Source organism: Marinimicrobium sp. (genome assembly GCF_002695945.1).
Lineage (GTDB): Bacteria > Pseudomonadota > Gammaproteobacteria > Pseudomonadales > Cellvibrionaceae > Marinimicrobium > Marinimicrobium koreense.
Window position 1 is genome coordinate 1 of sequence record NZ_NZQP01000021.1, and the last position, 230,686, is coordinate 230,686.

A 230,686-nucleotide genomic window follows, 5' to 3' on the forward strand; every position below is an offset into this window, starting at 1 on the left:
CGGGTCTCCGAAGGGTTTACCCTGCCTCCGCCCGGACGACCTGACAAGCACCAAGTCGGACGTTACGATTAGGACCCAGCCGAATCACAATAAGCCTGGGCTTCAGCCACATCCAGCGAGCCTTCATAAATCGCCCGGCCGGTAATCGCTCCGGTAATGCCCTGATCGGATACCTGACGCAACGCCTTGATATCATCCATATTGGTAATACCGCCAGAGGCGATCACCGGAATGCTCGAAGCGTTCGCCATCGCCAGCGTCTGCTCCACATTCACGCCCTGCATCATACCGTCGCGGGCAATATCCGTGTAGACAATCGCACTGACGCCATCTTTCTCAAAACGCTTCGCCAGATCCGTCGCCTTCACCTCAGACACCTCGGCCCAACCATCCGTCGCCACCAGACCGTCTTTGGCATCCAGACCGACAATGATATGCCCCGGAAAACGGCGGCACATCTCGGTCACAAACTCCGGTTCCTTCACCGCCTTGGTGCCGATAATCACATACTGGACGCCCGCCTGCAGGTAATGCTCGATCGTCTCGGCGCTGCGGATACCGCCGCCGATCTGGATCGGCAGGTCCGGGTAGGCTCGGGCGATGGCCGTCACCACCTCGCCGTTGACCGGTTTGCCCTCAAAGGCGCCGTTCAGGTCCACCAGGTGCAACCGGCGGCAACCGGCGGCAACCCAGCGTTTGGCCATGGCGACCGGGTCGTCAGAGAATACGGTGGAGTCGTCCATCAGGCCCTGGCGCAGTCGTACGCATTGGCCGTCTTTCAAATCAATGGCGGGGATAATCAGCATTTGGTTGTGGGTCCAGTCATTCAGTTTCGAGGGACATTCTTTACGGCGGATGCGGCCTTCGGCCTTATCCGCCCTACGGAAACTTAGGTAGGGCGGATAAGGCCGAAGGCCGCATCCGCCGTTACCAAAAGTCAGGGCTTGCCATTCCAATCCACAAAATTGCGCAACAACTGCAACCCGGCCGTATGGCTTTTCTCCGGGTGGAATTGCACGGCAAACAGGTTGTCCTGGGTCAGCGCCGCCGCGAAGGTGGTGCCATAGTCGCAGGTGCCGGCCACCTGCTCGGGGTTGCCGGCCTCCACATAGAAGCTGTGCACGAAGTAAAAGCGCGCGTCCTGCTCGATGCCCGCCCAGAGCGGGTGGTGAGTGTGGTGGACCTGGTTCCAGCCCATGTGGGGCACCTTCAGGCGTTGGCCGTCGGCGTCTTTCAGGTCGGCGCCAAAGTAGCGCACCTTCCCCGGCAGCAGACCGATGCAGTCTACGCCACCGTTCTCTTCGCTGCGGTCCATCAGCGCCTGCATGCCGACGCAGACGCCCAGCACGGGCTTGCCGCTGGCGACCTGCTCGCGCAGCAGTTCATCAAATTTCAGGCGCTTGATTTCCGCCATGCAATCGCGAATGGCGCCTACCCCGGGGAACAACACCCGGTCGGCGGCGCTCACCTGGGCCGGATCACTGGTGACCAGTACCTCGGCTTCAGGTGCGACGTGCTCCAGTGCACTGGCCACCGAGTGGAGATTGCCCATGCCGTAATCGATGACCGCTATCTGTTGGCTACTCATAACTTACAGGCTGCCCTTGGTGGAGGGCATCACGCCCGCCATGCGGGGGTCTTCCTCCAGCGCCATCCGCAGTGCCCGGCCAAAAGCCTTGAACACCGTCTCGATCTGGTGGTGGGCATTGTGACCGCGCAGGTTATCGATGTGCAGGGTCACCTGGGCGTGGTTGACGAAACCGTGGAAAAATTCGGAAAACAGTTCAGTATCGAACTTGCCGATGCGCTTCTGAGTGAACGGAATGTCCATCATCAGACCGGGACGACCGGAAAAGTCGATCACCACCCGCGACAGCGCTTCGTCCAGGGGAACATAGGCGTGGCCATAGCGGCGGATGCCTTTTTTGTCCCCCACGGCCTTGGCCACCGCCTGCCCCAAGGTGATACCAATGTCTTCCACCGTGTGGTGGTCATCGATATGGGTGTCGCCATCGCAGGTGATGTCCAGATCGATCATGCCGTGGCGGGCGATCTGGTCCATCATGTGCTCCAGGAATGGCACTCCAGTGTCGAACACGCCCTTCCCTTCACCGTCCAGATCCAGGCTGACGCTGATTTTGGTTTCCAGGGTATTGCGATTGACTTGGGCGCGACGGTTGGCCATAGGATCTCCAGAGACCGGGAAGCAAAAGCGGAATTATACCGCCAGTGCCCCACTGCTGTCATGGTGAAAGCCCCCGACAGGGGCAATGAAAGCATCTGGTTCAGGGAGCAAGTTTGCTAAACTGCCGGTTTTTGATCTGGAGTTCGCCATGCGTGTCCCCCGGGTGTTTACCGACCAGCCCCTGCAGGCCGGATCCACCGTGACTCTTGAAGAGGCGCCCTCCCGCCACCTGGCCAAAGTACTGCGCATGACGCCGGGGCGGGAACTGATTCTGTTTAACGGTCAGGGCGGTGAGTTTACCGCCACTCTGACCGAGTTGGGTAAAAAAACCGTCGAGGCCACACTGGACGCCTTTACCGCCGAGGATCGGGAGTCGCCCCTGGATCTGGAGCTGGCCATTGGCCTGTCTCGGGGGGACCGGATGGACTGGGTGATCCAGAAAGCCACCGAGCTGGGCGCCACCCGAATCACGCCGCTGTTTACCGAACGCACGGAAGTGAAACTCAAGGGCGATCGACTCGAGAAGAAGTGGGAACACTGGCGTCAGGTGATCATCAGCGCCTGCGAGCAGTGCCAGCGAAACCGTTTGCCCACCCTGGCGCAACCTCAGGCGCTGGCGGACTGGCTGGCCGCCGAGCGGACCGCCGGCACTCGCCGATTTGTCCTTCATCACCGCGACAGCAAAGGGCTCCCGGCCCAAGAAGCGCTCACTCACGTGAGTCTCCTGGTGGGACCGGAAGGGGGGCTATCGGAAGAGGAGATCGAGCAGGCTCGGGCATTCGGTTGTGAACCCCTGACGCTCGGCCCCAGAGTAATGCGCACCGAAACCGCCCCGGTAGCGGCCATCAGCCTGGCGCAGTACCTCTGGGGAGATTGGCGCTGAGGCCACCACCAGCGCGGTTTTACAGACTGCTAGAGGAAGAGGACGACGAGCTGGAAGAGGCCGAATCGGAACTGAGGCCGTCCACTTCCTCGACCACAATCAGGTCCGCACGGGACTCGACATAGTGGAACTCCCAGGTACGGAAGGGAATCTCGTCATCGCAAATGGCGTCTTCGTCCGCCTCGCTGAGGCGGTAGTTGAACACCACTTCAACGACGTTTTCATCCTCGGTAATGCTGAACGCGCGAACCCGGTTCAGGTTCAGTTGTTGCGCACACTCGCTGTCGTCGAACCAACCGCTGTCATACAGAATCACCTGCCCGGCCTCAAAATCCGGGGCCACCACGAAATCATCGATATCCCGGTAGGCGTCGATCAGAAATTCGTAGTCTTCCAGGTCGCGAATGATCTCGATGCGCCGACTGTCGACATCCGTCGCGGGAAACCCGGTGTTGTTCCGGTCGGTAGTGCTGTTTTCGTACACAAAGCTGACCGCGACCGGGTCGCGAATTTCTTCAGGCTCGGAGGGGTTGAAAGCTTCTTCGCGCTCACCGCCGCAGCCGATGAGGATTGTGGCCAGCATCGTGGTGATGCCGGCCGTCAGGGTATGGGTTTTCATCCGTCAGTTTCTCCGCGAGGCGGCTCCTTATCGATACCGTCTGATGGGTACAGTCTGGTTGTTGGTCGACCCGAGTCTTCAGACGCGGGTTTTCAGATAGTCCAGGACGCGCTGCTCGAGACCGGGCACATCGGGAATGACCGCGTCTTCCCCCGCCCAGCTGACCTGCATCAGCTCGTAGGGGTTGGTGGGCGAGGCATCGCGCACCTGCAGCTCTTCCGGGGTCACACGGGCCAAGCGCGGCAAGCCCTGAGCAATAAGAGCCACAAAGTGAATATGTTCACTCACCCCGGTGGTATTGAACACGGCTACCCGGGCATAGTTCCCCGGGGTGGGACGAGGCTGGCCATTGAGGCACTCGAAGGAGGCCAGGGGGATGGTCAGATCCCGCCAATGATAGTCGCCCAGATACCAGTCTGGAGCGCCCGGTACATGATCTATCTGACCGACCGGGACAATCTCCGCTACCGAGACGTTGGGTACCAGCAGGGTCTGACCCTGCAGGGGAATCAACAGACTGGCCACTTCCCGGACTTCCGGCGTTTCAGTGAGCTGCGGGGCTTTCATAGGGTCGGACTTCCTCAATCAGTGTTTGCGCTGAAGCGCGGCAGTGGGCACTCAGGCGGTTCGCCAATTCCCCGGGGGTGCCGGTCAACTCGACCGCACCGGTCGCCAGGGCGGCATCGGGCATGGAGGCGCTGGTACAGCTCTGGGGCGTCTGGGCCCAGACCTTGCCCCCGCGCTGACGCACCAGCCGGCAGGCCGCCGCGCCATCATTTCCCATCCCGGTAAAAACAATCAACCCCAGTTGTTCGCCGTAGACCCGGGCGGCGTTCGCCACCAGTTGGTCCACCGAAGGGGCATAGGGGCCACCCCAGGGCTCATCGGCAATGGCCACAGTGCCATTGTCCAACAGGTCCACCCGCTCACAGGCCGTCACGATCAATAGCTGGTTGGCCTGTATCACCGCGCCATCGCTGGCCAGGGCCGCCGGGTACGGACTCTGGCTCATCATGCGCACCAGGGTGCCGGTGTAACTGGTATCAATGTGCTGCACGTAGATGAAAGCGACGCCCAGCCCCGGGGGCAGTGACGACAGAAAATCCTTCACCGCCGCCGGGCCACCGGTTGAGGCGGCCAGGACCCACAGCGCCTTGGCCCGGGGCACCCGCTGCAGGTTGATATCCCCCGCCAACTGCCGCAACTTCGCCAGGGTACGCTTGAGCCAGGCGTTGTGTTCCTCACTACCGGGCCGGTATTCACTGCTGTCGCTGATGATCAGCGGTGCATCGCTGTGCTCAAGGAGCGCCTGTACCGGCTCGGGTGGCTCGGCGTCCGGATCGAGTGCCACATCCACCACCCAGGCATCGGCGCTGTCCGGGGTCGGGCCGTCCATTTGGCACTGATCAAGCATGAGCGAGGCCACCAGCTCGTGGCCCGCCTCGCGCGCGCTCAGGGCCAGGTACTGACGCTTGAGCGGGCTATCGACCAGCAAACCAATTCGCAAGCCCGTCACGGTCAATGCGCCTGCGCTTTTTCCAGAAGCTCGCGGATGTTATTGAGCAGCAGCTCCTCCTGGTAGGGCTTGCCCATGTATTTGTCCACACCGATATTGAAGGCCCGCTCCCGGTGTTTTTCCCCGGTACGGGAGGTAATCATGATGATCGGGATGTCCTTCAGCCGCGAGCTACTGCGCATATTGCTGGCCACTTCGAAGCCGTCCATGCGCGGCATTTCGATATCCAGTAGCATGACATCTGGGATATGGTCCTGGAGCGTAAGCAGTGCTTCGGCACCATCTTTGGCGGTAATGACCCGGAAGCCCTCGCGCTCCAGGAAGCGACCGGTGACTTTGCGCACGGTCACGGAATCATCCACCACCATGACCACTTTTTCCTGTTCATCATCGCGTCCGTAGGGCGTCTCGGCCGGCTCCAGCAGGGTGGCATTGGGCATGCCCAGCGCCAGCTTTTCACGCATGAGGGCGTGGGGATCGAGAATCACCACCACGCTACCGTCACCCATGACCGTGGCGCCGGACACCCCGCTGACCGAACTGAACTGCATGCCCAGGGTTTTCACCACAATTTCACTGCTGCCCAGCAGGCGATCAACCTGCAGTGCCACGGTATGTTCNGCGCTGCGTACCAGCACCACCGGCAGTGGCAGAGACTGACCATCGAGCTTCGGACGGGCATCGCTGTCGAGCATCGTGCCCAGATAACGGACCTGATACTCCTCACCCGCGTATTCGAAGCGCGCACTCTCATCGGAGTAATAGTGTTCCAGCTCAAAGGGGCTGACGCGCACAATACCTTCGATAGTGTTGAGCGGAACCGCGTAGTAGTCGTCGCCAATCTGAATCATGAGGGCGCGGTTCACCGACACGGTGAACGGCAGGCGGACGATAAACTCCGACCCGTGACCNGATTCAGAGTTGATGAACATGGAGCCACCGAGCTGTTTGATCTCGGAGTGGACCACATCCATACCGACCCCACGGCCGGATATCTGGGTTACCTTGTCGGCAGTACTGAAACCGGCATGGAGAATGAACTGCATGATATCCCGGTCACTGAGCTGGGCACCCTCGGTCATCAGGCCGCGCTCGACGGCTTTGGCGCGTACCCGCTCGAGGTTAATGCCCCGGCCATCGTCGGCCAGGCGCAACACCACATCGCCGCCCTCGCGGGCCAGACTGAGCATGATCCGCCCCGCCGCAGGCTTGCCCGCCGCGGTGCGTTCGTCGGCGGTTTCGATACCGTGGTCCACGGCGTTGCGCAACATGTGCTCAAGAGGCGCCACCATCCGCTCCAGTACCGAGCGGTCCAGTTCNCCCTCGACATTATCCAGCTCGAATTCCACATCCTTGCCCAGTTCGGTAGCCGCCTGACGGACAATCCGGCGCAGGCGCGGCACCAGCCGGGAGAAAGGCACCATGCGCGAGCGCATCAGCCCTTCCTGCAGATCGGTATTGATCCGTGACTGCTGGAGCAACAGGGTTTCGGTATCGCGATTCTTGTCCGATAGGGTGTTTTTCAGGTCGAGCAGATCCGAGGCGGACTCCATCAGCGAACGCGACAACTGCTGTAACTGGGAGTAGCGGTCCATTTCCAGCGGGTCGAATTCCTCGTGCGCTTCCATCTGNTCCTGACGGAAAATCACCTGGGCTTCGGTTTCNATATCGAGNCGGCGCAACTGCTCCTGCAGACGCACAATGGTCGAGTCCATNTCATCGATGGCCAGTCCCAGATCACCCACCTGCTCCTCGATNCGNCCCCGGGTAATGGANGTTTCACCGGCCAGGTTAACCAGCTCTTCCAACAACTCGGCGGACACCCGGACCACTTCCTGAGGACCACTGCGACGGGCCGCCAGATGCTGAACCTGGGCGCCGCCATTGCCGCCCCCGGACGCACTGATGGCGCCACCGCTGGGCGGTACCGGAGCCGATGTGGCGGTATTGCCGGGTTTGGGCTTGGGTGTGAACGGCACCACATTGCCCGTTTCNGGGTCCCGGGTGACCGGAACCGGGCCACCGGACTGAGGCGCGGTGGCGCTGGGCGGAGGCGGCTCGACCGCCTCGTCGGGGGCATCACCGGCCATCTGCGAGCGCACNCNGGCGACCCCGGCNTGAATCTTATCCTGGAAGTCCGTCAGACGCTGGAAGAAGGCCCGGTCAATGGTGTCGCGCTCGCGCATACCGATGAGCAGGGTCTCGAAATCGTGNGCCAGATCGCCCACGTCGGTAATACCGGACAGTCGAGCACCGCCCTTCAGGGTATGCAGAGAGCGTTTGAGTTCTTCGGGCAGATCCGGATTGCTCCAGTCTTCCTGCCACTCGGTCAGTGCGCGGTCGATATCTTCCATGAGGTCATCAGCTTCTTCCAGGAAGATTTCCAGGATTTCCTCGTCCACCTCATCGTCGTCGGCATCAGCCGCCTGATCCTGCGTCGACTCCACCGCCGGCGCAGCGGGCTCTGAGGGTTCTTCTTCGACCGCTGGAGACTCTTCTGCAGCGGCTGAAGAGTCTTCCGCAAATGCTGAGGCATTTTCGCTATCCGCTGAGGGCATTTCAGCAACCGCTGAGGGCTCTTCTGCAATCGCGGAGACTTCTTCGCCAGCGGTTGAAGGCTCTTCATCAACGCTGGTTGCCTCTGGCTGGGCATCGGTGNCGTCGTCGGGCGGCAGGTTTTCCAGCAGGCGATCCAGAGGGGCCTGAACGGCNTCGGGGGNCGGTTCAAGGTTCTGTCCAACCGCAACGGCATCCACCAGNTCCAGCAGTGCCATATGCGCGTCAATNAGCTGCTGACACAGGGCATCGTCGCAGGGAATATACCCCTGCTGAATGCCGGCGTAGATCCGGTGCAGCTTGTCGCCCAACTCCGCCATGGGCGGCAGGTTGGCGTGAAGCGCGCCATTGGTCAGGGTGGCCAGTTCGGTCTGCAGCGGCTCAAGCTGTGCGAGATCTTCGGGGTGCTGGCGCCAGTTCTCGATGGTTTGATCCGCATCGAGCAGCAGATTCATTTCTTCGGCCATGAAGATCGCCAGCAGCTCGGGATCAATCGCTTTCTGACCTTCCGCCTGGGCTTCCTGCTGCCGCACGAGCGGCGCTACAAAAATCTCTCGAAGCTCTGCGACCCGCGCCTGGAACTGCCCCAGACGGGGAATTTCCACCGGTTGGCCCTGCTCGATATCGGCCAGGGCGTGGGTCGTGTAGTCCACCGCGTCACGCAGCAGTTGCAGAATATCCTCGTTGATATTCACTTGGTAGGTGCGCAGCTCTTTGACAAACCGCTCCAGCGGCGTGGCCAACTCCGCAATCGGAGTAATGTTGGCCATATGGGCGCTACCCTTGAGGGTATGCAGCGCTCGCTGAGTGGCATCGCTCGGCGGGGTAAACAGCGGCGAAACGTCTTCCATTTCCTGGATGTAGTGATCCACGACCTGCAGGTGGGTCAGCGCTTCCACGCCAAAAATTTCCCACAGCTGGGTGTCGCGGTCGTCATCGTCGTCCTGCTCCGCCCCTTGGGGCCGTTCAATCGACTCAGCACTGGCGGGCTGATCCAGCAGTTCCGCGTAGGGGTCTACGCTCTCCTTCGCCGGTGTCGTCGGCTCGCCGATAGAAACACTGGGCTCCTCACCTTTTGACAGGGCGGCCGCGTACTGCTCGCACGCCTGCGTAAGGCTCGGGTGGGGGTTCGGCTGACCGGTGCGGAATGCCTCGATCATGTCCGGCAGCAGGCTGCGGACTTTCTCGATAACGGCGACGTGATGATCACCGGGTTGGATGGTGCCGTCCAGCACGCGGTTGAGCATGTTCTCGATCGCCCAGGCGAGCTCGCCAATATCGGTCGCCCCAACCATACGGCCACTGCCCTTCAGGGTATGGAAAGCGCGCCGGAATTCGGTCAGAGATTCCTGGTCGGCAAAATTCTGGGCCCAACGGGGGAAGTGTTCGGCAATCGCTTCACTGACCTCGCCGGCCTCCTCGATGAAGATTTCCAGGATTTCTTCATCAACTTCGTGTTCGTCATCGTCGTCCGAGGCCGAGGCATCGACACTATTGGCTTCGGGCTCCGGCTCGCTGGCATCGGCGGCGGCCACTTCGGCCTCCAGAGCATCGACCGAATAACCGTCTGAGGTGTCATCCGGAGACGACGGGTCTGTGGACCCGTCTTCTTCTGGCGATGCATCCTCCGGCTCGTCCAGCAGCGTCTCCGGGTCATTGCTTTCTCCGGCGCCAATCGCCGATTCATAGGCGGCGCTCAGAGCGGCGGTGTCTTCCTCTGCCGCCAACTCGATGTCGGAATCGTCTTCGGGCGACTCCTCNACCACCGGGGCGTCTTTTTCGGCNGCNGCCTTNGCCGCCTGCTGGAGCGANTGGGAAGGCGTCACGGCGTAACCCAGTTGGGCCACGCTCTCTTCGGCAACCCCCAACAACAGGTCGTTTTCCTCGGCGTGCTCGCTATTGAAGCGNTCCAGNTAGTANTCAACGCTGGTAATGGCNTCGGCCAGGGTATCCAGCCGATTCCANTCGGGNGNGACCTCNCCCTCAAGCNNNTGCTCTTCCACAAACCGTGCACAGGCGCCAATAATCCGGGCCGGCCGGGGCAGGGGAATCATGTCCAGNCCGCCGCGAATTTCNCGCAGNGTCACCGGTACCGGCTGAAGGTGCGAGCGATCCCACTGNGAGGCAATGTACTCGACNATGGCATCCTTGGCCTGCTCCAGGCCACTGCGTGATTCACGCAACACCGATTCCTGCGCGCGGGAGAGGTTGAGATCCGCCTGNTCCCGTGCCGGGTTNGCGTCCCGNCCGGCGTTGGCCACCAGNGAGTCCAGCCCGTACTCGATATCCAGTACNTTNCCGGCCAGCGCCATCAANTGATCATCGCCCAGGTCGCTGTCAGANTTCACGACCAGTTCAATCGCCGCGCCCTGCTCGAGNACCTGCTTGCGCANNTCACCGATGCCNAGCACCGCCATGGTGTCNGCCACGCGNTTGATGACCGGCAGAGCCTCTTCCAGCGCCTGNTTCCGNTCCATATCNGACAGGNNGACNTCCAGCGCCTCTTTGACCGCGTCCAGCTCGCCTTTNAGTGCGGTGACCACCGAACTCATNGCCTCCGCATCCGGGGCGGACAACAGGTCCTGCGCCGCNTCGCCGTCTTCACCGCTNTCACGGCCTTCCGGCAANGCGCGCTCAAGCTCGTAGCGNTCGTAAATCACCTGCAANTGGGAGCCACTGGCAAAGCCCGGNGAGTGCTTGCCCGANCGGGCCACGTAGTACAACAGGTTNTTGAGCAGCTGNTCATCCGCCGGGGCAGCCAACACTTTGGTTCCGTGGGCGAGCAGTTGTTTGAGNTCCCGGTCCANNTGCCGCAGCAGGTTTTTGATNGANACACTGGACTCGATGGCATCCATNTCCAGCGCTTCCACCAGCGCCAGACCGATATGCCAGAGCGACTGNCGGGGNGTCCCCCGGGTCAGNTTGTGCAGCCGNTCAAANACCTTTTTCAGGTANGCCAGATTTTCATCNGGATTNACGCCCCGGATAAANCCCGCNGCCGCATACTGATACATCTGGCGCAGTTTGCGCACGGTATCTTTGAACTGGGCGTCGTTGGCCAACAGCGGCANGCGCTCGCCGGACACTTCCCGGGCGGGGCCNAGATAGGGGCTGAACAGTTTGGTCTCGGTCAGCAGGCTTTCGCCCCGCACCGCGCGTAGATCATTGAGTAGCGGCAGGACAATAACCGGGTTGTCACGACGGGAGGTTTTGACCTTTTCGAGATAGATCGGAAACTGCAGGATGGCCCGCATCAACACTTCCTGNGCTTCGGCNGTGTTGGCNACNCTGTCATTGATCATGGCCTGAGCGAGNTTTTCCATCTCCTCAGCCATCATGGCCGCNCCGTANAACTCCACCATCTGCAGGCTGCCGTGCACCTGATGGATGTGAGTCAGGCAAAAACGCAGGCGCGCCTCATCCTTTGGATTCTCCACGTAGGATTCCAGAGCATCGCGAGCCTCTTTCAGGGTGTCGGTAATTTCATGAACCACCCAATCCAAGGCAGCAAAGTTACGGCTGTCTGACATGCGGAGCATTCCTCATTGTTTTTGTCGCTCTTCGCGAACATAGGCTTGCACTTCATCGCCTACCACGCGGCGCAGTTCCGGGTGTTCCCAGTCCACGGCTTCCCCCAGTCCGATAATCAACACGCCGCCCGGTTTGAGGCGGTCCGCAAACGCGTTGAGGATNTCCCGNCGCAACCAGCGACGNAANTAGACCAGCAGGTTCTGACAGAAAATGACGTCCATTTTGATCACGGGCATGGTCCGGATGCGGGTGATATTGCCCTGACTGAAACAGACACGATCGCGCAATTTTCCGGCCACCTCGAATTGCCCGTCATCCGTTCGCGTCAGATAACGCTGAACTTCCTCGGGGTACAGTGGCTCAAGCTTACGCTGTGGGTAACGCGCCCGACGGGCCTGATTGAGTGCCGACTGGCTGATGTCTGTGGCGGTAATGCCGTAATAGGGGGCGAGGTTGGCCAGCTCGAAACAGTCATTGGCGACCATCGCCAATGAGTAGGGTTCCTCACCGCTGGCACAGCCCACGCTCCAGATATCGAAGCTGTTATCCAATTGGCGATTGTCGATCCGGTGTTGCAGAAACCGGCGTACGTATTCAAGGGAGGGACGGTGCCGGAAAAAACTGGTTTCTTTGACCGTAAGCCGATCCACCAGAACGGACCACTCCATCAGGCCGGTCAGGCCGTCTGTGACATCGTGAAAGTACTGATTGTAATCCTCACAGCCCAGCTCACGCATACGGATGGCCACCTGCGACTGCAGCAGGGTTTTCTGCTGGGTCGACAGTTGAATACCCGTGCGCTCCTCCAGCAGTTTGCTCCATTGAACAAACTGGCTTTCGGACAAGTCAGTCGGCGCTTGCAGGGACCAAACCATAAGGTTTCTCTAGGCCTTGAGTGCCACCGCCCGGGACGCGACCGGGCGGTGCTAGTGATTACACCAGTTCGCGATCGGAACGGGGCTTCTCGTGACGATCTTCCGAGTCGCCCTCATCGTCCGGCAACACCTGATCATCCAGCTCGATAACGTCGGATTCATCGACGTCCGCCAGGCTTTCACCTTCTTCCGGGAAATCGAAGCTCTCAATGCTGTCCGCCTCATCGTTCAGATCTGCAAACGCATCGTCATCGCTCTGGGCCGCCGGTGCACTTTCGCGATACCCGATGGGCGCTTCGTCCGACTCTTCCTCCGGCAGTTTGAAACCGGCTACCGATTCGCGCAGATCCAGCGCCATCTCGGCCAGGTTACCAATCGACTGGGCGGTCGCGCTGGTACCGGCGGAGGTCTGGGTGGTAATTTCCTGAATCACGTTCATCGTGTTGGAAATGTGGCCGGCCGAAGAGGCCTGCTGACGGGCAGCGTTCGAAATGTTCTGAATCAGTTCCGCCAGGTTGTTGGATACCGTCTCAATCTCTTCCAGAGCCACACCGGCGTCCTGCGCCAGGCGAGCACCGCGGACCACTTCCGAGGTAGTCTGCTCCATCGAGATAACCGCTTCGTTGGTATCGTTCTGAATGGTTTTAACCAGGGCTTCAATCTGCTTGGTCGCAGCGGCTGAACGTTCTGCCAGTCGCTGCACTTCGTCCGCAACCACCGCGAAGCCGCGGCCCGCGTCACCGGCCATAGAGGCCTGAATCGCGGCGTTCAAAGCCAGAATGTTGGTCTGGTCGGCAATGTCGTTAATCAACGATACGATGTCACCAATCTCCTGGGAGGATTCACCCAGTCGCTTGATCCGCTTCGAGGTATCCTGAATCTGCTCACGAATGGTGTCCATGCCGTTGATGGTGTTCTGTACCACCTTGGCGCCGTTGGTCGCAATGGATACCGCTCGCTCCGCTACCGCGGCCGATTCGGCGGCGTTGGCGGATACCTGATCAATAGTCACCGCCATCTCGTTTACCGCCGCCGAGGCGCCGGCGATTTCCTGGGCCTGGTGCTCGGAGGCTTCGGCCAGGTGCAGAGCGGTCTGCTGGGTTTCCTGGGCCGCGGCGGATACGTTCACCGCCGTTTCGTTGATTCGGGCCACCAGAATCCGCAACTGGTCAATCGTGAAGTTGATCGAGTCGGCAATCGCGCCGGTAAAGTCTTCGGTTACCGTGGCGGTAGTGGTCAGGTCACCGTCGGCCAGGTCGGCCAGTTCGTCCAGCAGTCGCAGAATCGCGTTCTGGTTCCGTTCGTTGGTTTCGGCGGTTTCACTCAGACGACGGCGAGTGCTGCGCAGCAGCAGAATACCGATGACCGCCAAGCACAAGGCGGCCGCAATGGCCAGGGCCAGAATGGTCAGGTTGTTGGGCTGGCGCAGCGGTGCCTGCTCGGCAATCCGGTCCGAAATATCGGAAACCGTTTCAAGCAGCATTGGGGTGCTGTCGAGCAGCGCTTCGTTGGCCTGTAACGCATCAAGCAGAGCGGGCGAGCCTTCGAAAATTTCCTGAATCGAGCTGTTAACAAAATCAAACAACGAGGCAATTTCGGTCAGCGACTCCTGCGCCTCTTCGTCGGTAATCTGAGTGATGCGCATGGCCACATCACCTTCCTGCATCGCCGTCAGTACCCGACCGTAGATGTTGGCATCCAGGTTGAACTGATCCGCCGCGCGCGAGGCGTCGGCGTCACCACGGAGCATTTTGTCCACATTTCGACCGATACGCTCGGCACGCCAGCTCTGCATCTGCGCCTGGGACACCTGCTCCGGCGGTGCGTCATTCTCAAGCAGAATTTCCACGATGTTGTTGTGCTCCGCCTGAAGCTCCGGCAGCGAGTCGTTCAGGGTCCGACCCACCTCGTTCAGGAAGACGATGGTATCGCGGTTGGTCAGAATGGTGTTGGCGTCTTCCTGCACACTGTTCCAGACTTGAGCGTAGGCGTTGAACTCGCGGCTCAACTGCGAGCGGGTGCGCGGATCACTGGAGCGCAAAGAGTCCCACGTGGCCCCCATGGTCGAGACGACCTGCCCCAGCTCATCAAACGCTTCTTCATCACCTTCAATGGCGTCCCGTGACAGGGCCGTCAGACGGTAGGACTGGGCGCGCAATTCAGCGGCCTGCTGCAGGTATTCCTGGTCTCGTTCCAAGCCCTGCTGCACCATGACGTAGGTGACGGGGATCAAAACCAGAAAGCCGATCAGCAAGACCACCAGTACAACCATCGCCGGGTTCGCCCGGACGTTGGCAAACAGGTTTCTGGACTCGGTTTTCATGTAAGCACTCCTGAAGGTGACGTGACGCCTTATTGTTGTTCCTGATTGTGATAATTATGATCGACCGGGACTCATTGACCTCGGACAACCCTGATGACCGCCCCCGGTCAACTAGCTGCGGGCGGCATTGATAAAGCGCGGATCCTGCGCCAGAAACGCCGGGCGAAAGACGGTCCAGCGCTGTCCNTNATGTTCAAAGCTACCCTCGGTGAAGGGCTGAATAACCGCATCGACGGGGCCGGACTCGGCCTGATATTCATCCGTGGGGAAATGCTGCATGCCAAATACCTGATCCACCATCAGCCCGCTGTACAGAGCCTCGGTCTCCAGCACCAACACCCGCCGCTGCTTGCGCCCTCCGCTCAGTTGGGCTCCGAAGAATGCTGCGAGATCAAACAGCGGCAGCAAGCGGCCGCGAACGTTGGCGACACCGCGCACCCAGGACTGAACGCCGGGAAGGTGGGTATAAGGTGGGATCTCCAGCATTTCCGAAATTTCGCCCATCGGTACGGCAAAGCGCTGCCCCATCAACATGAACCCGATGCCACTCCAGTGGGGGCGGATATCGAGTTGTGCCGGCAGACCCCGCGCCGCACTGCGACTGCGTTGAGCCAAGTCTACCAGGGAGTCAAAGGCTGTCTGGGAATCAGACATGGTTACCGCCTGTCTCGTTGTGTCCGGTCATCCTTCTTACTGAGTCACTTTGGCGATGGCGGCGTTGAGGGTCTCCGCGGTCACCGGCTTGACCAGAAAGTCCCGAGCGCCNTGGCGCATTCCCCAGACCCGGTCGGTCTGCTGATCTTTGGTGGTCACGATAATAACCGGAATATGAGCGGTTTCCGGTGCTTTGGTGAGCTGGCGGGTGGCCTGGAATCCGTTCAAGCCGGGCATGACAATATCCATCAANACCACATCGGGCAGCTCTTTCTTGGCCAGNGANATACCGGCCTCACCGGTTTCTGCCGTCAGGGCTTCNTGNCCCTGCTTTTCCAGCATGGAGCTCAATTTGTAAATTTCGGTGGGAGAGTCGTCGATGATAAGTACTCTGGCCATAGTATCCCCAAATTGATNAGTCAGTTATAAATTACATTGTTGTCGTTATTCAGGCGATGCCGTACCGATGGCGCNGCCTCGCCCGAGATCGTCAGCGCANCTGTNGCGCCANNTATTCANGATGCTTCNGCTTGCTTCACATGNGCTTCGATGGCGCCCANCAGCTCNCTTTTGCTGAATGGCTTGGTCAGGTACTGATCNGAACCGACAATACGGCCTTTGGCCTTGTCGAACAGACCGTCCTTNCTGGANAGCATNATCACCGGGGTGCGCTTGAAGTCGCTGTTATTTTTGATCAGTGCGCAGGTCTGATAGCCNTCNAGACGNGGCATCATGATGTCGACGAAAATGATGTCCGGGCGGGTGTCGGCGATTTTGGCCAGAGCATCAAAACCATCCGTCGCCGTCACCACCGTGCAGCCGGCTTTTTTGAGCAGGGTTTCGGCGGTTCGACGGATCGTTTTACTGTCGTCGATCACCATGACTTTCAGGCTTTCCAAACTTACGTCCATACTTTCTGACCTTAGCCTCGTTGCCGCATCGCCTNNACGCCCGAGNCNATCGGACGGTTCAGCACTGCAGTCNTTGTTATGTTTGCCACGTTTTTTGTGACGNAAGTCACACANTNCACCCGCCAGCCGGGATAAGCGCTTCACGTGAGCAGGTGGTACAGTTAAAACGAACTTTTAACACAGTTTTTAAGGTATATCTATAACCAACTGAATATATAAGATTTTCGTTAGTGAACCCGATTTATTATGCTTTAGTCTTATTTTGGCGACAGCCCGCGCCCTAACCAATACTGTGACATTCAGCGGCCGAGCTTGCGTTCTACCGCCCGAGGGCTTAACTTTAGCGCGCAAAACGGCAGGCGGCAACANGGCCACCCCTCCCACTCTNATCCGGAAAACGTTTGTATGACCCTCTCTCTCGGCGTGATCATGGACCCCATCGACCAGATTACCTTCTATAAGGACACCACCNTGGCCCTGCTGCTGGCGGCNCAGGAGCGNGGCTGGGACCTTCATTACATGGAGCAGTCCGATCTCTACCTGGACAAGGGACAGGCTCGTGCNAGCACCCGACCGCTNCTGGTAATGGACGACGAGANCCACTGGTTTGAGCTCGGGCCCCGGCAAGACCGCCCCCTGGGGGAGCTGGATGTCTTGCTGATGCGCAAGGANCCGCCCTTTGATAACGAGTTCACCTACAGCACCTACATTCTGGAAGCCGCCCAGCGCGAGGGTAGCCTGGTGGTCAACGACCCTCAGAGCCTGCGTGACTGTAACGAGAAGATCTTCGCCACCCAATTCCCCCAGTGCTGCCCGCCNCTGATNGTGAGCCGGGACCCGGCGCGGCTGCGCCAATTCCACCGGGATCAGGAAGACGTCATTTTCAAGCCTCTGGATGGCATGGGNGGCAGCCGTATTTTCCGCTGCAAAGCCGATGATCCCAACGTCAGTGTGATTCTGGANACCCTCACCGATTTTGGNACCCAGATGGTGATGGCNCAGCGCTACCTGCCAGCNATCACCGAAGGCGACAAGCGCATTCTGGTGGTNGACGGCGAAGCNGTGCCCTACAGNCTGGCGCGNATCCCNGCGAGCGGCGAAACCCGGGGCAACCTGGCNGCCGGCGGGCGGGGCGTCGCCCAACCCCTGACCGACCGGGATCGCTGGATTGTGGCGCAGGTCGCACCCACGCTCAGGGAAAAAGGGTTACTCTTTGTCGGACTGGACGTCATCGGCGACTACCTGACCGAGATCAATGTCACCAGCCCGACCTGCGTGCGGGAGATTGACAAGGCGTTTGACACCCGGATCGGGGCCCGACTGATGGACGCTATTGAGCGACGCCTGCCCTGATCGCTACTGCTGAACGAGCTGCCGTACCCATTACTATGAGTCAAAACCGCCCCGAGGACACNCTCCCCGACAACACCGTGGATACGGGTGATCGGCTGAGCTTTACNCTNTTTCTGGCCCTGGCCGTCCANGCGCTNNTGATCTTCGGGGTGTCTTTCACCCTGCCCGAGCGCGGTCAGGCNGCNCCCACNCTGGATGTGACCCTGGCCAACCACCAGGATAGTCGNGCNCCGGANGAGGCGGATTACCTGGCNCAGCACAACCAACAGGCCAGCGGCACCGAAGANCAGGCACGCCAGCTCACNACCGAGCAGGAAGCGGAGTTTGCCGACACCCAGGTGCGGGACATCAACCCCACCCCACAGATTCAGGCCAGCACCGCCCGNGAGCGACGGGATNACGCCGTGGTGACCACCACCAGCCGGGCGGAGCGCCAGCAGCCCAGNCCGGANGATGCCGACCCTCANGAGCAGCAGGAACAGCGCGAAGGCCAGNTTGAAGANCAGCCNATGCTGAGCCAGGAAATTGCCAGCCTGCANGCCAAGCTGGATCGTCAGCGCCAGGAGTACGCCAAGCGTCCGCGCATCCGGCGCCTNACCTCGGTCGCCACNCGNGCNGCCTTCGACGCGCGNTACCTNCACGAGTGGGGNCAAAAGATCGAGCGNACNGGCAACCGCCACTACCCNCAGGANGCGCTCAANCGCCGGATCACCGGCAGCCTGCGNCTGTCCGTCGCNATCAANCCGGATGGCACCATTCACGAGGTCGAAGTGCTGCACTCCTCCGGCCACCGATTACTGGACCAGGCTGCGGTGCAGATCGTGCACCTCGCCGCCCCCTTCAACAGTTTCCCACCGGAAATTCGCCAGGAATACGATCGCCTGGAAATCATCCGCACCTGGAATTTCGAGATCGCCGGGCTTTCAACCTCCGCGGACTAGCCGCAGATTTTCTTGGTCCGCGCGCTTGTTTTCCCAGTGGTTTCCCCCATAATTCAGGTATGAACGAAAAAAGCCCTGCAGACACTGAAAAAGCCCTGACCGCCGGCAGCCTGCGCGACCACTTCCTGATCGCCATGCCCGGCATGCTCGATCGCAACTTTGCGCACAGCATCACCTACATCTGTGAGCACAGCGACGAGGGCGCCATGGGGCTGGTACTCAATAACGCCATGCCCCTGACGTTGGGCGATATCTTCAGCCAATTGGAGCTGGGGGATGAGCAGCACCTCGGCGACCGCACTGTGCTGGCCGGAGGCCCGGTTCAGGTAGAGCGCGGCTTTGTGGTCCACAACGATACCAGCCGCTGGCAGTCGACCCTCTCGGTGGCCGACGATGTCAGCCTCAGCGCCTCCAGAGACATCCTCGAGGCCCTGGCCGAGGGGCGCGGACCCGAGAACTTCATCATCGCTCTCGGCTATGCCGGCTGGGAAGCTGGACANCTGGAGGACGAAATCGCCGCCAACGCCTGGCTGACCATGCCCGCCGACCGCCACATCCTGTTCCACACGCCCAGCGAACAACGCTGGGCCGCCGCCGCGAACCATCTGGGGTTCGACCTCAACCTGATTTCCGCCACCGNCGGCCACGCCTGACGTGCAGTTACTGGGTTTCGATTACGGCCTGAAGAATATCGGGACGGCCACCGGCCAGACGCTAACCGGCACCGCCACGTCACAGCCTCCATTGAGAGCCCGCGATGGCGTACCCGACTGGTCCGAAGTGGAAGCCCTGCTCCGGGAGTGGCAACCGGAGCTGGTACTGGTGGGTTTGCCACTGAATATGGATGGTACCGAAAGCGAGCTGTCCGCCCGGGCACGCAAATTTGCCAAGCGGATTCACGGTCGGTTTGGTGTGGCGGTGGAAATGGTCGACGAGCGCCTGTCGAGCTTCGAAGCCAAAGGCGAGGTCATGGCCCGCGGCGGCTCCCGGGATTATGGCAAAAACCCCGTGGACTCCATCGCCGCGCGCCTGATCGTGGAAACCTTTTTAAACCGCTAAAAGGCTTTCTAAACCGCTACGGGCCTCTTAAACCGTTAGCGGGTGCTTAAAACACCCGTCCCCGATCTTCGGAGCCGTCGTCTTCAATCGACAGCTCGTCGGCGGCATGGGACAGATAAGTGGCATCCGTTTCCGAACCGAGCTTGATCAACAACCGCAGATCGTTGGGCGAATCGGCATGGGCCAGGGCGTCCTCGTAGGTGATTTCCCCGGCGTCATAAAGCTCGTACAGCGCCTGATCGAAAGTCTGCATACCCAGTTCGGTGGACTTTTTCATCAGCTCCTTGAGCTCACTGACCTCCCCTTTGCGAATCAGATCCGACGCCAGCGGCGTATTCAGNAGNACCTCNAGGCAAGCCCGACGGCCCTGACCATCCGGTGTCGGGATCAATTGCTGAGCCACGATGCCGCGCAGATTCAGGGACAGGTCCATCCACAACTGCCGGTGCCGGTCNGCCGGAAAAAAGTGAATGATCCGGTCCAGNGCCTGGTTGGCATTGTTGGCGTGCAGGGTCGCCAGACACAGGTGACCGGTTTCGGCGAAGGCGATGGCNTGCTCCATGGTTTCCCGGGTACGGACCTCACCAATCAGAATCACGTCCGGCGCCTGACGCAGNGTGTTCTTCAGCGCGGTCTCNAANGACTCGGTATCAATGCCCACTTCCCGCTGGGTGATGATGCAGCCCTGNTGNTGATGAATGAATTCGATCGGGTCTTCGATGGAAATGATATGGCCTTTGCTGTTGCGATTGCGGTGACCGATCATCGAGGCAAGCGAGGTTGACTTACCGGTGCCGGTCGCCCCCACAAACAGGATCAGCCCCCGTTTGGTCATGGCCAGATCCTTGATGATGTCCGGCAGGCCCAGGTCATCGATTTCCGGAATGGTGGTTTCAATGCGNCGCAGTACCATACCCGCCAGGTTGCGTTGATAGAACGCGCTCGCCCGGAAGCGGCCGATACCCCGGGCGCTGATNGCAAAGTTGAGCTCTTTCTGCTCGAGAAATTCCCGGCGCTGCTTCTCGTTCATTACCCCCAANACTACCTCCCGAGCNTTCTCCGGAGGCAGNGGCGAGGCGGTGGCCGGAACCAGCTTGCCATTCACCTTGATNGACGGCGGAACGCCGGCGGTAATAAAAAGATCTGAGGCCCCTTTCTCGACCATCAGCGACAATAAGCGATCAAAATCCATAGCGGTGTCCCGTAATTATCTAGAAGTTTTCCGGCATCTTGGCTTTTTCCCGGGCCACGTCGCGATTGACCAACCGACGCGCCACCAGATCGGCCAGGCACTGGTCCATGGTCTGCATGCCCAGGGAAGCACCGGTCTGAATGGCCGAGTACATCTGCGCCACCTTGTCTTCACGGATCAGGTTGCGGATGGCGGAGGTACCCCGCATGATTTCGTGGGCCGCCACCCGGCCGCCGCCGTTTTTCTTGAGCAGCGTCTGGGAAATGACTGCCTGCAACGACTCGGACAACATGGANCGGACCATGGCCTTCTCGTTGGCCGGGAACACATCCACCACCCGGTCAATGGTCTTGGCCGCCGAGGTGGTGTGCAGGGTGCCGAATACCAGGTGACCGGTTTCCGCCGCGGTCAGTGCCAGGCGGATGGTTTCCAGGTCCCGAAGTTCGCCCACCAGAATGATGTCCGGGTCTTCCCGCAGCGCCGAGCGAAGCGCTTCCGAGAAGCCGTGAGTGTCCCGGTGCACTTCGCGCTGGTTGACCAGGCACTTNTTGCTNTCGTGGACAAATTCGATCGGGTCCTCTATGGTCAGGATGTGTTCGTATTTGTTGTCGTTGATGTAGTCCATCATCGCTGCCAGCGTGGTGGACTTGCCCGAACCGGTCGGGCCGGTCACCANCACCAGNCCCCGGGGCACCGCACAGATATCGCGGAACACACTGCCCATNCCNAGCTCTTCCATGGTCAACACTTTGGANGGAATGGTCCGGAACACCGCGCCGGCACCGCGGTTCTGATTGAAGGCGTTCACCCGGAANCGGGCCACGCCGGGCACCTCAAAGGAGAAGTCGGTTTCCAGGAANTCTTCAAAGTCCTTGCGCTGCTTGTCATTCATTATTTCGTAGATCAAACTATGCACCTGCTTGTGCTCCATCGGAGGCAGGTTGATCCGCCGNACATCGCCGTCCACCCGGATCATGGGGGGCAGGCCNGCGGAGAGGTGCAAGTCTGAAGCGCCCTGTTTAGCGCTAAAGGCCAGAAGTTCCGTAATATCCATACTGCTACCTTNTTTGTGTTTCTGTGGTTTCAGTGGCCACTGAGGGGCCGGGCGCGACAGGAGCGCTCAGGCCGACAACCCCCCACCGGGACAGATATGCCAAAGATAGACGAGAAGCTCCACAATGTCACCGCCCGCCTGACTGCGGCCGCCGAAGCCGCCGGTCGTCACCCCCAGTTTGTGAAGCTGGTCGCAGTCAGCAAAACCCAGCCCGCCGAGGCGCTGGANGCCGCTTACCAGGCGGGACAGCGCCGCTTCGGGGAAAACTACCTGCAGGAGGCGCTGCCCAAGCAGGAGGCCCTGGCGCACTTACCCGACATNGAGTGGCATTTTATCGGCCCGATTCAGTCCAACAAGACCCGGGATATCGCCGAGCATTTTGACTGGGTGCACAGCGTNGANCGGCTCAAGATTGCCCAGCGCCTGAACGACCAGCGTCCCGCCCCGCTCGGTCACCTGAATGTCTGCCTGCAGGTGAACCTCGATGCGGAAGACAGCAAGGCCGGAGTCAGCCTGCAGGAACTGCCGGACCTGGCACGGAAGGTCAGCCAGCTACCCAATCTGAGCCTGCGGGGCCTGATGGCGATTCCAGCTCCACGGGAGGAGCAGGCGGCCCAGCGTGCCAGCCTGGCTCGACTGCGGCAGGCACTGGAGGACCTGCGGGCCCAGGGGCTCGNGCTGGATACCCTCTCCATGGGCATGTCCGCGGACCTCGAAGCGGCGGTCGCCGAGGGCGCCACCCTGGTACGGGTCGGCACCGATATTTTTGGCCCTCGAAGCTAATACCGAACCAACAGGAATGACTATGAGCAACACCCAACACCCCAATCTGGCCTTTATCGGCGCCGGCAATATGGCCCGCAGCATCATTGGCGGCCTGGTGCAGGAAGGCTATCCCGCCGAGCGCATCCGGGCCAGTGACCTGAACGGCGACGCCCTGGAGCAGCTCAGCCGCGANTTCGGNATCGGCACGGGCGANAANGCCGCGGTGGCCGAATGGGCCGAGGTGGTGGTGCTCGCGGTCAAACCCCAGGTGATGAAAACCGTCACCGAAGCCCTGCGNCCGAGCCTGNCNCANCANCCNCTGCTGATTTCCATCGCCGCCGGTATTGACGGGGCCAGCCTGAGTCGCTGGCNGGGCGAGGACCAGGCGATCGTGCGCTGCATGCCCAACACACCGGCCCTGGTCAAAACCGGNGCCAGCGGCCTGNATGCGAACCGCCACACCANCNNCGCNCAACGCGANCAGGCGGANCAGATTCTGGGCGCCGTCGGNACGGTTCANTGGCTGGAAGANGAGCAACTGATGGATGCGGTGACCGCCGTCTCCGGCTCCGGCCCCGCCTACTTTTTCCTGGTCATGGAGGCCATGATCGACGCCGGCGTTCAGCAGGGATTGACCCGGGAGGCCGCCACCGAACTGACTCTGCAGACCGCCCTGGGCGCCGCCACCCTGGCCCGCACCAGCGATGTGGGTGTGGACGAGCTGCGCCGTCGGGTCATGTCACCGGGCGGCACCACCGAAGCCGCCATTGAATCATTCGAACGAGACGGCCTGCGCGACACCTTCCAGCGCGCCATGACCGCCTGCGCCGAGCGCTCGGTCAGCCTGGCCAAGGCCCTGGGACAGTAACCGACCCGCACCGCGGAACCCGACCGACAAGAGGAAACACCATGTCCACCTCGGCTGAAATTGCCATTTACATCATTCGCACCCTGGGCTCGCTGTACCTGATGCTGGTGATCCTGCGCNTCCTGTTCCAGATGGTGCGGGCGGATTTTTACAACCCCATTTCCCAGTTCGTCGCCAAGGCCACCAACCCGCTGTTGATGCCCCTGCGCAAGGTGATTCCCGGTTTTTTCGGNGTTGATCTGGCNGCGCTGGTATTNGCGCTGNCGGTTCAGTGGTTATTGATCCANNTGGTGCTGGTCATCGCCGGTCTCGGCTTTCTCAACCCGCTCTACACCATCGCCTGGTCCGCCATCGGTCTTCTGTCTGTGGTNCTGTCGATCTACTTCTGGTGCCTGATCATCTCCATCATCGCCAGNTGGGTCGCCCCCTTCAGTCAGCATCCGGCACTGATTCTGGTGCGCCAGTTGGTGGCTCCGGTCATGGCCCCCTTCCAGAAACTGATTCCCCCGCTCGGCGGCATCGATATCACTCCGATTTTCGCNTTCATGGTNCTGCACATCCTCAATCGNTACCTGGTGCCGGCTCTGGGGCAGAGNGTGGGCATGCCCGGAGGCCTGGTCATCGGNATGTAAGCNNNCNGCNATCGCNGCGGACAACCGCTTGTCCGCGCGATCNGCCGCTCAGNCCAAATCTCCTTGGTATCGAGTNCCCGGACGTAGTCCAATACCGGCCCATAACACCAACNCTCAAAACCACTCAGGACACAGGGCCACTATGGACACCCGAGCGCTGTACCGTCACATGAGTCACTACCACCTCTGGCGTCAGGATNTGAGCCAGCGGCTGCGTCGCTTNGAACACTGGGTCCAGACCCACGGNCTGGTCAGCGATGAGGTGCNTCANTGCCTGGTTCAGGCCCGCCAGTTACTGGGCAGCAATGANTTCACNCTGGTNTGNGTCGGGGAGTTCTCCCGGGGNAAAACCGAGCTGATNAACGCCCTGTTGATGGACGAGCGCAANCAGCGGATTCTGCCCTCCCACCCGGGCCGCACCACCATGTGCCCCACCGAAATATACTGCGANCCGGACCGGCCCAACTGCNTGCGCCTGCTGCCNATCGAGACCCGNCGCAGCCAGGCCAGNCTGGAGCGTTTCAAACGGATTCCCCGCAACTGGGTGACCCTGCCCCTGGACCCCAAGACACCGGAAACGCTGCGCGCCACCCTCGATCAGGTCTCCGCCAGCCAGTGGGTCAGCGACGATGAGGCCCGGGCACTCGGTTTCTGTCCCGATGAAAACAGTGAGCGCAACGACCAGGGACAGGTGGCCATCCCTCGCTGGCGCCACGCCATGATCAGCCTTGATCACCCGCTGCTGCGCCGCGGCCTGCGGATCATCGACACTCCGGGGCTCAATGCCCTGGGCAACGAACCCGAACTGACTCTCAAGGTGCTGCCCCAGGCCCAAGCCATCGTGTTTCTGCTCTCGGCCGACGCCGGTCTGACCGCCAGCGACATGACCCTGTGGCGCGACCATATTCAGGGGCTTCGCCAGCAGCGCGGCAGCGCCGTGCTGACCCTGCTCAACAAGGTCGACAGTCTGTGGGATGATCTCCAGCCACCGGAGCAGGTGGCTCAGACGGTGGAGCAACTCCGCCAACTGACCGCCCGCCAATTGGCCCTGGAGCCCGAACAGGTCCTACCCCTGTCGGCCAAGCAGGCACTGCTGGCCCGCGCCCGCGACGACGCCGAGCGTCTTGAGCGCAGCGGTTTTGGTCACCTGGAAAAGGCCCTCGGGGAGACAGTGGCCCGCAGTCGTCAGCAACTGGCCGGCCAACGCCTGATCACCGACAGCCAGAGCATGATCGACAACGTCTACCACAGCCTCAAGGGCCGGATCGCAGACGCCCAACAGGAGCTGTTGCTGATACGCACCGGCGATCGGGCGCAGAGCGATGCCCTGCTCAACGAACGGCGCGAGGCCATCCGCCAGAAACATCGCCAGTACCACAAACAGTCACTGTCGCTGCGCACCAGTCAGATGCTGCTGGACAAGCAGAGACCGTCCCTCATCCAGGTCATCAGCCCGGAGCGGCTGGCCCGGGAAATCGACCACACCCGCCAGAAACTGACCAACAGCTGGACCACCCTGGGGTTGTCCCGCTCCATGGCACACCTGTTCGATTGGCTGGACCACCAGATGGGCCACCTGGAGCGAGAAGTGGAGCGTACCAACCGGGTACTGGACTCCATTTACCAGCGCCCCGAGCATGCCATTGACGCCGACCAGACCCCAGCCAACTACCGGCTGGACCTCGCGGACCAACGCCGGCAGTTGCGCCAACTGCACCATCAGGCCGACCAGTTCCGCGCCTCGCTGGACAGTCTGTTGAGCCTCAAGGGGCCACTGATTCAGCGTTTTGTCAGCACCCTCGTCCAGGAGGCCCGGACGCTATGGCATCAGCTCTACAACATCATTGATCACTGGCTGAAACAGGCCCTGGTGCCGCTGTTTCAGCGTAACCAGTATCAACGGCAGTTGCTCGAACACCATATGTTGCGCCTGACCCGCATGCGCCGGGAACAACAGGACCAGGCTCAGCAGGTGAGCACCCTGCGCGACAATATCGACCAGATGGAGCGCGCCCTGGCAGACCTCCAGGCGGTGCGCGAGCAGACCCAACCCGCCATGAATCAACCGGAGCATCAGGCCACGGTGGTTCCCCTGCACCGCCCCCGGGCGGCTCAGACCGCCCCCTGATCCGGACCGCATCGCTTGCAGCATTCCCGGCGCAACCTTAGACTTGCGGGTTTACTCTCCATCCAGGACTGAGATTGCCAATGCCCGACACCCTGCCCGACGACTCGGTGGGTCTGGTCACCCCCCAGACTCTGGAGTTCACTGAGCCGCTCACGCTGGCCTGTGGCACCACGCTCGAGCGCTACGAGCTGGTGTACGAGACCTATGGCACCCTCAACGACGACCGCTCCAATGCGGTACTNATCTGTCACGCCCTGTCCGGNAACCATCACGCCGCCGGCTACCACAGCATGGACGATCGCAANCCCGGCTGGTGGGACAACTACATCGGCCCGGGCAAAGCCATCGACACCAACAAGTTTTTTGTGGTCTGCCCCAACAACCTCGGCGGCTGCAGCGGCTCCACNGGCCCGCGCAGCACCAACCCGGCCACCGGCAAGCCCTGGGGACCGGATTTTCCCANGCTGCGGGTACGTGACTGGGTCGAGAGTCAGGCCCGTTTATCCGATGCGCTGGGCATTGAACGCTGGGCCGCCATCGTCGGCGGTAGTCTCGGCGGCATGCAGGTGATGCGCTGGGCTCTGGAGTATCCGGACCGATTGGGTCACGCGGTAGTGATCGCCTCGGCAATGAAGCTGAGCGCCCAGAACATTGCCTTCAACGAAACCGCCCGGCAGGCGATCATGTCCGACCCGAACTTCCTNGACGGGCGCTATCTGGAGCACAACACCCTGCCCCGCAGCGGGCTGGCGGTGGCGCGTATGATNGGCCATATCACCTATCTGTCCGATCACGCCATGGGNGAGAAATTCGGTCGGGAATTGCGCAGCGGCAGCTTTGTGCGCGGNCAGCACGATCCGGTGGAGTTTCAGGTGGAGAGCTATCTGCGCTANCAGGGCGACAGCTTTGCCAATAACTTNGATGCCAACAGCTATATTCTGATTACCCGAGCGCTGGATTACTTCGACCTGGCCCGGGAATACGACGACNATCCGGTCCAGGCCTTTGCCGAGGCCCGCTGCCGGTTTTTTGTGGTGTCCTTCAGCAGCGACTGGCGCTTCTCGCCCCAGCGCTCCCGGGAAATTGTCGACGCNCTGCTCGGCGCCCGCCAGCCGGTCACCTACACCGCCATTGATTCGCCCTACGGCCACGATGCCTTCCTGCTGCCCAGCGAACGCTACCGGGAGGCCTTNACCCGCTANATGGCNGGCGTGGCCCGGGACGCGCAGCGNCAGGAGNCCAAGGCATGAACGGAGCCCCCATGCGACTCGACCAGACCGAAATTCAGCACTGGATTGCCGAGNGCAGCCGCATTCTCGACCTGGGCTGCGGCGACGGCACCCTGCTCAAGTATCTGCAGGAGACCAAGAACACCTCCGGCTACGGCCTGGAGATCGGCGCCGACCAGATCAACGCCTGCATCGACAAGGGCCTGAACGTCATTGAGCAGAACCTGGATGACGGCCTGGGCAANTTCGCCGACCAGAGCTTCGATACCGTGATCATGGCTCAGGCCATCCAGACCATGCACTACCCCCATAAAGTGCTGGATGAAATGCTCCGGGTGGGCAAGGAGTGCATNGTCACCTTCCCCAACTTTGGCCACTGGAAAGCCCGTTGGCACCTGGCGGTGCGNGGCCGNATGCCGGTGTCCGACCTGCTGCCCTTCGAGTGGTACGATACCCCCAACATCCATTTCTGCACCTTCCGGGATTTCGAGGTGCTCTGCCGGGACAAAGGCATCACCGTGCTGCACCGCCAGGTGGTCAACGAAGCGTCGCCGAACTTTCTCAAGGATGTATCGCCCAACCTGTTTGGCGAGACCGCGATTTACCACCTGCGCCTCGGTGACCGGGCCGGTCNGTAGACCGGTCTTCGCTTCAGCCACCCCCAAACCGGGAGTCAGCCTCCATGGGATTGCGACAGCCCTTCGGTCTGTACAACATCCGCACCGCGCTGCTGGCGTTTGTGCTCGCGCCCTTTCTGTTGATCATGATCACCACCGCCGGCTTCAGCCTGCGCCAACTGGAGCAGACAGCGGAAACCGATATGGAGGAGGAAATCGAGCTGATCGCCCGCTCCATTCGCCGCCCCCTGAGCTACGCANTGGAAAATGGCCACGAGGAAACCCTGCGTCGAACCGTGACCTCGGCGGGGGATATCGGTCGGGTGTACGGCGTCTATGTCTACGACGAGCAGGGCAACCGCATCACCGCCCAGGGCCCGAGCAACGTACAGGTACAGGACATTGAGGCCGCCAGCCTCGCCTCCCGGGGCAGCGAGCAGAGCGCCTTTGAGGAAATCGGTGGTGAGGCGGTATTTTCCTACTTCATGCCCCTGACCGACAGTGGGGGGCGGATCCACGGGTTACTCCAGGTCACCCGGCGAGGCAGCGACTTCGTCCAACAGATTCGCGCCTTCCGTACCCGGGCGATCAGCATTCTGGCCGGTTCGGCCCTGCTGGTGCTGATTCTNGTGTGGATCGGCTATCAGCGCGCCATTGGTCGCCACATCCAGTCCATGGGGAGCGGTATGGCCACCGTCGCCAGCGGCCGCCGGGACCATCGCCTGGATACCGAGGGCCCCACCGANCTGCGCTTCCTGTCCGAAGGCATCAANCGGATGCTCGACAGCATCGTCGCCTCNGAGCNGGAAATCACNACTCGNCGGGAACGGGAATACCAACTCAAACACCAGCTACACCANGCCGAAAAACTGGCCGCCATCGGACGTTTTGCNGCCGGGGTCGCGCACGAGNTGGGCACCCCCTTGAGCGTNGCCGACGGNAAGGCCCAGCGCGCCCTGCGCCGAGCAACCCCCGAGGANNCCAAAACCCTGCAGGACATCCGCCAGCAGCTGCAGCGNATGGAGCGGATCATCCGCCAGCTGATGGATTTTGCCCGCCCGGTGACCCCCGAGCACCGGGAAGTCCGNTTGACCGATCTGNTGCANTCNTCCCTGCAGCAGGTGGAAGAGGAGCGTCGCAANCAGGTGGTCGACATCCAGNTTCAGGCGTCCGAGGCCCCCTGCCCCGCACTCAATGCCGATCGCCTGCGCCTGGAGCAGGCACTGATCAACCTGCTGCGCAACGCCGTGCAGGCCACCCCCAACGGCCTCGTCCGGCTGAGTTGGCACTGCACGGCCGACGCCGTGCANCTCGTGGTGGANGACAACGGCCCGGGCATCGACCCCTCGATACGCGAACANCTGCTCGAACCCTTTGTCACCACCAAGCCNGTGGGGGTCGGCACCGGGCTCGGGCTGGCNGTGGTCAACGCCGTGGTCACCGAGCACGGTGGCCGTATCGACATCGGCNCCAGCGAGCTCGGCGGGGCCCGCTTTGATCTGACCATCCCCTTTCAGCCNCCGGCCGACTCANCATCGNCCGCCNTGAACGCNNCTGAGGTAANNNCCAATGNCTGACNCCCCCAGTGCCGCTCCCGTGGACATTCTGGTGATNGAGGATGACCCGGACNTGCGNCANNTGTTGCTGGAAGAGCTCACCGATGCCGGTCACCGCTGTGCCGGCAAGGGGGATCTGGCCNGNGCCCGGCAGTGGCTGAGCGAGGAGGCGCCCAAACTGGTGGTCAGCGACCTGCANCTGCCCGATGGCAANGGTCTGGACCTGCTCGAAGAGTTGCGNCAGTTGCCCGTCCGCCCGAGTTTTATCGCCATCACCGCCTTTGGCACCATCGATCAGGCGGTGGATGCCCTCAAACGCGGCGCCGATGACTTTCTGACCAAACCCCTGGACCTGGACCACTTNACCCTGTCCATCACCCGCACTCTACAGCGCCAACAGTTGGAGCAGGAGCTGAGCTACTATCGGCGCCTGCTGGATCAGGGCGAGTTTCACGGCATGATCGGGCGCAGCCCGCGCATGCGCCAACTGTTCACCCAGATACAGCAGGTAGCCCAGGCCGGCGGCCCGGTGCTGGTGACCGGAGAGAGTGGCGTGGGCAAGGAGCTGGTAGCCCGCGCCATTCACCGGGAAAGCGATCGTCGGGATGGCCCATTCATTGCGCTCAACTGCGGCGGCATTGCCGCCAACCTGCTGGAAAGTGAACTGTTCGGCCATGCCGCNGGCGCCTTTACCGGCGCCAGCAAGGCCCGGCGCGGCCTGTTNGCNGCCGCCGACGGCGGCACCCTGATGCTCGATGAGATCGGCGAAATGCCCATGGAGATGCAATCGAGCCTGCTGCGNGTNCTGCAGGACGGNCGGGTGCGGCCAGTGGGCAGCAACACCGAACAGGACCTGAACGTGCGCATCATCGCCGCCACCAACCGGGAGCTGCCCGATGAGGTCAGCGAGGGGCGCTTTCGGGAGGATCTCTACTACCGGCTGGAAACCTTCACCATCGAAGTGCCGCCACTGCGNCANCGCGGCGATGACCTGGAGCGGCTNATCGCGCACATGGTGCACCAGTTCAACCAGCGCCGTCAGCANCCGGTGGACGGCCTGAGTGGCGAGGCGCTCAACCTGCTCAANCGCTACCCCTTCCCGGGCAATGTGCGCGAGCTGTCCAATATCATCGANCGTGCGGTCACNTTCTGCTCGGAGCGCCTGATCGGGCCCGAACANCTGCCCGAGCGGATTCACCAGGCCACGCCNACCCCGGAGCCCGCCTCCGGCGACTCGNTGGCAGCCCCCCACCGGCGANGGCGAGCTGGTGTCGCTGGANGCNGTGGAGCGCAGTTACATNCANTATGTGCTCGATCAGGTGGACGGCAACAAAAANCGCGCCGCCGATATTCTCAACATCGGTCGCCGCACCCTCTACCGCTGGCTGGAAACCGACGCGTGAATTTGCCTCTCNGNNCNGCTTGCGCCCATCCGACACACTCNAGGGTGAGTCAAATTGGCACATGAGCGAAAGGGCACAGTGACCCAGTCCACACACAGCNNGCNGCNACCNAAACAAAACCCATACANATCAANNNGTTATAAATTTTCNTNGACTTNTGGCACGGGCGTTGCGATANACCCNGGTACGCAACACAACTAACGGGTTTTTNAAAACCCACANTCTGTTTCACTGTGAGGAGAAACTTATGCGTACNATCAAACATCCCGTACTCGCTCTGCTGGCGTCTGTTGGTCTGCTGTTCGGNGCNGCNACCGTTTCCGCCCAGGGCGAAGCGCAAGCCCCNCAGGCCCAGCCTCAGNCTCANGCNATGGANGTNAGCGAANACCAGGTGGAAAGCTTNGTGGACGCCTACATGGCGGTTCAGGGCATCAACCAGGAGTACACTCAGAAGCTTCAGGCGGTGGAAGATCCCGAGAAAGCCACCGAACTGCAGCAGGAAGCCCAGACCAAGATGCAGGAAGCNGTGAGCGATTCCGGTCTGTCCATCTCTGAGTACCAGCAGATCGCCAANCAGGCCGGNCAGAGCGAAGAGCTGCGCAGCCAGATTGAGGCGGAGCTGACAGCNCGTNTTGAACAGGACTCCTAAAACGGNNCAGANCAACACGCATCGANAACGGGGCCAGNCGGCCCCGTTTTTTTGTANNNCNACCTTNTGCCAAAGACCCANCGAGTAAGGTAGACTTTCTCCTGCCCCGGGATTCCAGGTCGCCCNCGCGTCCNAANCCNNGTCATTCNAAGCCGGAGAACCNNCATGTCACGCCTGCTGTCCCTGACCGCCCTGCTAGCGCTGCTACTGTCGCCCCTGACCCATGCCCAGAGTGGCTCGGAGCGCTTTGGTGATTACCAGGTGTACTACAGCGTGTTCAACAGCACCTTCGTATTGCCCGACATCGCCAGCGTGCACAATCTGGTGCGCAGTGAAGACCGGGCCCTGGTCAACGTCAGCATTGCCCGNGCCGACGGAGGATTGGGCCTACCCGCCAGACTGAGTGGTACCGCCAACAATCTGNTACAACAGAGCCAGACCCTCGAGTTCAAAGANATCAGCGAAGGCGACACGACTTACTACATCGCNCCGGTGCGCCATCTCAATGAAGAGATGTACAACTTCCGGATNACCATTCAGCCCGAGGGCGCCGAGCAGAGCTTCGANCTGCGCTTCAGCCAAAAGCTGTACATTGAAAAGTAATTNCACCATCCACTGAGGAGCATGCATGCAGAAACTGGTACTCGCCAGTGGCAACCCCGGCAAACTGAAAGAGTTTCAACAACTGCTCGCCGATTGCGGCTATCAGGTNCTCTCCCAGGGCGAGTTCGGNCTCGACAGCGCCGAGGAAACCGGCCTGACCTTTGTCGAGAACGCCATCCTGAAAGCNCGCCACGCCAGCGCCCAAACCGGCCTGCCGGCCCTGGCCGATGACTCNGGTCTGTCTGTGGATGCNCTGGATGGCCGCCCCGGCATCTACTCGGCNCGCTACGCNGGCCCGNANGCCNCCGACGCCGATAACAATGCTCGCNTGCTGCAGGAACTCGAGGGCGTCNCCGAGGCCGAGCGCGGCGCCTGCTANCACTGNGTNCTGGTGNTGATGCGNCACGCNGAAGACCCCACCCCGGTGATCGCTCAGGGCCAGNGGCGCGGGCGCATCCGCACCGGACCCAAGGGTGAGGGCGNCTTTGGCTACGACCCCCTGTTTCAGGTCCTCGAACGTCAGTGCAGCGCAGCGGAGCTGGGCAAAGAAGAAAAAGGCAAAATCAGCCACCGGGCCATCGCCACCCGGGCGCTGCTCGCCGGGCTGACCAACGGGGCGTCCTGACGCCCCGCACGCAAACGGACAATTGGCAATTGAAATTCACGCCAACCTGTGGCGTAATCCCAATTGTCGTACTAATAATAACGCCAGGGTTGAGGCGCCCCGTCATGGAGCAGTAGACGTGATGCCGACCGTAATGGCGTCGTGACATTCACATCTGCTCAAGAAGGACGGGCTGTACTCATGATGAAAACTCTCTCCGGCACTCGCGCCGATTCACTCCTGTTCAACGCTCTCTCCATACTCAGGGTCTGCTCTATCGCCTTGCTCNCCCTACTTGCGCTTCCAACCGCCGCAGACTCACCGGAGTTGGAACAGCTCGCCTCTCTCTACGGTGTCGACCCTTCCCGGGAAATGGTCGCCATTTCGCCCAACGGTGAACTNCTGGCGTTTCGTACCCGGGATGGCGATAAAGACCTGATTCTGGTTCATTCCCTGAAGGAAGGAAAAAACATCACCGGTGCCCACGTCGGGGAAATGGANCCGCGNCGGCTGCATTTTGTCAGCGACCAATACCTGATCATGGTCGCCTCCAAGGAAACCCGTCTGATGGGCTTTCGGGGCCGTAACGAAATCAGTACCGCCTATGCGTTGAACGTCGAGACCGGCGACATCGAACAGTTGTTGCGCCCGGGCCATGTCATCTACGCCGGCCAGCAGGGCCTGGGNCGAATTCTCGGGATTTCCGACGACGGCCGGAAGTTGTACATGCCCGCCTATGTGCCCCGCTCCAAAACCGATCGACAACCCGATTACGCCCTGCTCGAAGTCGATATTGAGAAACCGCGCAATCCCAAGGTCCTGGAAGATGGCCACTCCTATACCGTGGACTGGTTCGTCGGGCGCAACGGAAAAGTCCTGGCGCAGGAGCGTTACAACGAAGACGACTATCAGCACGAGATTCTGGTGCGTGACGGCGATGACTGGCGGGTTATCTATTCGGACAACTCGCCGCGCACCGTGGCCTCGTTTATCGGAGAAACACCGGATCAGCAATCACTGGTGATGCTCAAGGAGGACTGGGATACCGGTCGACTCGAGTATTACCGATTGAACCTGAACAGTGGCAAGCAGGAACGGCTCGACCTCAACCGCAACGATAGCGACATCGCCAACGTCCGTCTCAACGCCGAGCGGGTCGCGATTGGCATCACCTACGCGGGCTTTAACCCCAGCTACCACTTTTTTGATGCCGTGCTGAATGATCGGGTGAGCAAACTTCAGGCACAGTTCAAGGGTCACTCCCTTTATGTGGTCAACGCCGACTCCGAGCTGAACAATCTGGTGCTGTATCTGGAGGGGCCCTCCACCGCCGGCGAGTTTTACCTGTCGCAGAAAAATCAACCGGTGCGTTTTTTGTTGAGTGCCTATCCCGGTATCAGCGAAGCCGAAGTGCAACCCTCGGTACCCTTTGAGTTCAAAGCCCGGGACGGATTGGTCATTCCCACCTTGCTGACCATTCCGCGGGTTCACGCCGCCAACCCGGAAAACCTGCCCGCCGTTGTGCTACCACACGGGGGGCCGGAATCTTACGATCGCCAGGAATTCGACGCGCTGGTTCAGTCGATTGCCGCCCGTGGCTATGCCGTCATTCAGCCCCAGTTCCGTGGCTCTTACGGCTTCGGATACGAGCATTGGGCGGCCGGTCTGGGCGAGTGGGGCCGAGCCATGCAGGATGACGTATCCGATGCGGTAAAAGCCCTGAGCAACGTCGGCTTTATCGATCCGGACCGGGTCTGCATTGCCGGCGCCAGCTACGGCGGTTACTCAGCCCTGGCGGGCGCAGCCTTTACCCCCGATCTGTATCGCTGTGCCATTTCCATACATGGGGTCAGCGACCTGAACGCCATGCTGGAACATGAAGAGAAGGACCTGGGCGAAGACCACTGGGTCATCGAATACTTCTCTCGCTCTATCGCCAAAAACTACTTCACCCCGGAGCGCTTGGCCGCTCACTCGCCCGCCAACTTCGCCAGTGGTATCAGCGCCCCGGTGCTGTTGGTCCACGGGGAAGAAGACGAGATTGTGCCGATTGAGCAATCAGAGCTGATGCTGGAAAAACTGCAGGCGGCCAACAAACCGGTGAAGTACCTGCCGCTGAAAGATACTGGCCACAGTTACGGTGAGGAGCCGGTGCGCCAGATGCTGATCGAGGAGGTACTGGCATTTCTGGATGAGCACCTGGCGCCCTCCGGGCAGACACTGGCAACGACGANCAGNGAGGCAGANTAGACTTCCGCCCTTCCGAGACAAGAGCGGCGGAGGTAAGGGAGGCGGAGGTCATGGTATAGTGACGGCCTGTTTTTAGTGAACCGCCGGATTGCCATGCGCCTCCCCCCGCTCTCGCTCTACATTCACATTCCCTGGTGCGTCCGCAAATGCCCCTACTGCGATTTCAACTCGCACCAGGCCGGTGACGCTCTACCCGAGGCNGAGTACGTCGCCGCCCTGGGGGCCGACCTGGCCGCCGAGGCTGATTTGGCTCAGGGGCGCGCCATCCAGACGGTATTTTTCGGCGGGGGCACGCCGAGCCTGTTTTCCGCCGAGGCGATTGGTCGGATTCTGGAAAACGTCGATCAGACGGTGGGACTGGCCTCCAATGCGGAGATTACCCTGGAAGCCAACCCCGGCACCTTCGAGCAGGCGCGCTTCAGTGCCTATCGCCGCGCCGGGGTGAACCGGCTGTCCATCGGGGTGCAGAGCTTTCAGGCCGAGCAATTGCACAAGCTGGGCCGTATTCACGGTCGCGATGAAGCGCTGGCCGCCGTGGCCATGGCCCGGCAGGCCGGCTTCGACAATATCAACCTCGACCTGATGCACGGGCTGCCAGAGCAGAGCACCGCGGCCGCCTGTGCCGACCTGCAACAGGCCATTGAACTGGCCCCCGAGCACCTGTCCTGGTATCAGTTGACCATCGAGCCCAACACCCATTTTTACAGTGCGCCCCCGCTGTTGCCGGTGGAGGATACCCTGGCCGATATCCAGCAGGCCGGCGAAGCCCTGCTGGCCGAGGCGGGCTACGGCCAGTATGAAGTATCTGCCTATTGCCAGCCCGGCAAGCCCGCCCGGCACAACCTCAACTACTGGACCTATGGGGATTATCTGGGCATCGGTGCCGGCGCCCACGGGAAAGTGACCCATCCCGAGCGCGGCGACATCACCCGGCGCTGGAAAACCCGCTTACCCGCTCACTACCTTGAGCGGGCCGCCGCTGCTTCGACCACGCCCGCGAACGCGGAGCACCCGATGCTCGCCGGGCAGGAGACCCTCAAGCCCGAGGACCTGCCACTGGATTACCTGCTCAATGCTCTGCGCCTGAACGAAGGCGTACCGGCGCAAGCATTCGAGGCGTACACCGGTCTACCTCTGTCCAGGCTGGACCCGGCCTGGCGCGACCTGGAACGCAAGGGACTGGTACATCCCAAGGACAAGCGCCTGTGTACNACCGACCTCGGGCGTCGGTTTCTCAACGACGTGCTGGCCGCTTTTTAGTGTTTCATTCTGCTAGCGGCTGCTGTCGGCTTCCAGGGCTTTGATCTGCTGATAGATCCCCTCGGCCTCTTCGGTCAATAAAGAGTAGGTTTTGATATCGCCACTGCGCTGGGCGAGCATGGCGTCCTTGAGGCGCTGTTCGTAGGCTTTCTGCAGCTTTTTACGGGGGTCTGACTTGAGCCAGCTCAACATGGTGGGTCACTCCTGAAGTTCGATAGTGTGACCAGTGTACGTGCCCTTTGCCCAAACGGACGAACCCTGATAGCCCATGGGGCCAACAGAAACTGGTGATTTCCCGTATCAGGGACTATGATACCGGTTACAGACCGACCTCTCATAATAGTAATAACGGACCGATTCCATGACTCGTACCATCAATCACGCCAGACTGCTGTTCTGGTCATTCACCGTCGCGCTGGGCGGCTTCCTGTTCGGGTTTGATACCGCCGTCATTTCCGGCGCGGAACAGGCCATCCAGGCACAGTGGGCGCTCTCGGATGCCCTGATCGGCCTGATGGTCTCATCGGCGTTGGCCGGTACGGTCATCGGTGCCATCTTTGGCGGCATTCCCTGCGACCGTTACGGGCGCAAGATAACCCTGTTCTGGATTGGAGTCCTGTATCTGGTCTCGGCACTCGGCTCGGCCCTCGCCCCCGATGCCTACAGCCTGATGCTGTTCCGCTTTCTCGGTGGGCTCGGCGTGGGCGCCTCCTCAGTGGCCGCCCCGGTATANATCTCGGAAATCGCCCCCACCGGTCTGCGCGGCCGCCTGACCGCCATGTTTCAGTTCAACCTGGTGTTCGGCATCCTGTGTGCCTATCTGTCCAACTACGGTGTGGCCAGTGCCGGGGGCGACTGGCGCATCATGCTGGGCGTGGAAGTGGTGCCCGCCCTGCTGTTTGTGATTCTGATTCTGTTTGTGCCCCGCAGCCCCCGCTGGCTGATCACCCGGCGCGCCGCCCACGACGAGGCTCGCCGAGTGCTCACGATGATCGACCCCAGCCGGGTCGAGCAGGCCCTGGCGGAGATTGAGCACAGCCACAAACAGAAGGCGCAGGGCAGCGAGCTCCGGGAGTTTCTGTCCGGCCGTTATCGCTGGCCGATTCTGCTCGCCTTTCTGTTTGCGTTTTTCAATCAGGTGTCCGGCATCAACGCGGTGATCTATTACGCGCCGCGCATTTTTTCCATGGCGGGCATGGAGAGCAGTGCCGCGCTCTTGTCCTCCGCCGGACTCGGGCTGGTGAACCTGGTCTTTACCCTGATCGGTCTGGCGCTGATCGACCGCTTCGGGCGGCGCTTTCTCATGTACATTGGCTCCTTTGGCTACATTCTGTCACTGACTAGCCTGGCCCTGATTTTTCATCTGGAAGCCTTCGGTGGCAGCCTGGTGCCGCTGCTGATTTTTGTGTTTATCGCCTCCCACGCAATCGGTCAGGGCGCCTGCATCTGGGTCTTTATTGCCGAGATCTTCCCCAACAGCGTCCGCGGTTACGGCATGTCCCTGGGCTCGGGCACTCACTGGGTATTTGCCGNCCTGGTCGCGTTCAGCTTTCCGTATTTTGCCGGCACCCTCGGCGGGGCACCGCTATTTGCTTTCTTCGCNGTCATGATGGTGCTGCAACTGCTGTTCGTGCGCTACCTGATGCCCGAGACCAAAGGTGTTTCACTGGAGGACCTGGAGGTCCAGCTCAGTCAAAAGCGGTAACCGGCCAGAGGGTGAAGTGCTACACTTAGTGCGAGCGCTTCGCCCACTCTGCCAGTGACCGACCTTCATGCTGCGACTGATTCGCTACACACGCGAAAACCCCATCGCCACCCGCCTGCTCGGGCTGATCATCCTGAGCAGCTCGGCCATCACTCTGGTGGCCATCCTGATGCAACTCTACTCAAGCTTTCACGACGACCTGTCGGCACTGGAAGAGCGCCTGGATCAGGTCCGCGTCAGCACCCTGGCGAGCATCACCAAAAGCCTGTGGGGGTTTGACCAGGATCAGTTGTCGATTCAGATCGACAGTGTGCTGGATGTAGAAGACGTGGTGCAGGTGAGCGTTTCCTGGCGCGACTGGAATAACGCCGAGCAGACCCTGATCGAGTACAAGGAGGGCACGACCCAGGCCGATATTGAAGCGCGTCCCAACCAGTATCTGATCAAGGAATACCCCCTGGTCTATCAGGACGAAAGCACACCCCGGCAAGAGCTGGGCACCCTGCAGATTACCGCCAGCCTGACCAACATCTATGACCGACTGTGGCAACGCACGCTGTTTATCGCCGGCGTACAGGGCACCAAAACTCTGATCATTTCGTTTTTCATCCTGTGGTTGGTGTACACCCTGCTGACCCGCCATATGGAAACNATCGCCCACTACGCCCGTCAGCTCCACCTGGATAACCTGACCACCCCCTTGCGCCTGAAACGCATCAAGCCGGATGACAACCCCGACGAGCTGGACAATGTCGTGGAGGCGATCAATCACATGCGGGAAACGCTGCTCGAGGATATCGAGCAGCGTCAGGCGATGGAGCTGGCGCTCCTGCACGAGCGGGAGGAGAAGGCCCGCAACGAGCGCCAGAAGTTGGCCGCCGAAGATGCCAACCGGGCCAAGAGCCAGTTTCTGGCCACCATGAGCCACGAAATCCGCACCCCCATGAACGGGGTGATCGGCATGTTGGACATGCTGCGGGACACGCCCCTGAACGACAACCAGAAACACTACCTGGATGTGATTCACCGCTCCGGGGAAACCCTGCTGGAAATCATCAACGACATCCTCGATTACTCGAAAATCGAGGCAGGCAAAATGCAGCTCGAAGTGGCCGCCTTTGATCTGGAGGACCTGATTGAAGACTGCCTGCGCCTGTTTGGTGCAACCGCCAACAAGCAGGGTATCGAACTGATGGGTGGCGTGGACCCGGATGTTCCCCGCAAACTCAAAGGCGACCCGACCCGGCTGCGCCAGATTCTGATCAACCTGCTNGGCAATGCCTTCAAGTTCACCAACAAGGGACACATTGTGCTGGAAGTCTGCCGGGCCGAGGACTANACCGACGAGCAACCGCGGCTGNTGTTTTNCATCCAGGATACNGGCATCGGGATTGCGCGCTCCNCGCAGACCCACCTGTTCGACTCGTTCAATCAGGAAGACACNTCNACCACCCGGCAATACGGCGGCACCGGCCTCGGTCTCGCCATCTGTAAAAGCCTGGCTGAATTGATGGGCGGCACCATCGGNGTCGAGAGCGAGAAGGGNCGGGGCGCCCGCTTCTGGTTNACGGCCGNCTTCGAGNCCATGCCNGACCGCCAGAGGGCACAGGANGAGAAAGCNCTGGCNATACTCAAGGGGCGCCGGCTGCTGTTTGTCGACCCCAGCCCACGNCTGGGGGACTTCCTCGCCCGCCACTGCAAACGNTGGGGNATGACNCTGGACTGCATTGCGTCCGGGGCCGACGCCATCGCNCGGCTGCACNGGATGAACGAGCAGAACAANGCCATCGATTTNATTGCCATCGGCAGCCAGCTCGATGACATGGAGGGCATTGCGCTNGCCGANCAGCTCAAAGGCGATTCGATCGCCCAGGACATTCCCCGACTGCTGCTTGATGCGGGAGAGCTCGGCGCCGAGCCCGAGAATCTGGCGAACCTGGGCATTCACAGTGTGCTGCACAAACCNTTTTCNGCCCGCAGCCTACGCCGCCGGCTGATCAGCATGCTGGGCGAAAACCTGGAGGATGAGANCACCCAGGNNCCGACGCCCACCGACTATCAGCAATTNGCCCACCTGAGNGTGCTGGTGGCTGAAGACAATGCCGTCAACCGGATGGTGATCAANGGNTTNCTGGGCAAGATGGGTATCGACGCGCGGCTGGTGGAAGACGGCCTGGCCGCCTATGAGGCCGCCTGNCGGGGNAGCTACGACCTGATCCTGATGGATTGCGAAATGCCGGAAATGGATGGCTTTGAAGCCACCCGCAGCATCCGCGAGCACGAGCGCCANCACAANCGTCCGGCGNTTCCCATTGTGGCGTTGACCGCCCACGCCCTGCAGGANCACCGNGAAGAGGTATTCGCCTCGGGCATGAACCATTANCTGGGCAAGCCCATCACCCTGGCTAAGCTGTATCAGGCCTTCGAAAANATGGGCCTGAACCGGCACGGCGGAGAGGCCTGANTNNAACNAGGGNCCGCTATTTGGGCATGGNCACTTCCGGGCGNTGCACNTCACCGGGCGTGACCGACTCCTCNGCCATTTTTTCCCGNGCCCACTGNCGNTCCTCCCGATCGGCGTCCAGNCCNTCNTGCGGCCGNGCNTTGGGGCGATAGACNAGACGCACCANCACCGGAAAGTGGTCTGAACCAAAAGCCGGCAGACGCCGGAGNTNTTCCAGCACAAAGTGCTCGCTGTGAAACAGGTGATCCAGAGGCCAGCGCAACANCGGAACCTTGGCGTGAAANCTGTTGCACATGCCCCGCCCGATNCGNGGNTCCANCAGGCCACTGATTTTGCGGAACAGGCGGGTGGTNGCGGACCAGGCNACATCGTTCAGGTCGCCNGTCACAATCACCGGNGANTCNCTTTCCGCCACACTGCGNCCCACCACCAGCAGCTCCGCATCGCGCTCCGANGAGGTTTCATTNTCGGTCGGGCTCGGCGGCGCCGGATGCAGGCAATGCACCACAATTCGTTCACCGGAGGGCAACANCACTTCGGCGTGCATGGACGGTACATCNTCTTCCACCAGAAACTGAATNGCCACATTCTCCAACGGATAGCGGGAGTAGACGTGCATACCGTAGAGGTTATCGAGGGGGCACTTGATGGTGTAGGCATAATCCGNTTCGAGGACATCGAGCTGTTGCTGCCACCAGCGGTCGGACTCCAGGGTCACNAGNAGGTCNGGTTGATNNTCCTTNACCAGAGACAGCAATCGCTGGGCCTGGCGATTGGGCGTGAGGACATTGGCGGTCATGATGGCGATGCGGTTNGCCCGATCCGANTCACTCAACGAACCCACGCCGCGAACCTCTTTGGGATGCAGGCGGGTGTAGGGCAGGATCCACCAGGCGTGATAGGCGAAACAGGCCGCGCTGATCANCGCCATGGCCCANCTGTGCCCGGCGNCCGAAGGNGGCAACCACCAGGGCAGCAGCACCAGNANCAANGCTAACAAGGCCAGCTGNAAACGCGGAAAATCCAGCCCCCGNATCCACCAGCGATCGTGCCGCAACACGGGCAGAACGGTCAGCAGNACCAACAGCGNCACCGCCACCCACAGGCTTGCCAGCATGATTGAATCCCTTTGTTNGCCTCANTANNGCNNTGAGCCTAAGCGATCCANGGCATGCTGGCAAGGTAGCGGGTCTCAGNGNTTANCGGGCCTGCTCNAGNAGCGGTTTCANCCGCTCATAGGGCACAAACCCGGGCACCACTTCATCCCCCGCCACCAGGCTCGGGGTGCCGCGCAACCCAAGGCCGGTGAAGACGCCGTAGTTTTCCTGCACCNGGGCNCCCTGGCCGGCACTGCGCTCAAGCTGCGCTTCGGTCTCCGTGGCCTTGGCCACATCGCGCAGGGAGCGGGCGGTGTGCATGCCACTTTTGNCCATCAGGCGCCGATGGACCTCGGGGAACTTACCCGGCGCCTCCTGCCAGACCTGCATGGCAAACTGCGCCGAGTTGGTATTCAGCCCCTCGACGCTCTGCTGGCGCAAAGGCAGAAAGACGTTGATGACTTTCAGGTCGGGATACTCCTCAATGGCTTGCGCCAGCACCGGCTCCAGGCGTTTACAGAACGGGCAGTTGTAGTCATTGAAGACCACCAGCACCCGCTCGCCTTCGAGATTCCCCAGCGCCGGGTGACGGGCATCGTTCATCCACTCGCGCTGATCCTCCAGGGCCGTGGCGGAATTTTTCTGTTGCTCCAGGTGGCGCTGCACGCTGGTCACCAGGGAGTCGATGATCTCGGGATTATCCCGCAGCAGGGTATCCAGGGTTTTGAGCTGTTCCTCCTGGGTTTCGGTCAGCGAGTCGGCCCACGCCAGCGGCGCGAGCAATACAGTGGCCAGCACCAGGGTGCTCAGACGGTTCAAAAAAGTCATGATCATGATTGTTCTCCAGAACAGGATTTATGAGGCCCACCACAGCCGCAGCCACAGGCCCGGCGGTGTGGTGATGCCCACGGTAAAAGAGGAAATTTCGCCCTTGCGGACAATCGCAATAGAGGGGGTGGCGGCTATGCCCCAGGCGCGCGCGAGCTCGCCCCGGGGATCATTGACCACCGGGAAGTCGTAACCCTTGGCGCTCATAAAGCGGGCCAGGCGACGGTTGTCACCGGAGGTCAGGGCGACCGACACCACGGTGTGGTCCTCGGCCAGCCAGTCGACGGTGGGCGACACCAGTTTGCACACGCCGCACCAGGTAGCCCAGAAATAAACCAGCACGGGGCGCTCCTCACTGAGCGCCGCCAGGTCGACGGTCTCTCCGGTCAGGGTATGCATGGGCCAGTCCGGCAGGCCCTGGTCCGGCACCGATCGGCTGCGCCAGGCGTCGGACAGGGTGGAGACCAGGGCAAACAGCAGTACAAACACCGCCACTTGACGCAGCCAGCCCAACCAGCGCCGTGTTGATCGTTCCGGTGTCGCCGTCATGGTGCCCCTCCAGACTCGGATTGATCGCCCGCCTGAGCCAGCGCCGCCAACACCTGATCGGCGGTCAACACGGTGGGCAGGTCGATGCCCTCCGGCGCGCCCGGCCCATAGACGCGATTGAAGGGCACACCGTACTGCCCCTGCGCCTTCAGGTACGCACTGATGCGTTCATCCGGCCGGGTCCAGTCGGCCCGCAGGCGCCGGATATCCGACTCGCCCAGGGCGCTATAAACCGGCTCCTGTCGTAGCACCCCCAGCTTGTTGGCCTGACAGGTGATGCACCAGTCCGCAGTCACATCGACAAACACCGTCTGCCCATCGGCTACCGCGGGCGCAATCGCCTCGCGCTCAAAGGTCTCCCAGGCATGGTCCTCGGGCAGCGGCTGACCCCAGTGCCCCAGCGCCAGACTGCCGAGCAGACCCACACCGAGCAGCGACGGCAGACCGGCGGCGAGAGTGACCCCCAGCGCCCGCCCGCCTTTGCGCCGGTAAACCAGCCACAGAGCGGGCAGCGCGAGTATCAGCAGAACCAGAACCAACGCGAAAGCGCTTAAAAAGTTCATCCAGAGACTCAGCAACCAGACACTGGTGGCCCCCATCAGAGCGCCAAACAATACTTTGAGCCAGTGCATCCAGGGTCCGGGACCGGGCAGCCAGCGCACCACACCGGGCCAGAGGGCGATCGCCAACCAGGGCACCGCCATGCCCACCGCCAGGGCGGTAAAGGTCGTCAGCAGTTGCAGGGCGTTGGCGCCGAGGGCGAAGGCCACGGCGGTCCCGAGAAAGGGCGCGGTGCAGGGCGTGGCCAGGAAGGTGGCAAACACGCCTTGGACAAAGTGGCCCCACAAGGAATGGCCGCCCCGTTGCGCCATCCAGTTACCCAGCCCGCCGGGTAGACGCAGCTCGAACAGCCCCAACAGATTCAACGCGAACAGCCAGGTGACCACCGTCAGCAGGCCAATAAACCAGGGGCTCTGAAATTGAATGCCCCAACCCAGAGCGCCACCGGTCAGTTTCAGCACCAGCAGAAAGGCCGCCAGCAGCCAGAACGACACCAGTATCCCCAGCGCCGAGGCGAGAAACTGCCCCCGCACCTGGCGTCTATCCCGCCCCGAGGCGCCCACCAGGCTGTGCAACTTCAGGCCCAGCACCGGCAGCACGCAGGGCATGGCGTTCAGAATCAGGCCGCCGAGCAGCGCGACACCGATGATCTGCCAGAGGGCCAACCCGGCCTCCGGCGCGATCGGTGCGCTGGCCGCCTCCAGGGTCACCGGGTACTCCGCCGCCAGGGATTGATCGAGCAGGGTCAGAGACAGGGTTTCCCCCACCCAGTCCGGCGCCTCGGCCCAGAACTCCGGCTGAAACAGGGCGGTCAGGGTGGTGCCATGCACGGTGATCTGCGGTTTCTGAAACAGGGTTTCATCGGCACCCGGGAAGTCGCCATCGAGCAGCACATCCGGCCGGGACCAGCCCGCCGGACGCTCCAGGGTGGCGCGCAGATAACCCGAACTTTCATCCCACGCCAGAGACGTCACCTCAATTCCCGGCAGAGCTCGGGGCACTTGGCTCAGGGCCTGGTTATAGACGTGTAATTGCTCATCCAAGGGCTGGAGGGAATCGGGGTCCACATCCAGGGTCAGGTCGTAATCGGTCAGCACACAGATATCGGTGCAACTGGACAGGGTAAAGCGCCCCTGCAGCCGCATCGGCTGATCGGCCCGCTCGGGGTGAATCTCCAACGGGAAGCCCACCTGCCCCCGATAGCCCACCGTGTCGATGCCCATCAGGTCAAAGCGCTCGGGCGCGGGCCAGCGCCACCGGACTCGTTCGAGATTTCGCGAACCGGACCAGTCCATGGCCGGTGCCACGCCCCCCTCACCGGGCGAGCGCCAGTAGGTTTTCCAGTCACCGTCCAGACGCACTTCGAGTAGCGCGCTCAGGCGCCCGTCGTCGTGCCGCTGACCGGTCAGAGAGAGGCGCACCTGCGCCTCGGGGTGTTGTTCGGTACTCAGCCAGCCCGTGGTCGGGGCGGCGGAGACCGAGGTCGCCCAGGCGAGCAACAGGCTCGCCCAGATCAACCATCGAGAGAAAAGCATAACGTGTCTCCAAACAGAATCGATCGTATAGGGTGCAAACTCGCCCGGTACGGCCGGGCGAGCGGTTCAATCGACGCTATTCGCGAAACACACAGAAGAGCAGATGCCGCCGACGCGGCGGGACAATGGGCTCGGACAGACGCCAGCGACCCCCTTTACCGGCCGCCAGCCCGATCAGCAGCCAGAGCAACAGCAGACAGGTGGGCAGAAACAGGTCCGCCTGGAACACCTGGCTCTGCAGCCACTGTTCGGTCAGATCGCAGTCGCCGTGCTCGGGGTTGAGGTCAACGGGAATCGACGCCAGATCGGCGTTCAGGATGGGCGCAAACTCGGGCTCCGCTACCGAGCGCTCATACAGCTCGGCCTTCAGCGGGCACAGCGAGGCCGCCGCCAGAGGCTGGCTCCAGCACAGGACCAATACCAGTCCGGCCGCCAGTAGCGACCAGAGAGCATTGCGTTTTGAGGCGGCGCGATTCAACATAGGTTCAGGATACGGCAGCAATCCGGGTAGCCGCTAAGACTACTGGATGCCGGCAAGGTTCTCAAATCTCCCCAACCGACCTCACCCATGACCGACACGGCCGATTACACGTTCTCCCCCATTGGCATCATTCGCTCCCCCTTTGTGGAGAAGTTCGGCATTCCGCGCCAGCCGGGCCTGGCCCCCGCGGTCCGGGCCCAACTCGAGCTGCTACCTCCGTACAACGACCCTCAGGCGCTGGCGGGGCTGGAGCACTGCTCGCACCTGTGGCTGCAGTTCGTGTTTCACCGCCCTCCGAGCGACCAGTGGCGCCCCCGGGTCCGCCCCCCGCGCCTGGGCGGTAACCGCAGTCTGGGCGTATTCGCCACCCGCTCGCCCCTGCGCCCCAACCCCATCGGATTGTCGGTGGTGAAGCTGGAGGGGGTGAAGCAGGAAAGCGGCAAACTGTGGCTGGAGTTGTCGGGCATTGACCTACTCGACGGCACGCCGGTGCTGGATCTCAAGCCTTACGTGCCCTACACGGATTCGCTGCCGGAGGCGGAGAACCGCTTTGCGGATAGCGCCCCGGAGTGGGTGGAGGTGGTGTTCATGCCGGAGGCGGAGGCCGGGTGCCGGGTGTTGGGTGCTCGCACGGGTGAGGATTGGGAGGCGCTCGTGCGCCAGATTCTGCAGCAGGACCCCCGCCCCCAATACCAGAAGCCGGACCCGACCCGACGCTACGGCATGACTCTCAAAGACGCCGAGGTGCGCTGGTTTTACCAACCTGACGACAGCGGCAACCACCGGTTGATTGTCACAGAAGTCCTTCCGCACTGATCGATATAATCTGTCGCAAATACACACGATGCGATCACTTTTGAGGTGGTTTGGGTCACGTCCGGCCCGCTGTGTGGTGCACTCTTCCCGGACACGCCGTTCATACATCCCTGTAGGCTCGGATCGCCGGTCCCCGGCTCCACGGTCCGGGAAGAGTGCACCACACATCGGCCCTCAGTGCCGGTAGCACCCAATGGTGGCGTAGGGCGGATAAGCGAAGCGCATCCGCCGTCACCCATCGTCGAGCCCCTCGGAAACGTCACGTGTATTGACGGCGGGTGCGGCCTCCGGCCTTACCGCGCCCTACGCCAACCTTTGGTCTTCGTTAGCACTGAGGCCTGCCGTGGGTTATACCACTTCGAGACTCTCTGAGGCATGGATGCCGATGAGAAGCCTCCAAGGGCCGCTCCTTGGCATCCATGCCATCGCGGCATTAGTGAATCCCTTCACGTCAAGGATTCACGGCGGGTCTCGAAGTGGTATAACACACGGCAGGCCGGACTGGATCGAACCCACCTATGCAGGAACTTGTGGTATTATGCGGGCCCTTTTTCATCCCCTCCCCCGCAGGGTCAATGCCAACCCGAATCCGCTGAGGTGACTGCGTTCATGAGCAAAAAGTCATTGGACAAAAGCAAGATCAAGTTTCTGTTGATGGAAGGTGTCCACCAATCCGCCGTCGACACCCTCAATGCCGCCGGCTACACCAACATCGACTACCTCAAGACCGCGCTGGCTGAAGACGAGCTGATCGAGCGCATCAAAGATGCCCACTTCGTCGGCCTGCGCTCGCGCACCCAGCTGACCCGCAAGGTATTTGAAAACGCCAATAAGCTGATCGCGGCGGGCTGCTTCTGCATCGGTACCAACCAGGTCGATCTGAAAGCCGCTCAGGAACACGGCGTGGCGGTGTTCAACGCGCCCTACTCCAACACCCGTTCGGTGGCCGAGTTGGTGCTGGCCGAAGCGATTCTGCTGTTGCGCGGAATTCCCGAGAAAAACGCTGTCTGCCATCGCGGTGGCTGGCAGAAGTCGGCCGTGGGTTCCTACGAGATTCGAGGCAAGACCCTGGGCATTATCGGCTATGGCTCCATCGGCAGTCAGTTGAGCGTACTGGCCGAGAGCCTGGGTATGAACGTCTGCTTCTACGATGTCATTCCCAAGCTGCCGCTGGGCAATGCCACCCAGATGCGCAGCCTGAACGAGCTGCTCAACCACGCCGATATCGTCAGCCTGCACGTGCCGGAAACCGGCTCAACCAAAAACATGATTAGCGCCGAACAGCTCGAGCAGATGAAGCCCGGCTCCATCCTGATCAACGCCTCGCGCGGTACGGTGATTGATATCGACGCGCTGGCCGAGGCGGTCAAGGCAGATAAGCTGGCCGGCGCGGCCATTGATGTCTTTCCGGTGGAGCCCAAAGGTAACGACGACGAGTTCGTCAGCCCGTTGCGCGGCCTGGATAACGTCCTTCTGACCCCCCACATCGGCGGCTCGACGGTTGAAGCCCAGCAGAATATTGGGGTGGAAGTGGCCGAGAAGCTGATCATGTACTCGGACAACGGTACCACCACCAGCTCGGTCAACTTCCCGGAAGTGGCGCTACCCGGACACCCGGACGCGCACCGCCTGTTGCACGTGCACGGCAACGTACCGGGCGTGATGTCGGCGATCAACCGGATTTTCTCGGACAATCAGATCAACATCGCCGCCCAGTATCTGCAGACCAACGAGAAGGTCGGCTACGTGGTAGTGGACATCTACTCGCCCTACAGCCCGGAAGTGCTCAAGCAACTGCGGGAAATTGAAGGCACCATCCGCTGTCGGGTGCTGTTCTGAACTGGCACCTCCAAAGCCCTGTAGGTCGGATTAGCGAAGCGTAATCCGACACAACANGCTCAAACCCTGCGTCGGATTACGCNTCGCTAATCCGACCTACTGGAAGAAGAACCGTTCGACCGCGGCGAAGGCCGGGTCGCGGTACTCGGGCGTCTCGTTCACCAGATGGTGACGGGCGCCCTCCAGCATTTCCACNCNCAGNTTAGGCANCTTNCGNCCGATCTGCTGCANGTTGTACTGCCANTCCACGGTGTCATCCCCGGTGCCCTGCACCATCAATAGTTCATCATTGCGTACCGGCCAACTCCGGAAGACCTCGTCCCAACGTTTCATGGCGCCCACCCAGTCGACACTCAGGCGNCGGTACTGCAGCGGGTCCTCGGANGCCAGAAAGCGATTGAAGTCCGCATCATGGGAGCTATCGATAAACGTCCGGGGAATCTCCCGCACCCAGCGGTGCAGCAGGGCNTAGAGCCACCGGCTGAGCCCCCAGCCGCGCGGCAGCACCAGNGGCGCGAACAGGGCGGTACGGCCGGTCAGGGCNTTCCCATGGCGCCAGAGGTGGTTAAGCAGCGTGGCGCCTCCCATGCTCTGCCCCAGAGCACATCGCGTCGGGCCGAACAGGTGGCGGGAGCGCTCCAGCAGCTGCTGCAGGACATCGGCATAGCGATCAAAGCTGTCAATCACCAGGCGCGGCCCCGAGCTCAAGCCGTGGCCGGGCTGATCATAGGTGAGAACCGACAGGTTATGCCTGAGCGCAAATCGCACCGCATGAACGTACAGTGCCGAGTGATCNAAATACCCATGCACGATACTCAGATGACCCCGTGGCTGCGGAGGTAGCCAATAATGGCAGGCTATGTCCCACTGATCCACGCGGACCCGCCCAACGCCCTGAGCCACGTCAGGAAATTCAGCCGCCAAATCCAGCCCGTAGTGCCTTAAATAAGCCCGAGTGGTCGCATCGCCGACATTGGCTCCATCTTCNGCGGGATCAAACGCAAGATAGGGCAAAATTTCGGGCAGCTCTGAAAAATCCGGGGCGGATTTGGATAAGGTCACGGACGAGGCTCCTTTAAGGGACACTGGCNCCNAATTCTGGCTGCCGGGCGGTATAAACACAACCCTGAGACAACNGCTNTTAGTCTNTAAGACAAGATCCTGATTCGATCCGCTCGGTTGCTCAATGGTGGGAAATATGACAGATTAGCGCCTGTATGCCACCAGAATAATCAAGGTCCCCTACCCCAACTCCATGAAAGATTATATTTTCAATATCCACGACGTCATANTGATGATGACCGTCGCCGAGAGCATACTCCTGGCACTGCTCCAGGCCGCCATGCCCGCACAAAACCGGCTGTACGGGCGCCTTTTGAGCGCTTTCCTGTTGGTCATTGCCACAGGCTCCGCAACCACCCTGATCCTCTGGAACGATCAGGTCCACATTGGACCGACCGTTGACCAGTACTGGATTCCTTACTTCCTTATGGCCGCTCTNATGCTCAAAGGGCCGGCACTGTACCTGTATGTAGCNTCCATTACCCGNGCCCAGTTTACGCTCCGCCCCACTCACTTGGTGCACCTGGCGCCGGCGCTCGTGACCTGTCTGATCATGGCCCTGTTTGCCATAGACAGTAATGACCTCCGTCACCTCTGGGCCATGGGCGATGAGCAGCCGGAGAGGCTGGTCACTTTCCTCTGGGATTCCGCCAAGCTGGTTCCGCTGGTCTATTCCTTCGCTGCCGTGGCGCTCGTGCAACGATACCGCTCCGAGCTCAAGGACGAATACTCCCACTTCTCCAGTACCGAGCCGCGCTGGTTGAACATTCTGACCCTGGGATTTTTCGCCAGTTGGACCTGGACGATGATCGTCCACATTCTGGCAAAGTACACTTCTCCGGAAACCGCAGACTACCTNGGAATTGCCGATAACTACATNACCTTNATCCTGATCAATGGCCTGTTTACCTACAGCCTGATATACGCCCACCAATTGCTTGAAACACGAGCCGAGGAAACCCGTGCACCGGCTGAGGATAAACCCTCGGAATCGGCTATCGACCGGGTGAAGGCCGCGATGGAAACCGACAAGATCTANNTGCAGCAGAACCTCAANATTGAGCAGTTCTCGGCTCGCCTGGATCTTCCGGTAAAAGANGTNTCNTCAGTGATCAACAAACACTTTGGGACCAACTTTTTCGAGTTCATCAATACCTACCGGGTGGAGGAGGCCAAGCGACTGTTGGCCGACCCGAAAGCCACAGAAAAAACCATTCTGGATATTCTGTTGGAGTCCGGGTTCAACAGCAAGTCCGCTTTTCACCGGTTCTTCAAGCGCCTGACGGGCATGTCCCCTTCCGAGTACCGCAAAGACAAGGGTGCTCACTAAACCTGAACAACAGGCAAAAAAAAGCCGCTCTTGATGAGCGGCTTTTTTTTNNNCTGAGCAAANCGTTATTCGGCCAGCTCCCAGCGGATATTATCCAGCCGGAACACCACATTGCTCTGCTGNCCCGAAACGGGCCACAGGCTGAAGGGCGTATTGACACGACTGATGATAAAGCCCGAACCCGACGTCAAGTCCGCGATGGATACCGATACGGTATGCCACTCACCGTCGTTCTGCAGCGGTACCGACAGCTCATTCGAGGTACACGGATAAATGCAGTCAGCCTTGACGAGGAAACCATCAGTGTTGTTTCCGGCATCCACCACCTTCAGATCAAACACGAGGTTCCCGCCAGCGTATGCACTCAGATNCTGCGGGTCCGTTGACTGAATGTACATGGTACCGAAACCGCTGGCCCCGAAGGCTATTTCCAGGACGTCGCCGCGATCACCGTCAGATACGGTGGTAGAGGTGATGCTCTGACCCCCTTCAACATAGAAGTCCACGCCCGGATCCGTCCAGAGTGCATCCAGACTACCGTCGACAAACACATCGACCGCCTCGGTGCCTTCAGGCGCCGTGCCATCCAGTTTCGGATTGACGCTACAGGACGGGCCAAAGCAGGTCACACGGATGTTGTTCAGCTGCACGTGGGCGGTACCGNTACTCAGCTCAAGAACGAAGGGCGCATTGATGTCACTGTAGTTGACCTGACCCGCNGGATCGGCATTGCCGACAAAATCCGAAAACCGGACCGAGACGCTTTGCCACTCGCCTGNGGGCGGCANTTCAATNTCNCGCGANCTGACGTTGGGCCATACNCTGTCGAGCTTGACGCTCAGNGTGGCGTCCTCACTCGCGTCGANNACCCGCATATCAAAGGTAATACCGCTGAGCTCTTCATTGAGTGAAAAACTGAAACCGTCNTCGACNTAGTCGACACTGNTCATNTCACCNGACAGCAGGAANACATTGCTCAGGCCGTTNAACTGNACATCCCAGACNGTCTGGTCATCCACCTGAAGCGCCGTNTCGACAACCAGGTTTCCAGCGGTTTCNTGCCACTGNCCCGGAACCAGCGTGTTNCTNACNTCGGTATCAAACACTGAAAAGTTCAGCGTTGCCGGGCCGTTTTCATACAGGGCAAACTCNTTTTCGGTGCCNCCCGTGCCCTCTACATCCTCGGCATNNTCATCGATCCAGGCGCACCCCTTGCCAGTATCGGGATCAACNTCACACTGATAAACGCGAACATAGTCGACNACCATTTCCTGAGGGAAAGTGGTCGNATCATCCGGCGCACCGGGCCAGTTNCCACCGACGGCGACGTTCATGATCAGGTGAAACATTTCGTCGAACGGAGAAGCCGGGTTACCAGTCTCAAAGCCTTCGTCTTGCCCCTGCCANGAGAGAGTAAACCAATCNTCAGCCGTCTGGGTCGCAAANTGNACATCATCNACATACCAACGGATTTCACCCTCCTCCCACTCNATCGCGTAAGTGTGGAAGTTTTCCCAGATCGGCTCTGCGGGCGTAAAACTGGCTCCGCTGTTGAGGTTGTTCGGCCAGGGACGACCGTAGTGNAGGGTGCCNTGGACNTCATTCTCGCCGCTGGCNTTGGTATTCACCGCTTCGAAAATATCGATCTCGCCACTGAGCGGCCAGNCTCCGTAAACCCACTCCGTCGGCAGCATCCAGATGGCGGGCCACAGGCCTTGCCCCTGAGGCGTCTTGGCGTTGATTTCGATTCGCCCGTATTTCCAGTCCGCCTTGTTCTTCGTGCGCAGGCGGGCCGAGGTGTAGTCACGGGTAACCGAGGTGTCATCAGGATCGTACGCCGGGTCATCATCGAAAACGGCTGGGCCGCTATGGGTTTCCTGCCGGGCAACGATGTGCAGATGGCCGTCCGCCACATAACTGTTTTCTTCGCGCGCCGTGTAACACTGCAGCTCATTGTTACCACCGCCGGCGCAGTTCACTTCGTGAGACCAGTTGTCGGTATTGATCGAGTCACCGTCAAACTCGTCGCTCCAGACCAGCGTCCAGTCTTCGCTGACACCGCTGGCGGTGCTGCTGGAACTGTCACTGCTGACNGAAGAGGAGGAAGAACTGGAGGAACTGACGCTGCTGCTTGAGTTATCCGGAGTGTCATCGGAGTCACTGCCACAGCCGGCGATCGCCAATAGCGCCATACCCAGGCCGATGACTGGATAATTTACTGTTTTCATAAACACCTCATTATTATCATTGATGTTCCGCTTGGCCCGGGAGCCGATCGCCCCGGGCTAAACGTTCAGTGCGCCATGCACTGGGTTTATGGGCAGAGTCCCTCGCCCTCGTACTGCATTTCCAGACGAACGTTGTAGAGCTTGACCTGCAACTCTCCGGCCGTGCTCATATAGAAAGGTGACAACACCATCGACGGATCCACGCCGGCCTCAACCAGGCAGCTCAGATCAATCGACAGGGTCTGCCAGCTGTTCTCTTCGGCACTGGCCAACCACTCGGTGATATCCACGTTGGCGACGCAGTCCTGGCCACAGCGCATGCCCAGAGCCACTGCTGAAGTGGGCGCCTTGACCACATTGACGTCCAGACGCAGATGGGCTTCTCCGGCATAGGCACTCAGATCCACCCGCCCGGAAGAGCGCAGGGCGACTTCCGCAGGGCCCGCACCGGTCCAGCGAACGGCCCGGCTGTCTTCCTGGACCAGGCGGTCGACCGACTGGATTTCAATACCGGGCAGCTTCGCGCCACTACCGGTGACCACACGGGCCCGTTCAGTGACATCGCTGAGCACCCACTGCCAAGGCTCCATCGGACGGTTTTCAAACAGCGGCAACACAGTCTGCGCTTCGGATTCGGTCAGGCCACTGTCTTCCGAGAGCGGCTCCANATTGCCTTCATCGGCGTAAGTCAGACCATAGCCATAGGGGAACTGGGNCGTTTGACCGTCGCCCTGATTCAGCGGCGTCTGGTCGGCACGGGCCGGCCAGGAAAACGACAGCTTGCCGCTAAAGTCGTGACGCGGCTGACCCTCTGCATCGGCGACCAGCACATCGGCCACGCCGACACCTTCAGAGCCGGGCAACCAGGCCACCACAAAGGCATCCGAGGCATTGATTTCCGGGTTGACCCAGAGCGGACGACCGGTCAGGAATACCGAGACCACCGGAATGCCCTCATCGCGCAGGCGCTTGAGCAAGGCCAGGTCAGCCTTGGGTTCATAGTCCACATCGGCGCGGTCGNCCTGCATTTNCGCATAGGGGTCTTCACCGAACACAACGACGGCCACGTCCGGCTTCTCGTCGAAGTTTCCGTCCACATCGAGTTCGACGGATCCGCCGGCAGCGGTCACCGCCTCGGCAATCCCATCGTAAATTGAGCTGGCTCCGGGGAAGTCGTCATTTTCATTGCCCGTGCCCTGCCAGGTCAGCGTCCAACCGCCGGCCTGCTTACCGATGTTGTCCGCGCCATCGCCGGCCACCAGAATGCGCTGGGTCGGATTCAGCGGCAGCAGACCGTTCTGATTTTTGAGCAATACCAGACTTTCACGCACGGCCTGACGGGCGACCGCCCGGTGTTCATCGGCACCGATCAGGTCTTCACGTCCGGCGTAGTGCCGCTCTGAAGGTTTGGCTTTTTCGAACATACCGGCGCGGAACTTGACCCGCAGGATCCGGCGTACCGCATCATTCAGACGCTCTTCGGAAATCTCGCCGGACTTAACCTGGGCAACGGTATTGGCGTGCAGGGCCCGCCACTGATCCGGAACCATAAATATATCCAGACCGGCGTTCACCGCTTCAGGACAGGAATCCTGCCGGCAACCATCGACAAACTCGTGGCCATTCCAGTCACCCACGATCAGACCGTCAAAACCCATTCGCTGCTTGAGCACTTCATTCATCAGGTAACCGTGGCCGTGCAGTTTTTTGCCCTGCCAGCTGCTGAACGAGGCCATGACGGTCTGGACACCCGCATCCAGGGCACCGAAGTAACCCGTGCCGTGCACATCGCGCAATTCCAGTTCTGAGAAGGGTGCATCACCGCGGTCGATCCCGCCCTCGGTGCCGCCGTCGGCAATATAGTGTTTGGCCGTGGCCAGCACCCGGCCCTGACCGAAGAATTCGTCGGTGTTTGCCCGCCCCTGAAGACCTTCCACCATGGCTTTGCCGTAGTCGTAAAGGATTTCCGGATCTTCGGCGTAGGCCTCATAGGTGCGGCCCCAGCGATCGTCCCGGGCCACGGCCAGGGTCGGCGCGAAGTTCCAGTCCAGCCCCGTGATGGCAACTTCCCGGGCGGTAACCGTGCCAATTTCGCGGATCAGGTCCGGATTGCGGGTGGCCCCGAGACCGATGTTATGGGGGAAGAGAGTAGCGCCCTTGACGTTGTTGTGACCGTGTACGGCATCGGTGGCCCAGACAATGGGAATGGCGGCAAAACCATCGCTATCGTCCATGGACGCCTCATAGAAACCGTCCGCCAGTCCCAGCCAGTCGTCGGCCGTGGCATTCTTGTCACCGCCGGGGAAGGAACCGCCGCCGTTGAGAATCGAGCCCAAGTGGTAGCGCTTGACGTCTTCCGGCGTCACATTGCGCAGTTCCGGCTGGATCATCTGGCCCACTTTCTCTTCGACGGACATGCGAGCCAACAGCGCATCAATCTCCGGCTCGTACGCCATCGGATCGGCCAGGGGCGTCGGATGCTCCGGCCATAGGTCGGCGCCAGTGGCGCTTTCGGATGGGTTGTCGTTGGTGGGGCCGTTACACCCCACCAGAACGGCCAGGGCCAAGGGGGCCCAAAGGGTCAGGGACTTCTTCATTGTCGGTCTCGCTGTTATTCGTATGGGGAAAAAAGGCTCCGGGGTCGCCCNCGCGGAGCCAAGCTTTTTCAAGGAGAGTCAGAGCGACGCATAACAACCACTTACCAATAAGCAATTCTCAGTGCACAACGTCGATCGATAACACGGACGAGTCCCACGCTCGCCCGTATTGCCATTCTTGACCGGTAATGGACAGGGGTCGTCCCACTTTGATGAGAGTGTGAAAGGTGGTGTTTGCCACTTTTGGGCCGCCGGGAGGCGGCAAAGGTGGGACACNGGTTCCCACCGGTGGCTGGGGCTGAAAGCNCCGGAGGATGCGGGCTTCAGTGGTCTCGCAGGTGGCGCATGATATTTACGAAGCTATCGACCCAGTAGCGCTCGGGATGGGCCGCCAGGTGCTCCAATAANGCGTTGTGCGCCTCCCGGGAGACCGACAGGTAGTCGCCACCGACGCCGTGGAAAGTAAAGTTGGCCATGGTACCCCGGCGGGCCGCTTCCTCGACCACCGCGATCAGCTCTTCGCCGGACACCTCGGTTGGCACGGCCACCGTAATGCCAAAGCGGTCCAGGGATTCCAGCGAGGGAGTAACTCCTCCGGAACCGATGGATTTGGCCCCGAGAAAGAGCGGCTTCACCGGTGTCAGGTAATCCCGATCTCCGACCCGGACATCGCCGCAGGGGGGCGTATAGGTGCGCTCCGTCTCACCATCAATCAGAAACAGAAAGTCATTGGCCAAGGTGATCTGCTCGGCAAACGCCTCGACCGGGATCTGGCTCAGATCCTGATGCNGCGCCACCCANTCCCGCCCCGGNCGCTGCTTGTCGCATTGATGNAACAGTGAATGGTTGCCCANCTCATGCCCCTGANCGGCCGCCGCGCGCCACTCGTCCAGNCGCTCCANNAACAGCGGGGCCGCCGCCGGCACATAAAAACTGCCCCGGAACCCATGCCGGTNCAANTCGGGAATCACATAGTCCAACTGGGANGCGAGCGCATCATCATAGGCAAGATTGACCGCNGCTNTGGCATTGCCGGGCCAGGAAATCGGTTCGGCCGAAGAAGACACCGGCCACCACAGCAGCAGNNCACACAGCAGCCCGACNGTTTTAAGACGCAAATATNGCATAAACATTACCCGGAGAGTTNNGAGGCAGGCGTTATAGTACTGCGGACCTTATCCCGACGCCATAGGCCCCGGTCACGCCTTTGAACGCCCTACCACCAGAAGTTGATCAGAATATTGAGTGGGCCAAACGCGTCCACNTTGTGCCACCAGTGCTTGGGCAGGAACAGGGCATCGCCCGGCTCCAGATCTGCGACCTGGGCGGTGGATAGCGCTTGGGCGAAGCGCGGGTAACGGTTCAGGTCCGGCGCCCGCAGGTCCACCAGGCTGATCGGTCGGCCNCCCGGGGTGTGGGGCGCATCGGCGATATACAGATTGTCCTCCTGATCCGGCGGAAACAGGGTAAAGCGCCGACGTCCGGCCGCCACACAGGCGATATTGTCGGCGGCATCGTTGTGAGTGGCCACCCGGGTCGAGTTCCCCATCCACAGGTTGGGCTTCACTTCCGCACTCAANNNNCNGANGCGTACAGACCTTTTCCAACCCCGGAAAATAGTCGGGAATGGGTGTGGAGCCGACATAAAAGGCCGCCGGTCGGGGCGCCCGCGACTGCGAGGCCAGAATCTCCAACGCATCCGGCAGAAAACCTTTCATCCGGGTGAAGTTGAATCCACTCAGATCATCCGTATAGAACAGCCGCCCGCCCTCTTTGGGACCGGCGATCATGGCCTCCAGAGGCTTTCCGGCATCAAAAGGCAGCAGGTAGCGAGCCACCGCCTCCGGCGATTGCCGCGCCGCCGCCACCAGGGGCCAGTGCTGGGCGTAGCCTTTGAGCAGTACCGGGTACTGGGGCGGGGCCTGCTGAAAGTCGACGGCCAAAGCTCGCTCCCGATCCCACCAGGCCACTTGCTGGGCCCGGGGCTCGGTCGGTTGCGTCGGTGAGTTCAGGGTAACGGAAACAGTCATGAAGCATCAAAATCCAGAAACAGGTTAGCCGTCAGTCGACCCCGGGCCGGGTCGGCACTGAGGTCCCGGTCGGGCTCGATCAGCCCGGAGTGCAACAGGTTCCCGGGATAAATCAATAATCGATCCGGCCGGTAATCCACCTGGTGAATCAACTCAAAATGGGCATCGCTGCCCCGACAATAACGTGCCGGAGGCGTCCCGTGCTCGCGCATGTGCCGCTCGGCTTCCTGCACAAAATGTGCGAAGCGCTCATCGGTAATACGCTCGTAGCCGGTCGGGCGATGGCGAAAGAATCCGGTGCCGCCAAAAGGGCCCGGATTGAGGTAGTGCATGATCGCAAAATAGAACCCGCGACGGGTGTCGTAATGGGGCACACGCTGCAGCACGGCGAGATCGGATTCCGCCCGGGTGACCAGGGAGAACAACTGATGAACGCAATGGCCCCGGTGTGACGCCGGCACCGCGTACACTTCCCGGATCAGCGGCTCCACCCGAGACAGTACCCGGCGGGTGTAATCCGCCGGGAGGTTGGCACGTATCCCCGGATAAGCGGCCTGCCCTTCGCCGGAAAAGGCCGCCCATTCACTGGCGACCCGTTTGAGAGGCTCCAGGTCGCCCAGCACATAGTCCAGCACGATCACCGGGGTCTGCTCGTCACCGATGCGCACCACGGAAGCATCCACCTCTCGACTTATCCGCTCCAGCGCTGTTGCACCCGACATGATCACCTCTCAGCCGTTGGCCGCCTGGGCCATGGGCATCTTGCAGTAATAGTCGATAAACGCCTGATGGGAAGGCAACTTGGCCACCAGCTGTTCGGTCGATTGCCGCAGCTTTTTCAGGAAGTCCGCAAGCTCTTTCTCGGTCATCACACCCGCCATGGGATGGTAGGCCTTGGGCGTGATGCCCTGGCCCATCATCACCTGTATCCACGACTCTTCGCCAAACAGTTCATTTTCAATTTTGAACACCCGGGCCGAATCGCTGAACAGATCAATTCGCTGGCGCAACGGCGCCGGTATTTCCATGTTTTTGCAGTAGCGCCAGAAGGGTGTGTCGTCTCGTTCGGTGACTTTGTAGTGCAGAATGATGAAATCCCGGATACGTTCGACTTCGAGCTTGGTCTGCTGATTGAACTCATCGATGTCCGACTGGACCATCTGGCCGCTGGCCGGAAACAGTTGCACGAAGCGAACCAGGCTGCGCTGAATCAGGTGGATGCTGGTCGACTCCAGGGGCTCCAGAAAGCCGCTGGCCAAACCCAGCGCCAGGCAGTTTTTCACCCAGTGCTTGCGCCGGGTGCCGGTGCGGAACTGAATCGGTTTCGGGTCGGTAATCGGCTCGCCCTCAAGGTTGCCGAGCAGGGTTTCCCGGGCCTGCTCATCACTCATGTAGCGGCTGGAATACACCAGGCCGTTACCGACCCGATTCTGCAGCGGAATGCGCCACTGCCAACCGGCATCATGGGCGATGGAACGGGTGTAGGGAATCGGCTCGCCCACGGATTCGGTCTGTACCGCCAGGGCGCGGTCGCAGGGCAACCAGTGCGACCAGTCTTCGAAGCCGGCGTTCAGGGACTGCTCGATCAGCAGTCCGCGGAAGCCGGTGCAATCGATAAAGAAGTCGCCATCCACCTGTTTGCCCGACGCCAATGTCAGGGACTGGATTTCGCCATTGTCCGGGTTGAGGTTCACTTTCTCGATCTTGCCTTCCACCCGCTCGACACCCAGTTTTTCACTGCGCCGACGCAGGAACGCTGCGTAGCGACCGGCATCCATATGGTAGGCGTAGTTCATCCGGCCATTGGGCAGAACCGCGAACTTGTTTTTGTGAGACGCCAGCAATTCGGCACAGTAGTCACCGTAAGGATAATCAATGCCTTTGGCCTTTCCCGCCAGCCAGAAATGCAGAAAGCTGCAGGCCCAGCAGTCTTTGCCCGCATAGCCGAACGAGTGAATGTATTTGTGATCTTTCTCTCGCCAGTTTTCAAACGAAATGCCCAGCTTGAAGGTACCGTTCACTTCCGCGAGAAATTCCCGCTCGTCGATATCGAGCATTTTGTGAAAGGTCATCAGTGGCGGGATGGTGGCTTCACCGACGCCAACGGTCGGGATATCGTCGGACTCCACCAGTTTGATATCGAGATTTTTTCCAAGCGTCTGCGACAGCAGCCCGGCCGCCATCCAGCCGGCAGTTCCTCCACCAGCAATCACTATGCGTTTGATACTGTCAGTCATGGTCACCTCGGCTCACTCTGAGCAAGTCGTGCCTAAACGGTATGAAGCCCGTGTCGGCGAATATGGTTTATCAGGGAGCGGTTGTCCGGAAGCCCTTGCAGCAGCTTCCGGGTTTGCACCCCGTTTTCATGGAAAGCGGTCTGAGCGGCGGCTCCCGATGACCGGACCCGGCGCTCCAGCGCCTCCGGGGCGGTATACTCCGGGCGCATGCCATAAAGGATGTACTGGTAGCTGGCCGACGGAAACAGCTCGTCCCGGTACAGGCTGTCGCAGGTCCAGGGGCTGCGCGAGCGCCACAGCAACAGCTGCTCGGCCAGCTCATCGGGCACACTCTCTTCGGCCCGGTGCGCTCGCCAATAATCGGAATCCTCACGGGTGCTCAGAACATAATGCAGCTTGAGAAATCCGATGATGTTGTCCCAGTGGCGGCAGAAGCGTCGATTGAACCGACGGGCCACCACCGACATTTCCTCCCGGTTTTCCGGCATCTGCTGGACCAGGAACTGGGCCGAGCGCTCCACCAATACCAACGCGGTGGCCTCCAACGGCTCGATGAACCCGGCCGACAGACCAATGGCCACACAGTTGTTCTGCCAGAACCGTTCGCGGTGCCCGGGATCAAACTGAATCAGACGTGGGGACAACTCATCCAGTGTCGCACCGGAGTCCGTCCCGCGTACATAGGCCTCCAGCCGCTCATACACCCTATCCTTATCGATATGCGCGGATGAAAACACGGCGCCGACACCGCGCCGGGTCGGCAGCGCAATATCCCAGATCCAGCCATCGGGATGGGCCGTACTGAGGGTTTGCGATGCGACGGGGCTCAGCTCGCTTGAGTAAGGTACCTGCACCGCCAGTGCGGAATCGTTGAACAGTACCGGGCGCTGACTGACCCAGGGAACCTGATAGTGTTGTCCGAGAAGACGGGACGCCATACCGGTGCAGTCAATAAACAGGTCCCCAGCAAGGGTTTCGCCGGACTTCAGATGCAGGTGTTTGATATCACCATTATCCCGGGGCTGAACACCGGTCACCTCTCCCAAGTAATGCACCACGCCCAGATGTTCCACACAGTGGCGCTGCAGCAGGCGGGTAAATTTACCGGCATCCAGGTGATAGCCGTAGTTCAGGTTGAACGCGTACTCCGGGGTCGCCAGTTGCTTGGGTGCCCGTCCGTCGTCACATACCGCTGATTGCGGGCTGACCGCATAGGCGAAGGGCAGGTCCCGATGGGCGTAGCGCCAGTGCTCCGCCAGATTCAGGCGTCCGTATCCGGCAGGCAGCGTGAACGGATGATCATACCGATCGCCGTCGCCGCGGCACCAGTTCTGAAAGCGTGACCCCTGTTTGAAACTGACATCACATTCGCGGATGAACTCGGATTCCGACAGACCGATGGTCCGCAGGGTTTCAAGCATCGAGGGCCAGGTGCCTTCACCGACACCGATGGTCGCAATATCCGGCGACTCCAACAACGTGATCCGTCGATTGGGTCGGGAGTCAAGACGAGCGTCGGCGGCCAGCAGGCCCGCAGTCAGCCAGCCGGCGGTGCCGCCGCCAACGATGACGACGTGTTCGGTCGGACTATTGTGCACGCTCATGGTGGTTCCGTGATTTGCGCTCAATCAGAGCGCGCATTTTGCCCATGGACGCAATGGTCATATAGATGGGCTCCAGGTAGCCGCGCTCGTGCAGGCTCGCGACCTGCTCCGCGCTCAACGCTTTGAGTCGCTCTTCCTGAATGGTATAGAAACCCATCAACTGGCCGGTGGTGCCGTCTTCCAGAGTGATATCCATGGTTACCGGCTCCAACAGCTGCAGCTCGGTCAGAGTATCAATGAAGGCGATGTCGTGCTGGTGCCAGACATGAATGGCTTCCAGCATACCGGACACCCGGTCCAGATAATCGGTATTGGCCCCGTGCTCTTCGAACAGACGGGTGCCGGTTTCAGTGTTGACCTTGGGGTGCTCAACATCGATGTGCATCATGCGGCGCGGCTCGTCGCCGTCATCGCCGGGGTAGGTGCCGATGGAGAAAGGCACCCGCTGCATCATCAAGGGGATGTAACCGGCATCCCAGCGGTCATCCTGAAGAAAAAGGTTCTCTTCCTGCTCAAGGCCAAACAGAGCCACGGCAAAGAAGCGCCCGCTGTTCGGGTCTTTTTGAAACAGTATGGGATAGTGAGCCTGTACCGCGCGAAATTCCGGGGAAAAGGTCTGCCCCCACATCACCGCATCGCCGTTCTCGGGCCGGAAGCGCATGTCCACCCGCAAATCACGGTGTTGTTCACTGTTCAGTAATACGGTTTTCACCTAAAGGCTCCTCGTTTTTTGTGCTTATCGTAATAAAGGCTCAGAAATCAACAGATCAGAGACAAAAAAGCCGCCCGATAACGGCGGCTTTCCTTGCATCGTCAGGGTGACAGCCCCAACCGGCGCTGTCACCCCAGACATCGGCTCAGGCTTAGAAGCTGTAGCGAGCGCCGATGTTGTAGCGAGCGTAGCCCTGGTAGAAACCCAGAACCTGCTCATCAGCACGGCCGAAGTTGCGACCGCTCTCTTCGGTGAGGTTCAAGCCCTCGAAGAAGACGGACAGATTATCGGTCACGTCGTAGCTTACGTTCAGGTCCACCTGACTGTACTCATCCACATAGATCGGGTTGTTGCCCGTTCCGGAAGCGGTTGAGGCCAGGAAAGAATCCCGCCAGTTGTAGGCAATCCGCGCCTGCCAGCCGTCTTTTTCATAGAAGGCAATCAGGTTGGCGGTATCACTGACACCGGTAATCGCAAACTGCGGGTCACGCAGCACCATGTTGTCAAACTCGGTGCTTTCATCTACCAGAGTGTAGTTGGCAATCACACCAAATCCAGTATCCCAGAAGTTATGCTGAACCGCCAATTCCCAACCGTCAATGTCGACAGTCTGGTCAGAGTTGGCCGTTTCAGTCACGTCAAACGGAGAGTTGGGATCCTCACCGGGAATACCGACAATGATGATATTGCCGCTTCCGTCCATATAGGCGGTTTCGGGATCAGGGAAGTTATCGAAGATGTACTGGCGAATAGCGCCCACATCGTTCGGCGCGATACCACTATCGATGGCCGCTTGGGCGCGTTCACCCAGTGCCGGATGTGGGGTGTTGGCCAGAGGCGCTTCTTCACGCACCACACGTGAACCCAGGAAGTTTTCCACTTCTTTCTGGAAGTAACCCACGGACACATAGCTCGCTTCCCCGTAATACCATTCCGCCGACAGATCGAAGTTGTCAGACTTGAACGGCTCCAGACCGGGGTTGCCGCGGCTGGCGGTACCGCCATTGACCCGTACACCCTGGCTGTAGCTGGTTCCACCACGCAGGTCCAGCCAGTTGGGACGAGCGATGCTCTGGCCGTAAGAAGCACGCAGGATCACATCCTGAACCACTTCCAGGCTCAGATCCAGCGAGGGGAGCAGGAAGTCATAGTCACCGCTATCAATCACGGAGTCAGCGTCGCCGACAGTCGGCATGGTGAACTCGTTCGCGGCTACCCACTCGATCGGACCGTAGCTTTGGGCCGTCGCTGGAGTGCTGACTTCGGTCGACTCATAGCGAACGCCGGCATTGACGCCCAAGGGCATTTCGGCCACAAAGGTATCCCAGTTGAACTGGACGTAGGCGCTATCCGAGTCTTCATAAATCTCATTGAACTGATCCGGAGCGGCAGCGCAGTAGAACGAACCACCTTCGGCACAGTCGGCCGGACCGGAGCCGTCATCGTAATTGGCGGCAGCGAAATCACGAACATCCTGGAAGTTGAATGCAAAACGCTCATTCAGCGGCATGGTATTGGAACCGCCCAGGAACGCCATCTCTTCCGAAGTGGTGTCCGCATACTCTTTGTCGAAGCGATCGAGGATTGTCTCACGGGTGAAGAAGTCGGCAGGCATATCACCGGCCTCACCCAAACCACCCCAAGTGTCACGCTGGACGTTGGAGAAGGCTGAGCGATAGTCGCTTTCAGTGCGGGCAATACCGAACTGCAGACGCATGGCGTCGTTGAATTCCCACTCACCGTCGAGCTGAACCTGGTCGATTTCGTGCTTCATCTGGCTGTTACGGAAGAAGCTACCGGACACCTGCAGGTCTTCTGTGCGCAGGGAGCTTCCGCCGGCACCGTCGACGATATCCAGGATCAGGACCGGCATATCACCTTTGACATTCAAGGTGGTCTGGTCACGCACATAAGCGGAAACCGCGATACCGACGCTGTTGCCGTATGGGTTGTTAGGCCGGGCTTCTGCCTCAGAGCTATGCACATCCAGAGACAGAGTCAGCGGATCGATGGGATTCCACTCGACATTGAAGCCGACGGAGTTGTTCTCGTAGAGTGAGGACTGCTCACCGACACCAAACGGCAGGTCACCGTTGGTCATGTCTTCGGAGTACAGCAGCGGAGTCTGAACCGAAGGCGACTCATTGTCAGTGAAGATGGTGCTTTGACCGCCAAAGTTGAACCAGCCACCTACGTCGTTGTACTCAGAGTCGATCTCGTTCTGACTATAGGTATAGTCCAGCGTGGTGGTCAGATCTTCGTTGGGCGCAAACTGCAGGGTCAACTGACCGTTGGTCCGCTTGCGCTCAAACTCGGTAAAGGCGTAGCCCATCTGTTGCGGTGTGGAGTACACATCTTCCGCTGCCGGCTGGTTCTGGTGATTACCGTTGGCGAAGTCGACGCCACCCCATTCGTTGGTGACACCGGGGGCACCGCTCCAATCCTGCACTACTGTGCCCGGGAATGAGCGCCAGCCAGTACCGATTTGAGCGGCAGCGGACCCGCCTTGGCGCTCCTGGTAGCTGGCAGTGACTGCCACACCGAACTTACCGTCGGCATAGGTATCGGTGAAAATGCCGGAGATTTCCGGGGTCAGCTCACTATCCACCGATGATTCATCCATAACGCCCTTAACGCCGATTGAGGCGCGAGAGTCCAGCTCCAGCGGACGCGGGGTCAGGATATTGATGGTAGCACCCATACCACCCGGGGGAACGTCGGCGCGGGCGGTCTTGTACACTTCAACGCCGGTCACACCTTCCGAAGCCAGATTGGCAAAGTCAAAAGAGCGGGAGCCGGAGGCGACAGTGGCTTCCAGAGTCGCGCCGGGCATCTGACGACCGTTCAGAGTCACCAGGTTGAAGTCCGGCCCCAGACCACGAACGGTCACTTTGGCCCCTTCACCGTCGCGACGGTCGATCGAGACACCGGTGATCCGCTGAAGCGATTCAGCAAGGTTGGTATCCGGGAACTTACCGATGTCTTCGGCGGAGATCGCATCCACGATACCGCGGGAGTCCCGCTTGATATCCATGGCACGAGTCAAACTGGCCCGAATACCGGTAACCACGATTTCTTCCAGCATTGCCTCGTCACCGTCTTGGGCGTGGGCACCGCTGGCCAGGCCGACCATCGCGGAAGACGCGACGACGGAGGCGATAAGCTTGCGCTTGAAACTGCTGTTGTTGGTCATATGCGAATCCTCAAACCGTTATAATTTTAATCTTGCCGATGCGGTCGATGAGTGACGACCGCTCATTTGACACTATCCTCGCATCCCGCAACTTTCGTCGTCCCACTTTGCCGAAACACCCCAAGGTGGCCTGTCTCACTTTACGTTTCGTAAAGCGAGACACCCTTTCAGCCCCCGTGTGACGGCACTTTCCGGATACCGAACGCCCCCGGGGCGACCTTCAGCCGAACCCCGTCCGAGAAGCTTACGATCCGCTCTGTATCCCCAAAGTTGTAGGCCAGATAGGTCGTCTGTACGCCCGATTCAAAAACCACGGCGGCCGGATAGTCGGCCGTGACCTGGCCGGACCCCGAACGCAAATGACCCAACTCCGTCCAGGCGTGTAACCACTGATAGGTATGGGCCCGGGTCTCGCCTCCCTCCGGCGCATACTCAAAACCGGTCTCGGTCATATCCGCCAGTGCCGCCTCGGCGTCGGTCATCGCCCAGATGTTCCACCAGATATCCCGCCAGTGCCCATCCCTCAGACCGGAAGGCTTGCCATTGCCGGACTCACTCAGCCCCAGAGCCACATAGTCAGCCAGGTAATCCGGGTACTGCCCGAGGTGAAGCACCAATGGGCTGAGCGGCAGCCCCTGAATGCCCAGAATGTGGGCATGAGCCTCGCTGAACCAGGTGGTAAACACATGCCCGGCCCCCCAGACAATGGAGGTAGTGAGTTTGTCGTAGGCATCGGGGAAGTTCCGGTAGATCGCCGGGCGCTCGCGATAGCCGTCAATGTCATTCCAGTACTCCCAGAAGGCGGCGGCCGTGGAGGCGTGCAGGTAAACGCCCCGCTCCACCAGCTCTGGCTGTTCGGTCACCAGCCCGTACAACACCACGGCGCCGTAGGCCGTGGCCGCCTCGGAGGTCGACTCATTGTTATTTCCGAGCAGATAGTTGGCGGCCCCCGATGCCCAGGAGAAGCCGAGAGCGGGATCGAAATACCGCAGGTAGGGGAACTGAGGGTCGTCACGACCCGCCGCAAAGTCCCGGATCAGCAACTCGACCATGGGGCCCCAGCGGTCTTTGGCGCACCAGCCCGGGTCGACCCGACATATCTCCGCGGCGGCACGGACAAAGTAGCCATAATGAAAGTGGTGATCGTTCAGAGCCTGGTGGGTACCGAACGACTCGTGCACCCCCAGCACCGTGTTCCAGCGGTCGTCATAGACAAAATACCGGGCCTGCTCGGCGGGGTCGGCGGTAAACCAGTCCTCCAACTCGGATTTCAGCCAATCAATCAGACGATTGGCCTCTGGCTCAAGCCCCTCTTCCCGGGCCAAAAGGGCCAATTCGGCCACCTTGCCGTAATTTTTCCCCGCGAAATAGGTGTCGGTCGCCTGGTTCCAGTCCTGCGGGTCCTGGGCCATAAAGTCATGCACCAGTGCCCGCAGCCGCTCCGGGTCATAGTCACCCAGCCCGGAGGGGAGCCCGGGAAGAACACCGACAGAGGGCAGCTCGTACGCGAAGCCTCCCGTCACTGCAAACCGCATGACACCCCGGGCACTGCGCACCTCGTAGTCGGTAAGCGCTTGCTTACTGTTTTTCCAGTGCAGTGGCTGAAGCCCCGCCAGGGTTCTCACTGGCTCATCCCGGTATCGATACTGATGGGAGACGGTCACCCGGTAGCTGTCCGGATCGACCTTGTAGTCCACCTCAACCTCATCCACGGGCTGCCGGGCGTGGGCGATAAAATCGCCAATCATGGCGGCCGACGGGCCGGATTCCGGCGCCGGGAGCCAGGTCAGGGTGAAGTGGCTATTGCGGCTGGCGGCGGTGATTTCCGAGCCATTGACGCCGGTGAACTCGGTCGTCCCATGTCCGGTCAGCAAAAAGTGGTTCAGGTTTCCCGCCACATCGGTCCAGAGCCCCAGAGTGTTGCCCTGCCGATAGAAAATGCCTTTGCGCTCACCGTCCGGCTCCAGGGTCCGGATCTGCAGGTCGCCGCGAAACACACTGAGGTACACATAAGGGGAGCCCTGCACGAACGTCGCCGACATCACCGGGCGGTGGCCATTGCGCCACTCCAGAGACACGGTGCCATCACTGTAGTCCCTGACATAGGCATCGAGGCGATCAAACTGACTGTTGGCAATGGCAATACCATCAAACACTTCGGCCAAGGGCTCGGGCACCGGGTAGGTCACACCCTTTTCCTGGACTCGCAAACCGGCGGGTATGCCCATCAGCCGCATCCCGCGCTCGGTGATTCTGGCCATCAAGGGGTCCGGCGTGATGTGTCCGGGGCCGTCGGGATCATCCACCCCGTGCGCACCAAAAAAGGTGACATTGCCCCACCAGCGGTGGGCCATGGTGGGCTCGCGGGCGGCCGGAGCGACGACGCTCGGCTGCAACGGCAGTGGCTGCACCATACCGCCACAGGAGGGAACCTGCGCTTTCACCACCCCGGCGCTGGTCAGCCTGGCCTGCTCACGCTCCTCCTGACACTGGTAGCTTTGTGGCTGAACGCTGAGGCTCACCGAGCCGGCACCATGCTCCCCCGGCGGCTGGCAACCCGCCAGCACAACGCCCAACACCACTACACTGAATACCACTCTCGCCCGTGACACGTCGCCCTCTCTATTGTTATGTACCGCCGCCGGAGGTCCGACGCGGGTAACCGGTTTACCGGCCTTGGAGGACATAGAACCTGAAAGGGCGTAGCTCGTCGCCCCACTTTACACTTACGTGAAACTGGGACATCACAAGCGGAAAACGGGAAGGATTCAGAGAAGTGAGACGGCGGGTGCGGCCTTGGGCCTTACTGCGCCCTACGGGGGCTCTGGTGGGCGGATCGGCCCGACGGATCAATGGCCTACCCCGGCAGTGGGTGTAGGGCGGATAAGGGCCGCAGCCCGCATCCGCCGTTACTTGAACACTACTGCCGGATCAACTCAAACTGCTGATTGGTGCTGTCGGCACTGCAGGTCCACTGAACGATATTGGCCCCATCCCCCTGACTGCGGGCCTCCACGTCCAGACACTTCTCGCTCTGCCGACCAATGATGCGCCAGCGCCCTTCGCCCGCGCTCTGAAAGCGGAACTGCTGGTTGTGGCCGCCCAGATACTCCCAGAGCATCAGATTGGCGCCATCGTCGGTGGACAGGCCTTCCACATCCAACGCCCGGCTAGAGGCATTGAGTGGCGAAATGCGGTGGTAATCGCCATCGACCGGGGAGATATCCCACTTTTGACAATCGTTGTTCAGCCAGCTCCACTGCTGCACATTGGTGCCGTTTCCGGTGCCGCAATTGGCCACATCCAGGGTCTTGCCGCTGTGCACCGGCACAATGCGATAGATGCCATCCACGGTGCCGTTGCTGCCGCCCCCTGAACCGCCGCCGGGCGCGGTGCCCACACTATCGCAACCGGAGACATTGATGCTGGAACTGTCTGTGCGCACCAACTGGCAGTTGGGGTTGCCGTTGGAGACCGAGCCGCTCAACACATGGGTATCTGAAGCGTCCTCCAGAAAAATGCCGTGGGAGGTGGTGTTGGCGATATCCACATAGTTGACGGTGGTGCCATGGCTGTCCGAAACGCTGAAAAAGCCCCGCCCGGAGTTGCGCGAATAAACACTCTGCACGCTGACATTGGGGCCGTTATTGTTGGCCACCCGGAAGGTCGCATAACCACCCCCCTGATTGTTGTAGTGGCCGGTCACATTGCCCACGGTGCCGTTGCGGGAATTGTTTAGCAGCAGGCCGCAGCCCCCGTTGTTGGTGACCGTCACATCGCCGATGGTGAAACCGTCAATCCCGTAGGTTTCCACCCCATGGCCCTTGGCTCCATTGATGTTGATGTTGCCCGCAATGGTCAGGTCAGTTGCTGAGCCGGTGGAATCGTCCACCCGGATGCCCAACCCGACCGGGCTGTTGTTGCTCAGGTCCATGGTGATGTTTTCCAGGGTCACATGGGAGCATCCCCGGAACCAGATACCGTAGCGCGGATTACCGGTCACGTGCAGGTTGCGTACCGTGATGTTGTCGCGACGATCACAGTACACCGGCACCACCAGATCGCCGCCGTTGGCATTGACGGTGTGTCCGTGAAAATCCAGTGTCTGACCGGCACGGGGCCGGATGGAGTAGACATTGCCCCCATCGGGGCCACTATCGCCGGAGTTGCGAATATTGACCGTACCGGAGCCCATATTGTTGATCGCGGCGTTGATCGCATCGAAATAGCGGGAACCGTCATACACCGTATTGCCATCCACCCGAGCCAACCAATTGCCATTGGTGCGGGTCACTTCGGCGTCCGCCCAGAGGCTGGGCGACAGGAATATCAGAAACAACAGAACAACCAGCGGCGAGCGCCGCAGACGAGATAGGAACATAGATTCTCTCCAGTTTTTATTGCCGTTATGGTGGAGACGCTGACGCGTCGGTCCGACGAGAGATACCGCATGTGAGGACTGCCAACCCCACTCAGGTCGGGAACCATGAACCTACAAGAGTTTTCCGCTAACTTGTATTACATTACGCTCAAAATGCGAACCATTTCACACATTATAAATCACTAAAGCGCATAAATAGTCATATAAGGGCATGAAACCCAGTCAATTCCGTCAATATCGCTACCAGACAAGCGCATAAAGCAGGTGCATAAACACCACCACTGCGGTCAACTGCCAGCGCAGTTGGGGATATCGCGCCGGGTACTGGCGATCCACGCCCGCCAGATATTCAAACAGACGCAACCCCAAAAACAGAGCCGCCTGGAGCACGAGCGCTTCCGGGGGACGCAGGAACGCAAAACCGACGATGCTCGCGACCGGGAAAGCCACCGCCACTAACGCCCGGCGCGTGGGATGTGCCGACTGGTACAATACCGGCCAAAGCACACCGGCCATAAAGCCCAGAATCAGAGCGCTGTACAGTTGAAACAGGCGTAACGCCTGACCGGTCTCAATCAGGCCCAGAGCGGACAAGGGCGGCAGGAGCACAAAAGGCAAGAGCCCCAGATAGCCGAGGCGCTGGATGGCGTTCAGACGTTTGATAAACGACAGGTTCATTCAGGTTCTCCAGGGAATCGGTGGTGCGGGCAGCGGATCACCCTCGTAGCCGGGTACCTTGCCAAAACGCTCACTGCCCGCTTCCCACTCATCCTGAGCCTCGGTGATCTCCTCCCGGCTGTGCCCGACGAAGTTCCACCAGATCAGAATTTCTTCCCCCAGTGGCTCTCCGCCCAGCATCAGCAGGCGGGTACCCGCCGTCAAATGGACGCGTACTTCATCGCGACCACCACCGATATACGCGAGGTGGTTGGCGGCAAACGCTTCACCCTCCACCTGAATATCGCCCTCAAGGGCGACCAGACCGTATTCGAAGTCAGGTCGCAAACTCAGAGTCAGATCACCGGCCTGCTCCGCCAGAAATTCCACCGCGACCAGCGGACTGAAACTCAGCGTGGGTGCTTGACGGCCGGCGTACTCGCCCACCAGCAGCGTCGCCTCGACATCCCGCTCCTGCCAGCGAGGCAACTCCGGGTAGTGATCAAACCGCGGTGCCGTATCTTTGTGCGCTTTGGGCAAGGCAATCCATAACTGAGCGGCGTGCATCATCGGCTCTGGACCGGTGGCCTCTTCGGTATGGGCAATGCCGTGACCCGCAGTCATCAGGTTGACCTGCCCCGGGCGAATCACCTGCTCACTGCCGAGACTGTCCCGGTGCAACACCTCCCCCTGAATCATCCAGGTAAAGGTCTGCAACCCGATGTGCGGGTGGGGCCCGACCCGAAAGCCGGGGGCATCCTCCGGAAAGCGGCTGGGTCCGGCGTGATCGAGAAAGCACCAGGCGCCGATGGTCCGCCGCTGTCGGCGCGGCAGAATCCGGTTCACCGGGATGCCGCCCACATCCGCCACCCGGGGCGTCACGATCTGAATCTGATAGCGGCCATCGACCTTCGGACACTCCAGATTGGATTCCGGGGCGGTGGGCCATTCAGTATTGGTCATAAGCGAGTCCTGTTCAGTTGGGCGCGCGTTGGGGGCCTGCTATAGTCTACCCCTATTTCCATCAACGGGATCACTTGCGCCAGAGGTCACCATGTCAGAGACACCGCACACCATCCGCTGGGGCATCATCGGCGCCGGCGATGTCTGCGAAATCAAAAGCGGGCCGGGCTTTCAGAAGGCGCCAGGCTCGGAGCTGGTCAGCGTCATGCGCCGCAATGCGGCCAAGGCGGAGGACTTTGCCCGGCGCCACGGTGTCCCCCAATGGACCGACAATGCCGAGGCGCTGCTGAGCGATCCCGATATCGATGCCATTTATATCGCCACGCCTCCCGCCAGTCATAAAGATTACGCTGTTGCCGCACTGGCCGCCGGAAAATCCGTGTATGTGGAAAAGCCGGTCGCGCGCAACGCGGCCGAGTGCGAAGCGATGATTGCGGCCGAGAGCACCTCAAACGGCAAGCTTTGCGCGGCTCACTACCGGCGGTTTTTACCGAGCTTCATGAAGTTGAAGGCGTTACTGGACGAGGGCGCGATTGGGCGGCCATTGATCGTTCGGCTGGATATGCTGCAACCGGCGGACTCAGCGTTGATCGCCAACTCTGAAGAGAACTGGCGCATTGAGCCGTCCATTGCCGGTGGCGGTCTGTTTCACGATCTGTCTCCCCATCAATTGGACCTGATGCTGCACTGGTTCGGTCCGGTGTCCCGGGCGAACGGGTTTGGCACCAATCAGGGCGGTCACTACAAAGCCGATGATTGTGTACACGGCTGGGCCGAGTTCGACAGCGGCGTGGTGCTACAGGGGCGTTGGCACTTTGCGGTGCCGGAATCCGAGGCGCGGGATCTGTGTGAGGTGATCGGCACCGAGGGGCGGATAACCATCAATTTTTTTGGAGAGCAGGTATTGAGGCTTTTCAATAAGGATGGGGAGCAGACTTTCCGCTTACCCAACCCACCCCATATCCAGCAACCGATGATTGAGCAGGTGGTGCGTTATTTTCAGGGAGAGCGGGACAATCCGTGCAGCATGACGGAAGCGCGGGATGTGATGGCGTTGATGGATGCGTTTGTGCGGTGATAAGGCCGAAGGCCGCATCCGCCGCCACAAAAAAGGCGGCCCGCTTACGCGGCCGCCTTTTTGTTTCGCGTGACGTGAACGATCAGTCGTTCGCGCGCTGCTCCAGAATCTCTACAGCCGGCAATACTTTACCTTCGACAAACTCCAGGAAGGCGCCACCACCGGTGGAGATGTAGGAGATCTTGTCCGCCAGGTGCCACTTGTCGATGGCGGCCAGAGTGTCACCGCCGCCGGCGACGGAGAAGGCGCTGCTCTCGGCGATGGCGTCGGCCACGACTTTGGTGCCCTTGGCAAAGGCATCAAACTCGAACACACCACAGGGACCATTCCACAGAATGGTTTTGGCGTTCTTGATGATCTCCGCCACGCGCGCCGCGGTTTCCGGACCGTAGTCGATGATTTCTTCATCGGCGCCGATCTGATCGACCTTCTTCACTTCGGTCGGCGTATCATTGGCCCAATCATCAAACCCGGCCGTGGTGGTACGCACGTCAGTGGCGTAGATCACTTCGGTGGTGTTGGTCAGACGCTGCGCTTCGGGGATCAGGTCTTTCTCGTGCAGGGAGTTACCCACTTCGTAACCGGCCGCGGCCACAAAGGTGTTGGAGATGCCGCCACCGACCACCAGGGTGTCGGAGATCTTGGATAGCGAGTCCAGCACGCTCAACTTGGACGAGACCTTGGCACCACCCACGATGGACACCAGCGGGCGCTCCGGGTTATCCAGTACCTTGCCCAAGGCATCCAGCTCGTTGGCCAACAGCGGACCGGCGCAGGCGACGGGCGCGTACTTGGCCACACCGTGAGTAGAGGCCTGGGCGCGGTGTGCGGTGCCGAAGGCGTCCATCACAAACACGTCGCACAGCTTGGCCATTTTCTTGGCCAGCTCGTCGTCGTTGGCCTTCTCGCCCTTATTGAAGCGCACATTCTCCAGCAACACTACGTCGCCGTCGCCCATATCCACACCGTCGACCCAATCGCGGATCAGGGGGACGTCTTTACCCAGAGACTCGCCCAGCGCCTTGGCGACCAGTGCCAGGGAGTCTTCCTCGCTGAACTGGCCCTCTTCCGGACGCCCCAGGTGGGACATCACCATGACCTTGGCGCCCATTTCCAGGGCTTTCTTGATCGTGGGCACGGCGCCGTCCAGGCGCACGGTGCTGGTGATTTTGCCATCGCGAATCGGGACGTTGAGGTCCTCGCGGATCAGTACGCGCTTTCCGGACAGGTCCTGGTCTTGCATTCGTTTTACGGTCATGAATGGCTCCAAATTCGTTGCATTCTGGGTGGCCGTCGGGTCTGACAACCACCCCGGAAAAAAATAGCCCGACTCGGGCGAGTCGGGCTAATGATAGCGCATTCGCGCCCGGCCGTCGCCGACGCGCGCTCTCGCGAGGCGCTCGGGGAGCGGCCGGAACCGCTTACAGCAGGCTTTCGGCGGTTTTGGCGATGTTTTCCGCAGTGAAGCCAAAGTGCTTCATCAGGTCGCCACCTTTACCGGACTCCCCGAAGGTATCCAGAGTCACGGTAGCGCCATCCAGGCCCAGGTACTTGCGCCACTGGTCGCCGTGGGCGGCTTCCACCGCCACCCGGGCGGTGACGCTGCGCGGCAGCACTTCGTTCTGGTATTCCTTGCCCTGCATATCGAACAGGGTGGTGCTCGGCATGGACACCACGCGCACCTTGCGACCTTTCTCGGTCAGCAGGTTGGCGGCTTCCAGGGTCGGCGCCACTTCGGAACCGGTGGCCATCAGAATGACTTCCGGCTCGCCGTCGCAATCGCTCAGGATATAACCACCGCGGGCAATCGCTTCCACCTGCTCGTCGGTACGCTCCATGGCGGGCAGACCCTGACGGCTGAAGACCAGCGCGCTCGGGCGATCCTTGTTCTCGACCGCGAGCTTCCAGGCGGTGGCGGTTTCGGCCGCATCACAGGGGCGCCATACGTCCATATTCGGTGTGGCGCGCAGGGTGGCCATGTGCTCAACCGGCTGGTGAGTCGGACCATCTTCGCCCTGACCGATGGAGTCGTGGGTGTAGACAAAGATGTTCGGCAGCTTCATCAGAGCGGACATCCGCACGGCGTTGCGGGCATAGTCCATGAACATCAGGAAGGTGGCGCCGTAGTGAATGAAACCACCGTGAGCGGTGATTCCGTTCATCATGGCGCTCATGCCAAACTCGCGTACCCCGTAGTACACATAGTTACCGGAGGCGTCTTCTTTGGTGATCGGCTTGGAACCGTCCCAGATGGTCAGGTTGGAACCCGCCAGGTCGGCGGAGCCACCCATCAGCTCGGGCAGAATCTTGCCGAAGGCTTCGATGGACTTCAGCGACGCCTTCCGGCTGGGCATATCTTCTTTCTTGGCCTGGCACTCTTTGATGAACTCGTTCGCTTTGGCGGCGAAGTCGGCCGGCAGCTCACGCTTGATCACGCGGCGCTCAAATTCAGCGGCCAGTTCGGGGTGGGCTTTTTTGTACGCCTCGAAACGCTCGGTCCAGCTGCTCTCGGCGGCCTTACCCTTCTCTTTGGCGTCCCAACCTTTGTAGACTTCGTCCGGAATTTCAAACGCACCGTGTTTCCAACCCAGCTTCTCGCGGGTCAGGGCAATTTCATCATCACCCAGGGGCGCGCCGTGGGAGGAGTGGCTGCCCGCCTTGTTGGGCGAACCAAAACCGATCACGGTTTTGCAGCAGATGATGGTGGGCTTGTCGGTTTCAGCGCGGCCGGCTTCGATCGCCGCCTTGATGGCCGCCGAATCGTGACCGTCTACGCCCGGCACCACGTGCCAGCCATAGGCTTCAAAACGCTTGGGGGTATCGTCGGTGAACCAGCCTTTAACCTCACCGTCGATGGAGATGCCGTTGTCATCGTAAAACACGATCAACTTGCCCAGGCCCAGAGTACCAGCCAGAGAGCTGGCTTCGTGGGAAATGCCTTCCATCAGGCAGCCGTCACCGGCAAACACGTAGGTGTAGTGATCGACAATGTCGTGACCATCGCGATTGAACTGGGCCGCCAGGCTCTTCTCAGCCAGCGCCATGCCGACACCATTGGCCAAACCCTGACCGAGCGGGCCAGTGGTGGTTTCAACACCGGGGGTGTAGCCCAGCTCCGGGTGGCCCGGGGTTTTGGAGTGCAACTGACGGAAGTTTTTCAGTTCGTCGATCGGCAGGTCATAGCCGGTCAGGTGCAGCAGAGAGTAAACCAGCATGGAGCCATGACCGTTGGACATGATGAAGCGGTCGCGATCGGCCCATTCCGGGTTCTGCGGGTTGTGCTTCATGAAGTCATTCCACAGGACTTCGGCGATGTCCGCCATACCCATGGGGGCGCCGGGGTGGCCGCTGGCGGCTTTCTGGACGGCGTCCATACTCAGGGCGCGAATCGCATTGGCTAGATCGTTACGAGTGGGCATGTTTTGAATAGCTCCTTCGATAATGGTTGGGTGTTCTGGGTTTTACCGGCCGCTGACGGCCCACCGGGCAATGGCGGCATGGGCCAAGTTGATTCAGCATCTGGGCCAGGATCTCTGGCCTCTGCCGGCTTCAAGTCACGCTGGCTCGGACTCCGGTCGCGTCGATTCGGAAGCGTCAGGACACGGGGTATTCATCTGTGTTCTTGGGGTCTCTGCGCTCACAACGCGGATTGTACGGCTCTTGTATGACGCTCGGTCGTCCCGACGATCGGACCCACCTGGCTGAGCTGGCCGCTAATTGTATGACATTTGGCGGAGAATTTTAACTGTTCCGCCCAACTTTCACTGCATTGATCATAAAGCGCGCTATTTTCCCCTACCCGAGGCCGACAGTAAAGCCTTGTTATAGTTTTTATGACTATTAAGGGCATTGCCAACCACCTATATCAAAATATTTTGATATAGAACCAAACCCCTGCTAAACTCCCTCTCCATGAATCAAGCCCAGACTCTCCCTGACCCGGACACCCTTGCGCCGGACGCACTGCCCCAGCTGCTCAAAGCCGCCGGCGATTCCCTGCGTCTGGACATTCTGCGGGTCATGAAACGGGACTCCTTTGGGGTGCTGGAGCTGTGCCAGTTGCTGGATGCCAAACAGTCCGGTATGAGTCATCACCTGAAGGTGCTGACCAACGCCGGGCTGCTGGCGCCGCGGCGGGAGGGCAACTCGATTTTCTACCGGCGCGCCTACCTGGCCCCGGACAATCCCCTGCAGACTCTGCAGCAACAGTTGTTCGCGACGCTGGATCGGGAGCCCCTGCCGGCAGCCTTGAGCGAGCGTTTAAAAGCCCTTCGCGGTGAGCGAGCACTCGCTTCACAGCATTTTTTCGCGGACAACGCCCACAAATTCCGCGCCCAGCAGGACCTGATCGCCAGCTACCCGGTGTACGCCGAACAGGTAGGGCAGTTGCTGGCCAATACGCCCCTGCCGGACCACCATCTGGCATTGGAAGTGGGCCCGGGGGAAGGCGAGTTCCTGCCGGTGCTGGCCCGGCGGTTCAAGCATCTGGTGGCGCTGGATAACGCGCCCACCATGCTGGAGCGCGCTCAAGCTCTGGCGGCCGAACGGGGGCTGAGCAATGTCGAGTTTATTGGTGGCGACACCCGGGCCCTGAAAGCCCATAAAGTGCTGGCCGATTGCATCGTGGTGAACATGGTGTTGCACCACACCCCGTCACCAGCGGACATCTTTCAGGACCTGAGCTCCGCCCTGGTGCGCGGCGGCGCCCTGCTGGTAACCGACCTGTGCCGCCACGAGCAGACCTGGGCCCGGGAAGCCTGCGGCGACCTGTGGCAGGGTTTCGAGCCGGACGATCTGTCCCGCTGGGCGTTCGATGCCGGCCTGAGCGAAGGGCAGAGCGTTTACTTCGCTTTGCGCAATGGTTTTCAGATCCAGTTACGACAATTTTTTAAGTCCGTTAATCCGTTACAACCGTAAATAGCATTCACGACTTTGACTGTTCACGACCTTGATATAGGAGCCGCCCATGGCTGAGTACTCACTGTTTACCTCGGAATCCGTATCCGAAGGCCACCCGGACAAACTAGCGGACCAGATTTCCGACGCCGTGCTGGATGCGATTCTCAAAGACGATCCCAACGCCCGCGTTGCGGTGGAAACCCTGGTCAAAACCGGCATGGCCATCGTGGCCGGGGAAGTGCGCACCTCCACTTACGTGGACCTGGAAGACCTGATTCGCCAGGTCATTCTGGACATCGGCTACAACTCCAGCGACGTGGGTTTTGACGGTGCCTCCTGCGCCGTACTCAACGCCATTGGCAAGCAGTCCTCCGACATCGCCATGGGCGTGGACGAAAACGAAGCCTCCGCCAAAGATCAGGGTGCCGGTGACCAGGGCCTGATGTTCGGCTACGCCTCGGATGAAACCGACGTGCTGATGCCCGCGCCGATTTACTTCTCTCACCGCCTGGTGGAAAAGCAGGCCGAGCTGCGCAAGAACGGCACCCTGCCCTGGTTGCGCCCGGACGCCAAGAGCCAGGTGACCCTGCGCTATGACAACGGCAAGCCGGTGGCAGTGGATGCGGTGGTGTTGTCCACCCAGCACAACCCGGATGTCAGTCAGAGCCAAATCCGCGAAGCGGTGCGTGAAGAAATCATTAACAAGGTGCTGCCCGCCGAATGGCTGCACGCCGATACCCGGTACCACATCAACCCGACCGGCCAGTTCATCATCGGTGGCCCGGTGGGTGACTGCGGTCTTACCGGCCGGAAGATCATTGTCGATACCTACGGCGGCATGGCCCGTCACGGTGGCGGCGCCTTCTCGGGGAAAGACCCCTCGAAAGTGGACCGCTCCGCCGCCTACGCCGGTCGCTATGTGGCGAAAAACATCGTTGCCGCGGGCCTCGCCAGTCGCTGTGAAATTCAGGTCTCCTACGCCATCGGCGTGGCCGAGCCGACCTCGATTTCAATCAACACGTTCGGCACTGGCAAACTGCCGGACAACGAAATCGCCAAAATCGTACGCGAGCACTTCGACCTGCGGCCCAAGGGCCTGATCGACATGCTTGACCTGAAGCGCCCGATATACCGACCCACCGCCGCTTACGGACACTTTGGTCGGGAGCTGCCGGACTTTACCTGGGAGAAGACCGATAGGGCCGAGCAGTTGAAGAAGTATTTGTAAACGCGTGACGTAAGGTAACGGCGGATGCGCTTCGCTTATCCGCCCTACGCAACCTCTGAGGTATCCGTAGGGCGGATAAGCGCAACGCGCGCATCCGCCATCACCCAAACCGACACTCGCACCAAACCGAATTCCAACGCTTAACCGGAGCTACACCATGAACATTGCTGCCAACTTCACCGACTACAAAGTCGCCGCCAAAACCGCCGAACAATTCCAGAAAGACGCCGACTGGGGCCGTCGCGAAATCGACATCGCTGAAGGCGAAATGCCCGCACTGATGGCACTGCGCCGCAAATACAAAGCGGAAAAGCCGCTGGCCGGCGCCAAGATCATGGGCTGCATTCACATGACCATCCAGACCGCCGTGTTGATCGAAACCCTGGTGGAACTGGGCGCGGAAGTACGCTGGGCCTCGTGCAACATTTTCTCCACCCAGGATCACGCCGCGGCCGCCATCGCCGCTGCCGGCATTCCGGTGTTTGCCTGGAAAGGCCAGACCGAAGAAGAGTTCTGGTGGTGCATCGAACAGACCGTCAATAAAGACGGTAAGGTCTGGGACTCCAACATGATTCTCGATGACGGCGGCGACCTGACCGGCCTGATGCACGAGAGATACCCGGAGCAACTGGACAAGATTCACGGCATCTCTGAAGAAACAACCACCGGTGTGCACCGTCTGCTGGACATGCTGAAAAAAGGCGAGCTGAAAGTCCCCGCCATCAACGTCAATGATGCAGTGACCAAAGCCAAGAACGACAACAAGTACGGCTGCCGCCACAGCCTGAACGATGCCATCAAGCGTGGCACCGACCACCTGCTGGCCGGTAAAAAAGCGCTGGTCATCGGTTATGGCGATGTGGGCAAAGGTTCGGCCGCTTCACTGCGTCAGGAAGGCATGATCGTCAAAGTGACCGAGGTCGATCCGATCTGCGCCATGCAGGCGTGCATGGACGGCTTTGAAGTGGTCTCCGCTTACACAAACGGCGTCAACTCCGGTAAAGACGAAGACATCAACCACGCGGTGCTAAGCAACACGGACCTGGTAGTCACCACCACCGGCAACGTCAATGTCTGCGATGCGCCCATGCTGCGCGCCCTGAAAAGCAGCGCCGTGGTGTGCAACATCGGTCACTTCGACAGCGAGATCGACACCGCCTATATGCGCAAGAACTGGCACTGGGAAGAGGTAAAGCCGCAGGTGCACAAAATTTACCGGGACAAGGACAGCAACGATCACCTGATCCTGCTCTCAGAAGGTCGCCTGGTGAACCTGGGCAACGCCACCGGTCACCCCTCGCGCATCATGGACGGCTCCTTCGCCAACCAGGTACTGGCACAGATGTACCTGTACGAGCGCAAGTTCGCCGACCTGCCCAAGGACCAGAAGAAGGAGCACCTGTACGTGAAGGTACTGCCCAAGAAGCTGGACGAAGAAGTGGCCAAAGACATGGTCGAAGGTTTTGGTGGCGTGATCACCAAGCTGACCCCGCAGCAGGCCGAGTACATCGACGTGCCGGTGGAAGGGCCGTTTAAGCCGGAAAGCTATAAGTATTAATTGAGTAATGGTTACGGCGGATGCGGCCTTCGGCCTTATCCGCCCTACGAAAGTCTGCGTAGGGCGCGGTAAGCGAAGCGCACCCGCCGTAACCCAACCCTGAATCTACGAAAAAAGACCAAAGAGCACCACCCAAAATGACCGACACCGATCAACCCCAACTAAGTTTCGAATTCTTCCCCCCCAAAACCGACCAGGGCCGGGAAAAACTTCTGAACGTACGCAAGAAGCTCTCCGAGTTCGCCCCGGACTTCTTCTCCGTCACCTACGGCGCCGGTGGCTCCACGCGCGATAACACCAAAGGCATCGTCAAGCACTTCAAAAGTGAAGGCGTATCCGTGGCACCGCACCTGTCCTTTGGCGGTGATGACGAAGCCACCATCATTGAACTGATTCAGGAATACCAAGACGCCGGTATCGACCGCATCGTTGCCCTGCGCGGCGACATGCCCTCCGGCGTCGGCGGCGGCTACCAGATGGTATACGCCAATGAACTGGTGGCCTTTATCCGCAAGCACTTTGGCGATCACTTCCATCTGGAAGTGGCGGCCTACCCGGAAATCCACCCCCAGGCCAAGAGCTACGACGACGACGTCAAATTCCTGAAAGGCAAGTTCGATGCGGGCGCCAACAGCGGTATTACCCAATACTTCTACAACCCGGATGCCTACTTCTACTTTATGGACCAGTGCCACAAAGCGGGCATCACCCAGCCCATCGTGCCCGGCATCATGCCCATCATCAGCTTCAAAAACCTGACCCGTTTTTCCGACGCCTGCGGCGCAGAGATTCCCCGCTGGATGCGCAAGCGCCTGGAAGCCTACGGCGATGACAGCGACAGCATCAAAGCGTTTGGTGAAGAACTGGTGACTGAGCTGTGTGAGACACTGCTGGAGAACGGAGCGCCGGGCCTGCACTTCTATACGATGAACCAGTACGAGCCGGTAGCCAATATCGTCAGGAATCTAGGCTTGCAGCCAGAATAAAGCGTGGCACGGCGCCGGTGGTAGCCGGCATGTGGTGCCAACGAGAGTGTCGGGTTGCGGAGGATGCGCGCTTATACCGCTGCGCTCGGCCCCACGAATACTACGGCAGGTAATTGTCGGGTTACGGCCTTCGGCCTAACCCGACCTACTAAAACGTCACTGCCCAGTAGGTCGGATTAGGCCGAAGGCCGTAATCCGACACCAACACCTAACCTACACCAACAATCATAACGTCACCTTGACTCTAAGTCGGCGGATCACTAAAGTCCTCCACCCATTTCCAGCCAGGACTCTCCCGTGGACACCATTCAGCAACTCCTCGACGCCTTCTTCAGTTTCAAAGCCTACGTCATGCTGCCGGCGATCATTTTTATTATCGCCCTGGCGGTCCGGCTGCCGTTCAAGAAGTCTCTGTTGAGCACCGTTGAGCTGGCGGTGGGTTTTGCGGGGGTCTTTATCGCCTTTGACTTCTTCGTGGCGAACATCAAACCCGCGGTGGAGCAATTGATGGTCATTCGCGGCCTGGAGTACAACGTGCTCGATGTGGGCTGGCCACCGTTGGCCGCCATTACCTGGTCCTCACCGCTGGCGGCGCTGTCCATTCCGTTGATTCTGTTTCTGAATATTTTCATGCTCGCGGTGGGCTGGACCCGCACGGTGTATATCGATCTGTGGAACTATTGGCACTTCGCCCTGCTCGGGGCACTGGTGATGGCCACCAGCGGCAGCATGGTGTTGGGGCTTTCAGCCACGCTGTTGTTGGCCGTTTACTGCTTCAAGCTGACCGAGTGGACCGCGCCGGATGTGGAGCGCGAACTGGGGCTCAAGGGCGTGTCGGCCTCGCCGGTGTCGGTCAATGGCATCGTGCCTTACACCGCCTGCATCAACTGGGTATTTGATCGCATTCCGGGTTTCAACCGCCTCTCCTACAATCCAGAGAAAGCCGCCATCAGCCACGATGTGCCCGGCGCCGACGAGGACGGCCAAGACAGCTCCGAGAAGGATCACTCCATGAGTTGGCTGGCGTTCTTCAGTGAGCCGATGGTCATCGGGGTGCTGATCGGGCTGGTGTTGGCCTTTGCCGCTGGCTACGACACAAAGCAGACATTGGAGCTCGCGGTGCACATCGCCGCGGTGATGTTCCTGTTGCCAAAGAGTGCCGGCCTGATCGGAGAAGCCATGATGCCGATCACCCACGCGCTGCGCGTTCAGGTCGAGCGGCGCTTTCCGTCCCGCAAGAATCTCGTGGTCGCACTGGATACCGGTTTTCTGATGAGTCACAAGTCGGTAATTGTCACCGGCCTGATACTGATGGTGGTGGCGGTACTGATCGCCCTGGTTCTGCCGGGCAACCGGGTGCTGCCTCTGGGCGACTTGCCCAACCTGATTTCGGTGATGTCGATTTCGGTATTGATGTTTCGTGGCAATGTCATCCGCGCGGTACTCGCGGGCATCCCCGTCATCATTACCTTTCTGTTGATTTCCACTCACCTGGCTCCGTTGTACACGGAGTTGGCCAATCAGACCTCCGGCTTTGATGCCGAGGGCCTGGGCCTGATTACCGCCTTTACCGACGGCGGCCATCAGGTACGCTACCTGTTGCTCCAGCTGTATCAGGGCAACCTCTGGGCCGTCGGCGGCGTAGTGGTTCTGGTAATGATGATGGTCTTCACTTGGCGGCGCTGTAAGGCGTTACAGCGCCGCTGAGCTGATGACTAGGAAGACAGAGCCCGAGCGATGGATCGCTTGGGAACAATCGGCACCTCGCGATGCAGGCGCTCGGCGATATCGTCCACCGCAATGACACCCCGGATATGGTGCTGGTCACGGTCCAGCACCAAGCAGTGTGTCTCACCCGTTTCACGTAGCACTTGTACCAGATCACCCACCGTCGCCGATGTTAAAGCCTCTAAATCCAGCGCCGGAATTGAAGCCCTGGGTAACATCAAATCGCCTGCGGTCAAATCACCACGCTCGACGCCCTGCAGCGTCTGGGCTACCAGAATGTACTGTTCGGAAAGACGCTCGGCTGTCAGTAGTCCAATAAACTCCTGCTGAGCATTGACCACCAACTTACAGCTCACACCTTCCATAGCCATCAGGCGGGCAACGCCCACCGCAGACACACTGGATTCAACGGTGTGGGGTTGATGAGCGCGAAAGTCGGTCATCAAATCCAGCGCGGGTGAGTGTTCAGTCAGATCCTCAAACTCTCTGGGCTTAACCAGATGATCCACAGGATCTAGTTTGTATATGTTTAACGCTTTCATGAAAATTACCTCCGAGACGGGCACCACCTATGGATGCCAGCCAAGATTCGACAATGGGCTGAAGCCCAAACTTTAAAAGATCAATCGAATCACAAACGGACCGGCGAGGCCCGGGCAGGAGGACGCTCCGAGGTTCGAAGCAGGAAGGGCGAGGGCGGCAGGCTTTCACCCACCCCCGACTGGAGGGCAGCCACCGGCCAAAGAAACACGGCAGAAGAGCCATCGTCCGAATCCGTGTCAAACGATGACGCCGAGAGACCAGCGCTGTCCAGGGCCACATCGGCAAAGGCTTTCCCGTTCTCATACCCCCAATCGGCCACCACGGGGACCGAAAGGCTAGCGCTCAAAAGCAGCGCGAGCAGCAGAGTGAACAGGGAGCGATTTACCATTTAAGTTCCGTTGGCCAGTTCAATATGGATCCATCTACGCTAGCGGAGCCTGCGCAAAGGTACAAGCGCCTTAACAACACTTTATGTTAGATGAGGGGCCCACGGCCAAAGTTCAATCCTCCAGCCACAGCCTGAGTAAATTATTGCGGCTGCGACTCAGGCGATCGAACTGCTCGGTTTTTCCGTGGGCATCAAACTCGGTGCGCAGCGCGGTATCCAAGTCCAGCAGAATTTCCCGCTGTTCACTGCGCCGCACCAGACTGCGCACCCAACCGACCACCGCCATCCGCTGCCCGGTGCGAACCGCCTCCACCCGATGCAGGTAAGTGGTGGGGTACAGCAGCAGATCCCCCGCATCTACCTTCCAGGCCCGATCCCCTGTGCTGTCCTCCAGCACCAGCTCGCCCCCCTCGTAATCGGCGGCGGGTGTCAGCCCCAGGGTGAACGACAGATCCGTGCGCTGGCCGTGAATCACTGCATCATCCATGTGGGACCCGTAATGCATACCGGGCCCATAGCGATTGATCAGGATTCTGGGAAAGCTTTTGGGCAGCGCCGCACTGGCAAAGAGGGGGTGCGCCCGAAGCCGCTCCTCCACCAGACGAACGATGGCCGCACGGGTCTTGTCATCCCGGGCCTGTTCATTGCGCTTGACCGGTTTGGCCGCCCAACCGGCGCTGGCGGCACCATCGTCGAAGGCCTGAGAGGCCAGCCGCTCTTGCACCGCAGACAGGGTGCCGGCGTCGAGCACATCTTGAATGTAAAGAATCATTGCATACCCTATATTGAGACTCACTCTCATTTATGCCAGAATCCGGGGCATTATGCCACCCTTTCCAGAATGGGAGCTCTATCATGAAAGAACAACGCAAAGTCTGGCTCGGCCTAGGCGCCGCCCTGCTTGCCTCCAGCGGCGTCACCAGTCAGGCGGCCGACAGCACGCCCTTTGACCATCACGCCAGCCAGCAGACCCTGCAGGTGGCCGCACTCGCCGGTGAGGGCGGTGAAGGCGAAGGGGGTGAGGGAGAAGGCGGTGAAGGTGGCGGCGCTGCCGACCTGACCAAAGACGACGCCGCCTACCTCGGCCAGTTGGGCCTGGTGCGCGGTCACCTGTGGGTGGGCGTGCAACTGTACAAGGCCGGCCACAAAGACATGGCGCTCACCCACATGAAACACCCCGGTGATGAGTTGTACGCAGGATTGAAGCCCGCCTTCGCTGCTCGCGATGAAGAGGGCTTTGCTGAGGCGCTGAGTGCTCTGGCCGACGCCGTTGAACAGGGCCAGTCCGTTGAGATGGTCGAGCAGCGTCACCGGGAGCTGGAAGCGGGCATTGCCGATGCCGAGAATCTGCAAAATGCCAGCCTGAAAGTCGCGCTGGCCAGTATCGAGCGCATGGTTCGCACTGCGGCTGAGGAGTACGCCATCGGCGTTCGCAACGGCGAGATCGTCAACGCCCACGAATACCAGGACGCCTACGGTTTTGTCGAAGCGGCCAAGGCTCGCCTCGCATTGCTGAATGATGTACAGCGTCAGGAGAGCCCGGACGCTGTGGCCGAGGTGGAGACGCAGCTGAACGCGGTCGCGTCACTCTGGCCCGCGTTGGTACCCGAGGGTACAGTCGAGGGTGATGCCAGCAAATTGTACGGCGCCGCAGCGCGGATTCAGTTGGCGGGTTGGGAGCTCGAGTAGGTTTCTGGTTTTGTGAAAGACGGCGGGTGCGCTTCGCTCCGAAACGTCGGACCGACCCGCCCTACGGATAGCTCTGAGGTTGGGTTGATGGTGGACAAGCCCGAGGTGCGTCATCCACCCAACCGCTGTCCGCCATACAAAATCAACCCCGCCCCACCGATACACACCAACGCCCCAAGGTAATCAAACAGCTGCGGGGAGCGGTGCTCCAACAACGCCATCCAACCCAGCGACGCCGCAATATAAACACCGCCATAGGCGGCAAAGGCCCGCCCGGCCAATTCGGCATCGGCCCGCGTCAGGAAAAACGCAAACAGGCACAACGAAATCACACCCGGCACCAACCACCAGGCGGAGCGATCCAGCCTGAGCCACATCCAGAAGGTGTAACAACCGGCGATTTCCGCCAGAGCGGCGAGGATAAACCAGATAAAGGTCATTGCCCGCTCCCGTCCTTGAGCACACCGCTTCTAATGCCATCGGAGCCCACTGGGTCACTCTCCCAATTCGGCGGGGGTAACGGACCGACGTTGCCAGAAGTAATGAAACGCCCCCACAATATGCAGCAATAACAACGCCGGGAGCACGTAAAGCCCGGTAATGACATGCAGCACTTCCACCGGCTCATGGATAAAGGCCAGGCTCTCCAGCGGGATCAGCACCGTGAACCAGCCAAACACATTGACACCTTCATTTTCGGTGAACAGGTACAACGGGCCGGTAAAAACCTGCAATACCAGTAACCCCAATACGAGGCGATGCACCCACCATGCCAGCTGGCGCTGCCACGGGGTTTGCCCCTGAGTGGGCGGAAACCCCTGGTGCACGCGGTAGGCCGCCCGCCAGAGCACAAACCAGAACACAAAGAAGCCGAGGCTGACGTGTACCGACATGATGAAATCTTCGGCACTGTCCGGCGCCGCTGACGCCAGCAACCCCAGAATCAACATTGCCATTACCAGCAACACGGTAATCCAGTGGTTGATCACCGAAATCGCGGAGTAGCTTTCCCGCCCACTCGTCTGTATCAAACTGCTCATATCACCTCCTGATCAGAAAAAATCGGTTCCGTTAGGTATAGCATAGTCAGACAAAGGAAATATGATCGTTGAGGATAAAAGCACCTACCAAAACCAGAATTACACCGCCCAACACCTCCGTTCTTCGCCCGAAAGCTGAGCCTATACTCCGACCCACCATTACTCCGGTCGTCACCATGAACAGCGTTGCCAAACCGATACAACCCGCCGCGAACAGAATATTCACCTCAACAAACGCTAGCCCGACCCCGACAGCCAGGGCATCAATGCTTGTTCCAACCGCCGTTAGCGCCAGACGGATGAATGAGTGCCGTTGAATAACCGCCTCTGGTGTCTCCTGATGTTTGCAACCTTCGATCACCATATGCAAGCCGAGCCCAGTCAAGACCGCGAAGGCGATCCAGTGATCCCAGTTTTCCACCAGGGTGGATGCGCTACGCCCCAGAAGCCAGCCTATAATCGGAGTGATGGACTCAATCAGACCAAAAATAACGCCGGTGCGAAGCGCTTCAGAAAAACGCGGGCGGTGTAAACTCGCCCCTTTCCCAACCGCGGCCGCAAAGGCGTCGGTCGACATGGCAAAGGATAGCGAAAGAAGCGCAAGAGGTGACATTACTAAATATCCAGTTCGTAAGCCATTCACAGGTTAAGATCAGGGGGATGGGCAATGTACCATATCGCCCCCGACCGATCATCACTCAGGCCCACGGAAATCCAGCAACCTCAAACACACCAGCTTATTCAGAAGTGGGCAGTTCGGACAATTTCTCCTTTATCTCGGCTCGTCTGCCTTCATCCGCCAAGGGTCTATCCGGGCGGCTTTCGGCCTGAAATGCCTTCTGAAAATAACGACGAGCCTCACCATGGCGGCCCTGGTCCATGAGGAAACCCCCATAAAAATAGTTGGGATCAATGCCATCGGGATTGATGGCAAGCGCCTCTTTAAGGTAGGCGTCTGCTTTCTCGTCGTCACCAAAGCCGAGGGGCCATCCGGGCACCTGGTAGTAAAGGCTGCCCAGTGATGTGTAGGCCGACCCTTGTAACGCGGATGCATCGATCGACAACGCAAGCTCAAAATCGCTACGGGCCACTTTCACCAACTTCAGGGCACCCAGACCTCCCTTCGCCCCAGCATAAGTGCTCAACACAATCCCGTGCCAGATCAACGGCTCCGCACGCCCGGGGTATTGCTCTACCAGCGCATCAGCCTGCTCCGCCAAGGCTTCAAAGGCCTTCTCTCGCTCGGCCTCCGGCATTTTATACTGAATCTCAGCCCAGTGATGTTGAAGGTCGGTCAGTCCGTCTATGGGTTTTTCCGCCAGTGCCCCTACAGAGGCGACACACAGCGACAGGGTCAACAGGATACGTTTCATGTCAGTACTCCGATTTGAGATACGATTGAATAATGGACAGTTTTCGGCGTAGCACGGTATCCACCACCGCCGGGACAAGGTTGTTAACAGCCACAAACAGCCGTTCAGGCCACCCCAGATACCGTCGCCCACGCTTTCGCTCAATCGTCCGTACAATCGCGAGAGCAACGGCCTCCGGACTGTCAGAACGGTTCCCCAACGCCCGGTTCATGGCTACAACAGCCGGGGAATTCATACCCGTTCTGGTCGCTCTAGGGGCGATATAACGTACCGCAATCCCACTGTCTGCCCACTCCCGGCGCAACGCTTCGGTCAGGCCCCGCAGGGCAAACTTGGTCGCGCAATAGGCCGAGTAGCCAGGGAAGCCAATACTTCCAAACGTGGAACCAATAAATACCAATTCACCATGGCCGCGCTGACGAAAGTAGCTCGAAAAGCAGCGGGCCACGGCGTAAGCACTACGAAGGTTCACTCGCCACAACCGCTCCAGCTCCTGGAGCGGAGTCTGCTCCACGGCCGCGAAAAGGCCCTGACCGGCGCAGTGAATTACGCCATCGATGTCCGGGTAGCGCTGACAGATGTCCGCCATTTGGGCCTCGACATCCTCCGACGCAAGGTCAATCCGCACGTAAGTAGAGCCTTCTGCACGGCAGGGCGTGGGCGACCGGCTTGCGAGCAGAAGGCGAGCTCCTTTGCGGGCCATTTGCTCTCCCAGCGCCTCTCCGATTCCTCCGGAGGCTCCCAGTATGAGCCAACGCTGATTACGCCAGACCACGACGCACCTCCCTGATCCGATCAGCCGGTGACGCCAATGGAACATCTCTGAGCATATCCCCATAGAGCCGATAAACGACATTGGCCGCATCAACGATCGCCCGTTGGTCTTCCCGCTCTGTGATGCCGTTCATCAGGCTTTGAAAAAATTGAAAGTGCTCCTGATCCAGGCTTCCATGAGAGTAGAGGTAGCTGAACGCAGTATCCGGCAAGTTCAAAGTACGCTGCACTTTTTCTCCCATCGGCGTTGCCACGGCCACACTCGTTCCCTCAAGCACCTGTACCATGCCAAATAGCCCCACCGGATTCCCTCGGTTGATCAGGTCGTACAAAAAAGCCACCATCAACCGGATCGGCAAATCAGGCTGACCGTTACGAACGGTATCCGGGTCGACAGCACAAGCTTTCAGATCATTGAGAATCCACTCGTGGTGGCCATACTCCTCCTCGATGTACTCCACCAGTGCTTTACGCACCGGCTCCAATCGATCCGGCAAGCGGGCACCGCAGGCCATCATCAAAGGCGCGGTATGTTTTACGTGATGGTAAGCCTGACTCAGAAAATAGGTGTAGCTGTTTATATCGAAACGACCATCCTCAATGGCACTGAAGATCGGCGCCTCGTAAAGCGTTTTTCGGCCAAATTCGGAAGCATTTTGCAGTTCATCAAAAAAAGTCATAGTGATTACTCCTGGGCGAACATTCTCGGTTGAGGCTGTTCAATGGATTGAGTGGAAAGACATTCGGCACTCGCCAGCCAGGACTCCAGGCTTTCCAGCACCAGTGCTCTCCTGATCCGGCCGTTGGATGTGACTGCGGTGGAATCTATGTTCTGGAACGGGCAAGGCAACAGATACACGTGACTCAAGCGCGCATAGTCAGGCAGATTTGCATTGAGTGCCTCAATCGCCTGACGACAATCCTCCACACCGTTGTCAGTTGGTCCCGGGTACAGCAGCGCCAATGGGTGGGGCTCCCCGTCACCGAACACCAGGGCCTGCGCCATACCGGTACTTTGGGTCAGTTCCGCCTCCAGCCATTCCGGGCTGATATTGCGCCCAAAACCGGTGATCAGCAGGTCCTTCTTCCGTCCGGACACCCATAGAAACCCGTCCTGATCCAGAAAACCCAGGTCACCACTGGCTACCGCATGCGATTCATCCACGGGCGTTTCTCCCAGGTAACCGAGAAAACTGCTGCCAGAAATCTGCAGTTCACCACCGGGGCCAACATGGACATCTACATGGTCCAGAACGCGGCCCGCCGAACCGATACGATTCTCTGCGGGTGCGTTCAGCGCTACCACGGAACCACACTCCGACAACCCATAGCCCTGGAACATCGGCAATTCCAGCTTCTCCGCTCGGCGCAGTAGCGAGGGCGATACGCGCCCACCACCAACGGCCAGGAAGCGATAACCCCGGTGCTGGAGTGCGCCCGATTCCGCGCCCTCAACCAGCACCCGTGCCAACTCCGGCACCAGAATCAACGACGTTGGTTGCCGATGATTCTGCTCTGAAAGCCAGCGCTGTGAGTCCATGCCACTACTACCGGATAACCCCAGGCTGGCAAGTCCCGGAACGGACACCTCAGCGCCTCGATAAAGACTCAAATACACGCCCGCGACGTTTTCCAGAAGCGTCGCCAAAGGTAAAACCGAAAGATGCTGCGGCAGCTCCAGCTGGCTCAATCGGGTGTCCAAAGCCCGCAGGGTGCGTCCCAGTTGTGCAGCGGACAAACAGATCCCTTTAGGCGTGCCGGTGCTGCCGGAAGTGAACGTGATTTTCACCGTGCCCGGGGGTAACACTGACAGTTCCCGCTCAACGGGAAGACGGTGCATCCAAAGGCCACCGCCAACCGTCTCGGCCACCTCCTCAGCCCGCACATCGGCCGTGGACAGCAGAATCCCGTCCAATCCTGCCGTTTCGACAAGATGCTGACGCTGCGACGGCGAGAAGAACGTCGGAACGGGCACTGAGACAACCCCGGCACGAACGCAGGCCAAATCGGCTACGACCCAGGCAACCGAGTTGTCACCTACCAGGCCAAGTCGCTGAACGCCCGAATCCATAATTGCCTGCGCAACCCCTTGCACACGATTCCATAACTGTCGGTAAGTCACCGTCTGCTCCTCGTCGCGAAGCGCCACTCGGCTCGGGTGCAACAGAGACCACCGGGCCAAGCGCTCAAGTAATTCATTCATAGTGACTACCTCAGACCGTGGTTTTTTCCAGCCAACCGGTGTGCCGCATTGCCTCGACACCACTGGGAACGTGCGCCAGCACCACTTCGGGGCGGTTCTGGTAATACGCCCCCCAGTCNTGCGCCGCCCCCTGCAGCCGCTCGGGCAANGCTGGGCCGAGTACCCTCGGTTTAACACCCATTTTTGCGAAACTCAGCCGGATCGATTGAGTTCCGGTAAAACAGATCCATTCGACACCTTGGGTAACCAACCATCGAGCAATCGCGGGAAAGAACAATCGACTGACGCCCTCAACGGCGCCGGCCAAGTGAGCGATCTCCACGACCCCTTCCCGATGGCCAAGGGCGCCTGGAGGTAGATAATCCTCAATGGGATGGTCCAGATAATCCTCAAGGAACAAAGNCTGATCTGCCGCGTGCCGTGTGCCCACCGCGGCCATAACCAGCCCGGACCGGGCGACAAGAATCAGAGGAGAGGGGACAACAAGCGACGGGCAACGCCCATACGCCGCACGAAAGCGCTGTTCGATGAAGAAGGCAATAGCGTCTGTGGCCCGTGATTCGGGATCTACCGAGCACAGTTTCCAGNCCCCCACGGGCATCAGCTCTGTGACGGACGGATCGAACAGGTCCACTTTTAACGGCAACAAGCAGGAAGATGACATCAAATGAAACTCCAGTGAGGCACTCTGTCCTGCTCATGCTAAGGGTGCTATCTTAATTAACGCTTAAACAATGCCCCCTGAATTCTTAAGCCAGAATTAAGAAAACTCTGCCACACTGGGGGCATCCACCATTTCCAGGCGCAACGCTGCTGCGGGAGGACCATGAGAATATTGCTGATTGAAGACGACTCGATGCTCGCCCAAACCATGGTCCGCATGCTAGANCAGGCACAGCACCAGGTTGACTGGATCAATGACGGCAGGAAGGGGCTGAATGCCCTGAAAGATCAAACCTTTGATATCGCCATTGCCGATTTGACGCTTCCTCGGCTGGATGGTCTTGAGATTGTTCGGCAAGCCAGAAAGGCACAATGCCGAACCCCCATTATTATTCTCACCGCTCGCGAAGAGCTGGATGACCGGGTGCAAGGGCTCGANTTCGGNGCGGACGANTATTTGACCAANCCATTTAAAATGGCAGAACTTGAAGCNCGNATGAGAGCCGTTATCNGGCGCACCGACGGCTATACCGACAACAACGTCCTGACANCNGGCNCCATTCGCCTGAATTTGGANCATGCGGAGCTTCAGGTNGGGGANAAGCGCTTCCAGCTACCCAAGGCCGANTTTCAGATCCTGCAGGTACTGATGCGCAACACGGACAGAGTGGCCACAAGGCGACGGCTGGAGGAAGTACTCTATGGGTGGGACAGAGGCGCAGAGAGCAATACGCTTGAGGTACATATTCACCACCTTCGCCAGCGCCTGGGTAAATCCGTGATACGCACGGTACGCGGCGTTGGGTACACCCTGGATAGCGAAGCCGCAAAGGACGCTGGATGATGTCACTGACTCGTACGCTCATCCTTCTGAATACAGCAATGACCTTGATTATTGTTACCCTNGCCTCGACCTGGAGCTATTGGCAAAGCAGCCACGAGCTGGAGGAACTGTTTGATGCGGAGTTGGCTCAGAATACCCGAATTGTTGAGGGCCTCGTTCGTCACTTGGCAGAGAATCGCAGCCGGCAGGAGTTACAACATACGCTGAGTGAGACTCTGGACCCCCTGGCGCTAACCGCGGACACCTCAGAGCCGGAAGAGCGTTGGTTCGAAAGTCGTGAGGACGAGATCCTATCCGGCGGCCTCGGACACCGATACGAAAAGAAAATTTCTTTTCAGGTCTGGACTGAAACCGGCCAACCGATNCTACCGAACAAGTTCGGNGANGTGGATACCCTTGCTCCCGACAAGACAGGNTTTGGGTGGCTCAGCCANTCCGANTACCGGTGGCGCACATTTACANTACACGATGAGAAAAACGGATTCTGGATTCGCTCCGTACAGCGCGAAGATATTCGGNAGGANCTGAGCGGCCACCTTGCNCTGGGCAATGTNCTTCCTATTGCTTTTGCGCTGCCTCTTTTTATCGTNGCGACACTGTGGGCGGTCCGTACCAGCTTCCGCCCGCTCCGCCATCTGCAATCCATCGCCGCCCGCCTGGGACCGGGCACCGACAGGTTTTTACCATCGAATACCGTCCCTCAGGAAGTGGAGGGGTTGGTCACAGCGCTGAACCAACTGTTGACCCGCCTTAACCGGACGATCGAGCGCGAACGTCGCTTTTCCTCCGATGCAGCTCACGAACTGAGAACACCGCTGGCGGCATTGCGNCTGCAACTGGAGAGCATCAGCCAAGACTCCCCGACCGTGGTCAATGAGCTGTTGCAGTCACTAGACCGNATGGCCCACCTGGTGGATCAGATGCTGGTCCTGAGCAAAGCCGACTCTGATTTCAACGAACACCCGGAACGCCTATCCCTGTCAGAGTGGGTTGCCCAGAGCGTGGCGGATGTCTACCCGCTGGCCCAGGAAAAGCAGATTGAGCTGCAGTTGCTCGAAACAGATGGCGAAGCCTGGATTATGGGCAACCCCACGCTGATCAACACCATGATTCGCTCATTACTGGCCAATGCCATACAGTACGGNCCTGAGAGCAGTGAAGTAACACTCACATTNAGCCNGACTCGCGGTGGGTACCAGCTTANAATCTGCGACCANGGCCCGGGCATACCGGAAGAGGANNGAAACAAGGCGCTCANCCGNTTCGTCCGCCTCGACCAGCGCCANGGCTCCGGAGCCGGCCTCGGCCTGGCAATCGCCCAGNGAATCACCGAGCGCCACGGCGGCATATTGACACTGGAGGAGCGCTCCGACCGTCGAACGGGGTTATGTGCAGCAGTCTGGCTCCCATCGTCTCCAACATAGGGGNATCACTTCCTGGCTTNAGTCAATTGCTAACAGAGCACCGTTACCCAATGATTGAGACCNAGAGGGAGGTGTAGTCAACGATCCCTACATGGCTCTGTATCGAACTCCAGCTCAACCGTTGTATGTGCCAACTCATACTCGGAAAGGGCGTGAGAAATGGCATGNTTCAACTGTTTCTGGTCTTCAACGCTGTTCAGCNCCCCGGTTCTCAGATGCACGGACAACACATGACGCTCCCCATCTAACGACCAAAGATGCAAATGGTGCAGGTCCTCGACGCCCGGCANCGAACGCAGGGTTTGTTCTACGGACTGCTTCANCTCNGGACTTGGGGACGCCTGCAGGAACAGTCTGACTGTCTGCCAGAAATTGCGACCCACATTGAANAGAATGAACAACGTAAAGCCGATAGAAAGCAATGGGTCAAGAATCGGCCAATCGACGANCATCAGAATGATCGCTACCACCAGAACGGCGACCCAGCCCAATACGTCTTCCATCAGGTGCCAGTTCAGGACGCGTTCATTCAGCGTCTTGCCCTTGCTGAGCTTGTAGGCGGCAAAACCATTGACGAGTACACCAAAGACCGCCATGCCCAGCATGCCCCCTGCCATCGGCATGGGCGGATCATCGAGTCGGGGAATCGCTTCACTGAGCACCCACACCGAGCCGACAATGAGTACCAACGCGTTTATGAAAGAGCCCAATAAGGAGAAACGACGATACCCGTAGGTGAAACTGGCCGTAGCCTGCTTACTGCTCAACCGGGCCAGCAACCAGGCAAATCCGATAGACAAGGAGTCGCCCAGATCGTGCACTGCATCGGCCATGATGGCAGTACTGTTAGTCAGTACACCACCGACAAACTCAATAATGGTAAAGCCAACGTTCAAGAAAAACGCCCAGCCGATGCGCACACCTTCGCCTCCATGACTGTGACCATGATCGTGCATCTTTACCCTCCCCGCCTCCAAAAATAAGAAATTGCCGGTCGCCCAGGCGACCGGCTCAGGCCTGGATCAAACCACCGAGTCGCCTTCTACTCCATCCTGTATGCGGACGGCACGACGCACGTCGGTCACAAAAATGCGACCATCGCCTCTAAGCCCGGTATGAGCCTCGGTTTTGAGCAGTTCCACCACGTCATCCACCAAGTGATCCTGGCACACAATTTCCAGTTTCACGTGTTCGGAAAATTCCGACGCACCCGCAATCGGGTGCGTTGCACTGCTGTGCGCCTTACTGCGTCCGAACCCTCGAACGTCCGACACGCTCATCCCGGTGATGCCGTCCAGGCGGTGTAGGGCCAACGTCACTGACTCCAGCCTACGTGTCTTTATATAAGCTTTAATCTCTTGCATGGTGTCACCTCAAGATGTTGCCTGGTCGTCGCCATTCACACGATCGGCGAACCAGGGATACAGCGCTGGCAGAATAACCAGCGTGAGAATGGTGGCGGTCACCAAGCCACCGATCACTACCGCCGCCAACGGTCGCTGTACTTCGCTGCCCGTGCCTGTAGCAAACAGCAGGGGCGCCAGGCCCAGTCCGGTGGTGACCGCCGTCATTATGACCGGGCGCAAGCGCGCCATCGCGCCCTGAACGCAGGCTTTCGCCATTGGCACACCATCGCGCACCAACTCATTCAGGTAGCTGACCAATACCAAGCCGTTCTCAAGCGCGATACCGAACAGGGCAATGAAGCCCACGGACGCCGGCACCGATAGGCTCAGCCCCGCCAGCCACAGCGATACAATACCGCCAACCAAGGCCAGAGGAATATTGAGCATGATCAACAGCGCATTGCGCAGAGAACCGAAGTTGGCGTACAGCATGAAAAATACCAGCGTCAGGGTGATCGGCACCACCACCATCAAGCGCTTGTTGGCCTGCTGCTGAAGTTCGAACTGGCCGCCCCACTTCAGGAAATAGCCCGGCGGAAGCTCCACCTGCTCGGCAATCATTCGATCCGCCTCGGCCACATAGGAGCCAATATCCCGGTCCCGGACGTTGGCCTGAATGGTGATAAAGCGCTGGTTGTTTTCCCGGGTAACCTGTCGTGGACCAACCACCTCTTCCACTCTGGCGAGCTCGCTGAGAGGAATCTGCTGGCCCTGTTCGTTGCGAACTTTCAGATCCCGAATCACTTCCGTTCGGTCTCTTGAGGACTCTTTCAGGCGCACATAGATATCAAACCGACGGATACCCTCGAACACCTGACCGGCGCTGTCCCCGCCAATGGCGATACTGATGGTTTCCTGTACATCCAATACATTCAGGTTATAGCGGGCAATGGCTTCCCGGTCCAGTTCGATGCGAACCTGGGGTGTGCCTCCCACCTGGTCCTTCTGCACGTCTTCCCCACCAGAGACCTGACGCATCACCTCGGCAATTTCCGTGGCTTTCTGATCCAGAACACTCAGATCATCCCCAAAGAGCTTGGCGGCCAGCTCGGCTTTTGTCCCGGTAAGTAACTCATCCACCGCTGCGGCAATGGGCTGGGTAAAATTGAACTTGGTGCCGGGGAAGTCTTCAAACTCGGCGCTCATTGCGGAGTATAGGCCATCGAGTGTTTCCGCCGTCTGCCACTGCTCCTTGGGTTTGAGTCCGACAAAGATCTCCGCGCTGTTTACCGGGTCGGCATGCGCACCGACTTCACCGCGGCCGATCCGGGTCACGACCTGAGTCACTTCCGGGAAACGCTCCAGCAACTGACGTTCAAACAGCGTCATGGACTGTTTGGCCTTATCCAGCGAGATGGAGGGCGCCATAGTGGCCCGAATCAGCAGATCCCCCTCGTTGAATCGAGGCACAAACTCGGAGCCAAGACGAGGCCCAACAGCTACACCGACGGCAAGTACCAGTCCCGCGATGGTCACCCCAATCCAGCGGCGTCGGATAACGCCCTGCAATAGCGGTCGGTAACCACGGGCGACAAAGCCAATCAAACCACTGGGCTCGTCTGAAGCCTGTTCTGACTTCGGGCGGCGCATGATCAAAGAGGCCACCACCGGAGCCACCACCAGAGCAAAAATCAGCGAGCCCACCATGGCCAGAGAGACCGTGTACGCCAGCGGCCGGAAGGTGGCCCCTTCCACCCCCTGCAAGCTGAACAGGGGCAGGAACACCACAATAATGATGCTGATGGCAAAGAGTATGGGCCGNGCTACCGCCTGNCTGGCCCGCGCCACNATGTGCANNCGCGACTCNTCCGCGGANGANTCGCGCAACAGTCGGTCGATGTTCTCGACCACCACNACGGCGCCGTCCACCATCATGCCGATGGCNATGGCCAGACCNCCCAGNGACATNAGGTTTGCGGAGATACCAAACCANTTCATGGCAATCAACGCCAGGCANACCGAGAACGGAATGGACAGNGCCACTACCAGGCTNGGTCGCCAGCCCCCCATAAAGGCGAGCAANACNATCGCGACCAAAACAATACCCTGAAGCAGTGCATTGGTCACGGTGGAAACAGCGGCTTCGACCAGTTGCGCCTGATCGTAGTAGGGGCTGACTTCGATCCCTTCCGGCAAGTTGGCATTGATCGTCGCCAACTCTTCTTTCACCGCACCGATCACATTGGAGGTGTTGGCGCCAATCAGCTTTAACACCATCCCCACCACGGCTTCGCCTTCACCATCCTTGGTGGTCAACCCGCGACGGATTTCACCACCAATGGCCAGTTCGCCCAGTTGATGCAGATAGACGGGTATACCATCAACGCTTTTGACTACAATATTGCGAAGGTCATCCAGGTTTTTTGCCAGCCCCACGGAGCGAACAATATATTGCTCGTCGTTCTGAATAATAAACTGAGCCCCCGCATTGGCATTATTCGCCTCGATCCGGCGCTTGACCTGCGGTAAAGAAATGTCGTACCGCAGTAATGCCTCGGGATCAATTCGCACCTGAAACTGCTTGACGTTACCGCCAATGGACAGCACTTCAGTCACGCCCTTGACCGTCTGCAGGTTGAACTTGACAATCCAGTCCTGAATTTCCCGCATTTCGGTGCGGCTGTACTCACCACTGGTATCTTCCAGCACATAGAACAGAATCTGTCCCAGACCGGTGGTAATCGGCCCCATGACCGGTTCACCAAACCCGTTCGGAATGGCCTCTCTGGCCTGCTGCAGCCGCTCACTGACCAGTTGTCGGGCGAAGTAGATGTCCGTGCCGTCCTCGAAATAGATGTTCACCACCGACAGGCCAAAGTTCGACACTGACCGAACGTGGTCCAGCTTCGGCAAGCCGTTCATGGCGCTTTCCAGGGGGTAGGTCACATACTTTTCCACCTCTTCGGGTGCGAGCCCCTCCGTCTCTACAAACACCTGTACCAACGAGGGTGAAATGTCCGGGTAGGCATCCACCGGCAGGCTCCGATAAGCGGCATAACCGCCAATCACTGCGGCCAGTGCAATCACCACCACCAGCAGCCGGTTTTGCAACGCCGCTCGAATAATCGCTTGCATAAAAACCTCCGAATGCTAGTGGTTGTGGCCCGATTCGAATTCGCTTTTGAGCAAATCCGCTTTCAGCGTGAAGCCGCCTTTTGCGACGTATTGTTCACCGGAAGCGAGGCCGGACCGGATGACCACCTGGTCCCGATCTTTTGCACCCAGAGTGACGGGCCGGGGGTGCCAACGCTCACCCTCCCGTACAAAAACCACCTCGCGGCCCTGATATTCGATGACCGCCGTATGAGGCACCACCACCTCGGCCTGTGTCTCGGCCAGCGTCACCTCAGCCTCAATAAACATGCCGGGGCGCCATTGGCCCGACGTGTTATCAAGATATACCCGGGCCAGGCCGGTGCGTAGCTGTTCGCTGACCATGGGATCGAGATAATCGATTCGGGCGTTGACCGGTTCGGGACCGAACGCCGTGCTGAGGCGCACCGGCTGACCTGTCTCCACACGCCCAATCTGCCGTGGGTAGAGCGCAATATCGACCCAGAGCGTGGAAAGGTCCGCCACAACGAACGCGGCGTCGGTGGGTTGAATCTGTTCGCCCAGTGTTGCGGAGCGATCAATGACCGTGCCGCGAATCAGGGACTTGAGCGGAAAGCGCTGCAGGGTCTGGGAGCTCTCGCCAACCGCGAGGGTATCGCCGGCCGCAACGGAATCACCAATCCGGGCACTGACATCAACAATCTGGGCCGGGTAACGAGGGCTAACCTGAGCCACCGCTTCTTTGTTCAGGCGAACTTCTCCTGGCAGAGACACGGTCTGACTTACTTTTCCGGGGCCTGCAACTTTCACTTCTCCACCCAACGCCCGGAGCGTTTCGGGATCAACCGAGGCTCCTTGCTCTTCGTGGCCTTCATGCCCGCCATGCTCCTCGTGGGCTCCTCCGCCCGCTTCATTATGGGCTTCTTCCCCTTCTCCATGGGCTTGGTGATCAGATTCCCGCTCACCGTGGTTTTCCTCCTCACCGTGGCCCTCGTGCTCGCCGTGCTTTTCTTCGTTATGGGTTTCTCCTTCCTGCGCTTGTTCGTGCTCGTGATCGTTGTGNTCGGTTTGCTGAGCCTGTGCATTGATGCTNACCCCGGACAAGGGCAGCGCGATACTGATCATAAAAATCCAGACGGATGCTAACGGCTTCATGATTCACCTGCTTGTTCTTTAGTAAAACGGGTTTCGGGTTCGTAGGGTTCACTGACCCCTTCTATTGAGTCGGGAGTCAGACTCCATTGCCCGGTCAANCCCGTGCCAGTCAGTTGTTCGAGAGTCACCAGCGTCTGGTGNAAGTTGANGGCCGCCTNGAGCGCATCGCGCTCTACCGCCAGGCGCTCTTGCCGGGCATCCACCAACTCCAGGTAGGTATAGAGCCCTTCCTGATAGCCACGGCGAATGCTCTCAAGGGCGGCGCGCGCGGAAGGCAATGCCTCNCCTCGCAGGCGAAGCGCCGTGNTACGNAACACTTCCANCTCCTGNTACANCCGCTGGATTCGGGCCATCAANTGCACCCGAGTNGCTTTCTCTTCCAGTGCCAGTTGCTCGTACTCGGCCTGACGGGCCCGGACTTCGCCCTGGTTTCGATCGCTGACGCCGAGCGGCATGGACAGGCTCAGGGTAAAGGCGTGGTCGTCGGTTTCCCGCACCTGCNTGACGCCGACNCCNACNCGAAGGTCCTGCCGGCCACGGGCCCGGGCCAACTGCANTTCCGCTTCNCGCAGTCGCCGTTCNGTGATATAGCGGGACAGCTGNGGAGANTCTTCCAGGTGACGGCGNACNCGGCTGAATTCCGGCAACGCCACCAGGTCGTAAAGNGCGGCGCNAACCCGNTCGAAATCCGGTTCGGTCTCGCCCCACTGCGCGGCNAGCTCGACTCGGGCCGACGCCAACTGCTGCTGGGCCGACTCAAGGGCCAGCTCCGCCCGAGTGACCGCAATGGCCGAACGCTGAAGNGACGCATCGCTGGTGGTTCCNGCCTGGACNCGCCGCTGGATGGTTTCCCGGCTTTCCCGNGCCAACGCCAAAGAGAGNTCGGCCAGTTGGATGTNNTCCTGGGCTTCNGCGACACTCAGATAGCGACGTACCGTTTCCGCCAGGACCTGCCAGCGAACCTGACGGTACTCACTATCAACCAGGTCAGTGCGATAGCGNGCAACGTCTTCCCNCTGGCCGCGTTTACCTCCCAGCTCGATCAGTTGACTCAGCACCAGCGAGGNTTCGGCCGANNCGGTACCGCTAAAACGNCCNCTGCCGCCNATATTTTCCACNTCCACGGCCAGCTCCGGGTTGGGCCTCAAGCCCGCCTGAAGTTCACGGGCTTCNGCCGCTCGGCGACGATANGGAAACTGCGCCAACTCGGGGTGNCGCTCCAGGGTATAAGCCAAGGCNTCATTCAAGGACAGAGGCTTTGGCGCCGCNCNNGCGGGCACAGCGGNCNAGGCCNNCAGNAGCGCAATNANCCCNAATAGNCCCCTCCGCCTTGACGGAAGGGTNAATAGAGANAGAAACATGTGTTACCTGCCTGATGNTTCAGAAATAGACACGGGCCGACTCATNCCGGNCNAATCGNCGGGCCNACAAGTCANCGCTTGATCACTAAGGTGTCAAATCAGGCTATGGGAGGTGGCACATCGGGTGCCATAAAGAACTGCGGAGGTAGGGGCAANTGCTCCGCCTGCCAGCGGTGNCCGNTCGGNCGGAGGGAGCCAAANTCACCANTGGCGACAAAGAACAGATGAGCGTGGGCGTGACAGCTGTGGGCGTGAACGCAGCTTCCACCCGGNGGATGAGAATGCTCGGAGTGAGAGTGTTCTGAGNGATCGGCATCGACGGCGCTATCNGCATNCGCNANCTGNTCNANNGCCNNNGNNTCTCCCNNCNCCAANTCATGCCANTCCGCNGCNAACACCAGGTTCGCGACNGCNACCANCATCANAAACAGGATCAGGGNGCNTCTNNTCATGNCAGNNNAGTCTANCTGCTAANGACCANNGANGACAAGCACGNCCACANGGTCAANAGCNCNNTGCACGCCACTNAATGACGNGNAAAGTGCCGATCAGACATGGTTGAACAGCGCCTGCACNTTCTGTGCGCTCTGTTCGTANANCCGAACCAGGGTTCGGTTGACGGTAGACAGGTCTTGTTTCATCGCCAGGCGNCGCTCCAGCCGCTCNATGACATCNACCACCTTNCCAAGACCGCCNTCTCGGGNCAACGCGGCGGCTTTCACATCACTGGAAATATCCAGCGCATNCAGAAACGTCGGCAGATCAACGCCCAGCATCACNTCCGCNCCGGACAGCAGCCCGGCCAGGAACGCCCGNCCGGAATCCAGCGGTTTACCCCGGTAGTATTCAGACAGCGCGGCNCAGGCCTGNGCNCGCACCAGAATCAACCGCACCTTTTCCGGCGAGCCACCCTGCAGGGAAGAAATCAGCAATACCCAACGACGGATCGCCAGGATGCCCATGCGCATGACCACCTCTTTGAGCGAGCTGACTTCCTGGCGGGTTTTGTAAAGGGGGCTGTTGACGATCCGGATCAGACTCACCGACAGCATCGGATCTTCGGACAANACNTGGGTNATNCGATCAATATCGGGTTCAAGTGCGTACAGAAGTCCGATCAGGCGGGCGACATTCAATGCGGCGGGGCTGAGTTTCTTTCCGTGAATGATTTTCGGGCGGGCAAAGAAGTAGCCCTGAAACAGATCGAAACCAGCGGCATAGAAACGTTGATGATCTTCGGGTGTTTCAATTCGCTCGGCCAGCCAGCGCACCGGGTAGTGGGATAACTGTTTGCGGTAGGTGAGGGCCTGATGAAAGGGGGTTTTCTCCACATCCACTTTGATGATGGAAGACATGCGCAACAGGGGTTCCCACTCGGGTTTGAACTCAAAATCGTCCAGCGCAAAACTGAAGCCGCGCTGGTGCCAACGCCGAACCGCTTCGATCACTTCCGCGTCCGGGTCGATCCTCTCTACCAGCTCCACCACGACCCGACCCGGGTCGATGGGCAGAAACGCACCGGAACACAAAAAGCTGCGGGACACGTTAATAAAAGCCGGGGCCTGATAGCGCTTGATCTGATCGCTGACGCCCGTACAGAAGTTGAACAACAGTTCGTTGGTCGCGTTGCGCTCACCGACATCAAAGGCGGTCTGGCCCTCGTCGTTTCGATACAGCAGCTCCACACCGGCCACTGCATTCTCTCGGTCGTATATGGGCTGTGCTGCCAGAAGAACATTCAGTTCACTGTCGGAATCGTCTGCCGGCAAGTCGGGGCCATTCGCCATTGGGAAACTCTAATGTAATTGTTGTCTTGACGATGTGAGTATACGTGCCAGACAGACCCCTGTCGCCCCGGTGTCGGTAAGTTTAACAGGGGCACCCTCGAGGTGCCCCGGACCACCCAACGCGACTAAATCGTCAAGGTGATCTTGCCAAAGTGTTGGCCCGACTGTTCATACTGAAAGGCGTCAGCGATATCTTCCAGAGCAAATGATCGGTCAATCACCGGCTTGAAGCTGAGCACTTCCAGTGCGCGCACCATCGCTTGCTGATCCGCACGACTGCCGACAATCAGCCCCTGAATTCGAGCCTGCTTTGCCATTAGGCGAGCGGTCGGAATATCGCCCGCCACGCCGGTCAACACCCCGATCAATGCGATGTGTCCGCCAATTGCCACCGCGTTGATCGATTGCGGCAAGGTGCCGGGGCCGCCCACTTCGATGATGTGGTCGGCGCCGTAACCATCGGTGAGCTTGCGCACCGTTTTGCCCCACTCGGGATCGTTCTGGTAGTTGATCACATGATCGGCACCGAGGGCTTTGAGCTTTTCCAGCTTGGCATCGGAGGACGACGTGGCAATCACCTGCGCCCCCATGGCCTTGGCCATCTGCACCGCAAAGATCGATACCCCACCGGTGCCCAGGGTGAGCACCGTCGCGCCCGCTTTCAGGCCACCATCGACGACCAGAGCCCGCCAGGCGGTGAGGCCGGCGGTGGTCAGGGTCGCCGCTTCTTCGTGGCTATAGCCTTTCGGGGACAGGGTGAAATAGTGTACCGGGCGCACGACCGACTCCCGGGCATAGCCATCAATGCCGTCACCGGGGGTAGTGGAGAAATCACCGATACGGGGTGGGCCCGACAACCATTGGGGGAAGAAGGTGGACACCACATGATCGCCCGGTTGGAACTCGGTGACCTCCGGCCCCACGGCATCCACCACCCCCGCGCCGTCGGACATGGGGATACGGTTGTCCTCGGTGGGGATGATGCCGGTGACCACGCTCAGGTCATGAAAGTTGAGGGAGCTGGCGTGCAGACGCACGCGGATTTCCCCCGGACCGGGTTCACCCGGCTCCGGGCGGTTTTGAAGCTCCAGAGATTCGAGGGTGGCGGGGTTGCGTACCGCAATGGTTTTCATGGGGCACTCCTTCGAGGTGAAACGAATGATCCCAGTGTAGCTTATGGGGAGGTGGGTGTGGTTGGGGGATGGTGCAGGCGTTGGGTGACGGCGGATGCGGCCTTTGGCCTTATCCGCCCTACGCCTGGCTCCGAGGTACCCGTAGGGCGGATAAGTGCGAAGCACGCATCCGCCGTTACCGTAAGTGAACCTACGCCGTAGCCACTTCGGCTTTCGCCGTTGCCGCCGCATCATCTTCCTCTTCCACCGAACTGCGAATCAGATGATCAAAGGCACTCAACGCCGCCGTCGCACCGGCACCCATGGAAATCACGATCTGCTTGTACGGCACGGTGGTGGCATCCCCCGCGGCAAACACGCCGGGCATGGAAGTCGCACCGCGGGCGTCGATCTCGATTTCACCAAAGCGGTTCAACGCCAGGTCGCTGCCCTTGAGCCATTCAGTATTGGGCACCAGGCCAATCTGGACAAACACCCCGGCCAACTCAATGGTCTGGCTCGCGCCGGTCAGGCGATCGGTGTAAGTGATGCCGTTGACCTTGTTGCCATCGCCGTTGATCTCGGTGGTCTGGGCGCTGGTAATGATGGTGACATTCGGCATGGATCGCGCCTTGCGTTGCAACACGTCATCCGCTTTGAGCGTGTCGGCATATTCGAACACGGTCACATGCTCGACAATGCCTGCGAGATCAATCGCCGCCTCGACACCAGAGTTACCGCCGCCAATCACCCCGACATGCTTGCCTTTAAAGAAGGGGCCATCACAGTGCGGGCAGTAAGCGACGCCCTTGTTGCGGTACTTGGCTTCGCCGGGCACGCCCAGCTCGCGCCAACGGGCACCGGTGGCCAGCACCACGGATTTGCTCGACAGAGTCGCGCCGCTTTCCAGTTCCAGGTCAATCATCTTGTGCCGGGCGATGCTCGCCGCACGCTGTTCGGTGATGATGTCCACGCCGTATTCCTTGACGTGCTGCTCCAACCCGGCGGACAGTTTCGGACCCTCGGTATAGGGCACCGAGATAAAGTTTTCAATGCCCATGGTATCCATCACTTGGCCACCAAAACGCTCGGCCAACAGGGCGGTGCGCACGCCCTTGCGCGCGGCGTATACGGCCGCGGCGGCACCGGCGGGGCCACCACCGACAATCAATACATCATAGGGATCTCGCTCACTCAGCGCGGCGGCCTTCCGGTCGGCCGCACCGGTGTCCAGCTTATTGACGATCTCTTCCAGGGTCATGCGGCCCTGACCAAAGTGTTCGCCGTTCAGATAAACGGCGGGCACCGCCATCACTTGGCGCTCTTCCACTTCCTGTTGAAACAGACCACCGTCGATCATCTCGTGGGTGATATTCGGATTCAGGGTCGCCATCAGGTTCAGGGCCTGAACCACATCCGGGCAGTTCTGGCAGGACAGGGAAATGTAGGTTTCAAAATGGAATTCGCCTTCCAACTGACGCACCTGCTCCAACACCTCCGGGTCGGCCTTGGACGGATGACCGCCCGCCTGAAGCAGCGCCAGTACCAGCGAACTGAATTCGTGCCCCATGGGAATACCCGCGAAGCTGACGCGGGGTTCTTCACCGGCGGGGGCAATCGCCATGGCCGGACGGCGCTTGCCGTTACCGGGTTTCTGTTCAATTTTGGCGGACAACTCGGCGATTTCACTCGCCAGACTCTCCAGCTCGGAAGACTTGGGGGTTTCATTACCGGACACACGAATCTCGATCGGATTGACGATCTTCTGCAAATAGGTGTCCAGTTGCTGTTTCAGCGTTGCATCCAACATCGGTGTGTCCTTAAAAATTCGGTCTAACGGATTCGTTAAAAAAGGGCCCATCCGAAGATGGGCCTAAGGCGTGATTAAGCAATGAACGGGTCGGGATTAAATCTTGCCGACCAGGTCCAGTGACGGAGCCAGTGTCTCCTCACCTTCTTTCCACTTGGCGGGGCAGACTTCGCCCGGGTGAGCGGCGATGTACTGGGCGGCTTTGATCTTGCGCAGCAGCTCGGACGCATCGCGGCCGATACCACCCGCCGTGATCTCCACGATCTGGATCTTGCCCTGAGGGTCGACCACAAAGGTACCGCGATCGGCGATGCCTTCCTCTTCAATCAGCACGTTGAAGTTGCGGCTGATCTGACCGGTCGGGTCCGCAATCATCGGAAACTGGAGCTTACCGATGGTTTCGGAGGAGTCGTGCCACGCCTTGTGGGTGAAGTGGGTATCGGTGGACACCGAGTAGATCTCGACACCCAGCTTCTGGAATTCAGCGTAGTTGTCCGCCAGGTCGCCCAGCTCGGTGGGGCATACAAAAGTGAAGTCGGCGGGGTAAAAGAAGAATACGGCCCACTTACCCTTCGCATCTTCGTCAGTGACTTTTACGAACTCACCGTTGTGGTAAGCATGGGCACTGAAGGGTTTCAGGTCGGATTCAATATAGCGAGACATGCAAAGTTCCTCGTTGAGTGGATTTAAGGGAAAACCTAATACGAGGCTTATGCTATTAAAAAATATCTTTTAATAGAAGTTCTATATATCAATGAGTGTGATAGCTATTGGCAATATGGGTTTAATAGTTAATAAATATGGCTTTGTGTCGCCCTGGTTACGGCGGATGCGCTGCGCTTATCCGCCCTACGCGACCTGCCGTGCTACCCGCATTCTGCGCGGCCATGTAACCTGCCGAAGTTGGCGTAGGGCGGATAAGGGCGAAGCCCGCATCCGCCGTAACCACACGTTGGGCAACCACGAACAAGCCTTCAACTCCGAAAAACATCCGACCACCCTACCCCCATCGGCTGACTCCCCTTCAAACCACGGAGCCGCTACACTGTGGCAATAGCCACAGTCACGGAGTCGTTCATGGTTCGCAGTCCCGTTCTGGTGATCAATTCAGGCAGTTCATCGCTCAAATTCTCGGTGTTTGATATGCACACGGGCCGCGAAGTCCTCGCCGGTCTGGCCGAGCGGTTGGGGACAGCGGAGGCGCTGATGAGCTGGCAAGGCGAGGGCGCCAAACAGCACCGGGCGATTCCGGACCAGGGCCATGACGGTGCCTTGCGCGAGGTGCATTCGCTGCTGGATGACGTCGGCACCCCGGCCGCCATCGGTCACCGGGTGGTGCACGGCGGCGAAGTGTTTTCCGGCTCGGTGGTCATTGATGAGGCGGTCATTGAGGGTATCGAGGGTTGCGCCAGCCTGGCGCCGCTGCACAACCCGGCCAACCTGCTGGGTATCCGGGCCATGCAGCGTCTCTACCCGGCGGTTCCCCAGGTGGCGGTGTTCGATACCGCCTTTCACCAGAGCCTTGCGCCCGAAGCCTATCTCTACGCCATCCCCATTCGCCTGTACCGGGAGCAGCGCGTGCGCCGCTACGGCTTTCACGGCACCAGCCATCAATACGTAGCGGGCGAAGCGGTTCACCGCCTGGAACTCGACCCGCAGGATCACGGCCTGATTACCGCCCACCTGGGCAATGGCTGCAGCGCCGCCGCCATCCACAATGGTCGGTCGGTAGACACCACCATGGGCATGACCCCGCTCGAAGGGCTGGTGATGGGCACCCGTAGCGGGGATGTGGACCCGGGCCTGCACGAATTTCTGGCCGAGAAGCTGGGGCTGACGCTGGCGGAGATCACCGCCATGCTCAACCGGGAAAGCGGGCTGCTGGGCCTGTCGGCCCTGTCCAACGATATGCGCACTCTCACAGAAGCGGCCCAGTCCGGCAACGGCGATGCCCAGCGGGCCATTGAGGTGTTCTGTTTCCGGTTGGCGCGGCAGATCGGTGCGCTCGCCGCGAGCCTGCCAAGATTGGATGCGCTGGTCTTTACCGGGGGTATTGGCGAGAACGCCGCCCCGGTGCGCGAGCAGGTACTGAAACGCCTGCCCCTGTTCGGCTTTGAATGTGATACTGCCCTTAACAGGCAGCACGGCGACGACCGGGGCCGCATCAACGCCCCAGGCACCACCACCGCGGTGGTCATTCCCACCCGCGAAGAGTGGATGATCGCCAACGATGCTTTTCAACTCACTCATCTGTCATCAGGCGTGGGGTAACCGCTGTGCAACACACCTTTTTCATTACCGCCACTGGCGTCGGTACCGGCCTGACCTCNGTCTCNCTGGGTCTGGTTCGGGCACTGGATCAGCTCGGCGTCAANGTCGCNTTCTGCAAGCCCATTGCCCAGCGCTCCGGTAACGATCGCGGGCCCGAGCGCTCCACCCATATGGCCCAGGCCACACTGGGCCTCAAGCCAGCCGAGCCGCTGCGCCTGAGCGATGCCCAACAGAAGCTCGCCCAGGGCGATGCCGATGCGTTTATGGAAGACGTCATTCAGGTGTACCAGCAATCCGCGGGCGATGCCGAAGTGGTGATTGTGGAGGGGCTGGTGCCGCTGGCGGACAACAACTACATCGATCGACTGAACCAGGACATGGCCAAGGCGCTGGATGCCGATATCATCCTGGTGGCCGCCAAAAACGCCGACAGCACGGCACAGCTGAACGAGCGCATCAAAATGGCGGCCAGCCTGTTCGGCGGCTTCAACAATCCCCGGTTACTCGGCTGCGTCCTGAACAAGGTGGGTGCGCCGGACCTGGAGTACCAACAGGTGGTGGCCACCGAGGAGCCTACCAGCGAAGAGCCGGAGAACATCGGACTGGAGCNCATCATCGCCTCGCTTCCGGTGTTCTCCCAGCAGCACTTCCGCTGCCTGGGCGCGATTCGCTGGCAACCCCACCTGGTGGCACCCCGCACCCGGGATGTGTGTGATTACCTCAATGCCGAAATCATCAACGAAGGGCAACTGCTCGAGCGCCGGGTGCAGAACATCACCGTCTGCGCGCGCACCATGAAAAACATGCTGCAGACCCTCAAGGCCGGCACCCTGGTGGTGATTCCGGGGGACCGGGAAGACATTCTGGTGGCCAGCTGCATGGCCGCCCTGAACGGGGTGCCACTGGCGGGCATTCTGCTTACCGGCAGCCTGCATCCCGACCCGAACGTCATGGCGCTGTGTCAGGCCGCCCTGAAANCCGGCCTGCCAGTACTGCTGGTGGGCGGCAACACCTTCAAGGTGGCGCAACAACTGAACAGCATGAACACCGAAGTACCGCCGGACGATATCGAACGCATAAACAATGTGATGGACAGCACCGCCGCCGACCTGGANGCCCGCTGGCTNATTGAGCGGACCCATGTCCGGCTGGAAAAGCGACTGTCCCCTCCGGCCTTCCGCTATCAACTGGTGCAGCGTGCCCGCGCCAACCCCAAGCGCATTGTGCTCCCGGAGGGCGACGAGCCGCGCACGGTTCAGGCCGCCGCCCTCTGTCATCAGAAAGGCATCGCCCGCTGCGTACTGCTCGGCAAAACGGATGANGTNCACCGCGTGGCGGCCAGCTACAACGTGGTGCTGCCCGAGGATATCGAGATCATCGACCCCGAAACCGTGTACCGCCATTACGTGGCACCCATGGTGACCCTGCGCAAACACAAGGGGCTGACCGAGCCCATGGCCGAGGCCATGCTGGAAGATACCGTGGTGCTGGCCACCATGATGCTCGCCCAGGGCGATGTCGACGGCCTGGTCTCCGGTGCGGTGCACACCACGGCGAACACCATCCGCCCCGCGTTGCAGTTGATCAAAACCAAACCCGACGCGGCGCTGGTGTCCTCCATCTTTTTCATGCTGTTGCCGGATCAGCCGGTCATTTACGGCGACTGCGCCGTCAACCCGGACCCCAACGCCGAAGAGCTGGCCGATATCGCCATCCAGTCCGGTGATTCAGCCATCGCCTTCGGTATTGAGCCGCGCATCGCCATGATCAGTTATTCCACCGGCAAATCCGGCTCCGGCAGCGACGTGGAAAAAGTGCGCGAGGCCACCCGCCTCGCTCAGGAAAANCGCCCGGACNTGGTGATCGACGGCCCTCTGCANTACGACGCCGCCAGCGTNCCCTCGGTGGCCAAAAGCAAAGCCCCGGACAGCCCGGTGGCGGGCAAGGCCNACGTGTTNATNTTNCCCGACCTCAANACCGGCAACACCACCTACAAGGCGGTACANCGCAGNGCCAACCTGGTGAGNATCGGCCCCATGCTCCAGGGCCTGCGCAAACCGGTGAACGACCTGTCCCGGGGCGCCTCGGTGGACGACATTGTGTACACCATCGCCCTGACCGCNATTCAGGCCAGCGCCTGATNCGCGCACCGGCCGATTAGCCTCTNGCGNCCCGCCCCGGCAAATCCGCTTGGGCTGGGNGCCNGTATCCGGTAGACTGCGCTCCTTTTGCGCCCTNCCCTNCCGCGCTTGCGGCGCCCACACCTCCCAGTTGGACCCCTTTGTGATCTCTACCGCCAATATTACGATGCAGTTCGGGGCCAAGCCCCTGTTCGAGAACGTCTCGGTCAAATTCAACAACGGCAACCGCTACGGCCTGATCGGCGCCAACGGCTGCGGCAAATCCACNTTCATGAAAATTCTGGGCCGCGACCTNGAGCCCTCCGGCGGCCAGGTGATGCTNGAGCCCAATGTGCGCATGGGCATGCTGCGCCAGGACCAGTTCGCCTTTGAGGAATACACGGTGCTGGATACCGTGATCATGGGNCACACCGAACTGTGGAAGGTNAANGCCGAGCGCGANCGCATTTACAGCCTGCCGGAAATGAGCGAAGACGACGGCATGAAGGTGGCGGANCTGGAAGTACAGTTCGCCGAGCTGGANGGCTACACCGCCGAAGCCCGCGCCGGCGAGCTGCTGCTGGGCCTGGANATTCCGGAAGAACAACACACCGGCCCCATGAGCGCCATNGCNCCCGGCTGGAAGCTGCGGGTGCTGCTCGCCCAGGCACTNTTNTCCGANCCNGACGTNNTGNTGCTGGATGANCCNACCAACAACCTGGANATCAACACCATCCGCTGGCTGGAAGGCATTCTGACCCANCGCAACAGCACCATCATCATCATTTCNCACGACCGGCANTTNCTGAACAGNGTNTGCACCCATATGGCGGACCTGGATTTCGGCGAGCTGCGCATTTATCCGGGCAACTACGACGACTACATGATCGCCTCCACTGCCGCCCGCGAACGGCTACACAACGAAAACGCCAAGAAGAAAACCCAGATCGCCGATCTGCAGTCCTTTGTCAGCCGGTTTTCTGCCAACGCCTCGAAAGCCAAGCAGGCCACCTCGCGGGCCAAACAGCTGGAGAAGATCAAGCTGGAAGACATTCCGCCCTCGAGCCGGGTCAGCCCGTTTATCCGCTTTTCCCAGGACAAGAAGCTGCACCGTCTGGCGGTGGTCATGGAAAAAGCCAACAAGGCGTTTGACAAGACACTGTTCGAAGATCTGAGCCTGAGCATTGAAGCGGGTGAAAAAGTCGCGATCATCGGCCCCAACGGCGCGGGTAAAACCACCTTGCTGCGCTGCCTGTACGGAGACGTATCCGCCGACTCGGGCACCATCAAGTGGGCCGAGCAGGCCGACGTCGGCTATGTGGCACAGGACCACTCCGATGATTTTGCCTACGAGGCAACACTGTTTGAATGGATGCAGCAGTGGACCACCGGTGATGAACAGGTGGTACGCGGCGCACTGGGGCGCATGCTGTTTTCCAACGACGACGTGAAAAAATCGGTAAAGGTGATTTCCGGTGGTGAACAGGGTCGGATGCTGTTCGGCAAACTGACCCTGCTCAACCCCAACGTCATGCTGATGGACGAACCCACCAACCACCTTGATATGGAATCCATCGAGGCCCTGAACCTGGCGTTGGAGAATTATCCCGGAACGCTGATTTTTGTCAGCCATGATCGGGAGTTTGTGTCTTCACTGGCTACCCGGATTATCGATATGAAGCCGGATGGACTGGTGGACTTCCACGGCTCCTATGAAGAGTATCTGCGCAGTCAGGGGTTATAGTTTGGCGGGCACCCATGCGGTGCCACCACATCCATCAAAAAGAGCACTCCAGAATATTATCCTCGCGCCTTATAGCGATACAGTATAAACAGGACGTAACTCGCCGTCTGAAGCATGATATAACGTTGCCCAAGACGGCAGTCTTCCGGTTGAATACAGACACACCCTACCTGAGGGCATCAGGCAATAAAAAACGGGTGAAAGTGCATTTTCATTCACTCTCAATAATGAATATACACCACAAAAGGATCTGGCCATGCTGATCAAGCTACCCTGCATCAAACTACTTTGCGTAAGCCTGTTTCTTCTAGCAAGCCACACCAGCTTTGCCGACACTGACAATATCACCCAAGCTTTGCAACATGAGGTTCGTACGGAAGAGAACAAAGCACGAGATTCAGCGCGCAAGCCCGAACAGGTACTGACGTTCTTTGAAGTTACGCCGCAAAGTACCGTCGTTGAAGTGTGGCCGGGCTCTGGCTGGTATACCGAGATCCTGGCGCCATTATTGGCAAAAGAAGGAAAACTTTACGCTGCCCACTTCTCTGACAAGTTCAGTCTTCTGGACGCCGAATATATGCAGAAAGCCCGGAGTGAATACCAGGAAAAACTTGAATCGCACCCGGTTTACGACAATGTGATACTCACCGAGTTTGCCCCACTGGCCGATATCGCTATTGCGCCGCCAGCGAGCGCTGATGTGGTGCTCTCTGTTCGCAACCAGCTTTATGTATTTGAAGGCGAGAAATCAATGAATCACGCCTTGGCCAACTTTTATCAGGCGCTCAAACCCGGCGGAGTATTGGGAGTTGTGGCGCCACGCCTACCGGATGACTTGCAGGATGCGGATTGGGGGAAATCAGGTTATGTCCCCGAACAACTATGGTTAACGTTGGCTGAAGAAGCCGGATTCAGCTTTGAAGGCAAAAACGACCTGCTGCTAAACCCGAAGGATACTGCCGATCATCCGCAAGGAATCTGGTCCTTACCTCCCTCCTTGATGGGAGATGCAAAAGACAAAGGAAAGTATCTGTCCATCGGCGAAGCCAACCGGATGGTGCTGAAGTTCAAAAAGCCAAGCAATTAAAAGGTCGGAGCTTGTAACCCCGCAGGGCACCCATAGGGTTCCGCCACCCGGCTTTATGCCTACGCCCCAAGCCGGGAAAACGGGCTGCGCACCGCATTGTCTTCTGAACCGCTGTCTCATCAATATCCTTGACGCGCAGGCGAATCGCTACGCGGCCTGTCGGCCGCCGGATGCTCGCAAGCTTGCACCGGTCTACGCGGCGCTATGCAAAAATTTGGAGTCTGAGATTATGGAAATAGTTATAACTGTAGTGGCTGTCCTGGCAGCCACAACTATTCTATATAAGGTGCTGCCTCACCGGAATCTTGGACAAAAAAAACCGATACTTGCACTTTTCCCAAAATACAAGAACGAAGTGCCAAAGCCTAAATCCGTTTATCGTGTGGAAGAGGTAATGTCGTCCTTGGGATTTGAGAAGAAAAAAGATCAAGGCGGCTCAATAAAGTATTCGAGAGGCTCTATAGCTGGCGACATATCTGTTAAGCTTATGAAGATAAACGTTACGTTTTCGCCAATAAGCAATGGTAATCTTCCTTACACTGTTGAAGCCGCCTGGGTTGTTGCTTTCGACACAGGAGATCATTGGGACTTTACAAAGCAACTGGGCGATAAGATCGAAAGTGCATAACGAAGCACAGCACCACACAGTCTCCGGCTGCCGAGCACTTGCAGGCTCCCACCGCTATGCGATGAAAATATGCCAAGTATTCGTAGGTCTTCTAGCGATTGTAGCTACAGGGTGTGCAGGAATCGAAGCTAATTCTCCTGTGTCGTTGCGTGGCGAAGAAAACTCCTACAAGTATGACCAAGTCGTTCTGGAGAAAGCGCTAAAGAAGGCTCAGACGTGGTCAAATATAATATACGGAAAAGATTGCGTTGTTTGTGCTGAACTCCTACCAGATCCTTCGAAGTCACGTTTTGAGCTCCATATTACTAGCCCTGGTGACTTACTGTTCAACACCTCTGCCACTATGGAGTTCAGAAAATCCGATGGAAAAGTCATTGATAAATCGATATATCATTCTTGCAAAGTACACTACAAATCAGAAAATGATGCATAAAAAACGTTTCCATTTGACGCCGCAATGCGGCGCAAATGAAGCCGGGCGCCAAGAGGAAAAGTATGGTAGAACTGGATCACGATGAATGGAAAGAGATTAGAGGCAGAGTAGACTCTCTAGCGAATGCGGTGTTCTTGATTGCAGGTGGTGCACTAACATTGTCGGTATCATCACTGCTTAGGTTTTCCCAGGAGATCGGACCTGAATTAAAGACTTGTATAAGTCTTTCATGGCAAATACTATTCGGCTCTATAGTTGGTTTCATACTATTGAAGGTAAGCCTGATTGCACAATCGTATATGCGGTGCACCCTTCGCCCAGAGCAGTACAATCGCATAAACGGAATTACCAACTCCTTCGGCTGGACGGTAGGGCTTTTAGCATTACTATTGTTTATTGTAGGAATGTACATGATGTTTGGCGTTGCTTTGGTCGTAATTTTCCCAACTTAACAATCCAAGACAGCGGGGCATATTGATATTGGCTGCCCAGGTAAGGAGGTCTGAAACATGGAAAATGCAGATCGGGTATAAGGTAATATCAGGCTGCTAGTCTTTATAGTTACTTTGCCCTTTTGGGCAATACTAGCCATTGAGGTGTACAGCATTTGGCTGGGCGACCCTTATACTTTCGATATCACGCACGCTCTGGCTGCAGCGGCAATATATGCGTTCTTTCGAATAGTAGTACAGGGTAAGAATCCAATCGGAACAGCTGATAATGCAAAGCAATAAAAATGCTTACCATTACACCACCGCAAGTGGTTCAGCTCCAACACTTCAAATGTGGCCTTCATGCAAGGCGTTATGCGACTATAGGAAACATTATGAAATACCGTCTAGTATTCACTTTGGTTTTAGCGTTCCTGCAGTCTTGTGCCACGGTCGATAGTCCGGCTGAGTCTTTCTCCTTTTCCCGTGAAATGAAGTATGGCTTCTACTCCTACAGTTTCAAACGCCTCGAGGCCTACAAACCTGAATCGGAATTAGCGCTGATTTTCCCGTCGATTCCTGGAGCAATCTTTGGAAACCCCACAGATGATATATTGTATGTTGCTGAAGTCAGAAATAGCCATACCTTTGAACTCGTCCTTCCCAGCGATATTGATGCGAAGTCGGCGACTATTAGGCAGTCGGGTTTAAATGTTGTTCCAGCCGATACAAAGCTATTGAGGCTAGGCACTTTTCACGCATTTTCGCCGTACCGCGATCACATAGGTGGCGGTGGATTTATTAGTACAATAGACAACGAACCGCTAATTCTCGTTTATTTTTCCAACCCGGCGAATATTCGAGGAGTGCTAACGTTAGGAAAACAAAAGTTCGACCACCAAATCACCATTTCCAATGCGGGTTGGAATTGGATAAAAGTAGTTGAGCTATCCGATAATAGCTACCGACTATCTGAGTTTGACGGTGATAAAGGGGATATCGAGTTTAGTGTGGTCGTCAATACTGCTGCCAGCATATAAGTATATGCTTAACAACGCGCAGAGCTGCACTGTCCCAGGCCGCGGTGGGACGCTCGTAAAATCGCTCCCGTGTGCGCAAAGTTATGTAGGTAAGGCGTTAGGAAAACGACAAAGTGTGGCCAATAACATGTGTTGATTACTGGTCTTCTTTTGGTGATTTATTCGTCATACTTTTTCTTATTTTTCCGTAAGCATATCAGAATTAAAGAAGAATCCGTCCGCGCTGCTTTCTCAGTCTAGTGGTTCAGCAATCGTCGCCCTGAACCATAGACAGCCGGTGGCATACCTGATCCCTGCGGAGACCTACGAAGCTATGACGAGTATGACTGAGGATTATGAGCTAGCTAAGCTTCTCGATGAGCGACCAAGAGATAAGAATCAAGCAGTATCAGTGTCTTTGGACGACCTATAAGCTCAAGTTTCTACCAGTTGCGCTAAAATAGTAGGAGAAGTTTGGAGCTCCAGTCAAAAGCCAGTTTAAGAAAAAGCTGGCGACCAGGCTGGAAAATCCAAGAGTGCCAGCGGATAAACTAAGCGGTTACGAGTCGGCTTATAAGATCAAGCTTCGTTCGGCTGGGTATCGGCTGGCTTACGAAGTGGTTGACGATGAATTGCTTGTGTACGTTCTGGCTGTAGGAAAACGGGATAAAGGTAAAGTTTATTCCGTGCTCAAAGTACGAAAGTAAGTTGTACCAATAAAACCGCCTAACAAGGTGTGGCTTTAATCCGCCGCGAGTTGCGGCAACCGCACTACCGCATCCCCCACCGTCATCCGGCCGCCTTGAATAATCCGGGCACAGAGTCCCCCATAGCCAAACATCGCTGCAGCGCCCCCTGCGCCCAGGGCTTCGTCCATTCGGGAACAGGGGTGACAGAGGGCGGTGGTTTCCAGTACGGCTTCGCCAATCTGTAGGCGCTGGTGGCGCAGCAGGTTCATGTTCATTCCGGAGATCACCAGGTTGCGCCGTAATAGCGCCGGGTCGATCTCGGAGTGGCCGGTATGACGAGCGATGGCCTCGATAAATTCGCGGCTTATCAGGGTCACCTGGCGAGAGGAGCCCGGGGTTTTGCTCATGCGGTGATCGCCTTCCAGGCCCAGCCCCTCTACCGCCCGGGCGCTGTCCACCACGTGGATGTCGCCTCGCCGCTTACTGCGCAGGCCGATCCATTCGAGCCGCCCCTCTGGCAGGCTTTGGCACAACTTGTCGAGTAAGCGGGTTTGGGCTGTCATATTGTCACCGGGATGCGTTACGGGTTCAGGCCACTAAAGAAGTTTTTGGCGTTGGTCGCCAGGGACTCCAGGTGGTAGCCGCCNTCCTGNATCACCNGGGTGGGCAGGTTCATGGCGNTGATGCCTTCGCCCATGTGCCGGAAGCCTTCGCTGCTGACCGAGACTTTGGCCTGCGGGTCTTCGTGGTACACNTCGAAGCCCAGNGCGACGATCAGTACGTCCGGCTCGTACAGGCGNATGGCNTCGGCGGCGTCGGCCAGNTTTTCGAAGAAGGTGGACTCGGGGGANCCGTGGGGCATNGGCATGTTGATGTTGTAGCCNTAGCCGGGGCCCGCNCCNCGCTCGTCTTCATAGCCGCTNACCACNGGGTAGAAGTTGGTGGGGTCGCCNTGGATGGANATNTAGAGNACNTCGTCCCGATCGTAGAANATTTCCTGNATNCCCTGGCCGTGGTGCATGTCCGGGTCGAGNATGGCGACTTTGTCGTAATGGTCCAGCAGGGCTTCGGCGGCGATGGCGGCGTTGTTCAGATAACAGAAGCCACCGGCGGCGTCGCGCCGNGCGTGGTGGCCGGGCGGGCGGCACAGGGCGTAGGCCCGCTGCTGTCCGGTGAGAAGCTCATCGGCGGCGGATAGGGCGCTCTGGGNGGACCAGTAGGCGGCCTCCCAGGTGTGGGGGCCGATGGGGCAGCTACCGTCGGCCTGATAGCGGGCGCATTCCGCCAGAATACCGCGCATGGGGTTCGGTGANCGGACNAAGATGTTGGACATGACTTCCCCGCCCCAGTCNTCNGGCCAACGCCGGTGGGCTGACTCAAGAAAGCGCAGGTAGCCCAGGTCGTGCACCCGATTGATCACATCCATGCCGTGATCGGTGGCCTGTTCCGGCCGGACGCCCAGGGCNTCCAGGCCCTTGACCAGCTCCGGGGTGCGCTCCGGCAGCTCTTGAGGGGGGCGCATCTGGCCGCGGGTCAGGTAGGATTGCGGGGCNTGTTTATCCTGGGACGGATGAAAAAACGCTTTCATGGTCTCTCCTGTCTCCGGTGATCGTGGGTGTTATTGCCTCTGTTGAGACTAGCACATACCGGGCCGGGTTCACCCTGGCTTTGCCCACGGACCCAGGTGCGCTAGACTAACGGCATGAATCGCCACTCCTTCCGTCATTGGTTGTTTGCGCTACTGCTGTTTCTGGCAGGGCCGCTGGGNGCCTCGCATCCGCCGATGATGNCCGANACGGCGCCCGAACCCTGCCATGACACCATGGAGATGGCTATGGCCGATGGTGGTGCCATCCACAGTCATTCAGAGCATGACTCTACGCACCTCGCAGCCACCCCGGATCACGACTGCGACAGCCAGTGCGCCTGTTGCCCGGCTCCTGCTCCGGTTTTGTGGCCCTGACGGTGCAAGCGGTCCCGCCAATCTCAACCCCGAATCACTTCCTCTCTTCAGCCACCGACGCTGCACCCACGCGCGCGCCGCTGGAACTGCTCCGCCCGCCCAAATTCTCCTGACCACAGGATAGGTGCGCCTGACGATCGCACCCCCTTGGCCCTCCGCGGCCGTTTTTCTGTTGTGGTATTACCTTGTGGACAGGTGTTATGAACAAACCTCTATTTTTCGTGGCGCTGCTGGGCGCCTTTGCGCCGGGTGTGGGCAGTCATTTGCTTTGGCCCGAGCCTTCGGACAACGCCGAACCATCCAAGACTAGCGACGAGAAGGAGCCCCTTTACTGGGTGGCTCCCATGGATGACAGCTATCGCCGGGATGGGCCCGGCAAGTCCCCCATGGGCATGGATCTGGTGCCGGTGTATGCGGAGGACCAGAAACGCGAGCCCGGCGATGTCCGGATTAACCCGGCGGTTGCCCAGAACCTCGGGCTGACGCTGGCGGAAGCGACCCACGCGCCGGTGGGCCAGACCATTGAAACGGTCGGACTGGTGGAGGTGAACCAGCAACAGGTGCAGCACTTTCACGTGCGCGCCTCAGGCTGGATTACCGAGCTGGCTGTGGCCACCGAGGGCGACCCGGTCAAAGCCGGTGAAAAACTGTTTGAGTTTTACTCGCCGGAAATCATCAACCTGCAACGGGAATACCTGCAAAGCCTGAGAGACCAGCTTCCGGGACGGGCGGAGGGCTCCCTGTCTCAGATGCGCGCCAAAGGGGTGAGCGAGCGGGAAATCGAGCGACTGAAACGCGAACGCAGCGTACGGGAGAAACTGCGCTACTACGCGAGCCGGGACGGCTATGTGGTGCAGCTCGGTGTGCGCGAGGGCAACTTTGTGGACCTGCCGCAGAACCTGATGTCCATTGGCAGTCTTGAAGACATCTGGGTCAATGTCGAGCTGTTTGAGGCCGATGCGGGTCGTATCACCACCGGCCAGCCGGTCACCCTGACCACCGCAAGCTATCCCGGTGAAACCTGGGAGGGCACCGTCTCCTACCTCTACCCCACGCTCAACAGCAACACCCGAACGCTGCGCACCCGCCTGGAATTTGCCAACGACGAGGGTCGGCTTAAACCGGGCATGTTTGTCCGCGCCCGGATCGAGCCCGAGGATGAACAGGCCGTGCTATCCATTCCCCGCAGCGCCCTGATTCGCACCGGCGCCGGAACCCGCGTAGTGCGGGAAGTGGAACCGGAGGTGTATCGCTCGGTACCGGTCAAGGTCGGACAGGTCGGCCGCGAGCGCGCCGAAATTCTGGAGGGCTTGCGCCACGGGGATCGCGTGGTTGAAGACGGCCTGTTCCTGATCGATTCCGAGTCCAGCCGCGCGGCGGATTTGGGCCGAATCGAAACCCGAACACCAGAAGAGGACGAGGCGGATCACGATGCCATGGATCATGACGCAATGGATCACGGAGACATGGATCATGAGGGAATGGACCACGGAGGAAGCGCACCATGATTGCCGCGATCATTCGCTGGTCCATTCACAATCGCCTGCTGGTGGTACTGGCCACCTTGATGCTGTTGGGCTGGGGGCTCTACTCGGTGCGCAACACACCGGTAGATGCCATCCCAGACCTGTCCGATGTGCAAGTGATTGTCAAAACCTCCTACCCCGGGCAGGCGCCCCAGGTGGTGCAGGACCAGGTGACCTACCCGCTCACCACCGCGCTTCTGTCCGTCCCCAAAACCCAGACCGTGCGGGGCTTTTCCTTCTACGGTGACTCTTACGTTTATGTGATTTTTGAGGAAGGTACGGACCTCTACTGGGCCCGCTCCCGGGTGTTGGAGTATCTGAATCAGGCCGCTCAGGATTTACCCGAAGGCGCTCGCCCCGAACTCGGCCCGGATGCCACCGGGGTGGGCTGGGTATTCAACTATGCGCTGGTCGACCGCACCGGCCAGCACAACCTGGCGGAACTCACGACGCTGCAGAACTGGTTTCTGAAGTACGAGTTGCAGGCGCTCGATGGTGTGTCCGAGATCGCCACCATTGGCGGCATGAACCGGCAATATCAGGTGGAGGTCGACCCGCAGAAGCTGCGCGCCTATAACCTACCACTGCAACAGGTGCACGCCGCCATCGTCAACGGCAATGCCGAAACCGGCGCGTCGGTCATCGAAATGGCCGAGGCGGAGTATATGGTGCGCGCCACCGGTTATGTGCAGAGCATAGAAGACCTGGCGCAGATTCCGCTGGGCACCAACGAGCGGGGAACCCCGCTGCAGTTGAAAGACGTCGCCACCATCCAACTCGGCCCGGAAATGCGTCGGGGCATTGCCGAGCTGAACGGCGAAGGCGAGGTGGTGGGTGGCATCGTGGTGATGCGCTCGGGCGAAAACGCGGCGGAGGTGATTGACCGGGTGAAGGCCCGGCTGGATGAACTGAAGCCCAGTCTGCCCGACGGCGTGGAGGTGGTCACCACCTACGACCGCTCGCAACTGATTCGCAATGCGGTGAGCAACCTGTACGAAAAGCTCGGTCAGGAACTACTGGTAGTGGTCCTGATCTGCGCCCTGTTTCTGTTTCACCTGCGCTCATCCCTGGTGGTGGTGTTCAGCCTGCCGCTTGGCATTCTCATCGCGATGATCGTAATGCAGATCCAGGGCATCAACGCCAACATCATGTCCCTCGGCGGCATTGCCATCGCCATTGGTGCCATGGTCGATGGCGCGGTGGTGATGATCGAAAATTTTCACAAGCACCTGGAGCGCCACAAAGGCGAGCTGAGCAACGAACAACGCTGGCAACTGGCGGCCCGCTCGGCATCGGAAGTGGGCCCGGCCCTGTTTTTCTCGTTGCTGATCATTACCCTGAGTTTTCTGCCGGTATTCGCCCTGGAGGCCCAGGAAGGGCGGATGTTCTCCCCGCTGGCCTTTACCAAAACCTACGCCATGGCGGCCGCCGCCGGGTTGGCCATTACCCTGGTGCCAGTGTTGCTCGGTTACTGTGTGCGCGGGCGCATCCTGCCCGAGCGGAAAAACCCGATCAACCGGGTTCTGATCGCAGGCTATCAACCGCTGCTGCGCGGCGTGTTGCGCTTTCCCAAAACGACACTGCTGATCGCCCTGGCGATCATGGTCATCGGACTCTGGCCCGCACAGAAACTCGGTACGGAATTTATGCCCACGCTGGATGAAGGCGACCTGATGTATATGCCCACCACCTACGCGGGCGTATCCATTGGCGAGGCGCGGCAAATTGTGCAGCAGACCGACAAGCTGATCAAAACCCTGCCGGAAGTGGAGACGGTGTTCGGCAAAATCGGTCGGGCCGATACCGCCACGGATCCGGCCCCGCTGACCATGATCGAGACGGTGATTCAGTTCAAACCCAGAGACCAGTGGCGACCCGGTGTCACCCCGGAATCCCTGCGCGCCGAGCTGGATCAATTGATCGACTTTCCGGGCCTGACCAACGCCTGGGTGATGCCGATCAAAACCCGGATCGATATGCTCGCCACCGGCATCAAAACTCCGGTGGGAGTAAAAATTGCGGGGCCGGACCTGTCGGTGATTGAACAGCTCGGGCGGGAGCTGGAAACCGTGATTGGTGAGGTACCCGGTGCGAGCTCCGTGTACGCGGAACGCGTGGCCGGGGGGCGCTATCTGACCGTGGATATCGACCGCGCCAGCGCCGCCCGTTACGGGCTGAATATCGCCGATGTGCAGTCGGTAATCCGCACTGCCGTGGGCGGTGCCAATATCACCGAAACCGTCGAAGGACTGGAGCGCTACCCGGTCAACCTGCGCTATCCCCAAGCCTATCGTGACTCGCCGGAGGCGCTGGCCAATTTACCCATTGTCACCCCCAATGGAACCCACATTCCTTTGAGCGAGGTCGCCCGTGTGACCATCGACGATGGACCGCCCGCTATCAAGAGCGAGAATGCCCGGCTGAACGGTTGGGTGTTTGTCGACATCACCGAGCGGGATCTGGGCTCCTTTGTGGCCGACGCGCAAGCGGCGGTGAACGAGCACATTGAGTTGCCCTCCGGCTACTCGCTGCGCTGGGCCGGTCAGTACGAATACATGGCGCGCGCTCAGGAAAAGCTGGCGCTGGTGATGCCGATTACCCTGGGCGTGATTGTGTTGCTNCTGTACCTGAACTTCCGNCGCTTCAGCGAAGTGGCGATGATCCTCATGACATTACCGTTCGGGTTGNTGGGCGGCGTCTGGTTGCTGCTGGCGTTGGGCTATGACCTGTCGGTCNCGGTGGCCATGGGTTTTATCGCCCTGGCGGGGGTGGCGGTGGAAATTGGCGTATTGATGCTGGTGTATCTNAACCTGGAGTATCAGGCCGCCGAGGTGCGCTGCACCGAGGCCGGTCGGGCCTTCACCCGCGCGGACCTACAGCAGGCGGTGATGGAAGGGGCCGGGCTGCGNCTNCGGCCGATTGTNATGACCGCCGCCACGCTGTTCGCGGGCCTGCTNCCCATCATGCTCGGCGGCGGCACCGGTTCGGAGGTGATGCAGCGCATCGCCGCGCCGATGGTGGGCGGCACCTTCACGACACTGATCCTGACCTTGTTGGTGCTACCGGTGATCTATTACCTGTGGCGCTCGGTGGNNAAGCCGGCGACTTGATCGCCGGCTTAGCTGCGNAGNATGCTCTGGATCGTCGTAAACAAAAACGCCGTGAAGAGCAGAAAGCTGTAAGCAGTGGCAGTGAGTAAAAATTTAAGAACCGATTTCCACCATCCCTGACGATAAAACGTTTTGTGGCTCAGTAGCAGGTAGAGAGGCACCGACCAGAACAGCAGGCTACTGAGCACACTCAATGCCTCGGGCACCANAGGCCAGGCCGCGATGGCATCCTCAAGCATGGCCAAGCCCACCACCACCACAGCCANTTGCAACCCGAAGCTGTGGGTGTGGAGGGCAAGTATCAGGTGCTCCATATAATAGTGATGTCGCCGCCAGTAAATCAATTTCAGAACCAGGGCAAACAGCGGTAATAGCAAGAACATTACCTGGGGAGCAAGGGAAAAAAACTGATTGATGCCGATCTGAGGGTTCTCGGCAATACGACCAAAATTATATTCGAGTCGGCGATTGATTTCGTCGCTGACCAAGGGCAGCTCAAAGTGCACATCCCGGCCCGGTATGGGTGGCGCAACCAGACCGCTCCTCGATTCTGACCCCTCACCCGAGGCTCTCTCGGTCGTCTCCTCCGGTGGATTCAAGTTGATCGAATCCACCGGTATCGCCTGAGCGAACACCAGAAAAGCCACAATGGAGGTAAAGATGTACAGGCGCAGCGGCGGAACATATGGGGCTCGGTGCCCCTGAACGTAACGCAGACTCAGAANCCCCGGGCGGACCCACAGTGGCCACAAGGTCCGCCAGAGACGATTGTCCCAGTTGGTGAACTCCCCCAGGAACTCGGTGATGAGTCCGAAGGCGCTGCGTACATAATTCTTGTTGTCCTGCCCNCAGCGATGGCAATAATCGCCCTGAAGCGGCGTATCGCAATTGGCGCAGAGCGAAGGCTGAGTCATGTCATCCCTGTCGGCCATTGCGCTAAGCCACCACCCGGTCGCGCCCTTCAAGCTTGGCTTGATACAGTTTTCGATCCGCGCTCTCAATAAATTCCGCCANCTCACNNTCGTGATCGGGAATAATACTGGCGACGCCGACGCTGATGGAAACCAACTGACTGGCATCGGAAGCGGCGTGGGGAATCTGCAACTTCAAAATGGCCTGGCGGCATCGGTCGGCCACCGCATGAGCGGCCTTTCCATCCGTTTCCGGGAGCACCAGCATGAATTCCTCGCCACCGAACCGGGCCAGGAAATCNCNGGGGCGGGAAGCCACGGTATCCAGGGTCTGGGCAATCGACCTCAAGCAGTCATCGCCCTGCAGGTGTCCGTACCGATCGTTGTACTGTTTGAAATAATCGATGTCGATCAGCAATACCGACAGCGGCTGGCAGTTGCGCCGGGCATTCAACCACTCCACATCGAGAATGGAGTCGAGCATGCGCCGGTTGGCCACGCCGGTCAGGCCGTCCTGGTAGGACAGCGTCTCAAGTTCTTTCTGCAGTTTGATCAGTTCCTGCTCGGTTTTCTTGCGCTCACTGATATCGAACATGAAGCCGATCAGCGCTTCCACTTCACCTTGCTCATTGCGGGCGACATGGACCACGTCCCGAATCCAGACGTAGTCGCCGTCTTTGGTCAGTGCCCGGTAGTCTGCCTCATGGTCCACACCGGACTGGGACTGGCTCACACAGAAGTTCACCACCCAGTCCCGATCTTCCGGGTGCATCCGGGTCGCCCAGTCCTCTACGCTGACCCAGCTTTCCGGCGTCCAGCCCAGGAGCGCTTCAATCTGGGGGCCGATGTAGGCGAATTTCATGGTCGCCCAGTCGATTTTCCAGGGGATGGCCTTGGTGGATTCAAGCAGGGTTTTATAGACCGCGCTATCAGTTGCGTCGGAAATGGGGGAGCTCATGAATAGGTGGCCCGGTGCTGGTTGGTCAAAGCCGCTCCTCTGCCGGGAGCGATCACGCTGCCTCAATATACTCCGAACCGCCGGGGCGGCCAACACCCGCCCACCTGACTACACCTCGAAATGGGCCACTTTGCGCGACAACTGCTGAGCCAGCTCGGACAGCTCCCGACTGGACCCCGCTACCTGATCGGCGCCAGCGGAGGACGCCAGGGTCGCTTCGCTGATCCGGTTGATGTTCTGATTGACGCCCTCGGCCACCTGACTCTGCTCCTCGGCGGCGCTGGCAATCTGGTGGTTCATATCGGTGATGGATACCACCTCCTGACGAATGGTGGACAGGGCGCTCTCGGCCTCCCGGGTTTTTATCACGGTTTTCTGGGCCAATTGATGGCTGGTTTCCATCACCTCCACCGCGTCTCCGGCCCCGGTCTGCAGGGTGCCGATCATCTCCCGAATCTCCCGGGTCGAGGCCTGGGTGCGGGTCGCCAGCGAGCGGACCTCATCGGCAACCACCGCAAAACCCCGGCCGTGCTCGCCGGCGCGGGCCGCTTCGATGGCCGCATTCAGGGCCAGCAGATTGGTCTGCTCGGCGATACCGTTGATTACATCGATGATTTTTTCAATATCGCCACTCTGGGTCGATACCGTCTGCACTTTGCTCACCGCGTCCTCAAGGGTCTGCGCCAACTGTTCAATGGCGGAAGCGGTTTCCTGCACCGTCTGATTGCCGGTGTTCACTTCCCGGTCAGCGCTCTGGGTGGCGTTTGAGGCATTGGCCGCGCTTCGGGAGATCTCCACCACCGAGGCACTGAGCTGATTGATGGCGGCGGCCATCTGCTCGGTTTCCGAGGACTGCAGGCGCACCTGTTCGCTGTTGTCATCCGAAGTCCGGGTCAGCTCTTCCGACGAGCGGGCCAGGGTTTCCGCCGCCATGCGTACATCGGTGATCACACCGGCGAGCCGGCGCAGGGTTTTGTTGATATTGGCCATGACGCTGTTTGGGTAGCGAGAGCTCTCCGTCACGGTCAGTTGCCCGGATGCGAAAGCTTCGATCGCCTCNGACANGGCTTCCGGCTCNGCCCCNAGNGTNGCTTTGATGTTNNNGATGATCACCACNGCCACCACCGCTCCCGCGATCAACGCCAACAAAAGAAACGCCACCATGACTTTGGCAAAATCGCTTGCTACCGCCTGCACATGATCCACGTCCCGCCGGATATCCGCTTCCTGATAGTCAATAAACGCATTCACNCGAGCCAGCCATTCGGTNTAGGCCNCCGAGACNTCGGANAACAGAAACTNGCGGGCCGCCTCGATGTTGCCNGCCTGGCGNAGGGCGATCAACTCAGAGGTCAGGCCCAGGGTTTCCTGTTCAATGGCCTGAATTCGATCCAGAAGGCGCTGCTCTTTATCACTCACGTGTTGGCTTTCGAAGAGCGCGTCCATCTGCCGGGCCGAGTCCTGATAAAACGCATCCAGGTCACGCACGTCCTGCAAGTGAGCCCGCAGGGCGCTGTCGTTCTCGACCAGCACGGCATCGCGAATGGCGATGGCCCGGTCGTGGACGCTGCCCCGGAAATTGATGGCAAACCGTTGCTTCTGGGAGGCCCCCTCGTTGACGGCGGACAGGGTCCGGTCCATGACGGTCACCCGCTGGATCCCCAGCACGGTGACCACGGTAAACAGTAAAAGAATCAGTCCGAAGCCCGAGCCGAGGCGCTGGGCGATGGTGAGCGATCTAGCCATGATAAGTACTCTGTTTACGGGGGGTCGCCCCTAGAATGTCCTTGGCTCTGCGGCCAAGTGTTAATTTTCCCGACAGAGTACGTGTCAGCGTGTCGCATAGATCAACATTGCGACCATTGGGCTGAGAATCGTTGGATTACGCGCGTTGCGCTAATCCAACCTACTCAAGTTGTGACGCTATGGATTCCATTGACTGCTGTAGTGCGTTAGCGAAGGCCTGGGGCTGCTCGAACTGGGGGAAGTGATGGGTGCCCGGCAGGATGGTCTCCTGAACGTAGGGCGCGCAGCGCTTTTGCGCCGCCTCGGAAATGTGCTCTCCGTTAAGCGCCACAATGGGGCCTTTGATCTCGGCAAAGGCCCCGTCCGGGGACCAGCGCAGCAGGTTGTGCCAGATGGGCAGCAGGCGCTCTGGATCGCCCGACGACATCCGGGCTTTGATCCACTCAAGGATTTCAGGATCCAGCTCCGCCACTGTGGTGTTGTCCACCAGCCCGGCCATGGCGCCGCGAAAATCCGCCTTGAAAGGCTCTTCAATGGAGGCAATGGTCTCGGCATCCATATCCCCATAGGGCAGCCCGAAACTGTCCACCAATACCACGCCCACCGGTCCGGACCAGCGCCGGGCCGCTTCGAGCGCCACGCAACCGCCCATCGAGTGACCCACCAGTATCAGTCGGCGGGCGCCCTTCTGATCAGCCACCTCGGTTACGGCTTTGGCCAGGCCCTCGATCGTCCAGTCATCCCAGGGTTTATCCTGCGCCTCACCGTGGCCGGGCAGATCCAGTGCCAGGCAGTGGAGGTCCCGGGGCATGGCAGCCAGTGTTTGCACCCAATCGGTGCGCTGGCAGCTCCAGCCGTGAATCAGAATGACCAGAGGTTCGCCCTGGCCCTGCTCGGTCACACAATCGTCATAGTGGTCGGACATGGTTGGCTTCTCGTTGGAATGAGTCGTGCTTGAATTAGTCATTGCAGATTGGCGTATTTCAACGCAGACTTATTTAAAATAAGCGAAAATCGCGCCAGAGTCGATGATTTGATCTCCGGCTGCCCGCCACATCCTCTGGCGGCGGCCTTACGGAACCACGGTGCCATGCCAGACGATACACTGCGGAAACGCTTTGCTGAGCATAACGAACAACTCCTGGGAACCCTTTACGGCAGTGCGCTGAGCAACGGCCAGTGGGGGCCGTTTCTCAAGCGGATGATCGATTTGACCGGGTCCCGCTCGGCCCGCTTACTGCTGTTGAATCAGGGCGCGAATACCGTTCAGCGCAGCATCAAGGTCAACATCGACGATAGTGCGCACCAGCGCTATGTGGAACACTTCGTCAATTTGTGCCCCTGGCGCACCGAGCTGGGAGAGAAGCCAACCGGGCAGTTGTATTCCACCTACCTCGATTTCAGTTGCCGACAGCCGACGTTTTACCAGACCGAATTCTTCAACGACTGGGCCAGAGGCCTGGATATTCATCACGGCGTGTGCGGCACGGTCTACAGCACCGAGCAGCATAAGGTGCAACTGTTGATTCAACGCACCGGCGGGCAGGGGTATTACTCCCGGGAAGAGACCAACCTGATCAACAGCGTACTGCCCCATATGCGCCAGGCACTGCGGCTCAGCGCCCAAATGGCCGACCGAGAGGCGCGCCTGACGTCGGCCCTGAATGCCGCCCAGAGTCACCCGCTGCCGTTCATTCTGTTCAACGCGAGCGGCCAGATCCGCTATCTCTCGCCTCAATTGGAGCAGGCCGCCCCGATGGGACTGCGCTTCACCTCGGACGGCGTTGAATTCACCGACCCGAATCTGAATCCGCCTTTCAAAGCGGCTCTGCAGCGCCTGACCGGCCAGGCGGCCCACTGCCAGAGCCTGGAGTGGCGCTTTGAGGTGCCCCGCCCCCACTGCCCGCCCCTGTATTGTCTGTTGACGCCGGTGTTTCCCGGCGCCGAACCCGATCTGCCGTTCTGGCAGACCGATATCCACGCCGCGCTCTATATCCGGGACCCATTGGCTCAGACCGGCCGACGCCACCAGCAGTTGGTGACCGCCTATGGCCTGACCGACACCGAGGCCAGGCTGGCTCTGGATATCGCCCTGGGGCTGGAGCTGAAAGCCATTGCCACCCGGGACCAGCGCTCGATTCACACCCTGAGAAGTCAGTTGAAATCCGTGTTCCACAAAACCGGCTGTTGCCGACAGAGCCAGTTGGCGGCCATGGTCAACCAGCTGCCGGGCCGATAGCCCGGCAGTGGCCCTGGTGCCACTTTTGCCCAACCCTGTGATATATTCATTCCCGACCCGGCATTTGGCCCCACACCCAGCGCCGGGTTTGCCATGTAACGGCAATCGCACACAGAGCCATAACAACAGAGGCCGGTAACAGGCCCGGGACTTTCGGTGTATGAAAGACGACAAGCCCACCTCGTTCGATATTGCCTATCGGGCCGGGGTTTCCCAATCCACAGTGTCACGCGCCCTGCGCGACAGCCCGTTGGTCAACGAGGCCACCCGCAAGCGGGTCCAGGCGATTGCCCGGGAGCTGAACTACAAGGTCGACAAAAACGCCCGCAACCTGCGCTCCAAGCAGACCCGGACCATCGCCCTGCTGCTCTGTGAAGATCAGGGTATTGGCGACTCCATGATCAACCCTTTCTTCCTGTCCATGCTGGGCAGCATTACCCGCGCCTGCGCCAACCGCCAGTACGACCTGCTGGTGTCCTTTCAGCAGATGAGTGATGACTGGCACGCGGATTTTGAAGACGCCCACCGGGCCGACGGAATCATTTTCCTGGGGTATGGCGACTACGTGACCTACGTGGAAAAGCTGATCCACCTGAACGAGGCGGGCGCCCACTACATTACCTGGGGTCCGGTACTGCCGGGCCAGCCGGGCATGTCCATTGGCTGTGACAATTACAACGGTGCCTACAAGGCCACCAAACACCTGTTACAGCTCGGCCGGAAACGGATCGCGTTTATTGGGGATGCCAGCGAGCACTCCCCCGAGTTCCGGCGCCGCTATGAGGGGCACGCCCGGGCACTGAAGGAATTCGGGATTGAGCTGGATCCGGCCCTTCAGGTCGCGGCGGAAACCTCGGAAACCGACGGTAAGGCGGGCATTGAAACCCTGCGAGCGCGGGGCGTGGAATTCGATGCGGTATTTGGTGCGAGCGACCTGATCGCCATCGGGGCGATTCAGGGAATTGAGGCCGCCGGTNTGATCGTACCGGATGATATTGCGGTGGTGGGCTTTGATGACATTCCCACCGCNTCCTACACCCATCCGCCNTTGACCACGGTGCANCAGAACACCCGACTGGCGGGTGAGCTGCTGGTAGACAACCTGCTGAAGATGATCGACGGTGAGAAACCGGAATCTTTCCTGCTGCCCACCGACCTGATGGTGCGTGGCTCTTGTGGGCACAAGGCATAGCGTTCTAGCTTATGCGGTAATCTAACCTTCTCTAATAACGAATGACAACGGCACGTACGAATTGACTACCACTTAGCACATGAACCAAACCTAAATGTTTTCAATAACTAAACGGACCAAGTGGGCGTCGGGGTCAATATCACGGGTTCTAATCTACATCCCTGTTTAGACCCATCTCTTTATTCTGCCCGGTGTCGGTTGGCAAAGTAACGCGCTCGCCACTGGCAGCGCTTTGGCGCGCCGCATCTAGGATCTGCATTACAATCATGTTGTTTTCCAGTGAAGATAACGCATAGGGTTCGGGTTCGATGGTTTGCTCAATCACCGCCTTAAAATAACTGAAGGGATCATCATACGGATACGGCCGCTCTTCCAGTTTTTTGCGGGTTTCATCAAAGTCATCGTAGCCGCGGGCGAGGCGTTTACGATACTGATGGCGATTATCGGCATAGAGCACGCCAGTGGTGCCATACACCTCCATATCTTTGCGACCGATTGGCCAGTTCCACGACCCTTGTACAACAGCTTGGGCGTGAGGGTAGGTTAAAATGAGAGTCGCCTCATCGTCTACCTCAGGGTTATTTTCCGGCTGTAACTGCTGGGTCACTGCTGTGACGGTCTTGGGCACTTGACCGTCGGTCAGCCAGGTCAGTAAATTCGCTCCATAACAGGCAAAATCCATAATGGCACCGCCGCCATTTTGTACCGGGTCTAACAGCCAGTCTAAAAACTCCTGGTTGATCCCCAGTTTACTCGGACCTTTGTGACCGTCTTGAACCAGCACCTTGCGCATCTCGCCAATGTCGCCCGACTGTAGCGCCGCTTTGACTGCATGGTTAGTGGGATACCAGGTCGTTTCATAGTTTGTCAGTAGATGGATTTTGTGCTGTTTCGCCAGATCATACATTTTTTGGGCATGGGTCATATTGACCGCCAACGGTTTTTCAACCATGACATGAATGCCGCGCGGGGCAGCCACTTCCACCACTTCAAGATGCTCAAAAATACTGCCAAAGGCTGTAATGGCTTCTGGCTGGGTAGCGTCTATCATCGCTTCCAGTGTGGGGTAGACCTTATCCATACTGTAATCATGCTGGCTGGCATATCGCCGGGCCAGGGATTTATCCGGCTCGACAATGCCCACAATCTCAAAATCGCCGCGCTCTTCACTATTAAAAACCCAGTGCACGTGGGTATGGGTTAACCCCGCCACTCCAATCTTTAATTTATTATCCGCCATAGCCGGTCCGGAACTCGCGAGCAATAGCCAAAAAAACATCAGCCACTTCATTATTTTCTCCTGTTATCCGCTAAATTGATAATCAAATATTCGCATTCTATAAGGCAGAACAAATCCCGAACGTTGCTACAATCACATTTTCTTAAGTTGAACCAACCTAGCCGCCAAGCCGTCATTATTAACAGGACCATCGTAGATAAGAACCCGTACGCCATCGCCCGGTACCCCCAGGGTAATCTGACCGTCCACATCAAATCGCTCACCGGTATCGGCATCGCGCCACTCGCCCTGACTCAACCAGCGATCAACACTGATACTGGTTGCCTCGTCACCTTTGTTCAAGAGCACCAGTGCGGTTTGCGCCTGATGATCGTCCTGATATACCCGCAGAAACGACGCCGTATCGCCCGAGAAATCCAGATTGGCCTGCAGACCTTTTTGCAGGGCAACTGACTCCTGCCGAATATGGGCAATCCGACTCAGGTTGTCGGTAATGGCATGGCTGCGAGCCTGTTCAATCCGTTCCTGGCCGAAGTAATTCCGATTGCCTTCGTGCTCTTTGGTGCCGGGCATAAACCCGATTTCCGAACCATAGTAAATGGATGGAATACCACGGGAGGTGAACAGCCAGTTGTTGGCATTAATGTACGCCTTGGTATCGCCATCCATCCGACGAATGTCGTGATTCTCGTAAAAAGAGACCAGCTCGTAGGGATTATGATAAGGGCTGTTTTCCAGGTGCAGGTAACTCAGAATTTCCGAGTAATCACTCTCCGGATTTTCAAACACCGAGGTCAGGGTTTCCTGTGCGGGAAAGTCCAGGAGGCTCAAACCGCCATTTTCCGGCTGAGTGTGCTCCCCGAGAAACTCCGCGTCGAACACAAAGCTCTCACCAAACATGAAGAAATCCGGATGCTCTGCGCGAATGCGATCAGTAAACTCTTTCCAGAATTCATGGGGCTTGTGCCGCAAGGTATCAATGCGAAAGGCCGCCGCGCCCTGATCAATCCACTGAAGGTAAGCGTCCACTACATACTCCATCACCGCGGGATTATCGGCATCAAACTTACCCAGCTGCGCCAGGTCTTTTTCCCGCTCGTAGAAAGCATGCAGGGGGTTGTTCGGATTCAACTGCTCCGGCTCCAGGTTTTCGTGATCGGCAATCAGCTCGCCATTGCGCCCATAAACCTCACCGTACATCGGCTGGTCTTCCTCCATCGAATAGGCGGGTGAGCTGTGATTGGCCACAATATCCAGAACGATTTTCAGGTCGTGCTCTTCACGCAACCTCCGGGTCAGGTCCGAAAAGGTCAATCCTTCGGACTCCCAGTGTTCATCAACTTTGAAAAAATTGGTGCCCCAATAACCGTGGAAACCGGTTTTGCCGCCGTCTCCCGGCTGAGCAAAGCCGACCGGATCACCGCCATTAAAAGCCTGGTTGGGATTATCCACGATCGGAGAAATCCACAGCGCCGTGACCCCCAGTGATTTCAGGTACTCGGCATTATTCAGGATGCCTTTGAAATCCCCACCCAGGTAACCAACGTTGGCCTCTTTTCCATCAGGACCCGGCATGGGAACATCAAAGCTGGGAAACTCGCCGCCCTGATCTTCGTGGTTGTTGGAGGGGTCGCCATCCACAAAACGATCGGTCAGCAGGAAATAAATCGCCTCTTCGGCAAAGGCTTCCTGAGTGCCGTAGTAATGGGGTCGATCAGTGGTGGAGGTGCTCGTAGAGCCAGGAGTCGACGTGGAGGCACAGGCCGCCAGAGCCAGGGTGCTGGCGAGAATACTCAACCGGGTCGTCAGTGCGTGCTTCATGCGTCGACTCCTTCGTCAGTCACAATAAGGGTAGCGGCAGCGGCCACCAGGAAAGATACGCCGCCCGCCACGAGCACCCAAATAGCCTCACCGGCGAACAGATTATTCAGAATCAAACCCAACAGACTGCCGGCAATGATCTGTGGAATCACAATAAAGAAATTGAAGATCCCCATGTACACGCCCATTTTGTGGGAGGGCAGCGAGCAGGACAGGATCGCGTAAGGCATCGACAGAATGGACGCCCAGGCAAAGCCGACCCCCACCATGGACACCAGTAACCAGACGGGATCGCGAATGATCACAAACGAAATCAGTCCCGCCGCGCCCAGGCACAGGTTTACAATGTGTGCGCCCTTGCGCCCCAGCTTACGGGCCAGCAGGGGAATCACTATCGCCGCCAACGCGGCAAAACCGTTGTAGGCGCCAAACAGTACGCCCACCCAGTCAGCACCGTCGTTATAGAGTTTTGACGATGTATCCAGGGTCTGATAGTGATGGCTGGTAACCGCGCTGGTGGCGTAAATCCACATGGAAAACAGCGCAAACCAGGAGAAGAACTGAACCACGGCCAGTTGCGCCATGGTTTTGGGCATATGGAACAGGTCATGCGCCACCTGATAGATGCCATTGCCGGTTTTGCCCTGGCGGAGCATATAGCCCGCTACCAGCTGCAATATACCTACACCTCCCAGAAGTCCAGCCAGCACATAGACTTCCTTCTCAAGACTGAGACCATACACCAGAGCGGCCACCAGAATACCCGCCACCGCAAACACCGTACCCCAACCGCTGTAGGAAGACGCGGAGCGGGTTTCCACATCCGCTGATGCCGCCCGCTTCTGTTGTACCTTGAATTGTTCAAAAGCGGCGAGCTCTTCCGGGCTGTATTCGCGGGTTTTGAGTACCGTCCAGAGGACCGCCAGCAATAGAATTGCACCGCCAATCCAGAATGAATAGATCACTGAATCTGGCACTACGCCTGGTGCGGCGGTATTGCTGACATTCAGCCAGTTGGTCATGATCCAGGGCAAAAACGAGGCGACCACTGCGCCAATACCGATGAAAAAGCTCTGCATGGCAAAGCCTTTGGTCCGCTGTTTGTCCGGGAGCATATCACCCACAAAGGCGCGGAATGGCTCCATGGAAACATTGATGGACGCATCCAATATCCAGAGCATACCGGCGGCCACCCACAAAGTGGGTGAATGGGGCATATACAACAAGGCAAGACTGGCGAAAATGGCGCCGAACAGAAAGTAAGGACGACGGCGTCCCAATCGGTTCCAGGTTTTATCGCTCATATAGCCGATGATTGGCTGAATCAGAAGACCGGTCACCGGCGCCGCCAGCCAGAGAAACGCCAGGTCATCAATGGGCGCTCCAAGGGTCTGGAAAATACGGCTGACATTGGCATTCTGCAGGGCAAAACCGAACTGGATGCCCAAAAATCCGAAACTCATGTTCCAGATCTGCCAAAAACTGAGTTGAGGTTTTTGTTTCATGTTAACCACTTGTTATCTGTTATCGGGTGCTTTCAGCTTAGCATCTTCACACCCTTTAAATGAGAGCCTGACGCGCCAGCCGCTCAAATTAAGCAAGCCGGCGCGCCGCGGCAATAGCCTGCATACGTATTCATTCAAATATGGCTCTTTTTTGATCGATTTCCCGCCCTCGATATCAATGCATACGTATGTAGTCTGTTGCCGCCGATTCCAGCGCTAACGTATATTGGTTTCAGTTCAAATAAGGCCGGGTAACAACCAAATCCGCGCTAAAACAACGAAGACAATAACGCTTCAAGGCTCTTTGCGATGAATTCCTCTATGGCTCTTTTTGACCGGCGACCAGACCGGATTCAGTCAGTAATTTCTGCGGAGGTACACCATGCAAACTAATCCCTGGTGGCGCGGTGCCGTCATTTACCAGGTATACCCCCGCAGCCTCATGGACAGCAATTCCGACGGTATTGGCGATATTCCAGGGATCATTTCGAAGCTGGACTACATCGCCAGTCTCGGAGTTGACGCCATTTGGGTATCCCCGTTCTTCAAGTCGCCCATGAAAGACTTCGGGTATGACATCAGCGATTACCGGGACATTGACCCCATCTTCGGCACTCTGGACGACTTCGACCGATTGATCGAGCAAGCACACGCCAAAGGCATCAAGATCATTATCGATCAGGTCCTGAGCCACACGTCAGACCAGCACGCGTGGTTCGAGGAAAGCCGCCAGTGTCGTAACAACCCCAAGGCGGACTGGTACGTCTGGGCCGACCCCAAAGAGGACGGCACACCGCCGAACAACTGGCTGTCCATTTTTGGAGGTTGCGCCTGGGAGTGGGAGCCGCGGCGCGAGCAGTATTACCTGCACAACTTCCTCAAAAGCCAACCGGACCTGAACTTCCATAACCCGGAAGTCCGCGCCGAAATTCTGGACGAAGTGGAATTCTGGCTGAAACGGGGAGTAGACGGCCTACGTCTGGATGCGATTACTTTCTGCTTTCACGACCAGAAGCTGCGGGACAACCCGGCCAAACCCAAGGAAGAGCGCAAAGGCCGTGGCTTTACCGAAGACAATCCCTACGCCTTTCAGTACCACTGGTACAACAACGATCGCCCGGAGAATGTGCAGTTTCTCGAATCCCTGCGCAAAGTCATGGACCGTTACCCAGGCTCGGTCACACTGGGAGAAATCTCATCAGAGGACTCCCTGGCCACCATGGCCGAGTACACCAAAGGCAACGATCGGTTGCACACCACCTACAGTTTTGAGTTGTTGGTGGAGAACTTCAGCACCCGCTATATCCGTGAAACCGTGGAGACACTGGAGGCGAGCCTCGCTGAGGGTTGGCCTTGCTGGTCCATTGGTAACCACGATGTACGTCGGGTGATGACGCGCTGGGGCGGAGCCGATAAATCCGATGCCCTGGCCAAGCTGTTCAATGCCATGATGCTATCCCTGCGCGGAAGCGTGTGCAGCTATCAGGGTGAAGAGCTTGGCCTGACCGAGGCGGCGCTACAAAAGCACGAACTCCAGGACCCCTACGGGATCACCTTCTGGCCGCGCTTCAAAGGCCGGGACGGCTGTCGAACTCCCATGCCCTGGCAGAAGGATGTCCACACTGCCGGATTTTCTGAAGCAGAGACCACTTGGCTGCCCATTCCCCAAGAGCACCGAATCAAAGCGGTCGACGTTCAGGATAAAAACCCGGACTCCGTTCTGAATGCCTATCGTATTTTCGTTCACTGGCGCACCGATCAGCCAGCGTTGCGCCTGGGAGATATCGAATTCCAGGACACACCAGAGGGACAGATGCTGTTTACCCGTCGTCATGATGACCAGGCACTTCTGGTCGCCATGAACTTTTCAAACAAAGAAGTCGCGCTGGATGTGGAACATTTGAACGCAGGCCCGGCACTCGAAGGACACGGATTCAGCGGCGCAAGAATCGAAGGTCGACAGCTGATTTTGCCTGCCTATGGCGCCGGCTACTTCAGCCTGGATGGCTGATTGCTCCCACAGATTCACTCTGCATACGTATTCAATGGGTTGGCAACGGGAAACAGGCGTTGAATACGTATGCAATGAATTGCCCACCCATACACGATGGGATAGCCTGAATTTCAGCAGGAATTTGGCGAAACGTCGCTGAATCTGAAATCGCCTGGACTGATTTGCATCAGTGACTGGCGGCGACATTTTAACAACTGCTCAATGCTCAACCATAATAACCTATGAAAGGGGATCGTTAGATGATGAACACCAAGAAGCTTATTCTGCCTTCCATGATCGGCTGCCTTGCCGCCGGAATGACCATTGCTCCCGCATACGCCCAGGACCAAGAAGCTGGCATGCTCGAGGAAGTGGTGGTTACCGGTATCCGCCGCAGCCTTATGAACGCTATCGCCATTAAAGAAAACTCTTCCTCTATCGTGGAAGTGGTTTCCGCTGAAGACATCGGTAAACTGCCCGATACCAGCATCGCCGAATCACTGGCTCGCCTGCCCGGTCTGGCCGGTGAGCGGGTCAACGGTCGCACCAGCGGCATTTCCGTCCGCGGTTTCAACGAAGACTACGTCGCCACCACCATGAACGGCCGCGAATTGCTGGGCATTGGCGACAACCGTGGGGTCGAGTATGACCTCTACCCCTCTGAAATCATTTCCGACGCAGTCGTCTACAAGACCATGCAAGCCGATCTTGTGAATCAGGGCCTCGGTGGTGTGGTCGATCTGCGTACCCTGCGTCCGCTGGAAAATGATCGCATTATCAGCATTAACGGCAATTACGAAGTCAATGGCATGGAGTCCGCTAACCCGGACTACGATGACACCGGTCATCGCCTGGCATTCACTTATTCCGATACCTTTGCCAATGACACCATGGGCTTCGCCGTAACACTGGCTTCCATGGAATCGCCCAGTCAGGAGGAGCAGGCCGGCATCTGGGGTTACCCTGAGATCGACGAGGGCTTCATCTTCGGTGGTCACAAATCCTTTGTTCGCTCAGCCACCATGGAACGCGACACCATCTCCAGCGTATTTCAGTGGGAACCCACCGAAGACCTGAGCATCACCGTTGACGCCCTGTATATCGACTTCCTTGAGTCCAAAGTCTTCCGCGGTTTTGAAGATGGCGGGCCAGTCTGGGGCGGCGCGAACTACACTGTAGGCGACGTTGAAAACGGACTGGTCATGAATGGCGAATTTGATGGCTTCCACACCGTAATCCGTAACGATGGTGAAACCAAAGAAGGCGACCTGTCCACGTTCGGTTTCAACGCCAAGTATCGGCTCAATGAGACCTGGTCAGCTGAACTGGACGTTGCTACCAGCGAATCCGCCAAGGACCTGATCAATATGGAAAGCTTTTCCGGTACCGGTCGTGCTGGCACCACTCAGCAGGGCGATCCGGGTGCTCGATCATGGCAGCAAGTATCTCCCGAAGGTGTGAGGTTCGGTGATCACTCGAGCATTGCATTGCCCGACTATACTGACCCTGCTGCTATCCGCTTAGCGGGCCCACAAGCCTGGGGTGGCGCTATTGCCCAACGCGTTGGAGGGAAAAACAACGCGCAGGACGGCTTCGTTAACTATCCGAGCTTTGACGAAGAGCTGGACACTCTGCGTCTCTCTGCAATCGCTGAACTCAACGGCGATTTTTTCCAGAGTGTCGAGTTGGGTTTGAACTATTCCGACCGAACTAAAGGCAAGGTTAACTACGGTGCCTTCCTAGTGGCCCCCGGTTTTGATGCGGACCTGCCCCTCGAGGACCAGACCGCCCTGCCCTTGAACGACCCGGCCTTGGCTTCCTACTACGTTGGTACCTCCAGCTTAGACTACCTTGGTACTGGCACCAGTGTAGTTGCGTATGACGGCGTAGGGATGTATAGAGATGGCATTTACACCGAGATCGACGCTACCGAGTTTGAAACTGACCGCTTAGGCGACACGTATGTTGTGAACGAAGAAGTTCTCACCGCCTATACCAAAGCGGACTTCGAAACCGGCATTCTCTCCGGTAACGTGGGTGTGCAGATAATCGACACCAATCAACGTTCAGATGGCTTTGTCAGCGTATCTCGTGAAGACGAAGACACCGGCCTGGTCAGCGTTGTCGCGACTCCAGTCAGTGGCGGCGCTGATTACATCAAGGTCCTTCCAAGCCTGAACATGAACTTCCAGATGACGGAGAGCCAGGTTGTTCGTTTCGCAGCGGCGAAGACCCTTTCCCGGGCCCGTATGGATGAAATGCGCCCAAACAACACTGTCAACTTCCGATTTGACGACGCCCGTCGCGAAAGCGCCGATCCGGAATTCAGCGCCTGGAGTGGCTCCGGCGGTAACCCGAACCTGCGTCCACTCGAAGCCGTACAAACCGACCTGTCGTACGAGTACTACTTCACCAACGACGGCTATGTGGCAGCCTCATGGTTCTACAAGGATTTGCTCAACTGGCACATCAGCCAGGACGTGATCACAAACTTCGAGCCTTACTTCATCGAAGGCTATCATGATGCAGGTACGGACAACTTCCAGTCCTACCAGGGTCCGACCAGTTCCATTGCCGAACTGGGCAAGGGTAAAGTGGAAGGTATCGAGCTTCACGGTAGCTTGCCGTTCTATACCTTCAGCGAAACGCTGGACGGTTTTGGTTTGGTCGCTGCGGCAACCTTCCTCGACGGCGCTATCGAGTATGATGGCGAACAGCAGGAAATCCCCGGCTTGTCCGAAGAGTCTTACCAGCTGACGGTCTACTACGAGAAGAACGGCTTTGAGTTCCGTGTCAGTGGCCGCAAGCGCGATGCGTTCCTTACAGAAACCCGCGGCCTCAGCTTGGCGCTGACTCCGACAACGGACCAGGGCTCTGAGCTGTGGGATGCGCAGATCGGTTATGACTTCGGCGCGGGTGGTTTCGACTCGCTTGACGGCCTGAGCGTTACCCTGCAGGCCCAGAACCTGACCGACGAAGAAACCGTCGGAGCTGCAGAAGACGATCCCCGTCGGATCACGTCTTACCAGACCTTCGGTGCTAACTATCTGCTCGGTGTGAACTACCAGTTCTAAACAGGGCATGAAGGAAAGCCCCTGCTATAGTGAAGAGCTGTAGCAGGGGCTTTTTTTTGGCTGGAGATAAAGACGTGAATCATTCCATAAAAAATGTGTTGGTTGTCGGCGGCGGCTCCTCCGGATGGATGGCGGCAGCCGTATTGTCCCGATTTTTCAGCAAGCAGATCCGTATTCAACTGGTGGAATCCAGCGAGATAGGCACCATCGGTGTCGGTGAAGCAACCATCCCCCCCATCAAGAACTTCAATGATGTACTTGGCATCAAGGAAGCCGACTTTCTGAAACAGACACGGGGTACCATCAAACTCGGTATTCAGTTTGAGAATTGGAATCGCCCCGGCGACTGTTATATGCACGCCTTCGGTGAAATCGGGCGCAACCTCGGCATTGCCGGTTTCCATCACTATTGGCTGAAAGCCCGACAGGCCGGTGTGGCCGAAGACTTCTGGCGTTACTCGCTCAACGAGCAGGCCGCTCGGCATAACCGCTTTGCTCCCATGGAAACCATTCCCGGCACTCAGTTTCCGGGGCTTACCCACGCGTATCACCTTGATGCCGGCCTGTACGCACAGATGTTGCGCGCCTACAGCGAAAAGCTCGGCGTCAAGCGCATTGACGGCAAAATTCAGACGGTCGACAAGGATTCCGAGTCCGGCGATATCGCCGCCGTTGAGCTCGAATCCGGTGAACGCCTAGCAGCGGATCTGTTTATCGACTGCTCGGGTTTTCGCGCACTGCTCATCGGTGAAGCGCTGGACGTCGACTTCGAGGACTGGAGCCACTGGTTGCCCTGTGATCGCGCTCTTGCGGTTCCCAGCGAGGCAGCAGAAACCATCACGCCGTATACCCGGGCCATCGCCCACGAGGGCGGCTGGCAATGGCGAATCCCGCTTCAGCATCGCACGGGTAACGGCCTGGTCTACAGCCACCGCCACCTGAGTGACGACGAGGCGACGCATACCCTGTTGTCCAACCTGGACACCCCCGCCCTGGCGGACCCTCGTCCGATCCGTTTCAAAACCGGACGCCGGGTCCAGCAGTGGTGCCAGAACGTTGTGTCCCTGGGCCTGTCCAGCGGCTTTCTCGAGCCCCTGGAGTCCACCAGCCTGCATCTGGTTCAACAGGGGCTGACCCGCCTGATCAAGCTGTTTCCTCGCAACGGCATACAACCGAGCGATATTGAAGAGTACAACCGGCAGTCACAGTTCGAGTTCGAAAAAATCCGTGACTTCATCATTCTGCACTATCACCTGAACCGTAAAACCGACAGCCCGTTCTGGCGCATGTGCCGTGAAGCACCCAAGCCGGAATCACTGCTTCGGCGCATTGACCTGTTTGTCGGCTCAGGGCGGGTTTTTTGCGAGCAGGAAGAACTGTTTCGCGAAACTGCCTGGGAACAGGTCATGATCGGCCAGGGCATTACGCCACAGGACTATCACCCGCTGGTGGACAACATTGAAGATCATCAACTGCGCGAGTTTATGAATTTCTGGCAACGGATTGTCGACAAAACCGTCGCCCAGATGCCCTCTCACAACGACTTTATTGCCTCGATCAAGTAGTGGATACCTCATCATGATACGCCTGACATTATTCCTCACCCTGCTCCTTGGAATACCCGCCGCGCTTGCCGATCCCATTGACCGCATCGATCCGCCGTTCTGGTGGGCGGGCATGCGCAATCCCAACGTACAGCTGATGATTCACGGCGACCGGATTGCCCAGTGGTCTGTAAGCCTGGAGCATCCTCAGGTTGCGGTGACCGATGTGCACCGTGTCGAGAGTGAAAATTATCTGTTTGTCGATCTTGACGTTCGCAGCACCTTTCAGGGCGGGACTGTCACCCTGCAGTTTGCCCATGAAAACGGCGACAATTTCCAGCATGACTATGCGTTCCACACCCGCCGGAAAAACTCCGCCGACCGCAACGGCTTCAACACCACCGATGCCATTTATCTGATCACCCCGGATCGTTTTGCCAACGGCGACTCGAGCAATGACACACTTCCCGAGCTCAAAGAAGCCGCGAACCGGGACAGCAGCGTCGGCCGTCACGGCGGCGACCTGGCCGGGCTGATCCAGCACCTGGATTACATCGCGGACATGGGCTTTACCGCCATCTGGCCAACCCCCATGCTGGAAAATGATCAACCCGAGTATTCCTACCACGGTTACTCCATTACCGACTTCTATCGGGTAGATCCGCGCTTTGGTGACAATGAGGACTATCGACAGCTCAGCCTGCAAGGCAAAGCCAAAGGCGTCGGCCTGATTCAGGATATGATTCTCAACCACATCGGATCCGGCCACTGGTGGATGGACGATCTGCCCACCGACGACTGGTTGAACTTTCAGGACGAATTCGTCCCCACCACCCATTACCGGACCAGCGTTCAGGATCCTTACGCGGCGGACATCGATAAACAGGAGTTTGCCGACGGTTGGTTTGTGAAATCCATGCCGGACCTGAACCAACGCAACTCGCTGGTGGCCAATTACCTGATTCAGAACAGCATCTGGTGGATTGAGTACGCGGATCTTTATGGCATCCGTACCGATACCTATTCCTACTCCGACAAGGATTTCCTGACCGAGTGGACCCGCCGCATTATGGCGGAATACCCCAACTTCAATATTGTCGGTGAGGAGTGGAGCACCAACCCCAATGTGGTGTCCTATTGGCAGCGCGGCAAAGACAATAAAGACGGTTATGTGTCCTATCTTCCCAGCGTAATGGATTTCCCCATGTACGACGCCCTGCGCGCCGCACTGACGGAAGACGAAGCGTGGAATCGCGGGTTGATTCGCGTCTACGAAACCCTGGCGGATGACAACCTCTACGCGGACCCGATGAGTCTGGTCATTTTTGCCGAGAACCACGATACCAGCCGACTGTACAGCCTGATTGATAAGGACGTCGAGCGGTTCAATATCGCCATGACCTTGCTGGCCACCATGCGCGGGACCCCTCAATTCTTTTACGGCTCGGAAGTGCTTGCCACCAGCCCGAAGACCCGTGACGACGGCGCCGTGCGCAGTGACTTTCCCGGCGGTTGGGCCGGAGATACGCGCAATGGGTTCACCGGCGAAGGTCTGACGGATACCCAACGCTCTGCACAGGAATACCTTCGTCAGTTACTCAACTGGCGGCAGGAACAGGAAGCCATTCACCACGGTGACCTTCTGCACTATGCCCCTCACGATGGCGTTTATGTGTTTGCCCGCTACACCGAGAAGCAGCGCATTCTGGTGGCAATCAATCACACCGGGGAAACCCGCCAGCTCTCCAACGAGCGTTACGCACAGGCCATTGATGGTCACCTTTCAGGTACCGACGCCCTGAGCGGCGAAACCCTGTCCCTGGATAACGATCTGACACTCGAGCCAATGAGCGCGCTCATTCTGGAACTGCACTGACGGAAGACATACCATGAAAAAACCCTGGATCGCCACGGCGCTTCTGGCCTCACTGGCCGGATGCGCCCAGTCGCCCAAACCGATCGACAGTACGGACAGCCCGAAAACCCATGCCGGCAAACCCGTGGTCTATCAGATGTTCACCCGGCTGTTCGGGAACACCGAAACAACCAACAAACCCTGGGGCACCCTCGAGGAAAACGGCGTCGGCAAATTCGCTGATATCACCGACACCGCGCTCCGGGAGTTACACGCACTGGGGGCGACCCATATCTGGTACACCGGCGTACCCTGAACACGAGTGATATAAATCTACCACAGGAGCGCGATAATTATGGGATTTAGAGGGTGCCGAGGGGACTTATTGGGATAGGGTTGTGAAAGACTGTTTCACTCTGGGCAAGAGCGGGACGCCAGCAAAAAACGATCGAATCAAGGGCAGCTCCAGGGTGGACTGCCCTTTTTAGTGAGAGGCCTTGTCGAATATATCAGGTTGCTGCCTGGAGATGGCTCGCTTGCGGATCCGCTTGGCGATGCGGTAGATCGCGTTCACGGTCAGGTCGTATTCCCTGGCGAGCTCCAGGTGATTGCGGCCGTTGAACTTGTCCCAGATCTCCAGATCACGCTGGGTCAGCTTGTAGCGATAGTCCTTGGGAATCGTGATGTTCTGCCCTGCCCAGTGCTGAGCCAGGTCATCAGCGACCGCTGAGCCGCACTGCTCGGCCCGGTCCTCGGGAATGTTGAACTCGCGGAGCACCCGCGCAACGCGGTCCGCCGCTTCTGATAGTAGCTGGTGGCGCAGATGCTCCATTTGGTCACTCATCGCTCGATACCTCCTGTGTGGCGCACTTCTCAACGCGATTATGCCACTTCTTGAGATGTTCGATTACCCTGCTGGCCTCGTCCGTGCTGAGCCATTGCAGGGCTTCAATCTTGACCATGCGGCAGATGAAGGTGCCCATGGCCCGCTCTGACGGGTCGCGGACAGCGCCCAGGTCGTGCAGCTTGAGCCAGAGGTGGCGGATCATCCTTGACTGGCTGTCGTCCGCCAGAGGGCGGCTGTGGCCGCTCCTGGATGGCGCTGGCCGCTTCGGCTTGATCTTGAACCCCTTGGCCTTCAGTTGCTCCAGGACGATCTCCAGGCCGTTTATGGACAGGTCAGCGCTGCTGGTTTTGCCACCCAGAGCCGGGATGTTGGCGAGCATCATGCGATAGCTCTCATCAGCCATTCCGAGCTCCCGCCTGGCGACGTGGATCAGTTTGATCAGGCGCTTGCGGCGCCGTTCTGCTTGAGCTCCCATGGCTCTGGGCATCAGTGGATCCTCCTGGTGGTCTGGCGCTGCAGCTTCAGAGTGCGGCGCTCTTCTCGCATGGTCTGGATGTGGCGTTTGGCCGCCAGGGTGTTGCCAGCTGCTGCCGCCACCATGTAGCAGTGGCGTGCGGCCTCAATCCGAAGGTGCGTGCGCTCTATGGCGCGTTCCTGGAGTGCTGTCATGTTTCGCTCCTCGTTGTTAAACGATTGGCACGTAGCTGGCTTTATAGCGGCGTACTTGGTCAATTAGATCGGAGGCCGCCCCCTCTGCTTGCATGGCCTCCAGCAGCGCGCGCTGGGCCGCCTTGAACGAGGTGAAACCGCGCTCCCACCCAATTTCATGAGCTAGAAGCTCCGGGCCGAAATCCAGATCCCCCGCACTGATATCGGTAGCCAGCATTTCACCGCGAGCCACTCCGCAATCGTCCCAACCGTAGAACTTCATGAGCGGCCCTCCATACGGTCCAGGCGCTCCAGTTCCGCGATGATCAGGGCGCCGGCTTTGACCAGGCAGTCTCGACGACCCTTGGGCCGCCAATGTTCTCCGCCCCAAGGCCATTCTGGTCTTGGCATTTGGCAGACGGTAGAAGCCTCATCACCACCGGTTGCCGAAGCGGCTGCATACTCCGAGGCGGCTCTTGCCAGTTCGCCAGCGGTGTAGCTGTCGTCCCAGAGACGGCTGTAGCCTTCGGCTCTCATCTGGCGGAGACGCTCGTCGAACAGCAAACGAGAGCACCGGACCGTTGGATTTCGACGGCTTATTATCCAGGTGATAGCCAACGCGATAGCGCTACACAGGCCGAAGATTGCCAGAAACAATTCAAGCATCTTCATACTCGTCCTCCTGGCTGGGCTTGGTGTCCATCTCGTAGATGTCTACCTGGATAAGGAATGCATACTGGCAGCATGGGCAGGTGGCGGTGACCTCCAGGAGGCCTTCATCCTCTGCGGAGGTTTCGGCTTCGACTTCGGAGTCGGGGATCTCCCCGTGGCAGTTTCGGCAGCGCATCACGACGTCTCCTTTATCTCGTGGACATCGAACTCGTCGGCGGACAAGTCGGGCAGCTCGCAGTCCACCACGGTGATGCCGATTTGGGCGGAATGAGGCCATCCTTCCTCCTCGCTGAGCTTCTCCACCGCGCCATATCCGTTGTAGCCATCAACCAAAAACAAAAGCAGAGGGCCAGCCGCACGGCGCGCGACGGCCTGAATGACGTCTCCACCGGACGCCCGCAGCACATCTTTATGCAAGATCCAGAAGTTATTAATTTCTTCGCCAACTTCCGGGGTCACTTTGTCCAGGTCGATATCCAACGTGATGCTGATATCGAGTCCTGACTCCAATTTGAATCGCCTTTTCATGGTTACACCTTTGCGATATCGAGGGGTAGTTGGTCGTATTGATCAGTGCGGCCGGCCCGTTTGTAGAGGCGCAGGTAGGTGATGCTGGCCTGCACGCGGATGCTGTCGGTGATGATTTCCATCGCTTTTTGCCAGCGCTCGTCCTCGATGTCGTGACTGCGCAGGTCGAGCACTCGGCTGACGCTAATTTCGCCGGCGGCGTTTCGGCGGAAGGCTCGGTTGGCGATGACCACCAGGCCGTTGGGAACACCTGGGCGGCCGCTCCAGTCGAGCAGGCATTCATCGATCAGCTTTTTGGCGGCGAGCAGGCGCTCGTCAAAGGTCATGCTGTCGTGGTTGGCTCGCATGACGCGGTAGCGGCCGTCGAAGCTGGTGAACTGCACATTGCCCTTTTCGCCGCCGAGCTTGATGGAGTACTCCTGGGCGCTGGTTTCGATGAAGGCCTCGATCTCCGCCAGCGTGTCTTGCTTGAACTGGCGCAGGCGTTCGCTCAGTTCCTCGGCACGATCAGCGATGCGCATGACCAGGTCATCGCGCATGAGGTCGATCGTTTTAATGGTGTCTTCCGGTACCAGGCGACCGGCGGAGTCTTGCCGGTAGCCTTCGGGAATCGTTTCGGTATTCATTGCGGTTGCTCCGTTGGTTGAGAGGGTTTTGGCTCTACCCAGATGGCGACATCGCCCTTGAGGGGTGAGCCGTTTTTGATCATGTTTGCCAGCCAGTTGCGGTAGGCGTTCAGCGCATTCATGTTTGCCAGGAAGCTTGCGCCCTCCTCGAACCCGGGCACCCAGAGACCGTCCGACTTTTTGAATGCGGTGGACTGCATCATCAGCCGGACGGAACGATCGGTGCCTCGAGCAATGGGCGCAGCGGTAGGCTCAGCATCTTCAGCCGGCATCTCTCGTGTCAGCTGGATCTGGCCACAAAGGTTCTCCGGCCATTTCCAGTAGTGACACCAGGCGTACAGCATGGCTTCCGCCTCCATCGCTACCTCCACTCGCTCGGAACGACTTTGGCGCTGATTTTCTCAGCGACCCTATGAGCCATCTCAGACTGCATCGCGAGCTCACCGGCAACTTTCTGCGCATGCATTGCCTCGTCCGTCAGGGCTCGCAGTGCTGCGCTACAATCCGGCCACCGTTCTTCCTGGATAGCCTTGCGGAGCTTCGCCTGATGTAACTGCAGCATATTCTCCGCCTCCATATCACGCGGTTTGAATGCAGTTACTTGGCCCCCGCAGCGCCGCACAATTTCAGAGAGGCTCAGTGATTTACTATAGGGTGAGATTTCGGCGCCTGACATCAGTGAACCCTCCTCGGTGCGTGGATGTAGCGGCTCCAGGGGCGGATCCAGCGGACGCGGACCTGGTCTACCTTCTTTTCCATCTCGATCCATATGCCTTCGGAGTCGCGATACACGCGGCGCACTTCGCCCATCAGGCGATCGTTGGCCGGGTGGTCGCGCAGCAGGATGATGGCGCCCTTGGTGGTCAGGCTCATGCCGGCTACGACGTGGCCCATGTCCTCCAGGGCGGCCATGCCGGCTTCGGCCTCTTTGAACCGCCGCCGAAGCGGCGACGGAAATGGCTTAACGGATGCAGACATGTCACACCCCCTGAATGATTTCTCGATCAACGATGGGCGCGCCGATCTGGGCGGCCGTGTTCGCGGCAGCGGTGAGGAAATTTCCGATCGCAAGTGGGTAGAGCTGGCTATCGCCGTCCCGATTGACCAGGCGTTCGGTCAGCGCCTGCAGACCGCTATCGTCGATGACATTGGCCAGGTCGATATCGCAGCGGCCGAGGCGGTGGCCCAGGAATGAATCGAGCTCGTCCGGAGCGATCGGCAGCAGCTCCACCACCTCGCAGCGCTGCACCACTTCGCGTACCGCCAGGTTGCGTTCGCTGAGTTTCACGAGCAGCTCCGGCTGGCCGATGAGGATCACACTGACCAGCTTGGTGAAACCCACTTCCAGCTCCATAATGCGCTTCAAGTGCTTGAGCGTCGGGATGGGCAGGCTGTGGGCTTCCTCAATCACCAGGCAGTGTTTGTTGCCCGCCTGGTGGCTGTCTTTCAGCGCCTGGTGGAGCTGACGGAAACGCGCCTCCGGAGATGACTTGGGGCGCTGCAGCGGTGAAACCGTGGATAAAATGGCCTCCGCGATGTGGGTGCTCTTGAGCGTCTTGCCCTTGGAGTCGTTATCCTCGGCTGCCAGCACGTAGGGCTCGATCAGGATGATGGGCTGATGCTCCGTTTCGATGCGCTGCTCCAGGTCGCGCCGGACGGTGGACTTGCCCGCACCGCTCTCGCCGACCACGGCCAGGAAGCCACCGTGCCTGGCGGTCTGGTACATGGTCTCGCGCACGAAGCGGATGTTGGGCGACACCCACATGTCTTCGGCGTGGCTCAGATCCGCGAAAGGATCGCGGTGAATACCGAACTGCTGCTTGGCGGCTGGTGTGAAGGTTTGCTTTCGTAGTAACATAGGTTCGTCCTCCTCGGACTGTCGGTTGTCATTTGCGCAATCGGCAGGGGCCGCCTCATGGCAGTGGGGCGGCTCCATCACTTCAAAAATCTTCTCGCTTTTAATGCCCATGAACGTCTGAATGCGCTCTCGCAGTGCGGCCTGATCGACCGAGCGCGGCCACTGGCCGTGATTGATCAGCTGGGCGATAGTGGCCGGGCTGAGCTCCACGGCGCGAGCGAGATCGGCCTGAGAATGGCCACGGCTTTTCAGTTCATGCTTCAGTGCCAACATCTACTGTCTCCTATTTCACAATCCGCAGCGGCGCGGCGCCGGCGGTCAGTTTTTGCTCGATATCGGCCAGGGCTTCCCTGGGGACGCCTTCCGGGTAGTGCTGTTTTAACCAGGTAAAGTGCTGCGGGCCCTGCCATTGGTTGCCGAGCTTTTGGCTGAGCAGCTTGGCGGCCTCCACGTGTGTGAGGGGCTTTTCCTGAACGACCATGGGCGCGACGTCGGCTTCGTTGCCGCGCTTGGGGATGTAGTCCGTCATGGGCGTGTCGTGGATCGGCTTCATCGGATCCACCTTGCCGCCGAAGGGCACGTGTTTCTGCTTGCGGTTCTTCTCTGCCTGGTCGTCGGTGTCGGCTTCCATGGAAAGCCGGTTGACCGCCTTGCGCTCCTGGTCCAGGCGAGTGTCTTTGTGCGCCTGGAAGCCCGAGCCGATTTCGATATCTTCCTTGGTAAAACCAAACTCGTTGAACTGCATGGCTTCCACCACGTGGGCAACGGTGCGGCCCTCGGCATCCACCATCATCACTTGGGCGCTGTCATCGCCGCGCCATGGATTGCGGGTGACCTCCACTTTCATGCCCACCTCAATGCCGTCGATATGGCCAACGCTGTATTGATTGCCGTTGTAACGAATGGTGAGCTGCGGAGACACCTTCGGTGTTTTGACGGAGCCATACACCAGGTCAAACATCATCTGCCTGGGCGGCGCCAGGCGCAGCTGATCTTCGGTAATTGTCTGCCATACGTCATAGCGCGGACGCTTGGTACGGCTGTGAATGCGCGTTTTGTTGAAGGCGCGCATCCAGGCCCAGGCAATTTCGTTGATGCCTTCTAGCGTGTCCGGCGCCGTTTTTAGAAAGCGCAGGCGGTGCTCGAAGTCGCGCTCCACGATATCGTTAGCCTTCTCCACTTGGCCTTTTGCCCAAGGCTGCCCAGGCTTGTTGGTGTACAGTTCGATGTCCAGGGCGCGCAGCAGTGTGTCGAAATTCTTCGAGGTGTTAGCACTACCGGGGTCCATCATCAGGATCTGTGGCAGGCCGTGGAACGGGTCGTGCTTGTGTCGCTTCTGAGTGGCGTTAACAAACGCTTCAATCAGGTTGGTGGCGGACTCGGCACCCAGCACGTAGTGCACAAAGATGACCCCGCTGGCGTGGTCAGTAATGACGTAACGCCACACGCGGTCCTTCTCGATTTCCTTAAAATTCTGCGGCTTGTTTTTGTAGAAGGCGTCCTTCTCCATCACCCGTAGGCCGGACTGCTTCGGCAGGTAATACAGTACGCACAATGACGGGTCGATCTGCCAGACGTGGTTCGGGTGCTTGCTGGCCAGCCGCACTTTTGGTGACGGGCGGCTTTGCTGCTCCGGGTGCAGGCCAAACTTCATCAGGCCGCGCGTGATGGCGCTGATGCTCAGTGGTATCGCCTCGCCGGTGCTCTCGTCGATTCGCTCGGCCCGAATCACCCCATTACTACGCAGCACCTCCACCGCGTTTTCAACGCTGGCCAGGCGCTTGCCGTTGGCCCGGTTGCTGTCCTGCAGGTAGGCGCTGATATGCCGCGCCTCCTCCAGGGTGAGGGCCGTTTTGCCGGCGTCTTCGCGCCGCTTGCGTGGCTTTTTCATGGTGACCTCATTGAGTTTCCGGTGCAGCGTGGGAACGCTGAACCCCAATTCCTGAGCAGCGGACTGATAAACCGCCTGCTTCTTGCCGTGGCCCGCCGCCTCCGCTTCGCGGGCGACGGCGAGCAACCGTTCAATCAGTGCTGGACTCATAGGCGGGCCTACTCCGTGGCTTCTTGGTCGTCAAAATTCGGGTCAGCCCACACCGGATCACCATCATCCAGAGAACGCTCTATCCCGAGCTTTTCCCGCACTGACAGCAGCGCTTCGTCCATCAGGTCCAACTGGTGGCTGAGCCAACTGGTCTGATCCATGTCGAGCTCGTCGCCGTACTGAACGACCACCTCCAGGGCATGGCTGACGGTTACCCGAAGTGTGGCCTCAGCGTCATTGCAGATCTGGCTGGCTTCCGCTCGCACCTGGCTGATCACCTCGTCTGGCGCCTCCTTTTTGACGCGCTCGGCCTTGGTCTGCAGCTCGTCAATCTTGGCCCGGTTTTTCTCCATGACGCGGTCTTTCGCCTCGCGGTCCTCCCTGGCATCGCGCAGTGCCTTTTTGAGTTCCCGGACCGACATGCGATCAATATCGTCCAGGTTCATTCCGGCAACCGAGCCCCCGTCGGCTAGTTCTGACAGATCGTCGTCATCCTCTACCATCAGCTCGAACAGCTTTGTTTTCCCCAAAGTGGCGAACGCCTGCCGTTTTGAATCCAGTTTTGGTGAGCAGTATTTGATAGCAGCCTGCATGATCTGCTGAGCCGTTCTAGCGGCCATACCCAATTGGCTTTCGACGATATGGATGAACTCTCCGTGGGGTTCGTGCTCCTTGAGAATGATCAGTCGCTTACCAGCTTCGAGCATCGTTTCGGCGCTCTGGGCCATATAAAAGCGCGTCTCGTCCACCACTCGGGCGCGGTTGTAAACCAAGCCATCGCCATAGATATCCATGATTTCCTGAGAGTGCTCCGATGCCGGAGTCAGCGCCGAGCTGTGCTCCTGCTGTGCCTCAGTGCTGATGTCATCGTGCTCGATAGTGGTCGGTTGTTTAGGTTTTCTAGCCATACGTCCTCCGGTTAAATGCGCGAGCGCTCGCGCATTTGTTACAAATGAGCCCCAGCGTTCACACGCTGGTCCAGCTCCTCAATTCGGGCTTTTGCCCGGTTAATCTCGGCGGCGTGCGCCTGGGCGATTTGCAGCATGCGCACACCCAGGGCGTACCGCCCGTTCTCCAGCCGCGTGGCGACTCCTTCGGCTATCAGAGTGTTCAGGCACCGGTTGATGGTGGCTGGGCTCTCACCCAGCGCCTTGGCCAACTCTCCGTTGCTTAGGCCGCTAATGCTGTGCCCTTTCAGGGCCGCCATCACGCGGAGCACTCTGGCGCCGCTTTCGCTGACTCTTTGGGTGGTAGTACTCATTGCTTATGCCCCCTGTATTGGCGCGCAACTTCGTTGGCGATGTTCCCCTGCAGCAGGTCGTGCTGGCGGTTCCATTCGCGGTCACTGAGGGTGCTTTCCTCGGCGGGAAACAGCGCCTCATATCGTTCGATGAACTCACCGAGACGACCGGCCTGAAGGTCGATGGTCATGGTCTGGCGGGGCATCACGCGATACCTCGGGTGACGGCGGCGGATTGCAGGCGCTCTGGCTGCGGCTCCACCGGCAGCTGGGTGATGTTGATGTGCTCCACGGTGGGGGCAATGCACACGGCCAGAAGCACCTGCTTCTCGGGGTGGTCCTCCTCCGCTTCGCGCACCTGGGCGCACAGCGCCTGGCACCCGGTGCGGTAGGCGATGTGGCGGGCGGGCACGGCCCAGAGCACTTCTCCATCCAGGGTCACCTGGTGGGCGGCGTCTTGCGCCTGCTCCCGGTGGTCGGCGAGCTGTGCCTCGCGGATCAGCTCGATGACATAGAGCTGGCTGACGCCGAACTCGGCGGCGATAACGCTGATCGGGCATTGGCCGTCGCTGACCTGGTAGCGGCGCAGGATCATTCCGTCCCGGTACTCGCTGTGCATGGCTTTCACCTTTTCTTGATTGGACATGGCAGTGTCACTCCTCGGTTGTTTCGGGGTTTAGGCCACATGACGGTCCAGCGCTTTCGCCGGATCCTTCACGATGGTTCCTTTCTTGATGCCAAGCTTCACCGCAATGCGGTGCGCCTGACCTCGAATGGCTTTCTTGCGGCCGCTAAGCACCTCAAACACCAGATTTGGAGAAAACCCGTTTGAGAGGGCCCACTGGGTAATTGAGATGCCGCTTTCCTTGAGAGCTTCGCGGGCTTCCTCGCGAGTTCGGACTGGACTGGTCATGACGGCTCCTAGCTTGCTCGTGTCGTGTGCGCTAACATCAACTTAGTGTTGACTGGTGTATGTGAACTTTAATCCATAAATATGAACTATTCAAGGGGTCATATGAACTTTTCTGACTGCCTGCAGCGCCTGAAGCACGAGCTGCGGGTGAGCACCGATAAAGAGGTGGCTGAGGCGCTGGGCCTGAGCAAAACGGCATTTGCAGAGCGGAAGCGCCGTGGCGCATTCCCTATAGATAAAACGCGGGTTCTGTGCGCTCTGAAGCCGGAGTTGGACGAGGTGTTCATACTGACCGGACGGCGTCTAAGCGGTGAGGAGCGCCACCGAGTTCTTGTGGCTCTCGATATGTCCGCTGATTTAGAAGCAGAGGAAGAAGGCGAACTCCTCAACTCTCTGACAAAGGGAGTAGCTGAGGAGCCTGGCCACTATGGCGGAGAGGTGGACCAGGTCGCTAGAATCAAGGAGGCTCTCCATCGGTGCTCTGGGGAGGACTTGGATGTACTGGAGACCCTGGCAAATCGATTGGCACGTAATTCACGGAGGCAGGCATGAGAGTAGTGGGTGGATCTTTCGGCAACAAGGGATTGGCATTTTTTGGTAAGGGGGCCCGGAGTCTGATTATTGAGGCCAATCAGTCGGCGAAGTACGTAGCCCGGGACGTGATTCGGGTAGACACCAGAACTGAGAGCGACAAGAAATTCGGATGTGTCGGCTTTATTGTCGGGGTAATCATTTTGGGCGGCATCGGGATGCTACTCGCCGGCCCGATCGGGTTCATCGTTGCTTTCGTAATCTGCGTGTTTGGCTCCTACTATTCTGTCGATAAGAACCTGGTGGACGTCCATATGCTCGATGGAAGCAAGGTTACGGTGCAGTGCCGTTCCGGGCAGGTGACCAAGTTGGTTAATATGCAGAGCTCCAGCTGAGATGGGACTCGTGGATTTTGTGACATTGGCCAGGGAGGTTTCTGTGGCAGGCGCCGCCGTATCTGCAGCCATAGTTGCCTGGCTGGGTTTGAATACTTGGCGCCGGCAGCTGGTTGGTCAGGATCGGTACCAACTGGCCAAGGAATTAGTCCTATGCCTCTACCAGCTCCGTGATCAGATCGAAGCGGCACGCCGCCCAATCGTCGAGATAATGCGGGGTGAGCCAAGGCGTTTAGCAGAGGTCCAGTTCATGTTCGGAGATTTGGCAATCTACGAAATGGCTAGACGGGCGCAGCGGAGATTGCCCGAGATCAATGAAACAAAAAAGCGACTTGACTCGTTGGCGCTAGACGCTGAGGTGCTTTGGAGCGATGAACTAAAACCCCACCTGGAAGAGATCTCAAAGTTGCTCGATAACTTCTCTCTCGCAGTGGAGTACACCGTTTCCGCTCACAATCCAGAGCATGATCAGATGATTCACTCGATGATGAGTGAAATGGCTGCTGACACTGGCGCCATCGTCCTGGAGGTGGAAAAGGACAATTTCAATACTTCATTATCCGCGAGTATTAGCCGCATTAGAGCGATCGTTATGCCCCCGGTTGCACCGGCCGTCAAGCGGTGACCTGCCACCCTTCAGAGTGATCCATACCGTAAACGTGGGGATCAGGGTGATACACCAACGACGGTTGTAAGGCGACCAGTGCGCACCTATCCATAGGTTCCCCGGACGAAATACAATACCTACTTTCACGCTCCACACCTCCGCCAGCCTAGTTCGACGTAACATCATCCCAGCCTTTGGCTCTCGATTCTTTTTGCGCGCGCAAAACGACACCGCGCCAGCCTCACGCGTAGTCTGGAATTCAAACCTGAACACAGGCATTGAACTTCAACCCGACGCGGAGGCCCCATGTATGGATTCCCTGGAGTAGAACCCACCCGACGCCCCAGGCTGCTGGGGTGGATGATTGCCACGCTGGTGGTCTTTCTTCTGATCGCCCTTCTTGCGCCGCACCAGTTGCCCGTGGTGGCCTACAAGAGCGCGATGGTCATGCTCGGCGCAGTTCTGGGCTACTGGATCGACCGGGCGCTGTTCCCCTATGCCCGACCTCACATCTTGGCGCATACCTCACCTGAGATTGACCGGAACGCGCACTGGGCCCGCTCGATGGCCATGCTGCGCCGCGCGGTGATTGTGCTGGCCTGTGTGCTTGGTCTGACGCTGGGGCTTTAACCATGGTTACCGTCAAGCGAATAGACCACAGCCGTCGCTCTCCAGCCTGGATACTGCCCGCCGTGACGACGTTGCTGGCCGTGTTTGCTCTGGCCCTGGTGCAGTGCGCACCAGCATCGGCTTCAAAGATCCCGGCCGCCGCCGAACGCCACCGCGCCACCCTGGTGCGTGCAGCGCACTGGGGCTTCGGCTTGGACGCCCCCATTTCTACGCTGGCCGCCCAGGTCCACCAGGAGAGCCGCTGGCAAACCGCTGCCAAGAGTCCCGTCGGTGCCGCAGGTCTCGCGCAGTTCATGCCCGCCACCGCCGAATGGATTCCGGACGTTGATCGCTCCCTGGCGAATCCCGACCCCTACAACCCCGGCTGGGCATTGCGAGCCATGGTGGTATACGACCGGTGGTTAATGGAGCAGGTGGATAAACGAATCCAGGCCGAGGGCCCTTGCGAGAGTTGGGCCATGGTATTGAGCGCCTACAACGGCGGACTGGCGTGGGTGTACCGCGACCGGCAGCGGGCGCTGGCTTCTGGAGCCAGTGGGCTCGCCTGGTTTGACGAGATAGAACACCACAACGCCGGGCGCAGCGCCGCCAACTTCCGCGAGAACCGCCACTACGTACGAGTGGTGCTGCTGGAGTTTGAACCGCTGTACCACCGCCGGGGTTGGGGCCCCGGGGTGTGCGTGAGGAGCCGATTCTGATGCTGCTGACAAAGGGCCGAGTGGTGTTAGCGATAGTGGCGGCCGGCGCACTGCTGGCCAGCCACTACGCCATGTATCAATGGGGCCACTCCGGCGCCGCCGGGGATGAACGCACCGCCTGCCGGGACCAGACCATTGAGCAGCTCACCGGGATGATGAGCGAGTGGGAGCAGCTCGTGCTGAAAGCCGGCGAGCAAAGCCAGGCCATTGACCGCGCCCTGAATGCCCGCCGCCTGGCCGATGAACAAACCACCGAGGAGCTACGCGATGCGCTGGCTGAGACGAACACTGACCGTGTTGATTGCCTGTTTCCTGTTGGCGTCATGCGCCAGCTCTCCGCCGCGCGGGCCCGAGCCGCCCAGGCCGCTGCCGGCGGCGTTACTGGTGCAGTGCCCGCCGCCGAGCGGGACGACTGACCGCCACCCGGACGCCGTCGCCCTGGTGCTGAAACAGGTGTACGACGAGTACGCCGTATGCGCAGGCCGCCTGTCGGACCTGATACAGAAAATCCACGAGCGCGAGGCGCAACCGCCGTGAAAGCGATCTACATCGAGAAGTGCAAAGACTCCCAGTTGTGGTACTGGGAGCTGGTCGGAGAAACCGTGCCCTACATCCGCGACATCGATGAGGGCTACTTGAGCAGGGAGCCAGCGGGGTACACCAACATAGTGCGGCGGGAGGATGGCCGCGTAATCGACGTGGGTAGTGATTGATATGAGTCTGGATGATATCGAGTTCAGTTGGGGCTTTTTGGCGTGGCTAATTACCGCCTGCTGTGCGGTGTTCGCGTGGTGGACAGCTCGCAGCAAAGCAGACGGCGCTGAGCAGATCAAGATGGAGCAGCGAGTTGCTACCTTGGAAAGCCGTATAAACGACGTCCCCAGCCAGGCAACCATCGCGAAGCTCTATGGAAAGCTGGATCGCCTTGAGGGTGAACTGGGCAGCTTCATCCGCGAGTTTCAGGGGCTAACGGCCGCCGTCAACCGAATGAACGATTATTTGCTCAACAACAAGTAGGTGCCCCATGAGTAAGAAACCCTTCGCCGACTACCTGCGTGAAGATCAGCGCCTGGTCATTCTTCGGGTTCTGGTAGACATGCCCAGCTACCGCGCCAACAGCTCCGTGCTGTACAACCTGCTAGACACCTTCGGCCACAGCCCCAGCCGGGATCAGGTGAAAGGCCACCTGCGCTGGCTGGAGGAGCAGGGCCTGGTGGACATTCAGGATGTGAGCGACCTGCTGATTGCCACGCTGACCAGCCGTGGCCAGGACGTGGCCGAAGGCCGCGTGGTGATCGATGGCGTAAAACGCCCGGGAGCGCGCTGACATGGGCCGCAAATCCACCGTGGACAAACTCCAGCCCGAGGTGCGCAGCCACATTGAAAAGCGGCTGCGGGAAAACCGCCTGACGTTGGATGAGCTGATCAACGACCTGCAGGACAAATTCCCGAGCGTGGAGCACCCAAGCCGTAGCGCCCTGGGCCGGTACCGGCAGAACTTCGACACCATGATGGAGCAGGTTCGCCAGCAAGAGCAGATGGCCCGCATCATGGTGGAAGAGCTGGGCGAAAACCCCGACGACAAAGCCGGGGCCCTTCTTGTTCAGTCCGTTACCACGCTGGCCAACCGAGTGCTGTTCGAAAGCCAGGGCGATGAAGAGCTCGACATCGAAGATGTGCGCAAACTCGCCCGCGCCGCCAAGGACATCATGCACACCCGCAAGTTGAGCCTGGAGCAGCGCCGCGAGGTGGAGCGCCTGGCCCGGGAAAAGCTCATTGCCGAGCAGGAAACCAAACTGGAAGAGCTGCGCGGCACCGATGGAATGAGCGAGCAGCTCGAAGACCGCATTCGCAACGTGTTACTGGGTAAAGCGTAATGGCCGATCGGATGGGTAAATACAAGGCCGTGGGCCCCGCTCGCAAGATCGACCTGCAGGCGGAGATGGAAGCCTACGGTGTGGTGGTGCCGGAGGATATCGCCGAGGCGGTACCGGGCGGCGATGCCGTGTTCCTGGGCTACCAGAAGCGCTGGTTTGAAGATGAGAGCCCCATAATGATCGGCCAGAAGAGCCGGCGGACGGGGCTCACCTGGGCCGAAGCCGGCCGCAACGTGATGAAGGGAGCGAAGCCACGGCGCCGTGGTGGGTGCAACACCTTCTATGTCGGCTCCAAGCAGGAAATGGCCCTGGAGTACATCGCTGCCTGCGCCCTTTTTGCTCGTGCGTTCAATGAACTGGCCGAGGCGGACGTCTACGAACAGACGTTTTGGGACGACGCCAAAAAAGAGGAAATCCTCACCTACATGATCCGCTTCCCTAAAAGCGGGCATAAAATCCAGGCGCTCAGTTCCCGCCCGAGCAACCTCCGTGGTCTGCAGGGTGATGTCGTCATCGATGAGGCGGCGTTCCATGAGGCTTTGGAAGAGCTGCTCAAAGCGGCTCTGGCGCTGACCATGTGGGGCAACAAGGTGCGGCTGATCAGCACGCACAACGGCGTAGACAACCTGTTCAACACACTGATTCAGGATGCAAAGGAAGGCCGTAAGGACTACAGCATCCACACCATTACCTTGGACGATGCCATTGCCGAAGGTCTCTACAAGCGCATCTGCTACGTGACCAACCAGGAGTGGTCCCCGGAGGCGGAGAAGAAGTGGCGCAATGATCTCTACAAGAACGCACCCAACACCGAGAGTGCCGAGGAAGAATACGGCTGCATTCCCAAGAAGTCTGGCGGCGGCTACCTCTCCCGCGTACTCATCGAGGCCGCCATGGTGGCCGATCGGTCAATCCCCATCTTCCGCTACGAGGCGCCCGAGGGCTTCGAGACCTGGACCAACCAGCAGCGCGAGGACGAGATCCAGAAGTGGTGCCTGGACAACCTGCTGCCCGAGTTGAACCGATTGCGGCCGCAGGATCGCCACTACTTCGGGGAAGACTTCGCCCGCCGGGGCGACCTGACCGTGTTTGCCCCGTTGGCAGTGATGCCGGACTTACGCAAACGCACCCCCTTTGTGGTGGAGCTGCGCAACCTCACCTACGAGCAGCAGCGCCAGGTGATGTTCTTCATCCTGGAGCGGCTGCCCCGGTTCGCTGGCGGCGCCTTTGATGCCACCGGCAACGGCGGCTACCTGGCCGAGCAGGCCGCGCTGAAATTTGGTGCGGGGATGATTGAGCAGGTGATGCTGAACATTCCCTGGTACGCCGAGTGGATGCCCAAGCTCAAGGGTGAGTTCGAGAGCTTCAACATGGAGGTGCCGCGCCACCAGAACGTGCTGGATGACCTGCTGCACATCACCGTGGAGAAAGGCGTGCCCGTCATCGACAAGGGCCGCACCAAAGACAATGACAGCAGCTCCGCCAAGAACAAACGCCACGGGGACTTCGCGGTGGCCCTGGCCATGGCGAACCGGGCGAGCTGGATGAGTGGTGGCGAGATCGATTTTACCCCGGTACCCAAACACAGCCGGGGCTTTGATAACGCCGAGGATGACGACTTTATGATACCGGAGCCCAGCGCATGGTAACCCAACGATTCAAAAGCCTGGTGGCCGCTGCCGCCCGGGTGCTCACCCCGGATGGCAGCAGCGTGAACACCCGTGACCTCAAAGAGCCGCAAACCGCCGACCGCATCGCCCTGCAGCGCGAGTTCCAGGGCCACCCGAGCAGGGGCCTGACCCCGAGCAAGCTGGCGCAGATTATGGACAGCGCCGAGCAGGGCGACATCATGGCTCAGTACGAGCTCTATGAAGACATGGAAGAAAAGGACGCGCACATCATGGCGGAGATGGGCAAGCGCCGCCGGGCCGTGGCCGGGTTGGATTGGTCCATCGTGCCGCCGCGCAACCCCACCGCCAAAGAGAAGAACGCCGCCCGCGAGCTGCAGGAAGTGATCGCCGGGCTGGAGGATTTTGCGGAGCTGATGTTCGATGTGACCGACGGCATCGGCAAGGCCTTTTGTTGCCTGGAAATTGAGTGGCGGCGCAGCGCCGGTTTCTGGTTGCCCAAATCCGTACAGCACCGCCCACAAACCTGGTTCCAGTTCAAGCGTGGCTACACCCAGGAGATTCGCCTGCGTGGCCCCGCCGATGGCGAGCCGCTACAGCCCTTCGGCTGGATTGTGCACACCCACAAGGCCAAGAGCGGCTGGCTGGAGCGCAGCGCCCTGTTCCGCGTGCTGGCCTGGCCGTACCTGTTCAAAAACTACAGCGTGGGTGACCTGGCCGAATTCCTGGAAATCTATGGCATTCCGCTGCGCCTGGGTAAATACCCGAGCGGCGCCACCCAGAAAGAAAAGCTCACCTTGATGCGCGCGCTGGCCATGATTGGCCACAACGCCGCCGGCATTATTCCCCAGGGCATGGATATTGAATTCCAGAAAGCCGCCGACGGTGACCCGGGTGCGTTCCAGTTGATGATGGAGTGGTGCGACAAGGCCCAGAGCAAAGCCATTCTCGGCGGTACGCTCACCAGCCAGGCGGACGGTGCCAGCAGCACCAACGCCCTGGGCAATGTGCACAACGAAGTGCGCAAAGAGCTGACCGATTCGGATGCCAAACAGATCCAGAAAACCCTGACCCGCGACCTGGTGTGGCCCATTGCGGTGCTGAACGGACTGGCCACCGAAGCCGACCGTTGCCCCTGCTTTGTGTTCGATACCAGCGAGCGGGAAGACATGGCGCAGTTCGCCAAGAGTGTGCCCGCGCTGGTGAACCTCGGCTTCCGTGTGCCGCGCCAGTGGGCCCACGAGCGTGTGGGCATTCCCGAGCCGGAAGATGACGAGGATATTCTGCAGCCGGTAAAACGCCTGGGTGCCAACCCGCCGCAACCGCCAGCGATGGCCACCGCCGCACTGAACCGGCAGCGCGAAGAGCGCACCATGGCGGATGACCTGGACGATGAAATGCAAACGGTGACCGACGAATGGATCGACCGGATCCGCGCCCTGGTGAACGACGCCGAGAGTCTGGATCAGGTGCGCGATGGCCTGCTGGCGCTGCTGCCGGAGATGGACATTGAGCGCTATGCCGATTTGATGGCAGAGGCACTGCGGGTGGCGGAGCTGACTGGGCGGGACGACATTATGGAGGAGGCCAACGGTGGCGCTGCGCGCACTTAATCTGCCGTTTCGCGAGCAGGCGGAGTTTCTGCGGCGCAAACTGAACATGACCACCGAGGCGTGGACGGATGTGTACGCCGCCGAGCACGACTACGCCTTTATGGTGGCCGGCGCCAACCGCAATGACCTGGTGGCGGATTTTCGCCAGGCGGTGGAGCGAGCCATCAACGATGGTGAAACGCTCGAGCAGTTCCGATCGCGTTTTGATGACATCGTAGCCCGCCACGGCTGGAGCTATAACGGCGGGCGCAACTGGCGCAGCCGCGTGATCTACGAGACCAACCTGAACACCACCTACATGGCAGGCCGCTACGAGCAGCTGATGGAGGTGCGCGAGCGCCGCCCCTATTGGCAGTACATTCACAGCGGCTCCGAAAATCCACGCCTGCAACACCAGGCGTGGGATGGAATGATTCTGCGCTGGGACGATCCCTGGTGGCGCACGAACATGCCCACCAATGGGTGGGGTTGCGGATGCCGTGTGCGGGCGCTGGGCGAGCGTGACCTGCAGCGCATGGGCCGCGACGGACCGGACGAAGCACCCGCGCTGAACTGGGAGGAGCGTGAGATTGGCCAGCGCAGCCCCGGTGGACCGCGCACCGTGCGCGTCCCCGAAGGGGTGGATCCGGGTTTCGAGTATCAGCCCGGCCGTTCGCGCCTGAACGGATTTATGCCGCCGCACGGCGGTGGCGGTGGTGGCCGCCCATCACCGGGCGGCGGCCCACTGGAAACCATGCCCGAACCGCGCACCCTCAATACCCAGTCGCTATTGCCGACCGACCGTGATACGGCGTTCTACGCCGGTGAATTCCTGCGCCGCTTCAATGCCGAAGACCGCCCCCAGATTGTTCGCGATCGCGCAGGCGATCACCTGGTGATCGGCAGCCACCTGCTGCGTGACCGCGACAGCCAGAGCATGACCCAACCGCTACCGCAACGCCCGGAGCTCACCGGAGCCCTGGCGGAAACCGTTCGGGCCCCGGATGAAATCTGGACCCGGCTGGAATGGTTTTCCGATATTGAAAAGGCGGTGGTGCGTCGACGGTTTGTTTCTCGCTTCGTACTGCCGGGCAACAACGAGCCCGTGCCTGTATGGTTCGACTGGGGCAGCAACGGCTGGGAAGCGGGCGCGGGTGATGACCTGATGCGCAGTCGCGTCGGTGAGCGCGTGTACGAGCGGAGGATTGGCTGATGGCTGACGGTGTACGCCTGGAGTTGGACAGCGACGCTGCGCTTGATGCCCTGCGTCGTGCGCTCGAAGTCACGACCAACCCACGCCCGATGTTGGCCAGCATTGGTGAGGGGTTGCTGGCCAGCACCGAAGATCGATTCCGGGATGAGCGTGCGCCGGACGGAACACCCTGGGCACCGCTGTCGCCATCCTACCGCCGAGTCAAACGCAAAAACGCCAACCGCATTCTATGGCTGGAAGGTCGGCTCGGTGGCTTTCTGCGTTACCAATTGGAGAGCGCCGCTGTGCTCGTCGGTTCTGACCAGGCGACGGCGGTGTGGCATCAGTTCGGTACCCGGCCATACACCATCACACCCAAATCCGGTAAAGCACTTTCGTGGCCGGGCGGACCTGGGCCGCGCAAAAAAGTGAGCCACCCCGGGTTACCCGCTCGCCCGTTTTTGGGGGTCAGCTCCGACGACGAAGAAATGATTGTCGAAGAGGCGATGGAAACCCTCCGCCAGGCGCTTTCCTGAGTAAAATAAAAACCCCGCCTGTAACGCCCTGTGTTGCGTTCTGAGTGCAGGCTATCCACTCGCTCGAATTTCCCGATGCAGGGCGTTTATAAATCCTCCCAGAAGCCACTCACGGCATCATTCCCCTGACTGACCCGGCACGAATGTAAAACCCCACCGATTTATATTTTTGCGCGCGCAAAAAGACTTCACCGGCCCCGCGCTTTAGTCTCTGGATAACGGCTTAACCAACACGCCACTAACCGAGAGACGCTATGCACCGCAAGATTCTGCCAATTGCCATTTGCTCCGCCACTCGCGCTGCCACCATTGCGTTGGCCGCATGCGCGTTTGAAGTGGCCGTGGGTGATGACGGACTGGCCACCGTGCAAGTGTTCCCCGCCGGAAAGTTCTACCCCGCCGATGGTCGCCCCATGACCACCGACGGCTGGACCATCAACCAGGCGCAAGCGGCCAAAGTGATAGAGCGTTTCCGCCAGCGCAAAACCCCGATGGTGATCGACTACGAACACCAGACCCTGCGCGCGGAAGACAACGGCCAACCTGCTCCGGCGGCGGCCTGGTTCAAAGAGTTGGAATGGCGCGAAGGCGAAGGCCTGTTCGCCACCATTGAGTTGACGGCCCGAGCCCGCGAGGCCGTGAACAATAAAGAGTATCTGTTTTTTTCACCGGTGCACCGCTACCACCCCAAAACCGGCGAGGTGATGGAGCTGGTAATGGGTGCGCTGACCAATAACCCCGCTATAGACGGCATGGAGGAATTATCCCTCCGTGCCGCCGCCACGTTCGGGGCAACCCTGGAGGATGAGACCGTGGACCTGCTGCAAAAACTACTGGCAAAGCTCGACCTGGATAAGAACACCACCGAGGAGCAGGCGTTGGCCGCTCTGAGTAAGCGCCTGGACGCTGACCCGCTCGTGGGTGTGAAAAAAGCCCTGGGCGAGAAAGACGACGCCGACGCCGCCACCGTGGTGGCCGCCTGCACCGCACTGAAAGCCAAAGCCGAACAGGGCGAGCCGGACCCGACCCAGTATGTGCCGGTGAGTGCGCTCAACAGCCTGAAGAGTGAAGTGGCCTCACTGAGCCAGCAGCTCAAGGGCCAGCAAGACCAGCAGCTCGAAAGCCTGATTGACGAAGCGCTTGAAGACGGCCGCTTGGTGAAGGGCATGGAAGACTGGGCGCGCGACCTGGGCAAGAAAGACATGGCCGCGCTGAATAAGTACCTGGAAACCAGCCAGCCCATTGCCGCCCTGCGCGGATCGCAAACCCGGGGCGAATCACCGGTGGATGAGGGCACCGGCCTCACCGAGGACGAACTGGCGGTGTGCAGCCGCATGGGCGTGAAGCCCGAAGATTTCAAGAAGTACAAAACCGACGGGACCGGCGCGGCGGCTTAACGGCCCCGCACCCGGTTGTGCTTTAACCCGAACCCTTAACGTAATTCAGGAGACGCCATCATGCCTCTGACCAATGACCGACTGATCAAGCGCCGTGACGGCGTCCAGTACAACGACCCGGTGGCTGCGGACACCGTCATCTATACCGGGGCGCTGGCTTGCCTGGACGCGAGCGGCAACGCCGTACCGGGCGCCACCGCCACCGACCTGACCGCTCGCGGTGTGTGTGAGGAGCGGGCGGACAACACCGGCGGCGCGGCAGGCGATATCTCAGCGCCCATTCGTGCCGGTGTGTTCAACTTCAAGAACAGTGCCGGTGCCGACGAAATCACCCGCGCCAACATCGGCAGCGATGCCTTCATTGTTGACGACGAAACCGTGGCACTGACCGACGGCACCAGCACCCGCTCCATCGCGGGCGAGATTGTGGACCTGGACGACGCCGGCGTGTGGGTGCGCGTCGGCGCATAACCGGCCCTTACGAACCGCGCAACACCGTTGCGCATAGCGAACAACCCGAACGGGAGCAGCAGACATGATTGTGAATCGCCAGAACCTGAGCATGGCCTACACCGGCTTTAAGGCCACCTTCCAGAACGCCTTTGATGGCGCTCCGGTGAACTACACCCAGATCACCACTGAGGTGCCCTCGGCCACCAGCTCAGAAGAGTATGCCTGGCTGGGCCAGACCACGCGCTTCCGCGAGTGGATCGGTGACCGCGTGATCCAGGCCATCAAGCAGCACGGCTACACCATCAAGAACAAGACCTGGGAAAACACCGTGGGTGTGCCCCGCGAGGCGTTCGAGGATGACCAGTACGGGATTTACACCCCGTTGATGGCGCAGCTCGGGCAGGACTCTCGCGAGCATCCGGACGAGTTGGTGTTTGCCCTGATGAAGCAAGGTGAGACCGAAGAGTGCTACGACGGCCAGCCCTTCTTCGATACCGACCACCCCGTGCTTGCTGCGGACGGAAGCGAAACCAGCGTGAGCAACCTCACCGATGGTGCAGAGACCGAGTGGTACCTGCTGGACACCTCGCGGGCCATTCGCCCCTTCATTTACCAGAACCGGAAGCCGTACAACTTCGTGATGAAGGACTCCGAGCAGGATGACAACGTGTTCCTGAAGAAAGAGTTCCTTTATGGCGTGGACGGCCGCAGTAACGTCGGCTTTGGTTTGTGGCAGCTGGCGCACAAGGCGAAGGTGGCGCTGACCGCTGACAACTTCAACAGCGTGTACGCCGCCATGAAGAGCATGAAAGGCGACAACGGCCGCCCGCTGAACATTCGACCCAACCTGCTGGTGGTGCCGCCCTCGCTGCGCGCCCAGGCACTGGAAGTGGTGAAGGCCGAGCGTGCCGCCAACGGCGCCACCAACATCAACCGCGACGTGGTGGATGTACTGGACACCAGCTGGTTGGCGTAAGCGAATAATCCACGCCGAGTAGGAAATCGGTCAGAAGCCGGGCGAAAAGGATTTGCCCTATCTCTTTAACGACTTTTATAGGAGGCCCCATGGCTGCCCGTAAAAACAACCCGAACGCCCAGGCGAAGGCCGGGACCGCCCAGGCGGCGAAGACCACCGCCGACGCGGAAAAGAAGGCTGCCCAGAGCGCCGAGCAAAAACCGGCCGGAAGCGAGCAGGCTGCCACCGATAAGGAACAGCAGGCTTCGGACCAAGGTGATACCACCACGATCCAACAGGTGCCCGCCACAGACGCCGAGCAGAAAGCCGCCGAAAAAGCGGCTGAGAATGGTGAGCCCACACCGGTGTTGATGATCCGCTCCACCCGCAAAGGTGGGCACCGTCGTGCCGGCATGCGCTGGACCCGCGAACCCATCGGCATTGAAGTGGCCGCGTTGACTGACGCCCAGCGCAAGCAATTGGAGCGCGACCCGAACCTGGTGGTGGAAGAAGCCGAGGTGGACCTCTAAGCCATGGACTACATCACCACCGAACAATTGGCGGAGCTGCCTGGGGCGCGTGAGCTGGCCCAGGTGGCGAGCCCTGCGCATCGCCCGGTGGTGGATTTCGAGCTTATGGAGGCGAGCCTGCGCAATGAGGATCGCACCGCCTGGGAGCCCGAAGAGATTGCCGATGCCGACGATGCCCTGGAGCGCATCACCGGTGCGGTGGAACAGGCCGAGAGCCTGATCAACGGCTTTTTGGCCCAGCGGCGTTACACCCTGCCGCTGAACCCGGTGCCCGGTTTGGTGACCGGCTGGACGCGGGACATCGCCCGCTACTACCTGCACAAAGACCGTATCAGCAGTGAGGGCACCGACCCGATCGTGCGCGCCTACAACGACGCCATGAAACTCCTGAGCCTGATCGAGCAGGGCAAGTTCAGCCTGGGCGCCGATGACCAGGTATTGAATTCGCCGGACTTTTTGGACGTGCGCTTTGACAGCGACCCCAAAGTGTTCAGCCGTGACCAGTTGAAGGGCTTTCGATGAGTTCCGCCCCTTTTGATACGGCCCCGGTAATTGCCCGGGTGCGTGAGCAGGTGACCGCCCTGCGCGCAGTAGAAGGTGCCGCCAGCTTTGCGGCGGTGCAGAACCTGAGAGATTTTGTAGTACCCGGCGCCTATGTGGTGCTGACCCGCGAACGACCGGACAACCAGGAGCCGCGCGGCGGACGCCAGCGAGCCATTGTGACCCTGGGTGTGGTGGTGGCCGTGCGCAACTACCGGGATGTGACCGGGGGCGAACTGAAAGACGCCCTGAACCCGATTTTGAATGGCGTGCGCAATGCGCTGATTGGCTGGACCCCACCCGAGCAAGGGGCGCGCCCCATGAAGTGGGCCGGGGGCGATGTGATCGACTACGACGACAACACCCTGCTGTGGGGTGATGTGTTCCAAACCCAACACTTTATAGGAGCGGCCTGATGACCACCCAAAAGAAAGCCACCGCAAAACCCGTTGAGCGCGAGGAAGTGACCCTGATCGACCGGCACACCCATGGCGGTGAGCCCAAGAAAAAGGGCGACAAGATCCGCGTGACGCCGCGCCAGAAGCAATGGCTGATTGACCGTAAAAAGGTGGCCGGGCCCGCCGACTGATCGGCCCACCACCGAAACCGAACGACACTTAGAGCAAGCACCGACACGAGGGCGACGCCATGTTATTTTCATTCCAGGGCAAGATTTGGCTGGCCACCCGCACCAGCGCTGGCAAGTTTGAGAAGCAGGTGTGGGTGGGCAACGCGCCCACTTTGCAGCTGCAAATGAGCACCGAAAACGCCACCATGATGGAAAGCTACAGCGGTAACCGCAACCAGATTGGTGATCTGGACCTGGGCAAAACTGCCACGGTCAATATGACCCTGACCGATTGGACACCGGAGAACCTGGCGCTGGGCTTTTACGGCGAACAGGTCGATCTGCCCACCGACACCGTGACGGACGAAGCGCTGCCGACCAGCATTGTGGCCGGTGAAGTAATTCGCCTGGATAACAACTTCGTCAGCGACGTGGTGCTGGAGGCCAATGCCGTACCGCTGGTGGAAGGGACCGACTACCGCATCGAAAGTGCGGCCGCTGGCCTGATCGAGTTCCTGGCGGATCAGGCCGACCCGGTAACCGCGGATTATTCGGCAGCCGCTGCCAACGCCGTAACTATGTTCACCACCCGCCCGCAGGAGCGCTGGTTGCTACTCGATGGCATCAACACCGACAACAACGAGCCGGTGGTGTTGGAGCTGTACCGGGTGAAGTTCCGCCCCTTTGGTGACACCAACTTGATCACCAACGAATATGGTGAGCTCCCCCTGGAAGGCTCCGCGCTGTTTGATCAGCTGAACGCCGCCAACAGCAACCTCGGTGGCTTTGGTCGCACCCTGCAGCAGGCCGATGCGTAATGGCCAAGCGAGTGGATAAAAAGCCCGCCCAGGACTCCGCCCCCGACGGGGCGGACGACCTGGCCATTCTGCACCCCGAGCACACCCTGACCGTGGGCGGTGAGAAGGTCACCGTGCGCGAATACGGCTTTGTGGAAGGACTGCGCCTGCGCCCCAAATACCAGCCGCTGCTGGATGCGCTGTACGACATTATGGTGGGTGAGCGTGCGCCGGAGCTGGATGCGGTAGAGGCCGTGCTGGCCGAGCAGCTCGACACCACGCTGGACCTGATTGCCGTGGCCGCCGATGTGGACCGTTCCTTTATTGAAGATCTGAGCAACGAGGATGGCCAGCGCCTGATGGATGCCTGGTGGGCAGTGAACAGCCCCTTTTTTTTGCGCAGCGTATTCAAACGCGCCGCCCAGGAAAGAGCGCTAAGCCGGCACGCTGGAGCGACATCTACCACTGCCTCATCGAGCACGGGCACGACCCGGACCGAATCGGGCAATACACCCAGCGGCAAATCCTCCTCTACTACGCAGCCGCCAGTCGCGCCCAAAACCGGAAACGAAGCGACGCCATCCGAGCGGTGAATCTCGGCTTTAACGGTGGCAAGAAAGTCAACGAAGCCCTCAAAGAACTGGAAAAATACAGCTAGCCCCCGCGTTACTCTCCTCGGCTCTGGTTGAGCCCTTTAGCCCGGCATGTCCGGGCTTTCTTTTGCGTGCGCAAAATTACAACTGACCCCCGCGCGCGCGATACTGCCTTGGCAATACACCCCTGACGAGACCGCCATGGCTGACCTGAACCTCGCACTGCGCGTACGCGCCGACCTGAACAACGCCCAGCGCAACCTGCAGCGCCTGGAGCGTGAGCTGGACGATACCGGTAAAGCGGCGAACCGTGCCGGCACGGGCATGGACCGGATGGGTCGTGGTGTTGGTCGCTTGCGTACCCTGCTGGCCACCCTCGGCGGTGGCTTGCTGGTGCGCCAGATTGTGCGCTCGGCGGATGCCGTGACCAACCTGCGCAGCCAGTTAAGGTTGGTCACCGACAGCCAGGAAGAGCTTAACGAAGTGTTTGATGCGACCTACGCGCTGGCGCAGGACACGCGACAGGAGCTCGGCTCCACTGTAAACCTATACGCTCGCCTGGCCCGCTCCACCGATCAACTGGAGCTCAGCAACCAGGATCTGCTCACCGTCACCCGCGCCATTAACCAGTCCTTCATCGTCAGTGGCGCCGGCGCTCAAGAAGCGGCGGCGGCGACCCTTCAGCTTTCCCAGGGCATGGCCAGCGGCACGTTGCGCGGTGAGGAACTGAATTCCGTTCTGGAAAACAGCCCCAGGTTGGCCCGCGCCATTGCCGATGGACTGGGTGTGACGATTGGAGAGCTTCGCGCCCTTGGCGAGCAGGGGCGCCTGACTACCGAGGTTGTCACGCAGGCATTACTGAGGACTGCCGACACCATTGATGCGGAATTCCAGCGTATGCCGCGTACCGTTGGTCAGGCACTTCAGCAGCTGCGTAATGATCTACTCGTGACCTTCGGAGAAGCCGATACCGGTCCACTGGTGGAGGGCATTGATGAGCTGCGGGATATCGTCACCGACCCGGAGTTTCAACGGAGCGTTATCACGCTTGCCAACGGCTTTCTAAAGCTGGTGGGGCAGGCTGGCGAGCTGGTTGAGGCGTTGGAGTTTCTGAGCCAGTGGAGTGGTCTTGCCTCTCCTGACGAAACCAACCTAAGAGACCTGCGCCAGCTCGAAAGCTCTATTCTTGACGCACTGAACAGTGGCCCATTGAGCCGCATCAAGTTCTTCGGACCTGGTGGGGTGGTTGAGTATTACGACGAAGCCGAGCTCCGTCAGGAGCTTGCGGATGTTCAGTCCCGCATCCAGCGAGCGATGGATGTGCAGAACATCAGCCGCACTATCGACAACCCCATAGCAAACGCGACCGGCGCTCTCGGGCAGCAACTCAATGCAGACCGGAACAGCCGGCCTATTCAGCTTGGAGACGGCGGCGACTCAGAAAGCGAGGCTGAAAAGGCCGCAAAAGATCGAGAGAAGTTCGTCGCCCAACTCGAACGCGAAGCGGACCTGTTCGAAGCCACCGCCGAAGCCACCCGCCGCTATGAAATCGAGCAGATGAAACTCTCCGGCACTTTGCTGGAGCGAGCTAATGCAGCGGACGAAGCCCTACGCAAACAGGAAGCGCTGAAGCAGCAGGCCGAGGATGATGCGGAGATTGCCTCACTCCAGGTGCGCCTGCTGCGCGCCCAGGGCAACGAAGCGGCCGCTGCGGAGGCCGAGCTGGAGCAACGCTACGGCGCACTGCTGGAACGGCTGGAAACCCGGGGTGACGAGAGCGGTGCCCGCACCGTGCGCAACCTGATGGACCTGGAGCTGCTGCGCTCGCGCTTGAGCGAAGCGGAAGCCGCCATCGACGACACCCTGGGCCGCATGGCCCGCGAGGAGCAGAGCATTGAGGTGCAGCGCTCCACCGGTGCCATCAGTGAGGTGGAGGCACGCGAGCGACTGCTGGAGCTGCACCGGGAGACGGCCAATGTGCTTGAAGAGCAGCGCCCGCTGCTCGAAGAGCTGGCGCAACAACCGGGCCAAGTGGGTGAAGCCGCCCGCGCTGCACTACAGATGGTGGACAACCAGGTCAAGGAGCTGCGATCCAGTACCAGTGAGCTTCAGCGCACGCTGGAGCAGGGTTTGGAGTCTGGGCTTTCCTCTGCTATCAAAGGCTTGGCTGACGGCACCATGAACCTGCGTGATGCCATCAGCCAACTGGGCCAGAGCGTGGCCAATGCGCTTGCCGACATGGCTGCCAAAGGTTTGGCTGAGAACATTACTGGCAGTCTATTTGGTGGTGGTATCGGCGCCCTGTTCGCCGCCAGTGGTGGCCAGGTGCGCGGCCCCGGTACCGGCACCAGCGACAGCATCCCCGCCATGCTCAGCGATAAGGAATACGTGACCCGCGCGGCCGTCACCACCCAGCCCGGCGCGCTCGACTTCCTGCAAGACTTCAACAAGCGCGGCATGGCCGCCCTGGACGATTGGAACCCGGCCCGCCACAACACCGGTGGCCTGGCCGGTGTGCCTGCGCCGGAGATGGGTGCGCCGAGCCTGGGCAAAGCCAGCCTGGACGAGCCGTCAAAGGCGTTCAGCGCCCAGGTAGCCAACAACATCAACCTGAACTACATCGACGACCCGGACCGCATTGCCAGCTATATGCGCGGCCGCGCCGGCGAAGAGGCGATCACCGTAATGATCAGCCGCAACCCCCAAAAATTCCGCCAACTGCTGAAGGTGTAACGATGCCGTACGAGATTGGTTTTGTAGAGAACGTGGGCACGCTGGCCCACTACATGATGCTGGACAAGATCCGCAGCTTTGCCCTGGCCAGCGGCTTCTGGCAGGTGCTGCGCTATGACGACACGATCGACAACCGCGAGCTGATTTTGAAGGGCGAGGGCTATAGCGGCACCGAGGAGATCTTCGTGGGCTTCCGGTGCTACCAGAACGCCAGCGCCGATGTGTACAACATGACGGTGGCGGGCTTCACCGGCTACGTGGCCGGCAACAGCTTTGCAAGCCAGCCCGGCGCGATCCTCTTGGGCCTACCGGCGCACAACAACCGGATCGACTACTGGTTGACGGTGAACCCGCAGCGCATTGCCCTGGCGATGAAGGTGGGCACGCCGGTGTATGAGAGCGCCTACGCGGGTAAATTCCTGCCTTATGCCACGCCGAGCCAGTACCCCTATCCGGTGTTTGTGGGCGGCATGCTCACCAATGAGAGTGAAACCCGTTTTAGTGATTCGAGCCACTCGATGTACGCAAAAGGCAATCGGGACAACTGCCGGATGCGCTTTAACGATGGCACCTGGCGAGTGCCCGACACGTGGCCGTGGGTGGATAACCAGTTGACCAGCAGCGAGAACGTTCGGGATACCGATGGAAACTACCCTTTGCTCCCGGTGATGCTGAACGATAGTCAGGGCATTTACGGCGAGTTGGATGGCATTTTTCATATCAGCGGCTTCAACAATGCGGTCGAGAACACGCTGACGGTTGGCGGTGATGACTACGTCGTGATTCAGGATGTGAGCCGCACCGGATTTGCTGACTACTACGCCCTGCGCCTGGACCCCAACGTTTAATAGGAGCTTTATATGCCGCACTACAGTGCCACGGTAAATAGCTGGAGCGAGATCCGGTCCGAAATCATCAACGCCTGTGTGCTCAATGGCTGGACGCAGAATGGCAACGTGCTGACCAAGAGCGATTTGGCGGCGGAGCTGACGGTGGTTACCAGCGAGGACGCGGATGGACAATACAGTGAAGGGTTGCACATTCACGGCGGAACCGGCTATAGCGGCGGCCTGCTGGAGCCCTCGGGTATCCAGCCGCGTATGGGGCCGCCATCCACCAACGTTACGGCTCCGACGTGGCCGATGGATCTGGATATCCATCTGTTCACCGACCCTGATGAAGTTTTTGCCCTTGTAAAATTCTCGGTTGACTACCACTTTTGGCTGGCCTTCGGTCGTTCATCTATTTCGGTGCCTGGTACCGGCATGTGGATAGCCGCGAATGCGAACCGCTTGGCCACGTCGTCGAACAATGGCGGCGTTTACATCACGCCTTCAGGCGGAGCGTCCGGCACAGCCAACCAGTCCACAACCGGAATTTTCTGGAAACCCTACGGACTATACGACTACCGAACCGAACACACGGTGCACGTCGACCTGCCGGATGTACCCGGATGGCTGGCTCCCAACACCAGTTATTCGGGCAACGGCAATGGTGCGATTTCAGAAACCCATAACGTCCTGGTGCAGATCAGCCCCAACAGCTGGAACAGCGAGTCCGTCCTGATTCCCATCCAGCTCTTTGTCCGTCGCAACGAAGACAAGCGCAGCCTGGTAGTGGACCTGCAGAACGCTCGCACTCTGCGCGTAGATAACTACGACCCGGGCCAGATCATCACGCTGGGTGATGACCAATGGCGCATCTACCCGTTCTACCGCAAGAACGCCGATCAGCGCGACGGCACCACATCGTCCGGCGGTGATCACTCCGGCACCATGGGCTGGGCCATCCGCTACGACCCGGAGCCGTAACCGATGGCCGTGCTCGATGGGTTCTACGCTTCATCTCCCACTGGTGGCATCGATAACCCAAACCTGGGCGATGCCACCATGGGCTTCTCCCTGGACTGGTGGCCACCTTACGCCAGCCTGGTGGCCAACGCCGACATCACCGCCGTGGCATCCAACCTGCCGGTAAGCGCCAATCCGAGCGCCCGCACCGGCTTCGGTGTGAACAGCTACCGAGGCGACTTCTATAACCGCATCCACATCAACCCGCAGCGTATTGACCTGGGCAACGTCGTTTCCGAGCAGGTAACAGCGGTGCGGGTGTTCAATGCGTTTTTCGGGCCGCGTCAGCTGAATGAAATCACCGGCGTGGATGAGGGCATCAACATTCAGGGGCCGGACGTTCCGCCCTACAGCTACCCGGCGCTGACCGAGGACGAGTGGTTTATTGCCGTGCAGCCGGAAGGCCCCGCCACCGTGAGCGCCACCATCGGCTGGGTGTTTGATGTGCAGACCGTCGCGGTACCGGTGACCGGTACCCGGGTGATCGGCTGGCCCTTCGCCGTGGACTGGAGCGAGCCGGTGGTAGAAACCCTGGCCTGGGCCACCGATGTGTTGCGCAGCCCCACCGGTACCGAACAGCGCCGCGCCCTGCGCCTGGCGCCACGGCGTGGACTGAGTGCCGTGTACAAACTCCAGGGCCGTGAACGCCAGTTGCTGGAGCACACCCTGGTTGGCTGGGGCTCACGCAGCTTTGCGGTACCCATCGCCCCGGACGTGCAGTGGCTGGCCACCGAACTGGACGCCGGCGTCAGCCGCGTGCCTTGCGACACCGCCGGATACGACTTTGAGGTGGGCGGCCTGGTGATGCTGTACATCGATGCCTTCACCTGGGAAGTGGCGCAGATTGATGTGATCGACGCGACCGGCCTGGACACCGCCCGCCCGCTGCAAAACGCCTGGCGTCGCGGTACCAAGATTTACCCGGTGCGCAGCGCCCACCTGGTGCAACAACCCGAGCTGCTCCGCTACCACGATCAGGCCAGTGAATTTGAGGTGAGCTGGACGCTGCTGGATGTGTGCGATTGGCCCGCCGAAATGCCCGCCGCCGAGTACCAGGGCTATCCGGTCCTCGAGCAGCACCCGGAGGAGAGCACCAACCTGACCCACGGCTTTGCACGCCTGCTCCTGGAGCTGGACAACGGCAGCAACGCGCCGCGCCGAATGGACACCGCCGACCGGGGCTTTGATCTGCGCGAGCACCGCTGGCTGGTCGAGGGCGTGGAAGAGAAAGACCAACTGCGCCGCCTGTTATACGCCCTGCGCGGCCGTCAGGTACCGCTGTGGGTACCGACATTCGCCAGCGACCTGACCATCAATGCGATCGTCACCGAAAGCGCCACAACATTGAGCGTGGACAACGTGGGCTACGCCCGCTTTGTGAACGGCCGGCCGGAGCGATCGCACATCCGCATCCAGCTGCTCGACGGCACCGTCTGGTACCGGGAAATCACCGGCGCCGCCGAGCAGGACGATGACACCGAACAGGTTCAGATCGACAGCTCCCTGGGCCAGCAGATCGCGCCGAACCAGGTGCGGATGATTTCCTACCTGGTGTTGTGTCGGCTCGACGATGACGGCGTGGAGATTGAACACGAAACCAACACCATTGCCCGCTGCGGCCTGGTGTTTCGCGGGGTGAACGATGACGTTTGATGCACGGGAAACCAGCCTGGCCGATGGCCAGCCCATTCGCCTGTATCTGTTTGAGCGCGGGCAGGACCGCTGGGCCTACTGCACGGCCGATCGGGACATCGAGCACGCTGGTGTGCTGTACGTGAGCACGAGCATTACCGACAACGGCACCCGCCAGACCGGCGACATCGAGGCCGATGCGTTCGAGATCATCGGCCCGCACGACCTGGGCGTGGCGCAGTTGTACCGGGGCATGATCGTCAGCCGCGAAATCACCCTCACTGTGCGGGATGTGCACTACCAGGACGAAGAACCCCTGGTCAGTTGGGTGGGCCGGATCCACGGCGTGGAGTGGACGGCTGAGGACCGCTGCAAGATCACCTGCCAATCCATGCAGGCGGCCATGGCGCAACCGGGCCTGCGTTTGAGCTGGAGCCGCAACTGCCCCTATGCGCTGTATGGCCGGGGCTGCGGTGTGGACAAAACCCAGTTTGAGGTGCCGGGCACCATTGCCGGCCTGAACGGACTGAGCATTGAAGTGGCCGCGCTGAACGGCTTTGCGGATGACTACTTTACCGGCGGCTTTATTGAGTGGCCCGTGGGTGATGCCGAGGTGGAGCGGCGCACGATCGAAAGCCATACCGGCACCACGGCCGTGATGTTTGGCGGCACGGCCGGGCTGGTTCAGGGGCAGGCCGTGACCGCTTACCCGGGCTGCCCGCGCACCATTGAGGTGTGCGATAGCCGCTTTAACAACGCCGCGAACTATGGCGGTGTGCCGCACCTGCCGGGCCGCAGCCCGTTCGACGGCAACCCCATCTTTTAGGAGGCAACCATGGTCTGGAATTTTGTACTGCAACTGGTGGTGGCCTACGCAATCAGCTACGTCACCACGCCCAAACCGGAGAAGCCAAAACCGGCCTCGCTCAGTGATTTTGATTTCCCGGTACCGGATGAAGGCACCCCCCAGTGTGTGATTTTTGGCGATGTGTGGGTGACCGACTGGATGGTGCTGGGCCTGGGCAACTTCCGCACCCGGCCCATCAAGAGCGGGGGCAAGAAGTGATGGCGGATGTGATGGTGCGCCTGGAGCACTTGCGCTCGGTACCGGGCTTGTCCGGCAAGCCGGGTTATTGCAGCGGTGGGGCCCGGCGCTGGTTTAACGCTCGCGGCATCAGCTGGCGCACCTTTGTGCGCGAGGGTATCCCGGCCAGCCAACTGCGCGCCACCGGCGATGGCCTGGCGCTGCGCCTGGTGGAGCACGCCGAAATGATGGAGGCCAAACGTGGGCGGTAGCAGCAAGCAGACCATTGGTTACGACTATTTGATGGGCATTCACATGGGTGTGTGCCGTGGGCCCGTGGATGCGCTGGTGGAAATCAAAGTGGCCGATCGCACTGCCTGGACGGGCAACGTGACGGGCAACCAGACGGTGCAGATCAACGCCCGCGAGCTGTTCGGTGGCGACAGTGCCGAAGGCGGTGTGGAAGGCCCACTGGAAGTGATGATGGGCGAGCCGACCCAACCGGTGAGCACTAGGTTGGCGTCCATGTTGGACGGCCTGGTGCCGGCATTCCGTGGCCGGTTGACCCTGTTCTTTGATGGCCTGGTGTCTTCCCTCAACCCCTACCCGAAGCCGTGGAGCCTGCGGGTGCGTCGCACCACCGCCGGGTGGGACAGCGACAACCCCTGGTACCCGCTCGCGGCAAAGATCGAGCTGGCCGGTGGCGACATCCACGCCATGAACCCGATCCACATCATCTACCAAGCGCTGACGGATCCGGACTGGGGCCTGGGCAACCCGCGCCAGATGGTCGGCACCTCGTTTGAGGCGGCGGCGGACCAGCTGGTGGCCGAGAGCTTTGGCCTCTGCCTGCGCTGGAACCGCAGCAGCTCGGTGGAGGACTTCACCCAGGAGATGGTGGAGCACGTGGGCGGCAGTGTGTACCTGGACCACTTTACCGGCCGCTGGGAGATCGCCCTGATCCGGGACGATTACGACCCACAGACCCTGCCACTGTTTGATTACGACAGCGGTCTGGTGTCCATCGATGAGGACGGCACCAGCGCGCCCGCCGAGGCGGTGAACGAAGTGATCGTCACCTATCGGGATCCCATCACGAATGAAGATCGCCAGGTGCGCGTGCAAAACCTCGCAGGTATCCAGAGCGCCGGCGCCGTGCGCAGCCAGACGCTCAGCTACACCGGCATCCCCACGGCCGAGCTGGCCTACCGGGTGGCGCAGCGTGAGCTGCGGGCCCGCAGCACCGGGGTGAAGCGGTTCAAGTTGCGGATGGACCGGCGCGGCTATCAGCTGCAGCCCGGCGCCGTGTTCCGCATCTCGGTACCGAGCCGCGGAATCGAGAACATGATTCTGCGGGTGGGCCAAGTGCGCAACTCCGAGCTGCGCCAGGGCCCCATCGAAATCGACGCCGCCCAGGATGTGTTCGGCCTGCCCGCGACCAGCTACGTGACCGCGCAACCGCCCGGCTATGTGCCGCCGCAAATTACTCCGGAGCCGATCGACACCCTGCGCGTCGTGGAGCTGAACTACCGGGATTCCCTGGGCGTGGTGCGAGATATCGCCGAGAACGACACCGGCGCCTGGGTGGCCGCGCTTGCCCTTAAAGCCAATCCCCTGGGCAAAAACTTCTTGCTCCAGACGCAACCATCGGGCGCCACCGAATGGACAACCGGCACCGATGGCGACTATTGCCCGACCGCCGAGCTGGTGGACGAGATGCCGATCGGTGAGGTGGCCGTGGCGGTAAACCTGACCGGCGCGGCGGATCTCGACCTGGTGGAAGTCGGCACGGCCGCACTGATTGACGATGAGATTTTTCGGGTGGATGCGATCGATGCCGAGGCGCTGACGGCCACGCTGGCCCGTGGTTGTATCGATACGGTACCGGCCGCCCACGCCGCTGGCGCCCGGGTGTGGTTCTACGGCGGCGGCTTTGCTGGTGTGGAAACGGTCGAGTATGAGGCCAGCGAAACCGTCAGCGCCCGCCTGCGCAGCCGTACCAGCACCGCCACGCTGCCCGCTGAGGACGCCACCGGCGATGTGATTACCCTGGCCGGTAGACCCGGGCGGCCGTACCCGCCGGGCCGTATCCGGATAAACGGCGAAGCCTACCCGGCGGCCGCGCGCGGCGTGCTCCGCGTGAGCTGGTCCACGCGGGACAAGGTGGTGATTGAGGATCAGCTGGTGGACGCCAGCATGTTGAACGCCGGTGCACCGGAGGTGACCTACAACGCCAGCCTGGTGCGTGTTGATAACGGCCAGGTGCTGACCTCGGAATCCAATATCGACGGCACGGTGGTGGAGCTGTTCGCCGGTTACTCGGGGCTGGTCGAGCTGGTGATCAACAGCCAAGCGCTGGACTACGACACCGACACACGCAGCTACCAATCAGTGCGGATCCCCTTTAACTATGTGGCGGCCGGCTATGGCAAGTCCTGGGGTTATGCCTGGGGCGGCACCTATGACCCGGGTGTGATTGCGCCGCGTGGCGGCATCAGCGGCCGCCAGCTGTACATCAACATCATGGGGTTTGAAAACGGTGTGTACGTTGGCCGGTGGAATGACCTGGACGTGAGCGGGGAGCAGTACCTGGTCTCCAGCGTTGATGGCGAAACCTGGACGCGCCACTCGGTACTGCCGATGTTCTGGACCGGCACGGTGTACTGGTTCGGCGGCCGCTGGGTGCGGGTGTTCAACGGTTTCCTGTCTGAGGCGGCATCGCTCGATGGCCCCTGGACGGAGCTGCCCTCGCCGTCGGATTCAGCCACGGTGACCGGGCTGTCGTTCAGCGAGGTGATCAATGGGCGGCTGTTTTTGTGGGGCAATCAGTTGCTGTTTTCGTCGGATGATGGCAGCACCTGGGAGCAGCACCGGCTGCCTCCCGTGCTGGATGAGAACCGCGCGGACGTCACAACGGTGAACAGCATTGCGTACGGCAATGGCTACTACGTGGCAGTGATCCGCGAGGGCGAGCGCATCTGGATGTCGCGCCCAGATGCGGTCAATTCCAGGATGTGGCGTTCAGTCAACCTGGTCGACTGGGAGCTGGTAACCCCGCAACTGCTGGCCGATGGGGACTTTGGCGAAGGCCTTTACCGGGGCCTGTGGTCCGGTCATGTGCAGCGCATGGCGGGCCGCTTTCTCGTCCGGGTCGGCCTCGGCCAGACCAGCGAAGGCTCTGAGCGCACGCTGTTTTACAGCACCGATGGCCAGAACTGGTCCGAGGCGTCGTTTAACGGTGTGCCTGGCAGCAACTACTACGGGACAACCCGGATCGTGGAATTTAACGGCGACCACTATTACATCGGGCGGTCGTACGTCGATAGCTACGGCGGTGCGCCCCGCGTGTTCAGCAGCACCAACGGTGGCACCACCTGGACCGTCCAGACCATTGACCCCAACACCCAATTCTTCCCGCGCCGCTCCGGCAACCTGCAAGTCGTGGGTGGCCGGCTGATGATGCTATCCGATTTGCAACCGACCAATAACGGTCACCTGATCGAGAGCGATGACGCTTTAACCTGGCGGTCGCTGCGCCTGCAGCGGCCTACTGAAGAGGAGTAAACCCATGCCCAACAGAGCATTGAACAACCTCGGCTTGAACACCGACTGGGACCTGGGCGAGGACGGCTGGAAAGCGGGGATGGACTACAACCTGCTGGTACTGGACACGCTGGTGCAAGGCCGCGTGCTCGATATCGGCGTGGATGATCCGCCCAGCTCGCCTGTCGCCGGCGCCGCCTACCTTGTGGGCCCGAATCCCACCGGCGACTGGCTCGGTAGTGCCAACGCGATCGCCGTTTACGACGAGGGCGCCTGGACGCTGGTGGGCCCCCTGGAAGGTTGGGAAATGCACAACCTCGCCGACGGCCGTCGGTACAAGTTCGACGGCGCCAACTGGCTGCCAACCGCACCACTGAACAACCCCAGCGCCACCGCAGACCCAGGCGCCACCGACGACAGCACAGCGGGCTACCAGCCGCTGAGCCGCTGGCTCAATACCTCAACGGGGGAATTCTGGGTTTGTGTTGACGCAACCGCCAGCGCCGCCAGCTGGCAGAAAACCACACTCACCCTAGACGAGCTGGGCAGCGCCGCACTCGCCAACGTGGGCCTCGGCGGGGCAGACGTGCCTAGTAATGGTGATTTGGGCTCGGCGGCTTATGCGGATAAAACCACAAGTGCTACTGACACCACGGCTGGGCGCTTGCTACAGGTAGGAGCGTTTGGGCTAGGGGCTCCAGTATCGGCGCCCGATATAGCTGATTTAAACACGGCCAACACATTCGGTTCATATTCTTCTGAAAGCGGGATACCCAATACGCCGGTAACCGGAGGCGGGACTACTTTAACTGGGGCTAGAAATCCCAATGCCGGGTTCCAATTCTACAATCAGGCTTCCTCTGGCGGTGCCCACGACCTATGGTTTCGCTCCTATGGTGCAGGCATTTTCGGTCCTTGGGCAAAAATCCTAACCCAAAGAACCATCCTCGGCACAGTCTCCCAATCCGGCGGCGTTCCTACTGGGGCGGTGATTGAACGCGGCTCGAATGCAAACGGCGAGTACGTGAAGTTTGCGGATGGGACGCTGTGGTGCCGACATCACCAGAAGGCGCTCTATGATGTAGCGTCCCGTCTTTTGTGTCAGTGGAATTTTCCGGTCGCGTTCGCCAGTCCTAGCGCCTACAGTTGGAGCGCAGAAATGCAAGAGCGTGACCCAAACAACGTGAATGATATGCCCCCCGGAATCTCTAGTCTGATACATAGCCAGGTTTCGGAGGGGTCTCACTCGGCAACTTTGCTAAACGTAAACGTCCGCGCTGCGACCGGCGAGTTCGCCTTTTCCACAGGCGATTATATCTGGATGTCTTTAACAGCGATAGGAAGGTGGTACTAATGCTTAGACTAAATCTTTCCCCAATCCGATCAGACGAGCCGCAGCCCTCCGTTTCGTGGGTAGCACCAGTGCTTACCGTCAACGCAGTAGACTACAACCTGTCCCTGCTCGAAGACGGCGCAACCGCACAGCATCCGGTACTCGGCACCGTCCACCGTGTAGGCAATGATTACGAATGCACCATCACGCTGACGCATGGCGCCGATGCTCCCTCCGAAACCCGCTTCCCGGCGCCGGTCACCGTAACAGAGAACGGTCCTATCGAACTACCGCCGTATGACGCACCAGAGGAGTACTCCAATGACCTGGCTTAATGACTGCACCGAAATCGAAACCGCCGAAGACAAAGCGGCTAAGGCAGCGCTGGCGCAGATCAATCAGTTCAAGCGCCAGCGAGCCGAAGCCATCAGCGAAGCTGTCGTAGAAACAGCATCTGGAAAGTTGTTTGATGCAGACGAGCAGTCGATAGGCCGTATGGGTTTTCGCCTGCAGAAGGCCCAGATAACCGGTGAGACGGTGGTCGGTTGGGTTCTGGCGGATAGCGAGGCAGGGCACAAAACGCCGGTCTCTGTCGAGGAGCTGTCGGAGGCCTTCCGTCTGGCGGTCGACAACATGGACACAAACTGGGAAGCCCCTGGGGCGTGAAGTAAAAAGCGGCGACGCGCCCTGGTGCTGCAACACCAGAGCGCGACACCAGTCTGCAGAGCAAGCTGCAAACCAGCCGAGGCCGCCCGCTCACGTGAGCAAGGCGATCTTAGCAAAATGAAAAAGGTTTGCCGAGAATGAAAGAGGTTCGTTGTACAAAATGCCGTCGTAAACTCGCCATGGCGGCGTTTTCCGAAATCGAAATCAAGTGCCCCCGCTGCGGGGCCGTCAACCATCAGAAGGCCACGAGCCTCCAATCGCACCCTGATAGGAGGCAACATGGCCACACCCATCATCCCTTGGCTGGGCGGTAAACGCCGCCTGGTCGATCGCATCCTGCCGCTGCTCCCTCAGCACAGCTGCTACGTCGAGCCGTTCGCCGGCGGCGCCGCGCTGTTCTTCCTCCGTCCGGTACCCGCCGAGGTCGAGGTGCTGAACGACATCAACGGTGACCTGGTGAATCTCTACCGGGTGGTGCAGAACCACCTGGAAGAGTTCGTCCGCCAGTTCAAGTGGGCCCTCAGTTCACGCCAAGTGTTCAAGTGGCAGCAGATGACCCGGCCGGAAACGCTGACCGATATCCAGCGTGCCGCCCGGTTCTACTACCTGCAGCAGTCCGCCTTCGGCGGCCGCGTGGACGGCCAGAGCTATGGCACGGCTACCACCACGCCCCCAGGGCTTAACCTGCTGCGGCTGGAAGAGTCGCTGTCGGCCGCCCACCTGCGCCTTGCGTCCACCTACATCGAACACCTGGCGTGGCAGGACTGCATCCGCCGCTACGACCGGCCTCACACGCTCTTCTATATGGATCCGCCATACTGGGAGACCGAGGGCTACGGCGTGGATTTCGGCTGGGAGCACTACCAGGCCATGGCAGAGCTGCTGCACCAGATCAAGGGCAAAGCCGTCATCAGCCTGAACGACCACCCGGACATCCGTGAGCTGTTCAAGGACTTCCACATTGAGAGCACCGACATCAAGTACACCGTCGGCGGCGGCAAGGGTTCGGATGCGCGGGAGGTTCTGATATTCAGCTGGGACGTCCAGAGTGAGCCGGCGGGCCTGTTCTGAGCCTGCTATTATTTGGCCACGGAGGGCTGAATGTATGTGCGGAAGAATCGACGTCGACGGCGAAGAGATCAACAGATGGGTACCGCAGGACCTAGGCATCCGCTTCAAGGCGGCCAGCAACCATGACCTGCGGCCGGCCCAGACCGTATCCACAGTTGCCTCGGTAGAGGGGCGTCTGCAGCAGCTCGACACCAGGTGGGGCATCAAGCCCAAGTGGGCCACCAGCCTGCTTATCAATGCCAAATCCGAGACCGTCACCGAAAAGCAGACATTCGTCAAAGCGTTTGCCTTCAACCGCTGCCTGGTGCCGTGTAGTGGATTTTACGAGTGGATGAGTACGAAGGCAGGCAAGGTGAAGCTGCGGTTTCACCGGATAGACGAGCGGCCGCTGTACATGGCGGCATTCTGGTATGAGGGAGAGACGCCCCAGCTAGTCACCCTGACACGGGCAGCCCCAACGGAGCTCTACCACATACACAACCGGTTCCCGGTGTTCATTGGCGCCAGTGAGGCGAGCACCTGGTTGAATGCCACCCCTCTGGATGCCCAAGCTATGGCGATCGATTCGGCCGCCCAGGGCATCACTTTCAGCCCCAGTGAGTAGCCTCAGCGCACCTTCCACGCTTCGATGGCCCAGGTGTCGATCGGTAGGTCGTGGTCTTCAATGACATCCTGCATGGTTTCCCAGTATCGACGGTCCGTGGGCTTCTTCAGAATAAGGACAATACCGGCACGCTTTCCCGTGGCCGTGGCATACCCTAAAGCCTGCCCGATCGCCTGGGACCACTTGGATCCCCAGTCGTACTCAATGGCATGCGAGTCCAGGACACAATCCACTCGGCGGCGGTCAGGCAGCACCACCTCGGTCTCGCCGTCACAGAAGCGTTCCTGGTACCAGGCTTCGTTTCTGGCATGGACATCCAGGGAGAGGGAGAGCAGGAGCAGAATTACAAGGTAGGTTCTCATGGGCGGGAAGTGTGCCCCGGTGGCGGGAGAGGCGCAATCCCTATTGGCAATTCCTTTGCCCAGGGTGAAACAGTTACACTACGCCAATTATCGCGCGTGAGCCGTCAATTTATCGCGCGCGGCATCAGTACCCCACCATGCCGTGATCAACGACTACACCGATTACGGCATTTCCCAGGATGACCCGGACGTAGTCAAGGGCCGCGCCGGCTCACCGTATGCGGTCAAGGATTATTACAACGTCAATCCGGATCTCGCTGAAGATCCGGCGCAGCGCCTGGCAGAATTCGAGGCGCTGATCGAGCGTACTCACGACAACGGCCTGAAGGTCATTATCGACATCGTTCCCAACCACGTGGCCAGGGATTACGATTCCATCAGCCGCCCTGAGGGCGTCGACAACCTCGGTGCCCAGGATGATGACTCGGTCACCTATGCCCGTGACAACCAGTTCTACTATGTGGTCGGCGAACGCTTCAGAGTCCCCGATCCCGAGGGCGACTACCAACCCCTGGGCGGCGATGTTCACCCGCTTGCCGACGGCGAGTTCGAGGAGAACCCGGCCAAGTGGACCGGCAATGGCGCCCGCGCCGCTCAGCCGGGTTTCAATGACTGGCATGAGACCGTAAAGATCAATTACGGGGTAAGACCCGACGGTACCTACGACTTCCCGCATCTGCCGGACGACTATGCCGGGCGGTCGATCGAGGATCATCACGCTTATTGGCAAGAGCAGGACCTGCCGGACTCCTGGTANAAAATGCGCGACANTGCCCACTATTGGCTGGACAANGGCGTCGACGGTTTCCGNTACGACATGGCGGAAATGGTCCCGGTNGAATTCTGGAGCTTTCTGAANGCCTCCATCAANGTNGAGCACCCGGANGCNTTTCTNCTCGCGGAAATTTACAANCCNGACGCCTACCGCGATTACATTCACCTGGGGAAGATGGACTACCTNTACGCCAAGGTGGATATCTACGATACGCTGAAGCCCATCATGCGCGGCGAAGCCGGTACCGATACCCTGCCTCCGGTGCGCGACGCGCTCGCGGACATCGATCAGCACATGCTGCTGTTNCTCGAGAACCACGATGAGCAACGCATTGCCCACCCGGAATTTGCGGGCGACGCACAAAAAGGCAANCCGGCCATGGTGGTCTCNGCGCTCTGGGGACGGGGCCCGGCGATGATCTATTTCGGACAGGAAGTGGGCGAAGACGCCGANGAAGATGCCGGTTTCGGCAAAGCCAGCCGGACCACCATTTTCGACTACTGGGGCGTGCCCGCCCACCAACGCTGGATGAACGACGGNGCCTTNGACGGTGGCCAGCTCAGCGAGNAAGAGGCCGCGCTGCGCGAGTTTTANCAGCNNGTNTTACGCCTGGCACGGGAGGAGCCNGCCGCCGNNGGNCAGATCATGGACCTGCACGACTACCAGCGCCAGAACAGNAATGGNTACAACGAGAAGCTGTACACCTGGGCCCGTTGGTCGNGNTCNCANCGNTGGTTAATTGTCAGTCATTTTGGCGACCAGGCGGCNANNGAAGTNACGTTGAACCTGCCGCGCGAACTGATCANTGAATGGCAGTTGTCGCCNGGNCAGNACACACTTCGGGATCGGCTCGATTCGAATCAGGGCGTTATTCTAACGGTGGATAATGATGGGCGNGGCTATGCCGAGTTGGAATTAAGCCCGCTTCAATCTGNNGTGCTTGAAGTGAGTGNGATGNACGCATCNGACAAAGANTGAAAATGCATACGTATTCATAGCGGTCNGACGANCTGCATACGTATGCANGCTATTGAGCAGTCCGTCGCCCCGTTCTACGATGAATTCATGGTTTGGGAACTCTCCTTCCTTGCCAGCCCGGGATCACTCCCGGGCCNNTTTTTGAAACCTTACGGTTTTACCCTACTCTCTCATTGCTTTGTGTTGGGAAACTTTGGCGCAGTCTACTGCGCCTTTTTTTTACCNGNCCNTTCGTGCTGTCGATCCTGTCCGGTCGGGTACCAATAAACATAACAGTAACCAGTAAGCTTGGAGATACAATAATGAACGATAANACCCGCAACGGCCGGGCTATGCCCCGGTGGTTAATGCATAGCGCACGCGCCNTACCGGTGCTCGCTCTGGCGATCGGCGCTCAAGCCGACCATACCTCAGATCCCTCCAGCGTCAGCATCCCGGGAGACCTCAATCCCGCCATGGGCTGCCCGGGCGAATGGCAGCCAGACTGTACCGATGCCGCCCTTGANGCNGGCGCGGATGGTATCTGGCGCGGCAGNTTCACGCTTCCNGCCGNNGANTACGNATACAAGGCCGCCATCAATGGCNGGTGGGATGAAANCTACGGNGCGAATGCCACNTCNGGCGGTGACNACATTTCANTGAGNGTGNCTGAAGAGCAGGNCGTCCGTTTTTACTACAGCCACGAGAGCCATTGGGTCGCCGATAGTGTCAATGACGTTATCGCAACNGCGGTCGGAGATTTCCANNAAGCACTGGGTTGCGAAACCAACTGGGCNNCNGANTGTATGGTTGCCTGGGTTCAGGACATCAACAANACCGGTATNTATCANTACACCACNACNGANATNCCNNCNGGCNANTACNNNGCNAAAATNGCCNTGAACGAGNCCTGGNNNGANAGTTANGGNGNNGANGGNNNCNATGTGCCTTTNACNGTTGANGCNGACGGCGAAGAAGTCACCTTTACCTACAACAGTCTGGACAACAGCGTGTACGTGGGCGATGTGATTTCCGCTGGTGACCTGAGTCAATCCAAGGCCTACTGGCTGAACGAGAACACCATTGCCTTCGCGGTCACACCGGACGCCAATGTCCANCTGCACTTCGATGCTCAGGCGGACATGACCAGCAGCCCCGAGGGCGTTTCTGGCGGCGAAGCCATCACGCTGACCCACGATGCCAATGGCATGAGTGATNNGCTGGCCGAAAAATTCCCCCACCTGGCCAACTACCCCGTGTTCACCATTGCCGAGGCGGACCTCGAACAGATCGGTGACATTCTNAAAGGGCAGATCGCCGTGTCGGCCAGCAACGAAGACGGCAGCCTGGTCGATGCCACCGGCGTGCAGATTCCGGGCGTGCTGGATGACCTGTACACCTACGATGGCGACCTGGGCCCGGTGTATGACGGCGATGTTCCCAGTGTGCATCTGTGGGCACCGACCGCCCAGAACGTCACTTTCCTTCTGTACCCCGACAGCCACACGGATACCGCGCCCACCGAGCTCCCCATGACGTTCAACGCGGANACCGGCGTGTGGAGTATCACCGGCGATGCGAGCTGGGATCGGCAGTACTATCAGTTCGACGTGGAAGTGTACGTCCCGCAGACCGGAAACATTGAAACCAACCGCGTCACCGACCCCTACACCCTGAGCGCNAGCACCAACGGNCAGCGCAGCCAGTTGGTCAANCTCNACGATGANGACCTCAAGCCCGAAGGCTGGGATANCCTGNCGAAGCCGNCNTTCACCGCNCCCGAAGANATGGTGGTGTACGAAGTGCATGTNCGCGACTTCAGTGTCAGCGACAGTGAAGTACCGGAAGCCTATCGCGGCAAGTTCAAGGCCTTTACCGTCTCGGACAGCCTGGGCATGACCCACCTGAAGTCCCTGCAGGAAGTCGGCCTGAGNCACGTNCACCTGCTTCCCGTCAANGACTGTGCCACCATTCCGGAAGATCCGGCCGACCAGCTAACACTTCAAGACGACCTGTCCCAGTACGCCCCGGACAGCACCGAGCAGCAGGCGGCGGTCAATGCGATTCGCGGCAGCGATGCCTTTAACTGGTGTTACGACCCGCACCACTTCAACACCCCGGAAGGCAGTTACGCCACCGACCCGGATGGCGTGGCCCGCATTCTCGAATTCCGCGAAATGGTACAGGCNCTGAATGAAGCCGGACTGCGAGTGGTGGTCGATGTGGTCTACAACCACACCAGCCAATCCGGCCTGGGGGACAAATCCGTTCTGGATAAAGTGGTACCCGGTTATTACCACCGCCTGAACAGCAGCGGCAATATCGAGCGCAGCACCTGCTGTGANAACACCGCCTCCGAGCACGCCATGATGGAAAANTTCATGGTGGACTCACTGATGACCTGGGCNGANCTGTANAANGTCGACAGCTTCCGCTTTGACCTCATGGGCCANCACAGCAAAGCCAANATTCTCAAGGTNAAGGAGCAGNTGGCCACACTGACCGAGGAAGANCACGGTGTNAANGGTGAGCATATTTANCTGTANGGCGAAGGCTGGAANTTCGGTGAAGTGGCCGACAATGCCCGCTTTGANCAGGCCACCCAGATCAATATGGCCGGCACNGGTGTGGGCACNTTCAACGATCGCTTCCGCGANGCGGTACGCGGCGGAAGCCCGTTTGACAGNGGNGTCAATCATGTCATCAACCAGAGNTTCATCAANGGTCTGTANTACGANCCCAATGCCGAGAATGACGGTAGCGCCGACGAGCTGGAGNGNTTGNTGACCAGNACCGACCGCATCCGCATTGGTCTGGCCGGNAGNCTNAAAGACTTTGCGTTTATNGATTGGCAGGGNAACGAGGTGACCGGTGATTACGGCGCNGCCGTGGGCTACACNCTGGACCCGCAGGAGTCAATCAATTATATCGAGAAGCACGATAACGAAACCCTGTTCGACATCAACCAGTACAAGATCCCGCTGGATCGTACNCCGGAAGATCGGGTACGGGTGCACAACATGGGTACCAGCCTGGCGNTGCTCGCTCAGGGCGTTCCGTTNGTGCANGCNGGCCAGGAGCTGATGCGNTCCAAGTCCATGGATCGTGACAGCTACGATTCCGGCGACTGGTTCAANCTGCTGGANTACAGNTATCANCAGAACGGNTGGGGCCGTGGCCTGCCGCCGGCCCACTCCACNGANGCGAGCTGGGATACGATTCAGCCCCGGCTGGCGGATGAGACTCTGGCGGTGGANGAGGCGCATATCCTGAGCAGCCTGGCGCACTTCAANGANATGCTGGCCATCCGTCACAGNTCAAAACTGTTCCGNCTGGAAACCGGCGCTGCGATTAANGAACAGGTGAGTTTCCACAACACCGGCGCCGAGCAGAAGCCGGCACTGGTCGCCATGCACATTGCCGATGGCAGCGATGACGTCGACCCGGAGCGGGANGCGGTGATGGTATTGTTCAATGCCCATGTGGACGCTCAGACGTTGAGCTCCGAAGACTGGACCGAAGCAGGGTGGGAACTGCATCCGCTGCAGCAGGCGTCCAACGATGAAACCGTTAAGGGCGCCACCTTTGATGCCGACACCGGTACCTTTACGGTACCCGCACGGACCACCGCGGTGTTCCAGATTGCCCAGGCCGATACCGGCGACGATGACGACACCGACGGCGGCAATGACGACGATACCGATGGGGACAATGAATCTCCCGAACCGGATCGCGGCAGCAGCGGCAGTGCCAATGCCGGATTGCTGTTGATGTTGCTGGCGCTCGCCGGGATTCGCCTGGTATCCCGCCGGAGCTGATCTGACGACACTAAAAAAAATCCGGGGGTGACACCACCCCCGGATTTTTTTTGCTCACACTCCCGGTGATCAGTCGCAGATATCTCCGGTCACCTCGGGTGTTTCAGCGCTGCCGGTACCCTGGAAGCCAAACTCCACCGAACTTCCCGGCGCAATACTCGCATTCCAGCTCATATTGCTCGCGGTGTACGGGCCCGACCCGGACAGTTCGGCACTCCAACCATTGGTCACCTGAGTGTTGCCACTGTAATCCCAGGACACTTCCCAACCGTTGATGGTCTCGGAACCGTTGTTGGTGATCACGATTCCGGCCACGAAACCGGAGCCCCAGTCGCTATTGATAACGTACTCGCAAGTAACGCCGCCGTTTCCGTTGTCACCACCGTCACCATTGTCGCCATCGTCCGCTTCGTCCACCTGTAGGAAGGCACCGCTGTAGGCGGACGGCACTTGCGCGTACACACGGTTTTCCGTGGCGCTCTGAGCCGGCTCGACGTCACCGTCATCGTTCAGCACACCAACCCGTACATCGGTGTTTTCCCCATTGACGGCCTGAGCGAGCTCATAGGTCCAGACAGCGGCGTCACCATTGTCGACCACAAACGGTGTGCTCGGCAGGTAAACATCCGCGCCTTCGTTGGTCACCAGACGCAACTGCACTTCGTCGCCCGCGCTGAGCGTCTGCGCCGCGTTGGTCAGCGGTGCCACATCTTCCCAACTGGTGCCGGTGGAGGGTACGTGAGTGAAGCTGAAGGCGTCGGTGTCCGAGCCATCGGCATTGCTCACCTGAACCCGAACGGTCACGTCGCTCTCGGACTGCGGCTCGGCCAGAGTCAGTACCGTGCTGGCGTCCGAGGTGCTGCTCAGCGAGTACAGAGCGCTGTTGCTGGCTTCGACGCTCCAGTTATAGCTGAGGTTGCTGCCAGATGAGCCAGAGGCGCTGAGCTGAATCTCGCCGGCACCGGCAAACACGCTGTTTGCCGGTGAAGCGGTCAGATCAGCCACGACCGGATCCGGTTGCGGATCGCCCCCATTGTCACCATCGAACTGCACATCAATACAGCCGTGGAAGCGTTCGTAGGTATAGTAGTTGCGCCCCCATTCCCCGTAGATCACATGCCGCCCGGTACGCTCCGGCACCACACACTCGGTATGGAACAGCGAGCTGCCCTTCTCCGGTGTAATGTTCGGCGTGGCGCCGGGGTTGGTGTCGTCATAGCCGGTGAGGTCACAGAAAGGCTCACTCTCAAAGTCGTCCCAGGTCAGTGGCTTGCCCACCTCGTACTGGAAGTCCGGCTTGGTGATGTAGTAGACGAATTCTTCGGTGTCATCAAAGTGCGGGCCCCAGGAAATGTCCCAGGTGATGGTCAGAGGCCCGGAGCTGATTTCATTGGTGGGCCAGTCAATGGGTTTGTCCCACGGGGTGGCGCCGCCCTGCCAGGTCTCACTGTCGAAGCCACAGACATTGTCCGGCAACGGAGACACACCTTTACGACCCAGATCGTGAGTGAGCACACTCATGAACTGGTAACCGCCCTGGAAGTCACCTTCAAATGCTTCAGCACAGGCACTGCCCGCCGGAGCTGTATCAGGTTTGGTGATGGCGCCACAGGTCCAGTTGCGTGACGCCGGTTCCGACATCACGCCATGCCCCATCACACTGGCGGACAACATCAGGGTAAATGAACCGAATAACAACGATTGGTACCGCATAGATAGTCCCTCTTATAGTCAATTATTAAATAACGATTTCGGGTACAACAATCCCACAAAGCCTTACGGCTCTGGTGCCGAAACGGGTTGGGATCGACGGTAGCTTCGTGTTTTTGGCGGGAAAAAAATATGAAGCCGGACACATCTCGTACAACCCGTGACCGACATTTCAACAAGTGGGCACAAAAGTCCACAGGCCATCGGGGCTGGCATAAAACTCAACCCACCATCCGGCACGACAGGGGCGCGCTAAAGGCTTTACAATTTCCCGAGCCCAGACCACCGAGAGAGGTACTCGCTTGCCAACATCCTACAACGACTGGCAACCACTGCTGGACGACGTTCGCCGCTGCACCCTTTGTGCCCCCTCACTCCCCCTGGGGCCCCGGCCGGTCCTGCAGTTTCACCCGGACGCCCGCATCCTGGTAGCCGCTCAGGCGCCCGGACGGCGGGTGCACGATACCGGGCTGCCGTTCAATGACCCCAGTGGCGACCGGCTCCGGGACTGGATGGGCATCGACCGCGAAACCTTTTACGACCCCACCCAACTGGCCATCATCCCCATGGGCTTCTGCTACCCGGGCAAGGGCCGCTCCGGCGACCTGCCACCGAGGCCCGAATGTGCCCAGACCTGGCACCACCACCTGCTGGCGCAACTGCCCAACCTGGAACTGACCCTGGTGATCGGCCAATACGCCCACGCCTACCATCTGGGCAAGAGCCGGGAAACCCTGACCCGGCGGGTGGCCAACTGGCGGGACTACTGGCCCGATAAGCTGCCCATGCCCCACCCCAGCCCCAGGAACAACCTGTGGTTGCGGCGCAATCCGTGGTTTGAGGCGGAGGTGGTGCCGGCACTGCGCCAACGTGTGGCGCGACTACTGGACTGATTCAGTACTAAAGTCGACCGAGGGAATGGCGTCCAGCAGGTCGCGGGTATAGGGGTGTTTCGGATGTGAGAAGACGGCCTCAGTCTCACCCTGCTCCACAATTTCGCCCTGCTTCATCACCGCCACCCGGTCGCACAGATAGCGCACCACGGACAGATCGTGAGAGATGAACAGCATAGTGAGACCGTGGCGTCGGGTGAGCGCCAGCAACAGGTCCAGTACCTGGGCCTGGATGGTGACATCCAGTGCCGAGACCGGCTCGTCGGCCACGATCAGTCTGGGCCGGACCGCAAGGGCCCGGGCAATGGCCACCCGCTGACGCTGGCCCCCAGAAAACTCGTGGGGGTATTTGCGCACGGACCGCCGGTCCAGACCCACGTCGTCCATCAACTGATTGACCTGCTCGCGCAGATTGCCCCGATCCGCGAGGCCGTGTAGCAGGAGCGGCTCGGCCAGCGCGTCAAACACGGTCATTCGCGGGTTGAGTGAGGCGTAGGGATCCTGAAAAATCATCTGAAAATCGCGCCGTGCGCGTTTCAGCTCGCCTTTGCGCAGGGCGCTCAGGCTCTTGCCATCCAGCCAGACTTCTCCGGACTGGCTGTCCACCAGCCGCATGATGCTGCGCCCCAGGGTAGACTTGCCGGAACCGGACTCTCCGACCAATCCCAGGATCTCGCCTTTTCGAACCGACAGATTGATCGATTTGACCGCTTCGACTCGGCTCACCTCGCGGGGAAAAAACAGCCCTTTGTACACCGGAAAGGCGGTGTACAGCTGGCGTACATCCAGAAAGGAAGTATCCTCCAAGGCCCCCTCGGCCGGTTTGGCACTGGTGGGAATCGCTTCGATCAATTGCCGGGTATAGGGGTGTTCAGGTGCGCGGAAAATCTGCCTGGGCGGCCCGGCCTCGACCACCTGCCCGGATTTCATCACCAGAATATGATCCGCCAGTCCGGCCACCACGCCCAGGTCGTGGCTGATGAACACCACCGTCAGGTTTCGGCGACGCTGTAGTTCTTTGATCAGTTCCAATATCTGTGCCTGTACCGTCACGTCTAACGCGGTGGTGGGCTCATCGGCGATCAGGAGTTCCGGCTCGGTGATCAACGCCATGGCGATCATCACCCGCTGGCGCATACCGCCGGAAAACTCGTGTGGGTAATTGTCGATTCGCTGGCGCGCCTCGCGAATACCCACCTCCTCCAGAGACAGTATGGCCCGCTCCCGCGCGACCTTTTTGTCTACCCGATGATGCTGCCGCAGGGACTCCACCAACTGGTCGCCAATGCGCATATAGGGATTCAGGCTGGTCATCGGATCCTGAAATACCATACTGATCCGGCGACCGCGAACAGCGCGCAGCTGCTTCTCGCTTAAGTCCAGTAGATCCGTGCCATCGAATACCGCCCGCCCGCTTTCGATACGCCCTGGCGGCATGGGAATCAGGCCGAGCAGGCTGTAGCAGGCCACCGACTTTCCCGAACCGGACTCACCCACAATGCCCAACACCTGGCCCGGCTCGACCGAAAAGCTGACATCATCCACCGCTCGCACCACGCCTTCGCGGGTGTGAAAGTGAACGGACAGATGTTCTACCGACAAGAGTGCCATAGCTTCAGTCTTTGGAAACACGTGGGTCGAGGGCATCGCGCAACCCATCGCCCAGAAAATTCAGGGCGAACAGGGCAACAGCGAGAGTCAGCCCGGGAAAGATCAACAGCCAGGGGTACTCCTCCATGGTGTCCACGCCATCGGAAATCAGCGAGCCCCAGGAACTCTGGGGCGCCTGGACGCCAAGGCCGAGAAAACTCAGGAAAGACTCGAGCAGAATCACGCTGGGAATTGTCAGCGTGGTATAGACAATGATCGGCCCCAGGGCGTTCGGAATCAGGTGACGGGTAATGATCCGCCAGCGCGACAGGCCGATGGCGGTGGCCGCTTCGATAAACTCCTGGCGGCGCAACCCCAACACCTGACCGCGCACGATGCGTGCCATGGTCAGCCACTCCACAGCGCCGATGGCTAGAAACAGCAGTAAGAGACTGCTGCCGAACACCACCGTCAGCAATACCACAAAGATGGCAAACGGCAATGCATACAGCACATCCACCAGACGCATCATCACCATGTCGACACGCCCGCCGAGAAAACCCGCGGTGGTGCCCCAGAGTACCCCGATGCCCAACGCCACCGCCGTGGCGATAAAGCCCACCATCAGGGACACACGGGTACCGTACATGATGCGGGTCAGCAGATCCCGGCCCAGAGTATCCGTGCCCAACCAGTGTTCCGCTGAGGGCGCGCTAGCACCCAGCGCCAGGTTCTGTTCATGATAACTGTAGGGCGCCAGCCAGGGAGTCACCAACGCAATCAGTACCAGAGCGACCAGAAACACCAGACTGAGCATCGCCAAGCGATTCCGACGCAGGCGCACAAAGGCGTCATGCCAGAGCGAACTGCCCGACTCCAGGGCCTGCCCGCTCAACTCGGGCGAGCGTTGGGGCGCAGTTTCGGATTGAGCCATACCAATACCGTATCCGCAATCAGGTTCAGCAGGATAATCAACCCCGCGAAGAAAATGGTCATGCCGAGCACCATGGTGTAATCCCGGTTGAACGCCGCCTGGATGAAAAAGCGGCCCAGCCCCGGAATCTGGAAAATGGTTTCCACCACAAAGGAGCCCGCCAAAAGCCCGGCAATGGCCGGCCCCATAAACGACACCACCGGAGTGATGCCACCGCGCAGAGCGTGCACCGTCACAATGCGAAAAGTGGACAGCCCCTTGGCCCGCGCGGTACGAATGTAATCCTGTGACAGCACCTCGAGCATACCGCCGCGACTGATGCGCGCGATATAGGCGGCGTAGGTGGAGCCCAGGGTGATGGAGGGCAGAATCTTGTCCCCGGCGGAGCTGCCCCAGCCCGACACTGGCAACCACTCCAGCCAGATGCCGAACACCAGAACCAGCATGGGCCCGAGCACAAAGGATGGCAGGCAGATGCCCACCATGGCCAGCGACATGGGCACATAGTCCTGCAGGGTGTTGGCCCGCAAAGAGGCCACCACACCGGCCAGCAAGCCGATGACCAGCGCAAACAGAATCGCGTAGAGCCCCAGTTCGAAAGTCACCGGCGCGCCGCTGGCAATCATTTCATTGACGGTACGATTGGGGAATTTAAACGAAGGACCCAGGTCGCCCTGCAGCAAACCGCCCAGATAGTTCAGGTACTGAGCGCCCATGGACTGGTCGAGATTGTAGCGCTCATTGAGCGCCTTCATCACTTCCGGCGGCACCGCGCGTTCCGTATCAAAGGGACCGCCCGGAGCCAAGCGCACCATAAAAAAGGTGATGGTCACCACCACCAACATCACCGGTATCGCCTGCCCCAGCCGTCCAACAATAAACCGCAACATAACGCTTCCCTACTACTCCGCCGCCGGCTGCTCGGGCATATCGCTGACCGGTTCAAGAGACAGATATTTATAGGGGTGGTAGTCCATGATGTTGTTGTGCCAACCTTTGACCGATGGGCTCACCAGCCGTTTGGTCGTGTAGTTATACAGAGGGATCAGCGGAACTTCTTCCATCAGGATGCTTTCGGCCTGCTGAAAGTAATCATAACGCTCTTCGCGGCTTGAGGCCCTGGCGGCTTTCTGCAGCAGCTCATCATACTGATCGTTACCCCAACCGGTGTTGTTGTTGCCGCCGCCGGTTATGAACAGATCGAGAAAGGTACTAGGGTCGACGTAATCACCGATCCAGCCAAGACGCGCCAGATCAAAGTCACTGATGCGCTTACTGTTCAGGTACACTTTCCACTCCTGGTTACGTAGAGTGACGTCCACATTCAACTCCCGGCGCCACATCTGCTGAATTGCCAGAGCAATCTTCTTGTGGTCCTCCATAGTGTTGTACAGGATTTCCACTTTAGGCATGCCTTCGCCACCGGGGTAACCGGCTTCCGCCAACAACTCCCGGGCGCGTTCCGGATCGTAAGGCACTTTGGCTTGGGGTGTGTAGCCCAGGGTACCCGGTGGGGTAAGCGCGTAGGCGGGCTTCTCTCCGGCTTGAGTGATACTGCTGACAATAGCCTCCCGATCAATGCTGTACGCCAGAGCCTGACGCACCCTGACATCATCGTAAGGTTCGCGCTCGGTGTTGATGAGGTAAAAATAGGTGCCGAGATAGGGATTGATCCGAAGTGCAGGGTGGTCGCCCTCGCGGTAAACCGAAATTTTTGACGTCGGCATGGTATTAGTGATGTGCAGCTGTCCCGAGCGGAACATACGTTCTTCAGTGGTGACCTGCTGGATTGGGTGGAAATGGATTTCCTGCAGCTTTACCTGATCAGCGTCCCAATACTGGGAGGTTTTCTCGACCACGACAACCCGACCGGGTGACCACTCTTTGATGGTGAATGGTCCGTTACCGACAAAATTTTCGGGACGAGTCCAACGGGTGCCGCGCTCATCCATATCACCATGAGCCATCACAGTGTCACGATGTACCGGGAACATGCTGTGGTGATCCAGCAACTGCAAAAAATAGGACGTGGGATTTTTCAGGGTGACTTCGAGCGTCCGCTCGCCGAGCGCCTTCACCCCCACTTCGGAAAAGTCTTCGATCTCTCCTCGATGGTAAGCCTCAGCATTTTCAATTACAAACAGCGAATAGGCGTATTGATTGCCGAGCGCCGGCATCAATGCCCGCTGCCATGACCAGACAAAATCTTCCGCCGTTACCGGGTCTCCGTTGGACCAGCGGGCGTCTTCACGCAGATGGAAAGTAAATACTCGATTGTCTTCAGATACTTCCCAGCTCTCGGCGACCCCGGGCACCACTTCCAGGGTCTCCGGATGTTTGCTGACAAGACCCTCGAACAGGGCCTTCTGGATGAAGTATTCGGGAATGCCAGTGGTGGTGTGCGGGTCCACATCCGACGGCTCATCGCCATTACCCATATGCAGAATCTGTTCGCGATTGCCGCGCTCAACTGGGGTTTCTCCGTCATTGTCGCTATCTGAGCAGCCGATCAATCCCAGACTCAAGACGAGCGCGGTGAACAGACCGCGCGGGGTGGTTCCCATCATTCTTCAACCTCCTCCACGACATCCGGCGACAATTCTTCGGCAAAGGCGTCAAAGCTGTAAGGGCGGCCCAGAAAGTTCTCCACCAGCACGGCCGCATCTTCGGTGCCGCCGGGCGCTAACACCTCTTCGCGGTAGCGGCGCGCCACTTCGGTATTGCGTAGGCCTTCACGCTTGAATTCACTGAACATATCCGAGGCGATAACCTTCGACCACATATAGGTGTAGTAAATGGCCGAGTAACCGTACAGGTGACCAAAGCTGGTGTGGAAGTAGGTACCGTCTACAAAGGGGAACGGTGAGTACTCGGACTGTAATTCGGGAATCAACGCATCGAAGTCCACCTCGGCCGGGTCACGATCATACAGGTTCAGGGAAATGGCCGCGTAGAACATCTGATGCCGGGCAAATAGCCCTTGTCCGAAGTCGCGCCCCAGGTTCATCTTCCTTACCAACTCCTCGGGAATCAGTTCTCCCTCGCTGTTGCGAGCGAATGACTTCAGAGTGTCGGCGTCCCACACCCACTCTTCCAGCATCTGGGACGGCGCCTCGACAAAGTCCCACTCGGTTTTGATACCGGAGAACGACAACCAGGGTTGATCCCCCGCGAAAATTCCATGCAGCAGATGGCCGAATTCATGCAAAAAAGTTTCTACTTGGCTGTGTTCCATGTAGCCAGGACCCTCAGCACCGGGGAAGTTGCAGACCAGAGCTTTGATCGGCTCCTGAATACCTTTCACACCGTCTTGAAGACTGAATGCGGCCGCGTGCTTGTACTTTCCATCCCGGGGGTGCATATCGAGATAAAAGCGACCCAGCAATTCGTCGTCCTGCCACATCTCGTACGCTTCCACATCCTCGTGCCAGGAGTCCGTTTCCCAGGGTTTGATGGTCACACCGAACAGCGTCTCGGTCAGGTCAAAGATGCCATCGCGCACCGCCTCGTAGCGAAAATACTGACGCACTTGTTGCGCATCCACTTCAAACTGCTCTTTCTTGACCAGCTCTTGCAAGTGGGTTTTCTGCCAATCCCCCACAAAGCTCGCACTGGGATCAATTTTTCTCAACCGTGCCAGTAACTTGTCGTACTCGGCGTCCGATCGGGGTTTGGCGATTTCAGCAATCTGATCGATAAACTCCTGGGCGTTGTCAGCGCTTCTGATCATCTTGTTTTCGGTCACATAATCAGCGTAGGTGTCGTAACCCAACAGCTGAGCCAGTTCGTATCGAGCCTCCAGGATATCCCGCAAGACGAGCTCGTTGTCTGGATAACCTCTGCGACGGAACTCTCGATAAAGTTCAAGACGCAACTCATCGTCCTGCGCGTACTGCATAACCGGCAAGTAATCCGGGTAATCGGTCGTGATGACAATATCGCCGTTCTCATTGGGCGGATGATTGTCAATAAAGTCCTGGGGCAAACCCTCCAGGCGATGGGCATCCTTGATTGCCACCGAGCGCACATCCTGATTGATGTTCCGCCCGAATGTCTGCCCGAGCTTGTTGAGTTGCTCGTTCAATGCCCGGATACGCTGACGAGTCGCTTCGTCCCGATCAACACCGGAGCGTTTGAACCCCTCCAGCATCTCTTCCACGTAGCGTTTTTCCAGCCCGTTCAGGGACCCGATTTCGATGTCGGCGACCTGCTGATATAGAGGGCGCGACAGGCTGATGTTGCTGAACAGCTCCACCGCACGTTCGCGGCAGGTTGCCGCAGCCTCTCGCACTTGCGCGTCGGGATGTACATTGAAGTAGAGCGAGGCGCGACTAACGGCACGATCAGAGACGATATCCAGCTCGTTGATGGCGTCTAGCAGGCGGTCGGTACTGTCCGAATAGTGTCCATTCTCGATTTTTTCCAGTTGGGCCTGAGCAGACTCCAGCCCCGTCCGACACTGGCTGGCAAATGCCTGGGCTGCATCGGTTTCATACTCCGGCCAAGCCGCCGACTCTGGCCTCTCCGGAGCGATACTGCAACCAGCCATCAACAGGCTGGCGATCATTCCGGTCAGTGCCCACGGGCGGGTAAGCCGTGCATATCGAGAGATTGTCGCCTGAATCATCGTTTTCTCCATTAATGCGGTGATGTTGGAATCTTACATGATTTTATGTCCTGGGCGAATTAGCACAGCATCTCCCGGGAACCTGAGCTTGCGAAAGGCTATCCTAGAGCTATAGGCTCGCTGGTTACGGAGGTAATCATGTCTGAACAGATCGAGAAAAACATCCACTGCCCGTATTGCGATGAAGTGATCACCCTGTTGATCGATCCGTCGATCAGCGAGCAGTCTTATGTGGAGGACTGCCAGGTATGTTGTCAGCCCATCAGTGTGGATGTGGTGATTGATGAGACCGAGGCGGTGGAGGTGTATGCGCGGCAGGAGAATGAGTGATGGCGGGTGGTTAGCATTGGTTTACGGCGGATGCGCTTCGCTTCGACGCGCCGGTTTGGGTAACGGCGGATGCGCCTTCGGCTTATCCGCCCTACGGCCGAGCGCAGCGGTATAGATTCGCGTAGGGCGGATCGGTCCGACGCCTCGGAGGGCGAAGCCCGCATCCGCCGTTACCAAACGCAGGTCACGCATGTCGTGCCGTAAAACCCGGGTGACCTGTATGAATATCGGAACGGCACCGCATGGGTGCCCTACGATTTAGACTTAAACTGCTCCATAATGTTACCCAGCATATCCACCGGCAGCGGGAACACAATGGTGGAGTTTTTCTCCCCCGCAATATCAATCAACGTCTGCAAATAGCGCAGCGTCATCGCGTTGGGGTTCCTGGACAGCTCCACCGCCGCGTCGGTCAGCTTGGCCGCGGCCTGTGACTCACCCTCGGCGTGAATGATTTTCGCACGCCGTGAGCGCTCGGCCTCAGCCTGACGGGCAATCGCCCGGATCATGCTCTCATCCAGGTCAACGTGTTTGATTTCCACATTGCTGACCTTGATGCCCCAGGTATCGGAGCTCTGGTCCAGAATTTCCTGAATATCCTGGTTCAGCTTGTCGCGCTCGGAGAGCATTTCATCCAGCTCGTGTTTACCGAGTACCGAGCGCAGCGTGGTCTGGGCCAGTTGACTGACCGCTTCGTAGTACTGCTCCACATTGATGATCGCCTTCTCCGGGTCAACCACCCGGAAGTACACCACCGCATTCACCTTCACCGAGACGTTGTCCCGGCTGATCACGTCCTGACTCGGCACATCCATGACGATGGTACGCAAGTCCACCTTCTCCATGGTCTGGATGAAAGGAATGATGATTACCAGACCGGGGCCTTTGACCTTCTGAAAACGGCCCAGCATGAATACCACGCCCCGTTCATACTCGCGCAGAATGCGAATCGCATAGGCGAGCAGTAACACCACAAAGGTGATGAGTAGACCAAAGAAATATTCGTATAACATAGGGAATCTCCGTTCTTGGATAAAAGTGCCAGCCGCCCTTTACTGACCGGTAGGGCGTACCCTCAAGTGCAAACCGTCCTGCGACACCACCTCCACCGTGTCGCCAGGCTTCAGTGGTTGTTCGCTGGACACTGTCCAGAACTCGCCATCAATACGAACCGTTGCATGCTCTTCACCTACCTGGGTAACGTCCGCAACCCGACCCACCATGGCGTGGCTGACATCCTTGCGCGGCATTCGCAAGCTACGACCGACCATGGTGACAATGCCCAGCACAACCAGTGATCCCACAGCGGCCACCGCACCCACAATCTCATAGGACACCTCCATACCCGGCACGTCGGTATCCACCAGCATGATGGACCCCATCACCAGAGCTATCACTCCGCCTATGCCGAGTACCCCGAAGCTGGGCAGGAATGCTTCCGCCAGTATGAGTATGCCCCCGAGCACGATCAGCGCCAGCCCCGCATAATTCACCGGCAACACCTGCAGCGCATAGAGCCCAAGCAGCAGACAGATGATGCCGACCACACCGGGCACTAGGGCGCCCGGGTTATAACCTTCCAGTATCAGCCCATAGACCCCGATCAACAGCAGAATCGAGGCAATCTGCGGATTGGTGATTATGCCCAGTAACTCACTGCGCCAATCCGGCGCATAACTCACTATGGGCAGATCCGCCGTCTGAAGGGTGAATGGGCCGCTTTCCAATTTGACCTCGCGGCCATCGAGTTGCGCCAGAAGATCCTCGCGGTTGTCGGCCACCAGATCGATCACGTTCTGCTCCAGGGCTTCGCTGGCGGTCAGGCTCACCGCGTCGCGCACCGCTTTTTCAGCCCAGTCGGCGTTACGGTCATAGCGCTCCGCCAGGCCGCGGATAAAGGCCACCGAGTCATTGATTACCTTGCGCTCCATGGCGCTACCGGGTTGGGGAGACTTTTCCGAGGATTCTTCGCCGGAGCCCTCACTGCCATCGTCCACCGGCTCTTGCTCCCCCGAAGGCGGCGTGGGCAGGCCGCCCATCTGGACCGGGGTGGCAGCGCCGAGGCTGGTGGCCGGGGTCATGGCGGCAACATGGCTACCGTAAAGGATATAGGTGCCGGCACTGGCGGCGCGGGCGCCGGCAGGATGGACGTAGGTGATCACCGGCAGGGGGGCGGCGAGAATGCCTTTGATCATGTCGCGGGTAGCGGCGTCCAGGCCGCCGGGGGTGTCCATGCGGATCAGCACGGCGTGGGCGCCGGCTTCATGGGCGGTGTCGATGGAGCGCAGAATATAGTCTTTGGTGGCGGGCCCGATGGGTCCGTCAATGGTGAGTTCGGCCACATGGGGGCCGCCGGACGCCGTATCGTCCGTTTCCTGGGCCTGAAGGCCGAAGGCGCCCAGCATCAGCAAGGCCAGCCAGAGCAGCAGCCCTGGCCGTAGTAAGGTAAAACCGCGTCGATTCCATCTCATGGGTTGCCACCTCCACCTATGAGATTAGCAGAGATTCAGCGTCACCCAAACAATACGGTGGGGGTAGGAGGCAGGATCAGTTTGTTGTGTCGGTTTGGTTTACGGCGGATGCGGGCTTCGGTCTTATCGCGCCCGACGGATATTGCATTGATTTTGGTAACGGCGGATGCGCTTCGCTTATCCGCCCTACGCAGATTTATACCGCTGCGCTCGGCCGTAGCGCGGATAAGCCGAAGGCGCATCCGCCGTCATCCCACTCAAGTTACGCGGGGTTATCGATGGTGCCGTTACATATTGGCTGGAACGCCGTCAGTCGATCCATCATGGCGGCATTACCCAAGCCATTGCGGGGGAACTTGTCCGCATCGCCAAAGCGGCTCTGCTCACCGTGCAACGCCATGTAGTTGAGCACCACGGTTTCCACCAGCAGGTTGACGTTGTTGGCCGCCGGGGTGGAGGCGGTTTCCACGTCACCGCTGGGGCGCATGTAGCCGATCTGCTGATGCGCTTCCGGACCACCATTGGACTCCAGCAGTTGCGGGCGACCATTGGGGTTGTACACCAGGAAGAAGGACGCCGCGGTCTGTTGATTGTCACCGGTCCAGACGCCTTTGCCGCGCCCCTCCGGGGAATCATCGATCATGCCGTTGCTGAATACCGAGCCGTCGCTGAACACATAGACCATGATCGGCACGCCTTTACGGGCGGCGTATTCCAGGCAGGCGCCGATGCAGCGCCCGGCGCGCAGGTCGCGGATTTCGCCCGTGGCCCGGTCGCCGGTGTGGTAGTCGTAGCCACCCATGGTGACGGTGCCCGCGCCCGCGCGGCCCTCCACCACCAGCTTCATGACCGAGGCGGTTTTCCGGAACTCCCGGTCGCTCATGAATTCGGCTTCCGAGAAAATGCCGTTGGGGCCGATGATATCCGGGTCCGCTTCCGGGTCGATGGAGGCCGGGTCGCCGAAGCGGGCCGCCAGATCGGCGCTTTTCACGTAGCCACAACTCAGCAGCTCCTTGAGCTGTTCATCCTCGGTGGTGCCAAAATTCAGGTTGTTCAGCCGCGCCCGGCTCATGCGGGTCATGGACTCCATCACCCGCACGGTATCTTCCTGGCTGAGCATGTTGACCAGGTCCCCGGTATCCACCAGACCGGTGACGTCACTGGGCTGGTCCACCTTGGTGGGGCGCACCTCCGGGTTGATCAGGGAGGCAGGCGCCAGGGAGTTGCCGCCGGAGTCGTTGGCCCGGGAGCCGATCAGCGCCAGCAGCTCGCCGTTGGCACCGGCGCGGTTGATGCCGTACATGGGGTTGTGGGGGTTATTGCCGGTATCGTTCTCCGAGCGGGCCGGAATCACACAGCCGTTGACCAACTCCGTGCGGGCGCCGGCCCGCTCCAGAATGCCGGCGAGCATCTGGCTGTCGCTGTGAAACGCCAGGCCCAGATCGGTGTTCACAAAATCCTCGGTGGAGGATTGAGGGGTCATGTCCCCCGGCAGGCCCTGCTTGCTGTAGCCCGCCGTACTCAGGAAATCCAGTTGCCCTCCCGGGCCGCCCACCAGCACATTGGAGCCCGCCATATTGGCGCCCCCGGCCAGATCGAAACAGATAAACGGAATCTTGCCCGCCCCGGTGCTGGCAATGCCGCAGTCCTGGCGCAGTTGCTCGATATCGTTGGCCAGATTCACCTCTTGGGCGAGGGCGGAGTTGACGATCAGCCCGCTCAACGAGCCGCCAACGATGGTACCGGCCCCGGCTTTGAAGCCGTGGGAAATCAGCTCCCGCCGGGTCATGGGGCGGTGGTGACCATCCAGTAGCAGCGGTGCATCCGGGTGCAGAGGAGCCTGTCGTTTAGCCATAGTGGTTTGCCTTGTTGCTCCGGGTTGGGTCGAGAACAATGTTCATCAATAACAGTTCCTGAAAGCCGGTTACTGCACCAGCGTCAGGGCACTGCCCAGGGTCGCCGCGCACAGGGCGGTGACGATGGTACGGCTGCGCTCGGCGTCGCCGCCGCTGGTCGCCATCCGATCAATCAGATCATTCATTTCGGTGCGCAGGGCCGCCGGATCCGCCTGGCTGGCCAGTGGCTCGCCTTCGATTTCGGCGGCGAGCAGATGTTTCAGCAACGGTTCGATTACCGCCGCCCTACCGTCGGTATCAAAGGCACCACTGACACCGGCGCTGAAATCAAATCCGGCGTAATAGTCGCTGCGCTTGTCGCTGTCCGCCGTCAACGCCGAACAATAGGCCACGGCCAATTGGGTCACCCCCATCTGGTGCGCAGCGACAAAGCCGTCTACCTGCGGGGCGGTGGGCAATTGCTGGCGGACTTTTTCATAGGTGCCGGCCACCGAAGCGGTGGTACCCGGAATGCCGGTGGCGGTAGACAGAGTGGCATTGATCGCGGCAAAGGAGCGCAGACCGAGGCGCGGTTGATCTTCGATCACAGCGGGACTGCCCGGCGCTGGCGGTTCGGACTCCACGCGAACGAATTCATGCTCCCCCAGGCGATCAAAGGTCAGGAAGAACTGATCGCTGTCCGGCCCCTGTTGCAACTCAATCACGGCACCCTGGCCGGACAGGGTTTGACGCCTCTCGACAAAGGCTTCGGAACTCAGCTCGGTCTCCAGGGCGGCAAATACCTGACCCGTCGGGGCCTCTCGACCATTGACGCCAATGCGTATGCCCTTGATCGGAGTGGGGGGTACCGTCACGTCATCATCCAGAGTCAGGAAGAAGGGCTCGGCAAACAGGTAGCCGTAATCGTCGAACTGCTGTACCTCAAAAGCGATGTACGCCGTTTGCGGATCCAGACCGATTTGATCCGAGACATCGAACAACAGATAAAACAATGCACCGACGCCCACCTCAAAATTGGTCCCGATCGCCTCGGGCGACAGGGCGCGATTGTGAATGGCCAGGAAGCGGATGCTGCCGCTCCAGGCGTAATCACTGCCGGACACTTCGTTGCCGAGCACCAACGCAAAGGTTTCGCTCCACTCTTCCAGCGCGGCGCCCGCCAGAGGATCCTCATCGTTGGTAAACTCACCGTTCACATACAGGCGTCGACCGTTGACCGGATCGAAGGTGGCCACCACATGCTGCAAGGTGGCCTGCAGGCGTTCGTCAGCGTCGTTGGTGGACAGGGCAGGCAAACCATTGACGTCGGTCTCACCGCTGCGATTGAGAAAATCGTAGTTGTAGAGCGTCTGGCCCAGAGTAAAATTGCGCACATCGTTGCTACCGGAGTAGCTGACAATGCGGGCGGTATCCGCACCGCCGTCCCCCTGGGTCACATTATCGGGAATCACCCAGGCTTCGATACTATACTCACCAGTGGCGGTGAGCAGGTCGTGCAGCTTGCGGCTACCACTGGTGGCCGCCTGGGCCTTTCCGTCATTGCCGCTGCTGTTCAGGCGAAGCCCCCAGGAGCTCATCCACTGCACATCACCACTGAGATTGAGGTTGGCGGCGGGTTCGACACCACTGGTGTCGTAGGCGATGGGACCCTGTCCGGTTTTGAACTCGTACTTGGCAATAATGTGGGTGTCGATCCGTCCGCCGCTGCTGGCGACGATGCCGTTACCGAGGCTGAGCGCCCGACTGACCACCAGATCCGGATTGATCTCGGTTTCCGCAATACTGTCGGCGAACTCGGTGATGGCCGCGGTCATGGCACTGGCATCGCTCTGGCAGTCATCACTCCAGCAGTTATGGCCCTCGTTACCCAGTCGTTGCACCAGTCGGGAATCGGCCGGATCATCCAGGCGCATACGGGTGCGCGCCGCTTCGAAAGAGAGAGATACCGAGCTGCTGCCCAGGTAGGGTTGCTGTGCCGTGGGTGCGCTGCGTGTGTGACATTCGCTGCAGTATTCGGTCAGCAAAGGATAGACCGTGCTGGCAAAAGCGCCAGGTTCGGCAGGCATGATTTTACTGCTGCCGACGGCCTGATCATCCGGCGCCTCAAAGACCACCCGAGTGCTGACCGAACCGGAGGCACTGGCCCAGGCCTCTACGTATCCCTCGATGATGTCGGCACAGGCGTCGGCACTGGCCTGCCAACAGTTGTGGCCTTCGGCGACCTTGGTCACCAGACGGGAATTGGCAGACTGCTCCAGATCGATGTAATCATTGATATCCGCATAGGCCAAATTGATATCGTCCGAGCGCACAAAGGTGGGTTCCTGTCCGCCCGTGCCATGGCAACTGCCACAGCGGTTTTCCACCGCCAGTGGATCCCACACCGACAGTTTGAACTGCTGCACATCATCGGTCTGCGGCGCCGGGCCGTCGTAGGTGGCCGCCGGGGGTTCCTGATTGGGGTCAACATTCTGTTGGACGTCGCTGCCACTATCGGAGCCACAGCCTGCCAACAGGAATAGAAATCCGAGGATGATTGGAGAGTGCTTTATCAGGTTCATCATCACTCTCCCTTGCAATAGTCGGCGGTGTCGATAAACGCGCGGCGCAGATCGAACCCGGCGTTGGCGAGATGGTCGGTGGCGGTTTCGATCAACTGGTGATCCTCGGGGCTACCCGGTTGGCGCAGGCACACCTGGCGAAAGACTTTTTCCACCTGACAACTGGCAAACGCTTCACTGTGAGCCAGTTCCATGCCCATGCTCTTGGCACCCTCACCGCTGCCCGGCAGTGCATCACTCCAGCCCAGCACCCGGTTGTTGCCCTCGCGCCAGTAGTTGTCCCACTGATCATCCATGGTCACGTAGCCATAGCGGAAGGTATTGGCATTGATATGGTACTTGGGCACCACGCGGGTGCCGGTTTCCGCTTCGGTTTCACCTTCGCGGTTGTAGGTCAGTCGGCCGTCCTCACCCTCGGGATCGGCGTCGGCATCATAGTCCCAGTTGTAATAGGCATAGGCCTGGGCCAGAGGATCCATGCCGTTATGACAGCCCATGCAGTTATTCAGGAAGACCCGACTGTCCCCTCCGGGGCTGCGACTGACATCCTGACGGATGCGGTCCGGGGTCAGGCTGGTGTCGTGCACCTGCTCCAGATCCCGGCACAGGTGATTGAGTAACGTGAAGCGGAACATGGCACGGTTGGTGCCCGCGTAAAAGAAGGCGCGCGCTGCGGCTCGACTGGTCATCACCCCGGCGGTCGCCTCGGCGGGCAGACCGTTGACATCCGACTGGGTGCGCTTGACCAGTACTTCCGGGTCGCCCAGCGGCAGGCCCTGGGTTTCCAGTGCCTCGTAATGCTGATTGTCGTCATTGGCATAGGCGGGCAATCCGCTGGCGCTTCCGACGTACAGAACGTTGTCGTAGAGCAGACCGCGAATGTCTTCCCCGTCGCGCACCATGCCGATAAAGGTGGCGGTGTAGTCGTTGAGCGGTGCAAACACGCTCTGATCCCGATTGGTCCAGGGCGTGGCCATGTTTTTCAGGGTGACGCTGTAAAAATGCTCATTGTCCATCGCCAACTCAACGGCGGCGTCGACGTCTCCCTCAGCGATCAGGTCGGCCATTTGCAGCAGTACGCTTTCACTGGGCGGCACGCCGGCAATGCGGTTGTGAATCTGCAGCGCCTGCTCCCGGGGGCCGGCCTGCGCCGCGACGCCAACCAGAATCAGCATCAGACAGAAAACGGAGCGCAGACGCATGACGCCGCGTAACGGAAGTTGGCGGGTGCTGTTCACGGTTATTCCCCAAGGCCATTGGTGCTTATCCGCCAGACCGGGCCACATTGGCCGGCGGGAGTCTGGTGGTTTTTGTGTAACATTTGACGCGCGTTCCAGACCATTATAGGGGTGATGCCAGCCAGTTCCCGTGCGGGTTTAGCCACGGGTTTTGATAAGTGGATCACACTTCCGGCATTCAACCCCGTTTTTTGGCACTGGATCCCATTCCGTCGGCCCTGAAAGCCCTGATAATGGCGCTTTTGCTCCGGGACATCCGTCATGACACTCAGTGCCACTACACGTGCGACATTGCTGCCGATTCTGGCCCTCGGGCTCACTGCCTGTGGCGGTGGCGTGGGTGACCCGGTAGGGCCCGGCGAGGACAGCGGCGGCGGTCAGACACCGGACCCGGTGGTGGTGGATTTTCCGATTGTCTATGTGCTGCGCCCCGTCCCCCGGGATGAGGACTCCGACGAAATTCTGGCAGAGGTACTGACCGAGCCGGCCCAGTTTAACGCTGGCGCCCGACTGTACTTCCAGGACCGGGCCACCGCGACGGCGGGCCGGCGGGAGCTGACCGCCGGGCTGTTCGATGAGGGGGCGCTTTACGATGTAAAGGACATTGCCCCCCACCCGGATGGGGACCGCTTCCTGTTTGCCCTGCGGGCGCCGGAGATCGAAGACGCGGATGACGACGAGCAACCCACCTGGAATATCTGGGAATATGACCTGAACACCGAGTCCCTGCGCCGGGTGATCAGCTCCGATCTAAGCGCCGAGGCAGGTCAGGACGTCAGCCCACAGTACCTGCCGGATGACCGCATCCTGTTCAGCTCCACCCGCCAGAGCCGCAACCGGGCGGTGTTGCTTGACGACGGCAAACCCCAGTTCGCGGCCCAGACCGAAAACGACAATCAGGACGCCCTGGTGCTCCACGTGATGGATGCGGACGGGCGCAATATCGACCAGATCAGCTACAACCAGAGCCACGACCTGCAGCCGCTGATCGACGTCGAGGGCCGGGTGCTGTTCACCCGCTGGGATGGTTTCGCGCAAAACCGGCTGAGCTTCTATCAGCTCAACCCCGACGGAACGGGCCTGGCGCCGCGCTACGGCTACCACAGCCTGGCCGGCAGTGAGGCACCCGCCCTCTTCTCGACCCAATTGACACTGGACGGTCAATTGCTGGCCATTGCCAAGCCACAAGACGAGCTGCTGGGCGGAGACCTGGTGCGGGTGGATGTGGCCAACCATGTCGAGAATGATCAGACTCTGGACGGTGTGGCGGGCGGCCCGGCCCAAACGTCACTCGCCGATCGACCCATTCCCCTGAACGGCGATATCTCCCGCGCCGGGCTCTACCACGCGGCCTATCCCATGCAGGATGGTAGTGAGCGCTTACTGGTCAGTTGGAGCCCCTGCCGGGTGTCCGTGCCCGATCCCGAGCAGGACGACGGCGTCCGGATTCGCCCCTGTACCGACGAATGGCTGACCACCGAGGGCAGCGAACCCGCCCCACCGCTGTTCGGCCTGTGGGTGTTCGACCCGGAAGGCCCCACCCAGCAGCCCGTCGTGCTGCCGGAAGAGGACCAGATGGTCACCGACCCCATCGCCCTGGAACCCCGCCCGAGACCCGGTTTCCAGGAGCCCCTGGTGGGCGAGTCCAACTGGGTCAGTGAAGGCGTCGGGGTACTGCATATTCAGAGTGTGTACGACCTGGACGGCGAGGCGAGCGTCGATATCGACGCGCTGATGGACCCGGCCCAGACCACGGCCGACGAGCGGCCCGCCCGCTTCCTGCGACTGCTGAAAGCCGTCTCCAGCCCGGACAACGATACCTTGAACGACCAGGACGACGAGGTGTTCGGCAACCGCTTCAACCAGAACCGGGGCCTGCTGGAAATTCTCGGCTATGTGCCCATCGAGCCCGACGGTTCGGTAATGACCAAGGTGCCCGCGGATATCGCCTTCAGTTTCGATATCGTCGATGCCGAGGGCACCCGGATCATGCCCCCGCACCGCAACTGGTTGCAGTTGCGTCCCGGGGAACAGCGCAATTGTCAGGGCTGCCACAGCGCCGACAGTGAAGTCCCCCACGGCCACCCCGAACGCGGGCCGTTACCCGCTTATACCGGCGCGGATACCGAGGGCCTCCCCTTTCCCAATACTCTACTTGCTGATATCGAAGGTCAGCCTGAAAACCCCATGATGGGAGAAACTATGGCCGAGCTCGAAGCACGAGTCGCGCTGACATGCAGCAACCCTGAAGAGCCAGACACATGTAGCTTTAGAGGCCCCCGCAATCCGAACGTGAATATCCGCTACACCGACATCTGGACCGACCCGGCGGTGCGCGAACCCGACCCGGATCACCAGCGCCTGTACAGCGCCCTGGCGGCGGACGATTACCGTGAGTACGCCAACGACGAAAACCCTGACGAAGGCCTGACCGTCTCGGCCACTTACCCGCCCACCAGCGAAGGCTGCCAGACCCAATGGACGGCGCTGTGCCGGGTGGTGATCAATTATGAAAACCATATTCAGAGCCTGTGGGAGCGTCAGCGGCTGCTGACCGAGGAAAACGACGAGGGTCAGGCGACGTTGGTCCTGGATGAATTCGATGAGCCCGTGGACCACACCTGTGTGGGCTGTCACACCCGTTTCGACGCCGACGATGCGCCTCGGGTCCCCGCCGGCCAGTTGGAGCTGACCCGCAATGCGGCAGGCAACGGCCAGATGACGTCTTACCTTGAGCTACTCAATGGTGACGATGAGGTGACGCTGGTCGATGGCGCGGTGATCGACCTGTTGGTGGAAACCGGGGAGTTTGAAACCGATGAGGAGGGTGAGCTGGTATTGGATGACGACGGCAACCCGATTCCGATTCTGACCACGGTGCCGGTACAACCGCCATTATCCCGAGGCGGAGCCGCTGCCAGCGCCGCGTTCTTTGCGCGTTTTGAGCAGACGAACGACCTGGCTGCCCCCGACGCAGTCGATCACCGTGGTATGCTCAACCCCGATGAACTCCGACTCCTGCGGGAATGGCTCGACACCGGTGCCCGCTATTACAATAACCCTTTTGACCGGGCGCGACAGGACGACGAATGAGGGACTTGGTTATTTTTCATGAGCAGGAACCTTTTTATGTGGCGTCACGTCCGGTCAGGGGCGGGGTATACCCTTCCAGGACTCGCTGTAAATACATCCCTGTACGCTCGGGATCGCGAATCCCGCGCTCTACGGTCCTGGAAGGGTATACCCCGCCCCTGACCTCCTCACTCTGTAGAAAACTCGGGAGGAGCCCCGCCCAAGGTCACAGGAGAGAGAGAGGTGAGATACAGCGCACTGAGGGCCGATGTGGGGTGAAGCGTTTCAAGACCCTCACCCGCGGGACTAGCGGTGAGGAGCGTACAGGGATGTATTTACAGCGAGTCTTGAAACGCTTCACCCCACAGCGGACCGGACGTTCAGCCACCGCAAAGCTCTCTACAGTGCTATTCACATTAGCGCTTTCGATAATCGCAATAACTACCCACGCCGACGCCCCGAAAGTCACCGTCGCCACCACTTATATCGACGTTCATACGGGTCCTGGCAAAGGCTATCCGATCTTTCATATCGTCGAAAAAGACGAAGCCATCACCCTGGAAAAACGCCGGACCGACTGGATCAAAATCACCACCCGACGCGGCAAAACCGGCTGGATACACGTCGACAGCCTGGCCAACACCCTCGACCGCACCGGTCAGGCCCCCGACATTCGTGCACCCGGTCGCGAGGACTATGGCGAGCGGCGCTGGGAACTCGGGTTTGCCGGGGGTGACTTTGATGGGGCCGACTCCCTCGGGCTCAACCTCGGGTTTCGCTTTACCGAACACCTCACCGCCGACCTGCGGCTGAGCCAAAGTACCGGGCAGTTTTCCGACAGCCGGATTGCCAGCGTCGGGTTGATGCACCAGCCCTTTCCCGACTGGTGGGTCTCGCCCTATTTCCGGCTGGGCACCGGGCAGATCCGGATTCAACCGAGTGCGACGCTGGTGGAAGCCGAGGACCGGGAAGACAACCTGTTTCAGACCAGCCTGGGTGCTTACGTCTACCTGACCCGGCGCTTTTTTCTGCGCCTGGAAATGACCCAACACCAGATACTCACCAGCCGCGACACCAACGAAGAGGTTAACGAATGGCAACTGGGTTTCAACGTCTACTTCTAGCCCTCGCCCTGGCGAGCACAGCACCGCTGGCCCTCGCTCAGGACGGGCCGCTGGGTGATATTGTCGGCCCGGACGAAGAGCGCCGGCGGATCAGCGAGCGCGACCTGGACACCGAGAATTTCGAGTTCGGCGTGTTCTACGGGCTGATGAGCGTGGAGGATTTCGGCAGCAATCCCGTGGCCGGGGTCAGCCTGAGCTATCATGTCACCGAAGCGATTTTCCTGCAGGCCAACGCCGCCCAAACCGAAACCCGGGAAACCAGCTATGAATTGCTGAGCGGCGCTGTGGAACTGCTCACCGAAGACCAGCGGGACTACACCTATTACAATCTTTCCCTGGGTTACAATTTCCTGCCGGGGCAGATTTATCTCACGGAAAACTGGAGCTTCAACACCAGCGCCTATGTGATCGGCGGCGCCGGCAATACCGAGTTCGCCGGGCAGGATTACTTTACTTACAATCTGGGCGCCGGTTTCAAACTGTACACCACCGACTGGCTGGCTCTGGACCTGGGCATGCGCGGCCACGTGTTTACCCACGAGCTGTTCGGCCGGGAGGTGGAAGTGAACAATCTGGAGGCACGTCTGGGCGTGTCGCTGTTTTTCTAATTATGATGATCGGGTTTTAAGAGAGGAGTTGAGCCATGAGATTGACGCACTATTTACTGGTCGCCCTGTTCGGTTTCGCGGCCTCGGCTTATGCCGAGAAGGCGCCGGACTTCACCCTGAAAAGCGACAACGGTGAGAACGTTCGTTTGGAAGAACAGCGCGGCAAGGTGGTGATGATCAACTTCTGGGCCTCCTGGTGTGCGCCCTGCCGTAAGGAGATGCCGCTGCTGGAAGAGCTGCACGACCGCTACGAGCAGGCCGGCTTCACCCTGTTCGGCGTCAACGTCGAGCAGAACCCCGAGGCCGCGCAAAAATTCCTGGACGATGTCGGCGTCACCTTCCCGATTCTGTACGACCCCGACAGCACCGCCAGCCGCGCCTACCAGGTCAGCGCCATGCCCACCACCGTGATGGTGGATCGCGATGGCAATGTGCGCTACGTCAACCGCGGCTACAAAGAAGGTGATGAAGCCAAGTACCGCGACCAGATCCGGGAGCTGATTCGCGAATGAAGCCGATTCGCTACAGCCTCGCGCTCACTTTCTGCGCTCTGCTCGGTGCCTGCAGTGTGCAGCCCTGGGTGCAACCCTACGAACGCCAGAAGCTGGCCGACCCGATCATGAGCTTTGATCGCGACCCGGCTTCCAGCAGTTATCTGGGTCATGTGCACGACGCCCGGGAGGCCGGTCGTGGCGCTGATGGCAGTGCGGGAGGCGGCTGTGGCTGCAACTGATCGATCGCGCACGCGGGCAAGGCACTGGCTGGCGCTACTGGCTGTCGGGTGTTTTGCCGGCACCGCCGGGGCGTCCGTACTGCCCGAAGAGCGCATCGATGTTCTGTATCACAGCTACGATGGGGGCGGCGTCAAGATTGACGGGCCTTCGGTGTTGGTGCGCAAAAGCATTGGCGAATCGGTCTCGGTGTCCGGTAAGTATTACGTCGATACCGTCAGCGGCGCGTCCATTGATGTGGAAGCCGCTGGGGTGGACGTCAACTCTGCCGCCAGCCCCTACGCCGAAGAGCGCACCGAATACAATGCCGGCATCGACTACCTGAACGACCGCACCTTGATCAGCGCCGGCTACGCTACCAGCCAAGAAAATGATTACGACGCGGAAACCGTCAGCTTCGGTATCACCCAGACTTTTTTTGGCGACCTGACCACCGTCAGCCTCACCACCAGCTACGGCGACGATGTAATCGGTCGCAACGATCGACCGGACTTTGAAGAGCATCTGGAGCGCCGCCGCTACGGACTGACCCTGACCCAGATTCTGCGCACCGACCTGATTGCCGCGTTCAGTTATGAAGCGGTCATTGACGAAGGTTTTCTGAACAATGCGTATCGGCAGGTGCGCTACCGGGACTCCAGTAGCGCCCGTGGCTATAGCTATCAACCGGAGGTCTACCCCAACACCCGCAACAGCGACGCCTTCGGTCTGCGGGCCATTTACCACCTGCCCAACCGCCGCTCCGCCCTGCGCGGGGAGTACCGATACTTTCAGGACAACTGGGCGATCGAAGCCCACACCGGTGAGCTGCGCTACACCCACAGTCACGACGACAACTGGTTGTTCGAGTTGAAGTTGCGCCACTACGATCAGACCGGCGCGGACTTTTACTCGGATCTGTACGACTTCCGCGACGCCCAGAACTACCTGGCCCGCGATAAGGAAATGGGGCCCTTCAGCTCCAATACGATTGGCTTGGGTGCCACCTATAATTTACCGCGCTTCGCCATCCCGGGTTTTGAACGCAGCAGCATCAACCTCTATTGGGACCACATCCGTTTTGACTACGAAGACTTTCGCGATGTCCGGGTTTCCCCCGACGACTACGCCGCCGGGGAAGAACCTCTGTATCAGTTTGATGCCAACGTGATCCGATTTTATCTATCGTTCTGGTTCTAGACGACTCGACGTAAACGTTAGGTTAGATAGACGGGCAGCATCCTTACGCGAGGTTCGCGATAGAAATCTGAGTAACCCCCTGGATGAGTCAAGAATCCGCTAAAAGTGTTCTTCTTTGCTATGTCGAACACGAACAATCACGATTCTGCTGGTTTCTTCCCGATACCGGAGAATATATTCACCCGCCCCGAACGTCAGCATGAGGTCCCGATAATCGCCCATGTTTTCCACTGGCACTCCAGCTTCCGGGTTATCTTGCAGAATCCTCACGCCTTCAACAATTCGCTGGGACGCCCGCTGTGCGGCGAGGGGGTTTTGGGATTTAAGAAAGTTTCTAAGGCGGGCAATATCTTTGGATGCGTCCGGCAGCCAGACTATTTCACGGGGCATGACTTCTCCTGATCCGTACCCCAGGATTCGAGCCAATCCATCATGGCGTCATTATCTACAGTCTCACCCGTCTCCTGGTACTCCTCCCAACGCGCCAAAGTGAGCTCATTTTCATGCTCCTTGCGCTCTTCTTCCTCGATATACCGGGTCAAAGCCTCTTTTGCCAAAAAGCTCTTAGAGCGTTTTGTCTTGGCGGCCAGAGCACTTAGACGGCTTTCAAGCTGCTCATCCAGGCGAACACCCAACATAAAGTCACCCGTTTACCGTTGTTAAACAATGATTAACAACGGTAACACCACGGCTGATCATTTGCCAGTTTTTCCGCAAGAGGAAGATCTCACTGCGCCGACCGGACGGAGCGTCAGGGGAATCAGGGGCAATGGTTGTGGCCCCGGCTATTTACCTCGCGGCCCGATAAACAACCAGATGATAAAACCGAGGAAGGGGAGGAACAGCAGGACCAGGATCCAGATGAGTTTGGCGGTGCTCGACTCTTTACTCTGGGCCACCTGCAGCAAGGCGTAGATGACACAGATCAGCAGGATAAGACCCAGAATACCGGTAATCTCGATGGACATTGAACGCGCTCCTTTCTCTGGTTGATGGCGAGAACTCTGCCGGGGTGGCAGTGATTATCTCGGCAAGAAATCGAAAGTATAGTTCACTTGGGTCACGGTCACATCCGCGTCGGGGAAGGTGATCAGCAGAATTCGGGCCAGCAGGCGCTGTTCAAGTTCTTCATTGTTCAATTCACTGGACTCGATCCGCGCTTCGGAGATTTCCCCGCTGGGCTCGATGACCATACGCACCACCAGTTTGCCCTGCAGAAGCGGGTCCTGGCGCAGGGCGCGGTTGTAGATGGCAAAGATGGCGCCCATGTGCTGGTCGATGACCTGTCGGATTTCCTCGTCGCTGCGAGCGGCCAGCTCTCTCGGGCCGCTCGCGGCGGCTTCTGCTTCGGCGGCTGCCAGCGCTTCCGCCTCATCGCTGACCCGGGTCGATTCCCGGGCGGCGAGTTCGCCTCCACCGGTATCCCGGCTGAGTTGATCGGTATCGATGCCACCGCTGTCCTCGGCGACCTGCCCTTCCAGGCGGTTGCGGTCGGGCCGCTCGGCCTCGGACTGACCCTCGGACAGGGCGGCCTGCTCGACCTTACGGGTATCCAGGGTATTGCGCATGGCGGCCAGAGCGTCCCGATGTTGCATCAGGCCACTGCGAGCGGCGGTTTCCCGGGCCTCTTCCACCCGGGCAGGGGGCGGTGGCTCAGGTTGAGGCTCGGGTTCCGGCAGGGGTTCGGGCTCAGGCTCCGGTTCTGTCTCTTCCGGCTCGGGTTCGGGCTCCGGTTCCGGCTCGGGCTCAGGAGGCGGTGGCGGCTCCTCTTTTTCCAGTATCACCCGGGCCAGTTGCGGTGGCAGCTCCGGTGCCTCGTCCCGGCTGGGCTCTGGCAAGGGCACGAACGGAATCACCAGCCCGAGAATGAGCAACAGTATGATCAGCCCGCGCAGAATTCGCCGGTAGCGCTGATCGTCCTCGGCGCTGGATTCCCAGGGCAGATCGGTGTTGGGGCTCGGATATCGGGTCATATCAGCCCTCGGCCTCCGAGGCGATCTGGTCGACCGCCAGAGCGATATCGCGATAGTCCGAGGCGGCGCAGGTGGCCATCACTTTTTTCAGCAGTTTATAGGGAATGCCTTTATCCCCCATGATGGTGATCGGTCGGCCGATCTGCGCCTCGGCCTCCGTCAGCGGTCGGGCACGCTCGGCGCGCAGGGCCAACTCTTCCGATAAACCGGGGATCTCTTCGTCCTGCTGCGCCAGAACATCGGCCACGGACGCCACCGGTCGACCGTTTACCAGAATCTGCTCATCCCCCACCACCAGCAGCAGACTTTCATCCGGTTGCTGGTCCGCCACCGAGGCGGGCAACTCGATATTTTTATCCCGGCTGAGCACTTCCACCTCGGAGGAGTTGACCAGCAGGAAGAACACCAGAATGGTGAAGATGTCCATCAGGGACACCAGATTAAGCTTGGGCAACTGACTCAGGCGACGGTGGTGCCGGGCCATCCGGCGGGCGCGCATGGACTGCTTCATTCGCTCGCCTCCTGTGCGGGGGCATCGCCCAGGGAAATGACCGGGAAGAGTTCGGCGTTCACTACCGATGCGGCCACTACCGCCCTGAAGGATCGGGCGGTGTCCATCGCACTGACCAGCGTCTGATAGGGAGTATCCGGCTCGGACAGAATGACAATATCGTTTTTGTCGATGCCCTGGTTTTTGAGCGTCTGTTTCACCTGCTGGAGCAATTCCGACAGGGCGGGCAGGTCCGGCTCACCGTCTTGATGAGGCACCCGCTCGACGGGAACACCGGCGGGGAAATTGACCTGGAAATGATCGTCACGAATGATCAGTTCAATCTGCTCATTGGGCTCGTCGGTTTCGCTCGCTTCGCTGCTGGCACTTTTGGGCAGTTGCAAATCCAGTACGGTGATGCGGGCGAATACCATGCTCATCAACAACACCGGCACCAATATGATCATCAGATTCATAAAGGAGGTGATGTCGAGCTCCGCTTCTTCTCTGTGTCGATGGCGCCGTCGATGAAACATCGCGCTTGCTGTCCTTTAACCGGGTAAGAAGGCCGCGAGGACGGCGTCAGGCTTGTGCCGATGGTTCAGAACCGGGCTTACCGCTCGCCCGCTGAGCCGTGCCCACCCCCATCAGGTTCAGGCATTTGACGCCCGCCATTTCGAGACTGTCGATGATCTCGGTGGTTTTGGTCTGCAGGGTGGCGTGAAACAACAACAGGGGAATGGCCGACATCAGACCAAAGGCGGTGGTATTCATGGCCACAGAAATACTGGCCGAGAGCAGGTTGGCTTTTTCCGCCGGGTCGGCATCGGCCACTGCGGTAAAGGCGGCGATCAGACCGATGATGGTGCCGAGCAGGCCAAGCAGTGTGGCGATATTGGCCAGAGTCGCCAGATAGGGCGTGCGCTTCTCCAGACGGGGCATGGCTTCCATCACGCCCTCTTCCATCGCCAGCTCAATGTCGTCGCGACGCTGGGATTGGCTCATCCGGGCGACGCCCGCACTGATGATCCGGGCAATGGGGGCTCGGGAGGTCTGGCCGAGTTTCATCACGCCGGCGTAATCGCGCTTTTTCAGCAGTGGCATCAGTTGCTGAAAGGCCTTGCGGTTGGCGGACTTGGCGTGAGTCAGGTAGAGCCAGCGCTCCAGCGCCACGGCCACCCCTACCACCAGCACCAGTGCAATGGGATACATGAAGGGGCCGCCGTTCTGGAAAAAACGCAGCACGGTAGTGATAAATTCCATGGGTATTGCCCTCAAAATGCAAACGCGACGTCGCCCGTATAGAACGACGGATGTTTATAAAGCCTGCTATGTTTTTTTGAATATATTTTTTGAAATAGTGTTGAGACGGGCAAACCCGCCTGACGCGTTGATCATTATGCCGACTTGGCCGCAGCGAAACTGTGAAGCAGGTTGATTTTTGGGAGGATTCCGCTGCCGTTCAGTCGGCGATTTCGACCGTCTCTTCCCGCTGACGCAAGGTGCGCTGCAGTTCATCCCGTTCGACGTGACCGAAGACGCTCTCCAGTTGCCGCTCCAGGGGGTCATAGTCCGGCTCAGGACTTTCCGGAGTCTGCCAGGGCACCACATGAAAAACCTGGGGCTGCTCGCGGTTGCCGGTCACCCGGGATTCCAGCTCGATCACCGGTCCGGCGTCCCGCTCAGCGTCGGTTTCACTCTCTTGCGCCCAAAGCGACGCGGATAACCCCGCCAGCAGCAAGAAAAACAGCCCTCGAGTCCAATGGTTCATTGTGCCTCCTCTGCGGCCAGACGCCGCTCCAGATCGACGATCCAGCCCGCCACCCGACGGTCCGGTTCATCCTGACGCTGCTGGTAGGCGCGGTAGTGCAATAGCGCCTGTTCACCTTCGCCCCGATACAGGTCCAGCAAGATCCCCAGGTTCAGGTGGCTTTGGGCGTGAAACGGCCAGACCGTCAGCGCCTGCCGATAGGACTGCTCGGCGGCCTCGAAATCACCGGCCTCACGCTGCAACAGGGCCAGCTGGTTGTAGGCATCCAGGTTATTGGGATTGATCGACAGGGCCTGCTCAAGGGCGGCCTTGGCCTCCGTTACCCGACCCTGTTCACTGTGAATTTTCGCCAGGTTGACCCAGGGGCCGGACAGTGCGGGATACTGCTCGGTCATCGCGCTCAGCAGCTGCTGTGCCTGTGCGTCATTGCCCTGGGCCATGGCCGCCAGAGCCCGGTCGAAGTCCGCCTGCGCCCGAGCGCTGACACTCACCGCCATCTGTTCGTAAGGGTTGGGGGTTACCGGGCCTTCGGGCAGCGCCGATGGCGCCGATGCCTCGGTTGACACGTCCACCTCCGCCTCCGGCTCCGATTGGGGCGCCGTGGCACAGGCGGTCAGCCCCAGAAAGGCACACAGCATAGTCAGCCGCCGCACAGCATTCAGATCAGTAAATCCCACGGCTAACCTCCGCCACCTGTTCTTCCTTGCCATAGCGGGCCGGCAGTATCTGAGCCAGGGCTCCGAAGCTCTCTTTGACCCACAGGTCGTAAACGCCGCGCTGGGTGCGTCGGGCATTGATTTCGTAGAGTTCGATGGCTTTTTCCTCGAAGGGATAGGCCTGCTCTTCCAACAGAATATCGTACTGCTCCAGCTCCAACACCCCCAGACCTTCCGGGCGCTCGGAGTCCATGAGGTCACGCCCCAGTTGGTGATAAATCGCGGCCATACGGTGGCTGGCACGGGTACTGAATTCCGCCACCCCGTAGTCCAGAATGGCCTCCTGATCCGCCAGGGCCCGCTCCAGGGCTGCGCGTTTGCGTTCCAGGCTCGGCCCCAGAGGCAGGCGCAGTCTGATTTGACTGAACGCATTGAAACTCGACTCCGCCAGTTCGCTGGCGGCGAAGGCGGCAAGGTAGTTGGAGCGACCCTCCCCCGACTGATGACCATCCACCAATCGACGCAACCAGAACGCGCGTTTGTCCGCCTCACCGGTCTGCCGATAGAGCTCGGTCATCTGGTACTCCGCCTCCCGCCGGTCGGCCCCCGGTTGCGGATAGTTGTGTGCATAGCGTCGAAAGGCGTCGATCGCTTCACTACGCTCCCCCGCACGCTGGTATAGCTCAGCGGCCAGGTAGAGCGACTCGCGCTGCAGCTCGGGATCGTCGCTGATCTGCTCGACCCGGCGCAGCTCGGCGGCCGCCGCCAGCCAGTTTTCCCGGGCCTGATAGACCCTGGCCAGACGCACCGGAATCTGCGCCTGCAGTGGGCTATCGGGATAAGCCGCCCGGAACGTCTCCAGGGCCTGTTGCGCCTCGGGCCAGCGTTCAAGCTGCATCAGGTAGTGCGCGGTATCGAACTGGGCCTGGACCGCCACTTCGGTGGTGGGCAGAGTCTCGGGAATCTCCGCGAGCAATGCCACCGCCCCGGACATCTCCCCGGCGTCCAGTTGCTGGCGGGCGCGCTGGTACATACTGGCGGCGATACGCTCACGCACCTCGGCCTGACTGGGCGCGCCGTTAATGCTTCTGGCGCTACCGTCTTCGGTCTGGGGCCAGCGCTCGAGCAACTGCCAATAGGCCCGCTCCGCAGCGGCAAACTGTCCCAGATCGAACTGACTGTGGCCGAGTACCAGCCAGGCGCTGAACTGCTCGTCAGCACTGGCCGGCGGCTGCCAATCAAGCAGTCTCTGCGCCAGGGCGGCGGCGCTATTAAGCTCACCGCGTTCGAGCTGTCCGCGGGCCAGGTGACCGAGTACACCGGTGGCTCGCGGGTCATCGGCATACTGATCCGCAAACTGCTGGCCCACTTCCAACCGCCGGGCCCACCAGTGATCGGTCTCCGGCCCGGCGCGGCGCTCCAGCTCATCGGCGAGCAACACCGCCGCGTAGCCGGCCTCGCGGCCGTACTCCGGGTCTCGGTGGTCAAACGCCACCCGGCGGTAGTGCTCCAACGCTTCGGGCCACTGCCCGGCGGCATTGAGGGCTTCGGCCAACAGAAAACGCTGCTCCGGTACGGCCGGGTCTTCGGGGAAACTGGCCACGAACTCCCGGTACCAGGTGGCGGCATGGGCAAACGCCTGCCGGGTCCGCTCTTCCCCGGCACTTTCGTCCGCCAGACGTTGGGCCCGGGCGTGCTGAAAGTTGGCCAGCGCTGGCAGAAACTCGCGCAATGACTCTTCGACCAATGCCCCCGGCTGACCGCCGCGACGGAACCAGTAGGCACTGAGCAGCCCGTAACGGCGCACAAACTCCTGTTGGCCGGCACGCACCAAGGTGGGGTAGCGTCCCTCCCGGTAGGTGTCAATCTGGGCCAGGGTGAAGCCCGGGGCCAGATCGCTGTCGGGGTTTTCGGCCACGTACCGTCCGTAGGTGTCGGCGGCGTCGCGCACCCGCTCCTGTTCGCGGTAGGTTTCTGCCAGGCGTTGATAGAGCCGATGCTCATAGGGGCGGGCGCCGATCCGGCGCTCCAGCTCACCAATGCTGTCAGGCCCCTCGAGATAGGCGAATGACAGGGCCATGGCACGCAGGGCATCGCCCGCCACCTCGGCCTGGGCACCACTGAGTTGCGCCCAGGCCCGATCCAGTTGTGCCGCGTCATCCGCCGGCAGGAGCAGATGATCCAGGACGCCGGCAAAACTCACCAGTGCCTCGGGGTAATCCCCCTGCTTGAACTGGGCCCAGGCGCGCATGTATAGGGCGTTCTGACCGAACTCGGGAGCCGCGCCCACATCCGGCAGCAGCTCGCGGTAAAGTGCCTCGGACGCCGCGTAATCCCCTTGCGAGAAGGCCCGCTCGGCACGGCGGAATTGGGCCTCGGCGTAGTAGCGCGACTCGGGGAACTGCTCGGCAAGCGCCACCAGTGTCCGATTCGCTTCCTCCATACGGCCATCCAGCGCGTAGGCTTTGGCCAGATGGTAGTAAAGATGATCCGGGGAGGCCGGCGGTTCGATGCCGTCCTCCGCCCACCGGCCTTCACGGTAATCGCTCAGCAGGGCCCGGTAGCGCTCGATCGGCCCGCCAAATTGCGGCTCGACACTGTCCGAACGTGCCAACGCCGCTTCGCTGCGGGCCATCGCCAGATCCGCCAGACGCCAGCGGATGTCCAGTTGCAGCGCCGGATCCTGCGCCACCGCCAACGCCCGCTCGTAACGCTGGGCAATGCGCTCGGCCGACTCCGGGGTGAGCGCTTCGGACCCCGGCAACCGGGCCTCGGGCAATGCCTCCAGACCACCGTGCCGATTCCCGGAACTCACGCAGCCTGCCATCAGGGCCAGGGCACTGACCAAGCCCAGGGATCTGAAGACGCGACTCACGGTGCACCTCCCTGTTCGCGCAGCGCGCGATCCTGCAGCCGGGCGGCGCCCAGTCGCACGCGAGAAAGGTACTGCGTCAAACGGGCCTGGTGTTGTGCCAGGTGCGTCTGCAGGTTGTCCGCGAGCTGCTCGGCCTGACGCTGCTGCGCCTCATCAAGGCGTTGCCGCTGGCGCACAATCGCCTCGGTCCGCTCGGCGATACGGGCCAGTGCCGGTTCAATATCCGGGTTGTCCGCAATCACCGTGCGGACCCGGTCTTGCCGGGTGCGCAACTGCGCCAGGGCCCGGTCCAGGTCCCGCTGCTGTTTGCGCACCCGCCACAGATGGTCTGGATAGTCCTGAGCGGCACGCCAGAGCAATATACCCCGGTACAGCGCCAGTCGGTCCCGGGTTTCCCGGGGGTTCTCCAACTCGCCCGCCGCCGTCAGCCGATCGGCCCGCTCACGCGCCGCCTCGACGCGCTCGTATAGGCGGCGGGTTTCGTCATCCGCCAGGGCCAGATAATCCGACCGGGCCTCGATGTCCGACAGGCGGGCGACCAGAGGGGCACGTCGTTCACGCAACTGCCCGATCTGGGCCCAGAGTTGGCGCCGTGCGACATCCGCCTGACGGTCATTGCGCAGAGCACGCTTGTTCCGCAACAGTTGGCCGTAGTGGGCCAACTTCTCGGGCCAGTCCGCCAGCAGTTGCGCCTGATCACGCAGATCGCTGAGCGCCTGTACCTGACTCTGAAACGGACTCTGATTGACCCAGTCAGACAGGTAGGGATCGGCGCTGGCGGCAACCGTGGATTCGGTCAGCGTCAGCCAGTTTTCACGGCCTTCCAGATACAGGGTGCCCCGGGGGTCGGTGGCCGCCAGTTGGCGGCGCAGATAGGCGGGGGTCAGTTGTCGCCGGAGCTGATCTACCCGGGCGAGCTCTTCCTCCAGACGCGCATCGGCCCGATCGTAAGCATCCAGCGCCGCCTGGGGAGCGTCGAGTTGGGTGTAGGCGTAGGGGAGGGCTACCAACGCCTCTTGGGCCGCGCTACCGGTGAGTGAGTGCTCACCCAGAGCCTGCCAGGCGCGGACCGCGCGGGCGGGCTCCCCCCGCTCCAGGGCCGCCCAGCCGTAGCCCAGCAGTGCCTGGTCCGCATCCTCGCGGGACAGGCGCACCCGATCGAAGGCCTGCTCGGCGCGCTCGAAATCCTGTTCCAGCAGAGCCGTAAACCCCAGGGCGGTAAAGGCCCGATCGCGCAGGGTCAGGTATTCGGCTTTGTGACGCTCTTGGCGGGGGACTTCCTCCACCAACACCTGGTAGTAGTGCCGGGCCTGCTCCCGATCACCGGCCCGGGCGAAAGCGCCGCCGAGGTTGTAGAGCACCACCGGGGCCCATTCACCCAACTGGTCCCACAACGTCTCAGGGTCCACGGGCTCGGGCTCACCGGTGCGCAGGCGCCACTGCCACTCAAGTGCACGACGCTCCCGGGCGAGGTCCGGGTCGAGGGCATCACCCAATCGCGCCCAGGCATCGGTGGCCTGCGCCCAATCGCCCCGCAGATAGTGAAGCTTACCCAGATAGAAACGTGCCGCGTCGCGCTGTGCCGGGCGGCCAGACAAGGCGGACTCCAGCAGACGCTCGGCACTGGCCGACATGCCGAAGGCCATACGGATGGCACCCTCGTGGACCGCCCCCCGGTCAAGCCCGAGGTCCCCCTGCTTTCGGGCCACCATCAGCTCGCTCAGGGCCGGCAGGTAATCGTTCTGATAGTAGTGATAGCGAGCCACGCCTTCACGCAGCTCGGCCTGGCCCCAGGTAACCGGAGCCAGGCCGAGCAGGGCAAACGACAGTGGCAGCGCCCAATGCCTCATTGCAGCGCCCACTCCTCAATGGCAAAAACCGGCTGCAGTTTGCGCTCGGAGTCCACGATTTTCAGCTCCAGCACCAGCGGCTCCTGACCTTTTTCCACCACCAGATCGGCGCCGCGTTTGTAATCCCGGCCGTCGGGCCCGATGCCCGTAAAGACCGCGCTGATCTCATGTTCGCCGGAAGTGAGGTTACCCAGATAGAGCCGCTGAACGCCGCCTCGATACAAGGCTTCGCGCTGAGCATCGGTATACAACTGTGCGGCCACCGGATCGCCATCTACCTGAAGGCGCACCCCGTCCAGATGAAAGAATTCCCCGAGATCCACCGACAGGTACACCGCTATTTGGCTCGATGCCGGATAGAGTAGCTCTTCTTCCAGAATCAGCAGGTCGCGGTTGAGGTTCAGGGTGTCCTCTTTAAGCTGCTCCAGATCGGCCTCGAGATCACTTTGGGCCCAGGCCAAAGGGACGGCCAATACAAGGGCCGCACAAAGTCCGACAAGCCGCCGCACCGGACGGAAGGAATGGGATGACATTGGAAGGCTCTCCTGACGGAAACGTGCGAGTTCTGGCGCAGCTTACAACGGCTTATTATTTTAGTGGCACCGGTGCGCTGGAATTGTGACGGCGCGCACACTTGGCCTATACGGCGCCCTATTCTTCGGGGTCAATCAGTCCATCACTGTAATGCACTCGACCGTCGTCGGTGATCACAATGGCTTCGAATTCCGGCTGCCGATTGATCAGCGCCAGGCCCGCCTCCAGACCGAGAACAAACACGCTGGTTGAGAGCGCATCGGTGTCCATGGCCCGTGGCCCCAGAACCGTCGCGCTGATGATGCCCCGCGCCGAAGTACCGGTGCGAGGATTGAGAATATGGTGAATGCGCTCGCCCTGCGCATCCACAAAGTAGCGCTCGTAATCGCCGGAGGTGGAAATGGCCTCGTTATTTAGAGGCACTACAATCGCCACATCTTCGGGCGCACGGGGGTTTTTGATGCCCACCCGCCAGGGGCGACCACGATGATCGCCGATCAGACGGGTATCGCCTCCGGCGCTGACGCTGGCATGCTCTATACCCCGTGCACGCAAAAGCTCAATGGCCCGGTCCACACCGTAGCCTTTGGCAATACCACCCAGATCGACATACAACTTGGAATGGCCAAACCAGACGGTATCTTCTTTCCGGTCCAGGTAAATCCGTCGGTAATCGATGGCCGCCAGCAGCGCCTTGCGGGTGGCGTCGTCCGGCTGACGGCCCGAGCGGTAGTCGTAGAGACGCCCGACCGAACCAAAAGTGACATCGAAGGCACCCCCGGTCAGTTCCCCGTAGTATTTGGATCGAGACAAGAGTTCGGTGAGTTCAGCGCTGATCGTCAGAGGCTGCTCATCAGTGGCCTCGGGCGCTTCCCGGTTCAGGCGGGACAGCTCACTGTCCGGTTTGTAGGGACTGAAATGGCGGTCGATACGATGCAGTTCGTTCATCACTGCGGCCAGGGCGGCCCGCCCCTGCTCAGGATCGTCGTGCCAAAGGCGAGCCACCACTTCGGTGCCCATGATGGCCTGCTGGTCGCTGTACCACTCGGCGGTACTGGGCGAGCTGCCCAGTACCAGGAGCCCCAGCATCATGAACCTGAGAGCGATGACGACCGGGAGGCGGGGCATCATCATGGCGCGCCGTCAGAACTGCAGGTCGACGTGGTAGCGGTTGCCCTCTTGGTGGTCGAGCACCATGGGCAGCCATTCGCGCGCCTGGATCTGGTCACTGAAAGCGCCGGTCAACTCCAGCTCACCTTCCACAAAAATGCCTCCGGCGAGGGGCAGTCGGGTTTCCACTTCCAGATCGATGGGACCGTCGAGATCAAACACATCTGCCACCAGCGCATCGCGTTCGGCATCGTAGCGGGCCTCGGCGGCGAAGCTGCCGAGTGTCACCCAGGTGCCGTCCGCCTGAACCCTCGCGCCGGTCCAACTGAGGTTGCCCTGCAGTTCAGACAGGCGTCCGCCCTTCATGCGCATGGTTTGAATATTGGCCGCAAGCTGTCCCTGAATCGGCACCGGAACCCCCGCCTGGATCAGGCTCGCCGGCGCATCGACACTGGTGTCGCTGACCCGGACCGAGCCGCCCAGTCCAGCGCAGACCCGCCCGTCGATGTTCTGGTTTTCCAGGGTGGCGCTGACATCCGCGCAGGGTGTCAGGGTAAGCAGGGACCAGGGGCTGAGTTCCCAGCGAAGCGCACCCAGTGAGTAGTGCCGATTGTCGATCTCGATACTGGCCATGCGCGCCTGCCCGGACCAGACGGTTCCCTGCACGCCGCTGAGTCCGAGGGTGTTGCCCTGGGTCATGAAGTAGGCGGCCCAGGTCGCGGGAATGCGGGTCAGGGCGAACAGCAGGGTCAGGACGATCAGCAGGAGTATCCAGCGGATCGGGGGAATGAATTTTGACAGGGTGTCCCACATAGCGTTGTCGTTATCTCAGTTTTTTTGCAGTCGAATATTGACGGTCACGCGACCCTGTTCACTGGTCCCGGCCATGGAGAAGTCCACCACGGAGACGCCATGCTGGTACTCCATGTCGTAGAGCCATTGGATAAACCGGTCGTAGGGCACGTCGTCCAGGCGTACTCTGACCTGGCCCCCGGTACCCGGCTGGAAGCCACTCATGCTGAGGTTGTTGGCACGCAGGCTACTGTCCACCAGGGCACTGAGGTTACTGTCGTTCTCCCGATCACTTTGAGCATTACTGCGCGCCTGCTCAATCTGGGCGGCCAGCAACTCCACTCGCCCAAGGGACTGACTCACCGCCCGATTGGCATTGAGCTGGCGCTCTTTCCAATCCGCCATGGGCACCAGCACCGCTTTCCATAAGAGGTATAACAGTACGGCCACGCCACCGATCAGAAGAATGGTCTGCTCGCGCCGGTTATAGCGGGAGAGCCAATCAAATACCGCTTTCATGGGCGACCTCCGGTAACTTTCAGGCGAGCCGTGTGACTGTCGCCCTGGGCACTGGCGCTGAGCAGCTCAGCCTGCAACCCTCGGGTCTGAATGTCACCGCGTAGGGATTCAATGGCGTTGAAGGTGTCGGCTCGGACGTTAAGGCTCAGCTCACCACTGCGGGCCGCATAGGACACCGCACTGAGAGTGACCCCGCCGGATTCCGCCAACGCCGGGAACAGATCGCCTAAAAATGGCGTCACCTGACCACTGGCACTGGCCGGCTGCAGCTCGGTCAACTGCTGGCGCAACTGACGCTCGGCGTCCACCAAATTGCCCGGGCCCGCCACCGAACGATACACCTGCTCGATGTCCCGGCGAATCTCGATATTCTCCGCTTCCAGTTGATTCACCTGATAAACCGTCACCCCCACATACAGGACGAGACAGGCAGCGGCCGCCACTACCACGCCCTGCCAGGAGCGCCACCAGCGCTCAATCGGCAGTCGCTGGGAGAACTCGCCCTGACACAGATCCACGCGGCCGGTTTCGGCAAAGTCCAACTGCCAGAAAGGCACCACGGCCTGTTCGTCAATACGGTCCTGGAGTTCATCCGGCAACAGCGCCTTCAGAGTGACCAGTTCCGCATCGGTCTCCGCCCGCAGGTTGAGCCGGGGCAGATTATCCACCCGGTTCTGAGCGGTGAGCAGCATCTGCAGACTCAGGCGCGCCTGCTCCCGATCGAGGCTGAACCCCAGGTTGGGGGCGTACCGCACCAATAACTGATCGCCCTGCATCTGCAGGGTCCAGTAGGGATACTGCTCGGACAGGTCGGTCTCTGGTGGCAAGGGCAGCATCAACGGCAGGGGCCAGGTGCGCTGGACCTCGATATGATACTCGCCCAGACGATCGAACAACTGGCGCAACCAGGATTGCTCGACATAGGCGGCGATGGCACGCCCTTCACGTACCGGACCGAGCGCGAAATGAAACTGCTCAATGTCGCCAATCACGCTCTCTTCAAGCTGGAAGGGCAAAAGCCGACGCAGATGTTTTTTTTCGGCTTCCGCGTATTCCAGCTCGCGAGTGACCACCTGGTTTCCCGGCAGCAGTAACCAGACGCTGTGATGCCCCTCCCCGAGCATCGCCCCCAGGGTATCGAGATCCCCCGAGGCGGCGCTATCGAGCAACGGTTGCCCGTCGGCATCGAACCAGCACCAGCGAAACTGGTCCTGGGCGCGATTGGTGTAAAGCACAAGTTGGTTGGCCATAAGCGCTATCGTTGTTGTTCCGTTATCCGACGGCTGATCCCGTCTGTAAATTGATTGGGCGAATACCCACGCCCGTCAGTACACATCTGTGCGACGCACCACGGTCAGCTCGTCATTCGAGCGCTTCAGGATACTGCGCATCGCCCGGCGCTGCTCCACCAGAGACGCGACCGTATTGACCGCAAAGTGGCTGGTGTTCACCGACAGGGTTCCGGTTTCCGGATTCACCCCCAGGCTGGCCCAGACACTGTCACCCCGGAAGCTGTTGACGTCCGGGTAAAAACCTTCCGCCGGCCAGCCCTGACGCAGCAGCTCAACCTGGGACTGACTGAGTGGCAGCAGGTCCTCGGTACTGTTTATGGTCCGCAATAGCCGGTCGGACATCGTATTGACGTTGGTCTTCAACCCAGCCGGCAACACCGTCAGGTGCGGTCGTAGCAGCTCCATCAGTTCCGGCGTGATGTGCCGCACCAGACGCAGCTCTTCCACACTGGCAAAGGTCCGGTTGGCCGGCAAATACTCCGGGTCCAGGCCCAGGTAGTAATCGCCCTCGGCGCCGCCGAAACCGCTCACTTCGTTGTCCGGGTCCATCCAGTCCACCACCGATTCGAGTATGGCGATGGCCTCATCGGGGTTCAACGGCACCCCCTCCTCATCAAACGTCTGCAACAGACGGATGAAGCGCCGCTGCATCTCCGTGTAGCGCTCCGGGTCATTGTGCGCCCGCTGGGAGTTCAGGTTGCCACCCCCGAGATCATTCAGGTTGATGCGGCTCTGAGCGTCGGTGATCGACACAAACAACCAGACGCCGCCCAGCTCCACCGGGGTTTCGCCGCCCCAGCCTTCCTCCGGGTAGTCCACTTGCGGGTCCGGGTCGAGCTCCAGCACAAAGCGGGCCACGGTCTCCGCCGCCAGCAGATAGGAGCGCGCCTGGGCGCCATGCCAGCGGCTCTCGGCCTTGGCCAACCCCAACTGATACTCACCGGTAAACTTCACCGCGAGCCCGGCCACCACGCTGACGATCAGCAGGGCCATGATCAGCACGGCGCCGCGCTCAGTCCGCATGGAACTGCGTAATTTCAAACAGGCGTTCACTGACACCGACGCCCTCCATTTCTATGCGCACCAGAACCGCCAGGGGCAACTCCGCCGGGTTGCCCCCGACCTGATCCGGGTCGGGCCAGGCCTCGGCCCAGTCCCGCAAGTAATCGTCACCATCCAGAGCGCTGCGTCCGGAGCGGGACAGCAGCGCCTGGGACAGGAAGCGGAGCTCCACACTCGTCACCCCGTCCAACAGCCGCTGTCGAAGCGCCTGTTCCTCAAAATCATACTCATCGAAGGGCCGGTTGCGGACCGGCCGATAATCCCGCCACAGCGTTCCCTCTTCGAGGCGATAACTGACTTCCTGCAGGTCACTGCGCAACCGCTCCATCGGGTTCAACCACGAATGGCGGGTAAACAGCATCAACCGCTCCTCCTGACCGATTCCCCCAAACGGATCGGCGGCAAACGGATTGCGTAGCCCGGTGGGGCCCCCCGGCTCCGGCGCCAGAATATGGCGCAGGTCCGCGCTGATGATCTGCCAGGCCCGATCCAGTCGGTTGATACCCTCCATGACTTCCCGGCTGCGCTCGGCACCGCGGCTGGCCGAATCCAGGGCCTGGTACGCCATGGTCGCAATGGCCGCCGCAATGGCCAGGGCCACCATCATCTCCAGCAGGGTAAAACCCCGCTGAGGGGCCAGGTGTAATCTAGGGCTCCGCATTGAAAATTCCTTCCAGACGGGCCAACACATTGTCCGGATCGGTCTGTGGCGATACCGCAATTTCAATCTGTCGAAACGCGGCCATCTCGCCGTAGTCGCCCACCTCCAGAGCCTCATTGCTCAGTTCCCAGCGCCACTCCCGGCCCGCCAGGGTCACCTCTCCCTGGTCCTGATCCGGCAGAGTGAAATCATCCAGCTGGCTACTCTGCAGGTGAAGCCGGGTCATCTCGTTTTCGGCCACCCAGAACGCCAGGGTTTTATTGCGGATCGCCGCGGTGCCATCCAGTTGGGACATCACCAGCATCAGGAAGGCCGGTAACGCCACCGCAACCACCACCAGGGCCACCATCACTTCAATGAGGGTGAAGCCCCGCGTCCGCTTGGCACTACCCGACGACAGACGCATCACTGTTGCTCCCACTCGCGCGCTTCTTCCCGATTCAGCCAGGTCAGATCCCCCATCATCGACACTTCCACCCGCTGGGTTTCGCTGTCGTCGAACTGTGCCGGCATGATCGCCATTTCGTAGGGGGTGGCCTCACCGCTCGGGTAGAACACCAACACCGGCCGCTGCGGATCCTGGCGGGGATCGTACTGCCACTGCTCACCTTCCGAGCGGACCTCCAGTTGGAAGTCCTCGGGCAGACAGTCACCCCGGAGATTTTCGCTCACCGGGCTCCAGGCCTGATCCCGAAATCGCTGCCAGTGATAGCACCAGCGCTGGCGAGTGCTGCCCTCGCTGGTCCTCGGCTCCCAGAACAGGCCGATGATTTCCTGGTTGAGCACGGTCTGCTCGGAAACGAAACGTGCCTCCAACATAAACTGCTCGGTCGTTTCTTCGGCCCGCGAGGCGCTGTCATCACCCCCGATAGAGAGTGATGCCATGGCCACGGCGATGCCAATAATCATCACCACCACCATGATTTCCACCAGCGTAAAACCCCGCTGGTGGTTCATCGGACAAGGGCGATTCATCAATCGTTCTGGACGCTCTCGTCCCAGACGCTGATATCCGCATTCTGATCCTGGCCGCCGCTGACGCCGTCGGCGCCCAGAGTGTAAATATCGTACTCACGGGTTTCGCCCGGGCTCAGATATTGATAGGGCGAACCCCAGGGATCCTGCGGCAACTCATCCAGGTAACCGCCCTGTTTCCAGTTGCGCGGCTCGGGGGCCATGGTCGGGCGCTGCACCAGGGCTTCGAGCCCCTGCTCGGTGCTGGGGTAGACATAGTTATCGATGCGATACAGTTTCAGCGCGGTCTGAATCGCCTTGAAATCGGCCTGCACTTTCTGCAGACGCGCTTCGTCGGCACGGTTCAGTACCGCCGGCGCGACGATGCTGGCCAGCAGCCCGATGATGATGACCACCACCATGATTTCAATCAGGCTGAAGCCGCTCTGACGGCCAAGGCCTTTAAGGTTCCGGTTCATAGGTGTGACTCCCACTGTGTTATTGAAGGTCTCAGATCAGATGAGACTGTTCATTTCAAAAATTGGCTGCAGAATGGCCATCACGATCAGGCAGACGGCGCCGCCCATAAACACCACCGTCGCCGGCTCGAGCAGCCCCATGGCCACCCCGAGCATCATCTCCAGCTCGCGCTCCTGATCCTGAGCGGCGTTCTCGAGCTGCTCGGGCAGGGTGCCGTTGGCTTCACCGCTGGCCACCAGTTGCACCAGCAGCGGCGGAAAGAACCCGGCGTTTTCCATCGCCCGGTGCAGACTGGTCCCTTCCTGAACATCTTCGGCGACCGCTTCACAGGCTTCCTGCATGATCTTGTTGGTCATCACCTGCCCGGCAATCCGCAGCGCCTGCAACAGCGGTACGCCGCTGGAGGATAACAGGGCCAGGGTCGCCGCAAAGCGGGCCGAGTTGATCTGCCGGATCAGGTTGCCCATGACCGGCAGTTTCAATTTGATTTCATGCCAACGCCGCAGCCGCGCCTCGTTGCGAAGCAGGCGCCGGAACCCGACCACCAGTCCGATCAACGCCAACAGGGTGTAGTGCCCATAGTTGAGGATGAAATCGCTGCTGGCAATCAGAAACTGGGTCAATGCCGGCAGTTCCCGTTCCCCCTGCTGGAACACGCTGACCAGCTTGGGCACCACAAACGCCATCAGGGCCACAATGACCGTAATACTGATAAACAGCAGCACCAGCGGATAGATCATGGCCATTTTCAGCCGCTGCTGAATCTGCTGGTTGCTCTGGGTGTATTCCGCCAGTCGCTCCAGCACCGGTGCCAGATAACCGGAGCTCTCCCCGGCTTTGACCAGAGCGCAGTACATGGTATCGAAGGCGCCGGGCACTTCCGCCAAGGCCTTGGCCAGACTGAACCCTTCAAGCACCTTAGTGCGCACCTGGAGGATGATCTGTTTGTTATTCGGTTTCTGCTGTTGCTTGGCGGTGGCCTGCAAGGCTTCGTCCAGGGGCAGCCCGGACTTCACCAGCGACGCCAGTTGCCGGGTGATCAGGCTCAGATCCCGGGCGTTCATCTTGCTGCGCCAGCGCTGGCGGAGCCCCGCCAGGCCCGGCTCGCCTTTGGTGGCCCGGCGCCCACCGGTGACGCTACTGACGTCCAGGGGCTTGAGTCGCTTGGCGCGCAACTGACTGCGCACCTGGCGCTC

Annotated in this window: 212 protein-coding genes and 4 pseudogenes (1 of these 216 cut by a window edge); 98 read left to right on the plus strand and 118 right to left on the minus strand. The window is 59.8% G+C overall.

The features are described from left to right. Positions 1 to 68: 68 nt before the first annotated feature. The 3 genes from hisA to hisB form a co-directional block, all read right to left on the minus strand. The gene (gene hisA / locus CMG77_RS03930) at positions 69 to 806 is read right to left on the minus strand and encodes a 1-(5-phosphoribosyl)-5-[(5-phosphoribosylamino)methylideneamino]imidazole-4-carboxamide isomerase (RefSeq protein WP_286806826.1); all 738 of its coding nucleotides are present in this window, start codon (positions 804 to 806) and stop codon (positions 69 to 71) included. 131 nt (positions 807 to 937) lie between these two features. Continuing rightward, the gene (gene hisH, locus CMG77_RS03935) at positions 938 to 1,588 is read right to left on the minus strand and encodes an imidazole glycerol phosphate synthase subunit HisH (RefSeq protein WP_286807563.1); all 651 of its coding nucleotides are present in this window, start codon (positions 1,586 to 1,588) and stop codon (positions 938 to 940) included. Positions 1,589 to 1,591: 3 nt separating this feature from the next. Further along, the gene (hisB, locus tag CMG77_RS03940; RefSeq protein ID WP_024461417.1) at positions 1,592 to 2,185 is read right to left on the minus strand and encodes an imidazoleglycerol-phosphate dehydratase HisB; all 594 of its coding nucleotides are present in this window, start codon (positions 2,183 to 2,185) and stop codon (positions 1,592 to 1,594) included. A gap of 148 nt (positions 2,186 to 2,333) precedes the next feature. Between hisB and CMG77_RS03945 the strand changes: the two genes are divergently transcribed. Further along, the gene (locus tag CMG77_RS03945; RefSeq protein ID WP_286807564.1) at positions 2,334 to 3,068 is read left to right on the plus strand and encodes a 16S rRNA (uracil(1498)-N(3))-methyltransferase; all 735 of its coding nucleotides are present in this window, start codon (positions 2,334 to 2,336) and stop codon (positions 3,066 to 3,068) included. Between the two features lie 19 nt (positions 3,069 to 3,087). On the opposite strand, the gene CMG77_RS03950 is transcribed toward CMG77_RS03945, so the two are convergent. From CMG77_RS03950 to pilG, 10 genes and pseudogenes are all read right to left on the minus strand, one after another. Further along, on the minus strand, positions 3,088 to 3,687 hold the full coding sequence (locus CMG77_RS03950) for a hypothetical protein (RefSeq protein ID WP_286807565.1): 600 nt from the start codon (positions 3,685 to 3,687) through the stop codon (positions 3,088 to 3,090). A 78-nt stretch (positions 3,688 to 3,765) separates the two neighbouring features. Further along, positions 3,766 to 4,254, minus strand: coding sequence for a chemotaxis protein CheW (locus CMG77_RS03955; protein ID WP_024461420.1), 489 nt, complete (start codon positions 4,252 to 4,254; stop codon positions 3,766 to 3,768). After that, positions 4,232 to 5,203, minus strand: coding sequence for a chemotaxis protein CheB (locus tag CMG77_RS03960; RefSeq protein ID WP_286807567.1), 972 nt, complete (start codon positions 5,201 to 5,203; stop codon positions 4,232 to 4,234). The genes CMG77_RS03955 and CMG77_RS03960 overlap by 23 nt, the downstream gene beginning before the upstream one ends. 2 nt (positions 5,204 to 5,205) lie before the next feature. Further along, positions 5,206 to 9,207, minus strand: a pseudogene (locus CMG77_RS03965) (Hpt domain-containing protein); the annotation flags it as partial. Between the two features lie 408 nt (positions 9,208 to 9,615). After that, positions 9,616 to 11,298, minus strand: a pseudogene (locus CMG77_RS16095) (FimL-related protein); the annotation flags it as partial. A gap of 3 nt (positions 11,299 to 11,301) precedes the next feature. Further along, entirely contained in the window at positions 11,302 to 12,165 is an 864-nt protein-coding gene (locus CMG77_RS03970) for a CheR family methyltransferase (RefSeq protein WP_286903647.1), read from the minus strand. A gap of 58 nt (positions 12,166 to 12,223) precedes the next feature. Next, positions 12,224 to 14,488: a methyl-accepting chemotaxis protein gene (locus CMG77_RS03975; protein WP_286875617.1), complete on the minus strand. Its 2,265-nt coding sequence runs from the start codon at positions 14,486 to 14,488 to the stop codon at positions 12,224 to 12,226. 111 nt (positions 14,489 to 14,599) lie between these two features. Then, positions 14,600 to 15,142 carry a chemotaxis protein CheW gene (locus CMG77_RS03980; RefSeq protein ID WP_286903648.1) on the minus strand — a complete coding sequence of 181 codons (543 nt, stop codon included), beginning with the start codon at positions 15,140 to 15,142 and terminating at the stop codon, positions 14,600 to 14,602. Between the two features lie 36 nt (positions 15,143 to 15,178). Then, positions 15,179 to 15,541, minus strand: a complete 363-nt coding sequence (gene pilH, locus CMG77_RS03985; protein ID WP_286903649.1) for a twitching motility response regulator PilH — start codon at positions 15,539 to 15,541, stop codon at positions 15,179 to 15,181. Between the two features lie 116 nt (positions 15,542 to 15,657). After that, positions 15,658 to 16,053 (minus strand): twitching motility response regulator PilG, encoded by a 396-nt coding sequence (pilG, locus tag CMG77_RS03990; RefSeq protein ID WP_286903650.1) that lies wholly within the window; start codon positions 16,051 to 16,053, stop codon positions 15,658 to 15,660. Positions 16,054 to 16,458: 405 nt separating this feature from the next. Here pilG and gshB point away from each other — a divergent pair, with 405 nt between their 5' ends. From gshB to ruvX, 4 genes are all read left to right on the plus strand, one after another. Then, positions 16,459 to 17,406, plus strand: coding sequence for a glutathione synthase (gshB, locus tag CMG77_RS03995; protein WP_286903651.1), 948 nt, complete (start codon positions 16,459 to 16,461; stop codon positions 17,404 to 17,406). A 509-nt stretch (positions 17,407 to 17,915) separates the two neighbouring features. Then, positions 17,916 to 18,347 (plus strand): energy transducer TonB, encoded by a 432-nt coding sequence (locus tag CMG77_RS04000; protein ID WP_286903721.1) that lies wholly within the window; start codon positions 17,916 to 17,918, stop codon positions 18,345 to 18,347. A gap of 134 nt (positions 18,348 to 18,481) precedes the next feature. Then, complete coding sequence (locus CMG77_RS04005; protein ID WP_502691750.1) at positions 18,482 to 19,000, plus strand: YqgE/AlgH family protein; 519 nt, start codon at positions 18,482 to 18,484, stop codon at positions 18,998 to 19,000. Position 19,001: 1 nt separating this feature from the next. Further along, complete coding sequence (gene ruvX / locus CMG77_RS04010) at positions 19,002 to 19,406, plus strand: Holliday junction resolvase RuvX (RefSeq protein WP_286807577.1); 405 nt, start codon at positions 19,002 to 19,004, stop codon at positions 19,404 to 19,406. A gap of 46 nt (positions 19,407 to 19,452) precedes the next feature. Here the strand turns inward: ruvX and CMG77_RS04015 are convergent, their stop codons facing one another. Together CMG77_RS04015 and CMG77_RS04020 are read right to left on the minus strand one after the other, a co-directional pair. Beyond that, positions 19,453 to 20,598: a PilT/PilU family type 4a pilus ATPase gene (locus CMG77_RS04015; RefSeq protein ID WP_286903653.1), complete on the minus strand. Its 1,146-nt coding sequence runs from the start codon at positions 20,596 to 20,598 to the stop codon at positions 19,453 to 19,455. A gap of 19 nt (positions 20,599 to 20,617) precedes the next feature. Beyond that, entirely contained in the window at positions 20,618 to 21,652 is a 1,035-nt protein-coding gene (locus CMG77_RS04020; RefSeq protein WP_286903654.1) for a type IV pilus twitching motility protein PilT, read from the minus strand. Positions 21,653 to 21,748: 96 nt separating this feature from the next. Between CMG77_RS04020 and CMG77_RS04025 the strand changes: the two genes are divergently transcribed. The 13 genes from CMG77_RS04025 to hemW all read left to right on the plus strand — a co-directional run bounded on the left by CMG77_RS04025 (position 21,749) and on the right by hemW (position 36,216). Then, on the plus strand, positions 21,749 to 22,435 hold the full coding sequence (locus CMG77_RS04025; RefSeq protein WP_286903655.1) for a YggS family pyridoxal phosphate-dependent enzyme: 687 nt from the start codon (positions 21,749 to 21,751) through the stop codon (positions 22,433 to 22,435). A 22-nt stretch (positions 22,436 to 22,457) separates the two neighbouring features. Next, positions 22,458 to 23,285 (plus strand): pyrroline-5-carboxylate reductase, encoded by an 828-nt coding sequence (gene proC, locus CMG77_RS04030; protein WP_286903656.1) that lies wholly within the window; start codon positions 22,458 to 22,460, stop codon positions 23,283 to 23,285. A 41-nt stretch (positions 23,286 to 23,326) separates the two neighbouring features. Next, entirely contained in the window at positions 23,327 to 23,917 is a 591-nt protein-coding gene (locus CMG77_RS04035) for a YggT family protein (protein ID WP_286903657.1), read from the plus strand. A 169-nt stretch (positions 23,918 to 24,086) separates the two neighbouring features. Beyond that, the gene (locus CMG77_RS04040; RefSeq protein ID WP_502691751.1) at positions 24,087 to 26,045 is read left to right on the plus strand and encodes a dynamin family protein; all 1,959 of its coding nucleotides are present in this window, start codon (positions 24,087 to 24,089) and stop codon (positions 26,043 to 26,045) included. 80 nt (positions 26,046 to 26,125) lie between these two features. Continuing rightward, the gene (metX, locus tag CMG77_RS04045) at positions 26,126 to 27,295 is read left to right on the plus strand and encodes a homoserine O-succinyltransferase MetX (RefSeq protein ID WP_286903659.1); all 1,170 of its coding nucleotides are present in this window, start codon (positions 26,126 to 26,128) and stop codon (positions 27,293 to 27,295) included. An 11-nt stretch (positions 27,296 to 27,306) separates the two neighbouring features. After that, positions 27,307 to 27,912 (plus strand): methionine biosynthesis protein MetW, encoded by a 606-nt coding sequence (gene metW / locus CMG77_RS04050; RefSeq protein ID WP_286903722.1) that lies wholly within the window; start codon positions 27,307 to 27,309, stop codon positions 27,910 to 27,912. A 755-nt stretch (positions 27,913 to 28,667) separates the two neighbouring features. Then, positions 28,668 to 29,468, plus strand: coding sequence for a sensor histidine kinase (locus tag CMG77_RS16100; protein WP_502691752.1), 801 nt, complete (start codon positions 28,668 to 28,670; stop codon positions 29,466 to 29,468). Further along, on the plus strand, positions 29,461 to 30,915 hold the full coding sequence (locus CMG77_RS04060) for a sigma-54-dependent transcriptional regulator (RefSeq protein ID WP_286903661.1): 1,455 nt from the start codon (positions 29,461 to 29,463) through the stop codon (positions 30,913 to 30,915). The genes CMG77_RS16100 and CMG77_RS04060 overlap by 8 nt, the downstream gene beginning before the upstream one ends. A gap of 305 nt (positions 30,916 to 31,220) precedes the next feature. Next, positions 31,221 to 31,499 carry a DUF4168 domain-containing protein gene (locus tag CMG77_RS04065; protein ID WP_286903662.1) on the plus strand — a complete coding sequence of 93 codons (279 nt, stop codon included), beginning with the start codon at positions 31,221 to 31,223 and terminating at the stop codon, positions 31,497 to 31,499. Between the two features lie 165 nt (positions 31,500 to 31,664). Continuing rightward, a complete protein-coding gene (locus tag CMG77_RS04070) occupies positions 31,665 to 32,102 on the plus strand; it encodes a DUF4426 domain-containing protein (protein WP_286903663.1) in 438 nt (145 codons plus the stop codon). Positions 32,103 to 32,127: 25 nt separating this feature from the next. After that, positions 32,128 to 32,727 (plus strand): RdgB/HAM1 family non-canonical purine NTP pyrophosphatase, encoded by a 600-nt coding sequence (gene rdgB, locus CMG77_RS04075; protein WP_286903664.1) that lies wholly within the window; start codon positions 32,128 to 32,130, stop codon positions 32,725 to 32,727. A gap of 1,002 nt (positions 32,728 to 33,729) precedes the next feature. Next, positions 33,730 to 34,956, plus strand: a complete 1,227-nt coding sequence (locus tag CMG77_RS16105) for an alpha/beta hydrolase family protein (RefSeq protein WP_502691753.1) — start codon at positions 33,730 to 33,732, stop codon at positions 34,954 to 34,956. 75 nt (positions 34,957 to 35,031) lie between these two features. Beyond that, positions 35,032 to 36,216 carry a radical SAM family heme chaperone HemW gene (gene hemW, locus CMG77_RS04085; protein WP_502691746.1) on the plus strand — a complete coding sequence of 395 codons (1,185 nt, stop codon included), beginning with the start codon at positions 35,032 to 35,034 and terminating at the stop codon, positions 36,214 to 36,216. A 12-nt stretch (positions 36,217 to 36,228) separates the two neighbouring features. On the opposite strand, the gene CMG77_RS04090 is transcribed toward hemW, so the two are convergent. Next, positions 36,229 to 36,408: a DUF6435 family protein gene (locus CMG77_RS04090; protein WP_024461446.1), complete on the minus strand. Its 180-nt coding sequence runs from the start codon at positions 36,406 to 36,408 to the stop codon at positions 36,229 to 36,231. Between the two features lie 169 nt (positions 36,409 to 36,577). Here CMG77_RS04090 and CMG77_RS04095 point away from each other — a divergent pair, with 169 nt between their 5' ends. Together CMG77_RS04095 and CMG77_RS04100 are read left to right on the plus strand one after the other, a co-directional pair. Then, on the plus strand, positions 36,578 to 37,921 hold the full coding sequence (locus tag CMG77_RS04095; protein WP_286903666.1) for a sugar porter family MFS transporter: 1,344 nt from the start codon (positions 36,578 to 36,580) through the stop codon (positions 37,919 to 37,921). Between the two features lie 169 nt (positions 37,922 to 38,090). Next, positions 38,091 to 40,385, plus strand: a complete 2,295-nt coding sequence (locus CMG77_RS04100; RefSeq protein ID WP_502691754.1) for a response regulator — start codon at positions 38,091 to 38,093, stop codon at positions 40,383 to 40,385. A gap of 16 nt (positions 40,386 to 40,401) precedes the next feature. Here CMG77_RS04100 and CMG77_RS04105 read toward each other — a convergent pair whose 3' ends face one another. From CMG77_RS04105 to CMG77_RS04125, 5 genes are all read right to left on the minus strand, one after another. Then, on the minus strand, positions 40,402 to 41,502 hold the full coding sequence (locus CMG77_RS04105) for an endonuclease/exonuclease/phosphatase family protein (RefSeq protein ID WP_353743451.1): 1,101 nt from the start codon (positions 41,500 to 41,502) through the stop codon (positions 40,402 to 40,404). An 82-nt stretch (positions 41,503 to 41,584) separates the two neighbouring features. After that, positions 41,585 to 42,316 carry a DsbA family protein gene (locus tag CMG77_RS04110; RefSeq protein WP_286903668.1) on the minus strand — a complete coding sequence of 244 codons (732 nt, stop codon included), beginning with the start codon at positions 42,314 to 42,316 and terminating at the stop codon, positions 41,585 to 41,587. 21 nt (positions 42,317 to 42,337) lie between these two features. Next, positions 42,338 to 42,859, minus strand: coding sequence for a protein disulfide oxidoreductase (locus CMG77_RS04115; RefSeq protein WP_286807605.1), 522 nt, complete (start codon positions 42,857 to 42,859; stop codon positions 42,338 to 42,340). Next, positions 42,856 to 44,955, minus strand: coding sequence for a protein-disulfide reductase DsbD family protein (locus CMG77_RS04120; protein ID WP_286807607.1), 2,100 nt, complete (start codon positions 44,953 to 44,955; stop codon positions 42,856 to 42,858). Before CMG77_RS04120 ends, CMG77_RS04115 begins: the two co-directional genes overlap by 4 nt. A gap of 76 nt (positions 44,956 to 45,031) precedes the next feature. Continuing rightward, positions 45,032 to 45,436, minus strand: a complete 405-nt coding sequence (locus CMG77_RS04125; protein ID WP_286807608.1) for a hypothetical protein — start codon at positions 45,434 to 45,436, stop codon at positions 45,032 to 45,034. Between the two features lie 87 nt (positions 45,437 to 45,523). On the opposite strand from CMG77_RS04125, the gene tsaA reads away from it, so the two are divergent. Both tsaA and serA read left to right on the plus strand, forming a co-directional pair. Next, the gene (tsaA, locus tag CMG77_RS04130) at positions 45,524 to 46,252 is read left to right on the plus strand and encodes a tRNA (N6-threonylcarbamoyladenosine(37)-N6)-methyltransferase TrmO (protein WP_286807610.1); all 729 of its coding nucleotides are present in this window, start codon (positions 45,524 to 45,526) and stop codon (positions 46,250 to 46,252) included. 609 nt (positions 46,253 to 46,861) lie between these two features. Beyond that, entirely contained in the window at positions 46,862 to 48,091 is a 1,230-nt protein-coding gene (gene serA, locus CMG77_RS04135) for a phosphoglycerate dehydrogenase (protein ID WP_286807612.1), read from the plus strand. Between the two features lie 96 nt (positions 48,092 to 48,187). Here serA and CMG77_RS04140 read toward each other — a convergent pair whose 3' ends face one another. Continuing rightward, positions 48,188 to 49,213, minus strand: a complete 1,026-nt coding sequence (locus CMG77_RS04140; RefSeq protein ID WP_502691747.1) for an alpha/beta hydrolase — start codon at positions 49,211 to 49,213, stop codon at positions 48,188 to 48,190. Between the two features lie 958 nt (positions 49,214 to 50,171). On the opposite strand from CMG77_RS04140, the gene CMG77_RS16110 reads away from it, so the two are divergent. Continuing rightward, positions 50,172 to 50,483, plus strand: coding sequence for a helix-turn-helix domain-containing protein (locus tag CMG77_RS16110; protein ID WP_502691755.1), 312 nt, complete (start codon positions 50,172 to 50,174; stop codon positions 50,481 to 50,483). A 65-nt stretch (positions 50,484 to 50,548) separates the two neighbouring features. On the opposite strand, the gene CMG77_RS04150 is transcribed toward CMG77_RS16110, so the two are convergent. From CMG77_RS04150 to CMG77_RS04210, 14 genes and pseudogenes are all read right to left on the minus strand, one after another. Then, complete coding sequence (locus tag CMG77_RS04150) at positions 50,549 to 52,711, minus strand: glycoside hydrolase family 16 protein (RefSeq protein ID WP_286903671.1); 2,163 nt, start codon at positions 52,709 to 52,711, stop codon at positions 50,549 to 50,551. An 86-nt stretch (positions 52,712 to 52,797) separates the two neighbouring features. Beyond that, entirely contained in the window at positions 52,798 to 55,308 is a 2,511-nt protein-coding gene (locus CMG77_RS04155) for a glycoside hydrolase family 3 N-terminal domain-containing protein (RefSeq protein WP_286903672.1), read from the minus strand. A gap of 323 nt (positions 55,309 to 55,631) precedes the next feature. Further along, entirely contained in the window at positions 55,632 to 56,441 is an 810-nt protein-coding gene (locus CMG77_RS04160) for a polysaccharide deacetylase family protein (RefSeq protein ID WP_353743452.1), read from the minus strand. 83 nt (positions 56,442 to 56,524) lie between these two features. Continuing rightward, the gene (locus tag CMG77_RS04165) at positions 56,525 to 57,007 is read right to left on the minus strand and encodes a cupin-like domain-containing protein (RefSeq protein WP_502691748.1); all 483 of its coding nucleotides are present in this window, start codon (positions 57,005 to 57,007) and stop codon (positions 56,525 to 56,527) included. Then, a pseudogene (locus tag CMG77_RS15770) lies at positions 56,919 to 57,338 on the minus strand (cupin-like domain-containing protein); the annotation flags it as partial. The pseudogene CMG77_RS15770 and the gene CMG77_RS04165, both read right to left, overlap by 89 nt. Continuing rightward, positions 57,335 to 58,060: a DUF6445 family protein gene (locus CMG77_RS04170; protein WP_286807617.1), complete on the minus strand. Its 726-nt coding sequence runs from the start codon at positions 58,058 to 58,060 to the stop codon at positions 57,335 to 57,337. The pseudogene CMG77_RS15770 and the gene CMG77_RS04170, both read right to left, overlap by 4 nt. 9 nt (positions 58,061 to 58,069) lie before the next feature. After that, positions 58,070 to 59,575, minus strand: a complete 1,506-nt coding sequence (locus CMG77_RS04175) for a tryptophan halogenase family protein (protein WP_286807618.1) — start codon at positions 59,573 to 59,575, stop codon at positions 58,070 to 58,072. 32 nt (positions 59,576 to 59,607) lie between these two features. After that, positions 59,608 to 61,179, minus strand: a complete 1,572-nt coding sequence (locus CMG77_RS04180; RefSeq protein ID WP_286807619.1) for a tryptophan halogenase family protein — start codon at positions 61,177 to 61,179, stop codon at positions 59,608 to 59,610. Continuing rightward, positions 61,163 to 61,891 (minus strand): SapC family protein, encoded by a 729-nt coding sequence (locus CMG77_RS04185; RefSeq protein WP_211331070.1) that lies wholly within the window; start codon positions 61,889 to 61,891, stop codon positions 61,163 to 61,165. The genes CMG77_RS04180 and CMG77_RS04185 overlap by 17 nt, the downstream gene beginning before the upstream one ends. 151 nt (positions 61,892 to 62,042) lie before the next feature. Continuing rightward, positions 62,043 to 65,084: a TonB-dependent receptor gene (locus CMG77_RS04190; RefSeq protein WP_123638476.1), complete on the minus strand. Its 3,042-nt coding sequence runs from the start codon at positions 65,082 to 65,084 to the stop codon at positions 62,043 to 62,045. Between the two features lie 167 nt (positions 65,085 to 65,251). Then, positions 65,252 to 67,696, minus strand: a complete 2,445-nt coding sequence (locus CMG77_RS04195; RefSeq protein ID WP_286807620.1) for a glycosyl hydrolase — start codon at positions 67,694 to 67,696, stop codon at positions 65,252 to 65,254. A gap of 308 nt (positions 67,697 to 68,004) precedes the next feature. Continuing rightward, positions 68,005 to 69,465 carry an RICIN domain-containing protein gene (locus CMG77_RS04200; protein ID WP_286807621.1) on the minus strand — a complete coding sequence of 487 codons (1,461 nt, stop codon included), beginning with the start codon at positions 69,463 to 69,465 and terminating at the stop codon, positions 68,005 to 68,007. Between the two features lie 240 nt (positions 69,466 to 69,705). Beyond that, complete coding sequence (locus CMG77_RS04205; RefSeq protein WP_211331071.1) at positions 69,706 to 70,143, minus strand: DUF3429 domain-containing protein; 438 nt, start codon at positions 70,141 to 70,143, stop codon at positions 69,706 to 69,708. Next, positions 70,144 to 71,085 (minus strand): pirin family protein, encoded by a 942-nt coding sequence (locus CMG77_RS04210; RefSeq protein ID WP_286807623.1) that lies wholly within the window; start codon positions 71,083 to 71,085, stop codon positions 70,144 to 70,146. Between the two features lie 91 nt (positions 71,086 to 71,176). On the opposite strand from CMG77_RS04210, the gene CMG77_RS04215 reads away from it, so the two are divergent. Beyond that, on the plus strand, positions 71,177 to 72,163 hold the full coding sequence (locus CMG77_RS04215) for a Gfo/Idh/MocA family protein (protein WP_286807624.1): 987 nt from the start codon (positions 71,177 to 71,179) through the stop codon (positions 72,161 to 72,163). Between the two features lie 82 nt (positions 72,164 to 72,245). Here CMG77_RS04215 and CMG77_RS04220 read toward each other — a convergent pair whose 3' ends face one another. Both CMG77_RS04220 and tkt read right to left on the minus strand, forming a co-directional pair. Next, on the minus strand, positions 72,246 to 73,421 hold the full coding sequence (locus tag CMG77_RS04220) for a phosphoglycerate kinase (protein ID WP_286807625.1): 1,176 nt from the start codon (positions 73,419 to 73,421) through the stop codon (positions 72,246 to 72,248). Between the two features lie 163 nt (positions 73,422 to 73,584). Beyond that, complete coding sequence (gene tkt / locus CMG77_RS04225; protein WP_286875837.1) at positions 73,585 to 75,582, minus strand: transketolase; 1,998 nt, start codon at positions 75,580 to 75,582, stop codon at positions 73,585 to 73,587. Positions 75,583 to 76,075: 493 nt separating this feature from the next. Here tkt and CMG77_RS04230 point away from each other — a divergent pair, with 493 nt between their 5' ends. The 5 genes from CMG77_RS04230 (at position 76,076) to CMG77_RS04250 (ending at position 82,541) form a co-directional block, all read left to right on the plus strand. Further along, positions 76,076 to 77,080, plus strand: a complete 1,005-nt coding sequence (locus tag CMG77_RS04230; protein WP_286807628.1) for an ArsR/SmtB family transcription factor — start codon at positions 76,076 to 76,078, stop codon at positions 77,078 to 77,080. A 49-nt stretch (positions 77,081 to 77,129) separates the two neighbouring features. Then, positions 77,130 to 78,290, plus strand: coding sequence for a methionine adenosyltransferase (gene metK / locus CMG77_RS04235; RefSeq protein ID WP_286807629.1), 1,161 nt, complete (start codon positions 77,130 to 77,132; stop codon positions 78,288 to 78,290). A 157-nt stretch (positions 78,291 to 78,447) separates the two neighbouring features. Beyond that, entirely contained in the window at positions 78,448 to 79,848 is a 1,401-nt protein-coding gene (gene ahcY, locus CMG77_RS04240; protein ID WP_286875838.1) for an adenosylhomocysteinase, read from the plus strand. Positions 79,849 to 79,985: 137 nt separating this feature from the next. Beyond that, on the plus strand, positions 79,986 to 80,834 hold the full coding sequence (gene metF / locus CMG77_RS04245) for a methylenetetrahydrofolate reductase [NAD(P)H] (RefSeq protein ID WP_286875840.1): 849 nt from the start codon (positions 79,986 to 79,988) through the stop codon (positions 80,832 to 80,834). Between the two features lie 297 nt (positions 80,835 to 81,131). Then, positions 81,132 to 82,541 carry a PTS transporter subunit IIC gene (locus CMG77_RS04250; RefSeq protein ID WP_286875842.1) on the plus strand — a complete coding sequence of 470 codons (1,410 nt, stop codon included), beginning with the start codon at positions 81,132 to 81,134 and terminating at the stop codon, positions 82,539 to 82,541. 8 nt (positions 82,542 to 82,549) lie between these two features. Here the strand turns inward: CMG77_RS04250 and CMG77_RS04255 are convergent, their stop codons facing one another. The 3 genes from CMG77_RS04255 to CMG77_RS04265 form a co-directional block, all read right to left on the minus strand. Next, positions 82,550 to 83,104, minus strand: a complete 555-nt coding sequence (locus tag CMG77_RS04255) for a CBS domain-containing protein (RefSeq protein ID WP_286807636.1) — start codon at positions 83,102 to 83,104, stop codon at positions 82,550 to 82,552. Positions 83,105 to 83,193: 89 nt separating this feature from the next. Then, entirely contained in the window at positions 83,194 to 83,493 is a 300-nt protein-coding gene (locus CMG77_RS04260) for a hypothetical protein (protein ID WP_286807637.1), read from the minus strand. A 112-nt stretch (positions 83,494 to 83,605) separates the two neighbouring features. Beyond that, the gene (locus CMG77_RS04265) at positions 83,606 to 84,265 is read right to left on the minus strand and encodes a Fe2+-dependent dioxygenase (RefSeq protein WP_286807638.1); all 660 of its coding nucleotides are present in this window, start codon (positions 84,263 to 84,265) and stop codon (positions 83,606 to 83,608) included. Between the two features lie 83 nt (positions 84,266 to 84,348). Here CMG77_RS04265 and CMG77_RS04270 point away from each other — a divergent pair, with 83 nt between their 5' ends. Beyond that, entirely contained in the window at positions 84,349 to 85,182 is an 834-nt protein-coding gene (locus tag CMG77_RS04270; protein ID WP_286807639.1) for a 4-helix bundle domain-containing protein, read from the plus strand. A gap of 110 nt (positions 85,183 to 85,292) precedes the next feature. Here the strand turns inward: CMG77_RS04270 and CMG77_RS04275 are convergent, their stop codons facing one another. The 8 genes from CMG77_RS04275 to CMG77_RS04310 all read right to left on the minus strand — a co-directional run bounded on the left by CMG77_RS04275 (position 85,293) and on the right by CMG77_RS04310 (position 91,236). Next, positions 85,293 to 85,622, minus strand: coding sequence for a YnfA family protein (locus CMG77_RS04275; protein WP_123638507.1), 330 nt, complete (start codon positions 85,620 to 85,622; stop codon positions 85,293 to 85,295). 54 nt (positions 85,623 to 85,676) lie between these two features. After that, entirely contained in the window at positions 85,677 to 86,222 is a 546-nt protein-coding gene (locus CMG77_RS04280; protein WP_286807640.1) for a cytochrome b, read from the minus strand. A gap of 46 nt (positions 86,223 to 86,268) precedes the next feature. Then, entirely contained in the window at positions 86,269 to 86,835 is a 567-nt protein-coding gene (locus CMG77_RS04285) for a manganese efflux pump MntP (protein ID WP_286807641.1), read from the minus strand. A 124-nt stretch (positions 86,836 to 86,959) separates the two neighbouring features. Further along, on the minus strand, positions 86,960 to 87,595 hold the full coding sequence (locus CMG77_RS04290) for a tetratricopeptide repeat protein (RefSeq protein ID WP_286807642.1): 636 nt from the start codon (positions 87,593 to 87,595) through the stop codon (positions 86,960 to 86,962). Between the two features lies 1 nt (position 87,596). Further along, positions 87,597 to 88,460, minus strand: coding sequence for an SDR family oxidoreductase (locus CMG77_RS04295; protein WP_349678213.1), 864 nt, complete (start codon positions 88,458 to 88,460; stop codon positions 87,597 to 87,599). Beyond that, positions 88,357 to 89,049 carry an iron-containing redox enzyme family protein gene (locus CMG77_RS04300; RefSeq protein WP_286807645.1) on the minus strand — a complete coding sequence of 231 codons (693 nt, stop codon included), beginning with the start codon at positions 89,047 to 89,049 and terminating at the stop codon, positions 88,357 to 88,359. Before CMG77_RS04300 ends, CMG77_RS04295 begins: the two co-directional genes overlap by 104 nt. 5 nt (positions 89,050 to 89,054) lie before the next feature. Further along, positions 89,055 to 90,572 (minus strand): AMP-binding protein, encoded by a 1,518-nt coding sequence (locus CMG77_RS04305; protein ID WP_286807646.1) that lies wholly within the window; start codon positions 90,570 to 90,572, stop codon positions 89,055 to 89,057. A gap of 10 nt (positions 90,573 to 90,582) precedes the next feature. Next, complete coding sequence (locus tag CMG77_RS04310) at positions 90,583 to 91,236, minus strand: thermostable hemolysin (RefSeq protein ID WP_286903675.1); 654 nt, start codon at positions 91,234 to 91,236, stop codon at positions 90,583 to 90,585. A gap of 162 nt (positions 91,237 to 91,398) precedes the next feature. Between CMG77_RS04310 and CMG77_RS04315 the strand changes: the two genes are divergently transcribed. Together CMG77_RS04315 and CMG77_RS04320 are read left to right on the plus strand one after the other, a co-directional pair. Then, on the plus strand, positions 91,399 to 92,079 hold the full coding sequence (locus CMG77_RS04315; RefSeq protein WP_286903676.1) for a response regulator transcription factor: 681 nt from the start codon (positions 91,399 to 91,401) through the stop codon (positions 92,077 to 92,079). A gap of 38 nt (positions 92,080 to 92,117) precedes the next feature. Further along, a complete protein-coding gene (locus CMG77_RS04320; protein WP_502691756.1) occupies positions 92,118 to 93,503 on the plus strand; it encodes an ATP-binding protein in 1,386 nt (461 codons plus the stop codon). 77 nt (positions 93,504 to 93,580) lie between these two features. On the opposite strand, the gene CMG77_RS04325 is transcribed toward CMG77_RS04320, so the two are convergent. The 9 genes from CMG77_RS04325 to ahpC all read right to left on the minus strand — a co-directional run bounded on the left by CMG77_RS04325 (position 93,581) and on the right by ahpC (position 105,851). Then, a complete protein-coding gene (locus CMG77_RS04325; RefSeq protein ID WP_286903678.1) occupies positions 93,581 to 94,459 on the minus strand; it encodes a cation diffusion facilitator family transporter in 879 nt (292 codons plus the stop codon). A 66-nt stretch (positions 94,460 to 94,525) separates the two neighbouring features. Then, on the minus strand, positions 94,526 to 94,867 hold the full coding sequence (locus tag CMG77_RS04330) for a P-II family nitrogen regulator (RefSeq protein WP_024461489.1): 342 nt from the start codon (positions 94,865 to 94,867) through the stop codon (positions 94,526 to 94,528). Positions 94,868 to 94,876: 9 nt separating this feature from the next. Next, entirely contained in the window at positions 94,877 to 97,984 is a 3,108-nt protein-coding gene (locus CMG77_RS04335) for an efflux RND transporter permease subunit (RefSeq protein WP_286903679.1), read from the minus strand. Positions 97,985 to 97,999: 15 nt separating this feature from the next. Continuing rightward, the gene (locus CMG77_RS04340; RefSeq protein ID WP_286903680.1) at positions 98,000 to 99,118 is read right to left on the minus strand and encodes an efflux RND transporter periplasmic adaptor subunit; all 1,119 of its coding nucleotides are present in this window, start codon (positions 99,116 to 99,118) and stop codon (positions 98,000 to 98,002) included. Then, positions 99,115 to 100,479, minus strand: a complete 1,365-nt coding sequence (locus tag CMG77_RS04345; RefSeq protein ID WP_286903681.1) for a TolC family protein — start codon at positions 100,477 to 100,479, stop codon at positions 99,115 to 99,117. Before CMG77_RS04345 ends, CMG77_RS04340 begins: the two co-directional genes overlap by 4 nt. Before the next feature lie 548 nt (positions 100,480 to 101,027). After that, positions 101,028 to 102,266, minus strand: coding sequence for an EAL and HDOD domain-containing protein (locus CMG77_RS04350; protein ID WP_286903682.1), 1,239 nt, complete (start codon positions 102,264 to 102,266; stop codon positions 101,028 to 101,030). A gap of 125 nt (positions 102,267 to 102,391) precedes the next feature. Continuing rightward, complete coding sequence (locus tag CMG77_RS04355; RefSeq protein WP_286807746.1) at positions 102,392 to 103,399, minus strand: zinc-dependent alcohol dehydrogenase family protein; 1,008 nt, start codon at positions 103,397 to 103,399, stop codon at positions 102,392 to 102,394. Between the two features lie 190 nt (positions 103,400 to 103,589). Then, the gene (ahpF, locus tag CMG77_RS04360) at positions 103,590 to 105,188 is read right to left on the minus strand and encodes an alkyl hydroperoxide reductase subunit F (RefSeq protein ID WP_286807745.1); all 1,599 of its coding nucleotides are present in this window, start codon (positions 105,186 to 105,188) and stop codon (positions 103,590 to 103,592) included. 96 nt (positions 105,189 to 105,284) lie between these two features. Then, on the minus strand, positions 105,285 to 105,851 hold the full coding sequence (gene ahpC / locus CMG77_RS04365) for an alkyl hydroperoxide reductase subunit C (RefSeq protein ID WP_123638521.1): 567 nt from the start codon (positions 105,849 to 105,851) through the stop codon (positions 105,285 to 105,287). 414 nt (positions 105,852 to 106,265) lie between these two features. Between ahpC and CMG77_RS04370 the strand changes: the two genes are divergently transcribed. From CMG77_RS04370 to CMG77_RS04410, 9 genes and pseudogenes are all read left to right on the plus strand, one after another. After that, positions 106,266 to 107,459 carry an acetate/propionate family kinase gene (locus CMG77_RS04370; protein WP_286807744.1) on the plus strand — a complete coding sequence of 398 codons (1,194 nt, stop codon included), beginning with the start codon at positions 106,266 to 106,268 and terminating at the stop codon, positions 107,457 to 107,459. Between the two features lie 5 nt (positions 107,460 to 107,464). Further along, on the plus strand, positions 107,465 to 109,600 hold the full coding sequence (pta, locus tag CMG77_RS04375) for a phosphate acetyltransferase (RefSeq protein WP_286903683.1): 2,136 nt from the start codon (positions 107,465 to 107,467) through the stop codon (positions 109,598 to 109,600). Positions 109,601 to 109,742: 142 nt separating this feature from the next. Continuing rightward, positions 109,743 to 111,323 (plus strand): ABC-F family ATPase, encoded by a 1,581-nt coding sequence (locus tag CMG77_RS04380; RefSeq protein ID WP_286903684.1) that lies wholly within the window; start codon positions 109,743 to 109,745, stop codon positions 111,321 to 111,323. Positions 111,324 to 111,579: 256 nt separating this feature from the next. Then, positions 111,580 to 112,410: a class I SAM-dependent methyltransferase gene (locus CMG77_RS04385; RefSeq protein ID WP_286807742.1), complete on the plus strand. Its 831-nt coding sequence runs from the start codon at positions 111,580 to 111,582 to the stop codon at positions 112,408 to 112,410. Between the two features lie 229 nt (positions 112,411 to 112,639). Beyond that, positions 112,640 to 113,038, plus strand: a complete 399-nt coding sequence (locus CMG77_RS04390; protein ID WP_286807741.1) for a hypothetical protein — start codon at positions 112,640 to 112,642, stop codon at positions 113,036 to 113,038. A gap of 495 nt (positions 113,039 to 113,533) precedes the next feature. After that, a complete protein-coding gene (locus tag CMG77_RS04395; protein ID WP_286807739.1) occupies positions 113,534 to 113,923 on the plus strand; it encodes a hypothetical protein in 390 nt (129 codons plus the stop codon). 374 nt (positions 113,924 to 114,297) lie between these two features. Then, entirely contained in the window at positions 114,298 to 114,942 is a 645-nt protein-coding gene (locus CMG77_RS04400) for a hypothetical protein (RefSeq protein WP_286807738.1), read from the plus strand. Positions 114,943 to 115,135: 193 nt separating this feature from the next. Next, entirely contained in the window at positions 115,136 to 115,354 is a 219-nt protein-coding gene (locus CMG77_RS04405; protein WP_439509740.1) for a type II toxin-antitoxin system Phd/YefM family antitoxin, read from the plus strand. A 52-nt stretch (positions 115,355 to 115,406) separates the two neighbouring features. Continuing rightward, a pseudogene (locus CMG77_RS04410) lies at positions 115,407 to 115,628 on the plus strand (type II toxin-antitoxin system RelE family toxin); the annotation flags it as partial. A gap of 35 nt (positions 115,629 to 115,663) precedes the next feature. Here the strand turns inward: CMG77_RS04410 and CMG77_RS04415 are convergent. Continuing rightward, the gene (locus CMG77_RS04415; protein ID WP_024461514.1) at positions 115,664 to 116,173 is read right to left on the minus strand and encodes an MOSC domain-containing protein; all 510 of its coding nucleotides are present in this window, start codon (positions 116,171 to 116,173) and stop codon (positions 115,664 to 115,666) included. Between the two features lie 17 nt (positions 116,174 to 116,190). Further along, positions 116,191 to 117,198 (minus strand): histone deacetylase family protein, encoded by a 1,008-nt coding sequence (locus CMG77_RS04420; protein ID WP_286903685.1) that lies wholly within the window; start codon positions 117,196 to 117,198, stop codon positions 116,191 to 116,193. A 575-nt stretch (positions 117,199 to 117,773) separates the two neighbouring features. On the opposite strand from CMG77_RS04420, the gene CMG77_RS04425 reads away from it, so the two are divergent. Both CMG77_RS04425 and CMG77_RS04430 read left to right on the plus strand, forming a co-directional pair. Next, complete coding sequence (locus CMG77_RS04425) at positions 117,774 to 119,081, plus strand: efflux RND transporter periplasmic adaptor subunit (protein ID WP_286807737.1); 1,308 nt, start codon at positions 117,774 to 117,776, stop codon at positions 119,079 to 119,081. Further along, a complete protein-coding gene (locus CMG77_RS04430) occupies positions 119,078 to 122,209 on the plus strand; it encodes an efflux RND transporter permease subunit (RefSeq protein WP_286903686.1) in 3,132 nt (1,043 codons plus the stop codon). The genes CMG77_RS04425 and CMG77_RS04430 overlap by 4 nt, the downstream gene beginning before the upstream one ends. 8 nt (positions 122,210 to 122,217) lie before the next feature. Here CMG77_RS04430 and CMG77_RS04435 read toward each other — a convergent pair whose 3' ends face one another. The 4 genes from CMG77_RS04435 to CMG77_RS04450 form a co-directional block, all read right to left on the minus strand. After that, positions 122,218 to 123,141, minus strand: coding sequence for a DUF3667 domain-containing protein (locus tag CMG77_RS04435; protein ID WP_286903687.1), 924 nt, complete (start codon positions 123,139 to 123,141; stop codon positions 122,218 to 122,220). A gap of 4 nt (positions 123,142 to 123,145) precedes the next feature. Further along, positions 123,146 to 124,078, minus strand: coding sequence for a sensor domain-containing diguanylate cyclase (locus CMG77_RS04440; RefSeq protein ID WP_286903688.1), 933 nt, complete (start codon positions 124,076 to 124,078; stop codon positions 123,146 to 123,148). A gap of 108 nt (positions 124,079 to 124,186) precedes the next feature. Next, positions 124,187 to 125,824: a methyl-accepting chemotaxis protein gene (locus tag CMG77_RS04445; RefSeq protein WP_286903689.1), complete on the minus strand. Its 1,638-nt coding sequence runs from the start codon at positions 125,822 to 125,824 to the stop codon at positions 124,187 to 124,189. A 160-nt stretch (positions 125,825 to 125,984) separates the two neighbouring features. Further along, positions 125,985 to 126,749, minus strand: a complete 765-nt coding sequence (locus CMG77_RS04450) for an alpha/beta fold hydrolase (protein WP_286903690.1) — start codon at positions 126,747 to 126,749, stop codon at positions 125,985 to 125,987. A gap of 165 nt (positions 126,750 to 126,914) precedes the next feature. Between CMG77_RS04450 and CMG77_RS04455 the strand changes: the two genes are divergently transcribed. Together CMG77_RS04455 and CMG77_RS04460 are read left to right on the plus strand one after the other, a co-directional pair. After that, the gene (locus tag CMG77_RS04455; protein ID WP_024461523.1) at positions 126,915 to 128,063 is read left to right on the plus strand and encodes a helix-turn-helix transcriptional regulator; all 1,149 of its coding nucleotides are present in this window, start codon (positions 126,915 to 126,917) and stop codon (positions 128,061 to 128,063) included. A gap of 160 nt (positions 128,064 to 128,223) precedes the next feature. Then, positions 128,224 to 129,255 (plus strand): LacI family DNA-binding transcriptional regulator, encoded by a 1,032-nt coding sequence (locus tag CMG77_RS04460; protein ID WP_286903691.1) that lies wholly within the window; start codon positions 128,224 to 128,226, stop codon positions 129,253 to 129,255. Positions 129,256 to 129,403: 148 nt separating this feature from the next. On the opposite strand, the gene CMG77_RS04465 is transcribed toward CMG77_RS04460, so the two are convergent. The 3 genes from CMG77_RS04465 to CMG77_RS04475 all read right to left on the minus strand — a co-directional run bounded on the left by CMG77_RS04465 (position 129,404) and on the right by CMG77_RS04475 (position 133,821). Beyond that, positions 129,404 to 130,546: a Gfo/Idh/MocA family protein gene (locus CMG77_RS04465; protein ID WP_286807727.1), complete on the minus strand. Its 1,143-nt coding sequence runs from the start codon at positions 130,544 to 130,546 to the stop codon at positions 129,404 to 129,406. Between the two features lie 81 nt (positions 130,547 to 130,627). Further along, complete coding sequence (locus CMG77_RS04470) at positions 130,628 to 132,316, minus strand: alpha-amylase family glycosyl hydrolase (RefSeq protein WP_286807726.1); 1,689 nt, start codon at positions 132,314 to 132,316, stop codon at positions 130,628 to 130,630. Further along, a complete protein-coding gene (locus CMG77_RS04475) occupies positions 132,313 to 133,821 on the minus strand; it encodes an MFS transporter (RefSeq protein ID WP_286807725.1) in 1,509 nt (502 codons plus the stop codon). The genes CMG77_RS04470 and CMG77_RS04475 overlap by 4 nt, the downstream gene beginning before the upstream one ends. Positions 133,822 to 134,203: 382 nt before the next feature. Here CMG77_RS04475 and CMG77_RS04480 point away from each other — a divergent pair, with 382 nt between their 5' ends. From CMG77_RS04480 to CMG77_RS04500, 5 genes are all read left to right on the plus strand, one after another. Next, a complete protein-coding gene (locus CMG77_RS04480; protein WP_286807724.1) occupies positions 134,204 to 135,832 on the plus strand; it encodes an alpha-glucosidase family protein in 1,629 nt (542 codons plus the stop codon). A 242-nt stretch (positions 135,833 to 136,074) separates the two neighbouring features. Next, a complete protein-coding gene (locus tag CMG77_RS04485) occupies positions 136,075 to 138,888 on the plus strand; it encodes a TonB-dependent receptor (RefSeq protein ID WP_286807723.1) in 2,814 nt (937 codons plus the stop codon). A 74-nt stretch (positions 138,889 to 138,962) separates the two neighbouring features. After that, positions 138,963 to 140,453, plus strand: coding sequence for a tryptophan halogenase family protein (locus CMG77_RS04490; protein WP_286807722.1), 1,491 nt, complete (start codon positions 138,963 to 138,965; stop codon positions 140,451 to 140,453). A 13-nt stretch (positions 140,454 to 140,466) separates the two neighbouring features. After that, entirely contained in the window at positions 140,467 to 142,308 is a 1,842-nt protein-coding gene (locus CMG77_RS04495) for a glycoside hydrolase family 13 protein (protein ID WP_286807721.1), read from the plus strand. Positions 142,309 to 142,321: 13 nt separating this feature from the next. Beyond that, complete coding sequence (locus tag CMG77_RS04500; protein WP_286807720.1) at positions 142,322 to 142,603, plus strand: putative periplasmic lipoprotein; 282 nt, start codon at positions 142,322 to 142,324, stop codon at positions 142,601 to 142,603. Positions 142,604 to 142,771: 168 nt separating this feature from the next. On the opposite strand, the gene CMG77_RS04505 is transcribed toward CMG77_RS04500, so the two are convergent. From CMG77_RS04505 to CMG77_RS04585, 17 genes are all read right to left on the minus strand, one after another. Continuing rightward, the gene (locus tag CMG77_RS04505) at positions 142,772 to 143,131 is read right to left on the minus strand and encodes a Mor transcription activator family protein (RefSeq protein ID WP_286807719.1); all 360 of its coding nucleotides are present in this window, start codon (positions 143,129 to 143,131) and stop codon (positions 142,772 to 142,774) included. Continuing rightward, positions 143,124 to 143,621, minus strand: a complete 498-nt coding sequence (locus tag CMG77_RS04510; protein WP_286807718.1) for a gp16 family protein — start codon at positions 143,619 to 143,621, stop codon at positions 143,124 to 143,126. The genes CMG77_RS04505 and CMG77_RS04510 overlap by 8 nt, the downstream gene beginning before the upstream one ends. Beyond that, positions 143,621 to 143,803: a hypothetical protein gene (locus tag CMG77_RS04515; RefSeq protein ID WP_286807716.1), complete on the minus strand. Its 183-nt coding sequence runs from the start codon at positions 143,801 to 143,803 to the stop codon at positions 143,621 to 143,623. The genes CMG77_RS04510 and CMG77_RS04515 overlap by 1 nt, the downstream gene beginning before the upstream one ends. Before the next feature lie 16 nt (positions 143,804 to 143,819). After that, positions 143,820 to 144,065, minus strand: a complete 246-nt coding sequence (locus CMG77_RS04520) for a hypothetical protein (RefSeq protein WP_286807715.1) — start codon at positions 144,063 to 144,065, stop codon at positions 143,820 to 143,822. Further along, positions 144,062 to 144,454, minus strand: coding sequence for a hypothetical protein (locus CMG77_RS04525; RefSeq protein ID WP_286807714.1), 393 nt, complete (start codon positions 144,452 to 144,454; stop codon positions 144,062 to 144,064). Before CMG77_RS04525 ends, CMG77_RS04520 begins: the two co-directional genes overlap by 4 nt. Next, a complete protein-coding gene (locus tag CMG77_RS04530) occupies positions 144,441 to 144,629 on the minus strand; it encodes a hypothetical protein (RefSeq protein WP_286903692.1) in 189 nt (62 codons plus the stop codon). The genes CMG77_RS04525 and CMG77_RS04530 overlap by 14 nt, the downstream gene beginning before the upstream one ends. Continuing rightward, positions 144,629 to 144,982 (minus strand): DUF2528 family protein, encoded by a 354-nt coding sequence (locus tag CMG77_RS04535; protein ID WP_286807712.1) that lies wholly within the window; start codon positions 144,980 to 144,982, stop codon positions 144,629 to 144,631. Before CMG77_RS04535 ends, CMG77_RS04530 begins: the two co-directional genes overlap by 1 nt. 2 nt (positions 144,983 to 144,984) lie before the next feature. Next, positions 144,985 to 145,608 carry a DUF3164 family protein gene (locus tag CMG77_RS04540; RefSeq protein WP_286807711.1) on the minus strand — a complete coding sequence of 208 codons (624 nt, stop codon included), beginning with the start codon at positions 145,606 to 145,608 and terminating at the stop codon, positions 144,985 to 144,987. Continuing rightward, a complete protein-coding gene (locus tag CMG77_RS04545; protein ID WP_286807709.1) occupies positions 145,605 to 145,967 on the minus strand; it encodes a hypothetical protein in 363 nt (120 codons plus the stop codon). The genes CMG77_RS04540 and CMG77_RS04545 overlap by 4 nt, the downstream gene beginning before the upstream one ends. Before the next feature lie 316 nt (positions 145,968 to 146,283). After that, positions 146,284 to 146,586, minus strand: a complete 303-nt coding sequence (locus CMG77_RS04550; RefSeq protein ID WP_286807707.1) for a hypothetical protein — start codon at positions 146,584 to 146,586, stop codon at positions 146,284 to 146,286. 1 nt (position 146,587) lies between these two features. Further along, positions 146,588 to 147,739, minus strand: a complete 1,152-nt coding sequence (locus tag CMG77_RS04555; RefSeq protein WP_286807705.1) for an AAA family ATPase — start codon at positions 147,737 to 147,739, stop codon at positions 146,588 to 146,590. A gap of 10 nt (positions 147,740 to 147,749) precedes the next feature. Next, positions 147,750 to 149,507 (minus strand): TnsB C-terminal domain-containing protein, encoded by a 1,758-nt coding sequence (locus CMG77_RS04560; protein WP_286807704.1) that lies wholly within the window; start codon positions 149,505 to 149,507, stop codon positions 147,750 to 147,752. Between the two features lie 8 nt (positions 149,508 to 149,515). Further along, positions 149,516 to 150,415: a DUF3102 domain-containing protein gene (locus CMG77_RS04565; protein ID WP_286807703.1), complete on the minus strand. Its 900-nt coding sequence runs from the start codon at positions 150,413 to 150,415 to the stop codon at positions 149,516 to 149,518. Between the two features lie 38 nt (positions 150,416 to 150,453). Continuing rightward, positions 150,454 to 150,768 (minus strand): helix-turn-helix domain-containing protein, encoded by a 315-nt coding sequence (locus CMG77_RS04570; protein WP_286807701.1) that lies wholly within the window; start codon positions 150,766 to 150,768, stop codon positions 150,454 to 150,456. Beyond that, on the minus strand, positions 150,765 to 150,953 hold the full coding sequence (locus CMG77_RS04575; protein ID WP_286807700.1) for a hypothetical protein: 189 nt from the start codon (positions 150,951 to 150,953) through the stop codon (positions 150,765 to 150,767). The genes CMG77_RS04570 and CMG77_RS04575 overlap by 4 nt, the downstream gene beginning before the upstream one ends. Further along, on the minus strand, positions 150,953 to 151,393 hold the full coding sequence (locus CMG77_RS04580; RefSeq protein ID WP_286807699.1) for a hypothetical protein: 441 nt from the start codon (positions 151,391 to 151,393) through the stop codon (positions 150,953 to 150,955). The genes CMG77_RS04575 and CMG77_RS04580 overlap by 1 nt, the downstream gene beginning before the upstream one ends. Before the next feature lie 30 nt (positions 151,394 to 151,423). After that, positions 151,424 to 151,660: a DNA-binding protein gene (locus CMG77_RS04585; protein ID WP_286807698.1), complete on the minus strand. Its 237-nt coding sequence runs from the start codon at positions 151,658 to 151,660 to the stop codon at positions 151,424 to 151,426. Between the two features lie 102 nt (positions 151,661 to 151,762). Here CMG77_RS04585 and CMG77_RS04590 point away from each other — a divergent pair, with 102 nt between their 5' ends. From CMG77_RS04590 to CMG77_RS04765, 38 genes are all read left to right on the plus strand, one after another. Continuing rightward, a complete protein-coding gene (locus tag CMG77_RS04590) occupies positions 151,763 to 152,212 on the plus strand; it encodes a helix-turn-helix domain-containing protein (protein WP_286807696.1) in 450 nt (149 codons plus the stop codon). Then, positions 152,209 to 152,586, plus strand: coding sequence for a hypothetical protein (locus tag CMG77_RS04595; RefSeq protein ID WP_286807695.1), 378 nt, complete (start codon positions 152,209 to 152,211; stop codon positions 152,584 to 152,586). The genes CMG77_RS04590 and CMG77_RS04595 overlap by 4 nt, the downstream gene beginning before the upstream one ends. Before the next feature lie 43 nt (positions 152,587 to 152,629). Beyond that, positions 152,630 to 153,211, plus strand: coding sequence for a hypothetical protein (locus CMG77_RS04600; protein ID WP_286807694.1), 582 nt, complete (start codon positions 152,630 to 152,632; stop codon positions 153,209 to 153,211). Positions 153,212 to 153,553: 342 nt separating this feature from the next. Beyond that, a complete protein-coding gene (locus CMG77_RS04605) occupies positions 153,554 to 153,823 on the plus strand; it encodes a putative holin (RefSeq protein ID WP_286807693.1) in 270 nt (89 codons plus the stop codon). Positions 153,824 to 153,885: 62 nt separating this feature from the next. Beyond that, positions 153,886 to 154,521 carry a transglycosylase SLT domain-containing protein gene (locus tag CMG77_RS04610; protein ID WP_286807691.1) on the plus strand — a complete coding sequence of 212 codons (636 nt, stop codon included), beginning with the start codon at positions 153,886 to 153,888 and terminating at the stop codon, positions 154,519 to 154,521. Further along, positions 154,521 to 154,937, plus strand: coding sequence for a hypothetical protein (locus CMG77_RS04615; RefSeq protein WP_286807690.1), 417 nt, complete (start codon positions 154,521 to 154,523; stop codon positions 154,935 to 154,937). Before CMG77_RS04610 ends, CMG77_RS04615 begins: the two co-directional genes overlap by 1 nt. Beyond that, positions 154,837 to 155,058 (plus strand): hypothetical protein, encoded by a 222-nt coding sequence (locus tag CMG77_RS16115; RefSeq protein ID WP_422655511.1) that lies wholly within the window; start codon positions 154,837 to 154,839, stop codon positions 155,056 to 155,058. Before CMG77_RS04615 ends, CMG77_RS16115 begins: the two co-directional genes overlap by 101 nt. Beyond that, entirely contained in the window at positions 155,055 to 155,234 is a 180-nt protein-coding gene (locus CMG77_RS04620; protein WP_286807689.1) for a hypothetical protein, read from the plus strand. Before CMG77_RS16115 ends, CMG77_RS04620 begins: the two co-directional genes overlap by 4 nt. Before the next feature lies 1 nt (position 155,235). Then, positions 155,236 to 155,538, plus strand: a complete 303-nt coding sequence (locus CMG77_RS04625) for a DUF2730 family protein (protein ID WP_286807688.1) — start codon at positions 155,236 to 155,238, stop codon at positions 155,536 to 155,538. Positions 155,539 to 155,545: 7 nt separating this feature from the next. Continuing rightward, a complete protein-coding gene (locus CMG77_RS04630; RefSeq protein ID WP_286807687.1) occupies positions 155,546 to 155,848 on the plus strand; it encodes a VpaChn25_0724 family phage protein in 303 nt (100 codons plus the stop codon). 1 nt (position 155,849) lies between these two features. Further along, positions 155,850 to 156,398 (plus strand): phage protein Gp27 family protein, encoded by a 549-nt coding sequence (locus CMG77_RS04635; RefSeq protein WP_286807686.1) that lies wholly within the window; start codon positions 155,850 to 155,852, stop codon positions 156,396 to 156,398. Continuing rightward, positions 156,398 to 158,047 (plus strand): hypothetical protein, encoded by a 1,650-nt coding sequence (locus tag CMG77_RS04640; protein WP_286875862.1) that lies wholly within the window; start codon positions 156,398 to 156,400, stop codon positions 158,045 to 158,047. The genes CMG77_RS04635 and CMG77_RS04640 overlap by 1 nt, the downstream gene beginning before the upstream one ends. Next, complete coding sequence (locus CMG77_RS04645) at positions 158,041 to 159,639, plus strand: DUF935 domain-containing protein (RefSeq protein ID WP_286875864.1); 1,599 nt, start codon at positions 158,041 to 158,043, stop codon at positions 159,637 to 159,639. The genes CMG77_RS04640 and CMG77_RS04645 overlap by 7 nt, the downstream gene beginning before the upstream one ends. Beyond that, positions 159,620 to 160,831 (plus strand): phage minor head protein, encoded by a 1,212-nt coding sequence (locus CMG77_RS04650; protein WP_286806205.1) that lies wholly within the window; start codon positions 159,620 to 159,622, stop codon positions 160,829 to 160,831. The genes CMG77_RS04645 and CMG77_RS04650 overlap by 20 nt, the downstream gene beginning before the upstream one ends. Further along, complete coding sequence (locus tag CMG77_RS04655) at positions 160,831 to 161,346, plus strand: phage virion morphogenesis protein (RefSeq protein WP_286806204.1); 516 nt, start codon at positions 160,831 to 160,833, stop codon at positions 161,344 to 161,346. The genes CMG77_RS04650 and CMG77_RS04655 overlap by 1 nt, the downstream gene beginning before the upstream one ends. A gap of 254 nt (positions 161,347 to 161,600) precedes the next feature. Further along, complete coding sequence (locus CMG77_RS04660; RefSeq protein WP_286806203.1) at positions 161,601 to 162,743, plus strand: phage protease; 1,143 nt, start codon at positions 161,601 to 161,603, stop codon at positions 162,741 to 162,743. A gap of 60 nt (positions 162,744 to 162,803) precedes the next feature. Then, positions 162,804 to 163,214, plus strand: a complete 411-nt coding sequence (locus tag CMG77_RS04665; RefSeq protein WP_286806202.1) for a hypothetical protein — start codon at positions 162,804 to 162,806, stop codon at positions 163,212 to 163,214. 64 nt (positions 163,215 to 163,278) lie between these two features. Beyond that, entirely contained in the window at positions 163,279 to 164,172 is an 894-nt protein-coding gene (locus CMG77_RS04670; protein WP_286806201.1) for a Mu-like prophage major head subunit gpT family protein, read from the plus strand. A gap of 89 nt (positions 164,173 to 164,261) precedes the next feature. Next, positions 164,262 to 164,681, plus strand: a complete 420-nt coding sequence (locus CMG77_RS04675) for an HI1506-related protein (RefSeq protein ID WP_286806200.1) — start codon at positions 164,262 to 164,264, stop codon at positions 164,679 to 164,681. A gap of 3 nt (positions 164,682 to 164,684) precedes the next feature. After that, positions 164,685 to 165,203, plus strand: coding sequence for a gp436 family protein (locus CMG77_RS04680; protein ID WP_286806199.1), 519 nt, complete (start codon positions 164,685 to 164,687; stop codon positions 165,201 to 165,203). After that, positions 165,200 to 165,637: a phage tail terminator protein gene (locus CMG77_RS04685; RefSeq protein ID WP_286806198.1), complete on the plus strand. Its 438-nt coding sequence runs from the start codon at positions 165,200 to 165,202 to the stop codon at positions 165,635 to 165,637. The genes CMG77_RS04680 and CMG77_RS04685 overlap by 4 nt, the downstream gene beginning before the upstream one ends. Beyond that, positions 165,637 to 165,810 (plus strand): DUF7210 family protein, encoded by a 174-nt coding sequence (locus tag CMG77_RS04690; RefSeq protein ID WP_286806197.1) that lies wholly within the window; start codon positions 165,637 to 165,639, stop codon positions 165,808 to 165,810. The genes CMG77_RS04685 and CMG77_RS04690 overlap by 1 nt, the downstream gene beginning before the upstream one ends. A 59-nt stretch (positions 165,811 to 165,869) precedes the next feature. After that, a complete protein-coding gene (locus tag CMG77_RS04695; protein ID WP_286806196.1) occupies positions 165,870 to 166,607 on the plus strand; it encodes a phage tail tube protein in 738 nt (245 codons plus the stop codon). Then, positions 166,607 to 167,179, plus strand: a complete 573-nt coding sequence (locus CMG77_RS04700; protein WP_286806195.1) for a DUF6631 family protein — start codon at positions 166,607 to 166,609, stop codon at positions 167,177 to 167,179. Before CMG77_RS04695 ends, CMG77_RS04700 begins: the two co-directional genes overlap by 1 nt. A gap of 201 nt (positions 167,180 to 167,380) precedes the next feature. Beyond that, positions 167,381 to 169,912, plus strand: coding sequence for a tape measure protein (locus tag CMG77_RS04705; protein WP_286875866.1), 2,532 nt, complete (start codon positions 167,381 to 167,383; stop codon positions 169,910 to 169,912). Positions 169,913 to 169,914: 2 nt separating this feature from the next. Then, positions 169,915 to 170,760 carry a hypothetical protein gene (locus CMG77_RS04710; RefSeq protein WP_286806190.1) on the plus strand — a complete coding sequence of 282 codons (846 nt, stop codon included), beginning with the start codon at positions 169,915 to 169,917 and terminating at the stop codon, positions 170,758 to 170,760. Between the two features lie 12 nt (positions 170,761 to 170,772). Beyond that, positions 170,773 to 171,723, plus strand: a complete 951-nt coding sequence (locus CMG77_RS04715) for a hypothetical protein (RefSeq protein ID WP_286806188.1) — start codon at positions 170,773 to 170,775, stop codon at positions 171,721 to 171,723. 3 nt (positions 171,724 to 171,726) lie between these two features. Then, positions 171,727 to 173,415 (plus strand): hypothetical protein, encoded by a 1,689-nt coding sequence (locus tag CMG77_RS04720; protein ID WP_286806187.1) that lies wholly within the window; start codon positions 171,727 to 171,729, stop codon positions 173,413 to 173,415. Further along, positions 173,405 to 174,220 (plus strand): phage/gene transfer agent baseplate hub protein, encoded by an 816-nt coding sequence (locus CMG77_RS04725; RefSeq protein ID WP_286806185.1) that lies wholly within the window; start codon positions 173,405 to 173,407, stop codon positions 174,218 to 174,220. The genes CMG77_RS04720 and CMG77_RS04725 overlap by 11 nt, the downstream gene beginning before the upstream one ends. 9 nt (positions 174,221 to 174,229) lie before the next feature. After that, the gene (locus tag CMG77_RS04730; protein WP_286806183.1) at positions 174,230 to 174,460 is read left to right on the plus strand and encodes a hypothetical protein; all 231 of its coding nucleotides are present in this window, start codon (positions 174,230 to 174,232) and stop codon (positions 174,458 to 174,460) included. Then, positions 174,460 to 174,690, plus strand: coding sequence for a hypothetical protein (locus CMG77_RS04735; RefSeq protein ID WP_286806181.1), 231 nt, complete (start codon positions 174,460 to 174,462; stop codon positions 174,688 to 174,690). The genes CMG77_RS04730 and CMG77_RS04735 overlap by 1 nt, the downstream gene beginning before the upstream one ends. Then, entirely contained in the window at positions 174,680 to 177,982 is a 3,303-nt protein-coding gene (locus CMG77_RS04740) for a phage tail protein (RefSeq protein WP_286903693.1), read from the plus strand. The genes CMG77_RS04735 and CMG77_RS04740 overlap by 11 nt, the downstream gene beginning before the upstream one ends. 4 nt (positions 177,983 to 177,986) lie before the next feature. Beyond that, the gene (locus CMG77_RS04745) at positions 177,987 to 179,315 is read left to right on the plus strand and encodes a DUF2793 domain-containing protein (protein WP_286806176.1); all 1,329 of its coding nucleotides are present in this window, start codon (positions 177,987 to 177,989) and stop codon (positions 179,313 to 179,315) included. A gap of 68 nt (positions 179,316 to 179,383) precedes the next feature. Continuing rightward, positions 179,384 to 179,629 carry a hypothetical protein gene (locus tag CMG77_RS04750; RefSeq protein ID WP_286806174.1) on the plus strand — a complete coding sequence of 82 codons (246 nt, stop codon included), beginning with the start codon at positions 179,384 to 179,386 and terminating at the stop codon, positions 179,627 to 179,629. After that, entirely contained in the window at positions 179,616 to 179,960 is a 345-nt protein-coding gene (locus CMG77_RS04755) for a hypothetical protein (RefSeq protein ID WP_286806173.1), read from the plus strand. Before CMG77_RS04750 ends, CMG77_RS04755 begins: the two co-directional genes overlap by 14 nt. 137 nt (positions 179,961 to 180,097) lie before the next feature. After that, positions 180,098 to 180,274, plus strand: coding sequence for a Com family DNA-binding transcriptional regulator (locus CMG77_RS15775; protein WP_353743453.1), 177 nt, complete (start codon positions 180,098 to 180,100; stop codon positions 180,272 to 180,274). Continuing rightward, positions 180,240 to 181,031, plus strand: a complete 792-nt coding sequence (locus CMG77_RS04760) for a DNA adenine methylase (protein ID WP_286806171.1) — start codon at positions 180,240 to 180,242, stop codon at positions 181,029 to 181,031. Before CMG77_RS15775 ends, CMG77_RS04760 begins: the two co-directional genes overlap by 35 nt. Before the next feature lie 34 nt (positions 181,032 to 181,065). Beyond that, a complete protein-coding gene (locus tag CMG77_RS04765; RefSeq protein ID WP_286806169.1) occupies positions 181,066 to 181,635 on the plus strand; it encodes an SOS response-associated peptidase in 570 nt (189 codons plus the stop codon). 2 nt (positions 181,636 to 181,637) lie between these two features. On the opposite strand, the gene CMG77_RS04770 is transcribed toward CMG77_RS04765, so the two are convergent. Then, complete coding sequence (locus CMG77_RS04770) at positions 181,638 to 181,997, minus strand: hypothetical protein (protein WP_286806167.1); 360 nt, start codon at positions 181,995 to 181,997, stop codon at positions 181,638 to 181,640. 142 nt (positions 181,998 to 182,139) lie between these two features. On the opposite strand from CMG77_RS04770, the gene CMG77_RS04775 reads away from it, so the two are divergent. Together CMG77_RS04775 and pulA are read left to right on the plus strand one after the other, a co-directional pair. Continuing rightward, positions 182,140 to 183,750, plus strand: coding sequence for an alpha-amylase family glycosyl hydrolase (locus CMG77_RS04775; RefSeq protein WP_286903694.1), 1,611 nt, complete (start codon positions 182,140 to 182,142; stop codon positions 183,748 to 183,750). Between the two features lie 347 nt (positions 183,751 to 184,097). Then, a complete protein-coding gene (pulA, locus tag CMG77_RS04780) occupies positions 184,098 to 187,547 on the plus strand; it encodes a pullulanase-type alpha-1,6-glucosidase (protein ID WP_502691757.1) in 3,450 nt (1,149 codons plus the stop codon). A gap of 69 nt (positions 187,548 to 187,616) precedes the next feature. Here pulA and CMG77_RS04785 read toward each other — a convergent pair whose 3' ends face one another. Beyond that, the gene (locus CMG77_RS04785) at positions 187,617 to 189,260 is read right to left on the minus strand and encodes a lytic polysaccharide monooxygenase (RefSeq protein ID WP_286806161.1); all 1,644 of its coding nucleotides are present in this window, start codon (positions 189,258 to 189,260) and stop codon (positions 187,617 to 187,619) included. 299 nt (positions 189,261 to 189,559) lie between these two features. Here CMG77_RS04785 and CMG77_RS04790 point away from each other — a divergent pair, with 299 nt between their 5' ends. Next, complete coding sequence (locus CMG77_RS04790; protein ID WP_286806159.1) at positions 189,560 to 190,150, plus strand: uracil-DNA glycosylase family protein; 591 nt, start codon at positions 189,560 to 189,562, stop codon at positions 190,148 to 190,150. Here CMG77_RS04790 and CMG77_RS04795 read toward each other — a convergent pair. From CMG77_RS04795 to CMG77_RS04815, 5 genes are read right to left on the minus strand one after another with little or no spacing between them, the layout of a single operon-like run. After that, complete coding sequence (locus CMG77_RS04795) at positions 190,139 to 191,761, minus strand: ABC transporter ATP-binding protein (RefSeq protein ID WP_286806157.1); 1,623 nt, start codon at positions 191,759 to 191,761, stop codon at positions 190,139 to 190,141. The two genes, CMG77_RS04790 and CMG77_RS04795, sit on opposite strands and share 12 nt — an antisense overlap. Before the next feature lie 4 nt (positions 191,762 to 191,765). Beyond that, positions 191,766 to 192,674, minus strand: coding sequence for an ABC transporter permease (locus CMG77_RS04800; RefSeq protein ID WP_286806155.1), 909 nt, complete (start codon positions 192,672 to 192,674; stop codon positions 191,766 to 191,768). Beyond that, positions 192,632 to 193,564, minus strand: coding sequence for an ABC transporter permease (locus CMG77_RS04805; RefSeq protein ID WP_286806153.1), 933 nt, complete (start codon positions 193,562 to 193,564; stop codon positions 192,632 to 192,634). The genes CMG77_RS04800 and CMG77_RS04805 overlap by 43 nt, the downstream gene beginning before the upstream one ends. 12 nt (positions 193,565 to 193,576) lie before the next feature. Beyond that, on the minus strand, positions 193,577 to 195,241 hold the full coding sequence (locus tag CMG77_RS04810) for a peptide ABC transporter substrate-binding protein (protein ID WP_286806151.1): 1,665 nt from the start codon (positions 195,239 to 195,241) through the stop codon (positions 193,577 to 193,579). After that, positions 195,238 to 197,301 (minus strand): M3 family metallopeptidase, encoded by a 2,064-nt coding sequence (locus CMG77_RS04815; RefSeq protein WP_286806149.1) that lies wholly within the window; start codon positions 197,299 to 197,301, stop codon positions 195,238 to 195,240. Before CMG77_RS04815 ends, CMG77_RS04810 begins: the two co-directional genes overlap by 4 nt. Positions 197,302 to 197,439: 138 nt before the next feature. Between CMG77_RS04815 and CMG77_RS04820 the strand changes: the two genes are divergently transcribed. Continuing rightward, positions 197,440 to 197,631, plus strand: a complete 192-nt coding sequence (locus CMG77_RS04820) for a CPXCG motif-containing cysteine-rich protein (protein ID WP_286806148.1) — start codon at positions 197,440 to 197,442, stop codon at positions 197,629 to 197,631. A 251-nt stretch (positions 197,632 to 197,882) separates the two neighbouring features. On the opposite strand, the gene CMG77_RS04825 is transcribed toward CMG77_RS04820, so the two are convergent. The 5 genes from CMG77_RS04825 to CMG77_RS04845 form a co-directional block, all read right to left on the minus strand. Further along, positions 197,883 to 198,644, minus strand: coding sequence for a slipin family protein (locus CMG77_RS04825; protein WP_286806146.1), 762 nt, complete (start codon positions 198,642 to 198,644; stop codon positions 197,883 to 197,885). 39 nt (positions 198,645 to 198,683) lie between these two features. Further along, on the minus strand, positions 198,684 to 200,102 hold the full coding sequence (locus CMG77_RS04830; RefSeq protein WP_286806144.1) for an NfeD family protein: 1,419 nt from the start codon (positions 200,100 to 200,102) through the stop codon (positions 198,684 to 198,686). Between the two features lie 262 nt (positions 200,103 to 200,364). Further along, complete coding sequence (locus tag CMG77_RS04835) at positions 200,365 to 201,957, minus strand: hypothetical protein (protein ID WP_024461542.1); 1,593 nt, start codon at positions 201,955 to 201,957, stop codon at positions 200,365 to 200,367. A 69-nt stretch (positions 201,958 to 202,026) separates the two neighbouring features. Then, positions 202,027 to 204,519, minus strand: a complete 2,493-nt coding sequence (locus CMG77_RS04840) for a LamG domain-containing protein (protein ID WP_286875872.1) — start codon at positions 204,517 to 204,519, stop codon at positions 202,027 to 202,029. 2 nt (positions 204,520 to 204,521) lie between these two features. Further along, entirely contained in the window at positions 204,522 to 205,721 is a 1,200-nt protein-coding gene (locus CMG77_RS04845; RefSeq protein ID WP_414673691.1) for a hypothetical protein, read from the minus strand. Between the two features lie 297 nt (positions 205,722 to 206,018). On the opposite strand from CMG77_RS04845, the gene CMG77_RS04850 reads away from it, so the two are divergent. The 6 genes from CMG77_RS04850 to CMG77_RS04875 all read left to right on the plus strand — a co-directional run bounded on the left by CMG77_RS04850 (position 206,019) and on the right by CMG77_RS04875 (position 212,471). Then, positions 206,019 to 208,850, plus strand: coding sequence for an HzsA-related protein (locus CMG77_RS04850; RefSeq protein WP_286806140.1), 2,832 nt, complete (start codon positions 206,019 to 206,021; stop codon positions 208,848 to 208,850). A 383-nt stretch (positions 208,851 to 209,233) separates the two neighbouring features. Beyond that, entirely contained in the window at positions 209,234 to 209,953 is a 720-nt protein-coding gene (locus CMG77_RS04855; RefSeq protein WP_286806139.1) for an SH3 domain-containing protein, read from the plus strand. Continuing rightward, positions 209,923 to 210,561 carry an outer membrane beta-barrel domain-containing protein gene (locus CMG77_RS04860; protein WP_286806137.1) on the plus strand — a complete coding sequence of 213 codons (639 nt, stop codon included), beginning with the start codon at positions 209,923 to 209,925 and terminating at the stop codon, positions 210,559 to 210,561. The genes CMG77_RS04855 and CMG77_RS04860 overlap by 31 nt, the downstream gene beginning before the upstream one ends. 35 nt (positions 210,562 to 210,596) lie before the next feature. Continuing rightward, complete coding sequence (locus CMG77_RS04865) at positions 210,597 to 211,073, plus strand: TlpA family protein disulfide reductase (RefSeq protein ID WP_286806135.1); 477 nt, start codon at positions 210,597 to 210,599, stop codon at positions 211,071 to 211,073. Further along, the gene (locus CMG77_RS04870; protein WP_286806134.1) at positions 211,070 to 211,294 is read left to right on the plus strand and encodes a DUF4266 domain-containing protein; all 225 of its coding nucleotides are present in this window, start codon (positions 211,070 to 211,072) and stop codon (positions 211,292 to 211,294) included. Before CMG77_RS04865 ends, CMG77_RS04870 begins: the two co-directional genes overlap by 4 nt. Further along, on the plus strand, positions 211,281 to 212,471 hold the full coding sequence (locus CMG77_RS04875; protein WP_286806132.1) for a DUF3570 domain-containing protein: 1,191 nt from the start codon (positions 211,281 to 211,283) through the stop codon (positions 212,469 to 212,471). Before CMG77_RS04870 ends, CMG77_RS04875 begins: the two co-directional genes overlap by 14 nt. Before the next feature lie 99 nt (positions 212,472 to 212,570). Here the strand turns inward: CMG77_RS04875 and CMG77_RS04880 are convergent, their stop codons facing one another. The 22 genes from CMG77_RS04880 to gspF form a co-directional block, all read right to left on the minus strand. Beyond that, positions 212,571 to 212,861, minus strand: coding sequence for a type II toxin-antitoxin system RelE/ParE family toxin (locus CMG77_RS04880; RefSeq protein WP_286806129.1), 291 nt, complete (start codon positions 212,859 to 212,861; stop codon positions 212,571 to 212,573). Next, positions 212,846 to 213,109 (minus strand): YlcI/YnfO family protein, encoded by a 264-nt coding sequence (locus CMG77_RS04885; protein ID WP_286806127.1) that lies wholly within the window; start codon positions 213,107 to 213,109, stop codon positions 212,846 to 212,848. Before CMG77_RS04885 ends, CMG77_RS04880 begins: the two co-directional genes overlap by 16 nt. A 147-nt stretch (positions 213,110 to 213,256) precedes the next feature. Next, positions 213,257 to 213,439, minus strand: coding sequence for a PLDc N-terminal domain-containing protein (locus CMG77_RS04890; RefSeq protein WP_286806125.1), 183 nt, complete (start codon positions 213,437 to 213,439; stop codon positions 213,257 to 213,259). Positions 213,440 to 213,493: 54 nt separating this feature from the next. Continuing rightward, positions 213,494 to 214,444 (minus strand): AgmX/PglI C-terminal domain-containing protein, encoded by a 951-nt coding sequence (locus tag CMG77_RS04895; protein WP_286806123.1) that lies wholly within the window; start codon positions 214,442 to 214,444, stop codon positions 213,494 to 213,496. A gap of 1 nt (position 214,445) precedes the next feature. Further along, positions 214,446 to 214,955 carry an ExbD/TolR family protein gene (locus CMG77_RS04900; RefSeq protein WP_024461554.1) on the minus strand — a complete coding sequence of 170 codons (510 nt, stop codon included), beginning with the start codon at positions 214,953 to 214,955 and terminating at the stop codon, positions 214,446 to 214,448. After that, positions 214,952 to 215,470, minus strand: a complete 519-nt coding sequence (locus CMG77_RS04905) for an ExbD/TolR family protein (RefSeq protein ID WP_286806119.1) — start codon at positions 215,468 to 215,470, stop codon at positions 214,952 to 214,954. The genes CMG77_RS04900 and CMG77_RS04905 overlap by 4 nt, the downstream gene beginning before the upstream one ends. A gap of 46 nt (positions 215,471 to 215,516) precedes the next feature. Continuing rightward, positions 215,517 to 216,197 (minus strand): MotA/TolQ/ExbB proton channel family protein, encoded by a 681-nt coding sequence (locus CMG77_RS04910; protein WP_036160864.1) that lies wholly within the window; start codon positions 216,195 to 216,197, stop codon positions 215,517 to 215,519. A 199-nt stretch (positions 216,198 to 216,396) separates the two neighbouring features. Continuing rightward, a complete protein-coding gene (locus tag CMG77_RS04915) occupies positions 216,397 to 216,705 on the minus strand; it encodes a hypothetical protein (RefSeq protein ID WP_286806117.1) in 309 nt (102 codons plus the stop codon). Continuing rightward, positions 216,702 to 217,382, minus strand: coding sequence for a tetratricopeptide repeat protein (locus tag CMG77_RS04920; protein WP_286806115.1), 681 nt, complete (start codon positions 217,380 to 217,382; stop codon positions 216,702 to 216,704). Before CMG77_RS04920 ends, CMG77_RS04915 begins: the two co-directional genes overlap by 4 nt. Next, positions 217,369 to 220,236, minus strand: coding sequence for a tetratricopeptide repeat protein (locus CMG77_RS04925; protein WP_286806113.1), 2,868 nt, complete (start codon positions 220,234 to 220,236; stop codon positions 217,369 to 217,371). Before CMG77_RS04925 ends, CMG77_RS04920 begins: the two co-directional genes overlap by 14 nt. Beyond that, positions 220,233 to 222,086 (minus strand): tetratricopeptide repeat protein, encoded by a 1,854-nt coding sequence (locus CMG77_RS04930; protein WP_286806111.1) that lies wholly within the window; start codon positions 222,084 to 222,086, stop codon positions 220,233 to 220,235. The genes CMG77_RS04925 and CMG77_RS04930 overlap by 4 nt, the downstream gene beginning before the upstream one ends. Then, complete coding sequence (locus CMG77_RS04935) at positions 222,083 to 222,619, minus strand: AraC family transcriptional regulator (protein WP_286806109.1); 537 nt, start codon at positions 222,617 to 222,619, stop codon at positions 222,083 to 222,085. Before CMG77_RS04935 ends, CMG77_RS04930 begins: the two co-directional genes overlap by 4 nt. Positions 222,620 to 222,737: 118 nt before the next feature. After that, positions 222,738 to 223,712, minus strand: a complete 975-nt coding sequence (locus tag CMG77_RS04940) for an FAD:protein FMN transferase (RefSeq protein ID WP_353743454.1) — start codon at positions 223,710 to 223,712, stop codon at positions 222,738 to 222,740. A gap of 51 nt (positions 223,713 to 223,763) precedes the next feature. After that, complete coding sequence (locus CMG77_RS04945) at positions 223,764 to 224,543, minus strand: type II secretion system protein N (RefSeq protein WP_286806106.1); 780 nt, start codon at positions 224,541 to 224,543, stop codon at positions 223,764 to 223,766. A 15-nt stretch (positions 224,544 to 224,558) separates the two neighbouring features. Next, positions 224,559 to 225,041, minus strand: a complete 483-nt coding sequence (locus CMG77_RS04950; protein WP_123638573.1) for a type II secretion system protein M — start codon at positions 225,039 to 225,041, stop codon at positions 224,559 to 224,561. Then, positions 225,038 to 226,291 carry a type II secretion system protein GspL gene (gene gspL, locus CMG77_RS04955; protein WP_286806104.1) on the minus strand — a complete coding sequence of 418 codons (1,254 nt, stop codon included), beginning with the start codon at positions 226,289 to 226,291 and terminating at the stop codon, positions 225,038 to 225,040. Before gspL ends, CMG77_RS04950 begins: the two co-directional genes overlap by 4 nt. Before the next feature lie 75 nt (positions 226,292 to 226,366). Beyond that, entirely contained in the window at positions 226,367 to 227,374 is a 1,008-nt protein-coding gene (gspK, locus tag CMG77_RS04960) for a type II secretion system minor pseudopilin GspK (protein ID WP_286806103.1), read from the minus strand. Next, positions 227,346 to 228,056: a type II secretion system minor pseudopilin GspJ gene (gene gspJ, locus CMG77_RS04965; protein WP_286806102.1), complete on the minus strand. Its 711-nt coding sequence runs from the start codon at positions 228,054 to 228,056 to the stop codon at positions 227,346 to 227,348. Before gspJ ends, gspK begins: the two co-directional genes overlap by 29 nt. Continuing rightward, positions 228,043 to 228,462, minus strand: coding sequence for a type II secretion system minor pseudopilin GspI (gspI, locus tag CMG77_RS04970; protein WP_286806101.1), 420 nt, complete (start codon positions 228,460 to 228,462; stop codon positions 228,043 to 228,045). Before gspI ends, gspJ begins: the two co-directional genes overlap by 14 nt. Continuing rightward, positions 228,462 to 229,031: a type II secretion system minor pseudopilin GspH gene (gene gspH, locus CMG77_RS04975; RefSeq protein ID WP_286806100.1), complete on the minus strand. Its 570-nt coding sequence runs from the start codon at positions 229,029 to 229,031 to the stop codon at positions 228,462 to 228,464. Before gspH ends, gspI begins: the two co-directional genes overlap by 1 nt. Further along, entirely contained in the window at positions 229,031 to 229,489 is a 459-nt protein-coding gene (gene gspG / locus CMG77_RS04980) for a type II secretion system major pseudopilin GspG (RefSeq protein WP_024461570.1), read from the minus strand. The genes gspH and gspG overlap by 1 nt, the downstream gene beginning before the upstream one ends. A gap of 36 nt (positions 229,490 to 229,525) precedes the next feature. After that, on the minus strand, positions 229,526 to 230,686 hold the 3' portion of the coding sequence (gene gspF / locus CMG77_RS04985) for a type II secretion system inner membrane protein GspF (protein WP_024461571.1). Its footprint extends 72 nt past the window's final position; 1,161 of the gene's 1,233 nt are visible here — the last part of the coding sequence; its start codon lies beyond the right edge, outside the window — the gene reads right to left on this strand; its stop codon occupies positions 229,526 to 229,528.

Excerpts from the sequence above, each read along its gene's own strand:
- hisA (WP_286806826.1), bottom strand. The coding sequence starts at position 806 with ATGCTGATTATCCCCGCCATTGATTTGAAAGACGGCCAATGCGTACGA.
- hisH (WP_286807563.1), bottom strand. The coding sequence starts at position 1,588 with ATGAGTAGCCAACAGATAGCGGTCATCGATTACGGCATGGGCAATCTC.
- hisB (WP_024461417.1), bottom strand. The coding sequence starts at position 2,185 with ATGGCCAACCGTCGCGCCCAAGTCAATCGCAATACCCTGGAAACCAAA.
- CMG77_RS03945 (WP_286807564.1), top strand. The coding sequence starts at position 2,334 with ATGCGTGTCCCCCGGGTGTTTACCGACCAGCCCCTGCAGGCCGGATCC.
- CMG77_RS03950 (WP_286807565.1), bottom strand. The coding sequence starts at position 3,687 with ATGAAAACCCATACCCTGACGGCCGGCATCACCACGATGCTGGCCACA.
- CMG77_RS03955 (WP_024461420.1), bottom strand. The coding sequence starts at position 4,254 with ATGAAAGCCCCGCAGCTCACTGAAACGCCGGAAGTCCGGGAAGTGGCC.
- CMG77_RS03975 (WP_286875617.1), bottom strand. The coding sequence starts at position 14,488 with ATGAAAACCGAGTCCAGAAACCTGTTTGCCAACGTCCGGGCGAACCCG.
- CMG77_RS04090 (WP_024461446.1), bottom strand. The coding sequence starts at position 36,408 with ATGTTGAGCTGGCTCAAGTCAGACCCCCGTAAAAAGCTGCAGAAAGCC.
- CMG77_RS04115 (WP_286807605.1), bottom strand. The coding sequence starts at position 42,859 with ATGACGGCGACACCGGAACGATCAACACGGCGCTGGTTGGGCTGGCTG.
- CMG77_RS04120 (WP_286807607.1), bottom strand. The coding sequence starts at position 44,955 with ATGCTTTTCTCTCGATGGTTGATCTGGGCGAGCCTGTTGCTCGCCTGG.
- CMG77_RS04125 (WP_286807608.1), bottom strand. The coding sequence starts at position 45,436 with ATGTTGAATCGCGCCGCCTCAAAACGCAATGCTCTCTGGTCGCTACTG.
- tsaA (WP_286807610.1), top strand. The coding sequence starts at position 45,524 with ATGACCGACACGGCCGATTACACGTTCTCCCCCATTGGCATCATTCGC.
- serA (WP_286807612.1), top strand. The coding sequence starts at position 46,862 with ATGAGCAAAAAGTCATTGGACAAAAGCAAGATCAAGTTTCTGTTGATG.
- CMG77_RS04170 (WP_286807617.1), bottom strand. The coding sequence starts at position 58,060 with ATGTCGGGTGCAACAGCGCTGGAGCGGATAAGTCGAGAGGTGGATGCT.
- CMG77_RS04175 (WP_286807618.1), bottom strand. The coding sequence starts at position 59,575 with ATGACTGACAGTATCAAACGCATAGTGATTGCTGGTGGAGGAACTGCC.
- CMG77_RS04180 (WP_286807619.1), bottom strand. The coding sequence starts at position 61,179 with ATGAGCGTGCACAATAGTCCGACCGAACACGTCGTCATCGTTGGCGGC.
- CMG77_RS04190 (WP_123638476.1), bottom strand. The coding sequence starts at position 65,084 with ATGACCAACAACAGCAGTTTCAAGCGCAAGCTTATCGCCTCCGTCGTC.
- CMG77_RS04200 (WP_286807621.1), bottom strand. The coding sequence starts at position 69,465 with ATGTTCCTATCTCGTCTGCGGCGCTCGCCGCTGGTTGTTCTGTTGTTT.
- CMG77_RS04205 (WP_211331071.1), bottom strand. The coding sequence starts at position 70,143 with ATGAACCTGTCGTTTATCAAACGTCTGAACGCCATCCAGCGCCTCGGC.
- CMG77_RS04210 (WP_286807623.1), bottom strand. The coding sequence starts at position 71,085 with ATGACCAATACTGAATGGCCCACCGCCCCGGAATCCAATCTGGAGTGT.
- CMG77_RS04215 (WP_286807624.1), top strand. The coding sequence starts at position 71,177 with ATGTCAGAGACACCGCACACCATCCGCTGGGGCATCATCGGCGCCGGC.
- CMG77_RS04220 (WP_286807625.1), bottom strand. The coding sequence starts at position 73,421 with ATGACCGTAAAACGAATGCAAGACCAGGACCTGTCCGGAAAGCGCGTA.
- tkt (WP_286875837.1), bottom strand. The coding sequence starts at position 75,582 with ATGCCCACTCGTAACGATCTAGCCAATGCGATTCGCGCCCTGAGTATG.
- CMG77_RS04230 (WP_286807628.1), top strand. The coding sequence starts at position 76,076 with ATGAATCAAGCCCAGACTCTCCCTGACCCGGACACCCTTGCGCCGGAC.
- metK (WP_286807629.1), top strand. The coding sequence starts at position 77,130 with ATGGCTGAGTACTCACTGTTTACCTCGGAATCCGTATCCGAAGGCCAC.
- ahcY (WP_286875838.1), top strand. The coding sequence starts at position 78,448 with ATGAACATTGCTGCCAACTTCACCGACTACAAAGTCGCCGCCAAAACC.
- metF (WP_286875840.1), top strand. The coding sequence starts at position 79,986 with ATGACCGACACCGATCAACCCCAACTAAGTTTCGAATTCTTCCCCCCC.
- CMG77_RS04255 (WP_286807636.1), bottom strand. The coding sequence starts at position 83,104 with ATGAAAGCGTTAAACATATACAAACTAGATCCTGTGGATCATCTGGTT.
- CMG77_RS04260 (WP_286807637.1), bottom strand. The coding sequence starts at position 83,493 with ATGGTAAATCGCTCCCTGTTCACTCTGCTGCTCGCGCTGCTTTTGAGC.
- CMG77_RS04265 (WP_286807638.1), bottom strand. The coding sequence starts at position 84,265 with ATGATTCTTTACATTCAAGATGTGCTCGACGCCGGCACCCTGTCTGCG.
- CMG77_RS04270 (WP_286807639.1), top strand. The coding sequence starts at position 84,349 with ATGAAAGAACAACGCAAAGTCTGGCTCGGCCTAGGCGCCGCCCTGCTT.
- CMG77_RS04275 (WP_123638507.1), bottom strand. The coding sequence starts at position 85,622 with ATGACCTTTATCTGGTTTATCCTCGCCGCTCTGGCGGAAATCGCCGGT.
- CMG77_RS04280 (WP_286807640.1), bottom strand. The coding sequence starts at position 86,222 with ATGAGCAGTTTGATACAGACGAGTGGGCGGGAAAGCTACTCCGCGATT.
- CMG77_RS04285 (WP_286807641.1), bottom strand. The coding sequence starts at position 86,835 with ATGTCACCTCTTGCGCTTCTTTCGCTATCCTTTGCCATGTCGACCGAC.
- CMG77_RS04290 (WP_286807642.1), bottom strand. The coding sequence starts at position 87,595 with ATGAAACGTATCCTGTTGACCCTGTCGCTGTGTGTCGCCTCTGTAGGG.
- CMG77_RS04295 (WP_349678213.1), bottom strand. The coding sequence starts at position 88,460 with ATGCGGCCAATGTCGTTTATCGGCTCTATGGGGATATGCTCAGAGATG.
- CMG77_RS04300 (WP_286807645.1), bottom strand. The coding sequence starts at position 89,049 with ATGACTTTTTTTGATGAACTGCAAAATGCTTCCGAATTTGGCCGAAAA.
- CMG77_RS04305 (WP_286807646.1), bottom strand. The coding sequence starts at position 90,572 with ATGAATGAATTACTTGAGCGCTTGGCCCGGTGGTCTCTGTTGCACCCG.
- CMG77_RS04330 (WP_024461489.1), bottom strand. The coding sequence starts at position 94,867 with ATGCAAGAGATTAAAGCTTATATAAAGACACGTAGGCTGGAGTCAGTG.
- CMG77_RS04355 (WP_286807746.1), bottom strand. The coding sequence starts at position 103,399 with ATGAAAACCATTGCGGTACGCAACCCCGCCACCCTCGAATCTCTGGAG.
- ahpF (WP_286807745.1), bottom strand. The coding sequence starts at position 105,188 with ATGTTGGATGCAACGCTGAAACAGCAACTGGACACCTATTTGCAGAAG.
- ahpC (WP_123638521.1), bottom strand. The coding sequence starts at position 105,851 with ATGTCTCGCTATATTGAATCCGACCTGAAACCCTTCAGTGCCCATGCT.
- CMG77_RS04370 (WP_286807744.1), top strand. The coding sequence starts at position 106,266 with ATGGTTCGCAGTCCCGTTCTGGTGATCAATTCAGGCAGTTCATCGCTC.
- CMG77_RS04385 (WP_286807742.1), top strand. The coding sequence starts at position 111,580 with ATGCTGATCAAGCTACCCTGCATCAAACTACTTTGCGTAAGCCTGTTT.
- CMG77_RS04390 (WP_286807741.1), top strand. The coding sequence starts at position 112,640 with ATGGAAATAGTTATAACTGTAGTGGCTGTCCTGGCAGCCACAACTATT.
- CMG77_RS04395 (WP_286807739.1), top strand. The coding sequence starts at position 113,534 with ATGGTAGAACTGGATCACGATGAATGGAAAGAGATTAGAGGCAGAGTA.
- CMG77_RS04400 (WP_286807738.1), top strand. The coding sequence starts at position 114,298 with ATGAAATACCGTCTAGTATTCACTTTGGTTTTAGCGTTCCTGCAGTCT.
- CMG77_RS04415 (WP_024461514.1), bottom strand. The coding sequence starts at position 116,173 with ATGACAGCCCAAACCCGCTTACTCGACAAGTTGTGCCAAAGCCTGCCA.
- CMG77_RS04425 (WP_286807737.1), top strand. The coding sequence starts at position 117,774 with ATGAACAAACCTCTATTTTTCGTGGCGCTGCTGGGCGCCTTTGCGCCG.
- CMG77_RS04450 (WP_286903690.1), bottom strand. The coding sequence starts at position 126,749 with ATGTCCGACCACTATGACGATTGTGTGACCGAGCAGGGCCAGGGCGAA.
- CMG77_RS04455 (WP_024461523.1), top strand. The coding sequence starts at position 126,915 with ATGCCAGACGATACACTGCGGAAACGCTTTGCTGAGCATAACGAACAA.
- CMG77_RS04465 (WP_286807727.1), bottom strand. The coding sequence starts at position 130,546 with ATGAAGTGGCTGATGTTTTTTTGGCTATTGCTCGCGAGTTCCGGACCG.
- CMG77_RS04470 (WP_286807726.1), bottom strand. The coding sequence starts at position 132,316 with ATGAAGCACGCACTGACGACCCGGTTGAGTATTCTCGCCAGCACCCTG.
- CMG77_RS04475 (WP_286807725.1), bottom strand. The coding sequence starts at position 133,821 with ATGAAACAAAAACCTCAACTCAGTTTTTGGCAGATCTGGAACATGAGT.
- CMG77_RS04480 (WP_286807724.1), top strand. The coding sequence starts at position 134,204 with ATGCAAACTAATCCCTGGTGGCGCGGTGCCGTCATTTACCAGGTATAC.
- CMG77_RS04485 (WP_286807723.1), top strand. The coding sequence starts at position 136,075 with ATGATGAACACCAAGAAGCTTATTCTGCCTTCCATGATCGGCTGCCTT.
- CMG77_RS04495 (WP_286807721.1), top strand. The coding sequence starts at position 140,467 with ATGATACGCCTGACATTATTCCTCACCCTGCTCCTTGGAATACCCGCC.
- CMG77_RS04500 (WP_286807720.1), top strand. The coding sequence starts at position 142,322 with ATGAAAAAACCCTGGATCGCCACGGCGCTTCTGGCCTCACTGGCCGGA.
- CMG77_RS04505 (WP_286807719.1), bottom strand. The coding sequence starts at position 143,131 with ATGAGTGACCAAATGGAGCATCTGCGCCACCAGCTACTATCAGAAGCG.
- CMG77_RS04510 (WP_286807718.1), bottom strand. The coding sequence starts at position 143,621 with ATGCCCAGAGCCATGGGAGCTCAAGCAGAACGGCGCCGCAAGCGCCTG.
- CMG77_RS04515 (WP_286807716.1), bottom strand. The coding sequence starts at position 143,803 with ATGACAGCACTCCAGGAACGCGCCATAGAGCGCACGCACCTTCGGATT.
- CMG77_RS04520 (WP_286807715.1), bottom strand. The coding sequence starts at position 144,065 with ATGAAGTTCTACGGTTGGGACGATTGCGGAGTGGCTCGCGGTGAAATG.
- CMG77_RS04525 (WP_286807714.1), bottom strand. The coding sequence starts at position 144,454 with ATGAAGATGCTTGAATTGTTTCTGGCAATCTTCGGCCTGTGTAGCGCT.
- CMG77_RS04530 (WP_286903692.1), bottom strand. The coding sequence starts at position 144,629 with ATGCGCTGCCGAAACTGCCACGGGGAGATCCCCGACTCCGAAGTCGAA.
- CMG77_RS04535 (WP_286807712.1), bottom strand. The coding sequence starts at position 144,982 with ATGAAAAGGCGATTCAAATTGGAGTCAGGACTCGATATCAGCATCACG.
- CMG77_RS04540 (WP_286807711.1), bottom strand. The coding sequence starts at position 145,608 with ATGAATACCGAAACGATTCCCGAAGGCTACCGGCAAGACTCCGCCGGT.
- CMG77_RS04545 (WP_286807709.1), bottom strand. The coding sequence starts at position 145,967 with ATGGAGGCGGAAGCCATGCTGTACGCCTGGTGTCACTACTGGAAATGG.
- CMG77_RS04550 (WP_286807707.1), bottom strand. The coding sequence starts at position 146,586 with ATGTCTGCATCCGTTAAGCCATTTCCGTCGCCGCTTCGGCGGCGGTTC.
- CMG77_RS04555 (WP_286807705.1), bottom strand. The coding sequence starts at position 147,739 with ATGTTGGCACTGAAGCATGAACTGAAAAGCCGTGGCCATTCTCAGGCC.
- CMG77_RS04560 (WP_286807704.1), bottom strand. The coding sequence starts at position 149,507 with ATGAGTCCAGCACTGATTGAACGGTTGCTCGCCGTCGCCCGCGAAGCG.
- CMG77_RS04565 (WP_286807703.1), bottom strand. The coding sequence starts at position 150,415 with ATGGCTAGAAAACCTAAACAACCGACCACTATCGAGCACGATGACATC.
- CMG77_RS04570 (WP_286807701.1), bottom strand. The coding sequence starts at position 150,768 with ATGAGTACTACCACCCAAAGAGTCAGCGAAAGCGGCGCCAGAGTGCTC.
- CMG77_RS04575 (WP_286807700.1), bottom strand. The coding sequence starts at position 150,953 with ATGCCCCGCCAGACCATGACCATCGACCTTCAGGCCGGTCGTCTCGGT.
- CMG77_RS04580 (WP_286807699.1), bottom strand. The coding sequence starts at position 151,393 with ATGTCCAATCAAGAAAAGGTGAAAGCCATGCACAGCGAGTACCGGGAC.
- CMG77_RS04585 (WP_286807698.1), bottom strand. The coding sequence starts at position 151,660 with ATGACCAGTCCAGTCCGAACTCGCGAGGAAGCCCGCGAAGCTCTCAAG.
- CMG77_RS04590 (WP_286807696.1), top strand. The coding sequence starts at position 151,763 with ATGAACTTTTCTGACTGCCTGCAGCGCCTGAAGCACGAGCTGCGGGTG.
- CMG77_RS04595 (WP_286807695.1), top strand. The coding sequence starts at position 152,209 with ATGAGAGTAGTGGGTGGATCTTTCGGCAACAAGGGATTGGCATTTTTT.
- CMG77_RS04605 (WP_286807693.1), top strand. The coding sequence starts at position 153,554 with ATGATTGCCACGCTGGTGGTCTTTCTTCTGATCGCCCTTCTTGCGCCG.
- CMG77_RS04615 (WP_286807690.1), top strand. The coding sequence starts at position 154,521 with ATGCTGCTGACAAAGGGCCGAGTGGTGTTAGCGATAGTGGCGGCCGGC.
- CMG77_RS04625 (WP_286807688.1), top strand. The coding sequence starts at position 155,236 with ATGAGTCTGGATGATATCGAGTTCAGTTGGGGCTTTTTGGCGTGGCTA.
- CMG77_RS04630 (WP_286807687.1), top strand. The coding sequence starts at position 155,546 with ATGAGTAAGAAACCCTTCGCCGACTACCTGCGTGAAGATCAGCGCCTG.
- CMG77_RS04635 (WP_286807686.1), top strand. The coding sequence starts at position 155,850 with ATGGGCCGCAAATCCACCGTGGACAAACTCCAGCCCGAGGTGCGCAGC.
- CMG77_RS04640 (WP_286875862.1), top strand. The coding sequence starts at position 156,398 with ATGGCCGATCGGATGGGTAAATACAAGGCCGTGGGCCCCGCTCGCAAG.
- CMG77_RS04645 (WP_286875864.1), top strand. The coding sequence starts at position 158,041 with ATGGTAACCCAACGATTCAAAAGCCTGGTGGCCGCTGCCGCCCGGGTG.
- CMG77_RS04655 (WP_286806204.1), top strand. The coding sequence starts at position 160,831 with ATGGCTGACGGTGTACGCCTGGAGTTGGACAGCGACGCTGCGCTTGAT.
- CMG77_RS04660 (WP_286806203.1), top strand. The coding sequence starts at position 161,601 with ATGCACCGCAAGATTCTGCCAATTGCCATTTGCTCCGCCACTCGCGCT.
- CMG77_RS04665 (WP_286806202.1), top strand. The coding sequence starts at position 162,804 with ATGCCTCTGACCAATGACCGACTGATCAAGCGCCGTGACGGCGTCCAG.
- CMG77_RS04670 (WP_286806201.1), top strand. The coding sequence starts at position 163,279 with ATGATTGTGAATCGCCAGAACCTGAGCATGGCCTACACCGGCTTTAAG.
- CMG77_RS04675 (WP_286806200.1), top strand. The coding sequence starts at position 164,262 with ATGGCTGCCCGTAAAAACAACCCGAACGCCCAGGCGAAGGCCGGGACC.
- CMG77_RS04680 (WP_286806199.1), top strand. The coding sequence starts at position 164,685 with ATGGACTACATCACCACCGAACAATTGGCGGAGCTGCCTGGGGCGCGT.
- CMG77_RS04685 (WP_286806198.1), top strand. The coding sequence starts at position 165,200 with ATGAGTTCCGCCCCTTTTGATACGGCCCCGGTAATTGCCCGGGTGCGT.
- CMG77_RS04690 (WP_286806197.1), top strand. The coding sequence starts at position 165,637 with ATGACCACCCAAAAGAAAGCCACCGCAAAACCCGTTGAGCGCGAGGAA.
- CMG77_RS04695 (WP_286806196.1), top strand. The coding sequence starts at position 165,870 with ATGTTATTTTCATTCCAGGGCAAGATTTGGCTGGCCACCCGCACCAGC.
- CMG77_RS04700 (WP_286806195.1), top strand. The coding sequence starts at position 166,607 with ATGGCCAAGCGAGTGGATAAAAAGCCCGCCCAGGACTCCGCCCCCGAC.
- CMG77_RS04705 (WP_286875866.1), top strand. The coding sequence starts at position 167,381 with ATGGCTGACCTGAACCTCGCACTGCGCGTACGCGCCGACCTGAACAAC.
- CMG77_RS04710 (WP_286806190.1), top strand. The coding sequence starts at position 169,915 with ATGCCGTACGAGATTGGTTTTGTAGAGAACGTGGGCACGCTGGCCCAC.
- CMG77_RS04715 (WP_286806188.1), top strand. The coding sequence starts at position 170,773 with ATGCCGCACTACAGTGCCACGGTAAATAGCTGGAGCGAGATCCGGTCC.
- CMG77_RS04720 (WP_286806187.1), top strand. The coding sequence starts at position 171,727 with ATGGCCGTGCTCGATGGGTTCTACGCTTCATCTCCCACTGGTGGCATC.
- CMG77_RS04725 (WP_286806185.1), top strand. The coding sequence starts at position 173,405 with ATGACGTTTGATGCACGGGAAACCAGCCTGGCCGATGGCCAGCCCATT.
- CMG77_RS04730 (WP_286806183.1), top strand. The coding sequence starts at position 174,230 with ATGGTCTGGAATTTTGTACTGCAACTGGTGGTGGCCTACGCAATCAGC.
- CMG77_RS04735 (WP_286806181.1), top strand. The coding sequence starts at position 174,460 with ATGGCGGATGTGATGGTGCGCCTGGAGCACTTGCGCTCGGTACCGGGC.
- CMG77_RS04745 (WP_286806176.1), top strand. The coding sequence starts at position 177,987 with ATGCCCAACAGAGCATTGAACAACCTCGGCTTGAACACCGACTGGGAC.
- CMG77_RS04755 (WP_286806173.1), top strand. The coding sequence starts at position 179,616 with ATGACCTGGCTTAATGACTGCACCGAAATCGAAACCGCCGAAGACAAA.
- CMG77_RS15775 (WP_353743453.1), top strand. The coding sequence starts at position 180,098 with ATGAAAGAGGTTCGTTGTACAAAATGCCGTCGTAAACTCGCCATGGCG.
- CMG77_RS04760 (WP_286806171.1), top strand. The coding sequence starts at position 180,240 with ATGGCCACACCCATCATCCCTTGGCTGGGCGGTAAACGCCGCCTGGTC.
- CMG77_RS04765 (WP_286806169.1), top strand. The coding sequence starts at position 181,066 with ATGTGCGGAAGAATCGACGTCGACGGCGAAGAGATCAACAGATGGGTA.
- CMG77_RS04770 (WP_286806167.1), bottom strand. The coding sequence starts at position 181,997 with ATGAGAACCTACCTTGTAATTCTGCTCCTGCTCTCCCTCTCCCTGGAT.
- CMG77_RS04785 (WP_286806161.1), bottom strand. The coding sequence starts at position 189,260 with ATGCGGTACCAATCGTTGTTATTCGGTTCATTTACCCTGATGTTGTCC.
- CMG77_RS04795 (WP_286806157.1), bottom strand. The coding sequence starts at position 191,761 with ATGGCACTCTTGTCGGTAGAACATCTGTCCGTTCACTTTCACACCCGC.
- CMG77_RS04800 (WP_286806155.1), bottom strand. The coding sequence starts at position 192,674 with ATGGCTCAATCCGAAACTGCGCCCCAACGCTCGCCCGAGTTGAGCGGG.
- CMG77_RS04805 (WP_286806153.1), bottom strand. The coding sequence starts at position 193,564 with ATGTTGCGGTTTATTGTTGGACGGCTGGGGCAGGCGATACCGGTGATG.
- CMG77_RS04810 (WP_286806151.1), bottom strand. The coding sequence starts at position 195,241 with ATGATGGGAACCACCCCGCGCGGTCTGTTCACCGCGCTCGTCTTGAGT.
- CMG77_RS04815 (WP_286806149.1), bottom strand. The coding sequence starts at position 197,301 with ATGATTCAGGCGACAATCTCTCGATATGCACGGCTTACCCGCCCGTGG.
- CMG77_RS04820 (WP_286806148.1), top strand. The coding sequence starts at position 197,440 with ATGTCTGAACAGATCGAGAAAAACATCCACTGCCCGTATTGCGATGAA.
- CMG77_RS04825 (WP_286806146.1), bottom strand. The coding sequence starts at position 198,644 with ATGTTATACGAATATTTCTTTGGTCTACTCATCACCTTTGTGGTGTTA.
- CMG77_RS04830 (WP_286806144.1), bottom strand. The coding sequence starts at position 200,102 with ATGAGATGGAATCGACGCGGTTTTACCTTACTACGGCCAGGGCTGCTG.
- CMG77_RS04835 (WP_024461542.1), bottom strand. The coding sequence starts at position 201,957 with ATGGCTAAACGACAGGCTCCTCTGCACCCGGATGCACCGCTGCTACTG.
- CMG77_RS04840 (WP_286875872.1), bottom strand. The coding sequence starts at position 204,519 with ATGAACCTGATAAAGCACTCTCCAATCATCCTCGGATTTCTATTCCTG.
- CMG77_RS04845 (WP_414673691.1), bottom strand. The coding sequence starts at position 205,721 with ATGCGTCTGCGCTCCGTTTTCTGTCTGATGCTGATTCTGGTTGGCGTC.
- CMG77_RS04850 (WP_286806140.1), top strand. The coding sequence starts at position 206,019 with ATGACACTCAGTGCCACTACACGTGCGACATTGCTGCCGATTCTGGCC.
- CMG77_RS04860 (WP_286806137.1), top strand. The coding sequence starts at position 209,923 with ATGGCAACTGGGTTTCAACGTCTACTTCTAGCCCTCGCCCTGGCGAGC.
- CMG77_RS04865 (WP_286806135.1), top strand. The coding sequence starts at position 210,597 with ATGAGATTGACGCACTATTTACTGGTCGCCCTGTTCGGTTTCGCGGCC.
- CMG77_RS04870 (WP_286806134.1), top strand. The coding sequence starts at position 211,070 with ATGAAGCCGATTCGCTACAGCCTCGCGCTCACTTTCTGCGCTCTGCTC.
- CMG77_RS04880 (WP_286806129.1), bottom strand. The coding sequence starts at position 212,861 with ATGCCCCGTGAAATAGTCTGGCTGCCGGACGCATCCAAAGATATTGCC.
- CMG77_RS04885 (WP_286806127.1), bottom strand. The coding sequence starts at position 213,109 with ATGTTGGGTGTTCGCCTGGATGAGCAGCTTGAAAGCCGTCTAAGTGCT.
- CMG77_RS04890 (WP_286806125.1), bottom strand. The coding sequence starts at position 213,439 with ATGTCCATCGAGATTACCGGTATTCTGGGTCTTATCCTGCTGATCTGT.
- CMG77_RS04895 (WP_286806123.1), bottom strand. The coding sequence starts at position 214,444 with ATGACCCGATATCCGAGCCCCAACACCGATCTGCCCTGGGAATCCAGC.
- CMG77_RS04900 (WP_024461554.1), bottom strand. The coding sequence starts at position 214,955 with ATGAAGCAGTCCATGCGCGCCCGCCGGATGGCCCGGCACCACCGTCGC.
- CMG77_RS04905 (WP_286806119.1), bottom strand. The coding sequence starts at position 215,470 with ATGTTTCATCGACGGCGCCATCGACACAGAGAAGAAGCGGAGCTCGAC.
- CMG77_RS04910 (WP_036160864.1), bottom strand. The coding sequence starts at position 216,197 with ATGGAATTTATCACTACCGTGCTGCGTTTTTTCCAGAACGGCGGCCCC.
- CMG77_RS04915 (WP_286806117.1), bottom strand. The coding sequence starts at position 216,705 with ATGAACCATTGGACTCGAGGGCTGTTTTTCTTGCTGCTGGCGGGGTTA.
- CMG77_RS04930 (WP_286806111.1), bottom strand. The coding sequence starts at position 222,086 with ATGAGGCATTGGGCGCTGCCACTGTCGTTTGCCCTGCTCGGCCTGGCT.
- CMG77_RS04935 (WP_286806109.1), bottom strand. The coding sequence starts at position 222,619 with ATGTCATCCCATTCCTTCCGTCCGGTGCGGCGGCTTGTCGGACTTTGT.
- CMG77_RS04940 (WP_353743454.1), bottom strand. The coding sequence starts at position 223,712 with ATGATGCTGGGGCTCCTGGTACTGGGCAGCTCGCCCAGTACCGCCGAG.
- CMG77_RS04945 (WP_286806106.1), bottom strand. The coding sequence starts at position 224,543 with ATGTGGGACACCCTGTCAAAATTCATTCCCCCGATCCGCTGGATACTC.
- CMG77_RS04950 (WP_123638573.1), bottom strand. The coding sequence starts at position 225,041 with ATGAAAGCGGTATTTGATTGGCTCTCCCGCTATAACCGGCGCGAGCAG.
- gspL (WP_286806104.1), bottom strand. The coding sequence starts at position 226,291 with ATGGCCAACCAACTTGTGCTTTACACCAATCGCGCCCAGGACCAGTTT.
- gspJ (WP_286806102.1), bottom strand. The coding sequence starts at position 228,056 with ATGCGGAGCCCTAGATTACACCTGGCCCCTCAGCGGGGTTTTACCCTG.
- gspI (WP_286806101.1), bottom strand. The coding sequence starts at position 228,462 with ATGCGTCTGTCGTCGGGTAGTGCCAAGCGGACGCGGGGCTTCACCCTC.
- gspH (WP_286806100.1), bottom strand. The coding sequence starts at position 229,031 with ATGAATCGCCCTTGTCCGATGAACCACCAGCGGGGTTTTACGCTGGTG.
- gspG (WP_024461570.1), bottom strand. The coding sequence starts at position 229,489 with ATGAACCGGAACCTTAAAGGCCTTGGCCGTCAGAGCGGCTTCAGCCTG.